We start from the raw sequence: 228077 nt of genomic DNA, 5'->3' as shown, positions 1-228077 counted from the left end.
GTCCGCGCTGGCGCACAATCTGCCAGCGTATGACTCTGCGGCCATTCATCTTTCGCGCGTCGCCGGTGCGGATCTGTTGGCGGTGTGTGAAAGGCTGCTCGGGATGGCGCGCGCCGAGCGCGCGGCGCTGCCGCCGATGCATGAGGGCCGGGCCGACGTGATCGGTGGCGGCGCGATCGTGGTGGAGGAGTTGGCGCGCGAGTTGCGCGCCCGTGCGGGCATCGAGGAGTTGACGGTGAGCGAGCACGACATCCTTGATGGCATCGTGTTGTCGATCGCCGGGTAAGTCGTTCTCAGTCACATCCGCCTCACCGGCCTCTAGGAAAGTGGGCACCACTTTTGCCCGCCTTTCAGCGACAACTCCGGCGGTGTCGTACCCGTGTGCGACGGTGCGGCCATGAACCTTCATGGAATCGAGCTGCGTTACGTGCTCACGATGCAATTGGCAGTCCATGGGCCGGCGACCATTGCCGAATTGATGGATGCGCTGAAATGGCACAGCTTTTCGGTGCGCGGCAGGCCGTCGAAGGCCATTTCGGACGCGCTGCGCTGGGAGATCGAACACGGCCGGGTGCGCCGGCTCGGACGGGGCCGGTACGGGCCCGGGTGCATGCCGCGTGGCACCGAACATCGGATCCATCAGCGCGTGCTGGCGTTGCGCGAAGCCGCGGGTTGTCGCTATGAGGTGGGCAATTAACGTGCCGCCGTCCGGAGAGACTCGTGTGGCGGATGGGACTACGCGGGTGGCCCCGAGGCTCACACCTCGAATCGATACCCCATGCCCGACTCGGTCAGCAGGTGCTTGGGATGCGACGGGTCATCCTCGAGTTTGCGCCGCAGCTGCGCGAGATATACACGTAGGTAATGGGTTTCGGTGGCATACGCCGGGCCCCACACCTCCTTGAGCAGTTCCTCGCGGCCGACCAACTTGCCGCGATTGCGGACCAGGACCTCGAGCATCCCCCACTCGGTGGGGGTGAGGTGGACCTCGCCGCCGTTTTTGGTGACCTTCTTGGCGGCCAGGTCGACGGTGAACGATTCCGTCTCGATGACGGGTTGTTCCAGCTCGGAGGCCGCGGTATTGCGCCGCACCGCGGCGCGCAGCCGGGCCAGGAACTCGTCCATCCCAAAGGGTTTGGTGACATAGTCGTCCGCCCCGGCGTCCAGCGCCTCCACCTTGTCCGACGAATCGGTGCGCGCCGAGAGCACGATTACCGGCGCGGTGAGCCAGCCGCGCAGCCCGGCCAGCACGTCGATACCGGAGATGTCGGGCAGGCCGAGGTCGAGGATCACCACGTCGGGTTTGTGTTCGGCGGCCGCGCGCAGCGCACCGGCGCCGCTCGACGCGGTGACCACCTCATAGCCGCGCACGGACAGATTGATCCGCAGCGCCCGCAGAATCTGCGGCTCGTCGTCGATCACCAGAACCCTGGTCATCTGCGCCACTCCTCCTCATCGCTGCGCTCTGCATCGTCGCCAGCGCGGGTCACGGCGCAGCCATTTCCACGATCACGGTCAGCCCGCCTCCTGGAGTGTCGGTAGCCGTTATGGTCCCGCCCATCGCTTCGACGAAGCCGCGCGCCACCGACATCCCCAGGCCGACGCCGGTGGTGTTGTCGTGATCGCCGAGCCGCTGGAACGCTTCGAAGATCTGTTCCTCGGCCCCATGCGGTATCCCAGGCCCCTCGTCGATGACGTTGATCAGCACCCGATTGCCCACCCGCCCGGCGTTGACCCGCACCAGGCAGTGCGGCGCGTAGCGCAGCGCGTTGTCGATCAGGTTGGCCAGCACCCGCTCGAGCAATCCGGCGTCGGCCATCACCATGGCGTCGGCCACATCCACCTTGACCCGGTCGATGGCGGACCGGAAAAAACCGGTGGCGCCCTTGCCGATGCTGACCAGCGCGCGCTGCACGATTTCCTCCAAATACACCCGGCTCAGTTCGGGGTGGATCACCCCGGCGGCCAGCCGGGACGAATCGAGCAGATTGCCGACCAGCGCGGTGAGTTGGTCGATCGACTCCTCGATGGTCGCCAGCAACTCCGCGGTGTCGGTGGCGGAGAAGGCGACGTCCTCGGCGCGCAGGCTGGACACCGCGACCTTGGCCGCCGCCAGCGGCGTGCGCAGGTCGTGGCTGACCGCCGAGAGCAGCGAGCGCCGCAGCTCGTCGGCGCGCACGACCGCTTCGGTCCGGCTGGCTTCCTCGGCGAGTTCGCGCTGCCTGATCAGACCGGCGGCCTGCCGGGCGACCGCGGACAGGACCCGCCGGTCCCGGGCGGAGAGTTTTCGGCCCGCCAGCAGCATCCAGAATTCGTCGTCGCCGACCTCGATCACGGTGTCCGCGGAATCGACGGTGGCGCAGGGGCTCCTGCCCACGCAGGCGACGACGTCGCTGGTGGTGTCGCCGGCGCGCGCTTCCTCGCCGGGCCCGCGCAGCATGCTGACCGCGCGCTGCGCGTAGGTCTCTCGCACCCGTTCGAGCAGCGTTTCGAGGTCGGCGCCGCGCAGCACCGAACCCGCGAACAGGGTCAGCAGCTCGGCCTCCTGCGACGCGCGGCGGGCTTCCCGGGTGCGTTTGGCCGCGAAGTCGACCAGCACCGCGACCGCGACCGCGATCAGCAGCAGCACCAATTCGGTGATGGCGCTGTTGGGTTCGGCGATGGTGAAGCTGTGCCGCGGGGCGATCAGGAAGTAGTTCAGCAGCAGCCCGGACAGCATCGCCGAAAGTGCCGCGGGCGCAACACCTCCGAAGAGCCCGACCAACAGCACCCCCACGAAGAACAAGGCGCTCTCGCCACCGGTGTCCAGGTACGGGTCCAGCGCGGTGACGGTGATCGCGCAGGTGATCGACGGCACGATGATCCCCGCCAGCCACGACGTCACCCGTCGCTCGCGCGGCGCGAGCGAGGCCGTACGGAACCCGCGCTTGGCCTCCTCGTGCGTGACCAGATGCACGTCGATCTTCCCGGAGAGCTCGACGATCCTCGGACCGATGCCCTCCTCGAACACACGCGCCCAGCGCGTCCGCCGCGAGGTACCGATCACCAGCTGCGTGGCGTTCATCTCGCGGGCGAACTCGAGGAGGGCCGTGGGCACCTCGTCGCCGACGACGGTGTGCAGCGAAGCATCCAGGCTGGTGGCCAGCTCCCGGATCTTGGCCATCCGGGATTCCGACAGGCCGGCCAGGCCGTCGCCGCGGACGACGTGGACCACCATGAGCTCGGCGGTGGACTTCGACGCGATCCGGGACGCCCGCCGCACCAAGGTCTCGGACTCGGGTCCACCGGTGACCGCCACCACGACCCGCTCGCGGGCCTCCCACATGTCGGTGATCTTGTTCTCGGCACGGTATTTCGCCAGCGCCGTATCGACCTGGTCGGCAAGCCACAGCAGCGCCAGTTCCCTTAGTGCGGTGAGGTTCCCGCGCCGAAAATAGTTGGACAGCGCCGCATCGATACGATCCGGCGCATAGACATTTCCATGAGACAACCTGCGCCGCAACGCCTCTGGAGTGATATCGATGAGTTCGACCTGTGCGGCCTGCCGCACGATCAGGTCCGGGACGGTCTCCTTCTGTTCGATACCGGTGATCTGGGCGACGACGTCGTTGAGGCTTTCCAGGTGCTGCACGTTGACCGTGGAGATCACGGTGATCCCGGCGTCGAGCAACTCCTCGACGTCCTGCCACCGCTTGGGGTTCTTGCTCCCCGGCGCATTGGTGTGCGCGAGTTCGTCGACGAGGACGACCTGTGGGCGGCGCGCCAGCACGGCCGGCACGTCGAGCTCGGAAAAGCGGCCGCCACGGTATTCGATAGAGCGCGGCGGAATGATCTCGATGCCCTCAAGCAGCTCAGCGGTTTTCGCACGCCCGTGGGTCTCCACCACGCCCGCCACCAGATCGGTGCCACGTTCCAGCCGCCGATGCGCCTCACCCAGCATCGAATACGTCTTCCCCACGCCCGGAGCAGCACCGAGGTAGATGCGTAGCTCCCCCCGCCTGGGGTGGCGGGCGCGCAGGTTGACGTCGCTCACGTCAACCATCATCCCCCCTGGGGCTAACTCGGGACGGGATACCGGTGGTCGAGTTGCAGGTTGAGTTGCAGCACGTTGACGCACGGTTCACCGAAAAACCCCAGCGCGCGGCCGCTCCGGTTCTGCGCTACCACCGCGCGGATCTGATCGGGGCTGACGTGGCGAGCCTTGGCGACCCGCGCCACCTGGATGTCGGCGTAGGCCGGCGAGATGTTCGGATCGAGGCCGCTGGCACTGGAAGTGACCGCGTCGGCCGGCACGGCCGGGTTGGCGGGCGCGGACCCGCGGACGGGCACGGTCTGCCCGACCGCGTAGACCTCTCCGGTTTTGGGGCCAGGCCGGGCACATTCGACGCGCACGCCCTCGTAGAGGGTGAGGAACGGCGCCGGCGTGGATCCGCAGGGCTCGTTGACGCTGACCACCCGAGTCGGGCGGGTGACGTTGCCGCGCGCGTCGCGAGGGCCGATCACCGACAACACCGCGCCCACGCCGCCGCCCGTGCAGAACGGCCGCGACCCGTCGACGCCCTCCGCGTTGCCGACGGCGGCGCTGCGTGAGCACACCTGGGTCAACAAGCTCGGCTTGCCGGGCGTGTCGAGAACGCTTTCCGGTCCGAGGTTGCTGCCGCCCGATGAGGTCGGGTCGTAGCCGGCGCCGGCCGCCGAGGGCCGGCTCTGGAAATACTGCGGCAGCGGGTTGCCGCTGGAGTCGGTGAACGGCTGGCCGATCATCCTGCTGCCCAATGGCTTACCGTCCGCGGTGAGGATCGAGCCCTCGGCGTGCTCACGCAATCCCGGGAGCTGCGCGACGGCCCAGACGAGCAGGGGATAGGCCAGACCGGTGATCGCGGTCAGCACCAGCAGCGCACGCAGCGCCGCCCAATGCAGGCGAACGAAATTCGTCATATCAGGACATCCCGGGGATGAATTGGACGATCAGGTCGATCGCCTTGATGCCGATGAACGGGGCGACGATGCCGCCCAGGCCGTAGACATAGAGGTTGCGGCTCAACAATTTCGACGCACTGCTCGGTGTGTAGCGCACACCGCGCAGCGAGAGCGGGATCAGCAACACGATGATGATCGCGTTGAAGACGACCGCGGACAGGATCGCCGACTGCGGGCTGTGCAGCCGCATCACGTTGAGCAGATCCAGGCCGGGGAACAGGGCGACGAACATCGCCGGGATGATCGCGAAGTACTTCGCGATGTCGTTGGCGATCGAGAAGGTCGTCAGCGCCCCGCGGGTGATCAGTAATTGCTTGCCGATCTCCACGATCTCGATGAGCTTGGTGGGGTCGGAGTCGAGATCGACCATGTTGCCGGCCTCTTTGGCCGCCGACGTGCCGGTGTTCATCGCCACGCCCACGTCGGCTTGCGCCAACGCCGGCGCGTCGTTGGTGCCGTCGCCGGTCATCGCGACCAGTTTGCCGCCCGCCTGCTCACGCTTGATCAGCGCGAGTTTGTCCTCCGGGGTGGCCTCGGCCAGGAAGTCGTCAACCCCGGCCTCCTCGGCAATCGCCTTGGCGGTCAACGGGTTATCGCCGGTGATCATCACCGTCCGGATGCCCATCCGGCGCATCTCGTCGAACCGCCCCCGCATGCCCTGCTTGACAACGTCCTTGAGGTGGATGACACCCAGCACCCCCGCGTGGCCGTTGATGCTCTCCCCGACGACCAGGGGCGTGCCGCCGCCCGCGGAGATGCCGTCGACGATCTCGCCGAGCTGTGCGGGGACGTTGCCCCCTTGTACGCGTACCCATTCCGCGACCGAGCTGGCCGCGCCCTTGCGCAGCAGGGTGCCGTCGACCCCATCGAGATCGACGCCCGACATCCGCGTGGTTGCCGAGAAGGCCACCCAGTGGGCTTGTGACAGCTCGCTCGGTGTGCGGCCACGCAGGCCGAAGTGCTGCTTGGCGAACACGACAACCGAACGGCCCTCGGGTGTTTCGTCGGCAAGGCTGGACAACTGCGCGGCGTCGGCCAGCCGTTCGGCCGAGACGCCGTCGAGGGGGATGAAGGCGGCGGCCTGCCGGTTGCCGAGCGTGATGGTGCCCGTCTTGTCCAGCAGCAGGGTGTTGACGTCGCCGGCGGCTTCCACCGCGCGCCCGGACATGGCGAGCACGTTGCGCTGCACCAGCCGGTCCATGCCGGCGATGCCGATGGCCGACAGCAGCGCGCCGATGGTCGTCGGGATCAGGCACACCAACAGCGACACCATCACGATGCCCGTCACGCCGCCTATGCCCAGCGCCTGGCTATCCGGGACGTCAGGATTGTTTGCCTTCGAGTAAATCGCCAGCGGCTGCAAGGTCGCGACGGCGAAGACGAAGATGATCGTCAATGCCGCGAGCAGGATGTTCAGCGCGATCTCGTTCGGGGTCTTCTGCCGGTTGGCGCCCTCGACGAGCGCGATCATCCGGTCGATGAAGCTTTCGCCTGGCTTCTGGGTGATCTGAACGACGATCCGGTCGCTCAGCACGGTGGTCCCGCCGGTGACCGCCGATCGGTCGCCGCCGGACTCGCGGATCACCGGCGCGGACTCTCCCGTGATGGCCGATTCATCCACGGACGCAATGCCTTCCACCACGTCACCGTCGCCGGGGATTGCCTGGCCCGCCTCGACCACCACGACATCGCCCTGCCGCAGTTGTGCGGCGGCGACGGCTTCCTCGACGGCGGCCGCCCCAGGTGTCCAGTCCTTGAGGCGGCGGGCCACGGTTTGCGTTTTGGCCCGGCGCAGGCTGTCGGCCTGGGCCTTGCCGCGGCCCTCGGCGACCGCTTCGGCGAGATTGGCGAACAGCACCGTGAGCCACAACCAGGTCACGGCCAGCCAGGCAAACCAGCTTGGCGCGGTGATCGCCAGGACGGTGCTCCAGGCGGCGCCGATTTCGACGATCAACATCACCGGGTTGCGCCACAGGGTGCGCGGGTTGAGTTTTCGCAGCGCGTCCGGTGTGGAGCGCCACAGCATCGTCGGGTCGAGCAGGCCGCCCTGCACCCGATTTTTGCCGCCCGACGCCGCCGGGTGCGTCTGCTCGGCCGGATGGATGGCGGTCGCGGTCATCAGTGGATTCCTTCGGCGAGGGGCCCGAGCGCCAGCATGGGCAAGAATGTGAGGGCAACGACGATCAACATGACGCCGGCGACCATGCCCACGAACTGCGGTCGGTGGGTGGGTAGGGTGCCCGCGGAGACGGGTGTGCGGCCTTGGCGGGCCAGCGATCCCGCCAGCGCCAGCACCAGCACGATGGGCAGGAACCGGCCGAACGCCATGGCCAGGCCCAGGGCGGTGTTGTACCAGTCGGTGTTGGCGCTCAGCCCGGCGAAGGCCGACCCGTTGTTGTTGGCCGCCGACGTGAACGCGTAGAGGATTTCGGAGAGTCCGTGCGGTCCGCCATTGAGCATGCCGGCGCGTTCGCCGGGCAGCGCCATCGCGATCGCGGTGCCGGTCAGCACGATCAGCGGGGTGACCAGGAAATAGCTTGCGGCGAGCTTGATCTCGCGCGGGGTGATCTTCTTGCCGAGGTATTCGGGAGTGCGCCCGACCATCAGCCCGGCGACGAACACCGTGATCACCGCCAGCACCAGGATGCCGTACAGGCCCGAGCCGGTGCCGCCGGGCGCGACCTCACCCAGCTGCATGTTGAACAGTGCGATCATGCCGCCGAGGCTGGTCAGCGAATCGTGAGAAGAGTCGACGGCGCCGGTGGAGGTGAGCGTCGTCGCGGCGGCGAACACCCCCGAGTCGGTGACGCCGAAGCGCTGCTCGACTCCCTCCATCGCGGCGCCGATCGCCGTCGGCACCGTGCCGTGGTGCCGGGTCTGGAACCACAGCATGAAGACGGTACTGATCGTGTACAGCGTCGCCATCACGGCCGCAATCGCGTAGCCCTGCTTGGTGTTACCCACCATGCGCCCGAATGTGCGGGGCAGCGAGAACCCGATCACCAGGATGAGGAAGATCTCCAGCCAGTTGGTCCAGGCGGTCGGATTCTCAAACGGGTGAGCGGAATTCGCGTTGTAGAACCCGCCTCCGTTGGTGCCGAGTTCTTTGATCACCTCCTGACTGGCCACCGGACCGCCGGTGATGGTCTGGTGGGCGCCGCCGATGGTGGTCACCACCTGGTCGTGCAGGTGGAAGTTCTGGATCGCCCCACCGGCGACCAGCAAGATTGCGCTGACGATGGCGACGGGCAACAGGATTCGCAGCGTTCCACGCACCAGGTCGACCCAGAAGTTGCCCAGCTCGCCGGTGCGGGTGCGGGCGAACCCGCGCACCAGCGCCACTGCCACCGCCATCCCGACGGCGGCGGACACGAAGTTCTGCACCGCCAGGCCGGCCATCTGCACGAGATGTCCCTGTGTCGTCTCGCCGGAGTAGGCCTGCCAGTTGGTGTTGGTGACGAAGCTGACCGCGGTGTTCCACGCCAGCGAGGGAGTCAGCTTGGTGGCCGGATCATGAAGGTGCAGCGGCAATTTGCCCTGGACGAGTTGGAATACGAACAGAAACAGGATGCTGATCGACGAGAACGCCAGCACGCTGCGGGCATAGGCCCCCCACGTCTGCTCCGCGCGCGCATCGACCCCGATCAGGCGGTAGAGCGTTCGCTCGACAGGCCAATCCTTGTCCGAGGCGTACACACGAAACATGTAGTCCCCGAAGGGTACGTGGACGAGCGCCACCGCCGCGACGAGGACAACGAGGAAAATGATCCCGGCCGTTGTGGTGCCCACTCAGAACCTCTCCGGGAACAGCAGGGCGCCGACGAGATAGAGCGCAATGAGGACGGAAAGCACCAGACCGACCGCATTTTGGTTGTTCATCGCCGTTCGACCAGCTTCTGAGCCACGCCGAGCGCGGCGAACACCGCCACGGTCAGCACGACGTACACCGCCACGCCCATCTCGTCTCCGTTCCACGCCAATCACGCGCCTGCGAAAGAAAACCTCGTCGAGTCAGCCCCAGCACGTGGTGATCGCAAGCTCGGCGGAGCCGGGCGCAGCGGGTCACCACTATCCAGCGCTGTCTCGGAGGAGAAGTCAGTTCGAAATTAACCGCGCGGCGTCCGCGCGCAGCGGCGGTTGACGGTTCCCTAACGCGGATACCGTGCACCTTTACGGTCTATTTACGCCCCGCAGGTGCCGCGATCAGGGGTAGCCGTACCCGGAAAACCGTTATGTCGTCGGTGGACTCGACGGTGACCGAGCCATGGTGGGCCTTGACGATCGAACTGACGATCGGCAGGCCCAGTCCGTGGCCCGAGCCGTCCGATCGCGACTTGTCGGCCCGGACAAACCGCTCGAAAAGCCTGGGCAGCAGTTCTTCGTCGATGCCCGGTCCGTCGTCGGTGACGGTCAATTCCACGAAGGGCGCCCCGGGACCGTCGCGGTGGCAGGTGATTCCGGTCGTCACCGTGACCCCGGGCGGTGTGTGCACGCGGGCGTTGCCGAGCAGGTTACTGACCAACTGATGCAACCGGGCGTGGTCGCCGCGCACCCAAACCTGCTCGTCGGGCAGGTCTTTGACCCAGTTGTGGGTCAGCGCGGCCACCGTGGCGTCGTTCACCGCGTCGTTGGCGATCTCGGCCAGGTCGACCTCTTCGGACTGCAGGTCCTGGCCTTCACCCAGCCGGGAAAGCAGCAGCAACTCGTCGACGAGCAACGCCATCCTCCGGGCCTCGGATTCGATTCGGGCCAACGCGTATTCGGTGGTCGGCGGCAACTCCGAACTGTCCTGGCGGGTGAGTTCGGCGTAGCCCTGAATGGCCGCCAGGGGCGTGCGCAGTTCGTGACTGGCGTCGCTGATGAATTGGCGCATCCGCAAATCGGATTCGACCCGATGCGCCAGCGCGCCATCTACGTTGTCCAGCAAGCGGTTCAGTGTGTGACCGACGATCCCGACCTCGTTCTGCGGGTCGGTGTCCTGCGGTTGGACCCGGATGCTGATCCGGTGGTCGTCATCGGCGAGCGGCATGGCGGCGACATTGGCCGCGATTGCGCCCAGCCGGCGCAGCGGGCGAAGCGTGTACCCGACGACCCACCCGGTGAGCGCCGCGGTGAGCGCCAATGCCCCTGCGGTCAGCGCGATCGTGGTGATCTGCTTGCGCGCGATGATCCGGTCGGCCAAGGTCTGCGACATCCCGACCACGAGCACGTCGGAGCCGTCCACGGTGCTGTCGAGGCGGTAAGACCCCAGGCTGCCCAGTATTTCGGTCCGGGGCGGCCCGCCGGACCACGACTGCCCTTCCAGCGCGCGGACGACGTCGCCCGGCGCGGCTTTCGGTTCTCCTTCGGAGAAGACCGCCGACCCGATCACCACGCCGTTACGCAGCACGGCGATGAGGTTTCCCGGCGTTTGTCCGGTGAATTCCAGCATCGCCTCTCCGATGGGCAACGTGTCCGGATGCGCAGAACTGTGTTCGCCGTTGCGGTATTTCGTGTACTGGTGGCTGAATGCGACGAGGGACTCGGCGATGTCGGCGTCGCTCATGGCGTTGACGTAGCCGCGCAGGCTGAGCACGGAAACGATGCCGACGGTCACCAGCACCACGCTGACCACGGCCAGCACACCCAACAGCAGTTGGCGGCGCAGCGACGAGGGAAACCACCGGGGAAAAATCCCGGATGCGGCGGTCCCGTCTTGGGTCATTCCGCCGGACGCAGCATGTACCCCACGCCGCGGACCGTGTGGATCATCGGCTCCCGCCCGGAGTCGATCTTTTTCCTCAGGTACGAGATGTAGAGATCCACGATGCTGGTGCGCCCGGCGAAGTCGTAGTTCCACACTCGGTCGAGGATCTCGGTTCTGCTCAGCGCGCGCCGCGGGTTGCGCATGAGGAAGCGCAGCAACTCGAACTCGGTGGAGGAAAGTGACACCGCGGTGTCACCACGGGTGACTTCCCGGCTGGCGGTGTCGACCCGCAGGTCGCCGACGACGAGGGTCTCGGCGGTCGGCGTCGGCGGCGGGCCGGAGCGGCGCAGCAACCCGCGCAGCCGGGCGACCAATTCCTCCAGGCTGAACGGCTTGGTCATGTAGTCGTCGGCGCCCGCGGTCAGGCCGGTGACCCGGTCCATGACCGAATCGCGCGCGGTCAGGAAAAGCGTCGGGGTGTAGGCGTCGGATTGGCGCACCCGTTCGAGGATCCGCAGCCCGTCCACGTCGGGAAGCATGATGTCAAGGACGAGGATGTCGGGGCTGACTCTCTCGAACTTCGCCATCGCCTCGCGCCCGTTGTGGGCGATGTCGACCACCCAGCCCTCGTAGTGCAGGGCCATCTTCACCAGATTGGTCAGCGCCGGCTCGTCGTCGACCAGCAAAACCCGGATCGGTGAGCCATCGGCACGGTTGATCCGCGGCAGCTGCCCCAGGATGGCTTGGCGGGGGCGCTGCGAGCCTGAGTATCCGGCCATTGCGGTCATGTTCCTTTAATTCTGACCGGCCACACACCCGATTGTCACGGAGTTCATAGAAATCTCAAATGTATGCGGGTGCTCGAGCGCAACCTTCGAAAGCTGCTGGGATACAGAGGCGTTGACCCGGCGACGTGGATCCTTGCGTTCGCTGGCTGACGAAAACCCCGGCGCGCGAGCGGGTTTCACAGAAAGTTCGGCAGATGCGAACGGGGCCGCGCACCGGTCGGTGCACGGCCCCGTTTCGTCGAAGGACAGGCGTCAGGCCCAGCTGGACCCGACGGCGCTGTCGGTGCTGGCCATGTTGTTGCCCGCGGACTGAACCTTCTGTCCGTGGGAGTTGGCCTGCTCGTAGATCACCTGGAAGTTGCGACCCAACTGGGTGATGAACTCCTGGCACGCGACCGAACCGGCGCCGCCCCAGAAGTCGCCGGCAGCAAGCACATCGCGGACGATGGCCTGGTGCTCGGCCTCCAAGGACGCGGCCTGGGCGCGGATCAGGGCACCGTGGGCGTCTACGTCGCCGAACTGGTAATTGATGCTCATTGGTTGGCTCCTTAAAGGTGTTGCGCAGCAGCAGTTCCGGGCTAGCTGCTGAGGATCTGCTGCGAGGCCTGCTCTTGCTGCTCGTAGTTGTTCGCGTCGCGGATCAGCCCGTCGCGCACGCTGTGCAGCATGTTGACGATGTTGCGGAAGGCCTGGTTGACCTGGCCCATGGTGTCATACGACGTCGCCTGCGCCTGGCCGCTCCAGCCCGCGCCGGCGATGTTCATCGACGACGCCCACATCTTGCGGGCCTCGTCCTCGACGGTCTGGGCGTGCACCTCGAAACGGCCCGCCATCGCCCGCATCTCGTGCGGGTCGGTCATAAAACGTGTTGCCATCTCGGCTGTCTCCTATCTTGATAGCTTCCGTCGGCCGAAGTCTTAACAGTGGTAGTTGATGCGGCGGTGGCCGCGGTTCAACCAGATTACGGCCTGCCGGTTAATTGTTCGCCTCAAACGGGCGACGTGTACCCCCTAAGTTCCTCTATCAGCGTTCCCTTCTCAGACGACAACCTGTTTGGGCATGACGATCGGCTTGAAGCCGTACCGAGGTCCGGTGCCGTAAGCGCCGGCGCCCTTGGCGGCCGCTGCCATGCCTGGCATGCCGGGCATCGCGGTGACGCCCTCCGCTTCGGCCGCGGCCGTCCAACCCGAGCCCTCGAGCGGGGCGGTGGCCGACGCCACCGACGCCGGGGCGGCGGCATTCCAGCCCGCCGGCACCGAGAGGCGGCCCACCGCGGACGCCTCGCCCAGCGCCGCCGACGCGCCCGCGCCCGACACGGAGCCCACCGTCGTGCCGGGCGTGATGGCGGCCGCGCCCGCCGCCGGGGCGGCAGAGTCGGCCAGCGAGAACGGAATTGATTGCACCGCCCCGAGGGTGTGCCCCAGCGACACCGCGTTCGGGATTGCGGCGCAAACCCACCAGGCGGCGGTGTTGATTGCGCCGTTGGTGGCGTTGAAGAACGACGGGGTGCCCTCCAGGTGGTCGATGGCGTCGAGCAGGCCGCCACCGGTGGTTGGCGAGGTGAGAAGCGACGACAGGTCCATTCCGGTCGCCTGCGTCGTGCCATTCGCCGCATCGAAGGCGACCGCGCTGTTGTCCACGGCCGCGGCGGCCGCCGGGTCGGTGGTCGACGTCAGTGGCGTTACCGGGGTGAGCACGCCGGCCGCGGTCGAGGCGGCCTGATAGGTGGCCATCATGGTGGCGTCTTGGACCCACATCTCGGCGTATTGGGCTTCGGTGGCCGCGATCGCGGCCGAATTGACGCCCAGGAAGTTCGTCGCGACGAGTGTCGCCAGCAGCGTCCGATTGGCCGCGATCACCGGCGGGGGCACCGTCGCCGCGAACGCCGCCTCATAAGCGGCCGCCGATGCGGTGGCCTGGGCGCTCGCCTGCTCGAGCGTCGACGCCGTCTCGGTCAGGTAGGACACGATGGGCTGCGCGGCGGCGGCGGCCGCCGCCGACCCGCCACCGGTCCACTGCTCGGTGGTCAGCAACGAGATGATCGACTCCCACTGGGTCGCCGTGGAACTCACCTCGGCGGCGAGGTTGGCGTACGCCGTCGCGGCGGCCATGAACGGCGCGGAGCCCGCACCCGCGTACATGAGCGACGAGGTGATCTCTGGGGGGATCGCTGAAAAGTCAAGCACCATTTGTGTATTCCGCTCCCTTTGCCTGTTCGGATTCGACGTCTATCGGGATGAGCGTGGCTGCCTAGACGGCGGTCGGCTTCGGCATGACGATCGGCTTGACGCCGTAGCGAGGCGCCCCGAAGCCGGCGCCGTTGCGCCCCATCGCGCCGACCCCGGGCATGCCCGGCACCACCGTTCCGGTGCCGGTCTGCGGCGCGGCGGCGGTCCAACCGACGGTCTGCAGTGGCGCGGCGCTCGTCCCCGCCACCGGGGTGGAACCGGCCCAACTCGGGGGCACCGAGAGCTTGTTGACCATGGTCGCCTGGCCCATGGCGGCGGCCGGCATCGCGCCCACGCCGGCCACGCCACCCGCGCCGGCGCCGGCCGGCGTCGTCGTGGTGGCCAGGTCCGCCGCGGCGGCCGCACCGGCATCGGCGCCGGAGGTGTCCAGCAGGCCACCACCGGCGAGGCCGAGCAGGTTCGAGGTGGCCGAGGACCAGTTCCCGATGCCGATGTTGCCGATATTGGCGGTGTTGCTCGAGAGGCCGAACATGCCGCCGAGGCCCCCGCTGGACTGGCCGTTGTAGCCGAGGAGCCAGGCGAGGATGTCGATCGGGTTAGAACCCACGCCGCTGGAGGTGCCGGAATCGGTGGCGTCCAGCGCTTGGATGGCGGCCTGGCTCGCGTTGACGGCCTCGGTGTCGCCGTAGCTGTTGGAGCTGATGCCCAGGGTCTGCGAGTACTGCTCCAGCTGCGCCTGCGCCTCGGCGGCGATCGTCTGGTACTGGGTGCCGTAGGCCGAGAAGATGGCCGCCTGCTGGGCCGACACCGGGTCAGCGGCGGCGGGAGCGATGACCGTCGTCGCCGACGCAGCGCCCGTGTTCTGCGCCGCCAGGTTGCTGTTGATTCCGGACAGCAACGTCTCCGCGGCCAGCATTTCTTCAGTCTGTGTTGTCAGAAACGACATCTGTTGCTCCTATGCTGAACGAGCCGACCCCCGGTGTGGGTCGCTGTGTGTTCACGTAACGGCCGCTGTGCGTTGGCGTAACGCTAGCGAGCCACAACTCCACATTCCCCACCCAATGAGCTGGGGTTACAGTCGTTTACGGCTTCTTAACGACAAGGGCGGCAGTTTTAACAAGACCCTGTCGGGCGACATCGGGACGTCATCTGGACTCGGGCGCCGAAAGGCAGAAATCGGGCGTGGGGCGCGGATCGTAACCGATGTGCGCTCGGGTCGCATGTTGGACGTCTGGCAAATATCGGCCCGGACGCGATGCCGCGCGATGGGCGTTCACGCGCTAGATTCGCCGCCGGGCCCCCATAGCCCAATTGGCAGAGGCAGCGGACTTAAAATCCGTCAAGTGTCGGTTCGAGTCCGACTGGGGGCACCGATTATGTGCAGTTCGGCTGGCCCAAGTGATCCGGTGGCGGTGTCGCGTCGAACACCTGCGGGACGCTGATGCACCCGACGATTTGTCTTGACTTGGCTCACGATTCGGGACTCGAGTGATTGCTGCCGATAGACGTGTTGCTTTCCGGCGAGCGGGATCCGACGGCCCCGGGTTTGTCGGTGGTCGCTGCGATGATGGCGTCATGTCTTCGATCGCATCTGTTGACGCCGAGGTGGTGACTGCGAGCGACCGTCTCGAGGTGTTGTTCGAGGAGTTGGCGGAGTTGAGCGGTCAGCGCAATGCGATTGATGGGCGCATCGTGCAGATCGTCGCCGAGATCGATCGCGACCAATTGTGCGGTGTGACGGGTGCGCGCTCAGTGCCGGCGTTGGTGGCCTGGAAGCTGGGCTGTTCGTCGGCCAATGCGCACACGTTGGCCGCGATCGCGGGCCGGTTGAGCGAGTTCCCGCGGTGTGTCCAAGGAATGCGGGAGGGGCGGTTCTCGGCCGATCAGGTCGGGGTGATCGCGGCGCGGGCCGGTGAGGGTTCTGATGAGCATTACGCGGCGTTGGCCGCGGTCGCCACGGTCAATCAGCTGCGCACCGCGGTCAAGCTGGAACCGCGACCCGACCCCGAACCCCAGCCGGGGTCTGAGCGCTCGTTTATCGCGACCGCCAACGATCAGGGTGCGTGTTATCGGATCACGCTGGGCCACGTGGATGCTGCGAAGTTCGATGCCGCGTTGGCCTCGCATCGTGACGCGCTCATCGCCGAGTGGAAGCGCGACCACGGCGAGGGCACGGGCGTGGGTGATCAGCGTCCGCCGGTGCCGGGCACGGCCGAGGCGTTCATGCGCCTGATCGAAGCGGGATGGGACAGCGAGGCCACTCGTCGGCCTCATGGGCAGCACACCACGGTGGTGGTGCACCTTGATGTCGCCCAGCGCGCTGCCGCGCTGCATCTGGGTCCGCTGCTGTCGGAGGCCGAACGCCGATACCTGACCTGTGATGCCACCTGTGAGGTGTGGTTCGAGCGCCACGGCGAGGTCATTGGGGCCGGGCGGGTGACGCGGGTGATCAACCGACGCCTGCGCCGCGCGCTCGAGCACCGCGACCGTATGTGTGTGGTTGCGGGTTGTGGCGCCACCCGGGGTTTGCACGCCCATCACCTGCGGCACTGGGAAGACGGCGGCCCCACCGAGTTGGCCAACCTGGTGCTGGTCTGCCCCTACCACCACCGGTTGCATCATCGGGGCCTGATCACCCTCACCGGACCCGCGCACGCTCTGGTGGTCACCGACGAGGACGGCCGAATCCTGAGCCCGGCATCACTGGCACGCCCCCCGACCCAACCCCCACCCGCTGTCCCACCGTGTCCCGGACCTACCGGCGAACGCGCCCACTGGTGGTGGTATGACCCCTTCCAACCCCAACCACCACCTAGTCCGGCTACCGGGGCTGCATCAACGCTCAAACATGTTGGTGCATCAAATAATTCGTTTCACACCACGCGTCACTGACGTCGGGCTGCACAAACAATCGCGCCCACCGCCAACCCGCGATCCCAAGACCTCCGCGCCGCGCAGTCAATACCCGACTGCCGGTGGCGCTCAAGCAGAGCACGTTTGCGCCCGCATTCAGCGCTGCCGAAACACGCCGTGCGCAGTACGTTGTTCGGGACCGTTGTGCGAGCCGTCACCGCGAAGGAGCCAGCGCGAAGGTGTCCGAGGATCCGCGGGCGGACCGTGTCTCCCGCCAATACGATCGCTGGGAATATCCGCCCCCGGTAACCGATCTCGACGCATGGACCAAGAACCATTGGGATTGGTTCGATCCGTTCTGGGCGCACCGAGTGTTGTGGCCCGACCGCGCTTACAAGCCGGATCTCGACATCCTCATCGCGGGGTGCGGCACCTTCCAGGCCGCCGTGTTCGCCTTCATGAACCGCGCCGCCAAGGTGGTCGCGATCGACGTCAGCCAAACCGCGCTGGATCACCAGCAGTACCTCAAAGACAAGCACCAGCTGGCCAACCTGGAACTGCGGCTGCTGGCCATCGAGGACGTCTCGGCGCTGTCACGCGACTTCGACCTCATCGTCTCCACAGGCGTGTTGCACCACATGGCGGACCCGCTGGCCGGGCTCAAAGCGCTCGGCGGATGCCTGCGGCGCGACGGGGCCCTTGGCGTCATGCTCTACGCCAAATACGGCCGCTTCGGCGTCGAGCTGCTCGAATCGGCGTTTCGCGACCTCGGACTCTTGCAGGACGACGCGTCGGTGCAGCTGGTCAAGGAGGCGGTGGCGGCGCTACCGGCCGACCACCCCGTGCGCCCCTACCTGCAGGGCGCGCGTGACCTGCTCTCGGACGGGGCGCTGGTCGACACCTTCTTGCACGCCCGCCAACGCAGCTACACCGTCGAGGAATGCCTGGACCTGGTCGGCGCCGCCGGGCTCGCGTTCCAGGGCTGGCTGCGCAACGCGCCGTACTACCCACATGACGCGTTCGTCGCTCCGGCGGCGGGCCCGTTCCAGTCGCTGCTGAACCGGTTACCCGACCCCACGCTGTGGTCGGTGATGGAACGCCTGCAACCGGCCAACGCCACGCACTTCTTCCTCGCCTGTCGTCCGGAACGGCCCACACAGGACTATGCGATCGACTTCTCGACGGCGTCGTCCCTCGATTACGTCCCCGCGCCGCGCACGGCCTGCCTGGTGTCCGGCGACCAGATCCACCTGCCCGGCGCGAAGCTGAAGCTCACCGCGGCTCAGCTGCCTTTTGTCCAGCACGTCGACGGGCGGCGCACCATCGCAGAGATTGTCGACGAGGTGGCCCAGGGCAACCGGGAGAAGCGGGAGTTCGGGCTTGCGCTGTTCCGCTCGCTGTGGCGTCTCGACTTCCTGGCGATGGCACTGAACACGACGTCGCCGGACTAGCACCGAGATCGGTTGCGGGACGCGCGTTACGACCGGACCAAGGCTTTGGCCCTGCCGCCGACCGCGCCGCAACGCGCCATCCATACACTGACCCAGCATGGGCATGCTGTTCGGTCTCGCGCCGTGGATTGTGTACTGGGTCCTTGTCGGAAACGTCCCTTTCGCCGCCGCCGTGCTGGTCGCGCTGGCGGTCGCCGCCGCCAGCCTCGGCCTGGGCGGCGTGGCGGGCAGGCGTTGGCAGTTCTTTGATTTCGCTTCTGTCGCAGTGTTTTTGATCCTTGCCGTGCTGAGCTTCACGCTCAGCCAGTCGTTCCTCGAGCGGTGGATACTGACGCTGAGCGACGCCGGGATCTTCCTGGTGACGCTGGTCGGGATGCTGGTCGGCAAGCCGTTCGTGGCCGAGTTCGCCGCGGCCGAACACCCTTCCGACGTCGTCAAAACCGAGCTCTTCGCCCGCATCGTCAAAACCCTCGGCTGGGTCTGGGTCGCGACGTTCGCTGCCATGACGGTGTCCTCGGCCATTCCGTCGATCGTGCAACGCCGCGCGGGGACGACCTCCGCCCTGATCCTGGACACCAAGACCCCGCTGTCGTTCCTGTGCTACTGGATCATCCCCTTCGGTCTGCTGGGCCTGGCCGCGGTGGCGTCGCGGCTGCTGCCCGACCGGATGATGGTGGGGATCGACGACGTGGCGCGGGAAACCTCGTTCGTCGCCTACGACGAGGCCACCATCGACGAGCTGTACTTCCTCGCCACCGAACACGCCAACCGTGAGGTGGGCCCGGGCAAGGAGGCGTACGCCGTCAAGGTCGGCGGGATGGGAACCCCGTTGACCGGAGACGAGTCCCGCAAGTCGTGGCCGTCGACGTACAAGGTGCGCGACAAGCGGCACTGAACCCCGAAAAGGAGTGGCGATGAACGCACCCGGCCCCGACGCCATCCGTGCGGAGACGATCACCATCACCGGTCACGGCGGCGACCAGATCGAGGCCTACCAGGCCGTGCCGCTGGCGCCGGGGTCGCGCGGGGGCGTGGTGTGGATTCACCACATGCCCGGATACGACCGGGAAACCAAGGAATTCGTCCGCCGGCTCGCCGTCAGCGGCTACCACACCGTCGCGCCGAACCTCTACTCGCGCGAGGCCCCGGGCGCCGCACCCGACGACGCGGCCGCCGCGGCGCGGGCGGCCGGCGGGGTGCCCGACGAGCGACTGGTCGGCGACGTCGCGGGCGCGGTCGAGCAGCTGCGCAGCCTGCCCGGCGCCAACGGCAGGGTCGGTGTCATCGGACACTGCTCGGGCGGGCGGCACGCATACCTGGCGGCATGCTCGCTGCCTTTCGACGCGGCGGTGGACTGCTACGGCGCCTTCATCGTCGAGGATCCGCCTGAGGGCATGCCCAAGACCATGCAGCCGATCCTGAATCTGGCCGCGAACCTGAGCTGTCCGCTGCTGGGTCTGTTCGGGCTCGACGACCGCTTCCCCGCCCCCGAAGGGGTGGCCGCCCTGGACGCCGAGCTCAACACGCTGAACAAGCCGCACGAGTTCCACTCTTATGAGGGGGCGGGGCATTCCTTTTTCTCCGTCGACCGGCCGGCGTACCGCCCGGAAGCGGCGGTGGACGGGTGGCGGCGCATCGACGAATTCTTCGCCATCCACCTGAAAGGCTAGGTATCTGCCCGTGTGCACCTATCTCACCGAACACGTCGAGATCGACGGCAGCGGCAAGGGCGCCACCGGATGGTTCGGCGCCGACCGCGCGACCGTGTACGTCGACCACCCCGTCCACGCGCCCTACGGCCACACGGTCAACATCGACGTGATCAACCCCCGGCTCGGGCCGTCGGCGCGGGTGGCGCTGGAACTGACCGAGGAGAGCGCCCTGGCGTTGGCCGACGCCATCCGGAAAGCGATCGCCCACGCGCCGGCCGGGCTGGCCTCCAAGGATCAATAGGCCGACCATGACTGACTATCCGCAGATGGCCGCCGCGCGGGGCAGGATCGAACCCGCGCCCCGCCGCGTCCGTGGCTTCCTCGGCGACGCACTGCTCTTTGACACCACGGCCGCCCGATACGTGTGGGAGGTCCCCTACTACCCGCAGTACTACATTCCGCTGGCCGACGTCCGCACCGAGTTTCTGCGCGACGAAAACCACCCTCAGACAGTCCAATTCGGCCCGTCGCGGTTGCATGCCCTGGTGGGCGGGGGCCAGACGCACGAGTCCGCCGCGCGGGTGTTCGACGCCGACGGCGACGGCCCGCTGGCCGGTACCGTACGGTTCGAATGGAATCCGTTGCGCTGGTTCGAAGAAGACGAGCCGATCTACGGCCACCCCCGCAACCCCTATGCGCGCGTCGACGCCCTGCGATCGCACCGCCACGTCCGGGTGGAACTCGACGGAATCACTCTGGCGGACACCGGTTCTCCGGTTTTGTTGTTCGAAACGGGCTTGCCCACAAGGTATTACATCGATCCTACCGACGTCGACTTCGAGCGCCTGCAACCCAGCAGCACACAGACGTTGTGCCCCTACAAGGGAACGACGTCGGGCTATTGGTCGGTGCGCGTGGGTGACGTCGTGCACGAGGACCTGGCATGGACCTACCACTATCCGCTGCCCGCGGTCGGTCAGATCGCCGGTCTGATCGCCTTCTACAACGAGAAACTCGACATCGTCGTCGACGGGGCCAGGTTGCCGCGGCCGCAGACGCAGTTCAGCTAGCGGCGACGGCGAGGCGGGCGATGTGATATTCGCCTCGTCGGCGGCAAATCCTGAGATTTCCTTACTAAAGCCCCGATGTAGCGGAAACGCGAGATGTTAGCGGCATAGGCAAAATCCGCCGGAAGGGGGTTTGCATGCGTTTCGCTACGGGTAAGCGACTGCGATACAGCGTGATTGGAAGTCTGAGCAGAACCTGAGTGCGCGAAGTGACGTAGCTAACGTCGAGCATTTTGAACTGCTTTGAGGCGAATTTTGGTCAGTAGACTACCGAAAACCAGTCTCGTCAGCGCCTTTCGGTGCTGAAAGCCGGTGGATCCGGAGGCCAATTCGTCGCATGCGTGCGACGTCGTCACTTTGGCCACCAGGGCCGACGAACACAGCAAAGGCGGTACCAGCGTGAGTGATGCATACGACCCGACGATGGCGGGATTCGAGGTCGACGACACCGCGGTGGTGCGAGTCCCGGTGCGCCACGGCCCGATCAGCGACATGGACCTCAGCGGTGACGGGCGCCGGCTGCTCGTCACGAACTATGGCCGCGACGCGGTGTCGGTCATCGACGCCCACACCCTGCGCGTCTCGAGCACCATCGCCGGCCTCAGCGAGCCGTCCGCCGTCGCGATGAGCAGCGCGGACGCGAACTACGCCTACGTGAGCACGGCCACCGCCGCGTATGACGCCATCGAGGTCATCGACGTCGTCACGAACTGGCGGATCGCCACGCACCGGCTCGCGCACAGCGTGAGCGACCTGACGGTGAGCCGCGACGGAAGATACCTCTACGCCAGCCGCAATGCCGTTCGCGGCGCCGACGTGACGGTACTGGACACCACCACGGGCGAGCTCGAGGTGATCGAACTGGCCACCGCAGCCGGGACGACCACCGCCTGCGTGCGGGCCAGCGCCGACGGGCGGCGGCTCTACGTCGGGATCAACGGCCCGAACGGGGGCGGCCTCGCCGTCGTCGAAACCCGCACCCGATCCGACGGCGACCGCGTCGGCGGCCGCTCGCGCGTCGTCGGCAGCATCGAACTCGGCCTGCCCGTCCGCGATGTGGCGCTGAGCAACGACGGCGCCACGGCGTATGTGGCAAGTTGCGGCCCGGTGGTGGGCTCGGTGCTCGACGTCATCGACACCCGCGCGAACAAAATCGTCAAGACGCACAAGATCAACGAGATCGCCGGGCCGCTGGCCCGGATGACGCTGAGCCGCGACGGCGAGCGGGCCTACCTGGTCAGCGACGACCGCGTCACGGTCCTGGGCACCCGCACGCTGGACGCCATCGGCGTGGTCACGGTGACCCAGAACCCGTCGTGCGTGCTGGAAAGCCCCGACGGCAGCCACCTGTATGTCGCCGACTACGCCGGGGTGGTCACTGCCGCCCGGATCGCCACGGGCCCGGCGCCGCACCGCGGCGACGCGGAACACCCGGACGCACCGGCCGCCGGCTGGCTGCTCGATGTGCCCCAGTGGGAGCCGGCGCTGGCCTAGAGCCTCGCCGCGGCACGCGGCCGCCTCGCGCCCAGAGTGTGAATCCTCGCCCTCGCGTGTGAATCCTGGGCGGCGATCATCGGCGTGTCGCCGCCCAGCGTTCACACTCAAAGCCCAGTACGCACACTCAACCGACGTTGGGCGTCGGAAACTCCGGGCCGCAGGAGCCATCCCAAAGCCGTGCCGGCCGAACGAGATCCACGTCCCCGGCCACCGGCTCGGGTGACGCCTATCACGATTGCCGAATTCGGGCTTAGGGTGGGAAGCGGTCGGCGGAATGGCACGAACCGTGCCGCGCGGAGGGTAAGGCGGTACATCAATGGACGGCACGATGCAGGACTATCCGTTGACGATCACCGCGATCATGCGCCACGGCTGCGGCGTCCACGGGGACCGCACCGTCACCACGGCCACCGGGAACGGCTACCACACGACGAGCTATCGGGAACTGGGCGGCCAGGCCGCCCAGCTGGCGAATGGGCTGCGTCGGCTCGGGGTCACCGGTGACCAGCGGGTGGCGACGTTCATGTGGAACAACACCGAGCACCTGGCCGCCTACCTCGCGGTGCCCTCGATGGGCGCCGTTCTGCACACCCTGAACATCCGCCTGTTCCCCGAACAGATTGCCTATGTCGCCAACGAAGCCGAAGACCAGGTGGTGCTGGTCGACGCCTCGCTGATCAAACTGCTCGCGCCGGTGCTGCCCAGCCTCGAGACCGTGCACACCGTGATCGCCGTCGGGGAGGGTGACACCGAACCGCTGCGGAAGTCGGGCAAGACCGTGCTGGATTACGCCGAGGTCCTCGGCGAGGAGTCGACCGAATTCGACTGGCCGCACATCGACGAGAACTCCGCGGCGGCGATGTGCTACACCAGCGGCACCACCGGCAACCCGAAAGGCGTTGTCTACACCCATCGTTCGAGTTATTTGCACACGATGGGCGCGTGCACCACCAACGGCATCGGGGTCGGGGCCGTCGACAGCGTGCTGGCGATCGTGCCGATGTTTCACGCCAACGCCTGGGGCCTGCCGTACGCCGCGCTGATGGCCGGCGCCGACCTGGCGCTGCCCGATCGCCACCTCGACCCGCGGTCGCTGGTCGGCATGGTCGAACAGCTGCGGCCCACCGTGACCGGGGCGGTGCCGACGATCTGGAACGCCGTCCTGCACCACCTCGAGGACGATCCTGACCACGACATGTCGTCGCTGCGGCTGGTGGTCTGCGGCGGCTCGGCCGTCCCGGTGTCGCTGATGCGCACCTTCGAGGAAAAGCACGACGTACAGATCCGGCAGCTGTGGGGCATGACGGAGACCTCGCCGTTGGCGACCATGGCCTGGCCGCCGCCGGGCACTCCGGAGGACCAGCACTGGGCCTTCCGCGGCACCCAGGGACAACCGGTCTGCGGGGTGGAGATGCGGATCGTCGACGACGACGGCCAGGTGCTGCCCAACGACGGCGCCGCCGTGGGGGAGGTGGAGGTCCGCGGACCGTGGATCGCCGGCTCCTACTACCTGGGGCACGACGAGTCGAAGTTCGACTCCGGCTGGCTGCGCACCGGGGACGTGGGACGCATCGACGGCCGCGGCTTCGTTACCCTGACCGACCGGGCCAAGGACGTCATCAAATCCGGCGGGGAATGGATCTCCTCGGTCGACCTGGAGAACGCGCTCATCGGACACCCCGATGTGGTCGAGGCCGCGGTGGTCGGCGTGCCCGACGAACGTTGGGAGGAACGCCCCCTCGCGGTGATCGTGGCCAAGCAGGGCGCGTCGGTCAGCGCGGAGCAGTTGCGAACCTTCCTCGCGGACAAGGTCGTTCGATGGTGGCTGCCCGAGCGGTGGACGTTCGCCGACGAGATCCCGCGCACCAGCGTCGGCAAGTACGACAAGAAAGCCATCCGGTCGCGCTATGCCGACGACGGCTACCAGGTGATCGAAGCGCGCGACTGAAGGAAGCGGCTCGCGGGCAACCGCACGGAAAGGCTTGAGACAGTGACACATTCACTCGCCGTCGACCAATCCGTCGTCGCACCGGTCGCGGTACATGACGCGTTCGACCGGACGCTGCCGATGCCGCTGCCCACGCTCTTCAACCGCTGGTACGGCCCCTTCCCGCCGATCCGGGACGTGCGCGGGCAGACGGGCGCCTGGGACGCGGCGGGCCAGACCCGCATCGTGCACCTGGCCGGCGGCGCCACCATGCGCGAGGAGCTGACCAGCGTCGAGGCGCCCCGGTCGTTCGGCTACCGGCTCTGCGAGGTCACCGGGCCGATGGCGCTGCTGGTCGATCACGTTGTGGGCGAATGGATTTTCACCCCGGCAGGCAACGGTACCGAGATCACCTGGCGCTGGGACATTCACCCGAAATCGCCGCGAACGGCCTGGGCGCTGCCGCTGTTGGGCAGGATGTGGAAGGGCTACGCGCGGCGGGCGCTGGCCAACCTGTCCGCCTTGCTGACGAGCTGAGGCCGTAAACCATTACGGTTTGAAGGCATGTGCCGACTCTTTGGCCTGCACGCCGGTACGCACGCGTGCACCGCAACCTTCTGGCTGCTGGACGCTCCGGACAGCCTGTCCGAACAGAGCCGGCGAAACCCGGACGGCACCGGCCTGGGCATCTTCGACGAGCACGCGGTGCCGCACCTCTACAAGGAGCCGATCGCGGCCTGGCAGGACGCGGCATTCGCGACCGAGGCGCACCGGATGACGGGCACCACCGTCATCGCCCACGTCCGCTACGCGACCACCGGATCGCTCGACATCCGCAACACCCACCCGTTCCTGCAGGACGGGCGGATCTTCGCGCACAACGGCGTCCTCGAGGGCCTGGACATCATCGACGAGCGGCTGCGTGAACTCGGCACCGACGACTTGGTCCTGGGCGACACCGACTCCGAGCGGGTGTTCGCGTTGATCACCGGCGCGATCCGGGCCCGCGGCGGCGACATCACCGCGGGCCTCGTCGACGCCATGCGATGGCTCGCCGAGCACGTCCCGATCTACGCGGTCAACGTGCTGCTGAGCACGGCCACCGACATGTGGGCGCTGCGTTACCCACACACCCACGAGCTCTACATCCTGGATCGATCCGACGGTGCGTCCCAGGATCCCGAATTCGACTTGCACACCATACGAATTCACGCGCGATCGGAGCACCTGTGCACCCGGTCGTCGGTGGTGTTCGCCACCGAACGCATGGACGGCGACCCGCGCTGGCGCCTGCTCGAGCCGGGGGAGCTTATTCACGTCGACGCCGGGCTGCGCATCACCCGCACCCTGGTGCTGCCCGATCCGCCCAGGAAGCTGTTGCGCCGCGAGGACCTGAGCGTGCCGGTGGAGGACTCCCAACACGCGCTGCCGAGCACCCGTCGGCTGGTCTGAAACCGTTTGGCAGAGTTGGTGGGCGTGACGAACAAACGCGCCCTGGTGCTGGCGGGTGGAGGGATCGCGGGAATCGCCTGGGAGACAGGTGTTCTGCAGGGCGTCGCCGACGAGTCGCCGGCGGCGGCCCGGGCGTTGATCGAGTCGGATGTGCTGGTCGGGACGTCGGCGGGCTCGGCGGTCGCCGCGCAGCTCAGCAGCGGCCACACCCTGGACGAACTGTTCGACCGGCAAGTCGCGCAGACGTCAGCCGAAATCGATTCCGGCGTCGACGTGGACACCATCACCGAACTGTTCCTGAGAGCCCTCGCCGCCCCGTACGAGGAGCCGCTGGACAAGACCCGCCAACAGATGCGGCGGATCGGGGCCGTCGCCCTGGCCACCGAAACCGTTCCCGCGCCGGTGCGCCGCCAGGTGATTGCGCAGCGCCTGCCGTCGCACGACTGGCCCGAGCGGACGTTGCGGCTCACCGCCATCGACGTCGCGACCGGCGAACTGACCGTCTTCGACCGCGAGTCGGGAGTCGACCTCGTCGACGCGGTGGCGGCCAGCTGCGCCGTGCCCGGGGCGTGGCCCCCGGTGACGATCGCCGACCGCCACTACATGGACGGCGGGGTGGCCAGCTCGGTCAACCTCGTGGTGGCCGCCGACTGCGATGTCGCGGTGGTGCTGGTGCCCTCGGGTGTCGACGCGCCCTCGCCGTTCGGCGCCGGGCCGGCCGCCGAGATCTCCTCGTTCGCCGGCGCGGCGTTCGCGGTGTTCGCCGACGCCGAATCGCTGGCCGCCTTCGGGTCCAACGCCTTGGATCCGGGCTGCCGCATCCCCTCGGCCCTGGCCGGGCGCGAGCAGGGCCGCCGCGAGGCCCCGGCCATCGCCCGGTTCCTCGGCTTGTGACGGGTTCGCTTGCCGCGCAATCGCTTTAGCGGTCGATCGCGGGCGGGGCGGCGTCGTCGCGGCCGGCTTCCAAAGAATCCAGGGCGTCGTCCGCGAGCGCCCGGCCGGTGGCGATCACCTCCACCGCCCGGTGAAACTCCAGCGCCCGGCACGTCGAGCGCGGAACCTCGATGAGCAGATCGGGCGGATAGACCGCCAGGCTGTGACGCGCCAGCGCGGCCTGGGCGATGTCAATCGTCCGGTTCATCACCTCGAAGCTGCCCAATTTCGGCACATCGGACACCGCACCGGCGTCGACGTCGGCCGGCAGTTGCTCCTCCCCCGGATTCTCCGACCAGTCGTCCGGCTCGCCACCGGGCCCGCCCAGCCTGCTCAGCACCGCCCGGGCGGTCGGCCGGTCCAGCAGCGAGCGGGCGGCGGCCGTGTCGAGCAGCGCGGAGGTGCTGCGCACCATGCGGGTCAACCATTCGACGGTGGCCCCCGGCTCCGCTTCGCGGGTGGTGATCGCCTCGCTGCCGGACAGGCTCACCGCGATCGTCAGGTCGGCGTTGACGGCCGAGAGCGGGGCCATCGGCAGCGGATCCAGGATGCCGCCGTCGGCCAAGAGCCGCCCGTCGACCGCGTGCGGCGCGATCACCCCCGGGATGGCGATCGACGCCCGGATCGCCTCGTCGACGGGGCCGCGCTGAAACCACACCGACTTGCCCGCCAGCAGGTCGGTCGCCACCGCGGTGTAGGGGATCCGCAGGTCTTCGATGGCGACCGGGCCCAGGATGTCGCGCACCGCGTCCAGGATCTTCCCGGCGCGCATCACGCCGGCCGCGCTGATCGACGGGTCCAGCAGCCGCAGAATGGTGCGCTGGGTCAGGGACTTCGCCCACTCGGAGAACTCGTCGAGCCGCCCGGCCGCGTGCAGGCCGCCGACCAGCGCGCCCATCGATGACCCGGAGACGCCGACGACCTCATAGCCGCGTGCACGCAGCGCCTCGATCACCCCGACGTGGGCGTAGCCGCGGGCGCCACCGCTGCCGAGCGCGAGTGCCACCCGAGTCGGTGCCGATCGACGCGGAAGTTCGTCAGGCACCCCACCATTTTGCGCGGCGGAGCCTTCCGCCGGGCCGCGCGGGGACTTTTTTCAGCCGTGATCGTAATTACGCCGCGGGCGCGGTGCCCGGGTGCGGCGCTCTACCCGCATTCGTCGTTGGCCGCCGCCCGCGCGGCGACGATCACGGCCGCCTGCCGGGCCGGGGTCAACGCCGACCAGGGGGCATTCCAGCTGCCCGCCGTGCCCGACGGCGACGCCTGGACCATCGCCAAATAGGGCTCGAACAGCGACGCACCCGTCTTGGGCTGGCCGTCCATCCACACTTTGGCGGCGTGACAGGCCTGGTAGTACTCCTCTTCGGTCGAGTGCGCGGGAACGTCGACCCTGGTCGTCACGCCGCCGGGGGACAGGCCGATGGCTCCCGCGGGTGCCTTGCCCGGGGCGCCGGCGCGGTCCGATTGCCGCGCCGACGAGGGTGCCGGGGCGCCCTGGTGGTCGCCCTGCGAGCAGCCCACGACCGCCACCAGGACGGCCACCACGGGGGCCGCGGCAACCACCGCGCCCCGCCGCCGGGGTCGACCACCGCGCCAGCGCACGGTCTCAATCTATGCAACACTGGCTGCCGTGATGGAGCGCTTCGGATTTTGCGAGTGTTGTCGGCCGTAACACGCCGCCGCCTGTCCGAACCTTTTTCCGCTCTGGAGTTCCTCCCCATGACTTTGTCCCTTGCCGGGGCAGCGCCCGTCACCGCCGCGGTCACGCGCCCCCGAATCCTGTCGTCCCCGTCCGCGGGCCCGACCCGGCTGCGGGTGCCTGACCTGCTGCACGCCACCGACCAGGCCGCCGATGATGTGCTCAGCGGGCGCTGCGATCACCTGCTGCCCGAGGGCGGCATCCCCGAGGCGCAGCGCTGGTTCACCCGCATCCACGGCGACGAGGAACTCGACATCTGGCTCATCAGCTGGGTGCCCGGGCATCCGACGGAGTTGCACGACCACGGCGGGTCGCTGGGCGCGCTGACCGTCGTGTCCGGCTCGCTCAGCGAATACCGTTGGGACGGTAGCGTTTTGCGACGCCGTCGGCTCGACGCCGGCGATCAGGCCGGGTTCCCGCTGGGCTGGGTGCACGACGTGGTGTGGGCGCCGCGGCCGGTCACCGTGCCGGTCACGGGGTTGCCGGGCGCGAGCTCCGCGCCGGCGCAGCCGACCCTGAGCGTGCACGCGTACTCGCCACCCTTGACCGCCATGTCCTACTACGACGTCACCGACCGCAACACATTGCGCCGGCAACGCACCGAACTGACCGACCAGCCGGAAGGATCGCCGTGAGCCGCATCGACGTCGTCTTGAGGTCCGCCCGGCGCCGGTATCGCCGCCTGCCCGCCACCGAGGTGCCCGACGCGCTGCGCCGCGGCGCGGTACTCGTCGACATCCGACCCCAGGCGCAGCGGGTCCGCGAGGGCGAGGTGCCCGGCGCGCTGGTGATCGAACGCAACGTCCTGGAGTGGCGCTGCGACCCCACCAGCGAGGCCAAACTGCCCGAAGCCGTCGGCGACGACGTCGAATGGGTGATCCTGTGCTCGGAGGGCTACACCTCCAGCCTGGCCGCGGCCGCGCTGCTGGACATCGGGCTGCACCGCGCCACCGACGTCATCGGTGGCTATCACGCGCTGGCCGGCGCGGGCGTCCTCACCCAACTGGCCGGCGGCGCGGTCGGGGCCCCGCTGGCGGACACGGCTGCGGGCGCCCGCCGCTGGATCTAGTCGCCGGCGTGCAGCAGCGGCCGCAGCTTGGCCGTCTTGTCCGGCGTCCAGCCGGGCGGCGACATCACCGCCGCCCAGCCGTCGGCGACGTCGGCGACGTACCGGTGACCGTGCCCGTCGGGGACGTCGACGGCCACGGCCATGTCGGCCGACACCTGGAGGAAGGTGACGACCGGTATCCACCGCGTCTGGGGCAACACGTCATAGCCGCGCCGCTCCCGCAGCCAGTCGGGCTTGCTGAAGACCAGGTCCGGGGTCCACCAGGCGATGGGGTCCGAGGCGTGCTGCAGATAGACCACCCGCGGGTGGTCCCACGGATCCTTGGGGCGTGCCAAGTTGCCGGCGCGGGCCACAAAGCGGACGTAACGGCCGTCGTCGTAGATCGGCAGCCATTCGGGGGAGCCGGTGTCCCGCGTGGTGGTCAGGTCGGTCCAGATGGTGTTTTGGAATGTCGGCCCGCTGAACAGAGCGCCGTCGGTGCGGGCGAGCAGATTGTTCAGGCTCATGAACGACGCCTCGCCGCCGAAGGAGCCGAGGCTTTCGCCGAACACGACCAGCTTGGGGCGTTGCCCTTCCGGCATCTGGCGGATCAGCCGGTCGACGGCTTCGAACAGCGCCTGGCCGGCGTGCCGGGCGTTCTCCTTGTCCACCAGGAACGACAGCCAGCTCGGCAGGAACGAATACTGCATGCTGACGATCGCGGTGTTGCCGTTGTACATGTACTCGAGCGCGGTGGCCTCGGCCTCGTTGATCCAGCCGGTGCCGGTGGTGGTCGCGACCGCGACGACGGCGCGCCGCAGCCCGCCGGTGCGCTGCAACTCGCGCGCGGCGAGTTCGGCGGTGGCGGTGAGGCCGTCGGCCGAGTTCAGTCCGGCGTAGGCGCGGATCGGCTCGGCCGCCGGGGCGCCATTGAACTTGGTCAGGTCGTCGACCTTGGGACCGCCCTCGATGAAGATGCGCCCTTGGTGGCCAAGGGATTCCCAGGACACCAGCGACTCGGGACCCCCGGAGCGCAGCGGGGTCTTCGGCGGCGCGCTGTCCGGGTTCATCTCGTTGTTCGTCGTGGCGAACGTGTTGTTCATCGTGCGCATCGCGAACTTGAGCACGACGCCGTTGAGCACGGCGATGGTCAGCACGACCAGCAGGGTCACCACGATGGTCGCCGAGAGGCGAAACGGCGCGATCCGGTCGACCTGGTTGACCAGGAAGCGGACCAGCCAGCGGGTGAACTGGCCGATTTCGACGAAGGTGAACAGGACGATCACCGAGAGCACCGCCGCCACCGGGTAGTCGTACCACTTCAGGTGCGCCACGCCCATCAGGTCGCGCACGCTGTCCTGCCAGACGTGGAACCAGATCGCCATGAGTACCTGGCCCACCACGGCGACCGGGATCAGGACCTTCCACGCCCAGCGCGGCGGTGGCGGGCTGGACGGCTTGGCCCACAAGTACCGGTACAGCCACACGGTGAAAACGCCCAGCCCGTAGCCGATCGCCCCCGAGATCCCGCTGACGAGTCCCTGGAAGATCGCACCGCGCGGCAACAGCGACGGCGTCATGGAGAACCAGATGAAGACCAGGCCGACCGTCGTGCCCATGAACGTGTAATGCCTGACCCACCAAGGCTTTTTGCCCGGCCGCGGCTCGGGGGTTTCCGGCGCCGGCGGACGGGGTTCGGGTTCGGTCGCGACACCGGTGTGCGCGCCGGTGTCGTCCACCGGCTGGTCGCCGGCGTCGATATTCGTCGCGGAACCCGGTTCGCTCATGGAAGCGTCCTAGCGGTGGGTGAAGTTCGGCGGGCGCTTCTCGACGAAGGCCGCCATCCCCTCCGACTGGTCCTCGGTTGCGAAAGTCGAGTGGAACAGCCGTCGTTCGTAGAGAAGTCCCTCGGTCAGCGTGGATTCGAACGCGCGGTTGACGGCCTCTTTGGCCATCCTGGACGCCGATCGCGACATCTGCGAAATCGTGGTGGCGACGGCCTTGGCCTCGGTCAGCAGGTCGTCGGCGGGCACCACGCGCGACACCAGCCCGCTGCGTTCGGCTTCGGCGGCGTCGATGGTGCGCCCGGTCAGGATGAGGTCCATGGCCTTGGCCTTGCCAATGGCGCGGGTCAGACGCTGCGAGCCGCCCATGCCGGGCAGCACACCGAGCTTGATCTCGGGCTGGCCGAATTTCGCTGTGTCGGCGGCGATCAGCAGGTCGCACATCATGGCCAGCTCGCAGCCGCCGCCCAGCGCGTGCCCGGCCACCGCGGCGATCGTCGGGGTGCGAACCTCGGCGAGCCTGCCCCAGGGGGCGAAGAAGTCGGCGCCGAAGGCGTCGGCGAACGTCAGCTCGGCCATCTCCTTGATGTCGGCGCCGGCGGCGAATGCTTTGGCCGATCCGGTGATGATGATGGCCCCGATGCCGGGGTCGTCGTCGAAATCCGCTGCCGCACGGGTTACTTCGTTCATCACCTGGGTGTTCAGCGCGTTGAGGGCCTTCGGTCGGTTCAGGGTGATGATGCCGACGCGGTCCTCGCGCTCGACGAGGATGGTCTCAAAGGTGTTGGAGGATGCGTCCGTCATTTTTAAGTCGCCTTTCTAGAACCTCAGGTCGTCGTCGACCGGGGCGAAATACGCCTCGACGTCGGCCGCCGCGACGGCGGCCAGCTGCGCCGGCGACCACTTCGGATTGCGATCCTTGTCGATCAGCTGCGCGCGAATTCCCTCGACCAGGTCGTGTGAGCGCAACGAGGCCGAGGACACCCGATAGTCTTGGACGAGAACGTCTTTCAGCGTTTCCAGGTGCGCCGCGCGCCGTACGGCCTCCAGCGTCACCGACAATGCGATCGGGGAGCGGGTGGCGATCAGGTTGGCGGCATCGTTCGCGGGGCCGGCGCCGTGGCCCCGAAGGGCCGCGACGATGTCCTCGACGGTGTCGCGCGCGAAGCAGTCGTCGATCCAATCACGTTGTTCCGCAAGCTCACTCGGTGGCGCCTCGACGGCGTATTTGGCGAGCGCGTTCTCGACGCCGTCGCCGACGATCGCCCGGCGGAATGCGTCGACGTCTGCGTGCGGCACGTAGTGATCGGCGAACCCCATGGCGATGGCGTCGGCTCCGGAGAACGGCGCTCCGGTCAGCGCGGCGTGCAGCCCCAGCCCGCCGGGCGCGCGCGAGAGCAGGTGCACCCCGCCGACGTCCGGGATGAAGCCGATGCCGACCTCGGGCATGGCGATCTTGGAGGTATCGGTCACCACCCGGGTGTTCGCGTGCGCGCTGACACCCACACCGCCGCCCATCACGATGCCGTCCATCACCGCGACGTAGGGCTTGGCGAAGTCGGCGATCTGGGCGTTGAGCAGATATTCGTCGCGCCAGAAGCGCCGCGCCTCGGCCCCGTCCTGGCGCGCACTGTGGTAGATGGAGACCACGTCGCCGCCAGCGCACAATCCGCGTTCACCCGCGCCGGAAAGCACCACCGCGCGCACCGCGTCGTCGTCGGCCCAGCCGGTGAGGATGGCCGTCAGATCGTCGACCATCCGCTGATTCAGCGAGTTGATCGCCTTGGGGCGGTTGAGCGTGATCAAGCCGACGTTTCCGTCGACCTCGGTGAGAACCTCGTCGGATCCGTCGGTCACGCCCTAGCCTCCCTTGTGTCGGTCCAGCCTCGAGGAAGAAATCTAGATCGTCACGACCGGCGCGGTCTGCGCGGGTAAGGGTTATCTTTAACGCGACGACAACGGCTCAAGCCTTCAACGGCTCGAGAACCCACAAAATGCCCAGCTCGGCTGGGAACCAGGGTGGTCCGCTGATCGTTGAGATTGTGTTCGCACAGCTCGAAGCCAATAAGAGAGGATCCGACGGTGCGGGAGACAAGCAACCCGGTATTTCGTTCGCTGCCGAAGCAGAGGGGCGGATACGCGCAATTCGGCACTGGCGCGGCCCCGATGCAGGGCTACCAGGCCGACCCCTATGCGGCTCCGTACCAGGCTCCGTACCAGGAGGCCAAGGCTTCGCGTCCGCTGACCATCGACGACGTCGTCACCAAGACCGGCATCACGCTGGCCGTGCTGGCGGCCTCCGCCGTGGTCTCCTACTTCTTGGTGGTCTCGAACCTCGCCCTGGCGATGCCGCTGACCATGATCGGCGCGCTCGGCGGCCTGGGCCTGGTGTTGGTCGCGACCTTCGGCCGCAAGCAGGACAGCCCGGCGATCGTGCTGAGCTACGCCGTCCTCGAGGGCCTGTTCCTGGGTGCCATTTCGTTCGTCTTCGCCCACTTCTCGGTGTCGAGCGCGAACGCCGGCGTGCTGATCGGCGAGGCCGTGATGGGCACCTTCGGGGTGTTCTTCGGGATGTTGGTGGTCTACAAGACCGGCGCCATCCGGGTCACGCCCAAGTTCACCCGCATGGTGGTCGCCGCGCTGTTCGGCGTGCTGGCCCTGATGCTGGGCAACTTCGTGCTGGCGCTGTTCGGTGTCGGCGGCGGCGCCGGCCTGGGCCTGCGCAGCGGCGGCCCGCTGGCGATCATCTTCTCGCTGGTGTGCATCGGCATCGCGGCGTTCAGCTTCCTGATCGACTTCGACGCGGCCGACCAGATGGTCCGCGCCGGCGCGCCGGAGAAGGCCGCATGGGGCGTCGCCCTGGGCCTCACCGTGACGCTCGTCTGGCTGTACATCGAGATCCTGCGGCTGCTCAGCTATCTACAAAACGATTAGCTCTGCCACACAGAAAACCGGCACGCCGAAAGGCGTGCCGGTTTTTTATTGCCTGCCGGGCGGTGCGGCGTCGTTGGGTGTGCAAGTACGGCGTTGAGTGTGAACTGACGGTTTCGAGTGTTAAGCAGCGGCGGGGTCGATCGGCGTGTCGCCGCCCACGTTTCACACCCAAAGCCGAGGCTTCACGCTCACCGCAGTCAGTCCTCCGCGGCGGCCCCCAAAACCAGACTGCTCAGCTCAGCCGCTCGATCACCATCGCCATGCCCTGCCCGCCGCCGACGCACATCGTCTCCAGGCCGAACGTCTTGTCGTGCGTTTGCAGGTTGTTGAGCAGCGTGGTCGCGATGCGGGCACCGGTCATGCCGAACGGGTGGCCCAGCGCGATCGCCCCGCCGGACACGTTCAGCTTGTCCTCGTCGATGCCCAGCTCGCGGGCCGACCCCAGCACCTGCACGGCGAACGCCTCGTTGATCTCGAACAGGTCGATGTCGCCGACGGACAGCTTGGCCCGCGCCAGCGCCTTCTTGGTCGCCTCGATCGGACCCAGCCCCATGATCTCCGGCGAAAGGCCGCTGACCCCGGTGGACACGATCCGCGCCAGCGGCGTCAGGCCGAGTTCCTTGGCCTTGGTGTCGCTGGTGATCACCACCGCGGCCGCGCCGTCGTTCAGCGGGCAGGCGTTGCCCGCGGTCACGGTGCCATTGGGCCGGAACACCGGCTTGAGCTGGCTGATCTTCTCGTACGTGGTGCCGGGACGGGGGCCATCATCGGTGCTCACCGTGGTGCCGTCGGGCAGGGTCACCGGGGTGATCTCGCGCTCGAAGAACCCGCTCTTGATCGCTTCCTCCGCGCGGTTCTGGCTGCGCACTCCCCAGTGGTCCTGGTCTTCGCGGCTGATGCCGGTCAGCAGGGCGACGTTTTCGGCGGTCTGCCCCATCGCGATGTATACGTCGGGCAGGTTGCCGTCGGCGCGGGGATCGTGCCACTCGTCGGCGCCCTCGGCCGCGGCGCCCGAGCGCTCCTGGGCCTCGCCGAACAGCGAGTTCTTGGTGTCCGGCCATGAGTCGGCGCTGCCCTTGGCGAACCGGGACACGGTCTCTACCCCCGCGGAGATGAAGGCGTCGCCCTCACCGGCCTTGATCGCGTGGAAGGCCATCCGCGAGGTCTGCAGCGACGACGAGCAGTACCGGTTCACGGTGGTGCCCGGCAGGAAGTCGAAGCCGAGCTCGACGGCGATGACCCGCGCCAGGTTGTATCCGGACTCGCCGGCGGGCTGCCCACAGCCCAGGATCAGGTCGTCGATCTGGTGTGGGTTCAGCGCGGGCACCTTGTCGAGGGCGGCGCGCACGATCTGGACGGCCAGGTCGTCGGGCCGCATGTTGACCAGCGACCCCTTCATCGCGCGGCCGATCGGCGAGCGAGCGGTTGAGACAATGACGGCTTCAGGCATGGTGGTTCCCTTCAAATCCCTGCAGATCCCACAGATGGGGCTGGCTCGCTTCACCATCGGGCGGTGGGTCCACCCCGACGGGCGAACACAAATCTAGTCGCTGCCGACCTCGGGGCACGAAGACGGGGCAGGTCCGGGTGCCGGGCGCCGCCACAGCCGCGACATCACGCTGGCGCGCGTGTGACCCTGCCCCAAGACCGGCGTCGCCGCAGGCACCGGCGGGCCCAGCGGCGGACGCTCCACCTTCTCGCCCAGCGCGTCGCACACGGCGAGCAGCAGCGCGTCGGCGGCCAGCGCATAAGCGGGCGCCGACGGGTGGTAACCGTCGGCGGAGAACATCGCGTCGGGCGTGGCCCGGAACTGCGGCGCCATCAGCTGCGCCAGCGGCACCGGCACACCGCCGGCCGAGCGGACCGCCGCGGTCTGGGCGCGGGACAGCTGCAGGCAACGCTCGTGCGCGAGCGAGCGCAGCGGCTGTGGAATCGCGCTGATGAACCCCAGATCCGGACAGGTGCCCACGATCACCACCGCGCCCCGGTCGCGCAGCTTACGGACGATCAACGCCAGCCGTTGCGCCGACTGGCTCACCCCGTTGAGCGCGGTCACGTCGTTGGCGCCGACCATTACCACCGCAACGTCGGGCGGCGGGCCGGCGACGAACATCGCGTCGACTTGACCACACACGCCCTTGGAGGTGGCGCCGACGATGGCCTTGGTGCTCAACCGGATTCGCTTGCCGGTCTGCTCGGCCAGGCCCCGCGCGATCCGCACCCCGGGCACCTCGTCGGCGCTCATACACCCGTATCCGGCGGCGGTCGAATCGCCGAAGATCATCAGGTGCAGGTCGGCCGCCATCCCGCGATGCCACCGTTGGACCGGCCCGCCGCCGCGCGCGTACACGCCGTCGGCGCGAGGCGGGATGTCCCATGCCTTGGGGATGATGGTGCGCGCGTGGGTCGCCTGGCCGACCAACAGACTGCGCGCCCCCAGGTAGGCGGTTCCTGTCGAGGCCAGCGCGCCCGCAGTGGCCAGGGCGATCGCCGAACGACGTGGCACCCGGATGGTCACCCCCTCGATTTTAGGGCCGCCGCGGAGTTTGCGCGGGTGGTGTGAAAAAACGAACTGATCACGGTGCGACTCAAAACTGGTATCAACTCAGAGATTTCATACGTTGCACTAAGCAATGGCTGTCAAGCTGAGAACAAGGGGATGGCTGAGCGCTTTGGCAAACGGCTGAACCAGGCGCTCAACTGCCTCGTCACATGCTGTATCGCACTACAACGGCGTAGGAAGTGTTGAGCATGACCGCACCTAGCAAGGTATCGGGGTCGCCTGAGGCCACCGTTCGTGCCCATGATGTCCTCAAAGCTCGTCGCGACCAGACCCGCAAGTTCGCGATCAGCGACGGCGCACCGGTCGAGGTCCTCGAATCCGGCCCCAGCGTTGCTGCGCGATTGGCCAACCTGACGTCACGGCTGACGATCCGGCCGATCCTGACCGTCGGCAGCCACGTCCCCAACCTGCCGTGGCCGTGGGGCCTCATCGACCTCACCGCCCGGGTGCTGATCCCGGCGTCGGCCACCGTTCGCGAGACGGTGAAGCTGCCGCACGCCTCCGCGCAGCTGGTGCGCGCGCCCGGGGTGCTACCCGCCGACGGCAGCCGCCGCGTCGTCGTCTACCTCCACGGCGGCGCCTTTTTGACCTGCGGGGCGAACTCCCACGGCAGGCTCGTCGAAGCCCTCTCCAAGTTCGCCGACGCACCCATCTTGGTGGTCAATTACCGTCTGCTGCCCAAGAATTCGGTGGGTATGGCGATCGACGATTGCCACGATGCCTACCGATGGCTGCGGCTGCGCGGCTACCGACCCGACCAGATCGTGCTCGCGGGCGACTCCGCGGGCGGCTACCTGGCGCTCACGCTGGCGCAGCGCTTGCAGGAGGAAGGCGAGGAGCCCGCGGCGCTGGTGGCGATCTCGCCACTGCTGCAGCTGGCGAAGGAACCCAAGCAGGCCCACCCCAACATCGACACCGACGCGATGTTCTCGGCCGAGGCGTTCGACGCCCTCGCCGCGCTGGTCGCCACGGCGGCCGGCAAGAACACCGTCCACGGCAAACCCGAAGAGATCTACGAGCCGCTCGAACACATCAAGCCGGGACTGCCGCGCACGCTGATTCACGTGTCGGGCTCCGAGGTGCTGCTGCACGACGCGCGGTTGGCGGCGAGCAGGCTGGCCGCGGTCGGGGTGCCCGCGGAGGTGCGGGTGTGGCCCGGCCAGATCCACGACTTCCAGCTGGCCGCGCCGATGGTGCCGGAGGCCATGCGCTCGCTGCGCCAGATCGGCGACTACATCCGCGAGGCCACCGAATAGCACCACGCAACGCGCAGAGCAGTTGCGCGCCGCGCCAAACCGCCTGAGACGATGTGACGCATGCGGATCGCGCAGCACATCAGTGACCTCATCGGCGGCACGCCGCTGGTGCGCCTGAACTCCGTCGTTCCCGACGGCGCCGGCATCGTGGCGGCCAAGGTCGAATACCTCAACCCCGGCGGCAGCTCCAAGGACCGGATCGCGGCGAAGATGATCGACGCTGCCGAGGCCAGCGGACAGCTGAAGCCCGGCGGCACAATCGTCGAACCCACCTCGGGCAACACCGGCGTCGGGCTGGCCCTGGTCGCCCAGCACCGCGGCTACAAATGCGTGTTCGTCTGCCCCGACAAGGTCAGCGAGGACAAGCGCAACGTGCTCATCGCCTACGGGGCCGAGGTGGTCGTGTGCCCGACGGCCGTGCCCCCCGAGCACCCGGACAGCTACTACAGCGTCTCCGACCGGCTGGTCACCGAGATCGAGGGCGCGTGGAAGCCGGATCAGTACGCCAACCCTGAAGGCCCGGCCAGCCACTACGCCACCACCGGCCCGGAGATCTGGGCCGACACCGACGGCAAGGTCACCCACTTCGTCGCCGGCATCGGCACCGGCGGCACCATCACCGGTGCGGGCCGCTATCTCAAGGAGGTATCGAACGGGGCCGTGCGCATCATCGGCGCCGACCCCGAGGGGTCGGTGTATTCGGGTGGGACCGGCCGCCCCTATCTGGTGGAGGGCGTGGGCGAGGACTTCTGGCCGCAGGCCTACGACCGCACGGTGCCCGACGAGATCATCGCGGTGTCCGATTCCGACTCGTTCGACATGACCCGGCGACTGGCGCGTGAGGAAGCGATGCTGGTCGGCGGGTCATGCGGGATGGCGGTGGTGGCCGCACTGCGCGTCGCCGAGCAAGCCGGACCCGACGCGCTCGTCGTGGTGCTGCTGCCCGACGGCGGGCGCGGCTACATGTCGAAGATCTTCAACGACGCCTGGATGTCGTCGTACGGGTTCCTGCGCAGCCGGCTCGATGGGTCGACCGAGCAGTCCCGGGTCGGCGACGTGTTGCGTCGCAAGTCCGGTGCGCTGCCCGACCTGGTGCACACCCACCCCTCGGAAACGGTGCGCGACGCCATCGGCATCCTGCGCGAGTACGGGGTGTCCCAGATGCCGGTGGTCGGCGCCGAGCCGCCCGTGATGGCGGGGGAGGTCGCCGGCAGCGTCTCCGAACGCGAACTGCTGTCGGCCGTGTTCGAGGGCCGGGCGAAACTTGCCGACGCGGTCGCCCAGCACATGAGCCCCCCGCTGCCGATGATCGGCGCGGGCGAGCTGGTCAGCGCGGCGGGCACGGCGCTGCGCGACTGGGACGCGTTGATGGTGGTCGAGGAGGGCAAACCGGTGGGCGTGATCACCCGCTATGACCTGCTGGGCTTCCTCTCCGAGGGGCCCCGTGGGCTCAGCGGGCGCCGGTAGCGCGCGGCGCTCGGCGGGCGATGTGTGTCTCGCCCGTCGGTGAAACGCTCAGGTACGGTAATTCGGCTAATCCGGCTAGAGATGTCCGGCTGTTCCGCAGTGGAAGGTTGCCCATGACCGATCAACCGCCGCCCGGCGGCGCGTACCCGCCGCCTCCCTCGTCGCCCGGTCCCTCCGGTGGGCAGCAGCCGCCCTCCGGCGGCCAGGAATTCCCGCCCCCGCCGTCGGCGCCCGGCGCTTCCTACCCCCCGCCACCGCCACCGCCCGGTGGGTCCTACCCGCCGCCCCCGCCGTCGTCCGGCGGCTACGCGCCGCCACCCCCGGGACCGGCGATCCGCAGCCTGCCGACGCAGGAGTACACGCCGTGGCTGACCCGCGCGCTGGCGTTCGTCATCGACATCCTCCCGTACGTCGTCGTGCACGGCATCGGCACCGCGATCCTGCTCGCCACCCAGCAGACGGCCTGCATCACCGACGTCACCCAGTACGCCGTCAACCAGTACTGCGCCACCCAGAACTCGACCCTCGGCATGGTGGCGCAGTGGTTGGCGTCGATCGTCGGGCTGTTCTACCTGATCTGGAACTTCGGCTACCAGCAGGGCACGACCGGGTCGAGCGTCGGAAAATCGGTGATGAAGTTCAAAGTGGTCAGCGAGGTCACCGGCCAGCCCCTCGGCTTCGGCATGTCCGTGGTGCGCGCGCTGGCGCACTTCATCGACGCGATCATCTGCTTCATCGGTTTCCTTTTCCCGCTGTGGGATTCGAAGCGTCAGACGTTGGCGGACAAGATCATGACGACCGTGTGCCTGCCGATCGACGGCACCGAAAGGCCGCCCGTCACCTAGGCTGATCGTCGATGAGCGACGACCGCAACCCACACCCCGAATTCACCGGACTGGCCACCAAAGCGATTCACGCCGGCTACCGGCCGGACCCGGCGACCGGAGCGGTCAACGCCCCGATCTACGCCAGCAGCACCTTCGCCCAGGACGGCGTCGGCGCGTTGCGGGGCGGCTTCGAGTACGCGCGCACCGGCAACCCGACCCGCGGCGCTCTCGAGGCGGCGCTGGCCGCGGTCGAGGAGGGCAGCTACGGGCGGGCCTTCGCCTCCGGGATGGCGGCCACCGACTGCGCCCTGCGGGCGGTGCTGCGGCCAGGTGATCACGTGGTGATCCCGAACGACGCCTACGGCGGCACGTTCCGGCTGATCGACAAGGTCTTCACCCAGTGGAACGTCGAATACACGCCCGTCGCGCTGCACGAGCTGGACGCCGTCGCCGCCGCGATCACGCCGCGAACCCGGATGATCTGGGTGGAAACCCCGACGAACCCGTTGCTGTCCATCGCCGATATCGCCGCCATTGCCGAGCTGGGCAGGCGGCAGTCCGCGAAAGTGTTGGTGGACAATACCTTTGCCTCATCTGCGCTGCAGCAGCCGCTGACGCTGGGGGCGGACATCGTGCTGCACTCGACCACCAAGTACATCGGCGGGCATTCCGACGTGGTGGGCGGCGCGCTGGTCACCAATGACCAGGAACTCGACGACGCGTTCGGCTTCCTGCAGAACGGGGCTGGCGCGGTGCCCGGCCCGTTCGACGCCTACCTGACGATGCGCGGCCTGAAGACCCTGGTGCTGCGCATGCAACGGCACAGCGAAAACGCCACGGCCGTCGCGGAATTCCTCGCGGGCCATCCCGCGGTGAGCGTGGTGCTCTATCCCGGTCTGCCCAGCCACCCCGGGCACGAGATCGCCGCGCGGCAGATGCGCGGGTTCGGCGGCATGGTCTCGGTGCGCATGCGCGGCGGCCGGGACGCCGCCCGGGAGCTGTGCGCCAAAACCAAGGTGTTCATCCTGGCCGAATCGCTGGGTGGGGTCGAGTCGTTGATCGAGCACCCCAGCGCGATGACGCACGCGTCGACGGCCGGGTCGCAATTGGAAGTGCCCGACGACCTGGTGCGCCTGTCGGTCGGCATCGAGGACATCGCCGACCTGCAGGCCGACCTCGAGCAGGCCCTCGGCTAGCTACCGCGAGCAGACGCGGAATCGCACGCGCTGAGCGCGTTTAGTGCGATTCCGCGTCTGCTCGCGAGGGGACGCTAATGGCTAGGAGTGGTAGGGCTCCGCGCTGACCAGGGTGACCTCGACGGTGTTGCCGTTGGGCACCACGTAGCTGCGGGTCTCGCCTTCCTTGGCGTCGATCAGCGCGCCGCCCAGCGGTGAATTGGGCGAGTACACCTCGAGCTTGCCGTCGTTGACGCCCTCCTGGCGGGTGGCGATCAGGAAGGTCTCCGTGTCGGATTTGTCGCCGTTGTAGTAGACCTTGACCACCGAGCCGGGCAGCGCGACGCCGGACTGCTTGGGCGCTTCGCCGACCTTGGCGTTGTTGAGCAGATCCTGCAGCTGGCGGATGCGGGCCTCCTGCTGGCCCTGCTCTTCGCGGGCGGCGTGGTAGCCGCCGTTTTCGCGCAGGTCGCCCTCCTCGCGGCGGTCGTTGATCTCCGCGGCGATGACCGGACGATTCGCGATCAACTGGTCGAGCTCGGCCTTGAGTCGGTCATGCGACTCCTGGGTAAGCCAGGTCACCGAAGTGTCCGTCATCTCGTCGTGCTCCTCGTATGTTGTTCCGCGAGTCCGCTTAAGTCCTGTTACTCCGCCGTCGGATGCGTGCGGGTCCATCCCCGTGTGCTGCAACGCCGTGGTGCTAACGGCCGCTAATGCAGCAACACGGTCCCAGCCGGAACCGTGTATTCACTCATGTTACCACCGCGCAAACAGTTGATGACTCCATATTCGCTGTTCGGCGTCGATCGCGACGGTCAGGACCGGCGCAGATAGGCCGGCACATCGGTGCCGCAGCCGTAGATGTCGGCCACCGCCGGCGGCTGCGAGGATTTGACCGTCGTCGTCACCTGCACGGTGCTCGCGTCGGACGGCGGGACCAGCAGCTCACGCCGGCCCGTCTCGCTGCCGTCGGCCGCGCGGACCCGCACGATGCAGGCCACCGGCCGCGACGGATCCGATCGGGTCACGCTGATCGTTATCGACGCCGTCTGGTCGTCGATCACCCGGTAACCGGCCAGCGTCCCCTTGACGTCACTGGTGCCGAACCGGTGGTAGCCGATGGCGGCCACGGCCAGGCCGGCCGCAACGACCAGCACGCCCAGCACGACGATCGCCCAGCGCCGGGGGATACGCCGCAACCGGGAACGCCCGTAGCGGGCCTCCGGACGCGGAGTCGGGTTCTCGGTCATGCCTGGTTATGCCTGGCTGTCGGCTGCCGGGCACCGGCCGACAGCATGCAACGATGTGAAACTGGAATTATAGGGTCAGACCGGGCGACCACCCGAGGTGACAAGGGAGCACGTGAGCGAATTGCGGTTGATGGCGGTGCACGCCCACCCCGACGACGAGTCCAGCAAGGGCGCCGCCACCCTGGCCCGCTACGCGGACGAGGGCCATCGGGTGCTGGTGGTGACGTTGACCGGCGGTGAACGCGGCGACATCCTCAACCCGGCGATGGACCTGCCCGAGGTGCACGGGCACATCGCCGAAATCCGCCGCGACGAGATGGCCAAGGCCGCCGAGATCCTCGGGGTGGAGCACACCTGGCTCGGCTTCGTCGACTCCGGTCTGCCCAAGGGCGACCCGCCGCCCCCGCTGCCCGAGGGCTGTTTCGCGCTGGTGCCGCTCGAGGAGTCGGTCGAGGCGCTGGTGCGCGCGGTACGCGAGTTCCGTCCGCACGTGATGACCACGTACGACGAGAACGGCGGCTATCCCCATCCGGATCACATTCGCTGCCACCAGGTTTCGGTCGGCGCCTTCGAGGCCGCCGGCGATTACCGGCGTTTCCCGGACGCCGGCGACCCGTGGTCGGTGTCCAAGCTGTACTACAACCACGGCTTCCTGCGGGCCCGGATGCAGTTGCTGCACGACGAGGCCCTCAAGCACGGTCACGAACCCCCGTTCAAGAAGTGGCTCGAGCATTGGGACGCCGCGCACGACCCGTTCGAGTCCCGAGTCACCACGCGCGTCGAGTGCTCGGCCTATTTCAGCCAGCGCGACGACGCGCTGCGGGCGCACACCACACAGATCGATCCGGAGCACGACTTCTTCGCGGCTCCCATCGAATGGCAGCAACGGCTTTGGCCCACCGAGGAATTCGAGTTGGCCCGCTCGCGCGTCCCGGCCCGGCTACCCGAGGACGATCTGTTCGCCGGGATCGAGACCGACGCGTGAACCACCTCGTTCTGATCGCGAGCTGGCAGGCCGACAACGCGCCCCAGCACACCGGGCCCGACTTCGGGAAGGCCAGCCCGGTCGGCCTGCTGATCGTCGTGTTGTTGTTGATCAGCACGCTGTTTCTGCTGCGCTCGATGAACCGTCAGCTGAAGAAGGTGCCGGAGTCGTTTGATCCCAAGCATCCCGAGCCGGACCAGGCCGCCGACGAGGGCACCGACGCCGTCGGCCCGGGCGCCGAGCAGGCCCCGGATCAGGCGGACGGGTCACCGCGACCCCCGGGATCCGGCGATGAGCCAAGCTGACTCGACCGGCACGAACACCCTGGGGCTGGCGACCAGCCCGTATCTGCGGCAGCATGCCGACAATCCGGTGCACTGGCAGCAGTGGACGCCGCAGGCGCTAGCCGACGCCGCAGCCCGCGACGTGCCGATCCTGCTGTCCGTCGGCTACGCGGCCTGTCACTGGTGCCACGTCATGGCGCACGAGTCGTTCGAAGACCACGACGTCGCCGCCGCGATGAACGCGGGATTCGTCTGCATCAAGGTCGACCGCGAGGAACGGCCCGACATCGACGCGGTGTACATGAACGCCACGGTGGCCCTCACCGGGCAGGGCGGCTGGCCGATGACCTGTTTCCTCACGCCGGACGGCCGCCCCTTCTTCTGTGGCACCTACTATCCGAAAGATGGCTTCCTGCAACTTCTTTCGGCCGTCTCCGCCACGTGGCAGGAGCGTCGTGGCGAGGTGGAGGAGGCGTCCGACCACATCGCCGGCGAGTTGCGCAAGATGGCTTCCGGCGTCAAGGAGGGTGGGCCCACCGTCTCGCCCGACCTGTGTGACCACGCCGTCGCCTCGCTGCTCAAGGATGAGGACACCGTGCACGGCGGGTTCGGCGGTGCGCCGAAGTTTCCACCCTCGGCGATGCTCGAGGCGCTGCTGCGCAACTACGAACGCACCGGATCGCCGGCGGCGCTCGACGCGGTGTCGCGGGCCGGCAACGCGATGGCCCGCGGCGGCATCTACGACCAGCTCGGCGGCGGTTTTGCCCGCTACAGCGTCGACAACGCCTGGGTGGTACCGCATTTCGAGAAGATGCTCTACGACAACGCGCTGCTGCTGCGCGCCTACGCGCACTGGGCCCGGCGTACCGGCGACCCGCTGGCCCGCCGCATCACCGACCAGACCGCCCGGTTCCTGCTCGACGAACTCGCCGACGGTCCCATGTTCACCTCGTCACTGGATGCCGACGCCGACGGCCGCGAGGGCTCGACCTATGTGTGGACGCCGAAACAGCTGGACGACGCGCTAGGTCCCGACGACGGCCGTTGGGCCGCAAGGGTTTACGCGGTCACACCCGCCGGCACATTCGAGCACGGCGCCTCGGTGCTGCAGCTGCCCGCCGATCCGGAGGATGCGCAGCGGGCCGAACGCGTGCGGGCCGCGTTGTTGAACGCGCGGCGCGCCCGGGTCCAACCCGGCCGCCACGACAAGGTCGTCACGTCGTGGAACGGGTTGGCGATCACCGCGTTGGTCGAGGCAAGCGTGGCGCTGGACGAACCCGAGTTCGCCGACGCGGCAAGCCGTTGCGCGAGGGCGCTGCTCGACTTGCACGTCGTCGAGGGCCGGCTGCGGCGCGCCAGCCTGGGCGGCGTGGTCGGCGACAGCGTCGCCATCCTCGAGGACCACGCGATGCTGTCCACCGGACTGCTGGCGCTCTACCAGCTGACTGCCGAGGCGGCCTGGCTGACGACGGCGACCGACCTGTTGGATACCGCGTTGGCACACTTCGCCGACCGGGAGCGGCCCGGCCAATGGTTCGACACCGCCGACGATGCCGAGCGGCTGATGCTGCGGCCCGCCGACCCGCTGGACGGGGCGACCCCGTCGGGCGCGTCGTCGATCACCGAGGCGCTGCTGACGGCGGCACATGTGGTCGACGGGGAGCGCGCCGAGCGGTATCTGCGGGCGGCCGACGACGCGCTGCGCGCGCACTCGGTGCTGCTGGAACGCGCGCCGCGCTCGGCCGGGCATTGGCTGGCCGTGGCGGAGGCCGCGGTCCGCGGGCCGCTGCAGATCGCGGTGGCCTGCGATCCATCGTGGTCGCCGCTCCTGGCCGACGCGCGGCGGCTGGCGCCCGGCGGGACGATCGTCGTGGGCGGGGAGGTGAATTCGTCGGCGCTGCTGACGGACCGGGACCGGGTGGCCGGCGCCGACGCCGCGTACGTGTGTCGTGGCCGGGTCTGCGACCTGCCGGTGACCGCCGCGGCCGAACTGGCCGCCGCCCTGGGTGTTTCCGGTCGTTGATGTCGATGGTGGTGACCCGCTGCGCCCGGCTACGCCGCGCTAGCGATCACCACCGACGCTGATGGTGGTGACCCGCTGCGCCCGGCTACGCCGCGCTAGCGATCACCACCGACATCGATGGTGGTGACCCGCTGCGCCCGGCTACGCCGCGCTGGCGATCACCACCGACATCGATGGTGGTGACCCGCTGCGCCCGGCTACGCCGCGCTGGCGATCACCACCGACGCCGGGTTACCCTGCCTCCCATGCCGAATGCCGCCAAGACCGAAGCGATCAGAAACACGGTCCACCGCTACATCGAGCTGGTCGCCAAGGGCAGCGCCGACGACCTGGTCGAGTTGTACGCCGATGACGCCACGGTCGAGGACCCGGTCGGCGGTGAGGTGCACATCGGGCGCCAAGCGATCCACGGCTTCTACTCCGCGGTCGACAACCTGCAGCGCGAATGCGAACTGAAGACGTTGCGCGTGGCCGGCAACGAGGCGGCCTTCCAGTTCCGGCTGACCGTGACCGCCGGCGAGCACCGGATGGTGATCGAGCCGATCGACGTCATGGTCTTCGACGGCAGCGGCAAGATCGCCGCGATGAAGGCGTACTGGTCACCCGACGACGACGTCGCCCAGGGCTAGCCGGCCGATCGGGCCTCAGCCGCCCAGCAGCCAGGCGTGGTCGCTCGTGTAGAAGACGGCGAACCACATCGCGATGTAGTGCAGGATCGCCGCGATCGCGGTGAAGGCGTGGAAGAACTCGTGATATCCGAACGTCCGCGGCCACGGGTCCGGCCACCGTAGGCCGTAGAAAATGCCGCCGACGCTGTAGAACACGCCGCCCACCGCCAGCAGGACCATCGCGGCCACCCCGGCCTGGTGCAGGATCGTCGGCGCGTACCAAATGGCCACCCAGCCCAGCAACAGATAGAGGGGTACGCCCAGCCAACGCGGCGCCGTCGGCCAGCACAACTTCAACGCGATGCCCGCCAGCGCGCCGCCCCACACGATCCACAGCACCACCTCGCCGGTGTCCTGCGGCATGACCAGCCGCGCGAACGGCGTGTAACTGCCGGCGATGAACACAAAGATCATCGAATGGTCGAGCCGTTTCATCCGGATCCGGGCCAGATCTGATTTCCAGTGCACCCGGTGGTAGGTGGCGCTGACCGCGAACAGCGCCACCGTGCAGGCGGCGTAGATCAGCGTCGAGTGACCGGCGCGGGGCGAGGAGGCTGCCCACGACACCGACACCAGCGTGGCGCCGGTGATGACGGCCAGCCACGCCGAGTAGAAGTGGATCCAGCCGCGCAGCCGGGGCTTGGTCAAAACCTGGGCGGCACCTTCGACGAGCTGCTCGACGGTGTTGCCCGGAACGATCGATTCGTTGTCGGGTTCCGGATTGGGGGCGGTGCTGGTCTGGCTGCTCATGGCTCCTGTGTTTTTGTCTCGGCGGGCCGCGTAAGAGCCAGAGTAGCCAGGGATGGTTACGGCGCAGTGTCGACTTTTCCGGCGGCATCTCAGCTGGCTTCCGATTAGGACCGGGCCGAACTGCAACCCGGAATCCATTGCCGCTGGCAGTAGGGTGGGTCTTCGTGGAAATCATCCCGCGGCGACTCAAAGAGCCGCTGTATCGGATCTACGAAATGCGGTTGCGGCAGGGTCTGACCGCTTCCAAGTCAGAACTGCCCCGCCACATCGCGGTGCTGTGCGACGGGAACCGGCGCTGGGCGCGCGACGCGGGATACGACGACGTGAGCTACGGCTACCGAATGGGCGCCCTCAAGATCGCCGAGATGCTGCGCTGGTGTCAGGAAGCCGGCATCGAGATGACCACCGTGTACCTGCTTTCCACGGAGAACCTGCAGCGCGATCCCGAGGAGCTGGCGGGTCTCATCGAAATCATCACCGATGTGGTCGAGGAGATCTGCGCACCGGCCAACCGCTGGAGCGTGCGCACCGTCGGCGACCTCGAGTTGCTCGGCGAGCAACCGGCCCGCCGGCTGCGCGGCGCCGTGGAGTCGACCCCGGTCGTGGCGCCCTTCCACGTCAACGTCGCCGTCGGCTACGGGGGCCGCCGCGAAATCGTCGACGCGGTGCGTTCGCTGTTGAACAAGGAACTGGCCAACGGCGCCAGCGCCGAAGAGCTGATCGACACGGTCACCGTCGACGCGATCTCGGAAAACCTCTACACCTCCGGTCAGCCCGATCCCGACCTGGTGATCCGTACCTCGGGCGAGCAATGCTGTGGCAAAGCGCGTACTCGGAGATGTGGTTCACCGAGGCGCACTGGCCCGCCTTCCGTCGGGTCGACTTCCTGCGCGCGCTGCGCGACTACAGCCAGCGGCATCGCCGCTACGGCAAGTAAGTTTCGCCGCGCGCACAGTTCGTGTGACTCATGGGGCCGCTGATCCCACCCGACTGGCGCGTGTCAAATATTTACCCGAAAACGGGAATAGCCGGATGAACCCCCTCGTCGTTGTATCCGTGGCAATAGCCAACACCGCCATTGCGAGGAGTAATTTCATGATGTCTGTTTCTGGTGTATCCGGCCTCACCACGCGGCCCCTCTACGACTCGACCGACTCGCTGTTGCGTTTTGCCGTGCGCGCCGACGCGACCCTGACGGGATTCTTCGGCTTGGTGATCGCCTTTCTCGCCGACCCGCTCTCGTCGCTGACCGGGCTGACGTCCTTCCAGAATTACGCCATCGGGGCCTTCTTCGTGATCTACGGCCTCGTGGTGTTCAGCCTCGGGGCGATGCCGGACCTGCGCGGCGTCGGCATCGGCGTCATCGTGGCCAACGTCTTTTTCACGCTCGCGTCGATGGTGGCGGCCGAAGCCTTGCCGCTCAACGTCACCGGGGTCGCGCTGACGCTGGCCGGCGGCGCCTACACGGCGGCCTTCGCCGCGCTGCAATACCTCGGTGTGCGTCGCCTCGAGACGGCGTAGTCGCGCCTAAAGCTTGCGCAGCCGCAGCCGGTTGATCGAATGGTCGGCGTCCTTGCGCAGCACCAGTGTGGCGCGCGGCCGGGTCGGCAGGATGTTCTCGACCAGATTGGGGCGGTTGATCGAGCGCCAGATCTCGCGCGCGGCGGCGACGGCCTTGGTGTCGTTGAGCGCCGCGTAGTGGTGGAAGTGCGATTCGGGATCGGCGAAGGCGGTGCTGCGCATGGCCAGGAACCGCGAGATGTACCACTGCTCGATGTCTTCTATCCGCGCGTCCACATACACGCCGAAGTCGAACAGGTCCGACACCATCAGGGTCGGACCGGTCTGCAAAACGTTGAGGCCCTCCAGGATCAAGATGTCGGGATGACGTACCACGTGCTTGGCCCCGGGGATGACGTCGTATTTCAAATGGGAATACACCGGAGCGCACGCGTAGTCCGAGCCTGACTTGACCGAGGTCACGAACCGCATCAGCGCCCGACGGTTGTAGCTTTCCGGAAAGCCCTTGCGGTGCATCAGATTTCGTCGGTCCAGCTCGGCATTCGGGTACAGGAAGCCATCGGTGGTCACAAGGTCCACCCGGGGGTGGTGGTCCCAACGGGCCAGCAGCGCCTGCAGCACACGGGCGGTCGTCGACTTGCCGACCGCCACGCTGCCGGCGACGCCGATGATGAACGGCACGGGCCGGTCCGGGTTTTGCTGGGGTTCGCCCAGGAATTCGGCGGTGGCGGCGAACAACCGCTGGCGCGCGGCGACCTGCAGGTGAATGAGCCGGGCCAGCGGCAGGTAGACCTCTTCGACTTCGAGCAAGTCGATTTGTTCACCCAAACCGCGCAGGCCGATGAGTTCTTCCTCGGTGAGGGCCAGCGGCGTCGACATACGAAGCGCGCGCCATTGCTTTCGGTCGAACTCCACATATGGGCTCGGCTCGCTAAGCCGCGGCATAGTGCAAGTGTTGCAGGGGCGCCGAAAAGCCCGACGGCTGGGCTGGCGAAAACTCCACGCTGGATAGACTGGCGGCCGTGACTGCTGCACCTGACGCCCGCCCCTCGACGTCCGTGATGTCCGCCCCGCTGGCCGACGTCGACCCGGATATCGCCGAGCTCCTCGGCAAAGAGCTCGGCCGGCAACGCGACACCCTCGAGATGATCGCTTCGGAGAACTTCGTGCCGCGCGCGGTGCTGCAGGCGCAGGGCAGCGTGCTGACCAACAAGTACGCCGAGGGCCTGCCCGGGCGTCGGTACTACGGCGGCTGCGAATTCGTCGACGTCGTGGAGAACATCGCCCGCGACCGGGCCAAGGCGCTCTTCGGCGCCGACTTCGCCAACGTGCAGCCGCATTCGGGCGCCCAGGCCAACGCCGCGGTGCTGCACGCGCTGATGTCGCCGGGGGAGCGGCTGCTGGGTCTCGACCTCGCCAACGGCGGTCACCTGACGCACGGCATGAAGCTGAACTTCTCCGGCAAGCTCTACGAGAACGGCTTCTACGGCGTCGACCCGACGACGCATCTGGTCGACATGGACGCGGTGCGCGCGCAGGCGCTGGAATTCCGACCGAAGGTGATCATCGCCGGTTGGTCGGCCTACCCGCGGATCCTCGACTTCGCCGCGTTCGCCTCGATCGCCGACGAGGTCGATGCCAAGCTCTGGGTGGACATGGCGCACTTTGCGGGCCTGGTCGCGGCCGGCCTGCACCCCTCGCCGGTGCCGCACGCCGACATCGTCTCGACCACCATTCACAAGACGCTCGGCGGCGGCCGCTCCGGCATGATCCTCGGCAAGCAGGAGTACGCCAAGGCCGTGAACTCGGCGGTGTTCCCCGGCCAGCAGGGTGGCCCGCTCATGCACGTCATCGCGGGCAAGGCCGTCGCGCTGAAGATCGCCAGCACCCCCGAATTCGTCGAGCGCCAGCAGCGCACGTTGTCCGGCGCGCGCATCCTCGCCGACCGGCTCTTGGCCGCCGACGTCGCGAAGGCCGGCGTCTCGGTGGTCAGCGGTGGCACCGACGTCCACCTGGTGCTGGTGGACCTGCGCAACTCCCCGCTCGACGGGCAGGCCGCCGAGGACCTGCTGCACGAGGTCGGCATCACCGTCAACCGCAACGCGGTGCCCAATGACCCGCGGCCGCCGATGGTCACCTCGGGTCTGCGGATCGGCACACCCGCCCTGGCCACTCGCGGCTTCGGCGACGCCGAGTTCAGCGAGGTCGCCGACGTCATCGCCACCGCCCTGGCGGCCGGCACCTCGGCCTCCGAAGGTCAAGTGTCGGGACTGCGGCAGCGCGTGACACGGCTGGCCCAGGAGTTTCCGCTGTACGAGGGCCTCGAAGACTGGGCGCTGGTCGGCCGCTGACCCGGCCGGCCGGCGCGTGTGAGGACCAAAGTCACCACTTGGCCCGACACGGCCCCGGCGATTTCATGAACCTGTGTACGCGGGTTACAGTTATCTCATGGCACAGAGACCCGTCGCGAATGCGCTGACCCTGGAACTCGAGCCGGTCGTCGAAGCCAACATGGATCGTCACCTGTCCACCGAGGACATCTGGTTCGCCCACGACTACGTGCCGTTCGAACGGGGCGAGAACTTCGCCTTCCTCGGCGGACGCGACTGGGACCCGTCGTCGATGACGCTGCCCAGGCCGTTGACGGACGCCTGCGAGATCATCTTGCTGCTCAAGGACAACCTCGCGGCACACCACCGCGAATTCGTCGAGCACTTCATCCTCGAGGATTACTGGGGCCGCTGGATCGGTCGGTGGACCGCCGAGGAGCACCTGCACGCGATCGCCCTGCGCGAATACCTGGTGGTGACTCGCGAGGTCGACCCGACCGCCAACGAAGAGGCCCGCGTCCAGTACGTGATGAAGGGATACCGCGCCGACACCTACTCGCAGGTGGAAACGCTGGTGCACATGGCGTTCACCGAACGCACCCACGCGGTGTTCTGCGAGAACCTGGCCGCCAAGCTTGAGGAGCCCATTCTGGCCGGCCTCGTCGACCGGATCGCCCGCGACGAGCGGCGGCACGAACTGTTCTTCTCCAACCTCATCGCGCACTGCCTCGACTACACCCGCGACGAAACGATCGCGGCGATCGCCACCCGCGCGGCCGAGCTGCAGGTGCCCGGCGCCGACATCGACACGTATGCGGACAAGGTGCGAAACGTCGCCGAGGCAGGCATTTTCGGTCCGGAGCAGCTGCGCCAGGCGATCTCCGACCGCATCACCGCATGGGGGCTCGCGGACGAGCCCGCGCTGCGGCAATTCATCGTCGGCTGAGCCGGCGGCACGCTCCCGGCAATTCATCGTCGGCTGAGCCGGCGGCACGCTCCCTTCTGATCCCTCCGCGTTGTCGCGGCTCGTCACGTCGGCGCGCCTGCACAGCGGGCACGCGACCACGGGAGTAGCGTCGTTCCCGATGGCCAGCGTCATGCTCTGCTGCCAGGGCGGCACCTCCCGTCACCACAACGGAAGGACCGGCCCCGGTCCTGGTGCTGCGGTTCCCGTCGACATGCCTGTGCGGGTCCGCGCGGGCTCATCCCGCTCGAGGAGCGCTACGTGACCGATATCCGGACCTACGTGATCGACACTTCCGTGCTGCTGTCCGACCCCTGGGCGTGCAGCCGGTTCGCCGAACACGAGGTGGTTGTTCCGTTGGTGGTGATCAGCGAGCTGGAGGCCAAACGCCACCACCACGAGCTGGGATGGTTCGCCCGCCAGGCGTTGCGTCTGTTCGACGATCTTCGGCTCGTGCACGGCCGCCTCGATCAGCCCATTCCCGTTGGGACACAAGGCGGTACGCTGCACGTCGAACTCAACCACACGGACCCGGCGGTGCTGCCCGCCGGCTTCCGCAACGACAACAACGACTGCCGCATCCTCAGTTGCGCCGCCAACCTCGCCGCCGAGGGCAAGCGAGTCACGTTGGTCAGCAAGGACATTCCGCTTCGGGTCAAGGCCGCCGCGGTGGGGCTGGCCGCCGACGAGTACCACGCGCAAGACGTCGTGGCCTCCGGGTGGTCGGGCATGCGCGAGATCGAAACCGCCACCGACGACATCGACGCGCTGTTCACCGACGGCGAGATCGATCTGGCCGAGGCCCGAGACCTGCCCTGCCACACCGGCATTCGACTGCTCGGGGGTAGCTCTCACGCGCTGGGCAGGGTCAACGCGGACAAGCGCGTTCAGTTGGTCCGCGGTGACCGCGAAGTGTTCGGATTGCGCGGACGATCCGCCGAACAGCGGGTGGCCCTGGACCTGTTGCTCGACGAGTCGGTCGGCATCGTGTCGCTGGGCGGCAAGGCCGGCACCGGCAAGTCGGCGCTGGCGCTGTGTGCCGGCCTGGAGGCCGTGCTGGAGCGGCGGACCCAGCGCAAGGTGGTGGTGTTCCGTCCGCTGTACGCCGTCGGCGGCCAGGAGTTGGGATACCTGCCCGGCAGCGAGAGCGAAAAGATGGGTCCGTGGGCGCAGGCCGTTTTCGACACCCTCGAGGGTCTCGCCAGCCCGGCGGTGCTCGAGGAAGTGCTGTCGCGCGGCATGCTCGAAGTGCTGCCGCTGACTCACATCCGCGGCCGGTCGCTGCACGACTCGTTCGTCATCGTCGATGAGGCGCAGTCGCTGGAACGCAACGTGCTGCTGACGGTGCTGTCCAGGCTGGGCACCGGGTCGCGGGTGGTCCTGACCCACGACATCGCCCAGCGTGACAACTTGCGGGTCGGCCGTCACGACGGGGTCGCGGCGGTGATCGAGAAGCTCAAGGGTCATCCGCTGTTCGCGCACATCACCTTGTTGCGCAGCGAGCGATCGCCGATCGCCGCGCTGGTCACCGAGATGCTCGAGGAGATCGCCGGGCCGCACTGACGGTTTTGGCCGCGAAACTGTATTCCACGACAGCTCCACTCGCGATACGTGTCGCTAGTTGCAGTCTCGCGGTGAGTACGCTTTTACCGTGGCGAAACGACCCGACACTTTGGCCTGGCGCTACGGGCGCACGCTGGTCGGTGTCGTCGCGGCCGTCGCGGTGCTGGTGATCGGCGGTCTGACCGGTCACGTGACACGCGCCGACGACCTGTCCTGCACGGTCACCAAATGCGTCGCGTTGACGTTCGACGACGGCCCCGGCCCCTTCGACGAGCGGCTGCTGCAGGTCCTGAAGGACAACGACGCGAAGGCCACGTTCTTTCTGATCGGAAACAAGGTGGCCGCCAATCCGGCGGGCGCCAAGCGCATCGCCGACGCCGGGATGGAAATCGGCAGCCACACCTGGGAACACCCCAACATGACCACCATCCCGCGGGAGGACATCGCCGCGCAGTTCGCCAAGGCGAATGACGCGATCACCGCCGCGACCGGCCACACGCCGACGCTGTACCGGCCCGCGGGCGGGCTGTCCGACCCGGTGGTGCGCCAGACGGCCGGACAGTTCGGGTTGGCCGAAATCCTCTGGGATGTCATCCCTTTCGACTGGGCCAACGACTCGAACACGGCGGCCACGCGATCCATGCTGATGACCTACACCAAGCCGGGCTCGGTGGTGTTGTTCCATGACACCTACTCGAGCACCGTCGATCTGGTGTATCAGTTCATCCCGGTGCTCAAGGCCAACGGCTACCGGATGGTGACGGTCAGCGAACTGCTGGGACCACGCGCGCCCGGCAGCAGTTACGGCGGCCGGGAGAACGGACCGCCCGTCAACGGTCTGCGCGACGTCCCCGCCGGCGACATCCCCACGCTGCCCAACACGCCCTCGCCCAAGCCGATGCCCAACTTCCCGATCACCGACATTCCCGGACAGAACTCCGGCGGGCCGAACAACGGTGCCTAGCGCGAGTAGTGGGGCCGCGACGAAAGGACGAAAGTCCGCTCGGCGGTGGATGTTTCACTACGGGCTGGACCTGAGTCTGTCGTATGTCCTAGCCGTCGTCGAGGCGGCCGCCATCCTGATCCCCTTGCGCGGCCACACGTCCGTCGGGGCCGACGATGACTTCGCGCGGCACAGCACGGCGCCGGTGGCGGTGCTGGTCGTGCTGGGCATCATCGGCGTCTCGGTGGCCGGCGCCTTGAGCCTGGCCCCCACGCTGCGCTGGTTTGTGGCGGGCGAGCAACCGACACCCGAACAGCGCGAGACCGTGATGAAGCTGGCCGGGCGCCAGTCGGCGATCCTGGTGACGGCCTGGGCGCTGAGCGGCGGAACCTTCATCCTGCTGAATCTGGGTGGCGGGCCCCGACTCCTGCTGCCCATCATGCTCGGCGTGCTGCTCGGCGGCACGGCCGCCGCCGGTACGGGAATGCTGCTCGCGCAACGCACGCTGCGGCCCATCATGCGTGCCGCCACACTGGGCGCCGAGCCACGGCTGGCCGTGCCGAGCGTGTACGCGCGACTGGTCCTGCTGTGGTTTTTGTGCAGCGCCTTTCCCATCGCGGTCATCGCGAGCCTGGTCGTCCTGCGCTCGTACGGGTGGCTGATCGAGAGGTCCGCATCGTTGGACGTGCCGATCCTGGTGGTATCGCTGGCGGCGCTGGTTTTGGGACTGCCGACCATGATCCTGACCTCGCGATCCATTTCGGACCCCATCGGCGAGGTCGTCGACGCCATGGCGGAGATCGAACACGGCCGCATGGAAACATACGTCGGCGCCTACGAGCGCTCCCAAATCGGGCGGCTGCAAACGGGATTCAACCAAATGGTGGCCGGGCTCGCCGAGCGCGACCGGCTGCGGGATCTGTTCGGCCGCCATGTCGGGGCCGACGTCGCGCAGCGCGCGGTCGAAGAGGGGGCGTCGCTGTCCGGGGACGTGGTCGAAGCGGCGGTGCTTTTCATCGACCTGGTGGGTTCCACGCAGATCGCGGAAAGCCGTCCGCCGCAAGAGGTTGCCGAGGTCCTCAACGACTTCTTCCGGATCGTCGTCAACGCCGTCGACGAACACCAAGGGATGATCAACAAATTCGCCGGTGACGCCGCGCTGGCCGTCTTCGGGGTTCCGCTGCCGACGGATGAGCCGGCGTCGTCGGCCCTGGCGACGGCGCGTGCGCTGGCCACCCAACTGCGGCGGTTGCCAGTCGATTTCGGCATCGGCGTCTCCGCGGGACGGGTCTTCGCCGGCAACGTCGGCGCCGAGAACCGGTACGAATACACTGTGATCGGCGACGCCGTCAACGAAGCCGCGCGGCTAGCCGACCTCGCCAAGACGTCCGACCGGCGAATCTTGTGCTCGGCGGCCGCCATCGATGCGGCCGGTGAGGACGAATGCGGGCACTGGGCCGAATGCTATTCGACCGTGTTGCGGGGACGATCCGAGGCCACGCACGTCTCGGCGCCGCGCGGACCGGCCGGCTAGGGCCGGGGCAGCGTCAGGATTTCGCGACCTTCAGCGCGGCGATGATCTTGCCGACGAGGTCCGCCGAGGCGGTGTCACCGATGGGTGTGCTGCCGATGAATACGGTGACCGGTTTGGTGTCGACGGCGATGATGCTGACCGAGTCGCCTTTGACGTTGCGGGTGGGGTCGGCGATGGTGACGTCGGCGTCGGCCCGCACCGCCTTGGTCCCGTCGACGGTGATCGACGACGTCTTGACAGGCCCCAGCGTGGGTGTCGCGTTCGCATATCCGGGCCCGTTGACTACGCACTGCATCAGTTTGGTGGCTTGCGCCGTGAGGTCCATGCTGGCAACGAAATTGGTGACGCCGACCTCGGCCGTCATCATCCACTGATTGGCGCCGGGCACGTCCTGGGCGACGCCGAGTCCGCCGATCAGGTTGGGGCCCTGGTCGTCGGAGAACACGGTCCAGCCGGAGGGCGCCGCGCTGGCCGGGAACGAGAGCTTGCCGGCGGCGATCGAGTCGGACCGGGGTGGCTCCCCGCCGGACACGTTCGGCGTGCAATCGGTGGCGTTCTGCGCCGAATTCTTGGGCTGCGAGACCGAGGTGCTCGTCGACGACGGAGCGGCGCCCGGCCGCTTGTTGCCGTGGCCGCCCTTCATCACCACCAGGGTGGCCACCAGCGCGATCACGGCCAGCGCGACCAGGCCGGCGACGATCAACCAGGGCAGCTTGGAGCCGCCGGGGGGAGGACCAGGTGGGTAGGGTCCGCCGGGCGGAAATGGTTGCCCCGGTGGGGGATACTGCGGGCTCTGGTACGGGTTGACGGCGGGCCCGCCCGGCGGCGGATACGGGTACTGGCCGCCCGGGGGGTAGGCGTACGGACCGCCTTGCGGGTAGGGGCCTTGCGGGTAAGGGTCGGGGCCGCCCGCCGGCGGCTGAGCGCCCCGATTCGGGTCCTGCCCGTACGGATTGCTTCCGTAAGGCCCCTGGCCGTAGGGGCCGCCGGGAGGAGCCGTCATGGAAAAACCACCCTTACACTCGTCGACTACCGTCGCAGCGCGACGGTCGGGCCTAGTCTTCCGGCTTGACCTTCGCCATGGCCAGCACGTCGAGCCGGCGGTCGAGCTCCTCGATCGACAGCTTGTCGCCGATCAGGCCGCGGTCGATCACCGTCTGGCGAATCGTCTTGCGCTCCTTGAGGGCTTGCTTGGCGACCGCGGCGGCCTCCTCGTAGCCGATCGCCGAGTTCAGCGGCGTCACGATGGACGGCGACGATTCGGCGAGCTCGCGGAGGTGCTCGACATTGGCCGCCAGCCCGCTGATGCAGCGCTCCGCGAACAGCTTCGACACGTTGGTCAGCAACTTGAACGACTCGAGGATGTTGCGGGCCATCATCGGGATGTAGACGTTGAGCTCGAAGGCGCCGTTGCCGCCGCCCCACGCGACCGCGGCGTCGTTGCCGATCACTTGCGCGGCGACCTGCGTAACCGCTTCGGGCAGAACCGGATTCACCTTGCCCGGCATGATCGAGCTGCCCGGCTGCAGGTCGGGCAGCTGAATTTCGGCCAGGCCGGTCAGCGGGCCCGAGCCCATCCAGCGGACGTCGTTGGCGATCTTGGTCAGCGACACGGCGATGGTGCGCAGCGCACCGGAGGCCTCGACCAGCCCGTCGCGCGCCGCCTGGGCCTCGAAAGAATTTGCCGCCGTGCGCAGTTCGCTCAGGCCGGTGGAGGCGACCAACGTTTCGACGACCTTGGCGCCGAAGCCGTCGGGGGCGTTGAGGCCGGTGCCCACCGCGGTCCCGCCGATCGCCAGTTCGCCCAGTCGGGGCAGTGTGGCGCGCACCCGCTCGATGCCGGCCTCGATCTGGCGGGCGTAGCCGCTGAATTCCTGGCCGAGCGTCACGGGAACTGCGTCCATGAGGTGGGTGCGACCCGACTTGACCACGGTGTGCCATTCGCGGGCCTTGCTCGCCAGCGCGTCGTGCAGCACCTCGAGCGCCGGAATGAGGTGGCGCACGGCGGCTTCGGTGGCCGCGATGTGGGTGGCGGTGGGGAAGGTGTCATTCGACGACTGCGACATGTTGACGTCGTCGTTGGGGTGCACGGTGACACCGCCCCTGGCCGCGATGGACGCGATCACCTCGTTGGTGTTCATGTTGGAGCTGGTGCCCGAACCGGTCTGGAACACATCGATGGGAAACTGGTCGTCGTGCCGGCCGTCGGCGATCTCGGCGGCCGCGGCGATGATCGCGTCGGCCTTCTCCGGAGCCAGCAGCCCGAGATCCTTGTTGACCTGCGCGCAGGCGCCCTTCAGCAGGCCCAGGGCGCGGATCTGGGTGCGTTCCAGGCCCCGACCCGAGATCGGAAAGTTCTCGACCGCACGCTGGGTTTGCGCGCGCCACAACGCCTTTGCGGGTACGCGGACCTCGCCCATGGTGTCGTGCTCGATGCGGTACTCGGCGTCCTCAGTGCTGTTCAAGGCCATGGAGTGCTGGCTTCCTCGTTCTTCGATCTGGTGGTCAGGGCAGGGGATAGGCGGCAGAACTGTCGCCGGTGAAGTCGATGGCGGAGTACTCGTTGAGTTTCGAAAGCCGGTGGTAGGCCTCGATCATTCGGACGGTGCCCGACTTCGACCGCATGACGATCGACTGGGTGGTGCAGCCGCCGGGGTAGTACTGCACGCCCTTGAGCAAATCGCCGTTGGTGACCCCGGTGGCGCAGAAGAACACGTTCTCACCGGACACGAGGTCCTCGGTGGTCAGGATCTGATCGAGGTCATAGCCGGCGTCGATGGCCTTCTGGCGTTCGTCGTCGTCGGTGGGGGCCAACTGCGCCTGGATGGCGCCACCCATGCACCGGATCGCGGCGGCGGCGATGATGCCCTCCGGGGTGCCGCCGATCCCGGCCAGCATGTCGGTGCCCGAATGGGGCCGGCAGGCCGAGATCGCGCCGGCGACGTCGCCGTCGGTGATCAGCCGGATGCGGGCTCCGGTGGCCCGGACGTCTTCGATCAGCTGGGCGTGCCGCGGCCGGTCCAGGATGCACACGGTCATGTCGCGCACCGACAACGCCTTCACCTTGGCGACGGCCTTGATGTTCTCGGCGATCGGCGCGGTGATGTCGAGCACGTGCGCCGCCTCGGGGCCGACGGCGATCTTGTTCATGTAGAACACCGCCGACGGGTCGAACATCGCGCCGCGGTCGGCCACCGCCAGCACGGAGATGGCGTTGGGCATGCCCTTGCTCATCAGCGTGGTGCCGTCGATCGGGTCGACCGCGAAGTCACACTCCGCGCCGTCCCCGTTGCCGACCTCCTCGCCGTTGTAGAGCATCGGCGCGTGGTCCTTCTCACCCTCGCCGATGACGACCACGCCGCGCATCGACACCGAGTTGACGAGTTCGCGCATCGCGTCGACGGCCGCCCCGTCGCCGCCCTCCTTGTCGCCGCGGCCCACCCAGCGGCCGGCGGCCATGGCGCCGGCCTCGGTGACCCGGACCAGTTCCAGGGCCAGGTTGCGGTCTGGAGCCTCACCGCGCGGCCGCGCCTGCGCTGGAGCTCGGCCATTGGCGGTGGACGAGCGGTTGCCCTCAACTGTCATGGTTGGTGATTGTCCCAGAAGCGGATCGGTCCGCTGGAACTGGGATACTCGGGGGATGACCGAGAAGCCGCCGCTGAATGCCAGCTCGGACGGCTATGTGACCGGTGAGCCCGCGCCGTCCGCCGGCCCCGCGCCCCGGCCGGAGAAGCCTCGGCTGCTGCAGGACGGCCGGGACATGTTCTGGTCCCTGATTCCGCTGGTCATCGGCTGCGTGGTGCTGGCCGGCCTGCTGGGTATGTGTTCGTTTCAGCTCGACAACCGCAAGGGCCCCGTCCCGTCCTATGACGCCGCGGCGGCGCTGCGGGCGGACGCGGCGACGCTCGGCTTCCCCATCCGCCAGCCGCAGCTGTCCAGCGGCTGGCAGGCCAACTCGGGGCATCGCGGCGGTGTCCCCAACGGCCGAGTCGATCCCGCGACCGGTCAACGGCTGAACGCGCCCATCTCGGTGGTCGGATACATCAGCCCGAGCGGAATGTATCTGAGCCTGACCCAGAGCAACGCCGACGAGGACAAGCTGATCAACTCGATCCATCCGGCGGCGTATCCGACCGGGGCGGTCGACGTCGCCGGGACCAACTGGGTCGTCTACCAGGGGTCCGGCGAAAGCGGCGCGGACGCCGAGGCCATCTGGACCACCCGGCTCAGCGGTCCGGGCGGCGCGACGCAGATCGCGATCACCGGCGCCGGAAGCGCCGATCAGTTTCGTACCCTGGCGTCGGCGACGCAGTCGCAGCCGCCCCTGCCGACCAGCCGATAGAAGGGGACACGCGTGAGCGCACCAGAGGCCGATCTGTCCGGATGGTCGGCGGCGCAGTTCAGCGGCGGTGGCTATACCCACCACGTCTACCGCAAGGGCTCCGGTCCCGGCGTGGTGCTGATTCCGGAGCTGCCCGGGATTCATCCCGGTGTGCTGGGTTTGGGTAATCACCTGGTGGACAACGGTTTCACCGTGGCTATCCCGTCACTGTTCGGTGAACCGGGCCGGACCACGACGGCCGGTTATCTGGTCGGCGCCATCGCGCGAGCTTGTGTGGCAAGGGAATTCGCGGCTTTTGCGACCAATAAGCAGCGGCCGGTGTCGGTGTTCCTGCGCGCGCTGGCGCGCGACCTCAACGCCTCGACGCCGGGTAAGGGTGTCGGCGTGATCGGTCAATGCTTCACCGGCGGATTCGCGCTGGCGGCCGCGGTCGACGACATCGTGCTGGCGCCGGTGCTGTCGCAGCCGTCGGTGCCGTTCCCGCTCGGCGCCGCTCGGCGCCGTGACCCCGGCCTGAGCGAGTCCGAGCTGACCACCGTGGCCGACCGCTGCGCCAACGACGGTTTGTGCGCCATGGGATTGCGGTTCAGCGAGGACAAACTGGCGCCGGGCGAACGATTCGCGACGCTCAAGGAGCGCCTCGGCGACGCCTTCGAGGTGATCGACATCGATTCGGGCCCGGGCAATCAGCACGGCTTCGGCAAGATGGCGCATTCGGTGCTCACCGATGAGGTCCGCGAAATCGACGGACACCCCGCCTACGAGGCCCGCAAACGGGTCGTCGAATTTCTCACCGAGCGGCTGACCTAGAAACGGGCTAGGCAACCCGCCTCGAGCTGGCGAGATTCTCGGCGAGATCTGCGGCCCTGGCGACGCTCTCGGCGGGTTTGGTCATCCGGCCCGCGAGCTCACGAGCGCGGATTGCGTACTCGGGCGCCAAGATCCGGCGCAGATCCGCCACGAGCGATTCCCGCGTGGTGGCCGAGAGGCGGCGGTGCGTGCCCACCTTCAGGCGGCGTTTGACCTGGGCCCCCCAGATGATCTGGTTCCCGTCGACCGAGAGAATCAGCGTGGGGATTCCGGCGCGCAGACTCGCGGCCGTCGTGCCCGACCCGCCATGGTGCACGGCCGCGCGACACGTGGGAAAGATGGACGCGTAATTCACCGCGCCGACCACCTTGACGTGATCGAAATGCGGGACATCGTCGAAGTCGTTCCAGCCCGCGCAGATCAGCGCCCGCTCACCCAACTGCGCGCAGGCCGCACTGATCATCTCGACCGTGTCGGCCGGAGATTTCACCGGCATGCTGCCGAACCCGAAGAAAATCGGCGGTGTTCCCGCGGCGATCCATGACGCGGCCTCGTCGTCGGCGCTCGTTGCCAACTCCATCGTCAGCGCGCCCACGAACGGCCGCTGGTGCCGCCATTTCGCCCATTCGGCCGCCAACCCCGGGAATGCAACTTCGTCGTAGGCCTGAAGCTCGAGCGCCCCCCATTCGGCAATCCGTCGCGGTGAGGCGGATGTCGCTTTTGGTAGGCCGAGTTCGCGGCGCTGCGCATCCTCGACCTTCTTGCTCAGGCGCCACGTCAGCCAGTCGAAAGCCCGCACCGCGAAGCGCGAGGCCGGGGCCGGCAAAATCGCCACCACCCGGCCGTTGGGGCGCATCGGGACGTGATGCAGCGTGACCAATGGAAGACCGTGGTACTCCGCCACATTGGCGGCGATTTCCTGGTAAGTCTGCCCGGCGAGCACCAAATCGGCCCCGTCCGCCAGCGACGTCAGGGTCTGGTTCATGTGCGCCCAGGACTGGACGGTGACCTCCCGGATTTCGCGTCCCGCCTGCGATATGTCCCGAATTCTCCAGAACGCGCCGAACAGGGTCGTAGAGAATTGGTGGAACGCATCCATCCACGCCTGCGTCTCCGCTCCGTAGGGCACGGCGGCAAGCCCCGCCGATTCGGCGAATTCGACCAGGTCGGGCGGGACGGCGATGCACACGTCATGCCCTCGGCGCTGCAGTTCGCGGCCGACGACAATGGAAGGCTCGATGTCGCCTCGAGTTCCATAGCTCGCCAGCGCAAATCTCATTACGGATCTCAAACTTTCGGTTGTGGTGTCCGGCGCCGATGCATCCGTGTTTCGTGGGTCCAGGGCGAGCCTATTGCTTCGCCCGAGATTTGACCCGATGAACGATGACTCTTCCGTGCGGAACTTCGGCGAGCCGGAAAACGAGGACGGGACACGTTAGCTCTGAGTACTATTCGGAACATTTCACTCTGTCGACCGGGGGGCTGATGAACTCGGTGAGCCTGATATCGCTGCGCCCTCTGGCGGCATCTTCGGCGGGCGAACGATGACGATGGAATCTGAGTGCGCGTTACCGGCGAGCGCCGCCGAGCCCGCCAAGCGATTGTTGTCCATCGACCTGGTCGATGCCGATGAACACGGCGAGCTGGACGAATGGGGCAACCGGGCGGCGCTGGAACGGCCGGCCAACGCACCGGTATCGATTCCGGAGTCGTTCGCGGTGCAGGTGGCCCGCGACGCGAACGCGGTAGCGATCACGTGCGGGGATCGCTCGATGACCTACGGCGAGCTGGACACGGCATCTAATCGATTGGCGCACCTGCTCGTTGACCGGGGGGCGGCCCCAGGTGAGCGGGTGGCGATGCTGCTGCCGCGCAGCGCCGAGGCGATCGTGGCGGTCCTGGCGGTGATCAAGACCGGAGCGGCGTACGTGCCGATCGATCCAGCGCATCCCGACGCGCGCGTCGGGATGGTCGTCGGCGACGCTGAACCGATCGCCCTGATCACGAACGGGCATTTGCGTCTGCGGGTGGATGCCTCCGGCGTGCCGGTCATCGACATCAGCGACTCCGCCGTCGAAGCCCAGTCCGGCGGCGCGTTGCCGGTCCCCGCCGCGGACAACGTCGCCTACATCATCTACACCTCGGGCACCACCGGCGTGCCCAAGGGTGTGGCCGTCACGCACCGCAACGTGACCGGGCTATTCCAGTCGCTCGACGCCGAACTGGCGCGGGGGCAGGTGTGGGCGCACTGCCATTCCCTGGCCTTCGATTACTCCGTCTGGGAAATCTGGGGTCCGCTGCTGTCCGGAGGGCGGCTGCTGGTTGTGCCGGATGCCGTCGTTCGTTCGTCGGAAGATTTTCATGCCCTGCTTGTGCGCGAACAAGTCAGCGTTCTGAGCCAGACCCCGTCGGCGTTCCATGCGCTGCAAACCGCTGACACGCTGCACTCCGAGATGGGACAGCTGAACCTGCAGACGGTGATCTTCGGTGGCGAAGCGCTTGAACCGCAACGCCTTGCGCCGTGGTTCCGTAGTCATCCTGAGCAGCCGCGGATGATCAACATGTACGGCATCACCGAGACAACGGTGCATGCCTCGTTCCGGCAGATCGGTCTCGGGGACGTCGACAACGGCGTCAGCCCGATCGGAGTGCCGCTAGAGCATCTGGCCTTCTTCGTGCTGGATAAATTCTTGCGTCGGGTGTCGTCGGGCGCCATCGGCGAGCTGTATGTGGCCGGTGCGGGCGTGACTTCCGGATATTGGGGCCGGTCCGGGTTGACTGCGTCGCGGTTCGTGGCGTGCCCGTTCGGCGGTGCGACAGCGTCTGGGCAACGTATGTACCGCACCGGTGATCTGGTGCGCTGGGGTGCCGACGGTCAGCTGCAGTATGTGGGCCGCGCCGACGAGCAGGTCAAAATCCGCGGCTATCGCATCGAGTTGGGAGAGATAAAGGCAGCACTCGGTGAGCTGGATGGCGTGGATCAGGCGGCGGTGATCGCCCGTGAGGACCGCCCCGGCGACAAGCGCCTGGTCGGCTACGTCACCGGAACTGCCGATCCGGTCAAGGTGCGCACACAACTGGCGGATCGACTGCCGGAATATATGGTTCCGGCCGCGATCGTGGGGCTGCAGGCGTTGCCGCTCACGGTAAACGGCAAACTCGACCCGCGCGCCTTGCCGACCCCGGAGTACCAGGACGCCGATCGTTACCGCGCGCCAGGAGACGCGGTCGAGCAGGTCCTGGCCGATATCTACGCCCAGGTGCTCGGTGTCGAGCGTGTCGGCGTGGACGATTCGTTCTTCGACCTGGGCGGGGACAGCGTCTTGTCGATGCAAGTGGTGGCCCGGGCGCGGGCGGCCGGTGTGGCGTGTCGGCAGCGCGATGTCTTCGTCGAGCAGACGGTGGCCCGGCTTGCCCAGGTGGCTACTTTGCTCGATGGCGAGGCAGCAGTGGTCGATGAGGGCGTCGGGGCTGTCGTGGCCACCCCGATCATGCGCTGGCTACACGCTTTTGACGGTCCAATTGACGAGTACAACCAGACGGTGGTGGTGCACGCACCCGCCGGAGTGACCGAAACGGACGTCGTGGCCGTGTTGCAAGCTCTGCTGGACCGGCACGCCATGTTGCGGCTGCGCGCAGAGGACACCGGGGACGGCGACTGGTCGCTGTGGGTGCCCGAGGTGGGGGCGGTGGACGCCCGCGCCTGCCTGCGCTCGGTGGATGCGTTGTCCGACGAGGCGCTGGTCGCCGCGCGGTCACGGTTGAATCCGGGGGCGGGGGCGATGTTCACCGCGTTGTGGGTGCCGGACACCGGGCAGTTGGCCTTGATGATTCACCATCTTTCCGTCGATGTTCCGTCGTGGCGAATCCTGTTCGAAGACTTGAACATTGCGTGGGCGCAACTGCACGGCGGGCAGCCGGTGGAATTGCCCATTGGTGGAACTTCGTTTGCCCGGTGGGGGGCTGTACTGAGTGAGCACGCGCGCAGCGCGGCGGTGGTGGAGCTGGCCGACGCGTGGCGGCAAGTGCTGGCAACCCCCGCCGCGTTGCCCGCGGTGCAGCCGGCGCTCGACACCTACGCCAGCGCGGGCCACCTGTTGGCGGTCCTGGACGCCGACATCACTCGCGAGTTACTCGGCGAGGTATCTACCGCGTTTCAGGCTGCGGTGCAAGACATTCTGTTGATCGCGTTCGGCTTGGCCTGGAATGAGTTCCTCGGCGCGGGTGGCGCCCCGGTCGGTGTCAACGTTAAAGGTCACGGACGTGCCGAGGAGCTGCGGCGTGACGTTGATCTGTCGCGCACGGTGGGGTGGTTCACCAGTAAGTACCCGGTGGCGCTGACGGTGGGCGAACTGCCGTGGGCGCACGTAGCTGCCGGTGGCGGCGCGCTGGGGCCGTTGATCACGGCCGGCTTGGAGCGGCTTCGCGCCGCGCCTGACGGTCTCACCTACGGTCTGCTGCGCTACCTTAATCCCGAAGTGGCCCTGGATGGTTCGGAGCCACCCATCGAATTCAACTACCTCGGGCGATTTGACGCCGATACGGCCGGCCTCGCCGAAGATCTGTGGCGGGTCGATGAGGACGCCATGGCGGCCATCCCCGCGGCGTCGGCGATACCCACACCGCTCGGCCATACCGTGGAGTTCAATGCCGCCCTTTTGGATACCGGCACCGGCCAGCACCTGCACGCGACATGGACATGGGCGCCGTCGGCGCTCAACGAGGGACAGATCCAGCGGCTGAACCGGCTGCTGTTCGAGGCACTGACCGGCATCTGCGCGCACGTGCGGCAAGGCGGCGGCGGCTAGCCGACATCGTCGGCCCCGATCATCGGCGATAATGTCGCTGAACCCCTTTTTAAGCTCACTCGGGAGATTGTGCACGCGCATGGCGATCGACGACTTGGTGGTGGAGACCGGCTACGGCCCGGTCCGCGGCGTCGTCGAGGGCCGCGTCAAGGCGTGGAAAGGCATTCGCTACGCGGCGGCGCCGGTGGGCGACTTGCGTTTTCGGGCGCCGCAACCGCCCGAGCCCTGGACCGAGATCGCCGACGCCACCGTGTTCGGGCCGGCCTGCCCACAACCGATCTTTCCCAACATGCCGCTGGATCTGGGCGCGCCGCAGGGCGAAGACTGCCTGCGGCTCAACGTGTGGGCATCCTCTGACACCCGGCCCGGCGACGCCAAACCGGTGCTGGTGTGGCTGCACGGCGGCGCCTACGTCCTGGGGTCTAGCAGCCAGACGCTCTACGACGGCAGCAGGTTGGTCAGCCACGGCGACGTCGTCGTGGTCACGGTCAACTACCGGCTCGGGGTGCTCGGCTTTCTCGACCTGTCGTCGTTGGACGCTGCGGGGCAACGGTTCGACTCGAACGTAGGGCTGCGCGACGCGCTCGCGGCGTTGAAGTGGGTGCGCGACAACGTCGCTGCCTTCGGCGGCGACCCGCACCGGGTCACGCTGTTCGGTGAATCCGCCGGAGCGGGGATCGTCACGACCCTGCTGGCCAGCCCGGCGGCTGCCGGCCTGTTCGCCGGTGCGATCGCACAGAGTTCACCGGCCACCTCGGTCTACGATCGCGACCGTGCGCAGCGCGTCACCCAAGCCTTCCTCGGCAAACTCGGAATCGCCCCGTCCGAGTCGCACCGGCTCGTCGACATCCCGATGGCGGCGATCCTGGCCGCGTCGCAAGAGGTGTTCGACGAAGTGCCGGTGCGCAACCCGGGAACGCTGGCGTTCGTGCCGATCGTCGACGGCGACGTGCTGGGCGACTACCCGGTCAAGCTGGCGCAAGAGGGTCGCACCCATCCGGTCCCGCTGATCATCGGCACCAACAAACACGAGGCGGCGCTCTTCCGGCTGATGCGCTCGCCGCTGATGCCGATCACCCCGAGCGCGATCACCTCGATGTTCAACCAAATCGCCGCCGAACAACCCGACTTGCAGCTGCCCACCGAGCAGGAGATCGGCTCGGCGTATTCGCGATTGCGGCGCAAGGCAAGGAGTTTGAGCATCGCGACCGACGTCGGCTTCCGGATGCCCTCGGTGTGGCTGGCCGAGGGGCACGCGCACGTGGCGCCGGTCTATCTGTACCGGTTCGATTACGCCACCCCGTTGTTGAAGCTGCTGACGGTAAGGGCCGCGCACGCCACCGAATTGCCTTACGTCTGGGGGACTCTCGGTGCGCCCAAGGATCCCACGCTCAAGCTCGGTGGCACCCGAACCGCCAAGGCGGTCTCCAAAAGGGTGCGTACCCGATGGATCAATTTCGCTGCGCACGGCAAGCCCGCGGGCCCGGCAGGCGAGCCGCAATGGCCGCCGTACCGAGCGACCGATCGCGCCTGCCTGCTCATCGGTAAGAAGGATTTCCTCGCGCAGGACGTCGACGCGAACATCCGCGCCGCGTGGGGCAGCGAGATGGTGAGTTTTCGCTAAACGGATGCCTTGGCGGCCAACGCTTCTCGCTTCATTTGGTCGAACATGCCCACGTAGTACGGCAGACACTCCGACAGCGCCCGCTCGGTGGTGAACAGGGGCTGATAGCCAAGGTCACGAGACGCCTTGGCAATCGAGAAGAAATTGTCCAGGTACAGCCGCTCGACGGCGAGCGGCTCGAGCAGCGGCGCCGGAATCCCGAACCGAAAATGCAGCCGCTGCCAACCCGTCATCGCCGCTCGCACCACGGGGCCGTTCACCCGGACCCGCGGCCAATTCTCGCCGCAGGCCTCGATCACCGGCCGGGCGAACTCGAACATGTTGATCGGCTCGGCGTCGTTGATGAAGTACGCCTGACCGGGTGCGGTGCCGCCGGGAACCAGATGCTGCGCGGCCAGGATGAAACCGTGAATCAGGTTGTGCACGTAGGAGTTGTCCAGCCGGGCCGATTTGCGGCCGATCAGCACCTTGACGTGACCGGCGATGACGCTTTCGAAGAGCTTGCGGAACATCGTCTGGTCGCCGCGGCCCCAGATGCCGCTGGGCCGAATCGCACACGTCAGCAGGCCGCCAACGTTGTTCTGGCCCAGGACAAATCGCTCCGCGATCACTTTGGTCTCGGTGTACAGATCGTTGAACCGATTGGTGTAGGGCAAGGTCTCGTCGCCGTTGACGATGTTTTGACCGCCCATCACGACGCTGTTCGACGAGGTGTAGACGAAGCGCTGCACCCCGGCCGCCTGCCCGGCGCGGATCAGGTTCTCGGTGCCCCCGACGTTGACCCCGAAGCTGCGCTGCCGGTACTCCTCGGTCACCGACGCGCCACCCATCAGGTCGATGATCGCCGCGGTGTGAAACACCGTTCCGATGCCGTCGACCGCTTGGGCGCACACGGCCGTGTCGGTGATGTCTCCCTGCAGCACCTCCAACTGGGGATGCTCCGGCAGCGGCGAGGGGGCGCGGTCAAACGAGCGGACCTGATAGCCGCGGTCGAGCAGCGTGGTGACCAGGTTGGCGCCGACGAATCCGGACCCCCCGGTGACCAGGACACGGCCGAGTTCGGCCGTCAGCGATGCATCACCCATAGTGTGGCCAGCATAGCGGAGGAAATGTAACGTGTTCCAGTTCGGAATAAATCTTTCAACTCAGCCCGCCCGTGCCGCGGGATTCAATCGTCCTCCGCGGCGAGTGCGTCCTCGATCCGTTTGCGGGCGCCAGCTAAATGCTCTTCACACCGTTTGGCCAGTTGTTCGCCCCTTTCCCAGAGCTGCAGCGACGCATCGAGGTCCAGGCCGCCCTGCTCCAGCTGGCGCACGACCTCGATCAGTTCGTCCCGGCACGCTTCATAGCCCAGGTTACTAATAGGTGTAATGGATTCCGTCTCCTCCGGGCCGTCGCCGCCGTCGGTTTTACGCGCCATCGGCCGGTCCTTCGCTGACCGCGGCCACGGCGCCGTCGGCCACCCGCACGCGCAACCGGGTCCCCGCCGGCGCGTCGTCGACCGAACGCAGCACCGGGCTCTCGGCGGGTCCGACCGTTTGCACGACCGCATAGCCGCGCGCCAAGGTGGCCGCCGGCCCCAGCGTCGCCAGCCGCGCGCTCAGGTGGCCGACTCGTTCGGTTTCGGTGGCGGCCAGGCGGGTGATGTCGCGGCGGATCGCCGAGCGCGCGCGGTGAACCTCCTCGGCGCGCGCCGTCAGCGCCCTCAGCGGCTCGGCCAGCACCGGGCGGCTGCGGATCTGGGCCAGGGCCCGTTGCTCGCGAGACACCCAGTTGCGCAGCGCCTGCGCGCTGCGCCGGCGCAGGTCGTCGATCAGCCGCTGTTCGCCCGCGGTGTCGGGGACCACCTTCTTGGCCGCGTCGGTGGGGGTGGCCGCGCGCAGATCGGCGACCAGATCGCACAGCGGATTGTCGGGTTCATGGCCGACCGCGCTGATCACCGGGGTGTGGCACGCCGCGATCGCGCGGCACAGCGTCTCGTCGGAGAACGGCAACAGGTCCTCGACACTGCCGCCGCCGCGGGCGAGGACGATGACGTCGACGTCGTCGTCGCGATCGAGCTCACGTAGGGCGTCGACGATCTGCGCAACCGCGTTGGGTCCCTGGACCGCGGTGTTGCGCACCGCGAAACGCACCGCCGGCCACCGTCCCGCCGCCACCGTTCTCACGTCGCGTTCGGCCGCGCTGGCTCGGCCGGTGATTAGGCCGATCATGTTGGGCAGGAAGGGGATTGGCCGCTTGAGCCGGGGATCGAAAAGCCCTTCGGCGTCCAACAGCCTGCGCAGCCGGTCGATGCGTGCCAGTAGTTCGCCGACGCCCACCGCGCGAATTTCGCTGAGCCGCAACGAAAATGTGCCGCGGCCGGTATAGAACGACGGTTTGCCGCACACCACCACCTGGGTGCCCTCGGTCAGCTTCACCGGGGCATTCAGCACCAGATCGCGCGGGCACGTCACGGTTAGCGACATGTCCGCGGCGGGGTCACGCAGGACCATGAACACGGTCTTGGAATCGGCCCGCATCGAGACCTGGGCGAGTTGGCCCTCCACCCAGACGGTGCCCAGCTTGTCGATCCAGCCCGCGACCCGGATTGCCACCGCGCGCACCGGAAAAGGGTTCTCGGCGGAATTGGGTTCGGACGTCGCGGCTGGGGTCACTTCGCGTTCGCGCGGGTGATCCTGTTGGCGAGTAGCGTCTGGAACGGTGCGCGGCCCTTGGTCGCCTGCTCGTAGGCCAGCAGGGCTTCGAGTTCATCCACGCTCAGCGATTGCAGACGGGCCCGCAGCTGGGCCAGCGTCAGGGCGGAGTAGTCCAGTTCGGTGGCCACCGCCGGTTGCGAAACGGACGCGTTGGCCGCCGGCTTCTTCGCGGGGCGGGTGGGCTTGGTCAGTGCGCTGGCGTCTTCGTGCGCGTCGGCCACCGAATACAGCGCGAATCGTCCTTCGGCCCGGCGCTCGGCCTCGCCGCCGTCGGTCGCCGCGGCGTACGCCCCGTCGATGGCGTCGTCCACGTCCTCGTCGAACGTCGCCCATTCCGGCTTCTCGTCCTTGGGCGGGAAAATCGACTCGAGGGTGCTGTCCCCTTTGATCACCAGCTCGGCGAGGTTTTGCTGGAAGCGCATCACCATGTGCGCCGCCTGACTGGCCAGTGTCATCGGGTACATCAGGATGGTTTTCGGCAGCCTGATGGTCTCCTCAACGGCGACCGTCGCCGCGCCGACCAGCAGCCGAACCCCATACGGTGCAGTAGCCATGGGTCCAAGATTGCCTTAAGCGGCGGCTAACTCCAAGCCCGCCGCCGCGAGCTGGCAGCCCCGTGTCGGCAGTAAGTACCCTGGGGGACATGCCCTCGACCGTCGACATGGGGATTCCCGGCGCATCCAGCTCGGTAGCCGTCCCCCCGACCCGCAAGCGCGTGCTCCTGGCCGAGCCGCGCGGTTACTGCGCGGGCGTGGACAGGGCCGTCGAGACCGTGGAGCGCGCGCTGGAAAAGCACGGCCCGCCGGTCTATGTGCGACACGAGATCGTGCACAACCGGCACGTGGTCAGCACGCTGGAAAAGGCCGGTGCGGTGTTCGTCGAGGAGACCGACGAGGTGCCCGAAGGCGCCATCGTGGTGTTCTCCGCCCACGGCGTCGCGCCCTCGGTGCACTCGGCGGCCGCTGAACGCAACCTGCACACCATCGACGCCACCTGCCCCCTGGTCACCAAGGTGCACAACGAGGCCCGGCGATTCGCCCGCAACGACTACGACATCCTGCTCATCGGCCACGAGGGCCACGAGGAGGTCGTCGGCACGGCCGGGGAAGCGCCCGACCATGTGCAGCTGGTCGACGGGGTCGCCGCGGTGGACAACGTGACGGTGCGCGACGAGGACAAGGTGGTGTGGCTCTCGCAGACCACGCTGTCGGTCGACGAGACCATGGAGATCGTCGAGCGGCTGCGGCAACGCTTCCCGAAGCTGCAGGATCCGCCCAGCGACGACATTTGCTATGCGACCCAGAATCGGCAGGTTGCGGTCAAGGCGATGGCGCCGGAGTGCGAGCTGGTGATCGTCGTCGGGTCGCGCAATTCGTCGAACTCGGTGCGGCTGGTGGAAGTGGCGTTGGGCGGCGGGGCCGCCGCCGCGCACCTGGTCGACTGGGCCGACGACATCGACCCGGCATGGCTCGAGGGTGTCACCACGGTCGGCGTCACGTCCGGGGCGTCGGTTCCCGAGGTCTTGGTGCAAGGCGTGCTCGAGCGGCTCGCCGAGTGCGGTTTCGACCTGGTGCAGCCGGTCACCACGGCGCAGGAGACCCTCGTGTTCGCGCTGCCGCGCGAGATCCGCTCAGCCCGCTGAGGGCCTCAGACGTCGTACTCCCAGGATTCCGCCGGTGGCCGCCCGTGCGCGCGGCCCGGCGTCCGTGAGCGGCTCCGGCGCTCGGTGTGCGGCTCCCGCGGCTGGTCCTGGGTACCGCCGCGGTAGCGGACCTGCGAGATGGGGTGATGCGTCCCGTTACTCCCCGTCGATGGGGGTCGCCGGCGCCGCGGCTCGTAGGGCTCGCGGCTGTCGTCGTACCTGTCGCCGTAGGACTCGAAGCCGTCGAAACGGCTGCTGCGCGGCGCGGGCCGATCGTACGGGCGCTCGTAGGGATTGCGGCGGGTGCGCGGCTCGCGGGGCGTTTGGCCGCGCGGCTCCGCATCGCCCTCCGGCCTGGGTCGACGCCGTGTCCGACGGGGCGGTTCGGCGTCGTAATCGCGGGCCGACCGGCGGGTGCTACGACGTGGCCGCTCGACCGATTCGTCGTCGAGGGATGGTCGCGCATGCCGGGAGCGGGCCCGTGCGGAGCGCGTGGACGAGCGACCGTCACGCGCCGTGCGGCGGGTTCTGGCCGACGAGCCCGACGTGCGAGGTCGGCGCGCCTCGGTGGCGTCGTCGGTGTCCTCGGCATCGGGCTGCAGCGCCGACTGCAGTTTGGCGCCGATGTTGCTGAAGAAGGATTTGACGTCGACGCTGGTGGCGCCGGCGGAATCGGCGGACGTGCTCGCCGCGTTGGTGCTCTGGGCGTTCCCGAAATACCAGCGGGCCAGCCCGATCGCCAGGACGGCGCCGGCGGTGAACAGCATCAGCGGGAAGCGCTCGATCAGCGGATAACCGCAGTTGATCAGCAGGTCTTTGAGGCGCCCGATTTTGGCGTCGTGGAACAACCAATACGCGCCCGGCACCGCGCAGAACAGAATCAGGGGGGGCTGGATGATCGTGGTGAAGATGCCGTCCTGGCGCACCGCGAGCACCGCCGCCACACATCCCGCTATATAGAAGCCCGCGAAGACGTGGGTCAGTTCCTTGTGTCCGGCGTCGATTCCGTAGCCGATGGCCGTCGCGGTGACGGCGATAAGCAGGGCTGCGTACCAGGGGGCGCCTGGGATGTTTGGGTGAACCGAACGGTGAGCACTGTCCACCGTCGCACTAGCCCGCTGTGCTGACACATGTAGACCGTACCGGGAATGGACCGAAAGGCCCGTAAATACCTCGTAGGGATCCTGTGGCGTGCCCCGCTCTCGCGCGTGGTCGGCGGCGTGACGGTCCCGATCGCCCGGCGCCGCCATGGCCCTAGACTTGGCTTCCTGTGAGCCTGAGCCTGGGAATCGTCGGCCTGCCGAATGTCGGCAAGTCGACTTTGTTCAACGCCCTGACCCGGAACAACGTGGTGGCGGCCAACTATCCGTTCGCGACGATCGAACCCAACGAGGGCGTCGTTCCGCTGCCCGATCCGCGGCTGAACAAGCTTGCGGAGATGTTCGATTCCGAAAAGATCGTGCCGGCGCCGGTCACGTTCGTCGACATCGCCGGAATCGTGAAGGGCGCGTCGGAGGGCGCCGGACTGGGCAACAAGTTCCTGGCCAACATCCGCGAGTGCGACGCGATCTGTCAGGTGGTGCGGGTGTTCGCCGACGACGACGTCGTGCACGTCGACGGCAAGGTCGATCCGGGCTCCGACATCGAGGTGATCGAGACCGAGCTGATCCTCGCCGACCTGCAGACCCTGGAGAAGGCCGTCCCGCGCCTGGAGAAGGAAGCCCGCAACAACAAGGAGCGCAAACCCGTGCACGAGGCGGCCGTGGCCGCCGAGGCGGTGCTGAACGCGGGCCAAACGCTCTTCGCCGCCAGTGTCGACACCTCACTGCTGCGCGAGCTGAACCTGATGACCACGAAGCCGTTTCTGTACGTGTTCAACTCCGACGAGTCGGTGCTGACCGACGACGCGCGCAAGGCGGAGCTGTCCGCGATGGTCGCCCCCGCCGACGCGGTGTTCCTGGACGCGAAGATCGAGGCCGAGCTGCAGGAGCTGGACGACGAGTCGGCCGCCGAGCTGTTGGAGTCCATCGGGCAAACCGAGCGTGGGCTGGATGCGTTGGCGCGGGCCGGTTTTCACACCCTCAAGCTGCAGACCTACCTGACGGCGGGTCCAAAAGAGGCGCGCGCCTGGGTGATTCATCAGGGCGATACGGCGCCCAAGGCCGCCGGGGTGATCCACACCGACTTCGAGAAGGGTTTCATCAAGGCCGAGATCGTCTCCTACGACGATCTGATCGCCGCGGGTTCGATGGCGGCCGCAAAAGCGGCCGGCAAGGTTCGCATGGAGGGCAAGGACTACGTCATGGCCGACGGTGACGTGGTCGAGTTCCGCTTCAACGTGTGACCGGCTGCGGTCAAGGGTGAGTGACGGACGGGTGACAGCGGGTGTCCCTGACGCCGCCGTCGATGTCCCGGGCAGGGTTTTGGAGCTTGCCGGGTCGGACAGGGTTGAGGTCGTTTGGCGTAATGAGTTGGGCGGGTTGACGTTTCGGTCTCGTGGCCAGCGAGGGACCCGTTACATCAAGTGGCAGTCCTATGCTGGCGTGTGCCCCGCGGAACGCGGCGACGTGGACCTGGCCGTGGAGTCCGAGAAGCTGGGGTGGGCGGGTCAGTTCGTCTCAGTTCCCGGTGTCCTTGATTTCGGTGAGGACGGCGACGCTGCCTGGCTGGTAACCGAGGCGATTGACGCGACACCGGCGTGCGATGCCCGATGGCGCGGCGATCCTGAGGTTGCCGTGCAGGCCATCGCCATGGGGTTACGCCGGCTCCACGACACGTTGCCGGTAGACGGCTGTCCCTACCATGGCAGCTGGTCGCCACGCGAGCCGTCGGCGTCAGCGGCGGCGAGTCTGGTGGTCTGTCACGGCGACCCGTGCGTGCCGAACACCCTGCTGAACAGTGCGGGGGAGTTCGCCGGGCATGTCGATCTCAGCCGGCTTGGTGTTGCGGACCGATGGGCCGATCTGGCCATCGCGACCTACAGCATCAGTTGGGATGCGAACTTCGGGAAGAGCTACGACGACCTGTTTTTCGAGGTCTACGGAATCGACCCGGACCTCGCGCGGATCCGGTTCTACCGGGAGCTCTGGGACGAGGGCTGATCTTGCTCGACCGCGACGTGGTGGTTCAACGTCTGGTCGGCAACCCAAGAAGTAGGCCTCAACGGGGCGCCTCGTGAGGGCCCTTCCGGCTGGACAGGTGTCCAGCTATGGTGACCGCGGAAGTTAGGCGAGTCGAGTGGAGAAGGGCTGACATGAGCAAGGTTCCAAGCCGCCAGGCCCGATTGGCACACGCGGCCAAGCACGCGGACTTGTGGAATGCCGGACGTAAGGACGAGTGGGTGGCGTCGTGGCGCACGATCTGTCCGGGTGAGGTCCGTATGTTTGATCCTGTCGGCACCGAAGAGAAGCACGGCTTCGCCGCCGCGACGTCTGATGCGTTCGACATGTTCCAGTCGATCCTCAAGATCAACATGATCACGGTTCAGGTCAACGGAAACGAGATGGCTTGGGTATGTGAGAACCACTTCGGCACGGAGCCGAACGTTCAAAGTGCTTACAGCATAGAGACTTTCGCATGGGACGATGACGGAAACCTGCTTATCAAGACCTACTATCCGATGCCGGCATCCGTGGGCGCCGAGGCCGATCCGTACGCCCATCTGCTGGAAGGACAGCAGTAACCCAGGCAGACCATGGCGTGGTGGAATTCCGCTTCAGCGTGCAAGACAAAGTAGTGGGGCGGCCCCTTTCGATCGAGGCCCCGATCGAGGCGCCTCTACCCGTTCGCGACGTTCACGCGACGGCGTGGGCGATCAGCAGGTGCGGCGCGTTGGCGCCGTCACTGATCTGGCGGTGTTCGACGGTGAGGCCGGTGCTGCGTAGCGTGTCGATCACCTCCGGCACCGGACGGAGCTGAAACCCGTGCCCCGTGAATGGGAGTTTCGCCATCACCTCGGGGTCGGCCAGTCCGATGACGAGCCGACCCCGGCTGTTTATCACCCTGGCAAGCTCTCGAAACGCCGAGTCGAGCTCCGCGACGAAGTAGATGGTGTTGACCGTAATGGCGCCGTCCAAAGCCCCATCGGCGAAGGGCAGCTGCGTCAAGGCCCCGAGATGCAGAGATAGCCGCCCGGCTGCGATGTCGCGGCGGTATCGCCCCGCGGCTCGGCTGAGCATCGTCTCCGACACCTCGACGCCGTGAACACAGCCCGACGCACCGACGCTGTCAAGCAGGAGTTTCAGCCCCACGCCGCCACCAAATCCAACATCGGCGACCGCCGATCCGTCATCGGGTTGCAGCGCCCGCGCGGCGGCGCTCACGAAGCGCCGGTTGCCCCGGTTGAGTGCCGTACCAACCAGCCGCCCGCGCAGACCGGTTGGATGACCGAGTTGCTTGGCGATACCCGCCATGACGGCGTCCCGAACTCCCATCCGACGACCGTAGAGCACGGTCACCGATGCGGCACGGCATATTTTGAAGTGACCGGAGTTTTCCAGGGATTGACGGTGATGTAGTGGAATTCCGCTTCAACGCCCATAAAAGGAGGCACGATGCGGTGGCGAGGTGTCTGTCACGTCGAGTTCGCGGTGTTGGACTATGACGACTCGATCGCGTTCTATGACGCGCTGTTCGGCTGGCTCGGCTACAGCAGCTTCTCGTCGCTCAACATGGAATACCAGTCGACGTATTACATGACGCGTAATGTCAACCCGCACAGCTACATCGGGATCCAGCCCGCTCGCACCGGCGGCAAGTTGACGCACTCCGACCAGGCGGTCGGCATCAACCACATCGCGTTGTGGGCCCGCAGCCGAGCAGAGGTCGACCGCTTCCATCGTGAGTTCTTGGTCGAACGTGCCATCCCCGTCACCGACGAGCCGAAGGACTACCCGCAGTACTGGCCCGGCTACTACGCGGTGTTCTTCGACGACCCGATCAATGGGATTCACTGGGAGTTGGCTTGGGTGCCGAAAGTTCCCACCCCCCGCCAACTCTGGGCGTTTTATCGGGCGATTCGTGCGTTCTCGAAGTCCCGGCAGGACCTGGCGAACACAGTGGCTGGCGTGGCATCACAGGCGCGAAGATCCCTGCCGACCCGATAATCGGTCGCCACGACGCCCAGCTCCAGCTGCCCGTTGTCGGAGGTGGCGGCTAGCATCCTTCGCGCACGACACCGCACCACTAGGGGCCTGCAGGAGGACCGCATGAAGTTCGTATCGACCCGTATCATCACCGCCGACGTGAAGCGACTCGTGGGTTTCTACGAGATGGTCACCGGAGTTTCGGCGGTGTGGGGAAACGAGCTCTTCGCGGAGATTCCCACACCGGTCGGCACGCTGGCCATCGGCAGCGACAAGACGGTGCCGCTATTCGGTGACGGATCCGCCGAACCGGCGGCGAACCGCAGCGCCATCGTGGAATTCCTCGTCGGGGACGTCGACGCCGAATACCAGCGGCTGCGCGAGCGTGTCACCGAGGTCGTGACGGCCCCGACGACCATGCCGTGGGGCAACCGCGCGCTGCTGTTCCGGGATCCGGACGGAAACCTCGTCAACCTGTTCACGCCGGTCACCGACGAGGCACGCGCCAAGTTCGGGGTTTGATCGAAGTCGATAAACCCAACCAATCCGACCAACTACTTGCCCGGATCCCGGCACAGGGAAATCCTTGGGAGATGACGACTGTGAAGCGGGCGGGATCGTGGCTGCGGCAGGCTACGAGCGTGCTGGCGGGCGCCGGGTGGGCGCTGTCCGTTGTGGGACTGGCCGGCGGCCCCGGCGCGCAGGCGGCGCCGGCGCCCACCGATCACTGGTGCCCGGGCGATCAATGGAACCCGGCCTGGAACAACGTCTTGGACTGGGACTGGAATCGCTGCCACGACTGGCAACATCCGGGCGGCCCGACCGCCCCGTCGGGCTGGGGGCCGTGGGGTCCTCCGCCCGCGTGGGCACCACCGCAGCCACCGCAACCGGCGTGGGCGCCGGGGGCTCAGCTGATGTGGAACCCGACGGACGCCGATTGGGGCCTTTGGAACAACGGAATATGGACGCCCATCTGAGATGCCACCGCTCCCCGCCGACTGATGGGTGAGGCGACGGGCCGCGGGGTACCCCCGGAACGGGATCGCTTAAATGCGTGCAATTTGCCGCTAAAAATATACCCGTGTGTAATAAGTTTGCTTTAGCTGCGGCGCAGGTCATTGTTGGTTTACCGAATGACCTGTGCCACAAATTTTGGTTCGCGATAAATGTTATTGCTAGCCTCGCTGCCCATGGTCGTTATTGCTACATTGATGTCGTTGATCAATCAGGTCTCCGGCACCCCATATATTTCGGGTGGAGATTCTCCCGCCGGAACTGATTGTTCGGGACTCGCTTCCTGGATTGCGAATGCCGCAACCGATCGGCCAGTTTTTGGGGATCGATTTAATACCGGAAACGAAGAAGCCGCGTTGTTGGCGCGGGGATTCCAATATGGGACCGCGCCCAACGCCTTGGTCATTGGCTGGAACGGCGGCCACACCGCCGTGACCCTGCCCGACGGAACGTCGGTGGCCAGCGGTGAGCGCGGCGGCGTCCACGTCGGTGGCCCGGGCGCCTACCAGGCCGGATTCACGCACCACATGTTCCTTCCGATGGAACTGGAAGACGGTGGCGCGCCGCCTCCGCCGGACGCTTTGCCGCCCCCGCCCGACGAGTTGCCCCCGCCCCCGGACGCGCCTGCGGCCCCTCCCGAAGAGCTGCCCCCGCCGCCGGATGCTCCTGCGCCGCCACCGGAGGAGCCCGCCGTTCTAATCGACGCCCCGGCACCGCCGATGGATGAACCGCCGGCACTCTAATTGTTTTTGTCCGGCGACGCGGTAATTGCGGATTCATAACAAATAGAATGGGCACCGCCGGCCATTTGTCAGTTCTCCCGGCGATTGGTGACGGCTGATCGACCAATGGCGGCGAAATAGTGAAATGGCACCGGCATCGGGCCGAATGTGAGCTAGGACACTTCCGCTCAAAAGTGGTGGAAGTGTATGCCGCGGCCAAAGTTGACTCATGGGATGTTTGTGACTCATGAGCACACTTTGCTGCCGGCATCGCGACCGGAAATCTCGCTTCACGTCGCGCCGCGGCCGTGCCCGCTGGCGGATAAGCTGGCGCTGCCCGCGGTGGCGGGCACACCGAAATCGGCGAACCGAGGCGGGGACCGCAATGATCTTCATCGTCGTCAAGTTCGAAACCAAACCCGAGTGGACCGACCGATGGCCGCAACTCGTCGCCGCATTCACCGCGGCGACACGCGCCGAGGAGGGCAATTTGTGGTTCGAGTGGTCGCGCAGCCTGGACAATCCGGCGGAGTACGTCCTGGTGGAGGCGTTCCGCGACGGTGACGCGGGCGGCGCGCACGTCAACAGCGAGCACTTCAAACGGGCCATGCAAGAACTTCCGCAAGCGCTGAAGTCCACGCCCAAAATCATCAACCAGACTCTGGAGGCCACCGGCTGGTCCGAGATGGGCGAGATGGCGATCGGCTAACCGCCGGCCACCGCGATCTCGATTTCGTCGCCCAGCGCATATCCCGGAGTGAGCGGCAGGCTGTCACCGCTCCAGAACGAGCCGGGGTCGAACCAATTCGAGAACTTCTCGGTGGTCATCAAACCCATCTCCTCGTAGGTGATGGCCACCGTTTCCGCGCAGTAGGCCGCCTCCAGGCCGAGGCGCTGGCGTTCCTTGCGTCGCTGCGTGGATTCTCGAACCTTCTTGTCCACGAACGGAATTCCGCGCGTCCAGTCGTAGGCGTTCGGCAGCCGGCCGCGCAGCCATCGGCCGGTCAGGCGCATCGTGGTCGGAAACGCGGTGCCGTCCATGCGGGCGATGACGCGCAGCAGCTTGTTCTCTTGCTCGCGGTTGGCCGGCGGAGTTAGCTGGCGCAACCAGCACCGCTGGTGGTAACGCTGGGTCCACTGCAAGACGGACTGCTGCAGATCGTTGAGTTGGACGCCACGGTGATTGGTCCCCGTCCACAGGTCGACGAGCTTGTCACCCAGTTCGGCGTGCCAGATCAGCGGCGGCAGGTCGTCGATGGCCACCGTCATGCCCACGTGGTTCACCGGGCTGTTCGTCAAGGTCTGAATGGCACGGTCGGGTCCCGAACCACCGCGAAACAGCCAAAGGTCGCCCGTCCGGGTTTCTTCGAGCGCTTGGTTCAAGGTGAGCATGTTTCGTGTAAGCCCGTTCGCCGCTGGGGTTTTCGTCGATCCCGTCGTCATCATGGGCCCGCCTGCGCGTCGCGGTACCGCGTGTTGCGGGCACACCAGTCAATCACAACCGGCGCGCGACGACGGGAACTACGCATAGCCTGGTGTCATGCGCAGTGTGTGGAAGTGGCTGGGACTGGCCGGTGCCGCCGGGGTCGTCGCCGGGGGCGTGCTGGTGGCTCGCGACCAGCGCAAGCGGCGTGCCTACACCTCCGACGAGGTCCGCGATCGGCTGCATCAGCGATTGGCCGAATTCGAAGGGGGAGGCCGTCAGTCCGGGTCGGGATCGTCCGAGGCCTCTACGGCGAACAACCGATAGCTGCCCGAAAAGCCCTTCAACTCGACGTCGCGGCCGCCGTCGAACCGGATGCCGTCGGAGTCCGAAAGCGCGTCCCGCACCGGCTGACTGACCAGGATCTCACCGCCGGTGGCCTGTGCGGCGACCCGGGCCGCCAAGGCGACGTTGCGACCGAACAGGTCATCCCCGCGGCGTACCGACCGGCCCATATGTATGCCGATTCGAACGCGAATTTCCTCGTGCCGCTTGCGGTTTGCGTCTCGACGCAACGCACGCTGCAGATCAACGCCGCAGCGCACCGCCTGTTCGGCGCGCGCGAAGGCGATCATGAATCCATCCCCTTGGCTCTTCACCACATGGCCGGACCGCCGCTGCACGAGATCCGAGACGAGCTTGTCGTGCGAGCTGATCAGTTTGACCCAGGCCCGATCGCCGATCCGTTCGTTCAGCGCGGTGGACTCCTCGATATCGGAGAACAGGATCACCACGCGGCCGTCCGGCGTGACCCGCGCAAGGTCGGGGCGTTCCACTTCGGCCCAATCTGCGAGGTCTTCGATCGAGCTGCGCACCGCCGCGCCGAAGCCCTCTTTGCGCACCAGGTTGGCCGTGTTCCACACCGTCTTCACGGCTTCGCGACCGCCGGACAGCAACCAGCTGCGGGCGTCGTTTCGCTGGCGCAGCTCGTCGAGTTCGCGCTGACTGCGCGCCAGCAGCTGCCACAGCACGACCAACCCGATGGCCTCGATGGCAGCAAACCCGGCCAGAATGTAGACCGAGACATGCATCGCGTCACCCATGCCGGTCATCCTTGCAAGGCTGCGGTCCGCGTGGGTTGTCGGCCCTGTGAGCAGTGTCTAGGGTTGAGTCCGCCTGCCGCGGGTAGTGATCTCAGGGGCGCCCACTAGGTGACTTTCGGGAGGAGCGGATTTGGCCGACGGCGACAGTAATTCATCTGACCTGTTGGTGATCTTTGGAATCACCGGCGACCTGGCCCGCAAGATGACGTTTCGGGCCCTGTACCGCCTCGAGCGCCGCGACGAGCTGCACCACCCGATCATCGGTGTGGCCAGCGACGACATCACGATCGAGCAGCTGCTGGACCGGGCGCGCGACGCCGTCAAGAAATCGGGCGAGAAGTTCGACGACGCGGTGTTCGACCGGCTGGCCGGTCGGCTGTCCTACCTGCATGGCGACGTCACCGATGCCGGCCTCTACAAGCAGCTCGCCGAGAAGATCAGTTCGGACGCCCATCCGCTCTACTACCTCGAGATGCCGCCGTCGTTGTTCGCGCCCATCGTGGAGAACCTGGCGAAGGTCGACCTTCTGGAGCGGGCGCGGGTGGCGATCGAAAAGCCGTTCGGCCACGACCTGGAGTCGGCGCGCGACCTCAACGCCCGGTTGCGTGCGGTGCTTGACGAAGACCAAATTCTGCGTGTGGACCACTTTTTGGGCAAACAACCCGTCGAGGAACTGCAGTACCTGCGGTTCGCCAACAACGGCCTGGCCAAGCTGTGGGACCGCGACAGCATCTCCGAGATTCACATCACCATGGCCGAGGACTTCGGGATCGAGGACCGCGGCAAGTTCTACGACGCGGTAGGAGCGCTTCGCGACGTCGTGCAAAACCATCTGCTGCAGGTGCTCGCGCTGGTCGCCATGGAGCCCCCGGTCGGCGCCGGCGACGACGACCTCAACGACAAGAAAGCCGAGGTTTTCCGGGCCATGCCCGCGCTGGACCCGGAGCGCTGCGTCCGCGGCCAGTATCGCGGCTATACCGAAGTCGCCGGAGTGGCAAAGGATTCCACCACCGAGACCTACATCGCGCTGCGCACCGAGATCGACAACTGGCGCTGGGCCGGAGTGCCGATCTTCTTGCGCGCCGGCAAGGCGCTGCCCGAAAAGGTCACCGAGGTCCGGATGTTCTTGCACCATGTACCCGGGTTTTCGTTCCTGCCCAACCGTCGGCCACCCGATCCCAACCAGATCGTGCTGCGCATCGACCCCGACCCCGGGATGCGGCTGCAGCTGTCCGCGCAAGTCGGCGACTCCTGGCACGACGTTCACCTGGATTCCTCGTTCGCCGAGGATCTCGGCGAACCGATTCGCCCCTACGAGCGGCTGCTCTACGCCGCGTTCAACGGGGATCGTCAGGTGTTCGCCCGCGAGGACGCCATCGAAGAGACATGGCGGATCGTGCAGCCGCTGCTCGACAAGCCGGGGCGGATCCACCATTACGACCAAGGCTCCTGGGGGCCCGAGGCCGCCGAAAAGCTGGTGCGCGGTCATCACAGCTGGCAGGAGCCGTGGCTGCCGCACGGCGCGGCCACGAAACAGTAAGGAGACGAGAGACACGATGCAGCTTGGGATGATCGGCCTCGGCCGGATGGGCGCCAACATCGTCCGGCGCGTGGTCACCGGCGGACATGAATGCGTGGTGTACGACCACAACCCCGACGCGGTGGAGGCGATGGCGGGGGAGGACAAGACCACCGGGGTGTCCTCGCTCCAAGAGCTCGCCGAGAAGCTGACGGCACCGCGCGTGGTATGGGTGATGGTGCCCGCCGGGACGATCACCACCGGAGTGATCGACGAGCTGGCCAAGACGCTCGAGTCCGGCGACATCGTCATCGACGGCGGGAACTCCTACTACCGCGACGACATCACGCACGCAAAGACGCTGTCGGAGAAGGGGATTCACTTCCTGGATTGCGGCACCAGCGGCGGGGTGTGGGGCCGCGAACGTGGGTACTGCCTGATGATCGGCGGCGACGACGAGGCCTTCCTGCACGCCGAGCCGATCTTCGCCACCGTCGCGCCGGGCGTCGACGCGGCCGCGCGCACACCGGGCCGCGACGGCGAGGTCGCGCGCTCGGAGCAGGGCTATCTGCATTGCGGGCCCGCGGGTGCCGGGCACTTCGTGAAGATGGTGCACAACGGCATCGAGTACGGCATGATGGCCTCGCTCGCCGAGGGGCTGAACATTTTGCGCAACGCCGACATCGGCAAGCACATCCAGGAGGGTGACGCGGAAACGGCGCCGCTGTCGAATCCGGAGTTCTACCAGTACGACTTCGACATCCCCGAGGTCGCCGAGGTGTGGCGGCGAGGCAGCGTCATCGGCTCCTGGCTATTGGACCTGACCGCGATCGCGCTGCACGAGTCCCCGGAGCTGAAGGAATTCTCCGGGCGCGTGTCGGACTCCGGCGAGGGCCGCTGGACCTCCATCGCGGCGATCGACGAGGGGGTGCCCTCGCCGGTGCTGACCACCGCGTTGCAGTCGCGCTTCGCCTCGCGCTCGCTCGACGACTTCGCCAACAAGGCGCTCTCGGCGATGCGTAAGCAATTCGGCGGGCACGCGGAAAAGCCCGCGAACTAGCGTTTGACGAACTTCACCACGGCGTCGCTGAACGCATCGTTGTCGTCGCCGGCGGCGGTGTGTCCGGCGTTGGACAGCTCGACGAATTCCGCGCGCGGCACGGTGGCCAGGAAGTGCCGAACGCCCTCGGGGCTCACCACGTCGGACAGCTTGCCGCGGATCAACAGCACGGGAATCCTCAGGTTCTTGGCGGCCTGCTCGAAGCTTTCGGTGCGCAGTTCGGGATCGTCACCGGGCTTGGTCATGAACGCCGGGTCCCAGTGCCAGTACCAGCGGCCGTCGCGCAGGCGCAGGTTCTTCTTCAGCCCCTCGGGGCTGCGGGGCTTGCTGCGGTAGGGCAGGTACGCGGCAACGGCGTCGGCGGCCTGCTCCAGCGACTCGAAGCCTTCGAGGCCGCTGAACATGAAATCGCGGATGCGTGCGCTGCCGCCCTTTTCGAATCGGGGCACCACGTCGACGAGCACCAAGCGGGTCACCTTCGCCGGGCCGGCGCGGTGCGCGGCGAGGATGCCGGTCAGTCCGCCCATGCTCGCCCCGATGATCGTCACGGGCCGGCCGATCGCGTCGAGCACCCGCAGGACGTCGGTCGTCAACGTCTCGATTTCGTAGTCGGCGTCGGGTGAGCGATCGCTGTCCCCGTGCCCCCGCGAATCCAGGGCCACCACATGCAGCCCCTCGTCGGCCAACGTCTGGCCGGTGTTCTTCCAGGAATACCGGTTCTGGCCGCCCCCGTGCAGCATTAGGATGCTCGGCCGGCCGGCGGCGTCGGTGCCCCGATTCCATTCGTCGGCAATCAGGGTGAGGCCCTTGGCGCCGGCAAACTCAACCGTCTCGGGGCTGCTGCTGACGGTGCTCATGCGTCCTGACGTTACATAGGTCGCATAAGCACTCTTGCGCGGGTCGACGACGCGATGAGTTTCCGTGTTCGTGGGGGTCTGTCAGACAAACCCCACGAGCCACCCTGGAGGCCACGACATGCCATCGATCACCCCGTCGTTATGGTTCGACAACAACCTGGAGGAAGCCGCCGGCTTCTACACCTCGGTGTTCCCGAACTCCCACATCGAAAGCCTCAACCGGACCACCGACGCCGGACCGGGAGAGCCCGGCACCGTCTTGTCGGGCAGCTTCGTGCTCGACGGCGCCCGGTTCATCGGGATCAACGGCGGCCCGCACTTCCAGTTCAGCGAGGCGGTGTCGTTCACGATCCATTGCAGGGACCAGGGCGAGGTCGACTACTACTGGGACCGGTTGACCGACGGCGGCGAGGAATCCCAATGCGGCTGGCTCAAGGACCGCTTCGGCCTGAGCTGGCAAGTCGTCCCCGATCGGCTCTACGAATTGATCAGCGATTCCGATCGCGCCCGGGCGGCGGCTGCCACCAATGCGATGTATGGCATGCGCAAGATCATCATCGCCGAGCTGGAACGGGCCGCGGAGGCCTCCGCCGATCCCGTCCGGTGACGGCTCGTGATGCTCCCGAAACCCCTTGATGCGGGCGGCATTTGAGAAATCCCCCGCTCCGGTCGGTGCACCTGGCAGGCCCACGGGTTAGGTTTGTCCGTGCGGGCGCGCCGAACAGGAGTGGATATGGCGGACAACGCGAGATGACTGAGCCGCGGTGGATCGACGTGCCGGGCCCTCCCGGCGATCTCAAGGCGCTGACCTGGGGACCCGCCGAGGGCCCGATCGCCATCTGCCTGCACGGCTTTCCCGACACGGCCTACGGCTGGCGCAAGATGGCCCCGCTCCTCGCGGCGGCGGGCTGGCGAGTCATCGCGCCGTTCATGCGGGGATACGCGCCCTCGTCCATTCCCGACGACGGCAGCTATCACGTCGGGGCGATCATGGACGACGCCTTGCGGGTGCGCGCGGCCGCGGGAGGAACCGACCGCGACGTGGTGATCGGTCATGACTGGGGCGCGCTGGCGGCCACCGGTCTGGCCGCGATGCCCAACAGCCCGTTCGCCAAAGCCGTGATCATGTCGGTGCCGGTCTCGGCCGCCTTCCGTGGCCAGGTGAGCGAGCGGGGCCGGCTGGCCCGTCAGCTGCCGCGTCAGCTGATGCGCAGCTGGTACATGTTCTACTTCCAATTGCCGTTGCTGCCAGAGCGTTCCGCGCGCTGGATCCTGCCGCTGCTGTGGCGGCGATGGTCGCCGGGTTATCGCGGCGCCGACGAGGATCTGCGACACGTCGACGCGGCAATCGGCACACCGGAAAGTTGGCGCGCGGCGCTGGGGACCTACCGGGCGACGCTCCGCAACACCAGGCCCCCGCAGCGCTACGCCGAGTTGAACCAGCGCTGGACCGAGGCGCCCATCCTGCCGAGCCTGTATCTGCACGGCCGCGACGACGGCTGCATGACTCCGGCTTTCGCGCACTGGACGGAGAAGGTGCTGCCCGCCGGAAGCGACATGGCCATCATCGATCACGCCGGGCATTTCCTGCAGCTCGAGCAGCCGGAGAAGGTTGCCGAGCGGGTGCTTTCGTTCGTCGGCTCGCCCGGCTGACCCATGAGCGCGCGCCGAATGGCCGCCGTCGATGCGCAGTTCTACTGGATGTCGGCGAAGATTCCCAGCGACGAGTTCCTGCTCTACGCCTTCGCCCGCGAGCCCGCCGACCTGGATCGCGCCGTCGAACGGGTTCGCGGCCGGGCCGATGAGTGCCCCGCCCTGTCGGTGCGGGTCCACGACCGATCCTCGCTCAGGTATCCACAGTGGGTTCCCGCACGGGTGGCGCCGGAGCAGGTGGTCGCTCATCAGCTCGCCGAGCACAACTGGGATGGCTGCCTGGCGGCGGTGGCCCGCCTCGCCGACAACCAGCTGGACGTGCGCCGGATGCCCTGGCGGTTGCACGTATTCACGCCCGTCCTCGGCATCCCGGGCGTCGACGGACCGGGCGCGGTGGTCGTCGTGCAGATCGCGCACGCGCTCGCCGACGGAGGCCGCGGTGCGTCGATGGCGGCCTGGCTGTTCGGGCGGGACGATCCGGTCCCCGAGGTGCGAGGGCTACCGGCGGGGTTCCTGCCGTGGCGGGCCGTGCAGGCGGCCCGCGGCCACCGCCGCCAGGTCCGCGATATCCGCGCGGGCGTGTTGACGCCCGGCGCCGGGCCGCGGCCGCTGCTGCAGACCAATGCCCGCCCGGACGGCGCGCGCTCGGTACGCACGCTGGTGCGCTCGCGCGAGCGGCTGCGCGGGCCCACGGTCACCGTCGGGGCGCTCGCCGCCGTGTCCACCGCCCTGTATCGTCTGCTCGGACCGGGGTCCGAGACGTTAGGGGTGGAAGTCCCGATGGCTAAACCCGGTGCGCCGCATGCTAATAACCACTTTGGGAACGTGGTCGTCGAGCTGTACCCACAGCTGGATCTGGATGCGCGGCTGCAGCGGATCGCGGCCGACCTGGCCAACGGGCGGCGCCGCTTCGAGCATCCCGCCACGCGAACGGCCGACCGGGCGTTCGCCGCGGTACCCGCACCGCTTTTGCGTTGGGGCATCGACCAATTCGATCTCGACCAGCGAGCGGCGCAAGTGGCCGGCAACACCGTCGTGTCCAGCGTCTACCGCGGTGCGGCCGACCTGAGCTTCGGCGGCGCCCCGGTGGTGCTGACGGCCGGGTATCCGGCGCTGTCACCGATGATGGGCCTGACGCACGGCGTGCACGGCATCGGCGACACCATCGCGATCAGCGTGCATGCGGCGGCATCGGCCGTTCCCGACATCGACGCCTACGTGGCGCTGCTCGACGCGGCCCTGTAGCTAGTGCGCGTCGCCGGATCGCGCCGCCTGCTCGCGGGTCAGGCCGACGGCGACGATGAGTTCTTCGTGCAGCTCGAACCACACCGTGTGGTAGGAATCGACCAGCGGCCTGGTCAGCCAAGCCGTCTCCCCGGCCTTGATCTTGTCCAGTGCCGCAGCCAGTTTCGTCGCGTAGGCGTTGAGCCGCGGCAGTTGGGCCGCGGCGGCCTCGACGATCGGCACGGCGCGGGCGTGCAGGTCATCGAGGCGGGCCAGCACCGCGGTGTCGTACTCGGCGTCGTCGTGGGTGTTGGGGGCGCCGCCCGGCCCGCCCTTGAGCTGCCATTCCGTCACGAGGCGTTTGAAGTCGGCGTTGACGGCGCGAAAGTCGCCGTACGCGGCGGCCATCGCGCCGGCATCGATGCTCTCGCGCTCCTCGGCGAGCAGCGTCGCCAACCTGTCGCTGCCGCCGCGGGTGATCTGCAGGGTTGCGCCCTCGGCCAGCAGGTCCGCCGCGATCAGCTCCTCCACGACCGCGTCGAGGTCGCCGGGTGCCACGCCCAAGGTCGCGGCCAGATCGGTTCTGTTCACCCGGCCCTTGAGCCGGACCCCTTGCAGCACACCCAGTTCGGTCATGATGTTGCCCCCGCGGCGAGGCGCAACGCCGTCAGCATGACGATCAACGGCGTGTTCGAGACCACGTCGGTGTATCCGCTGTCCATCGCGGCGCGCACCGCGGCCTGGGCGTTGTCGTCCAGCCGCGGATGACCGCCGGCGACATGAGCGCGCAACGGACTGACGCGTCGCGCGATATCCGCCAGCTCGCGCAGTTCCGGCGAATCGTCTTCCGACCACGCGGACAAGCTCAAAAGGCCTTCGCGCACTTCGCCTTCGGCGCCATCGACGGTGATCAGTCTCCCCGCCAGCGACGCTGCCACGCCCTGGCCGCAGCCCACCACCGCCACGCGGCCCAATTCGCGGCTGACCACCGCCGCGTGGCTGGCCGCGCCGCCGACCTCGGTGACAACGCCCTGCGCGGCCAGCATCCCCGACACGTCTTCGGGTCGGGTGTGATCGCGCACCAGGATCACGTGCTCGCCACGGTCGGCGGCGCGCAGCGCCTCGTCGACGTCGGTGTACGCCGTGCCCGACGCCACGCCCGGGCAGGCCGGCAGTCCCTTGGCCAAAAGCGGTGCCGCCAAGCGAATTTCGGGCTGGAGCGCGGGGAGTAGTAGGGTCCGCACGTGCGCCGGCGTCACCCGTCGCAGCGTTTCCGCATCGTCGATGAGTCCCTCGTGCCGCAGCTGCAGCGCCGTGCGCACCGCCGCCTGCGCCGACCTTTCCGCCGCCCGGGTCTGCAGCAACCACAGTTTGCCGTTTTCGACGGTGAACTCGATCTCTTGGACGTCGGAATCCAGCCGCTCCAAGGTGCCGGCGGCGGCGATCAGCTCGTCGTAGACGGCCGGCTGCGCGTCACGCAGCGCGGTGATCGGTTCCACGTCAACCGATCCCGACACCACATCGTCGCCCTGCCCGCCGGGCAGCCACTCGCCGTACGGTTCGTTGTCGCCGGTTATCGGGTTGCGTGAAATGAAGGCCCCGGCACCTGAATTGGGGCCATGGTTGCCGAACACCATGGCCTGCACGACCACCGCGGTGCCGTGCTGATCGCCGAGACCGTAGTGGGTGCGATAGGCGACCGCACGGGGCGAATTCCACGAGGCGAACACCGCCTCGATGCCGGAGCGCAACTGCGCGTACGGGTCGGACGGCACCTCGTGTTGTTCACCGCCGCCCACGATGCGCCGGTACATCGCGCAGAACCGTCGGCGGGTGTCGCGGGCGAACGCCGGGTCGCCGGCTTCCGCCAGCGCCTGTTCGACCTCATCGTTGATGCCGAGGTCCAAGATGGTGTCCATCATGCCCGGCATGGACTGGGTCGCTCCCGAGCGCACGCTGACCAGCAGCGGACGCGGTCCCCGGCCGAACGTGCGTGCGGTCTGCGTCTGCAGCCAGTCCATCCGGTCGAGCACGTCGTCCCAGATCGCGTCCATCGTCGCCGCCGGATCGGCGAGATACCGCAGGCCCACTTCCGTGGTGATGCAGAAGGCGGGCGGCACCGGCAGCCGGTGGCGGCGCATCGTCTGGATGCCGTGGCCCTTGTTGCCCAGCAACTCGCGGGGGTGGCTCGATGTGCCGTCCAGCGACACCACGGAATGCGCGGCAGGCGTGGTGCCGCGACCGCTTGACGCGCGGTGGGCGCCGCTACCTGGTGCGGTGCGAGCCGTGGTGCACCCCCTTGGTGGTGTCGCAACCGATCGGGCCGACGTCGGAACGCCAGCAATGCTCCCACACGAACCAGCGGATCGAGCGACGTAGCTGCCCGGCGGCTCCTGTCGTGCGACCCCACCCATGATCTAGGTTTACAGATATGACTTCTTATGACACGTTCCATGACGTCGGGTTACTGATCCTGCGGCTGGTGTTGGGCGTGACGTTGGCCGCGCACGGCTACAACAAGTTCTTCGGCGGCGGCCGCATCCCCGGCACCGCGCGGTGGTTCGAGAGCATCGGCATGAAGCCCGGAAAGTTCCACGCCACCGTGGCCGCGACCACGGAAATGGCCGCCGGCCTCGGCCTGGCGGCGGGCCTGCTAACGCCGATCCCGGCCGCGGGCTTCGTCTCGCTGATGCTGGTCGCGGCCTGGACGGTGCACCGCGCCAACGGCTTCTTCATCGTCAAGGAGGGCTGGGAATACAACCTGGTGCTGGCGGTCAGCGCGATCGTCGTGGCGACGCTGGGCGCCGGCAAGTACAGCCTGGACTACGTGGTCTTCGGGAAGAACTGGATGGACGGCTGGCACGGTCTGCTGATCTCGGCGGGGCTCGGCCTGGCCGGGGCCATCGGCCAGTTGGTCATCTTCTACCGGCCGCCGGCCAAGCAAGCCGGCTAGCACTGCGTCCCTCGCCTTACCGGTCGACGCTCGAGGTCGCCACGGCCGCGGTGTCGGCGGCGGTCACCTCGGCTGCGGCGCGCTCACCGGAGCGAATCGCGCCGTCGATCCAGCCGCACATGACGGCCGAGCTCTCGGTGCCGGCCCAATGGATGCGGCCGCAGGGCTCGCGCAGGGTGTAGCCGAACTCGGTCAGCACGCCGGTGGGCGCGTGGCTGATCATGCCGCCGCCCGAATAGCGCTCGACCGTCCAGTTCTGCTCGTGGAATTCGCGATGGTCGTTGGCCTTGGTCCCGAAGCGATCGACGAGCTCGCCGATGACGACCGCCCGGCGTTGCGCCTCGCCGAGCCTGCTCAGCCGTCGCGCGGCGGGCCCCTCGCTGATGACGCACATGACCCCGGGGTTCCCGGAGTCCGTGCAGGCGTCGATCGTCAGGGTCGCGGGGGATCCGGGCGCGGCCGACTGGCCGGACAGCCCGTCGGCGCGCCAGAAGGGTTCGTCGTAGACCACCGAGATCTTGATGACCGCGCCGCTCGGCATCCGCTGATGCAGAAAGGCCCGATCGACCGGCAGCATGGGCTCGTAGGTGATCGACGTGGCGATGGCCAGCGGGATCGCGACGATCACCCGCCGGGCCCGCACCGTCATGCTCTCGGCGCTGACGGTGACGCCCTCGCCGTCCTGCGCGATCGCCCCGACCGGCTGCGCCAGGTGCACCGCATCGCCGAGCTCGGCGGCGATCTGTCGGTAGATGGCGCCCATGCCGCCCACCGGGCGGGCGTCCTGGGAGCCGCCCTTGCCGGAAATGGCGAAGGTCGGCCCGCCTGCCGATCCCGTCTGCAGCAACGCCCACAGCAACGACGTCTCGGACCCGGCCGAGGTGTACAGGCCGGACAGCGCCATGTCCAGCATCTCCCGGGCCGACTTGGACAGTGTGTTCTTCTCGATCCACGCGCCCAGGCTGATCCGGTCCCACTCGGCGGCTTGCTTTGCCTCCCAAGGGGCTTCGCGCGGGATCGCCTTGCACATTCTCTCGAACGACATCAGGCCGAAGCCGAGGTTGGCGACGGCCCACGGGCTCATCGACCAGGGGACGGTGCCGCCATAGCGGTGCTTCTTGCCGCCGACGATCATCATCGCGTCGCCGTCGTTGTGCTGCTTGTACTCCGGCACCCCGAACTCGTTCATCAACGCATAGATCCGGTCCTGGCCCGGGCCGATCCACGCGCCGCCGCGGTCGATCCACGTCCCGTCGTCGCGGGTGACGGTGAAGGTGCGCCCACCCACCCTGTCGCGCGCCTCCAGCAAGGCCACCGAGCGGCCCGCCTGCTGGAGTCGCAAGGCGGCCGTCAGGCCCGCGAATCCCGCTCCGACCACGCAATAATCGACATCAGACACGGCTGGCTCCTCAACCCGGCCCACCCCAGCAGCAAACTACACCGGGCGGGTGCCGGCGGTGGCGGGTTGACGGGATCGGCCGCCGGCGGATCAGTCCGGTTCGCCGTACTCGTCGAACCAGTGCGCCAGCTTGCCGCGGCGACTGACCGCACGCAGCCTGCGTTCGGTGGGGGCCCGCGTCTTGGGGGTGGTGACGATGAGCAGTTCGTCGCCGGCCTGGATACGGGTGAGTGGCTGCGGGACGAACGTACGGCCCTTCCGGATGATCAGGGTGATGACCGCGGGATCGGGCAGCCGCAACTCGAGCACCGAGACGTTGTGCAGCCGTGACGGCGACGACACCGTCATCGTCAACAGTTCGGCCTCCAACACGTCCAGCGGCGCCGCTTCCACTTGGATCTCCCGGGTGGCTTCACCCGAGATCAGCCCGATCTTGTGGGCCAGCAGGCTCAGCCCGGGGCCCTGGATCAGGGTGAAGACCACGACCAGAATGAACACGATGTTGAGCAGCCGGTAGCTGTCCGCGACGCCTTCGACGATGGGAAACGTCGCCAGCACAATGGGGACCGCGCCGCGCAGGCCCGCCCAGGATAAGAAAACCTGCTCGCGCCATGGCACCCGAAAGGGGGCCAGGGAGATCAAGACCGAGAGCGGCCGGCCGAGCAACAGCAACACCGCGCCGATGACGATCGCCGGTATCAGCTCGCCGCCCAATTGGCTCGGGCTCACCAACAGGCCGAGCAGGACGAACAGCCCGATCTGGGCGAGCCAGCCGAGCCCTTCGGCGAAGGACCGGGTGGCCGAGCGGTGCGGCAAGCCGGAGTTCGCCAATATCACCGCGGACAGATACGCGGCGATGAACCCGCTGGCGTGCGCGCTGGCGGCCGCCGCGAACGCCACCATGCCCAACGCGAATGTGGCCAGCGGATAGAGCCCGGAGGCCGGTAGCGCGGCTCGGCGCATCGCGAATGCGCCGAGCACCCCGCTGAACAAGCCGACCGCGACGCCGACGACCAGCTCGTACACCACGCCGGTCGCGGCGGTTCCCGGCGCGAGCGTCAGCGGTGTGGTGCTGAACATGAGCACGAGAATGGCGGCGGGCGCGTCGTTGAATCCGGACTCGGCCTCGAGCAGACCGGCGACGCGGCGGGGCAGCGGCAGGACACGCAGGACCGAGAACACCGCGGCGGCATCGGTGGGCGAGACGATGGCCCCGAGCAGCATGGAGAGCTGCCAGGGGATGCCGAGCAGCAGGTGCGCGCCGGCCGCCGTGACCACCATGCTGATGCCCACCCCGACGGTGGCCAGCACGCCGGCGGGCGCCAGCAGCTTGCGGATGTCGGCGAACCGCGTCGTCAGGCCGCCTTCGACCAGGATGACGGCCAGTGCCGTCGTGCCGAGGTCGCTGGCGAGCTGGACGTCGGAGAATTCCAGCCCCAACCCGTCGTCGCCCAGAGCGACACCGACCGCGAGGAATAGCAACAGGCTGGGCAACCCCACTTTGGCGGCCGCGCGGGTGGCCACGATGCTGGCCAGCAGCACGAGGCCCCCGACCAGCAGCGTCACGTACAGCTGCTGCAAGGTCATGTTCATCGCCGTTCGGTCGCGGCTCAGGCCAGCGAAGTCGGGTTGTGTGCAAGTGAATCAGTAGTAACACTAATGACTAGCTGGGGTTCACGCTGACCAGCCGTCAGGAGAGTGGATAGTGCGCATCGGGATCGCCGGCGCGGGCGCGGTCGGTCGCTCGGTCGCATGCGAGCTACTCGAGGCCGGTCACCGAGTCTTGCTGATCGAGCGCAACGTCGACCATTACGTGCCGCACACGGTGCCGGAGGCGGAGTGGTTACTCGCCGACGCGTGCGAGCTGGCGTCGCTCCAGGAGTCCGGGCTGCAACTGTGTGACGTCGTCATCGCGGCAACCGGCGATGACAAAGTGAACCTCGCGGCGGCGTTGCTGGCCAAGGCCGAGTTCGGGGTGGCCAGAGTGGTGGCCCGCGTCAACGACCTGAGAAACGAGTGGCTGTTCACCGAGGCGTGGGGCGTCGACGTGGCCGTCTCCACGCCGCGCGCGATGGTGGCCGGGGTCGAGGGGGCCATCGATGTCGGCCACCTCGTGCAGATGATGGGTCTTGCGCGTGGTCAGGTCAACCTGTCGAAACTGACACTGCCGGTGGACAACCCGCTCGTCGGTCGGCGGATTTCTGATCTGCCGTTGCCGGAGAACGCCGCGTTGATCACCGTGCTGCGTGGCGGCAACGTCATCTTGCCGCAGCCCGGCGACGTGCTCGAAGCCGGCGACGAAATGCTGTTCGTCGCAGGCGGTGCCGCCGAGAATCAGGTGCGCGCCCTCATCGTGCACGGCGCCCCGAACCGGTCGGCGCACTCGGTGAAATACCGGCTGGCCCAGTCAGAGTGGGCCTCTTCACCGCAGATACCGGGCGATCCCCGGTATCCGGCGCGAAACCCGCTGGCCTAGTTCGGCCCCAACGCGTGCCACCCGCCTAGAACACGTTCTAGTCTGTGGAACCATGGGATTTCTGAAGCCCGAGCTACCGCAGCTCGACATGGCCGAATGGAACAAGGGCAGCCGCAGCGACAAGATCCGCCCCATGGCCAAGCACTGGGCCGAGGTCGGCTTCGGCACGCCGGTCGCACTGCACCTGTTTTACGTCGTCAAAATCCTGCTCTACATCCTCGGCGCGTGGCTGTTCGCCTCGGCCACCCGAGGCCTCGGCGGGTTCACGCATGTCGCGTCGTGGTGGTCGGAGCCGATCGTGTTCGAGAAGGTCGTGCTCTACACGATGCTGTTCGAGGTGCTCGGTTTGGGCTGCGGCTTCGGGCCGCTGAACAACCGGTTCTTCCCGCCCATGGGCTCGGTCCTGTACTGGATGCGCTTCGGCACCATCCGGCTGCCACCCTGGCCGGACCGCGTCCCGTTGACCAAGGGCACCAAGCGCAAACCGATCGACGTCGCCCTGTACGCGCTGTTCCTTCTGGTGACGCTCGCGGCGCTGTTCGCCGACGGCACCGGGCCGATCCCCGAACTCGGCACCAACATCGGCCTGTTGCCCGTGTGGAAGGTCGTGCTGATCCTGCTGCTCCTCGCGGTGCTCGGCCTGCGCGACAAGGTGATCTTCCTGGCGGCGCGTGGCGAGGTCTACGCGACCATGGCGGTGACGTTCCTGTTCGCTGCGCCCGACATGATCGTCGGGTCCAAGGTGGTGTTCATGGTGATCTGGATGGGCGCCGCGACATCCAAACTCAACAAACACTTTCCGTTCGTCATCTCCACGATGATGTCCAACAACCCGCTGGTGCGGCCCCGCTGGCTGAAACGGCGCTTCTTCGAGAAATTCCCGGATGATCTGCGGCCCGGGCGGCTGTCGCGATGGCTGGCGCACCTGAGCACCGCCATCGAGATGCTGGTGCCGCTGCCGCTGTTCTTTTGTCACGGCGGGTGGCCCGTCACGGTGGCCGCCGTCGTCATGGTGTGCTTCCACCTGGGCATCCTCGTCTCGATTCCCATGGGCGTACCGCTGGAGTGGAACGTCTTCATGATCTTCGGGGTGCTGTCGTTGTTCGTCGCCCACACCCACATCGGCCTCGCTGACCTGAGACACCCGGTGGTGGTGGCGATCCTGTTCGTCGTGATCGCTGGAATCGTGTTGCTGGGCAACATGTTTCCACGCAAGATCTCGTTTCTTCCCGGGATGCGCTACTACGCCGGCAACTGGGACACCACCTTGTGGTGCATCAAGCCGTCGGCCAACGACAAGATCGGCCGCGGCATCGTGGCGATCGCCAGCATGCCCCAGGCCCAGCTGGAACGGTTCTACGGCAGCCCTGAGGCCGCGCAGATCCCGCTGTACATGGGATATGCGTTCCGCGGCTTCAACACTCACGGCCGGGCCCTGTTCACGCTGGCGCACCGCGCCATGGCCGGCCAGAACGAAGACGACTACGTCCTCACCGACGGTGAGCGGATCTGCAGCACCGCGATCGGCTGGAACTTCGGCGACGGCCACATGCACAACGAGCAACTGATCACCGCGCTGCAGGAGCGCTGCCACTTCGAGCCGGGCGAGGTCCGCGTGGTTCTGCTTGACGCACAGCCGATTCACAAGCAGACGCAGGCGTATCGGTTGGTCGACGCGGCGACTGGTGAGTTCGAGCGCGGCATCGTGCGGGTCGCCGACATGGTCACCCGGCAACCCTGGGCCGACGACGTTCCGGTCGAGCTGGCGTCCGAGTAACGCGAGCAGACGCAGAATCGCATCGCGGGGGTCCCCCGCGTGCGATTCTGCGTCTGCTCGCCAGGCCTAGCCCGCGCGCACCTCCTGCGCGGCGGCGACCATGTTCTTCAGCGACGCGCTCACCTCGTCGGCGTTGCGGGTCTTCAGCCCACAGTCGGGGTTGACCCAAAGCCGTTCGGCCGGAACGGCCCGCAGCGCCGCACGCAACGACTCGGCCATCTCCTCGGTGCTCGGCACCCGCGGCGAGTGGATGTCGTAGACGCCGGGCCCGACGCTGTTGGAGAAGCCGATCGAGTTCAGGTCGTCGAGCACCTCCATGTGTGAGCGTGCCGCCTCGATCGAGGTGACGTCGGCATCCAGATCGGCGATCGCACCGATCACATCGCCGAATTCGGAGTAGCACAGGTGGGTGTGGATCTGCGTGGAGTCCGCGACACCGGAGGTGGCCAACCGGAAAGCCCCTACGGCCCAACGCAAATAGTCGTCCTGGGCCGCTCGACGCAGCGGCAGCAACTCGCGCAGCGCCGGCTCGTCGACCTGGATGACCGCGATACCGGCCGTCTGCAGGTCCACGGTCTCGTCACGAATGGCGAGCGCCACCTGGTTGGCGGTATCGGCCAGCGGCTGGTCGTCGCGCACGAACGACCACGCCAGAATCGTCACCGGACCCGTCAGCATGCCCTTCACCGGCTTGTCGGTCAGCGACTGCGCGTACTTGGCCCAGTCCACCGTCATGGGGTGCTGGCGGATCACGTCGCCGTAGAGGATCGGCGGACGCACGCAGCGGCTGCCGTAGGACTGCACCCAGCCGCTCCTGGTGGCGAAAAAGCCCTCGAGCTGTTCGGCGAAGTACTGCACCATGTCGTTGCGTTCCGGCTCGCCGTGCACCAGCACGTCGATCCCGAGGTTCTCCTGCAGCTTGATGACGTCGGCGATCTCCTGCTTCATCCGCTTGTCGTATTCGGTCTCGTCGATCTCACCGGCGACCAAAGCCGCACGGGCTTTGCGGATCTGGACGGTCTGCGGAAACGACCCGATGGTGGTCGTCGGCAGCGGCGGTAGGTGCAACCGCTCGTCCTGGCTGGTCCGGCGCCGGGCCGCGTCACCGCGGTGTGCGCCGGAGGCCACGATCGAGTCGATGCGGGCACGGATGCTGTCGTTGTGCAGGCGCGGGTCGCTCCCGCGGGAGGCCACCGCGGCGTTCGACGCCGCGATCTCGTCGGCCACGGCCTCGCGCCCCTCACGCAGTGCGCGCGCGAGCGCCACCACCTCGGCGACCTTCTCCTGTCCGAAGGCCAGCCAGCTGCGCAGCGCCTCGTCCAGCCCGGTCTCCGGCTCCAACGAATAAGGGACGTGCAGCGTCGAGCAGGACGTCGAGACGGCAACTGCGGCAGCCGAACCCAGCAGGACGTCCAGCTTGCCCAGCGCCGCCTGAAGGTCGGTGCGCCAGATGTTGCGTCCGTCGACGACGCCGGCTACCAGAACCTTGTCGGCTAGTTCGGATACCGCAGCGACGGCCGTGTCGGGAGCGTAGACCAGGTCGACGCCGATCGCCTCGACGGGCGTGCGGGCCAGACCCGCCAACGCCGCGCCTGGGTCACCGAAGTACGTCGCGACGTAGATCGACGGCCGGTTGCTGACCGCGCCCAGCTTGTTGTAGACGGCCTCGGCCAACGCGGGCGCATCGGGGGAGGCGTCGGTCACCAGCGCCGGCTCGTCGAGCTGCACCCATTGCGCACCGTTGTCGGCGAGCAGCGACAACAGTTCCGAATAGATGGGCACCAGTTCTTCGAGTCGTTCGATGGGTGCTCCCGCTCCGTCGACGCCCTTGCTGAGTAACAGGAAGGTCACCGGCCCGATGACGACCGGCCGCGCGGGAATGCCCTGTGCCAGTGCCTCTTTCAGTTCCGAGAGCACCTTGTCGGGGTTCAGCGCGAACTTTGTGGCGCGCCCGATCTCCGGAACGATGTAGTGATAATTGGTGTCGAACCACTTGGTCATTTCCAGCGGCGCGACGTCGGCATTGCCGCGCGCGGCGGCGAAGTAGCGGTCGAGGTCGTCGGAGACCTGCGTGGCCCGGGCCGGCAGCGCGTCGAGCATCACCGCGGTGTCGAGCATCTGGTCGTAGTAGGAGAAGGTGTTCACGGGTACCGAGTCGAGGCCCGCGGCCGCCAGGTGAGCCCAGGTGTCGCGGCGGAGTGTCGCGGCAACGGATTCCAGTTCCGATCTGCTGGTGCGGCCGGCCCAATAGCCCTCGGTGGCGCGCTTGAGTTCGCGCTTCGGGCCGATGCGCGGCGAGCCGGTAACCGTGGCGGTGAATGGTTGAGTGGTCACGTTTTCGTCCTTTAATCAACGGTCTGGTCACCGCCGGCGGACGCGAGGCCGAACCATCTCGGGAAGTGCGCCACCGGCACACAAACGTCAACGGTTGCGGTCGAACGCCCATTCCACGAGGCGATGAGCCCGCCGGACGCGGCGCGTCCGGCACAGCTGGCAGGTCTTCGGACTCACAGGCGCGCACCGGGGAAGTGCTCCTAATGGCCGTCGCTTCCCAGTCCTGTTGGTAGGACCAGTGCTTGTGACGGCGGTCGTTCCTGCATACCGCTGCGGGACAGTCCCGGACTCTCACCGGGTTCCCTCTTGCGAAGCATGTCTAACATGTCTCGCTCGATGCCGGCGCCACGTTGCGTGCCGACGGCAGACCAGCTGCGTAGCGGAGCTTACTCCGCTGGTGACGGGGTCAGCGAGCCAGTGCCTGGGCGATGGGGACGTCGCCGTTGTTGAACTCGATGGTGCGCCCGATCGTGGAGTCATCCGCCAGTGCGGCGGCGGCGACGTGTGCGACGTCGGCGCGCGATACGGAACCTTTGGCCCGGCCGACGGCGATGCGGCCCGTGGCCGGCTCGAGGGTGAGCCGGCCGGGCCCCAGGATTGTCCAGTTCAGATCGCTGGCGCGTAGGTGGGTGTCCGCGGCCGCCTTGGCCTCCGCGTAGGCGAAGAACGGATCGTCTTGCGGCACATTATGATCCGGCCCGGCGCCGAAGTAGGACACCATCACGAACCGCATGACGCCCGCCTTGGCGGCGGCATCGATCACCCGGATGGCCGCGTCGCGGTCGACGGCATACGTCCGCGCCGGGTTGCCGCCGCCGGCCCCGGCGGAGAACACGACCGCGTCATGCCCGGCCAGCAACTCGGCCAGTGCGTCGGTGTCGAGCGCCTCGATGTCGGCGGTCACGGGTGTGGCACCGGTGGCGGCGACATCGCTGGCGTGGTCCGGGTTACGGAAGACCGAGCTCACCTCGTCGCCGCGTTCGGTCAGCAGGCGGGCCAGTTGCAATGCGACCTTGCCGTGGCCGCCGATGACGATGACTCGAGTCATGCCACCGACGGTACGTCACGGCGAGACGGCAACTACCGACGCAAAATGCCGAGGCGGATGCGCGGCACGTGGTTAGAGCTTGACCTTGCCCATGATGATGTCCATGATCGGCTTGCCCGGCGCGTAGGACCCGGTCACCGACGCCATCGTGTGGCCGGTGTCCACCAGCAGCGTGACGCCGCTGACGCCGCAGGCGGCGTCGCTGTTGAGGAACGCCATGACGTCGCCCATCTGCTCCGGGGTGTGCACCTTGGAGCCGGTCTCGTCCCGGTAGTCCTGCGCGAAGGACAGCCACAGGTCCGCGTTGGCCTGGGCCAGCGGGGTGTCGGTGGGGCCGGGGCAGATCGCGTTGATGCGAATGCCCTTCTTCAGCAAGGGGTAGCCCTGGTTGGCGACGTAGGTGTTGATGATCTTCTTGCTGGTGCCGTAGTGGTTGATGCCCTCGGCCTCGTGCGCCTGGCACCACGCCTCGGCCGCCGCGAAGTCCGGCGTGGCCAGGAAGTCGTTCATCAGGTCCAGGTCGTTCTCCCAGCCCATGCCGGCCACGGAGGAGATGAAGCAGATCGCCGCGCCGTTGGGCAGCTGGTTCTTCTCCAGCAGCCGGTCGATGAGGTGGCGGTGACCGATGAAGTTGATCTTCATCAGGTCGATCGTGCCGTCGGCGACCCCGGCGGCGGAGAACAGGGCGTGGATGGGGCCCTCGATCTGCTCCAGCGCGGCGTCGATCGAGGCCGGGTCGCGCAGGTCCACCTGCACGGACTGGGCGACGTCGTAGTCCACTGGCGCGTAGTCCAGCACGATCACTTCGGCGCCGAGCTCGGCCGCTGACTTGGCCGCGGCGGCGCCCATGCCAGTCGCGCCACCCACAACAAGGGCGCGCTTGCCGTCGTAGCGCAACCGATCGACAATGGTCATGGAAATCCCCTTCTCGGATAATGCCAACGCGGTTCTAACCGCTCAACTGTATGGGTAACAGTTATTTGGTTCAATAGCGGGGCGGGTTAATCGAGGTTTACTTGCCGCGGACCGCGACGCCGCGCAGAACGGTGTCCCGCGCGTGCACCAGTCCCGCGCGGGTGCCGACGTCGCGAAGGATGTTCTCCGGTATCCACTGCAAGCCGACGACACAGCGTGACAGCATCGCAGTGGACGGCGCGTCAACGCCTATTTCCCCGGACCGGATCCCCTCGGAGAGCAGCGTTTTCATCTGCCGCAGCCGCGTGGCGTACAACCAGCCCGGGTTGGGCGTGTCCGGTGGCGATTGGCGCATCCACGCGAGCTGGATCCTGAACTCGTCGGAGAACCGGTCCAGCGCGTTGACGTTGACCCAACTCAACGCGTCCAGCTTCTCGATCGGGGTGGCATCCGAGCGCAGGACGCTGACCCAGCCCGCTTCGACCTTGCGGCCGAAGGATTCCATGATCGACGCGAGGAGTTCGTCTTTGGATCCGATCACCCGGTACACGGTTCCGGTGCCAAGACCGGCGGCCGAGGCGATGTCCCGAATGGTGGTGACCTCATATCCTCTGCGGCCGAATTCGGCTCGCGCCACCGCGCGCACCGCCGCCGCCTTGTCGCTGGGGTCGGCATCGCTGTCGTCGGACCAGGTGGCGATGACGTCGTTGGCGGCGGCGAAGGCCTTCGAGCGGTCCAGCGCGGCGTCGGTCGGCGGTCGAGTTGCCAAGCCCTGCAGAATGATTCGGCAGAGCAGGCCGGCCACCTCGTCGCCGGGAGATTTGTGGCGCATGACGTCGAGGCCGACCTGCAGCATGGTTTGGCAGATGCGGTCGGCCAGCGTGGGCAGGTCGATATCGGGTTTGATGTAGCCGCTCCACCGGCCGGCGCGCAGCGTTTGCAGCATCGCCTCCTGAATCGCCACGGGCCGCTGCTGCGTCAGCTTGATCAGCTCCGGGTCCGTGCTCGGCCCCTCGTAGAACGACATCTGCAAGGCGGCACGGTGCTCGACGGCGCAATCGGCGATCGCCGCCCCGAGTTCGATGATCTGGTCGGCGACCGGACGGGAGTCTGGCTCGTCCAACTTCGCCTGCGCGGATCGCCCGATCCGTTCCAGATCGTCTTGGTAGCGCCGGATCAGCTCGACGAGGATCGCCTCTTTGGACTCGAAATGGTGATAGAGGCTGCCGGGAAGAATGCCTGCGGCATCGGCAATTTCCTGTAGCGACGTCCGCAATCCCGAGGACGCGATCAGGGACGCCGCCGTTGCCAGGATCTCGGCGCGGCGCGTCGGGGAATCGGCTGTGCCGCTGCCCCGCAGTGACTCGGCCTTCGCCATGGTCAGCGGTGTGCGAGCCCGGACGACTGCGGGTTGGCGAACATGCGCATTCGTCCTCTCGTGCCGAACCAAATCTTTGTTAGAGGCTATCAGACCGGGCGCGATGAATGCGCTGCACAAAGCGGTGAAAACCCCATTCTAGAGCGCCGGGCCATCCCAGCGGTCGCATGCGACCACCTCCTCGACCGGCCGACGTGGGGCAGGCCGGAAGGTGCGGCCCGCGCGGAGGCGGCCCACCGGCAGCAAGCAACCCTGAACGTAGGTTTGCGGAATTCCGAGCAACTTTCGGACTTCGTCCTCGTGATGCAGGTGCAGGGTCGTGACGCAGGTGCCGTATCCGCGGGTGTGCAGGGCCAGCTGAAAATTCCACACCGGCGGGAAGATCGACCCGTACAGCGTTGCCAGGTGGAACGATTCGTCGCCGTCGATGCGCGGCAAGTAGGGCTCATAGCAAGGGATTACCAGCAACGGCACCCTCGCCATGTTCTCCACCAACCACTCCGTGGACGACATGACCCGACTCTCGGGTGTGCCCGCCGGCATAAGGTCGGCAAGCAGCTGTCCACCCACCCGCCGCAGATAGGCCTCGCGGTAGAGATCGGCGATCCTGGCGCGCAGCGCCGGGTCGGCGATCACCAGCCACCGCCACGACTGGGCGTTCGACCCGTTCGCGGCCTGCAGGCCGATCCGCAGGCACTCGCGGATGTCGTCGGGGTCGACGGGCGCCTCCAGGTCGAGCGCCTTGCGCGCCGACGGGGTTGCGGTAAGCAGATACTCGATGTCCATCATTGACGGCCTCTCTTCGCAAGGCGCGCACCGAGATCGGTGAGATACCGATCGGGCCCGCCGAGAAACGCGCTCCAGCCCAGCAGGCGCTTGAGATAGAGGTGGGCGTCGTGCTCCCAGGTGTAGCCGATCCCGCCGAACACCTGGATGGCGGTGTCGGCCACGGCGGCCAGCCGCCCGGCGAATGCCTTGGCCCGCAGCGCGGCGAGGTGCCGCTCGTCGGTGTATCGATCTTCGGTGGCGGGGAACGCGTCGCTGGTCCACAGGGCGTGGATCACCCCGCTGCGGGCAAGCTCGACGGTCTCGTACATGTCGACACACAGGTGCTGGATCGCCTGGAACGAGCCGATCGGCTGACCGAATTGCCTTCGCGTTTTTGCATATTCGACGGCGAGGTCCATGACGGCGCGGGCGGCGCCGAGCGCGTCGGCGGCGGCCGCGATCAGCACGTCGTCGATCACCGCGGCGAGCTGTTGCGGAGACGCCGCGGCCAACAACTGCGCGGGGGCCGCGTCGAACGCGACGCGGAACTGCTTGCGGGTCGGGTCGATGCCGGTCTCCGCCACGACCGAAACACCGGGCGAGCCGGTGCGCACCGCGAAAAGCCCGGTGCCGTCCGTGTCGTCGGCGAGCACGAGCAGGACGTCGGCGGCAGCGGCATCCGGTACGCCGGTGACCTCACCGTGGAGCGCCATGCCGTCGTCGCGTCGGCCGGCGGAGACGTTCGCGAGGTCCAGAAAGCAGACGGCGGCGATCGTGGTGCCGTCGGCGATCCCGCGCAGCAGTCCCGAGGCGGTATCGTTGGCGCCCAACAAGTTCAGCGCCCGCGGGGCGGCCACCGCGGTCGACAGCCACGGTCCCGGATGCAGCGCGGCGCCCAGCTCTTCGGCGACGATACCGGCCTCGACCATCGTCATGCCGGCGCCGCCGCAGTCCTCCGGCACCAGCAGGCCGGTGACCCCGAGGCCGGCAAGGCCGTGCCACACCGATCCGTCGGTCCCGGTCGGGTCGTCGAGCAGTGGGCGCACGTGATCGGAGACGGGCGCCTTTTCGGCGAGGAAGCGTCGGGTGGTGTCGCGCAGTGCCACCTGCTCGTCGGTGAGTTCGAGGTTCATGTTCGCGGCAGCCCCAGGACCCGTTGAGCGGTGATGTTCTTGTTGATCTGGCTGGTGCCGCCGGCGATGGTCAGCGCGCGCGACGTCAGGCGGTAGTCCGCCCACGACGCGCCGGCCTTGCGGGTGCCCAGCACGTCGAAGGCGAGGGCGGCCAGATCCTGGCCGATCTCGCCCCACACGGTCTTGGCGAGGCTCGCCGACCCCAATGCATCACCGCCGTGCATCGTGGCCGAGATCGATCGCTGGCACAGGACCTCGAGATACTTGATGCGGACGGCGATTTCGCCGAGGCGCCGAAGCGTGACGGGGTCGTCCAGCGCGGCGGGTTCGGCCGTGGCGAGATCGTCCACCAGCTCTTCGAGCCGCACCTGCATCTCGGCGTACAGTCGGGCGGCCCCGGCGCGCTCGTGGCTGAGCGTGGTGGTGGCCACCTGCCAGCCGGCATTGAGAGGCCCGAGCAACGCGTCCGCCGGCACCCGCACGTCGTGAAAGAACACCTCGGCGAAATCGGCGTCGCCATTGAGCGTGACGAGCGGGCGTGCCTCGATGCCGGGCAGCGTCATGTCGACGATCAGGCAGGAGATCCCCTTGTGCTTGGGCGCGTCGGGATCGGTGCGCACGTAGAGCTGGCACCAGTCGGCCCGGTGTCCCAGCGATGTCCAGATCTTCTGGCCGGTGACCACGAAGTCGTCACCGTCTCGGACGGCGCGGGTGCGCAGCGCCGCGAGATCCGAGCCGGCCTCAGGTTCCGACATTCCCTGGCACCAGATGTCGTCGGCGCGCATCATGCGGGGGAGCAGGGTGAGCTTCTGGGATTCGGTGCCGTATTGCATGATGGCCGGCGCAATGTTGTTCAAGCCAATGACGTTGAGCGGCACGGGTGCTCGGGCGCGGGTGGTTTCCTCGGTGTAGACGAGTTGCTCGAGGACCGTCGCGCCGCGGCCGCCGTACTCACGCGGCCATGACACGGCGGCCCAGCCCGCGTCGGCCATCGTCGCATTCCACACGCGCAGCATCTCGAACGCGGCGTCGTCGCGGCCGGTGGGCCGGCGGGCGGCCACCAGCTCGTCGGTCAGGTTCTGCGCCAGCCAGTCACGCAGCTCGACGCGGAATTGTTCCACTTCCGCCGGGTATGAAAAGTCCACGTTGCCTTTTTCTTTGGCCTCTTATGCGTCCCTTGCCACCAAGCCGGACTCTACGTTTGAGCCGATGCTTGGTCAATGACGGTGGCCGGCGCGCGGGATGCGGCGAGCGGCCGATCGTAGGGGGCATCGGTCCACGGCGCCTCGGCGCGGTCGGCCAGGGGTCGGACCTGTTGGCGCGACGCGTCATCCACGATCAGCTCCCGTGCTGTTTCGGTGCGGGGAATTCGATGTCGGTCCCGCCCGGCATCGGGCTGACACCGCGCCGCTCGCACACTTCGAGCACCTCGTCGACGATCGATGCGGGCACGATGAACTTCTCCGTCGACGAGATCTGCGCGAGATGTTCCTCGATGTCCTCGGCGGTGGGGCGAGTGCCGGCGTCGGCGAGCCATCCTTCGGACAGGCCGACGAACACCCGCGCGTAGCGCCCGGCGGAGGCCGAATAGTTGCGGTGGGTGAACGTGCAGGCGGTGCTGGCGAGAAAAACGACCAGGGGCACCACGAGTTCGGGCCCGATGGCCTGCATGAACCCGGATTCAGCGAGAAACCTCTCGTCACCGACGGTTTCGGTGACCATGCGCGAGAAGCCGGTCGGCAGCACGGAATTGGCGAGTATCCCGTGCGCGTCGCCCTCGATCGCGATGACGTTCGTCAACCCGACCAGGCCGGCCTTGGCCGCGGCGTAGTGCGCCTCCATCGGCTGCCCGAAGATCCCGGCGGACGACGAGATGAACACGAATCGGCCGCCGCCGTTGGTCTTCATCACGCGATACGCGGGCTGCGACAGATGAAAGCCGCCGTCGAGGTGCACGCGCAGCATGCGCGCCCAGTCGTCCTGCGACAGATCCTCGAAGGCCGCGCTGCCGAAGATGCCGGCATTGCTGATCACCGCGTCCAGGCGCCCATAGGCGTCCACGGCGGCGTCGACGATCGCCTGGCCGCCGGCGGGTGTGTCCACCGAGTCGTAGGACGCGATCGCGGTGCCCCCGGCCTTCGTGATCTCGTCGACCACCTCGTCGGCCACGCTCGAGTCGGCGGCTTCGTCCGGCAGGCCGCGCATTCCGCCGCCGAGGTCGTTGACCACCACCGCGGCGCCGCGGCGGGCCAGGTCCAGCGCGTACAGCCGACCGAGTCCGCGACCGGCGCCGGTGACCACCGCCACCTGGCCGGCGAAGTCAATCATGATGTGCTCCCGATTAACTCGTGTCCTGCGCGCGCCCGTGGCGACAGACCTACCCGGGCGATTGACTGCGCTCACGGCGGACTTTACGGTGGAACAGATATTTGGTCAACGATTGGTGCGGAGGTCGGGCGTGGCGGACGGCGCGCGTAGCGACCGGGTGCAGGGACTCGGCATGCTGGCCTCGGCGCTGGCGGGCCGAGCGGTGGCCGTCGCCGAGCTGCCACCGGGTGAGCCTGCGTGGACGGACGGCCAGACGATCTACGTCGACCCGGCCGCGCGACACCGCGCGCGGCTCGAGTCGGTTGCGGTACACGCATCGATGATCGCCGCCGACAGTTTGGATCCCGACATCGTGCGTCCCCTGGTGCGCCACCCGCGCTTGGCCAGACGTTATCTCGCGGTGGAAGGTCATCGCGCCCTGGTAAACAACGCCGACCTGTTGCCGGGCATCCTGGCCTCGGTCGGTGATCGCGAGATCGCCGGTCGCAGTGACTCACCCGCCGCATCGCTGCGCATCGCCTCCGCGCGGGGAGCCATCGAGGACCCGGCACCGGAATTCGGCGTGATCCGTGCGGCGAAGGTGATCGCGACCGCCTCGAGGGTGGCCGCGCAACAGAATCAGGCCGAACCCCAACATGTTCCGCGAAATTCGCGCAACCAGAAGCCCGAGCTCGAGGAGCTCGACGACGGTGAGGTCGACGACTCCGACGATCCGGACTTGTTCACCAGCCCGGTGGGTGGGGGCGGCTTCATCGGCAAATGGTTGAAAAAGATGCTGTCCTCGGCACGCAAGACCGGAAGCGGCGGCGGCCCGCCCGGCGCGGACAGCCCGACGCACCGCACCAACTCCACCAAGCGCGGTGCCTACGCCGTCGCGTCGCTGGCGTCGGCCCCCGGCGACGAGGGCAACGATGAGGACCCCGCCGCCGACGGCGTGCGGTATCCGGAATGGGATGTGGCACGCAAGAGCTACCGGCCCGCGTGGTGCACCGTGCGCGAGATCGAGCCGACGATCAACGCGTCCGCGACACAGTCCATCGACGACGCCATCGGTGTGCGCCGGCCACTTTCGCGACTCGGCATGGGTCTACACCGTCGTCACCGGCAGTCACAGGGCGACGACATCGACATCGACGCGGCCGTCGAAGCACGCGTCGAGGTGCGGGCCGGGTCGGTGCCCGACGAGGCGGTGTACCTCGACAGCCTGCGGCGCCGGCGTGACCTGTCGGTGCTGCTCCTGCTCGACGTGTCGGGGTCGGCCGGCGAGCCGGGAACGGTTGGGCGAACGGTGCACGAGCAACAGCGCGCGGCGGTCGCCAACCTCACCGTGGCGCTACACGACCTGGGCGACCGCGTCTCGCTCTACGCCTACTACTCCCAGGGCCGGCGCGCGGTCAGCATGGTGCCCGTCAAGCGATTCGACGACCACCTGAATGCCCAGGTCATCCGCCGGCTCAACAGCCTGGAGCCCGGCGCGTACTCGCGGCTCGGCGCGGCGATCCGGCACGGCTCGGCGGTGCTGGAGGCGCGCGGTGGAACGTCCCGGCGGCTGCTGGTGGTGCTGTCCGACGGCCTCGCCTACGACCATGGATACGAGCGCGCCTACGGCGCCGCGGACGCCCGCCGGGCGCTGACCGAGGCCCGCCGGCGGGGGACCGGCTGTGTGTGCCTGACTGTCGGCGCGGGGACCGATGTGCCATCGCTGCGCAGAGTGTTCGGGAGCACCGCGCACGCGACGATCGCGCGCCCCGATCAGCTGGCCGGTGTCGTCGGACCGCTGTTTCGGTCCGCGCTGCGCTCGGCGGAGGTTCGCCGCAGGGTGTCGGTGATGTCAAGTCCCAGAACACAGTTGGCGCGTCAGCTCACCGGACCCGCTCGTCACACCACTTGAAAACAAACATCTGTTCCGGTTAGGCTCCAAGCGCCGGACGATCTGAAGGGAAGCTATGGCCAACGAGTCCGGGCTTGCATACGTCAACGGCGGTCCGTCCGAGGTGGAGATGGTAAGGCCCTATTACCGAGCGGTCGGCGGTGAGGAGGCCGTCTTCAAGGCGGCCTACCGTCAGGGCCTGTCGCTCGTCCTCAAGGGGCCGACGGGCTGCGGAAAGACCCGATTCGTCGAGGCGATGGCCTATGACCTGGGCCGGCCGCTGATCACTGTGGCGTGCCATGACGACCTGACGACCGCGGACCTGGTCGGCCGGTATCTGCTGCAGGGCGACGAGACGGTGTGGGTGGACGGTCCGCTGACCCGGGCGGTGCGCGAGGGCGCGATCTGCTACCTCGACGAGGTGGTGGAAGCCCGGCAGGACACCACGGTGGTCCTGCACCCGCTTGCCGACCATCGGCGACAGCTTCCTATCGAGCGCCTCGGCGTCACGCTGGACGCCGCCCCCGGATTCGGCCTCGTGGTGTCGTACAACCCGGGGTATCAGAGCGTGCTCAAGGATCTCAAGGATTCGACACGTCAGCGCATGGTAGCGATCGAATTTGACTTCCCCGCAGCCGATATCGAAGAGGGGATCGTCGCGCACGAGGCGGGCGTGGACTCCGCCACCGCGGCCGAGTTGGTCCGTTTCGGTCAGGCCATTCGCCGGCTGGAGACCGGCGGGTTGCGTGAGGTCGCGTCGACGCGCGTGCTGATCGCGGCGGGCAGGCTGGTGGCCGAGGGGCTCAGCATGAAAGAGGCGGCCCGGGCCGCCATCGCGGGGCCGCTCACCGACGACGTGGCGGTGGGCAAGGCCCTGGGCGAGATGATCGAGATCTATCTTTGCGCGCCCGGCGGACCCGATGATTGACGCTGCATACCGCCGCCGCTAGTGTCTGAACAAATATTAGGTTTTTGGTTTTGGGGGATGCGCGCGCGTATGTCACCCGGGAGGTCAGATGTCCTACGAAAGCAGCGCTGAGCCGATCAAGGTCGGCTACCTGATGGATTTCACGCTGCCGCCGGGGTTCCCCGAGGACCTGTTCGCGTCCTTCACCCAGACCTTCGACCTCATCTTCGAAGAGGCGGTCGCCCAGGGACTGATGGACCGTCCCGTGCAGATGATCTATCGCGAGGTGGAGGGCCTGCCCAAGGGTTCGGTCAAGGCGGTGATCGATGCCTACGGCGAACTCGTGGACGAGGGCTGTCTGGTGGTGTTCGGTCCGAACATCACCGACAACTGCGTGCCGCTGCGCGAAGCGATCGAGGAGCGCTTCAAGGTGCCCGCGATCAGCGTGACCGGCACCGACGACTGGCTGGGCGAGTGGACCTTCGCCTTCCCCCAGGGATCCATGACCGACGAACCCATCTTCCTTGCCGACCTGATCGCCAAAAGGGGACTCGCCGACATCGGTGTCCTGGTCGAGCAGAGCCTCATCGGCGAGAGCTACTTGAAGAACCTGCGAAGTGCCTGTCGGCGCAAGGGTATTCGGATAGTGGCGGAGGTTGCGATCGCCCAGACGGCTCAGGACATCAACGCAGCGGTGCAGACGCTGCACGAGGCGAAAGCCGAGGCGATCGTGCACCTCGGCTTCGGATTCGGCATCGTCTTCATCAACCCGGCGCTCGAGGCCCTCGGCTGGGACCCGCCCCGTTTCACCACCACCGCGTGGCAGAACGCCTGGGTCAACCCGATCATGTGGAACGCGTTCATGGGCTGGATCGGTGTCGACCAATACGACGAGGCGAACCGGATCGGCCAGGACTTCCTCGACGGTTACGCGAAGAAATACAACGGCAGCCGCCCCGAATTCTGCGTGACCGTGGTCAATCGCGACGTCGCCGCGACCCTGGTGCGCGCGTTCACCGACGCGCACCCGCTCAGCCCGCGCGGCGTCAAGGAGGCGCTGGAGCGGGTGAAGATGATGCCCGCCGCCTCCGGTGCGCCCGGAACCCGGGTCTCCTTCGGCAAGTGGACGCGGCGGGCATGGATGGGCGCCGGGTATCTGGTGGCTCGGACGCTCGATGCCGACGGCGTCAACTCGCATCTGGTTGATCGCTTCGGCGAGGAAGGCTGACGACGATGTCCACCGAACAGACCACACCGCCTGCCGCGCAGCAGGAACCGGCCGCGCCGCAGCGAAGCGGCAAGCGCGGCTGGGGCGGGTGGCTCGCAGGGGCCGCGCTGGCCGCGTTCGTGCTTGTGTTCATCGCGAACTGCCGGGTGGCGCTCGACCCACGGGTCGCCAACCCGAACGTGCAGGGCCGGCCGCGCCCCGTGAAGTTCATCTTCGGATTGGACTACATAGCGTTCCTGCAGATCTCCACCGTGATCATGCTGATCGTGCTGCTGGTGGTGTTCATCAGGGGATGGCGCCGCAATCCGGGCAGCCCGGTGATGCTGATGTTCTTGTGCACCACGCTGATCGTGTGGCAGGACCCGATCATGAATTGGGCGCCGTTCGCGGTGTACAACCCCGACCTCATCCACTGGCCGGAGTCGTGGCCGCTGGTGTCGTTGTCGCCGACCGTCGAGCCGTTCGTCGTATTCGGTTACGTCACTTTCTATTTCGGGCCCTATTTCCCGGCGATCTGGATCCTGCGCAAGCTGCAGGCCAAGTACGGGCCCCAGTCGTTCGTCTCCCGGCACCCGTTGATCAGCCTGGGCGTGCTGACCTGTGCGATCGGTTTCATCTTCGATGCGTGGCTGGAGATCCAGCTGGTCCACACCGGCATGTACATCTACTCGCAGGTGATTCCGTGGGGCTCGGTGTTCACCGGCACGACATTCCAGTTCCCATTGATCTGGGAGTCGTTCTCGGTGACCTTCGTGATGGTGCCCGCGGCGATCCTCTGCTATCGCGACGACACCGGGAAATCGGTGGCAGAGAAGCTGTCCGCGAAGGCTCGGCTGTTTCCCGCGCGTCCGGTGCTCGGCACGTTCCTGGTGATGTTCGTCATCATCAACATTTCCTACTTCGCCTACGGGGGGTGGTTCGCCGTCATCAAGGCCAGCAAGGCGGCCACGGCGGTCGCCTGCCCGTGGCCGTATCCGGAGGCCAAAGTGTATGACCCGCAGGGCTTTTACGAGAAAGCGGGCGCTCGTGGACCGTACTCCGTCGGCATCTGGTCGACCTGGATGAGCGGACAGCCCCACGGCCGGCCCGATGTGCAGCCCCCACCGCCCGGCGAAGGTGCTTGTGCGACAACGACACCGAGTAACCATGGCTGAGCCGCGTACGGTCGTCATCACCGGCGCGTCGCGCGGACTGGGGTTCGCCTCGGCGGTGCGGTTGTATCGGGAAGGGTGGCGGGTGGTCGCGGCCATGCGCACCCCCGATAAGGGAATGCCGCTGCTGCGTCAGGCGACCGGGGCCACCGAGGACGACGAACGGTTGATCGGTGTGCAGCTCGACCTGACGGACACCGCGTCGATCGCCGCGGCGGCCAAGGCGATCGAAGAAGCCGTGGGCGCACCCTACGCGCTGGTGCACAACGCGGGCATTTCCGCCGCCGGAATGGTGGAGGAGACCGACATGGCGTTGTGGCAGCGCATGCTTGCCACCAGCGTCCTGGGCCCCGTAAAGCTCACCCAGGCGCTGCTGCCGTCCATGCGGGCGGCGGGCGCGGGACGAATTGTGTTGGTGTCCAGCGCCGCCGGAGTACGCGGCCAGCCCGCCACCGCGCCGTACTCGGCGGCCAAGGGGGCGCTCGAGCGGTGGGGGGAATCGATGGCGTGCGAGATCGCGCCCTTCGGCCTCGGGGTCACCGTGGTGGTCGCCGGCACGTATGACACCGAGATCATCACCGACGCCGGCACCACCGACGACCGCAACTTCGAGGGCCCGTACGCCCGGCTGCACAACACCATGAACAGCCGCGGTCGTTTCGCGATGAAAATGGCCCGGCCGCCCGAGCGTTTCACCGACGGCCTGCTCAAGGCGCTCGACGACCGGGTGCCGTTCCGCCGCCGCGGCATCGGCCCGGACGCGTCGATGCTGCTGGCCGCCAACAGGATCCTGCCCGCCTCGGGCATGCACCACGTGTCGCGGATCGTGCTGGGCATACCCAGGCAGGGGTCGATGCGGGGCGGGGCGTGGCCGCTGACCACGGGACAAAAGGCGATGGTTTTGGTCGCACGTGTTCTTCCGCAGCCGGTGTTGCAGCGCTTGGCCGCACTGGCGGGACGGTTCTCGTCATCGAAGAACGCGGCGCAGCAAGGGGATTAGAGGGGCAATCATGGAACAACTTTTCGACGACCTGGAAGACTTCGGCGCCTTCGACGACGCGGTCTCGGGCGACGTGCGCGACCCGTACACCGAACTTGCCCGGCTGCGCCGCGAGGAACCCATCCAGCGCCTCGACACCTCGGGCATGCCGCACGAGGAATCCAAACCCGTCTTCATCGTCTACCGCCACGAGGAAGCCCAGCAGATGCTGCGCGACAACGAGACGTTCTCCTCGGCGGCCGTCATCGCCGCGTTCGGCCCCGTACTGGGGGAGCGCGTCATGCTCGGCATGGACGAACCGGTCCACGGGCGGCTGCGCTCGCTGGTGTCAAAAGCCTTCTCACAGAAGGCGTTGGCGCGATGGGAAGACGAACTGGTCGGGCGCGTGGGCAACAGCCTGATCGACAAGTTCGCGGCCAACGGCAAGGCCGACCTGGTCAAGGAATTCACCTTCGACTACCCCAGCCAGATCATCGCCGGCCTGCTGGGCCTGCCGCAGGAGGACTACCCGCAGTTTCAGCGCTGGTCCATCTCGCTGCTGAGCTGGATCCTGAACCCGGAACGCGGCCTGGCCGCCTCCGCCGCGCTGTGCGACTACTTCGCGCCGATCCTGGCTGCCCGGCGCGCCGATCCCAAGGACGATCTGATCAGCGGGCTGGCGCAGGCCGAGATCGACGGCGAGAAGCTCGAGGACGAGGAGATCTACTCGTTCCTGCGCCTGCTGCTGCCCGCCGGAGTGGAGACGACCTACCGGTCGCTGGGCAGCCTGCTGCTGGCGCTCCTGTCCGACCCCGCGCAGCTCGACGCCATCCGCGCCGACCGGTCGCTGCTGCCGCAGGCCATCGAGGAGGGCGTGCGGTGGGAACCGCCCCTGCTGACCATCACCCGGGTGGCCACCCGCGACACCGAACTCGGCGGCGTGGCGATACCGGCCGGTTCGACCGTGATGCCGATGCTGGGCGCGGCCAACCGGCAGGAAGACCGCTACCCCGACCCGGACACGTTCGACATCTTCCGCTCACCCAAGAGCCACCTGGGCTGGGGGCACGGCGTGCACGTCTGCCTCGGCATGCATTTGGCGCGGCTCGAGATGCGCACCGCCATCAACCTTTTGCTCGACCGGCTGCCGAACCTTCGGCTGGACCCCGACGCGGACGACCCCCATATCCGGGGGCAGGTCTTCCGGTCGCCGACGTCGGTGCCGGTGCTGTTCGACCCCCGATAAGCCGCCCCGCGACCGGTTGCACCTTGCCAATCGGCTAGTTTCCGGTAAGGCTCTCCGTAGCCCCGCAACGACCCAGAAGAGAGTGACAGATATGACTGAGGCTGTAAAGGTCCGCTTCGAGCCGAAGATGATGATCGACGGCAAGCTCGTCGACGGCCAGGCCGGCACCTTCACCAACATCAACCCGGCGACCGAGGAGTCGCTCGGCGAGGTGGCCGACGCCTCGAAGGAGGACATGCAGCGGGCCATCGACGCCGCCCGGCGCGCCTTCGACGAGACCGACTGGTCGACCAATAAGGAGTTGCGCAAGCGCTGCCTGCTGCAGCTGCACGAGGCGATCGAATCGGAGAAGGAAGAACTGCGCGAGGAGCTCATCCTCGAGGTCGGCTCGCCGCGGGCCATCACGTGCGGCCCCCAGCTGGACGCGCCGCTGGAAGACGGGCTGAAGTACCCGGCCCGGTTGATCGACGAGTACGCGTGGGAGACCGACCTGGGCGACAAGGTCATCAGCCTCACCGGCACGCTGACCACCCGCAAGGTGTGGCGGGAGCCGGTGGGTGTGGTCGGGGCGATCGTGCCGTGGAACTTCCCGTTCGAAGTCACCCTCAACAAGCTCGGCCAGGCGCTGGGCACCGGCAACACGGTGGTGCTCAAGCCGGCGCCGAACACGCCGTTCAACGCCACCCGGCTCGGCCGGCTGATCGCCGAGAAGACCGACATCCCCGCCGGTGTGGTCAACATCGTCACCGCGTCGGACCACTTTGTGGGCGAGGAGCTCACGCTGTCACCGAAGGTCGACCTGATCTCCTTCACCGGTTCCACGGTGGTCGGCAAACGGATCATGGAAAAAGGCGCGGCCACCATGAAGCGGCTGTTCCTCGAGCTCGGCGGCAAGTCGGCGACCATCGTGTTGGAGGACGCCGACTTCGGGACGGCGTGCATGGTCGGCATCGCGCCGTGCATGCATGCCGGCCAGGGTTGCGCCAACCCGACCCGGCTGCTGTTGCCGCGGTCCCGCTATGACGAGGGCGTGGAGATCCTCAAGAACATCTACGAGAACGTCACGTGCGGCGACCCGCAGGACCCCGCGACGCTGTGCGGGCCGGTGATCTCGCAGCGCCAGTTCGAGCGGGTGACGGGCTACATCAAGAAGGGCGTGGAAGAGGGCGCCACCGCGCTGGTCGGCGGTCCCGACGCCCCGACCGGGTTCGACAAGGGATACTTCGTCCGGCCAACGCTTTTCACCAACGTCGACAACAAGATGACCATCGCGCAGGAGGAGATCTTCGGCCCGGTGCTCTCGGTCATTCCGTTCGACGACGAGGAGGACGCGATCCGGATCGCCAACGACAGCGTGTACGGGTTGGCCGGCAACGTGTTCGCCGGCTCCCTCGAGCGTGCGCTGTCGGTGACCCGCCGCATCAAGGCCGGCTTCATGGGCGTCAACGGCGGCGCCCCCTACGGCGCCGACACCCCATTCGGTGGCTACAAGGAAAGCGGCGTGGGACGCCAAAACGGTGTCGCCGGGTTCGACCAGTACACCGAGATCAAGTCGGTCGCCTACCCCGCCGGCTGAGGTCGGCGCGTCGGCGCACCGCCCAAAGCGGCTGTGCCAGCGCCCATTACGTGACGTGCGAACCCGCCGGCACGCGCCATGGCGTGTGCCGGCGAGGTCGTCGGTCGCCTCGGCCCGAGGCCCCCGCGGTCCTGGTGACCGCGGGGACGCGGCCTTAGCGACCCCCGATTGCCGGGTGAGAAGCACCCCGGGCTGCGCCCTCCCAACCCCTTGGTTGACAATCGAGGCAAGACTCAACTCTTTTCGAAGTCCACGTGTCAAAGGAGACAAGACCATGGCTGAAGCCGTCATCGTCGAGGCAGTGCGTTCACCGATCGGGAAGCGCAACGGCGGATTGTCCGGGGTGCACCCGGCGGATCTTTCCGCGCAGGTGCTCAACGGCCTGGTCGACAAGGCCGGTGTCGACCCGGGCATCGTCGACGACGTCATCTGGGGCTGCGTCATGCAGGCCGGGGAGCAGGCCCTCGACATCGGACGCACGGCGCTGCTGACCGCCGGCTGGCCCGAGACCGTCCCCGGCGTGACCGTCGACCGCCAGTGCGGCTCGAGCCAGCAGTCCATCCACTTCGCGGCCGCCGGTGTGATCGCCGGACACTACGACGTCGTCGTCGCCGGCGGCGTCGAGTCGATGTCGCGCACCCCGATGGGGGCGTCGCTGGCCAACGGGGGCCGGCCGTACTCGCAGGCCTTCCTGGACCGCTACGAGGGCCAGATCCCCAACCAGGGCATCGGCGCGGAGATGATCGCCGAGAAGTGGGGATTCGACCGCATGGCGCTCGACGAGTTCTCGCTGGGTTCGCACGAAAAGGCCGCGGCTGCACAGGATTCCGGTGCTTTCGATGATCAGATCGTGGGCATCAAGGATCAGGACGGCAATGCGGTGCTCAAGGACGAGGGCATCCGCCGCGGGACGCCGATGGAGAAGATGGCCTCACTGAAGCCGGCCTTCAAGGAAGACGGCGTGATCCACGCCGGCAACTCCTCGCAGATCTCCGACGGCGCCGCGGCGCTGCTGTTCATGTCCGCCGAGAAGGCCAAGGAGCTGGGCCTCAAGCCGATCGCCAAGGTGCACACCGCGTCGCTGGCCGGGGCGGACCCGGTGATCATGCTGACCGCGCCCATCCCCGCGACACAGAAGGCGCTGAAGCGCTCCGGGCTGTCGATCGAGGACATCGGCGCCTACGAGGTCAACGAGGCGTTCGCGCCGGTTCCGCTGGCGTGGCTCAAGGACATCGGCGCCGACGAGAAGAAGCTCAACCCCAACGGCGGCGCGATCGCGCTGGGTCACCCGTTGGGCGGGTCCGGCGCCCGGATCATGACCACCCTGCTGTATCACATGCGGGACAAGGGAATTCGCTACGGTCTGCAGACCATGTGCGAGGGCGGCGGCCAGGCCAACGCCACCATCGTGGAACTGCTGTGACCGAAGAGCCGGGGGCCCTGGCCGAACGCCGGGGCAACGTGATGGTGATAACCATCAACCGGCCCGAGGCCCGCAACGCGGTCAACGCCGCGGTCAGCATCGGCCTCGGCGATGCGCTTGAAGAAGCGCAGCACGACCCCGAGGTGCGGGCGGTGGTGGTCACCGGCGCGGGCGACAAGTCGTTTTGCGCCGGTGCCGACCTCAAGGCGATCGCGCGCCGCGAAAACCTGTACCACCCCGACCATCCCGAATGGGGCTTCGCGGGCTACGTCCACCACTTCATCGACAAGCCGACGATCGCGGCAGTGAACGGGACCGCCCTGGGCGGCGGCACCGAGCTGGCGTTGGCCAGTGACCTGGTGGTGGCCGACGAACGCGCGCAGTTCGGGCTCCCCGAGGTCAAGCGCGGACTGATCGCCGCCGCCGGCGGCGTCTTCCGCATCGCGCAACAGCTGCCCCGCAAGGTGGCGATGCAACTGCTGCTGACCGGCGAACCGCTGTCCGCGGCCGCCGCCTGCGAGTGGGGCCTGATCAACGAGGTCGCCGCGGCGGGCTCGGTGCTGGACGCCGCGCTGGCGCTGGCCGCGCGGGTCACGGTCAACGCGCCGCTGTCGGTGCAGGCCAGCAAGCGGGTGGCCTACGGCGTCGACGACGGGGTCGTCGTCGACGACGAACCGGGGTGGGAGCGCACCATCCGTGAGATGAAGGCCCTGCTCAGGTCCGAGGACGCCAAAGAGGGGCCGCGGGCCTTCGCCGAGAAGCGAGAGCCGGTCTGGAGGGCGCGTTAACTGCGCGAGCAGACGCAGAATCGCACGCGAAGCGCTCGCGCAATGCGATTCTGCGTCTGCTCGCGCTCATACGCGCGCCCACGCACGCGCGTCAGCGCGCCAGGATGTTCACGCCGCGGCCGAACACCGCGGGTAGCAGCGTGCACACCGGCACGACGGCGCGGCGCGTTATGGGCGGCGCGCTGGCCAGCACCAGCGCGCGGGTGAGCAACCGGTAGTCGCGGGTGATCCGGTGCCAGGCCTTCTCGTAGGACGCCGGCGTCTCCTCGGCGATGGCGTCGACCGCCGCGGCGGCCTGCTTGAGGGCCAGACTGATGCCCTCGCCGGTCAGCGCGTCCTCGTAACCGGCGGCATCGCCGACCAGCAGAACACGGCCCGCGACGCGCCGCGAGACCACTTGGCGCAGGGGACCGCAGCCGCGGGGCTGCCCGGGGCCGGCGCCTTCCAGCTGGCGCGCCAGCCGCGGGAACCAGGCCAGGTCGGGTCGCCCACGCGACAGGATCGCCACGCCGACCAGATCGGGCTCGACCGGCGTCACGTAGGCCTCGCCCCAGCGCGACCAGTACACCTCGACGAAGTCGGTCCACGCCGGCACCCGGTAATGCCACCGCACGCCGTAGCGTCGCGGCGTTCCCGCCGTCGCCGCGATGCCGACGTTCCGCCGGACCTGTGAATGCAGGCCGTCGGCGGCCACCAACCATTTCGCGCGCACCCCGGCGGCCGAGACGCCGTGCGTGTCCTGCCGGACGTCGGTCACCCGCGCGCGAATCCAGTCGGTGTCTTGCTCTTTGGCGCGCGCGGCCAGCGCCGCATGCAACGTCGTGCGGCGCACGCCGCGCCCCGGCCCGCCGCGAAAACGCGCCTGGGCGCGCCGGTGTTCGCTCACGTAGGCGATCCCGTGAAACGGCATCCCGGCCGGGTCGATGCCCAGCGCGGTCAGCTCGGCCAGGCCGCCGGGCATCAGCCCCTCGCCGCACGCTTTGTCGATGGGGCCCTCGCGCGGCTCGGCCACGATCACCGAAAGCCCAAGGCGCCGAGCGTGTAACGCCGTGGCCAGCCCACCCGGGCCGCCGCCGACGATCAGCACGTCCGCGTCGTAATCGCTCATGTGTAACCCAGGGCCGAGTTTTCCACCCGCAGCCGCACCCCGAGCAACGCCGCGTTGGCCAGCGTGAAGATGGCCGCGGTCAGCCACGCCGTGTGCACCAACGGCAGCGCCAACCCCTCAGCCACCACTGCAACATAGTTCGGGTGGTGCAGCCAGCGGTAGGGACCCCGTCGCACCAGCGGGGCCTGCGGCAGCACGATGACGCGGGTGTTCCACCGCCGGCCCAGCGTCGTGATGCACCACCAGCGCAGCGCCTGGCTGGCCGCCACCACCGCCAGCATCGGCCAGCCCAGCCATGCAATGAAGGGCCGGTGCAGCGCCCACGGTTCGACGAGGCAGCCGACCAGCAGCGCGGTGTGGATGACCACCATCACCGGGTAGTGCGAACGGCCAAACTCCTTGGCGCCCTGGGTAAACGACCAGCGCGCGTTGCGGGTGGACACCACCAGCTCGGCGACGCGCTCGACCCCGACGACCAGCACCAGCAGGTAATACATGGCTACAGTCTTTACCAGCCCTACCAGGCCAGCAGCACCAGCTCGGAGCAGAACGCCGGTCCCATCGCGATCATCAACCCGACCGAGCCCGGCGGTGGCGGATCGGCCATGTTGGCCGCGAGCACGTCGAGCACCGAGACCGACGACAGATTGCCGTTCTCGCGCAACGACTTTCGGGTGCGGTCGAGGGCATCCGCGGGCAGGTCCAACACGTTCTCGACGGCCTCGATCACCCGGGGTCCGCCCGGGTGGCAGACCCAGGTCGTCACGTCGCGTGGGTGCAGACCGTGGTCGGCGAGGAAGTCGCGGACATCGTCACCCAGGTACTTCTCGGCGATGGTGGCGATGTCGGCGGACAGCACGATGCGGAAGCCGTCGCCCCCGATCTTCCAGCCCATGACGTCTTCGGTCTCGGGATAGATCCGGCTGCGGGTGGCCAGCACCCGCGGGCCGGTGTGTTCGGCGCCGGTGCGGCGGGCGCCCTCGCTGAGCACCACGGCCGCGCCGTCGCCGAAGAGGCTGGTGGCGACCAGGTTGGCGACCGAGGTGTCCTCGCGCTGGATGGTCAGCGAACACAGTTCGACCGCGAGCAGCGCGGCCGTGTGGTCGGGAAAGGCGCGCAGATAGTCGTGCATGCGCGCCACCCCGGCCGCCCCGGCCACGCAGCCCAGCCCGAACAGCGGGACGCGCTTGACGTCGGGCCGCAGCCCGACCCGCGTCGCCAAGCGCGCCTCCAGCGTCGGAACGGCGAGGCCGGTGACCGTCGTCGAAAACACGATGTCGAGCTCCGACGGCTTGACCTTGGCCTCGTCCAGGGCCGCCACCAGCGCCTGCTCGCCGAGGTCGAGCGCGACGTCGAGATAGGCGTCGTTGGCCTCGGTGAACCCGCTCAACTCGCGGTAGCGGGGCAGTCGCAAGGCGGTGTTGCGGTACTCGACGCCGCTGCTGCGGCCGAAGCGGCGGAAGTCGGGACCGGCGATGTCGGTCAGCGCGCGGATGGCCTCGTGTTGCGTATAGCGGTTGGGCGGGAACTTCACCGCCACGCCGGCGATGGACGGACATTTCACCGCGACGTCCGTGGCGCCCCCTGGGAATTTGTTCATGCACCGGGTCACGGTGCCGTCGCCGCACCGGTTCAAATCGGTCTTTGCGTCGCGCGGGCCACGGGCCGGATCGTCGGGCTAGGGTCGGGGTATGCGGGTTCTGGTCACCGGTGCCACCGGCTATGTGGGATCACGACTGGTCACGGCGCTGCTGGAACACCAGCACCAGGTTGTGGCCGCAACTCGAAACCCATTGCGTCTCAAGCGCTTCGGCTGGTTCGACAACATCACACCGGTGACCCTCGACGCCACTGACCCGGAGTCGCTGGGGTCGGCTTTCGCGGGCTTGGACCCCATTGACGTGGTGTATTACCTCGTGCACGCCATCGGCCAGCCGGATTTCCGTGACGCGGACAAGGCCGCGGCCGCCAATCTCGCCACCGCGGCCCGCGACGCGGGGGTGCGCCGCATCGTCTACCTGGGCGGGTTCGTGCCCGCCGACGAGGCGTTGTCCGAGCATTTGACGAGCCGGGCCGAGGTGGCCGAGGCGCTCACCGTCGCGGACGGCCCGGAGCTGGTGTGGCTGGGCGCGGCGATGATCATCGGCGCCGGCTCGACGTCGTTCGAGATGATGCGCTACGTGGGCGATCGCTTCCCGGTCATCCCGATACCGAGCTGGATGGACAACCCGATCGACCCGATCTCCATCCGCGACGTCCTGCACTATCTCGTCGCCGCGGCCGATGGTGACCGGGTGCCCGCCGGCGCCTACGACATCTCCGGGCCCGACACCACGTCCTACCGGCAGCTACTCAAGACCTATGCCCGTATCTCCGGGCGATGGCATACCGGCTTGTCCGTCGGCCGGGTCGACACCGGGCTGGCCTCGCTGATCACCGGCGTCGCCCTGCCGGTGCCCCCGGGCCTGGCCGGGGATCTCGTCGAGTCGCTGGACCACCCGATGGTGGCGTCCGTCAGCGACCTGCGCGACCGGGTGCCCGACCCGCCCGGCGGCCTGCTCGGCATCGACGACGCCATCGCACTGGCCCTGGCCGGCCGGTCGCATCAGCGGCCGCGCCCGGTCAACGCCCTGGCCGATCCGCACGACCTCGCCAACACCGATGCCGCCTGGGCCGGCGGCGACGCGCGGCGCATCCGGCAACTCGCCCAGCGCGTCACACCCACCCTCGTGCGGCCGGCCCTGGGGCTGGTGAACAGGGTCCCCGGCCCGGTTGCCGGCGCGCTTCGCACCAGCCTCGACATCCTGATCGCCCTGACCCCGAAGGTGCGTCCCGCATGAGTCAATCCACGACCCCCTACCACAGCACCGTCTTCGCCGAGTTGCGCCGCGCGGTCACCAATATTGCTGTGCCGCACCATGAACCGCCGTCCGTCGTGCGGCGACGGCGCGTCATCGTGGCGATCACGCTGGTGGCCGGCGCCGCGGTGCTGGGGTACTCGTTGCGGCGCCACCCGGGGGAGGCCAGCTTCTACTGGCTGACGCTGGCGCTCGCGGCGGTGTGGATCGCCGGTGCGCTGGTCTCCGGGCCGCTGCACCTGGGCGGCATCTGCTGGCGCGGCCGCAACCAGCGGCCGGTCATCACCGGAACGACCGTCGGTCTACTCGTGGGCGGCGCGTTCGTCGTGGGCGGGCTGATCGCCCGAGAGATCCCGGCTGTCGCCGACCTGATCACCCGGGTGCTGCTCTTCGCCCATCAAGGCTCTTATCTGCTGGTCGTGCTGATCACCGTGATCAACGGCGTCGCCGAGGAGCTGTTCTTTCGCGGCGCGCTCTACACCGCGCTGGGCCGCTATCACCCGGTGCTGATCTCCACGTTGCTCTACACCCTCGCGACCATGGCCAGCGGCAACCCCATGCTGGGATTCGCCGCGATCATCCTCGGGACGGTGTGCGCGCTGGAGCGCCGGGCCAGCGGTGGCGTGCTGGCGCCGGTGCTGACCCACGTCGGCTGGGGATTGATCATGGTGCTGGTCCTGCCGCCGATGTTCGGGGTCTGAGTCAGGCCGACGCGACGACGTGGCGCGCCAGGGCCCGCAGCGCCGCGACCCGCAGCGGCCACACCGCGAGCCGATACATCCGGCCCAGGACGCCGCTCGGCACGAAGATCGCCCGCTGCGCGTAGGAGCTGCCACCGTCGTCGTCGGGCCGCACCGTGATTTCCAGCCAGGCGCGGCCCCCCGGGCCCCGCGCGGAGTGCAGCCGCAGCGCAACGCCGGGATCGCTGTGCTCGACGCTCCAGCCCGTCAGCGGTAGGCGCCGCCGCCACCGGCGGTCGGCTGTCGCGGCGCGGGCCGCCGACCATAGGTCGCCGGGCCCGACGGCGGCCCTCGCGGTCTGCAGGTTGGTGTAGACGATCTCGCCGGCCCAGTCGGGGTCGCTGGGCAGCGGCTCGGCCGGCTCGGCGCGCAGCGAGGACCAGCTTGCATCGGGCAGGCCACGCGTGGCGCGGTGCAGCGCCAACTCGACCGCGCGGCGGTATCCGGTGAGCCCGCCCGGCGGCGGTTCGATGATGGTGTCGATATCGGAATCACGGGCCACCGCATCGCATTCCAACGATTCGACCAGTGGCCGCGCCAGACCCGACGGGATCGGGGTGACCGTGCCCACCCAGAGGCTGGCGATCGCCGGGGTCAGGAACGGCAGCACGAACAGGTAGCGGCTGCCCAGCCCCGCGACCTCGGCGTAGCCCCGCATCATGTCGCCGTACTCCAACACGTCGGGCCCACCGATGTCCCAGGTGCGTGATTTCGGCACCGGGGCGGTCGCTGCCGCGGCCAGGTAATACAGCACATCGCGCGCCGCGATCGGCTGGATTTTGTTGTGCACCCACTTCGGCGTGGTCATCACGGGCAACCGGTCGGTGAGGTGGCGGATCATCTCGAACGACGCCGATCCCGAGCCGATGACCACCCCGGCCTGCAGCACCACGGTCTGGATGCCCGAGTCGATGAGAACCTCCCCGACGGCCTTGCGCGACGCGAGATGCGGTGAGAGGTCGGTGTTTTCCGGATGCAGCCCACCCAGATACACCAGCCGACGCACCCCGGCGCGCCGCGCGGCCGTCACGACATTGCGGGCGGCGCGGGTCTCTTCGGCGGCGAAGTCCTTCGACGTTCCCATCGAGTGGACCAGGTAGTACACCACGTCGATCCCGTCGAACGCGGCGATCAGGGAATCGATGTCGCCGAGGTCACCGCGCGCCACCTCCGCATGCGGGCGCCACGGAACCTCCGCCAGCTTGTCGGGGTTGCGCGCCAAGGCCCGAACGTGATGACCGGCGTCGAGCAGGCGGGGCACCAGGCGCCCGCCGATGTAGCCGGTCGCGCCGGTCACCAGGCACCGCACCTGTTCGGGCATCGATCCTCCGTCGGTCGTCAGCGGTTGAGCTCTGACGGGGAGGATTACCGCATCGGCGCGGAGTTAAGCGTTGCGCCGGCTCAGCGCAACGACATTCAGCGATCGGTGAAGTTCGGCGTGCGGCGCTGTTGGAAAGCCGTTGCGCCCTCGACGAAGTCGGGGGACTTCAGCAGCACCGACTGACCGTCGAATTCGCGCTGCAGGGCCGGATCCAATGCGGTGAGCGTGGCCGCGTTGATCGCCAGCTTGGTCTTGGCGAAGGCGACGGCCGGGCCGCCCAACAACCGCGCGATCACCTTGTCCACCTCGGCGTCGAAGTCGTCGGCGGGATAGACCGCGGTGACCAGCCCCCAGGACAGCGCGTCGGCGGCGGTCAGCCGTTCGGGAAGCAACGCCATCTGCATGGCCCGGATCCGCCCGATCGCGGCGGCGATCAACGCCGACGCGCCGCCGTCGGGCATCAGCCCGATCTTGGTGAAGGCGAGCATGAAAAAGGCGCTCTCCGAAGCCAATACGACGTCACAGGCCAGAGCGATGGAAACGCCGACGCCGGCCGCGGGCCCCTGAACGACCGCGACCACCGGGTGGGGCAGCGCGGCGATCGCGCGCACCAGCCGGTTGATCTCGAGGATGATCTCGTCCGGCGGGACGCCGCCCCCGTCGGACACGTCGTCGGCGCTGATGCCCGCACCGGAGCTGAACCCGCGTCCGGCGCCGCCCAGCCGCACCACCTTGATCTCGGGGTCGGTCGCCGCGTACTCCATCGCGTCGGCGATCCCGGTGATCACCGGGATGGTCAGCGAGTTCAGGCTGTCGGGCCGGTTGATGGTCACCGAGAACACGCCGTCGGACAGCGTGACGTCGAGGCCTGCGACGGGGGCGAGGGTGGCGATCGCGGATGAAGGCATGGGCTCACCATAAGTGACCGGGCTGCGCGGGCCACGGGCACGGCTGCGAAGATGTCGAACGACCGGTTGTTTGAGCACGAACGGTCGCGGGCGTCAGAGCGGACGAAAGGTCGGTGGATCATGGCTGGACCGTTGAAGGGGCTGCGTGTAGTCGAGTTGGCCGGCATCGGGCCGGGCCCGCACGCCGCGATGATCTTGGGGGACCTCGGCGCCGACGTGGTGCGCATCGACCGGCCGTCATCCGGTCCCGGCGGGGTGGCCAAGGACGCGATGATGCGCAACCGGCGCGTGGTGACCGCCGATCTGAAATCCGACGACGGCCGCGCGCTCGTCCTCAAACTGATCGCCAAGGCCGACGTGCTGATCGAGGGCTACCGTCCCGGCGTCACCGAGCGGCTCGGCCTCGGGCCCGAAGACTGCGCGAAGGTCAACGACCGCCTGGTCTACGCCCGCATGACCGGCTGGGGTCAGACCGGCCCACGCAGCCAGCAGGCCGGTCACGACATCAACTACATCTCGCTCAACGGCATCCTGCATTCCATCGGCCGGGTCAACGAACGGCCCGTCCCGCCGCTGAACCTGGTCGGGGACTTCGGCGGCGGTTCGATGTTCTTGCTGCTGGGCATCCTGTCCGCGCTGTGGGAGCGGCAGACCTCCGGCAAGGGCCAGGTGGTCGACGCGGCGATGGTGGACGGCTCGAGCGTGCTCGTCCAAATGATGTGGCAGATGCGCTCGTCGGGCATGTGGACCGACGCGCGCGGGACCAACCTGCTCGACGGCGGCGCCCCCTACTACGACACCTACGAATGCGCCGACGGCCGCTACGTCGCGGTCGGCGCCATCGAGCCGCAGTTCTACGCCGCCATGCTCACCGGGCTGGGCCTGGACGGGGCGGAGTTGCCCGGGCAGAACGACGTGAGCCGCTGGCCCGAACTGCGCGCGGTGCTGACCGAGAAGTTCGCCAGCCAGGACCGCGACCACTGGGCCAAGGTGTTCGCCGACTCCGACGCGTGCGTGACGCCGATCCTGGCGTTCGGCGAGGTGCAGACCGAGCCGCACATCACCGAGCGCAACACCTTCTACGAGGTCGAAGGGGGCCTGCAGCCGCTGCCAGCGCCGCGGTTCTCCCGTACCGCGCCGGAGACGCCGCGCCCCGCAGCGCCGGTGGCCGACGCCGAAGCGGTACTCCAGGACTGGGTATAGTCCCGACCAACCAGTTGGCTGGACTCGAGGAAATCAGGGAAGGACTCGCATGGAGATCAAAGACGCCGTCGCCGTCGTCACCGGGGGCGCCTCAGGGCTGGGGCTGGCCACCACGAAGCGGCTGCTCGACCGCGGCGCCCAGGTGGTCGTGATCGACCTGCGCGGCGAGGAAGCCGTCCGCGAGCTGGGTGACCGCGCCCGCTTCGTCGAGGCCGACGTCACCGACGAGGCCGCCGTCGGCAAGGCGCTCGACGCCGCGGAGTCGATGGGCACGCTGCGCATCAACGTCAACTGCGCGGGCATCGGCAACGCCATCAAGACGCTGTCCAAGGACGGCCCGTTCCCGCTGGACGGCTTCAAGAAGGTGATCGGGGTCAACCTGATCGGCACGTTCAACGTGCTGCGGCTTGCCGCAGAGCGCATCGCCAAGTCCGAGCCGGTCGGTGAGGAGCGTGGCGTCATCATCAACACCGCCTCGGTCGCCGCGTTCGAGGGCCAGATCGGCCAGGCCGCCTACTCGGCGTCCAAGGGCGGCGTGGTCGGCATGACGCTGCCGATCGCCCGCGACCTGTCGCGCGAGCTCATCCGCGTGGTGACCATCGCGCCCGGGCTGTTCAAGACGCCGCTGCTGGGGTCGCTGCCCGAGGAGGCGCAGGCCTCGCTCGGCAAGCAGGTGCCGCACCCGGCTCGGCTGGGTGACCCCGACGAGTACGGCGCGCTGGCCGTGCACATCGTCGAGAACCCGATGCTCAACGGCGAGGTCATCCGCCTGGACGGCGCCATTCGCATGGCGCCCCGCTAAGCCGCACCGTCGTCGGACAAAACGAAAGCCCCCCGCATCAGCGGGGGGCTTTCGTGATGACCACGATCGATGGTTACTTGCGGAACCATCGACTGACGGAGGGTTCGGCCATTAACAGCCGTGCGAGCATGCTCATGGTCTGGCTCAGCTCGCCGCTTGCAGTTCGTCGAACTGCTCCGAGGTCTCGCCTTCCACCAGCACGTCGCCGTGGTAGAGGGCCTCGAAGTCGACCTTGATGACGTCGGCACTTGTGTCGTCGATCCACATGACACTGAGCGTATGGGCCACCTTTAAGGAAACTTTGAGTCACGATTCGGAAAATCGTGGCAATTTACCCGCGGGTAGGGTGGCCACCATTTCCGCTGGGATTTGGGCCGTGAGCTGCTTACTTACGACACATTTTTCTGGCCGGACTCTTACCGTCGCCCCGGTTTAAAAAGGGCGGGCGTTGAACGCGGCGCCCGCCCGCCTGCGTGCTTGAAGACAACACTGTTCGACGCGTGGAAATTAGCGTTTGTTACGTTGTCGCGGACTAGCCAGCGGCCAGCGCAATGGGGCACCGGCAGCGGAAGGGCCCAAAATGCTGCAGAAAATCGCCCGAGTCGCCATCGCGGCGCCCCGCCGGATCATCGCGATAGGCGTGCTGGTCTTCATCGCCGCCGCCGTCTTCGGCATTCCCGTCGCCAAGAGCTTGTCTCCGGGGGGCTTCCAAGATCCCGACTCGGAGTCCGCCCGCGCCATCGGTGTGCTCACCGACAAATTCGGGCAGAGCGGTCAGCAGATGTTGATCCTGGTGACGGCCCCGGGCGGCACCAACAGCGAACAAGCCCGCGCGGTGGGCACCGACCTCGTCGGCCAATTGCAGCGGTCCCCGCTGGTCTACAACGTGGCCTCGCCCTGGACCGTCGCGGCTCCGGAGGATCTGGTGAGCCGCGACGGCAAGTCGGGCCTCATCGTGGTCAACCTCAAAGGCGGCGAAAACTTCGTTCAGAACAACGCGCAGACCCTGTCGGACCAGTTCGTCCACGACCGTGACGGGGTGACCGTCCGCGCCGGCGGCGCGGCCATGCAGTACGCCCAGATCAACAAGCAGAACCAGGACGACCTGCTGGTGATGGAGATGATCGCGCTGCCGCTGAGCTTCGTCGTGCTGATCTGGGTGTTCGGCGGGCTGCTGGCCGCCGCGCTGCCCATGGCGTTGGGCGCGTTGGCCGTCGTCGGCTCGATGTCGGTGTTGCGCCTGATCACCTTCACCACCGAGGTGTCGATCTTCGCTCTCAACCTCAGCACCGCCCTGGGCCTGGCCCTGGCCATCGACTACACCTTGCTCATCGTCAGCCGCTACCGCGACGAACTGGCCGACGGCCACGAGCGCGAGGAGGCGCTCGTGCGGACGATGGCCACCTCCGGGCGCACGGTGCTGTTCTCCGCGGTCACCGTTGCGCTGTCGATGTCGGCGACGGTGGCCTTCCCGATGTACTTCCTCAAGTCGTTCGCCTACGCGGGGGTGGCCACGGTCGCCTTCGTCGCGACCGCCTCGATCGTGATCACCCCGGCCGCGATCGTGTTGCTGGGCGACCGGTTGGACGCGTTCGACGTGCGCCGGTTGCTGCGGCGGGCGCTGCGGCGACCCGAACCGGTGCGCAAGCCCGTCGAGCAACTGTTCTGGTATCGGTCGAGCAAGTTCGTGATGCGCCGCTGGGCGCCTATCGGCCTGGCCGTCGTCGGCCTGCTCCTGATGCTCGGGCTGCCGTTCTTCTCGGTGAAGTGGGGGTTCCCCGACGACCGGGTGCTGCCGCGCTCGGCGTCGGCGCACCAGGTCGGCGACCGGTTGCGCAGCGATTTCGCCGACGATTCCGCGACGTCGGTGCCCGTCGTCATCCCCGATGCCTCCGGCCTGAATCCGGCCGACGTCGACACCTACGCCGCCGATCTCTCGCGGGTGCCCGACGTGGCGGCGGTGTCCGCGCCCGGGGGCACCTTCACGGGCGGGAACCGGGTGGGGCCGCCGTCCGGGGCGACCGGGCTGGCCCACGGCAGCGCCTTTCTGACCGTCAGCAGCACGGCGCCGCTGTTTTCCGCGGCGAACGACGCCCAGCTCGCACGGTTGCACGACGTCCCCGGCCCGGCCGGGCGGTCCGTCGAGATGGGCGGGGTGGCCCAGGTCAACCGCGACAGTGTCGACGCGGTGACCGAGCGGCTCCCGCTGGTACTCGGGCTGATGGCCGCGATCACCTTCGTGTTGCTGTTCCTGCTCACCGGCAGCGTGCTACTGCCGGCCAAGGCGCTCGCGTGTAACTTCCTGTCGTTGACCGCGGCGTTCGGCGCGCTGGTGTGGATCTTCCAGGACGGCCATCTCGGTGCGCTCGGGACCACGCCGAGCGGGACGCTGGTGGCCAACATGCCGGTGCTGCTGTTCTGCATCGCCTTCGGGCTGTCAATGGATTACGAGGTCTTCCTGCTCTCCCGGATCCGCGAGTACTGGTTGGCGTCCGGCGCCGCCCGACCCGCCAAGCCGACCCCGAAGCAGGCGCACGCCGCCAACGACGAGAGCGTGGCCCTCGGCGTCGCCCGCACGGGTCGGGTCATCACCGCGGCCGCGCTGGTGATGTCGATGTCGTTCGCCGCCTTGATCGCCGCCCACGTCTCGTTCATGCGGATGTTCGGCCTGGGCCTGGTGCTGGCCGTCTTCGCCGACGCCACCCTGGTGCGGATGGTGGTCGTCCCGGCCTTCATGCACGTGATGGGCCGCTGGAATTGGTGGGCGCCCAAACCCCTGGCGTGGCTGCACGATCGGTTCGGCATCAGCGAAGCCGCAGAACCCGCACCCCGCGAGCCCGCACCGGCGCCGGTTGCCGGGGCCGCGCTCGGGAAGCCGCTGCCCAATATCGGTTAACGGCCGACCCATCCCGGCGCCGAACCCTATTCTGGGCCTCATCCGAGTCGGAAGGTTCACACACGCATGACAACGGTCGTCGACAATCCCTTCTTCGCGCGCGTCTGGCCCGTCGTCGCCAGCCATGAAGCCGAGGCGATCCGGGTCCTGCGGCGGGAGAACCTGGCCGGCCTGTCCGGCCGGGTGCTGGAAGTCGGCGCGGGGATCGGGACGAACTTTCCGCACTACCCGGCGTCGGTCGCCGAGGTGATCGCGGTGGAGCCCGAGCCGCGGCTGGCGGCACGGGCCCGTGCCGCGGCCGACGCGGCGCCCGCCCGCGTGCTCGTTTCCGGCGAGACCGCCGAAAGCCTCAGCGGCTCCGAGCCGTTCGACGCGGTGGTGTGCTCGCTGGTGCTGTGTTCGGTGCGCGACCCGGGCGCCGTGCTGCGGCGCCTGTACTCGTTGCTGCGGCCGGGTGGAGAACTGCGCTACCTCGAGCACATCGCCAGTGCGGGCGCGCGGGGCCGCTTTCAGCGGTTCGTCGATGCGACTCTGTGGCCGCGGCTGTTCGGCAACTGCCACACGCATCGCGACACCGAACGCTCGATCATCGAGGCGGGATTCGAAGTCGACACGTCGCGGCGGGAGTGGACGCTGCCGGCCTGGGCGCCGATGCCGGTGTCCGAGCTCCTGCTGGGCCGCGCGCGCCGGCCCGCCTGAGTTGACCGCCGGACGGCCTACTTGAGGAGAGCCGGAAGCCGCTGCAGCAGCCCGGGCAACGCCCGGCTCGCCGATTCACGGATGCTGAGGGTGGCGTTGGCCGACAACGGCGTGACCTCGGGATTGACCTCGATGACGGCGGCGCCGCGCACCAGCGCCAGCTCCGCGAGCCCGGCCGCCGGATAGACGATCGCCGACGTCCCGACCACGACCATCACGTCGGCGGACTCGGTCGCCTCGACGGCGCGCTGCCACGGCTCGTCGGGCAACTGTTCGCCGAACCACACGATGTCGGGCCGGATCAGGCCACCGCAATCGCAAAGCGGGGGCTCCACCTCGAGCGCGGGTTCGGGCATCTGCGGCAGCGCGCCGCTGTACGGCACAGCGCAACGCGCACAACGGAATTCGAAAAGGCTTCCGTGCAGGTGGTGGACGGAGTCGCTGCCGGCGCGCTCGTGCAGGTCGTCGACGTTCTGCGTGATGACCGTGACCTGGGCATCGTCTTGCCAGGCGGCGATGGCGCGATGACCCGCGTTGGGTTGCACATCGGCGACCAGGTAATGCCGCCACAAATACCAGCCCCAGACGCGCTGGGGGTTATCGCGCCACCCTTGCGTGCTGGACAGTTCGTAGGGGTCGAAGCGGGCCCACAACCCGTTCTTGTCGTCGCGGAACGTCGGCACACCGCTCTCCGCGGAGATCCCCGCGCCGCTGAGCACCGCTACGCGCATCCCACCAAGATAGCCGGAGGTGGGGGATACTGAACGGGTGGAGCTGGGTGACTGGTTACGGGTCGACGTGAAGGCGGGCAAGCCGCTGTTCGACCAGCTCAGGACGCAGGTGATCGACGGAGTCCGCGAGGGCGCGCTGCCGCCGGGCGCCCGCCTGCCCACCGTGCGGGACCTGGCCGGCCAACTCGGGGTCGCGGTCAACACCGTGGCTCGCGCCTACCGCGAGCTGGAGAGCGCCGCCATTATCGAAACCCGGGGCCGCTTCGGCACATTCGTCGCCCGCTACGACCCGACCGACGCCGCCATGGCGGCCGCCGCCCGCGAGTACGTCCGAGTGGCGCGCGGACTCGGGTTGGACAAAGCCGATGCCCTGCGCTACGTCGAATCGGTGCCCGACGAGTAAGCGCTAGGAGTCGAAAAATGTTGTGTTACAGCGCTATTCAGCGCAATACCTTGTCGAGCGTACGCAGGTTGCGTGTCGTGGTCGACGACTTGTAGCGCGCCTTGCCCATCGTCTTGCCGATGGCGCTGTCCAGGGTGCTGCCTTTGGGGACCTGCCAGTAGAGGACGCCGTCACCCCGGCTGATCCGCTCGTTCGGGCCCGCGTCCTTCTCCAGGGCGGCCAACTCGTCGAGCACCGCAGCGTCGGCGACGAACGTGACGTAGGACTGGTAGCCGTCGGCGCCGCGCTCGAACGGATAGGCGTCGACCACGTCGCGCACCGCGCCGAGGTCGTAGGCCAAGACCCACGCGTCGTAGCCGAATCGTTCGCGCAACGCGGCTTCGGCCTTTTTGCGCACCGCCGCCACGCCGGCCGACGACTCCAGCACGACGTTGCCGCTCGCCAACACGGTGCGCACCGCGGTGAAACCCGCGTCGGTCAGCGCGGCCACCACCTCGGCCATCTTGAGGTTGACGCCCCCGACGTTGACACCTCGCAGAAACGCCGCGTACTTGGTCATGCCCAGATTCCACCAGTCCGGCCGGGGACCGGCCATCCCGGGCCGCCCGGGCGGCGCGCGACGTAGGCTTTCGTCATGGGACGCCAAGTCTTCGACGACAAGCTGCTGGCCTTGATAAGCGGACATTCCCTGGGGGTGCTGGCCACCATCAAGCGCGACGGGCGACCGCAGCTGTCGAACGTGAGCTACCACTTCGACCCGCGCAGCATGGCGATCCAGGTGTCGATCACCGAGCCGCGCGCCAAGACTCGCAACCTGCGCCGGGACCCGCGGGCGTCGATCCTGGTCGACGCCGACGACGGATGGTCCTACGCCGTCGCCGAGGGCACCGCCGAACTGACGCCCCCGGCGGCCGCGCCCGGCGACAGCACCGTGGAGGCGTTGATTGCCTTGTACCGCAACATCGCCGGCGAACACCCGGATTGGGACGAATACCGTCAGGCGATGGTCACCGATCGGCGGGTGCTGCTGACGTTGCCGATCTCCCACCTGTACGGCATGCCGCCGGGCATGCGGTAGCCGCGCCGTCGGCGGGCCCGCCGGACAAACCGGGACTAAGCTGCCCCCATGGCTGAATCGAATGCCCGGCAGGGTTCAAAGTCGTCCAAGTCTTCGGGGGCTTCTGAATCACCCGGGTCGGACGAGGACACCAAGCGCAAGTTCCGCGAAGCCCTCGACCGCAAGATGGCGAAATCCTCCAACGGTTCCGACCATAAGGACGACGCCGGCAAGCAGTCCCGGGCGCACGGCGCGGTGGGAAACCGCCGCGAATTCCGCCGCAAGAGCGGCTGACTCCCGAAAGTCGTTAGAAGACGGGTTGATTCGTCTATCCCCGGGATGGGCCGAACAGGCCGATCGAGGGGTCGTCCTGGCCCGGTGCGCCGCGCAGGCTTCCCCGGGTGCTGGGGTGCGCGAAGCTCACCTGGGAGGGGTCGTTTTGGTAGGCCCAGTCCGCCACGATGGTGCGTCGAGTGAACTTCCAGCGGCCGTCGTGTTTGGCGTACTCGTCCAGATACCGGCCGCCGATGATGACGTCGACGTCGTGTTCGGGACCGGCGAAGGTGTGAAAAACCAGGCAGTAGATCTCACCGCGGGCCTGTTCGCCCTCGATCACGAAGTTCGTCGTGGTGATGTTGTGTTGGGAGACACGCACATGCGGCTGCGCGCCCCGCAACTGCGCGATGAACTGTTCGACGCCGCCGGTGGAGAACGAGCCGTGCGAGTCGGTCGCGTCGGGGTGATACAGGCCCCGCAGGCCGTCATAGTCCGCGCGGTCGACGGCCCGGCAATAGGAATGCACGAGCGCATGCAGTTCGTCGCGGGCCAGCATCAGCTCCAATCGGGCCTCATCCACCACCGCGTCACGATAACTCGATGATTATGGTGCTGGTCGTAGGCGCGGTTTCGGTGGTTGGTGTCGCACCCACAGGCCCCGGTCGTAGGGTGTTGTCCGGAAGGAAGGTCGTTGACGGTGAAACTTTGGCTGGCTCAAGATCCGCAGGCCGACGCGCTGCTGGACGAGAATCCGTTGGCCCTGCTCATCGGGATGGTCCTCGATCAGCAGGTCCCGTTCGAGACCGCCTTTTCGGGCCCGAAAAAAATCGCCGACCGCATGGGCTGCTTCGGTGCTCATGAGATCGCCGAGTACGACCCGGACAAGTTCGCCGCGCTGTGCTCGGAAAGGCCTGCGATACACCGGTTTCCGGGATCGATGGCCAAACGGATCCAGACCCTGGCCCAGATCATCGTGGACCGCTACGACGGCGACGCCGCGGGGCTGTGGACCGCGGGCGACCCCGACGGCGAGGAGCTGCTGCGTCGCATCCAGGGGCTGCCCGGTTTCGGCGCGGTCAAGGCGCAGATCTTTCTGGCGCTGCTGGGCAAGCAGTACGGGGTGACGCCCACCGGGTGGCGAAAAGCCGCCGGCGAGTTCGGCAAATCGGGCACGCACATCTCCGTCGCCGATATCGTCGACGCCGAATCGATGGGTGCGGTGCGTGCCTACAAGAAGCAGATGAAGGCGGCAGCCAAAGCGGCGAAGTAGTCGGTGCACAGAAGGGAAGGGCAGCAACGTGAAGACACACATAACGTGTCCGTGCGGGGAGGCCATTGTCGGTAAAGACGAGGACGAGCTGGTCGAACTGACCCAGGCACATCTCGCCAGCGTTCACCCCGGCCTCGAGTACGACCGCGACGCCATCCTGTTCATGGCGTACTAAAGCGAACGCGCGTGACCCCGTAGCGGGGACACGCGCGTTCGCAAGTGGCGAAACGGTGGTCGCTTACGGCACCACCGTCGAGCCGATCGTGGGCATGAACTGGCACTGCTTTTCCTTGGTCGTGACCTGCCCGAAGATCGTCGACATGATGCTGCCCGAGCCCGTGTCGGCGATCGCGCTCAACGTCGTCGGGCCGTCGGGGTTGATGTCCGACCGCGGCTTGAGGGCGACGGTGCCGGACTTGCCGGTGGTCAGGTTCACCCAGGTGACGTTCAAGGGCAGCTTCTGCACCTCGGCGGGTCCGGGCGTTCCGACCGCGGTGAACACGTAGGCGGTCTGGCCGGGCCCCGGGCCGGGAAGCGGAATCTTGGCCGGCCCCGCGACCGACAGCGCGGTGGCGATGGCGCTGCTGCCGTCGGCCAGGCAGTTGGTGCCGATCGAGGGGTACATGAAGTCCTGCGTCGGCGGCGCGTCAGCGCCGAATCCCGGGGCGGCCGCCGTCGGGGCGGCGTCCGGCGCGGGTGCAGGCGCCGGGGCGGCTTCCGGTGCGGGCGGCGCCGCGGCCGGTGCTGGAATTGGTGCCGCGACGGGCACATTGGCGGGTTGGGCGGCCACCGGCGCCGGAGCGGCGGCGGGCGCAGGCCCGGCCGCGTGTGCGGGGTCGGCGCCGGCCGGCAGGTGCGCCTGGGGTGCCGCTTCGGGCGCGGGGCCCGCCGCATGCACCGGGTCGATTCCGCTCGGCAGGTGCGCCTGCAAACCGGGCTCTACGCCGGCCGCGGGAACGTGTTGCACCGGCGCGGCGGGCTCTTGGACGAACTGATTGACCGCCGCCGCCACGTTTTTCGACTCGCTGGGAGCGGTCGGGCTGTGGGCGAAGGCTTGCGCGGCGGCCATGAGCAGCTGTGTCGCCTGCTGCGGGTCGCCGGCCGCTTGCTGGATGAGCGGGCTCAGCTCCGACAAGGCAGGCAGACCCGGCAGTTGTTGGGCCGCGCTGGATTGTGGTGTCGGCTGCGGCGCCGCCGGGTCGGCTGCCGCGCCCGGGCACAGCCCGAGCGCGGCAACCGATGCCGTGACGACAGCGGCCAAACCTTTGGACAGATTCCAAGTGGTTGCCACGGTGTCCTCCGGTTCTCAGTGGTGGGTTAGGCCGAGTACGAAGCTGCTCAAGGCAGGGCGGCGAGCAGCGGCGCTGCCGGTCCGGCCGGGCTGGCAGCCGGCGCGGGCGCGGCCGGAGCGGCTGGTGCCGCCGGAGCCGCCGGGGTCTGCCCCGAAGCCAGCGCCGGCAGGTCCTGCGGGAGCCGCACCTGCGAGGGCATGTTGACCGGCAGGCCCGAAGGCATCGCCGGCATGTTGACCTGCGCCTGCGGGATTTGCGGTGCCGGCGGTGTCGCCGGCGCGCTCGGCGCCGACAGCCCCGGGATCGCGGGCAGGCCCGGGATCGACGAGGAGGCCGGCGCGGCCGGACTCGCGGCCGCCGGCTGGGCGCCGGTCAAGCCCTGAATCATCCCCGGAATGCCGCTCGCGGGGGACGACGCCGGCGCGGCCGGGGTCGCCGACTGCGCCAGCCCCGGAATGGAGGGCAGCGCCGGAGATGACACCGGAGCGGCGGGTGTCGCCGGCGTCAGGCCCGGGATCGAGGGGATGCCCGCCGTGGCCGCCGATGCCGGCGAGGCCGCCGCCGGAACACCCGGGAAGCTGATACCCGGCGTGGCGGGAGCCGCGGGCGGCGTGGCGCCGAGCGCGGTCGCGAGGTTCTGCAGGATTTGTGGCGCGTTGGCTGCCGAACTGATCAGCTGCTGCGGAATGTTCGGCACGGCCGGAGCCGGCACGGGGTCGGCGTGGGCGATTCCGCCCGTCAACAGTGCTGCGGACGAACCGACCACGACGGCGGCTGCACGCATGTAAGTCCAGATGGTTGGCATGACTCTCCCTGATTGATCGATTACAGGTCCCGGCGCCGAAGTTACTTTGATGCAGATGGGACTCAAGTGACACGTGTGGCATTTATTTATTCGTTACGGATACGAGTGAGAGCGGTGACCGAACGCGTGAAACGCCGCTCCCTGAATAGATGTCACGGACCGACGGCGCCGCGCCGCACGGCCCGATCGCTAAAGTCGGGCGGATAGACACCATCTCGGCCGCCCCGGCGGCGCCCCTCACCCAGCGGTTGGCGAGTCGCCTCGTAGCGGCCGCGCCGATGCTGCTCATCGCGAGCGTCGCCGCACGGCTGGGCTGGACATACCTGGCCCCCAACGGCGCGAACTTCGTCGACCTGCACGTCTACCTCGGTGGGGCCGCCGCGATCGACCACCCCGGCGCCCTGTACAGCTACGTCTACGCCGACCAGACACCGGACTTCCCGCTGCCGTTCACCTACCCGCCCTTCGCGGCCATCGTCTTCTACCCGCTGCAGCTGTTGCCGTTCGGGCTCGTCGCGTTTCTGTGGCAGATCGCGACCATGGCCGCCCTCTACGGCGCGATCCGGATCAGCCAGCGCCTGACGGGCGTGGCGGCCGGCCCGCGGGGCCGCCGGCTCGCGATGGCGTGGACGGCGGTCACCATCTGGATCGAGCCGCTGCGCAGCACCTTCGACTACGGCCAGGTCAACGTGTTGTTGATGACCGCCGTGCTGTGGGCGGTCTACACCACGCGATGGTGGCTGTCGGGGTTACTGGTCGGCGTGGCGGCCGGCATCAAGTTGACACCCGCCATCTCCGGGGTCTACCTGGCCGGCGCCCGGCGGTGGACCGCCGCGGTGTTCTCGGCGCTCGTTTTCGTTGCCACCATTGGGATTTCGGTGGCGGTGGTCGGCGATCAGACCCGCTACTACTTCTTCGACCTGCTCGGCGACGCCCACCGCGTGGGCCCCATCGCCACCTCGTTCAATCAGTCCTGGCGCGGTGCCATCTCGCGGATCCTGGGCCACGACGTCGGATTCGGGCCGCTGCTGGTGGTCGCCCTGCTCGTCACCGCGGTGCTGGCGGTCCTGGCCTGGCGTGCGCTGGACGCCACCGATCAGCTGGGCAGGCTGATCGTGGTCGAGCTTTTCGGGTTGCTGCTGTCGCCGATTTCCTGGACCCACCACTGGGTGTGGCTGGTGCCGCTGATGATCTGGGCGATCCACGGCGCGGGGCGCACGCTGCGCGGAGCGCGGATCGCCGGCTGGGGTTGGCTGGCGCTCACCCTGATCGGCGTGCCGTGGTTGCTGAGCTTCGCTCAACCGACCATCTGGCAGATCAGCCGCCCGTGGTACCTGGCCTGGGCCGGGCTGATCTACACCGTGGCGGCGATGGCGACGCTGATCTGGATCGCGGCGACCGGCGGACGCGGCCGGGGTGCGCTGCCCGGCGAACGGGCCGACGCCCCGGCCTAGTTGTCGACGATCCCGTTGATATCGCGGGCCATATCGACATCGTTTTGGGTGATGCCGCCCTCGGAGTGCGTGACGAGAGCGAAAGTCACTGTCCGCCAACGAATATCGATGTCGGGGTGGTGATCCTTGCTTTCCGCGTGCTCGGCCACGCGGCGCACCGCGTCGATACCGGCCAGGAAGCTTCCGAATTTGATCGAGCGGCGCAGGGCGCCCTCGGCGCGCTCCCATCCATCCAGGTCGGGCAGTGCGGCGTCTACTTGCTCATCGGTTAACACAGCCATATGGACTCGTCCTCTCCTGTCGGATGACGGGTTGATCGCGGGGGCCCGAATTGTCTTACCTCGCCGCGAAGGTGGTCACCTACGAGGCTACGGCGGGATTACCCGGCGCCTGATTTTTCTGGTCCAACGGCACCACGATGCCCGCCTCTGGAAGATTCTGTCGTTGCTGGTAAGCGGACTCAAGGCTGGCCGGGACCCCTTGTAGGTCGCGGGCCACGCCCATCAGTTCTTCCAGGATCATGATTCGTTGCTGATTCGCCTCGTCCATCGCCCGGTGGGCTCGCTCATCGAATTCATGAGCTTTCTGCTTTGCGTCGGCGAGGAGTTGCTCGCGCTCATGCTGGGCTTCCTGCCACGCCTCATCGATGGATGACTGGGCTTCCGCCCGCATCCCGGCCAATTCGGCGTCGAGCTTCTTCCTGAGTTCCTCACACTCCATTTCGAGCGCTTTTCGCTGTGCGCCGATGTGCTCCAACAGCTCTCGGTGTTCTCGCTGCGCGGCTTCGGCCTCGGCCGCGGCACCCGCGACCAGCGCCTCTGCCTCGGTGCGTGCCTCGGCCTGCATCCGGGAAACCTCATCGAGCGCACGCCGCAGCATCTTCGCCATCCGATGTTGCATCGCGTAGGGCGTCGGTGACGTGTCCGACAGGGCGGTGACCTCATCCTTGAGGCAGGCGACGTCGATCCGCAACGCGGTCGCTTCATTGCCGGATTCGTCGCGCTGGGCCCGCAGGTTCTGGACTTCGTCGATGAGCAACTTCTCCTTGGCGAGTAACCCGTCGATGTAGCGGTCGACCACAGCGGGGTCATAGCCCCGAAAGACCCGCGTGAACGACTTTGTGGGTTCGGTGATCATTGCCAACTCCCCTCATTGGAAGTGCATGTAGAGGTCGTGACCGACTAGACTCGAGTATTCCACGGCAGCGACCAAATCGTAAGAGAGACGTTGTGTCCCAAAGCAATTCGATGGGGATGCCGACCGGAATGGCTGTCTCGACACCATTTTGAGCCTGACAAGTTTTGGGGCGATACGACCGTTACCGCGCTTCTGGGGAATGCAACCGCTGTCGCGGAAGGTCGCAAAACTTTTCGATCCCGACGGCGTTGCCGTTGGTGTTCCCCGGCGGTGATGCGTCGTTTCGGGCGGTGCGGCCGACCGCCGAGCTCACAACGTCCGCCTGCAAGAACACAGCCGTGACCCGACGGTATACCGTCACTGGCCATGCCGACCCAGATCGTCGTCGCCGGCGCCCTCATTCGCGACGCGCGCGTCCTGGTGGCACAGCGCGTGCGCCCGCCGGAGCTGGCCGGCCGCTGGGAGCTACCCGGGGGCAAGGTCGCGCCCGGCGAGACCGAGCCCGACGCGCTGGCCCGCGAGCTGGCCGAGGAGCTGGGGTTGGCGGCGGGCGATGTCGCGGTGGGCAAGCGGCTCGGCGCGGACATCCCGGTGGACGGCGGCATCACGCTGCGCGCCTACCGGGTGCAGCTGCTCAGCGGTCGTCCGGACGCGCGCGATCACCGCGCATTGCGCTGGATCACCGCCGCTGAGCTGCACGATCTCGACTGGGTGCCGGCCGACCGGGGCTGGCTTTCGGACCTGGCCGGCGCGCTGTGAACGACCCTGGCAACAAGTCCACAGACTTCCCGCAGCTGATGTACAGCCGCGTTGCAGGTCGCCACAGTGAACTGAACGCAACAAAATGACTTGTAATAACGCCACACGAATCTGCCCTGGATGTGCGTGCCGATAGCTAGCCAGATGGTTGTCCAGACCTTGCCGTCCCGGCTCGGTGCCCGACCGGGAGGCTTTCGCGTGCGCGAAAACCGATGCTCATGACCCTGTTCTTCCCGGATTCACCGCGCGCGGCGAAGGTGATCGCCTCGTGCCCATCGACCTATGCTGGTGCTGTATCGCCGCCCAGCCCGCGGGCCCGAACTGCCAATGGTTGAGCCGACCCGAGCTGATGCGGACGGACGGATCACGGGGCTGATCGCCGAACACAACTCAACTGGGACCACACACAGGGCCGGGCGACGAGGCGCGACGCCACCGATGAGGAGGAGTACTTCTTGACTGCCACACCGCACATTGGTGGAGTGCTCGAGGAGCTCTTGGAGCGCAGCGGGCGGTTCTTCACGCCGGGCGAATACTCGGCCGACCTGCGCACCGTGACGCGCCAGGGCGGCCGCGAGGCTGACGTGTTCTACCGCGACCGGTGGAGCCACGACAAGGTGGTCCGCTCCACGCACGGCGTGAACTGCACCGGGTCATGCTCATGGAAGATCTACGTCAAGGACGGGATCATCACCTGGGAAACCCAGCAGACCGACTACCCATCGGTGGGTCCGGACCGTCCCGAGTACGAGCCGCGCGGGTGCCCTCGCGGTGCCTCCTTTTCCTGGTACAGCTACTCGCCCACCCGGGTGCGTTATCCGTACGCCCGCGGCGTGCTGGTCGAGATGTACCGGGAAGCCAAGGCGCGCCTGGGCGATCCGGTGCTGGCGTGGGCCGACATCCAGGCCGATCCCGAGCGCCGCCGGCGCTACCAGCAGGCCCGCGGCAAGGGCGGCCTGGTCCGCGTCACCTGGGCCGAGGCCACCGAGCTGATCGCCGCCGCCCACGTGCACACCATCAAGACCTACGGCCCGGATCGGGTCGCAGGGTTCTCCCCGATCCCGGCGATGTCGATGGTGTCCTACGCCGCCGGCTCGCGGTTCTTCGAGCTGATCGGCGCCCCGATGACGTCGTTCTACGACTGGTACGCCGACCTCCCGGTGGCCTCACCGCAGGTGTTCGGCGACCAGACCGACGTCCCCGAATCCGGAGACTGGTGGGACGCAGCGTATTTGATGATGTGGGGCTCCAACGTGCCGATCACCCGCACCCCCGACGCGCACTGGATGGCCGAGGCGCGCTATCGCGGCACCAAGGTCGTCACCGTCAGCCCCGACTACGCCGACAACACCAAGTTCGCCGATGAGTGGATGCCGTGCGCGGCCGGCGCCGACGGTGCGCTGGCCATGGCGATGGGTCACGTCATCCTCTCGGAATGCTATGTGCAAAAGCAGGTTCCGTTCTTCGCCGACTATTCGCGCCGCTACACCGATCTGCCGTTCCTGATCAAGCTGGAAGAGCGCGGCGACATGCTGGTGCCGGGCAAGAACCTGACTGCGGCAGACCTGGGGGAGGCGGTCGAGAACGCGGCACTCAAGCCCGCGGTGCTGGATGAAAATACCAATTCGGTTGTGGTGCCGCATGGTTCGCTGGGCTTTCGTTACGGCGAATCCGGGGTCGGAAAGTGGAACCTGGATCTCGGTGACCTGGTGCCGGCGCTCAGTGTGCGAGACGCGCACGGCGCCAACGGGGAGGCCAACACCGCGCTGGTGCACATGCCCAGCTTCGACACCGTCGACGGCGACGGCACGACCGTGGCGCGGGGTGTCCCGGTGCGCCGCATCGGCAAGCATATGGTGTGCACCGTCTTCGACCTGATGCTCGCGCAGTATGGGGTGGCTCGGGACGGGTTGCCGGGCGAATGGCCCACCGGGTACGACGACGCGACGCAGCAGAACACCCCCGCGTGGCAGGAAGCGATCACCGGTGTGTCGGCCGCCCAAGCCATCCGGGTGGCACGGGAATTCGCGCACAGCGCGGAGGAATCCGGCGGCCGCTCCATGATCATCATGGGCGGCGGTATCTGTCACTGGTTCCACGCCGACGCGATCTACCGTGCGGTGCTGGCGCTGCTGATGCTGACCGGGTCGATGGGCCGCAACGGAGGCGGCTGGGCCCACTACGTCGGCCAGGAAAAAGTGCGACCGCTCACCGGATTTCAGACGATGGCGATGGCCACCGACTGGGTGCGCCCGCCGCGGCAGGTGCCCGGCGCCTCGTACTGGTACGCGCACACCGACCAATGGCGCTATGACGGCTACGGCGCCGACAAGCTGTCCAGCCCGGTGGGCCGGGGCCGCTTCGCGGGCAAGCACACCATGGACGTGCTGGCGTCGTCGGTGGCCATGGGATGGAGTCCGTACTACCCGCAGTTCGACCGGTCGAGTCTGGACGTCGCCGACGAGGCGCGCGCCGCGGGTCGCGACGTCGCCGACTACGTCGCCGAGCAGCTCGGCGAGCGCAAACTCAAACTCGCGGTGACCGATCCCGACAACCCCGTCAACTGGCCCCGGGTGCTAACCGTATGGCGCGCCAACCTGATCGGGTCGTCGGGCAAGGGTGGCGAATACTTCCTGCGCCACCTGTTGGGAACCGACTCCAACGCATCGGCGGTGCCGCCCGAGGACGGCGTGCGACCCGTCGACGTGACGTGTGAGGGGGACATCCCCGAGGGCAAGCTCGACCTGATGATGTCGATCGATTTCCGGATGACTTCGACGACCCTGGTCTCCGACATCGTGCTGCCGGCGGCAACCTGGTACGAAAAGTCCGACATCTCCAGCACGGACATGCATCCCTACGTGCACGCGTTCAGCGCCGCGACCGACCCGCCGTGGGAAACGCGTTCGGACTTCGACGCTTTCGGCGCCATCGCCCGCGCCTTCAGCGCCATGGCCAAAATGCATCTGGGCACCCGCACCGACGTCGTGCTCAGCGCGCTGCAGCATGACACACCCGACGCGATGGCCTATCCCGATGGCACCGAGTCCGATTGGCTGCGCACCGGTGCGACACCGGTGCCGGGCCGCACCATGGGCAAGCTCACCGTGGTGGACCGTGACTACACCGCCATCTACGACAAGTGGCTGACGCTGGGTCCGCTGGTCGACAAGTTCGGGGTGACCACCAAGGGCATCACCGTGCACCCGTTCCGGGAGGTGGAGGAGCTCGCCGCCAAGTTCGGGGTGCTCAAATCCGGTGTGGCAGCGGGCCGTCCGGCCGTCACCACCGCCGCCCGGATGGCAGATGTGCTGCTGCTGCTGTCGGGGACGACCAACGGCCGGTTGGCGGTCGAGGGTTTCCACGAGTTGGAAAAGCGCACGGGTCAGCGCCTGGTGCATCTGGCCGAGGGCAGCGAGGACAAACGGATCAGCTACGCCGACACCCAGGCGCGGCCGGTCCCCGTGGTCACCAGCCCGGAATGGTCGGGCAGCGAGACGGGCGGTCGCCGCTACGCACCGTTCACCATCAACATCGAAAACCTCAAGCCCTTCCACACCCTGACCGGGCGGATGCATTTCTATCTGGCCCACGACTGGGTCGAGGAACTCGGCGAGCACCTGCCGGTCTTCCGACCGCCGCTGGACATGGCGCGCTTGTTCGGCCAGCCACAGCTCGGACCGACCGAGGACGGAATCGGGCTCACGGTGCGGTACCTGACACCGCACTCGAAGTGGTCGTTCCACTCCACCTACCAGGACAACCTCTACATGCTCTCGTTGTCCCGCGGCGGCCCGACGATGTGGATGAGCCCGGGTGACGCAGCGAAAATCCAAGTGCGCGACAACGATTGGGTCGAGGCGGTGAACGTCAACGGGATCTATGTGTGCCGGGCGATCGTCTCGCACCGGATGCCCGACGGGGTGGTGTACGTCTACCACGTCCAGGAGCGCACCGTCGACACTCCGCGCACCGAAACCAACAACAAGCGCGGCGGCAACCACAACGCGCTCACCCGCGTGCGGATCAAGCCCAGCCACCTGGCCGGCGGCTACGGTCAGCACGCATTCGCGTTCAACTACCTGGGGCCGACCGGCAACCAGCGCGACGAGGTGACCGTCGTGCGTCGCCGCAGCCAGGAGGTGGTGTATTGACAACCCGAGCGAAGCGAGACATCTGATGAAGGTCATGGCGCAGTTGGCGATGGTGATGAACCTCGACAAGTGCATCGGCTGTCACACCTGCTCGGTGACGTGCAAGCAGGCGTGGACCAACCGTTCCGGGACCGAATACGTGTGGTTCAACAACGTCGAAACCCGTCCCGGCCAAGGCTATCCGCGCACCTACGAGGACCAGGAGCGCTGGCGCGGCGGCTGGATTCGCGACAAGAAGGGTCGGCTGCGGTTGCGCGACGGCGGCCGCATCCAGAAGCTGCTGCGCATTTTCGCCAACCCGAAGCTGCCCGTCATCGGCGACTACTACGAGCCGTGGACCTATGACTACGAAAATCTGACCACGGCGCCCGCGGGCGACACCTTCCCGACGGCCGCGCCCCGCAGTGCGATCAGCGGTGAGCCGATGAAGGTTTCGTGGGGACCGAACTGGGACGACAACCTGGCCGGCTCGTCGGAGATCCTGGCCGAGGACCCGATTCTGAAGAAGGTCAACGACGAGATCAAGCTCAAGCTCGAAGAGACCTTCATGTTCTACCTGCCGCGGATCTGCGAGCACTGCCTCAACCCCTCCTGCGTTGCGTCGTGCCCGTCGGGTGCGATGTACAAGCGCAGTGAGGACGGCATCGTGCTGGTCGACCAGGACCGCTGTCGCGGCTGGCGGATGTGCGTGTCCGGATGTCCTTACAAGAAGGTGTATTTCAACCACAAGACGGGCAAAGCCGAGAAGTGCACGCTGTGCTATCCGCGCATGGAGGTCGGCCTGCCGACCATCTGCTCGGAGACTTGCGTGGGGCGGCTGCGCTACCTCGGGGTGGTGCTCTACGACGCCGATCGGGTGCTGGAAGCGGCGTCGGTGGAAAAAGACACCGATCTCTATGCGGCGCAGTGCGAAATCCTGTTGGACGCAGGCGATCCGAACGTCATCGCCGGTGCGCGGGCCCAGGGTATCCCCGACGAGTGGATCGAGGCCGCGCAGCGTTCCCCGATTTACGCGCTGATCCACACCTACAAGGTGGCGCTGCCCCTGCACCCGGAATACCGCACCATGCCGATGGTTTGGTACATCCCGCCGCTGTCGCCGGTGGTCGACGCGGTCAGCCGCGACGGGCACGACGGCGAGGACATCGGCAACCTGTTCGGCGCGCTGGACGCGTTGCGCATCCCGATGCAATACCTGGCCGAACTGTTCACCGCCGGCGATACCGCCGTCGTCGAAGGGGTGCTGCGGCGGCTGGCGGCGATGCGCTCCTACATGCGCGACATCAACCTCGGCCGCGACACCCAGCCGCAAATCCCGCATTCCGTCGGCATGACCGAAGAACAGATCTACGAGATGTACCGACTGCTCGCGATCGCGAAATATGAAGAGCGCTATGTGATTCCGACGGCTTTCGCTCCGCAGGCCCGTGATCTCGAGGAGATGGGCCAGATGGGTTGCTCGTTGACGGGCGATGGGGGGCCCGGCATGTACGAATCCGAGCCGAGCCCGGTGTCCGTGGAAACCTTCCACGCGCTCAAGCGTGGGGGAGACGAACCCGCCAATACACGGCCGCGAGTGAACCTGCTCAACTGGGACGGCGGCCAGGTGCCCGCGGGAATGTTCCCCGAGGAGCAGAAGCGGTGAGGCTGCTCTCCGCACTCCGCGAGCGTTCCACCGGCCGGGCGATGCAGGATCGCCTGGTGTGGCAGGCGGCTTCGCTGCTGTTGGCCTACCCGGACGACGGGTTCACCGAGCGCCTGGACGCCGTCGACGAAATGCTCGGCCACATCAGCGGTCGCGCGGCGCCACTCCTCGGGCAGACGGTGGCGGCGCTGCGTGCCCGCGAGCCGATGGCCGCCGCGATGGACTATGTCGCGACGTTCGATATGCGCCGGCGCGCCACGATGTACCTGACGTACTGGACCGCGGGGGACACTCGCAACCGCGGCCGCGAGATGCTCGCGTTCGCCACCGCCTACCGGGAGGCGGGTACCCAACCGCCGAGCGGCGAGGCGCCCGACCATTTGGCCGTCGTGCTCGAATTCGCCGCCACCGTCGACCCCGAGGCCGGTCGGCGACTGCTGACCCAGCACCGCGTGCCGATCGACGTGCTGCGCGGCGCCCTGGCCGACGCCAAGTCGCCGTACGAGCCGGTCGTGGCGGCGATCTGCGAGACTCTGCCGGAGGCCACCGATCAAGAGGTGCGCCGCGCCGAGCGGCTGGCGCAGGCCGGCCCACCCGCGGAAGCCGTTGGGCTGCAACCGTTTACCTTGACCGTGCCACCCCGTAAAGGAACGCCAGGTGTTTAGCAACGTCCTGTTCTGGGATATCGCCCCCTACGTCACGCTGTCGGTCCTGATCGTGGGGACCTGGTGGCGCTACCGCTACGACAAGTTCGGTTGGACTTCACGGTCCTCGCAGATCTACGAGTCGCGACTGCTGAGCATCGCCAGCCCCGTCTTCCATTTCGGCATCCTGGCGGTCTTCGCCGGACACGTGGTGGGGCTGTTCATTCCGCCGAAGGTGACGCAGATGCTGAAGATGAGCGACCACTTCTACCACATGCAGGCGGTCATCGCCGGGTCGGCGGCCGGCGTCGCGACGCTGCTGGGAATCGGGTTGTTGATCTACCGGCGGTTCACCCGCCCCGCGGTGACCATGGCCACCACCCGCAGCGACAAGGTGATGTATGTGGTGCTGGTGCTGGCGATCCTGGTGGGTCTGTACTGCGACCTGATCGGCACCGGCCCGCACGGCGGGGAGTTTCACTACCGCTACACGGTGGGTCTGTGGTTCCGCCGGATCTGGATATTTCAGCCGCACGGCGAGGTGATGATCAACGCGCCGCTGGACTATCAGCTGCACGCGTTGATCGGCATGGTGCTGTTCACGCTGTGGCCGTTCACCCGGCTGGTGCACGTGTTCAGCGCCCCGATCGCCTACCTGTTCCGGCCCTACATCGTCTACCGCAGCCGCGAGGCGGCGGGCAAGGGCCAGCTGGTCGGCACGGCGCCGCGGCGCCGGGGCTGGTAGCTCGCCGGCCAGGTGCGCGCGGCGCGCCGTACGGTGTTCGGCGCGCAACCTGGCCTTCGGTTGGGCGGCCAGGGCGGCGACGCTCCGCCACCGCACACTGAGCGCCGCGAACGCACGCTCGAGCTCCCGCTCACCAGCCAGTTCGCTTTGCGGGGCCCCCGCTGCCACAATCTCGGACGTGTCATTTCGCAACGTCGCCATCGTCGCCCACGTCGACCACGGCAAGACCACCCTGGTTGACGCGATGCTGAGGCAGTCGGGCGCGCTGCACCACCGGGGTGACGACGCGGTCGAGCGTCTGATGGACTCCGGGGACCTGGAGAAGGAAAAAGGCATCACGATCCTGGCCAAGAACACGGCCGTGCATCGCGAGCATGCGGACGGAACGACGACCGTCATCAATGTCATCGACACCCCGGGCCACGCCGACTTCGGTGGTGAGGTGGAGCGCGGGCTGTCCATGGTCGACGGGGTGCTGCTGCTGGTCGACGCCTCCGAGGGCCCGCTGCCGCAGACCCGTTTCGTGCTGCGTAAGGCCCTGGCCGCCCACCTCCCGGTGATCCTGGTCGTCAACAAGACCGACCGGCCGGACGCCCGGATCGCCGAGGTCGTCTCGGAGAGCCACGACCTGCTGCTCGACGTCGCATCGGACCTCGATGAGGACGCACAGAAGGCCGCCGAGCACGCCCTCGACCTGCCGACGCTGTACGCCTCGGGGCGGGCAGGCATCGCCAGCACGACGGAACCGGCCAATGGCGAGAACCCCGAGGGCGACAACCTCGACCCGCTGTTCGACGTTCTGCTCGAGCACATCCCGCCACCGCAGGGCGATCCCGAGGCGCCGCTGCAGGCGTTGGTGACCAACCTCGACGCGTCGGCGTTCCTCGGCCGGCTCGCGCTGATCCGCATCTACAAGGGCCGGATCCGCAAGGGCCAGCAGGTGGCCTGGATGCGCGAGGTGGACGGGCATCCCGTCATCACGAACGCGAAGATCACCGAACTGCTGGTGACCGAGGGCGTGGAGCGCACGTCCACCGACGAAGCCATCGCCGGGGACATCGTCGCCGTCGCGGGCATTCCGGAGATCATGATCGGCGACACGCTGGCCGACCCGGACCACGCCCACGCGCTGCCGCGCATCACCGTCGACGAGCCCGCCATCTCCGTGACCATCGGCACCAACACCTCGCCGCTGGCGGGCAAGGTCTCCGGTCACAAGTTGACCGCGCGCATGGTGAAGTCGCGCCTGGACGCCGAACTCGTCGGCAATGTCTCCATCAAGGTCGTCGACATCGACCGGCCCGACGCCTGGGAGGTGCAGGGCCGCGGCGAACTCGCGCTGGCGGTGCTCGTCGAGCAGATGCGGCGCGAGGGTTTCGAGCTCACGGTCGGCAAGCCGCAGGTCGTCACGCAGACGATCGACGGGACGCTGCACGAGCCGTTCGAGGCGATGACGATCGACTGCCCCGACGAGTTCGTCGGCGCCATCACCCAGCTGATGGCCGCTCGCAAGGGCCGCATGGAAGAGATGGCCAACCACGCGGCGGGCTGGGTCCGGATGGACTTCATCGTGCCAAGCCGCGGCCTGATCGGCTTTCGCACCGACTTCCTCACGCTGACCCGCGGCACCGGCATCGCCAACGCTGTGTTCGACGGCTACCGTCCCTGGGCCGGAGAGATCCGGGCCCGCCACACCGGGTCGCTGGTGTCCGACCGCGCGGGCACCATCACGCCGTTCGCGATGATCCAGCTCGCCGACCGGGGTCAGTTCTTCGTCGAGCCAGGCCAGGACACCTACGAGGGCATGGTCGTCGGGATCAACCCGCGCGCAGAGGATCTCGACATCAACGTCACCCGTGAGAAAAAGCTGACGAACATGCGGTCGTCGACCGCCGACGTCATCGAGACGTTGGCCAAGCCGCTCGAGCTCGACCTGGAGCAGGCCATGGAATTCTGCGCGCAAGACGAATGCGTCGAGGTGACTCCGGAGATCGTGCGGGTGCGCAAGGTCGAGCTGGACGCCACCTCCCGGGCGCGCAGCCGATCGCGCGCCAAGGCCCGGAGCTGACCACTGGTGGTCGGACGGGCCGCCGCGCAGTTGCTCGCTACCCTGATCAGCGTGCCGAGACGCGTCCGCCGCTTGTTCATGGTGCTCGGCGGCCTCGTCTCGTTGGTCGGGCTGGTGCTCTCGGCGTGTACGGTCAACCCGCCGCCGGCGCCGCAGAGCACCGATACGCCGCACAACTCGGTGCCGCCGCCGCCCCGGGTCAGCGAGATCATCATGGGCATCGACTCGATCGGCGCGGGCTTCAATCCGCACCTGTTGTCGGACCTGTCGCCGGTGAACGCCGCAATCAGCGCGTTGGTGTTGCCCAGCGCCTTCCGGCCGGTCCCGGACACCAACGTGGCGACGGGCTCGCGCTGGGAGATGGACCCGACGCTGTTGGTGTCCGCCGACGTGACAAGCCAGAACCCGTTCACGGTGACCTACAAGATCCGGCCCGAGGCGCAGTGGACCGACAACGCCCCCATCGCCGCCGACGACTTCTGGTACCTGTGGCGCCAGATGGTCAGTCAGCCCGGCGTCGTCGACCCCGCCGGGTATGACCTCATCACCGGCGTGCAGTCGCTGGAGGGCGGCAAGCAGGCGGTGGTCACCTTCGCGCAGCCGTATCCGGCGTGGAAAGAGTTGTTCAGCAACATCCTTCCCGCGCACATCGTCAAGGACGTGCCCGGCGGATTCGCGGCCGGGCTGGCGCGGGCGCTCCCGGTCACCGGCGGGCAGTTCCGGGTGGAGAGCATCGACCCGCAGCGCGACGAGATCCTGGTCGCCCGCAACGACCGCTACTGGGGGCCGCCGGCCAAGCCCGCGCTCATCCTGTTCCGGCGCGCCGGGGCGCCGGCCGCGCTGGCCGACTCCGTGCGCAACGGCGACACCCAGGTGGCGCAAGTCCACGGCGGCTCGGCGGCCTTCGCGCAGCTGTCCGCCATCCCCGACGTCCGGACCGCGCGGATCGTGACGCCGCGGGTCATGCAGCTCACGCTGCGCGCCACCGAGCCCAAACTGTCTGACACGCAAGTCCGTAAGGCGATCCTGGGGCTGCTCGACGTCGACCTGCTCGCCGCCGTCGGCGCCGGAAGTGACAACACCGTCACCCTGGATCAGGCCCAGATCCGCGCGCCGAGCGACCCCGGCTACGAGCCGACCGCGCCACCGGCTATGACAACGGCGGCCGCGCTGACGTTGCTGCAGGGGGCCGGGTACCGGGTCGAACCCAACGCGTCGGCGTCACCGGCGTCGCCGCCATCAGCCCCGGCGAACACCGGGCCGTCCGAAGTCATCCGGGGCCGGATCAGCAAGGACGGCCAACAGCTTTCGCTGGCCATCGGGGTGGCCGCCAACGACCCGACCTCGGTGGCCGTGGCCAACACCGCCGCCGACCAGTTGCGCAACGTCGGCATCGCCGCGACCGTGCTGGCGCTGGACCCCGTCACCCTGTACCGCGACGCGCTCAACGACAGCCGGGTGGATGCGATCGTCGGCTGGCGTCAGGCCGGCGGCAATTTGGCCACCCGGCTCGCCTCCCGCTACGGCTGTCCCGCGCTGCAATCGACCCAGGTCCCGGCCACCGGCGAGGCGACGCCCGCCTCGTCTGCTCCCGCCGCGCCCACGCCGTCCACCGGGCTCAGCACCGCGGCCACGACGCCGACGTCGGCGCCGCCGCCACCCAGCCGCCCCGCGGATCCCAACGCGCTGGTGCAGGCGCCGTCGAACCTCACCGGCATCTGCGATCGCAGCATCCAGTCGAACATCGACGCCGCCCTCAACGGCACCAAGAGCATCAACGACGTCATCACCGCGGTCGAGCCGCGGTTGTGGAACATGTCCACGGTGCTGCCGATCCTGCAGGACACCACGATCGTCGCGGCCGGACCGAGCGTGCAGAACGTCAGCCTGTCCGGCGCGGTTCCGGTCGGCATCGTCGGCGACGCCGGCCAGTGGATCAAAACCGGACCGTAGCGCGGGTCAGTCGGCGGGCGGCCGCGACGCCCGCGGCGGGATCACGGTGTCGACGATGAGCGTCAGCTCCCGCCGGTTCGGCGGCGACCCGTTCAGCAGGAAGTGCTGGTTGATCAAGGCCGACCCGATGCGGGCGGTCAGCGGCGTGACCGCCGCCGGATCGAGATCGCCGTCGTCGATGGCGGCCTGCAGGATCGATTCCATGATCTTCAGCCGCGGCAGCACCACGGCATCGGCGAAGATGGCCCGCATCTCGGGTTCGTGCAACAGCTGATGGATGACGTCCAAACCGGGAAAGCCGGTCTTTCCGGCCAGCAGGTCGCGTTGGGCGGTGAACATTGCGAGCAGGTTTTCCCGGGCCGAACGGCCGGAACGCAGCTCGGGCAGCGGTGGCAGCGCGAAAACCAAAGCGGCGTGCACCAACTCGCACTTGGTGTCCCAGCGCCGGTAGAGCGCGGCCTTGCCGGTGTGGGCCCGCGCCGCGATGCCCTCCATGGTCAGGCAGCCGTACCCGACTTCGGTCAGCTCGGCCAGGGTGGCCTCGTAGAGGGCGCGTTCGAGGACCTCACCACGCCGGCGGCTTCTGCTGCCGGTCTGGTCTGCGTCCGTGAGCTGAGGCATTTCTTGATAGTAGCCGTGCGCGTTCCTATCTGCTGCGTTCCGGTGCGGCGGCGTGCGGGCGGCGGCCCGTCGCCGCTGCCGGTAGGGTGCCGTCCATGCCCGAGACGCCGCGGCTGTTGTTCGTCCACGCGCATCCCGACGACGAAAGCCTCGGCACCGGCGCCACCATCGCGCACTACACCGCGCGCGGCGCGGACGTCCGCGTCGTCACCTGCACGCTCGGCGAGGAGGGCGAGGTGATCGGCGATCGGTGGGCCGAGCTTGCCGTCGATCGTGCCGACCAGCTCGGCGGCTACCGCATCGGCGAATTGACCACTGCGTTGCACGCGCTGGGGGTCGGCGGACCCCGTTATCTCGGCGGCGCGGGCCGGTGGCGCGATTCGGGCATGCGCGGCACCCCCACGCGAAACCGGCAACGATTCATCGACGCCGACGAGCGGGAGACCGTCGGCGCGCTGGTGGCCCTGATCCGCGAGCAGCGCCCCCACGTCGTCGTCACCTACGATCCGGCCGGCGGCTACGGCCATCCCGATCACGTGCACGCGCACACGGTGACGACCGCCGCCGTAGCGGCGGCCGGTGGCACGGACTTTCCCGGTGAGCCGTGGGCCGTGCCGAAGTTCTACTGGTCGGTCTTCTCCACCCGGGCATTCGAGGCGGGCCTGGCGGCGCTCACCCCCGAGGATCTGCGGCCGGAATGGTCGCTCCCGTCGGACGAGGAGTTCACGTTCGGATACGACGACGGCGACATCGACGCCGTCGTCGAGACCGGTGCGGACGCCGTGGACGCCAAACGGGCGGCGCTCGCCGCGCACGCCACCCAGGTGGTGGTTGGGCCCACCGGTCGCGCCTGCGCGCTGTCCAACAACGTGGCGCTCCCGATCGTGGGGCACGAGCACTACGTCCTGGCCGCCGGCGACGCGGGGGAGCGCGACGGGCGCGGGTGGGAGACGGATCTGCTCGCAGGCCTCGATCTCACCGCGACCCGCGCGCGGTAGGCTGCCAAACAGGCAGCCACGGAAGGAATTCGCATGGACCCCGACCTGGACCCTAATCAGCAACACTGGCAGGACCGGCTCGACAGCCTGCAGTGGGTTATCGGCTCGATACTCTCCAACATCGACAGCGTTCCGACCTGACCGACACCCAGCCACGCGTCGCGACCGTTGACGACGGCGGCGCAACGGACCCCGCGATTCGTTTCGTTGTCCTGTCCCTCCTGGCGGTCGATGGGGTTCTCTCCGCACTAGCCGGGGCCCTGCTGCTGCCTTCCTACCTCGGGTCTGTTCCCTTTCCCATCAGCGGGTTGATTTCCGGGCTGGTCAACGCGGCCCTGGTGTGGGCCGCGGGGCGCTGGACCCGGTCGCCCCGGTTGTCCGCGCTGCCGCTGTGGATGTGGCTGCTGACGGTGGCGGTGCTCAGCATGGGCGGACCGGCCGACGACGTCATCCTGGGTGGTCGCGGCCTGATGGCCTACGCGGCGTTGCTGCTGTTGGTGCTCGGCGTCGTGCCGCCGGTCTGGGTGCTGTGGCGGCGCGGCCGCAGCGGCTGATGTCGGCCTCCGCCGGGTGGACGTTTCGGCCGGGACGTCGCCCGCTTGCGCCGACGGGTGTGGGTCTACTGTTGACTGTTGCCCATACGGGACCCGCCATGGGTGCCGCGGTTTCACATGTTGGGACGCACGGATGAAATTCGATCGTGGGGAAGTTACACCAAGGTGCTGTTGACTCCGGGCGAGGAGCCTACCGCTCTGCCTGATCCACAGATTCCGGCGAAGGCCAGTGCGTCGAAGGCCGATGCGTCGGCGCTGCGACGGGTATTGCGGCGGGCCCGAGATGGCGTTGCGTTGAACATCGACGAGGCGGCGGTCGCGATGACCGCGCGCGGTGCGGATCTGGCCGACCTGTGCGCCAGCGCGGCGCGGGTGCGCGACGCCGGCCTGGAGTCGGCCGGGCGGCGCGGCCCTGGCGGGCGGCTGCCGATCACCTACTCCCGCAAGGTCTTTATCCCGGTCACCCATCTGTGCCGCGACAACTGTCATTACTGCACCTTCGTCACCGTGCCGGGCAAGCTGCGCGCCGAGGGTGCCGGCATGTACCTGGAGCCCGACGAGATTCTCGACATCGCCCGTCGTGGCGGCGAACTCGGTTGCAAGGAAGCGCTATTCACGCTCGGCGACCGGCCCGAGGATCGCTGGCCGGAGGCGCGCGCGTGGCTGGAGGAGCGGGGCTACGATTCGACGCTGTCCTACGTGCGCGCGATGGCGATCCGGGTGCTCGAAGAGACCGGGTTGTTGCCGCACTTGAACCCCGGTGTGATGAGTTGGTCGGAAATGGCGCGGCTAAAGCCGGTGGCGCCGTCGATGGGCATGATGCTCGAGACCACCTCGCGGCGGCTGTTCGAAACGAAAGGGCTTGCGCACTACGGCAGCCCGGACAAAGATCCGGCGGTCCGGTTGCGCACCCTGACCGACGCGGGCCGGCTGTCGATTCCGTTCACCACCGGTCTGCTGGTCGGCATCGGCGAGACGCTAGCCGAACGCGCCGACACCTTGCACGCGATCCGCAAGTCGCACAAGGAGTTCGGCCATGTGCAAGAGGTGATCGTGCAGAACTTTCGGGCCAAGGAGCACACCGCCATGGCCGCGGTTCCCGATGCCGGCATCGAGGACTACCTGGCGACGGTGGCGGTGGCGCGGCTGGTGCTCGGCCCCGGCATGCGCATCCAGGCGCCGCCGAACCTGGTCTCGCGCGAGGAGTGCCTGGCGCTGGTCGGCGCCGGAGTCGACGACTGGGGCGGTGTCTCGCCGCTGACGCCCGACCACGTCAACCCGGAGCGGCCGTGGCCGGCCTTGGACGAACTGGCCGCCGTCACCGCCGAGGCCGGTTACGAGCTGGTCCAGCGGCTGACCGCGCAGCCCAAATACGTGCAGGGGGGCGCGGCCTGGATCGACCCGCGGGTGTCCGGACACGTGGCGGCGCTGGCAGATCCGGCGACCGGCCTGGCCCGCGACATCAACCCGGTGGGATTGCCGTGGCAGGAGCCCGACGACGTCGGCTCCTCGGGCCGCGTCGACCTCAACGCGGCGATCGACAGCGAGGGCCGCAACACCGAAACCCGCAGCGATATCGACAGCGCCTTCGGCGACTGGGAATCGATCCGGGCGCACGTCCACGAACTGGCCGCCCAAGGCGCCAGAGCGCCAGAACGCCTGGACACCGACGTGCTCGCCGCGCTGCGCTCCGCCGAACGTGACCCCGCCGGATGCACCGACAGCGAATACCTGTCGCTGGCCACCGCCGAGGGCCCCGCGCTGGAAGCGGTTGCGGCCCTCGCGGATTCGTTACGTCGCGACACGGTCGGTGACGACGTGACCTTCGTGGTCAACCGCAACATCAACTTCACCAACATCTGCTACACCGGGTGCCGGTTCTGCGCGTTCGCCCAGCGCAAGGGTGACGCCGACGCGTATTCGCTGTCCACCGACGAGGTCGCCGACCGCGCCTGGGAGGCGCACGTCGAAGGCGCCACCGAGGTGTGCATGCAGGGCGGTATCGACCCCGAGCTGCCGGTCACCGGCTACGCCGACCTGGTCCGTGCGGTCAAGGCGCGGGTGCCGTCGATGCACGTGCACGCGTTCTCGCCGATGGAGATCGCCAACGGTGTGACCAAGAGCGGGTTGAGCGTTCGCGAGTGGCTCATCGGCCTGCGTGAGGCGGGGCTGGACACCATCCCCGGCACCGCCGCCGAAATCCTGGACGACGAGGTGCGCTGGGTGCTGACCAAGGGCAAGCTCCCGACCTCGATGTGGATCGAGATCGTTACCACCGCACACGAAGTGGGGCTGCGGTCGTCGTCGACCATGATGTACGGCCACGTCGACAGCCCGCGGCACTGGGTCGGCCACCTCAACGTGCTGCGCGAGATCCAGGACCGCACGGGCGGTTTCACCGAGTTCGTGCCGCTGCCGTTCGTGCATCAGAGTTCGCCGCTGTATCTGGCCGGCGCGTCGCGGCCCGGCCCCACCCATCGCGACAATCGCGCCGTGCACGCGTTGGCGCGAATCATGTTGCACGGCCGCATTTCCCAGATCCAGACGAGCTGGGTCAAGCTCGGTGTCGAGCGCACGCAGGTGATGCTCAACGGCGGCGCCAACGACCTGGGTGGCACCCTGATGGAGGAGACCATCTCGCGGATGGCCGGTTCGGAGTACGGGTCGGCCAAGACGGTGGCCGAACTGACTGCGATCGCCGAAGGCATCGGGCGACCCGCACGCCAGCGCACCACCGATTACACGCCGTTGGCCGCCTAGGCGCTTGGCGGTCAGACGCGGCGGGTATACCCGTCGCCGTGAAGCGACGAGTCGACGAAGACCGGTTCCCGGAGTGGCGGCCGTTCATCGACGCCGTGCAACGATACGGCCCGGACGCCGGCACCTGGTGTGAGGCCTGGACGGTGCGCGATATCGTCGTCCACCAGGCCGGAAACGCCGAAGAACTCGCCCGGGTGCTCGGCGCTCACCTGGCCGGCCAACCCGTTGCCACGCGGGGCTTCGCCGAGCGTGAAGACCCGCTGCGCGCCTTGAGCGACACCGACTTGTGGGACGCCCTGACCGACCGGATGGCCGCCCTCGGCGACGTCGCGGAGGCGGCCGACGGGGTGCCTGCCGACACCGATGTCGCCTGGACCGGTCGCACCATGAAGGCGCCGTGGTTCGCCGAGCACATGCGCGAAGAGCTCGTGCTGCACGGCTGGGACATCACCGGGGACGAGCCGGCCGCCCGGGCGAGGCTGGCCGAACCATGGATGACGACGCACAGCGTGCTCGCGGTCGGCAAGCCGCTGTTGGCCAACGGCGCCACGAAACTGACGCCCGGGGAACGGGTCGACGCACGGCTGCGGGCCAACGGCACCGACGACATCGTGTTGAGCGCCGACACGGACCGGCTCACCATCGGGTTCGCCGAGCCGGACGGTCCGGCCACCCTGGAGACCGATCCGGCCGCGCGCGTGCTGCTGCTGTGGGGGCGCAAGCCCGCCGACCCATCGCGCATTCGCAGCCGCGTCGGACCGGAAGTCCTGGGACGCGTGCGCCGCCTACTCAGCGGCTACTGAACCGTATCGGCTCAGTAGTTGTTGCAGGTGACCGCGACCTCGTTGATGGTGGCGTAGTACTTCTGCGCCGACGGCATCGCCTGGATCTGCTGGGCCATCTGCTGACGCTTGGGCGGCGGCGCGGCCAGGAAGTTGCGGATGTAGGACTGCGCCACCGGCGACGAGTTCAGCTGCTGGGCAGCCGCCGGGTCGGTCGCGTTGAGCGCCGCAATCACCTGTCCGTAGTTGCAGGTGGTGTTGATGATCGCGTCCGTGGGGTCGGCGGATGCGATCCCGGCCGCGGCGGTCAACGCCACCGCCGCGCTGCCAACCGCAACGCCCAATTTGCTCAACGACACCCTCATGTGTGGACACCTTCCCCAGTTAATGCACCGCTTCTTACGGCGAGAAAATCTGCCCAGCGGTTGCCGTCCTTCGGACGAGATTACCAGGCCCCGCGAGCGTGCTTGCAACGCAACAGATATCGAAGCCTACCGGCCGGGCGCGATTCGGTGCAGGTCAGCGCGTTTTCGGCGGTGTTCGCCCTCGGTGAAACGGGGGTCGCTCGCGGGGACCGAGACTGTCAGTCTTAAATCGGTATTTCGACAGGCGCGCCAAATGGTTGACCTGTATCTGCAACGTCTAGTATCAGTAACCGAAAGCTTCACCGGACGAGGTCGGACGCGCCGGTGCGAGCTGAACAGCAGCCCACATTGAGTAGTACATGGAGGAGACGTCTGTGACGTACACGATCGCCGAACCCTGTGTCGACATCAAGGACAAGGCCTGTATCGAAGAGTGCCCGGTCGACTGCATTTACGAGGGTGCCCGGATGCTCTACATCCACCCCGACGAATGCGTCGACTGCGGCGCGTGCGAGCCGGTCTGCCCCGTCGAAGCGATCTATTACGAGGACGACGTGCCGGACCAGTGGAGTCAGTACACGCAGATCAACGCCGACTTCTTCGCCGAGGTGGGATCGCCGGGCGGTGCGGCCAAGGTCGGCATGACCGAGAACGACCCCCAGGTGGTCAAGGATCTGCCACCGCAGGGCGAAGGCGACTGAGCGACCCGGTGCCATACCAGCTCAAGAAGCGTCGGCCGGCCGTGTCGGCCTCCCTGCCGGAATTCCCCTGGGACACGCTGGCCGGTGCGAAAGCGCAGGCCGCCGCCCATCCGGACGGCATCGTCGACCTCTCCGTCGGCACCCCGGTCGACCCGGTGGCGCCGGTGATCTCCGACGCGCTGGCCGCGGCCGGTTCGGCGGCCGGGTACCCCGCCACCGCGGGCACCGCCCGGCTGCGCGAAGCGGCGGTCGCCGCCCTGGCCCGCCGGTTCGGCGTCACCGGCCTGGCCGAGGCCGACGTGCTCCCGGTGATCGGCAGCAAGGAGCTGATCGCGTGGCTGCCGACATTGCTGGGTCTGGGCTCCGCGGACATGATCGTGGTGCCCGAGCTCGCGTACCCGACCTATGACGTGGGGGCGCGGCTGGCCGGGACGCGGGTGCTGCGGGCGGATTCGCTGACCCAGCTGGGCCCGCAGTCGCCGACGCTGTACTACCTGAACTCCCCGAGCAATCCGACCGGGCGGGTCCTGGGCGTCGACCACCTGCGCAAAGTCGTCGGCTGGGCCCGCGATCGGGGCTGCCTGGTGGCCTCCGACGAGTGCTACCTCGGGTTGGGCTGGGACGCCCAGCCGCTGTCGGTCCTGCATCCCTCGGTCTGCGACGGCGACCACACCGGGCTGCTCGCGATCCACTCCCTGTCGAAGAGCTCGTCGCTGGCCGGGTATCGGGCCGGCTTCGTCGCCGGTGATTCCGACCTCATCGCCGAGTTGCTCGCCGTGCGCAAACACGCCGGAATGATGGTGCCGACGCCGGTGCAGGCGGCCATGGTGGCCGCCCTGGAGGACGACGACCACGAGTTGGCGCAGCGGCAGCGTTACGAGCGGCGCCGTGCGGCCCTGTTGCCGGCGCTGCGCGCGGCCGGCTTCACGGTCGACTATTCCGAAGCCGGCCTCTATCTCTGGGTCACCCGCGGCGAGTCCTGCCACGACAGCGTCGCCTGGCTGGCGCAGCGCGGCATCCTGGTGGCCCCCGGTGATTTCTACGGACCCCGTGGCGCACAGCATGTGCGCGTGGCGCTGACGGCCGGCGATGAGCGGATCGCCGCCGCGGTGCGCCGGCTGGCCTAACCCCGCGACGATGCGCCGCCGCGGCGCGGCCCGAACGTGCACAATGCTTCGGAGGCGTTTCACGTTGGTGAACCTCGGGTAAGGACGGTGCTTGTGACCAGTTCGACGGGCAAGCTGCGCATCCCGCTCTCGGTCGGGGACGTCGCCAAACGTGTGTTCCTGGGAAAGCCACTGATCACCGAGGACATCGCGTCGGAGAAGTTGTCCAATGGCGTTGCGCTGGGCGCGCTTTCGCCGGATGCGGTGTCATCGGTCGCCTACGGTCCCGAGCAGATCCTGATCGAGCTGTTGCCGCACGCCGGATTGGCGGCGTTCCTTCTGTTGCTTCCCATCACCGGCGTCATCCTGCTCATCCTGGTGTTGGTGGCCGCCTCGTACCGGCAGGTGGTGATGGCCTACACCCGCGCCGGCGGCTCCTATATCGTCGCCCGCGACAACTTCGGTCCCCGCGTCGCACAGATCGCCGCCGCGGCGCTGCTGATCGACTACGTGGTGACCGTCGCGGTGCAATCGGCGGCCGGGACTGTCGCGGTGGTGTCGGCGGTCCCCGCATTGGGTCCCTACAGCCTGGCGATCACGGTCGGCGTGGTGCTCATCATCTGCTACGCGAACCTGCGTGGATTGCGGGAAGCGGGAATGCCGTTCGCGGTGGCGACCTACTCATTCATCGCCATGGTCGGACTGACCATCGTGGTCGGCGTCGGGCGGGCCATCGGCGGCGGTTTACCCGTCTACGATCCGGCGCACACGGCCGGCGCCGTCCCGGTTCACCAGGGCAACGGGTGGGTGCTGGGCGCCACGATTCTGGTGTTGCTGCGCGCGTTCGCCAACGGAGGTTCTTCGCTGACCGGAGTCGAGGCCATCTCCAACACGGTCGACTACTTCCGAAAGCCTCAGGGCCGCAACGCCCGTCGGGTGCTCACTGCGATGGCCTGCATTCTGGGCTTTCTGCTGGCCGGAGTCGCCTACCTCGCCCACGTCACCCACGCCACGCCGTATCTGACCGAATATCCGTCGGTGTTGTCGCAGATCGGTCGTGCGGTCTACGGCAACGGCATGCTCGGTGACGTGTTCTACGTCCTGGTTCAGGCCTCGACCGCGGCCATCTTGTTCACCGGCGCGAACACCAGCTTCAACGGCTTCCCGGCCCTGGCCAGTTTCGTCGCCGAGGACCGTTTTCTGCCGCGGCAACTGACGAAACGTGGTCACCGCCTGGTCTTTTCGAATGGAATCATCACGCTGACGGCGCTGTCGGTGGTCCTGCTGGTGGTGACCGGCGGCTCGGTCAACGCGCTGGTTCCCTTCTATGCGATCGGTGTGTTCACCGGATTTTCGATGGCCGGTTACGGCATGACCAAACACCACTTGACGCATCGCGAACCGGGATGGCGGCACCGGTTGACCATCAACCTGTCCGCGGCGATCCTGTCGACGATCGTGGTGGGCATCTTCGCGGTGGCGAAGTTCACCGAGGGCGCCTGGCTGGTGGTCGTGGTCTTCCCGGTGCTGGTGTTCGTGCTGACGCGACTGAACCGCGAATACCGCGCCGAGGCAGCCATTCTCGAGATGTTCCGCACCGATCGCCCGGAACTGGTGAAGTACGCGCGGCACAAGGTGCTGGTGTTTGTCGACTCGGTCGACCTGGCGGTGATCGAAGCGTTGCGTTACGGCCGGGGCCTACGGGCCGACGAACTGGTCGCCGTGCACTTCATGGTCGACCCGGTCCACGCCACGCAACTGCGAAAGCGTTGGGACCACTTCGCTCTCGACACTCCGCTACGGATCGTGGACTGCCCCGACCGGCGGATCAGCAGGTCCGCGCAGTTGCTGGTCGCCAAGGCGCGCGACGAGCATCCGAACACCAACGTGACAGTCTTGCTGCCGCGCCGCACATTCGCGCGGCTATTGGGCAGGCTGTTGCACGACCGGACCGCGGACAAGGTCGCCCAGGCCGTCAGCCTCATCCCCGACGCGGCGGCGACGATCGTGCCGTACGACGTGGAATCGCGGATCAGAGAGGCCTACCCGGACTCTTTCGACCAGCGCATCGGGCAGGAGATCGACAAGATCCAGGCCTGGGTGTCCCGGGACGAGGACCGCAAGGTCGAGGCCTACGAACACCCCGAACGGCCGTCGTCGGTGATCATGGTGGCCGGCCTGATCTCCGGGCAACGCGCCACCATCGAAGGGCGCGTCAGCGAGGTCGAAGACCTCGCCGAACGCGGGCGAACCCGACGACAGGTCGTCGTCGGGGACAGCAGCGGGGAGATCACCGTGACGTTCCGCCCCGGGCGCGGGGGCGCCGACATCCAGCCCGGTCAACTGTTGCGGATCAGCGGCAAGGCCCGACAGGCCGGCCAGCGTTCCCTATCGATGGTCGATCCGGCATATGAGGTCCTCGAGGATCCGGCCAAGGAGGCCGAGTCCGGGGCCACGGAACAAGCCGACCAGACTTAGCGCCTCGCGGTCCATGTGACACAGGGACGCGGTGTCGGTGTGAAATGCCCTGCACGGCTTAGTGTTTCGCTGCATCAGCTCTGACGCGCCCACCCGACGTTTCGCCTTCGAGGTACGGCGAACGAAATTGTTTAATCCCGCTAACTGACGTGGGTCCGGTAGGTAAACTGACGCCTGCACAATTACGCCTGACCACGTGAGAAGAGATGGTGCGCGCCGATGCTCACGGGCGGCGAGAAGAGGGGACTGCACGTTGCGTGCCGCGAACGCCACACCCGTGGCCGTCATCGGAATGGCTTGCCGCCTTCCCGGGGGGATCGATTCCCCGCAGCGCCTTTGGGAGGCGTTGCTGCGCGGTGACGATTTCGTCGGCGAGATTCCCGCCGACCGGTGGGATGCCGACCTGTTCTACGACCCCGAGCCCGGCGTGCCCGGCCGATCGGTGACCCGCTGGGGGGCGTTCCTCGACGACGTCGGGGGCTTCGACTGCGATTTTTTCGGGATGACCGAACGTGAGGCCACGGCGGTCGACCCGCAACACCGCCTGCTGCTGGAAACGTCGTGGGATGCCGTCGAGCACGCCGGCCTCGCCCCCGAGTCCCTGGCCCAAACGCAGACCGGCGTGTTCGTCGGCCTGACCCACGGCGACTACGAACTGCTGGCCGCCGACTGCGGCGCCGCCGAAGGACCGTACGGGTTCACCGGAACCAGCAACAGCTTCGCGTCCGGACGGGTCGCCTATGCGTTGGGATTGCACGGCCCCGCGGTCACGGTGGACACGGCGTGCTCGTCGGGGCTGATGGCCGTCCATCAAGCGTGCGGCAGCCTGGGCAGCGGCGAAAGCGACCTCGCCCTGGCCGGCGGCGTCGTGGTGACCCTGGAACCGCGGAAATCCGTTTCGGGTTCGCTGCAAGGCATGTTGTCCCCGACCGGGCGTTGCCACGCCTTCGATGTGCAGGCGGACGGCTTCGTGTCCGGCGAGGGCTGCGTCATGCTGCTGCTCAAACCGCTCGACGACGCGCAGCGCGACGGCGATCGCATCCTGGCGGTGCTGCGCGGCACCGCCGCCAATCAAGACGGCCGCACCGTGAACATCGCGGCACCCTCGGAAACGGCTCAGATCGCCGTTTACCGAACGGCATTGGGTGTGGCAGGCGTCGACGCCACCACGGTCGGCTACGTCGAGGCGCACGGCACCGGCACCCCGGTCGGCGACCCGATCGAATTCTCCAGCCTGGCAGCCGTGTACGGAACCCACGGACCCTGTGTGCTGGGGTCGGTGAAGACCAACTTCGGCCACATGCAGTCGACGTCCGGTCCGCTGGGGCTGATGAAGGCGGTTCTCGCGCTGCAGCACGGCGTCGTGCCGCAGAACCTGCACTTCACTCGGCTGCCCGACGAGATGGTCAAAATCAAAACGGATCTTTTTGTGCCGCAGACCAATACGCCCTGGCCCCCCCACGGCCGTCACCCTCGCCGCGCCGCGGTGTCGTCCTATGGCATGTCCGGCACCAATGTGCATGCCATCGTGGAGCGGGCACCTGCAGAAGCCCCCGCCCGAACATCCGACGGCCGGGCCGCGCCCGGCACCGTTGGGCCACAGCTATTTCCGCTGTCGTCCACCTCGGCCGAGCAGCTGCGCGTCACGGCCACCCGCATCGCGACCTGGGTCGACGAGCAGCGCGGTGCCCTTCTCGAAGGCGAAAGCGGCCTGGGCGATCTCGGCTACACGCTGTCGCGCCGCCGCGCGCACCGGCCGGTGCGAACGGTGGTCTCCGCGAGCGATGTTGACGAGTTGAGCGCGGGACTTCGCGCGGTCGCCAATAGCGACATTCCGTACGAGGCGGCCGTGGGACAAGACGACCGCGGCCCGGTGTGGGTGTTCTCCGGACAGGGCTCGCAATGGTCGCAGATGGGAGTCGAACTGCTGGCCAAGGAACCGGTGTTCGCCGCGACGATCGCCACCATCGAGCCGTTGATCGCCGGCGAATCGGGGTTTTCGGTCACCGCGGCCTTGACGGCACCGGAGACGGTGACCGGCATCGACAAAGTCCAGCCGACGCTCTTCGCCGTGCAGGTCGCGCTCGCCGAGACGATGAAGTCCTACGGGGTGCGCCCCGGCGCCGTCATCGGACATTCCCTTGGCGAATCCGCGGCGGCCGTGGTCGCCGGCGGGCTATCGCTCGGCGACGGTGTGAAGGTCATCTGCCGCCGCTCGCGGCTGATGGCACGGGTCGCCGGCAGCGGCGCCATGGCGTCGGTGGAACTGCCGGGCCAACAAGTGCTTTCGGAACTGTCCATCCGCGGCATCTCCGACGTCGTGCTCTCCGTGGTCGCCTCGCCGGCCTCGACCGTCGTCGGCGGTGACGCCCAGGCGATCCGCGACCTGGTCGCGGCCTGGCAGGAACAGGACGTGATGGCGCGCGAGGTGGCGGTGGATGTCGCCTCGCATTCCCCACAGGTGGAGCCGATCCTCGACGAGCTGGTCGGGATCCTCGCCGATCTGCGGCCGAGCGCACCCGAGGTTCCGTACTACTCCGCCACCCTGTGGGACCCCCGCGAGCGGCCGTCGTTCAGCGCCGACTACTGGGCCGAAAACCTGCGCTACACCGTGCGTTTCGCGGCTGCCGTGCAGGCCGCCCTCAAAGACGGTTTTCGCGTGTTCGGGGAACTGGCGCCGCATCCGCTGCTCACCCACGCTGTCGAGCAGAACGCCGCCAGCCTGGACATGCCCATCGCCGCGCTCGCGGCCATGCGCCGCGAGCAGGAGCTGCCGATCGGCCTGCGCGGCTTCGTCGCCGACGTGCACAGCGCCGGTGCGCTGGTCGACTTCTCCGTCCAGTACCCCAGCGGGCGTTTGGTGGACGCCCCGCTGCCGACGTGGACGCATCGCCGCTTGATGCTCAGCCGTGAGTCGGAGAAACGCGCACACGGGGCCTCGCTGCAGGCCGTTCACCCGCTGCTCGGCGCGCACGTGCATCTGCGCGAGGAGCCCGAGCGCCACGTGTGGCAAGGGGAGGTCGGCACCGACGACCACCCGTGGCTCGCCGACCACCAAATCCACGGGGTCGCAGCGTTTCCCGGAGCGGGATACTGCGAGATGGCGATCGCGGCCGCCGTTGCGACGCTCGGTCAACACGCCGAGGTTCGCGACGTCACGTTCGAGCAGACGCTGTTACTCGCCGACCACACGCAGGCTTCCTCGACCGCGACGGTCACCGCGCGCGGGGTGCTCGACTTCACGGTGGACACGCACGAGGAAGGCGAACGCCTCCGCCGGGCCAGCGCGGTCCTGCACGCTCTCGGCGTGGATGCGGGACCCGAGCCGCACGAACCGCCCGCGCATGACCTGGACACCCTGATCGCCGACCACCCGTCCCGCATGGAGGGCGCCGAGCTGCGAAAGGCCTTCGACGCCGTCGGTATTCAGTACGGTCCGGCGTTCTCGGGTCTGTCCGCTGTGCTGATCGGCGACGCGGACGCCGCGACGGTTCTCGCGGAAGTGGCGCTGCCGGGGGCGATCCGCTCGCAGCAGTCCGCCTATGCCACGCACCCCGCTCTGCTCGACGCCTGCTTCCAGTCCGTGATCGTCGCGCCCGAGGTGCAAAAGGCCGCCGACGGAGGTCTGCTGTTGCCGGTAGGGGTGCGCCGGCTGCGCAACTACCACTCGACGCGCAACGCGCAATACTGCCTCACCCGGATCACGTCCTCTCACCCCGGCGAGTGCGAGGCCGACGTCGACGTGCTGGACCAATCCGGAACAGTGCTGCTGAGGATCGAGGGGCTGCGGCTGGCCGGCGGAACCTCCGAGCGCGAACACGCCCACCGGCTGCTCAACGAGCGCTTGTTGACCATCGAATGGGAGTCCCGCGAACTGCCCGAGGCGGTGCAGAGCGAGTCGGGATCCTGGCTTGTGCTCAGCGCGTCCGGCGGTCACGACCGGATGGCGGCACAACTCGCCGAGCACTTGAATTCCCCTGCGGCGCAATGCGCCGCGGTGTCGATGCCCCTCGGATCGGTGGACATCGCGCGGCTGCGTTCGCTGCTCTCCGGTGACGGTCAGACCGCCGCCAACGGTCATGGGGCCCTCAAGGGACTGACCGGTGTCGTCGTGGTGACCGCGGCCACCGATGACCGCTCGGACGACCCGCAGGGGCGCCGACGCGGCCGGGACTACGTGTCCTGTCTCGCGGCTATCGCCCGTGAGCTCTCGGAGCTGCCCGGAGAATCGCCGCGGTTGTTCGTGGTGACCCATAACGCCGCGACGGTGACCGCCGGCGACGTGGCGAACCTGGCGCAGACCGGGCTGCGCGGGCTGATGCGGGTGATCGATGCGGAGCATCCGCATCTGCGGGCCACCCAGGTCGACGTCGATGACGCCACCGATCCGGAAAACGTTGTGCTGCAACTGAAGAGCGGATCGGAAGAAGACGAGACCGCCTGGCGTGACGGTCGCTGGTACACCGCCCGGCTGCGGCCCGGTCCGCTTCGTCCGGCCGAGCGGCGGACCACCGTCGTCGAACACGAGCGTGACGGCATGCGGCTGCGGATCCGCACTCCCGGTGATTTGGAATCGCTGGAGTTCACCGCGTTCGACCGGGTGCCGCCAGGACCCGGCGAGATTGAGGTCGCGGTCGCCTCGTCGACCATCAACTTCGCCGATGTGCTCGTCGCGTTCGGCCGCTATCCGACGTTCGAGGGTTACCAACAACAGTTGGGCGGCGACTTCGCCGGCGTGGTGAGCGCCGTCGGGCCGGGCGTCACCGAGCACGACGTCGGCGACCGCGTCGGCGGGGTGTCCCGCAACGGATGCTGGGGCACCTTCGTCATCGCCGACGCCCGGCACGCGGTCACCCTGCCCCCCGAGGTGCCGCTGGAAGACGCCGCCGCGGTGGCGACCGCGTCGGCGACCGCCTGGTACGGCCTGCACGACCTGGCCCGCATCGCACCCACCGACAAGGTGCTGATCCACTCCGGCACCGGAGGCGTCGGGCAGGCGGCCATCGCGATCGCCCGGGCCGCGGGTTGTGAGATCTTCGCGACCGCGGGCAGCCCGCAGCGCCGGCAACTGTTGCGCGACATGGGCATCGAACACGTCTACGATTCGCGCAGCACGGAATTCGCCGACCAGATTCGCCGTGACACCGACGGGTACGGCGTCGACGTGGTGCTCAACTCGCTGCCCGGCGCCGCGCAGCGCGCGGGCATCGAGCTGCTGGCCCTGGGCGGGCGGTTCATCGAACTGGGCAAGCGTGACATCTACGGCGACAGCCATCTCGGGCTGTTCCCGTTCCGCCGCAACCTCTCGCTGTTCGCCGTCGACCTGGCGCTGCTGACCTTCAGTCACCCGCACACCATCCGGCGCTTGCTGACCACTGTGTACCAACGCACCGCGGCGGGCGAATTGCCGTTGCCGCGCACCACGCGCTATCCGATCCACGACGCGGCCGCGGCGGTGCGCCTGGTCGCCGCCGCCGGCCACACCGGCAAGGTGGTGCTCGACGTGCCGCGCGCGGGCAGCAGCGTGGCAGTCGTGCCCCCGGAAAACGTCCGGCCATTCCGCGCCGACGGCGCCTACATCATCACCGGCGGGAACGGCGGCCTGGGCCTGTTCCTGGCCGGAGAGATGGCCACGAGTGGCGGCACAACGGGTTGCGGTCGAATCGTGCTCAACTCCCGCACACAACCCAACGAGCAAGCGCGCCAAGCCATCGAGCGCCTCCGCGCCGCGGGGGCCGACATCGCGGTCGAGTGCGGCGACATCGCCGACCCGCGCACGGCCGAGCGCCTAGTGGCGTGCGCGACGGCTACCGGGCTACCGGTGCGGGGGATACTGCACGCGGCGGCCGTCGTCGAGGACGCCACGCTGGCGAACGTCACCGATGATCTCATCGACCGATGCTGGACGCCAAAGGTCCACGGCGCGTGGAACCTTCACCACGCCACCGTGGGTGAGCCCCTGGATTGGTTCTGTTTGTTCTCGTCGGCCGCCGCGCTGGTGGGTTCGCCGGGGCAGGGCGCCTACGCCGCCGCCAACAGCTGGCTGGACGCGTTCGCGTTATGGCGCCGCGGTCAGGGGCTGCCGACCACCGCGATCGCGTGGGGGGCATGGTCGGAGGTCGGCCGCGCCACCGCCCTGGCCGAAGGTGCCGGGATCGCGATCAAGCCGGCCGAGGGTTTCCGCGCGTTCGAGACGCTGCTGCGCTACGACCGCCCCTACTCCGGCTACACGCCGATCATGGGCACGCCGTGGTTGACCTCCTTCGCGCAACGCAGCCGCTTCGCCGAAGCGTTCGGATCGATTGGACAGGGCAAACCGGACACGGGCAAGTTTCTCGCCGAGCTGCGAACTATGCCGCGTGAGGAATGGCCGTCGGCAATCCGGCGGCTGGTATCGGGCCAGATCAGCCTATTACTCCGGCGCACAATCGATCCGGATCGCCCGCTCTCCGACTACGGCCTGGACTCGCTGGGCAACCTGGAACTGCGGACCCGCATCGAAACCGAGACGGGCGTGCGCATCAGCCCCACCAAGATCACCACGGTTCGCGGTTTGGCGGACCACCTTTACGACGAGCTGGCGGATCTGGAAGCGGCACCGTCACCCTCTTGACTCAGCGGCTCGCTAGCCGCCGTAGGCCGGGCGCGGCATCCTGAAGATGCGACGACCGTTGCGCAACACCGGAACCCCGCTCGCCTGGCCCGCGGTGCGTACCGCCGGCACGCCCCCGAGCCCGGTGGAGGGGTCGGGAGTGGAAGTCGAGAAAGCCCGAAACACGTTGTCCGGCAACGATATTCTACCCTCAGCGACGACGGGCGCCGGATTCGCCGCTGTCCACGTCTGCGGAACGGAGAGTTTGCCCACCAGGGCGGCCCGGCCCACACTGCCCAGCGCCGGACCGCGGACGGCCGCGATGTCCGGCACAACGGGCACAGCGCCCTCCGCGGCCTTGGCCGCCTGGATATCGGACAAGTCCAGCCCGTACCCCAACTGCCCCCACCCCAACAAGGTGCGGGCCCCCGCCAGAAACGTCTGTCCCGGTGTGGTGACGACCGTGTTGAAGTTCCCGACCGAATCGATCAGGGACAGACCGGATCCGGAAGCGGACCCTCCGGAGGGGTCGGCCGAACCGGCCGTGGGCAAACTCGAGGCGAGCGCGGCCCGGGCCTGCCCCGCGGACGTGCTCGCCGCCTGGTTGACCGCAGCGGCCTGGGCCGATTGGCCGTGCGCATTCGTCGTCCGGGGCGGCTGGGTGAACGGCGTCAAAGTGCTGGCGGCCGATGACGATGCGGCATAGCCGTACATGGCGGTGGCATCCTGCGCCCACATCTCGGCGTATGTGGTCTCCGTGGCCGCGATCGCTGCCGCGTTCTGTCCGAAGAAGTTGGTTGCGATCAGGGTGAGGAGCTGAAGTCTATTGGCGGCGACCGCATGTGGCGGCACCGTCGCGGCGAATGCCGCCTCATAGGCGGCTGCCGCGGCGCGTGCTTGCGCGGCGGCCTGCCCGGCCTGAGTCGCCGTGGTGGACGCCCACGCCACATACGGTTCGACCGCGGCGGCCATAGCGGTCGAAGCATCGCCGGACCACGCGCGTCCGCGCAGTTCCGAAAGCGTGGCGGAGTAGCCGGCGGCGTGGGACTCGAGTTGCGCTGCCAGTGCGTCCCACGCCGAAGCGGCGGCCGACATCGGGGCCGAACCCGGCCCGGCATACATTCTGGCCGAATTGATCTCGGGTGGCAGCGCCCCGAAATCAAACATCGGCGGTCCTTTCTGAACAAGCGCAGGCGCGGTCGCTGCGGGTGGTGCCCGCACGGAAGGGTGGAATTACCGGCTAACCGCCGGCGGACGGACGCGGCATCTTGAATTGGCGCGGCGCCACGCGCAGGACGTTGTTGACCGAGGGCCGCGACAACAGACCCGACGAGGCACCGGCGCCCGCGGCGGGCGCCCCGTTCCACACGTTGCTCGCCGGGCCTTCGTGCCACGACGGCCCACCGTCGAGCTCGGTGTCCGACAACCAGTGCGCCTCGGCAACGCTGGTGACCGCCGGGTTGGTCGCCGCCCAGCTTGGCGGGACGGACAATCGACCGACCGCGCTCGCGCCGCCCGTGCTCGCCAGGGTCGGACCGGCCACCCCTACCGCGCCGGTCGAAGCGGTGGCCGCCGCCGTGGGGGCCGCGGCGGACTTGAGGGCCTCACTCGCGGCCTGAAGGTTGGCGCGGAAAGCCCCGGTGCCGAAGGTTCCCGCCGACGTGACCGTTCGGCTCATGGCGTCGCCGAGGTTCACCGGCGCCGTCAGCGTGTTGAAATCGTCGACGGCGTCGAGCGCGGAGCCTGTCGAAGGAGTGCTTGGCGGTGGTGTTTCGGAGAGGTTTTGCAACTTCTGCGGCACGCTCGACATCGTCCGGGAGAGTGTGGCCTGGGATTGCGTCGCGGCCGAGTTGTCGGTGGCTTGGGCCACCGCGGCCGTTTGGGCGGGTTGGCCGTCAGCGTTGGTGGTCTGCGGCGGCTCGTCGAACTGTGTCAGCGTGGTCGCACCCGACGATGAGGCGGCGTAGCCGTACATGGCGGCCGAATCCTGCGCCCACATCTGCTCATAGGCGCCCTCGGTCGCCCCGATCATCGCGGTGTTCTGCCCCAGAAGGTTGCTCGCGACCAGTTGTGCCAACAGGGTGCGGTTGGATGTGACCAGGGCAGGTGGCACGGTCGCCCCGAACGCCGTCTCGTAGGCGGCCGCCGCGGCCCGGGCCCGGCCTGCGGCCTCCTCGGCTTGTGCCCCCGTGGCCGCCAGCCACGCCACGTACGGGGCGGCCGCGGTGGCCATCGCCGCCGAGGCGCTGCCGGTCCAACTTTCGCCCTCCAGCTGGGCGATCACGGCGGAGTAACCGCGCGACGCGGTCTCCAGTCCGTTGGCCAGCACGTCCCAGGCGGCCGCCGCGGCGATCATCGGCGCCGAACCGGGACCGGCGTACATTCGGGTCGAATTGATTTCTGGCGGCAGGGCCCCGAAATCGAGCATTCGTACTTCCTCTTCGTCAGTCGGCCCGGGGCCGGCTGGCGGTGACCCCGGGACCGTCGGATCTGAACGCGCTAGCTGTCCGGGCGACGACGGCTTCGTGCGTTGCGGCCCAGGCGTGTCGACGAGCAGGCAATGGCAAGCGAGTCAACGGACTTAATCATCGGAATGTTAAATGAAATTTACTTGGCGTTTACTGCCGCCCGCGCGCAGCCCCTTTTGCTGCAAATTTGCCAGCGACGTGACGGTATGTTCGCCGGGATCGTGGACGATCGATTTCCAGCGCGGTTATGGTGGGCCTGGTCGCCGCCGCGTCGTGGCGCATGAGTGCCCGCAGCGGCGCCGCGGCAAATTTTTCTCTGCCTGAGTAAAACCCGACGACCAGGCTTCGACGGCCGTAACCGGTTGACGCACTAGCGATCGACGGCTGACGCCACCGGCGGGCCAGGGTTTCGAACTGTGCGCCTCAGCGTCGGTGAGTACCGCCGCCGGGATAGCAAACGCGAGCCGTCCGTTGCGGCTCGGCGAAGACCGCGCCGTCCGACTTCGCTCAGCCTCCACATTTTCGTTTGCTGGCTGCCCCGGTCCGGGGACCGGGGCGCCGCGATCCCGGCACCAGAAAACTCCCGTAAGTTGACCATCTTTACTTGTAGGCTGGTTCTAATCGGGTTTGATTGATAAGCAATACGGTGAAGGTGTGTGGCGGCGGCGCCGTAGCTGCGCATCGCAAGGGTTGCTGCCGGACCGAGGTGATGGCCGGGCCGCTACCGACTTCGTTGCGAACAGGATCTGGATATGTCGAACAACATCACCTGGCACGAACACAAGATCAGCCGCGGCGAGCGCGAGGAACTCAACGGCCACCAGGGCTGCGTCATCTGGTTCACCGGGTTGAGCGGTAGCGGCAAGAGCACGGTCGCCAACATCGTCGAGCAAAAGCTCTACGAGCGGGGCATTCGGAGCTATCTGCTGGACGGCGACAACGTCCGCTACGGGCTCAACGCCGGCCCGGAGCTGCTCGAGGAGCGCCACGGGGCCGAGTTCGCCAAGCGGTTCGGGCTGGGATTCTCCGCCGAGGACCGTGAGGAGAACATTCGCCGCATCGGCGCGGTCGCGAAGCTGTTCTGCGAGGCCGGGGTCATCGCTTTGACGGCCTTCATCAGCCCGTACGTGCGTGACCGCGACGCGATCCGGGCCACGCTGGGCGAGGGTGATTTCCAGGAGATCTTCATCGACACCCCGATCGAGGTCTGCGAACAGCGCGATCCCAAAGGCCTCTACAAGAAAGCCAGGGCCGGCGAGATCAAGGGGTTCACCGGGATCGACGACCCCTACGAGGCCCCGGCGCGCCCGGAGTTGCGGCTCGAGGGCGGAACGAAGGACGCGGACACGCTGGCCGACGAGGTGATCGCCCATCTCGAGCGGGCAGGAGTCATCCGGCCTCCCGACCGAACTCAAGACGGCCCGGAGAGGAACACGGCATGAGCTACACGGGCCATAATGGCAAGCCGATCGTGGAGCGGGTGGCCACGGACAACGCGACCGGTCGGATCGAGGGCTTGCCGCGCGTTCCGGTATCGAAGGCCACCGCGCACGAGGTCATCAGCCTTTCCTACGGCTTCTTCACCCCGCTGACCGGCTTCATGGGTCGTCACGAGGTCGACGGGACCTTGGACAACTTCGCGCTGCCGGACGGGACGCTGTGGAGCATTCCGATCGTCTTCGACATGTCCGCCGACGACATCGCGAAGCTCGACATCAGGGAAGGCGCCAGCGTCGTCCTCGATTATCTCGGCGCCCCCATGGCCGTCTTCGACGTCACCGAGATCTACGAGTACGACCTCGAGCGTATGGCCGAAAAGACCTACGGCACTACCGATTCCCGGCATCCCGGCGTGAAGAAGACAATGGGCTACGCTAACCGCTTCATCGGCGGGGATATCACGCTGATCAACGAACCCGTTTTCAACGAGCCCTTCAAAAGCTTCTGGCTCACCCCGAAGCAGCACAAGGACGCCCTGGCCCAGCGGCACTGGCAGCGGGTGGTCGCCCATCAGACCAGAAACGTTCCGCACACCGGCCACGAGGCGTTGATGAAGCAAGCGTGGCTGGCCGCGAACGAGGACCAGCCGGTCGACAACCTGAACACGGGCGTGCTGGTGAATGCCATCATCGGCCAAAAGCGCGTGGGCGATTACATCGACGAGGCAATCCTGTTGGCGCAGAACGCGCTACGCACGAGCGGCTATTTTCGCGAGAACGTGCACATGGTGTCCTTCACGCTGTGGGACATGCGCTATGCCGGGCCACGCGAGGCGATCTTCCACGCCATCCTGCGGACGAACCTGGGCTGCACGCATCACATGTTCGGGCGAGATCACGCGGGTGTGGGCGATTTCTACCACCCGTACGACTCCCAGAACATCCTCAAGCAACACCGCAACCAGCTCGGCATCAAGCCGGTCTTTCTGCGGGAAAACTGGTATTGCCCGGTCTGTTTGGAGGTCACCAACTCCGCTCTGTGCGGCCACGACTCACAAGCCCAGAGTTTCAGCGGCAGCCTGATACGAAGCATCCTGACGGACGAAGTCAAGCCGACGCAGAAGGTGATGCGGCACGAGGTGTTCGAGGTCGTGATGGAGTGCGCCGCCAAGCATGGCCAGGGTTCGCCGTTTGTCACCGAGGAGTATTTGCGGGACAGACGGCCGGTCTTCACGCTCAACCAATTGGAGGGTTCGTGAGCAGCGACGACAAACAGATCAAGGTCAACGTCTGGATCAACGAGGAGCGCTTGGAGGCGTTGTCGAACGCCGGGATGGCCGACCTGGCAAACGAGGCTTTCGCGGGAATGAAGCTGCTGGAGATTTACACCACCGAAGAGCAGAAAAACACCGTCCTGCAACGCTATCCGGGGTCCAAGTACGATTCGGCCACCACGCGGTCCATCGAGTTGTTGCCCAAGCAGGCCAAGGACAGGCTGTTAGAGCTGTCGATCGCGATGCATTCCACCGGTCCGGAGGTGATGGGCCGCTTCCTCGAGGAAACGAAGCCCTGAGCTCAAAGATCGGCTAGGCCGACCGCCAGCAGGACAAGCCCGACCGCGGCGAGCAGTGCGGCAACCTCGATGCGACGCCGCGACCGTATCCAATCCTGCAGCGCTGTCATCGCCGCGCGCGTTGACGTTGGCGCCAACAGGTAAGCGACCAGGGGAATTTCGACAAGTGCGAACGCCACGACGTTGAACATCAGCAGCGTGCCCAATTGCGTCATCACGGGCGCGCCCGACGCCAGGATGACCGCCAGGGCGGCCAGATAATCCACCGACGGCAGCGCGATGCCGAGGCCCGCGACGGCGGCGACCCACAGGGAACGTCCGTTGAGCAGCCGTCGGGCCCGAGTCGTCAGCCAGGCGGGGCCGGCACTGTCGCTGTCGCCGTCGGGAGGAACGCGGCGGGATCCGCGCCGCCGGTCCGCGACGATCTTCGCCGCCAGTCCCGCGGCCGCCAAAAGCGCCAGCGCACCGATGAGGATCTGCACCCGGGGCAGGGTGAAGTAGGTCGAGTGCAGCAGTACCCGCCGGAGGAGGAACAAGACGGTCGCACCTACCGTCAACCCCATCGCGAACCCGCCGGCCAAAAAAGCGAGCAATTGCATCAGCGGTCTGGGGCGATTCAGCATCAGCACCGTCATGCCGATCCGGAACGGCTCCAGGCTCACGGCAAAGGCCATCACACCGATGGTGAACAACATCGAGATATGGGTCCGGTCAGGCGTCCAGCCGGGCGAACTGTTGCCGCCGGTACTGCTCGACACACGCGGCCCGCCGGATCTTGCCGCTCGTCGTGGTGGGAATCGATCCCGGTGGCACCAGCACGAGATCGGCGACGTTGAGCCCGTGCGAGTTCGAAATCGCCGCGGTCACATCGTTCTTGACGCCCTCAAGGCTGCGCAGCGTGTCCTCGCCGGAATCTGCGGGCTTCTTCAGTTCGATGATGGTCACCAATTTCTCGGTCTCGTCTACCGGCACCGAGATCGCCGCGACGCGGCCCCCGGTGATCGCCTGCACCGTCGACTCGATGTCGTCGGGATAGTGGTTGCGGCCGTACACGATCAGCAAATCCTTCATCCTGCCCACGATGAACATCTCGCCGTCGCAAACGAAGCCGAGATCACCGGTGCGCAGCCACGGGCCCTCGGGGGTGTCCGCCGACGGGTTGGCCAGGACGGCGCCGAAGGTGCGCTGCGTTTCCTCCGGCTTTTGCCAGTAGCCGTCGGACACGTTGTCGCCGTTGACCCAGATTTCACCGACCGCTCCGTCCGGGCACTGAATTCTGGTGTCCGGATCCACGATTCGCACCGTCGGCGACGTCGGTGTCCCGTAGCTCAGCAGCGGCGAGCCGGTCTGTGTCGGGCACTGCCGGGCCTTGCCCTCGGACAGCTTCTCCGGCTCGAAGTGGACGACCTTCGGGGCGCCGGCCTGCGCGCGGCTGGCCACGTAGACGGTCGCCTCCGCCAGGCCGTAGGAGGGTTGCATCATGTCTTCGCGAAAGTTGTACGGGGCGAACCGCTTACAGAACCGGTCGAGCGTTGCGGGATGGATCCGTTCGGCGCCGCTCACGATGCTGATGATGTTGCCCAGGTCGAGTCCGGTCATGTCCGCGTCCGTCGTCTTGCGCGCGGCGAGTTCGAAGGCGAAGTTCGGTGCGGCCGAGAAGACCGGATTGGGCTGGGCCATCGCCGCGATCCACCGTGCGGGCCGTTGCAGGAATGCGACCGGGCTGGTCAGAAGACCGGGATAGCCGCCCAGGATGGGAGCGATGACGCCCTGCATCAGGCCCATGTCGTGGTAGAAGGGCAACCACGACACGCACACGCTGTCGCGCGGGGCCACGCCATTGAAGTCCGGGAAGTAGGCAGCCATCAGCTGCTGGAAATTCACCTGAAGGTTGCGGTGCGAGACCATGACTCCGGCCGGGAGGCGAGTGGAGCCCGACGTGTACTGCAGGTACGCGGTGCTCGGGGCGCCGCTGATGCGGATGCTCGGCGGATTCGGATCGTCGAGGCCCAGCGAGTCGACCTCGATGAGGACCGGGGTTGCTCCATCCGGTCGCCGCAGGTGATCGCGGATGGCCGCGGCGGCGGTGGAGGTGGTGAGGACGACGGCCGGGCTGGTGTCGGCCAGGACGGCACCGACCCGCTCGTCGCGAGTGCCGGGCTGCGGAACCAAGAGCGGAACCGCGATCAGACCGGCCTGTATCGCGCCGAGGAACGCCACGATGTAGGGGAGGCCTTGGGGGGCAAGGATCACGGCCCGGTCCCCGCTGCCGCCGTGCCGCATGACCTCGTGCGCAACATTCATGGTCCGTCGATACAGCTGTGCCCACGTCAGCGATTCGGTGACGCCCGCCCAGTCCTGCTCGTAATCGGTATAGCGGAAGGCTAAATCGTCGGGCTGCAGACCGGCGCGTTCCCGCAGGAGGGAGACGACGGACGAATGTTGCATGCGGGCTAGGTTACCGCTTCGGCTCTTTCGCGTACGACGGTCGTGCGTGGTCGCCGCGCGGGCCGAAAACCGAGAAACCGTCGCGGGTCGAACACCGTATGCCGCTTATGTTTTCGGGTCCGCATCCCAGGTTCTCGGCATCATCGGCGTGCGGGGGCCTTCGTCGAACTCGTCGATCACGAGCGCACTCAATCCCGCCGGTGCGGTGGCGGACTTCGTGGGGATGGTTCCGGCGAACCCCATCGCCGGAGCGGGCCGGTCCGAGGCCGTCGTCGCCGGCTCGGGCTCGAGATCCATGTATTCGTACCCGCGGCCCGGTTGAATGACCTTGACCCGCTGCCGGCGCTTCTTCGTCGCATCTTCCTCCGGCAGTGCCACCGCTTCGGCCTCGGCGGCGTCGGCGGCCGCCGCCCTGCGCGCGCGGGCGCTGGTGCTCGCGGCCCTGCGCGCATCCGCGGCCAGGCCACCGACCATGTAGCCCAGGCTCTGCATCGCGGCGGCCGGCGGTCCCGCTGGTGTGGGGGGCGGGGCGCCGGGCGCGGTCGGGGCGGGCGCCGCCGCGGGTGCGTTGGCCGGGGTCGGTGCGGGGGCCGGCGCCGGGGCAGGTGTGGGGGGCGGGGTGGGTGCCAGCGCCACCGGGACGAGCGCCGGGGCGGGGATGAACGGGACCGGGATGGCGTGCAGTCCGGCCAGACCCGTCAGGCCCGCCAGGCCCCCGATCAAGGTCGGGACCACCAACGGAACCACGGCGACGGTCAGCAGCGGCACAATGAGCGGGATCAGCACGATCATCTGCTCGAGCAGCGTCTTGATCAGCGCGATGGTGTCGGTGATGACCGTGCCGATCACTTCGATGGTCGTGAACAGTATCGTCCAGGCGATCGTCGCGGGGTTGCCCGAGGCGAACGCCGCGGCGAGGTCCGCGGCGACGAAGCTGAACATTTGCGCCAGATAGCCGAAGTACGAACCGAAATCCATCGGGTAGCCGAGGGCGAACGCGATGTTGAACGGGTTCAGGAAGCTCAGCGGGTTGCCCAGTGACGGCAGCCACGGGTCGAAACCGGAAAACAGAGACTGGAAGAACGGGTTGTTCATCAGCTGGTCGATCAACGGCTGGATGTATCTGTTGTAGAAGTCGACGAACCCGGTCTGCTCCAACCAGTCCATCCACTGGTTCTGGGTGTCCGGGGGATACGACGACTGCTCCGCCGTGGCCGCCAGTGCGGTGGCATTCATGACCTCGGGAGCCGGCTCGGCCGGCGGCGCGGTGGCCACCGCCGCGGTCGCAACACCCTCGTAGGTGCTCATCACGGTGGCCGCCTGGACCCACATCCGCGCATAGTCGGCTTCGTTCACCGCGATCGGAATGGTGTTGATGCCAAAGAAATTCGTCGCCGTCAAAACGGCGTGGGTGGCGTGGTTGGCGGCTAGCTCCGGCATCGTCGGCATGGTCGCGAGGGCCACGGTGTAGGCAGTCGCGGCGATGTCCTGCTGGGCGGCCATGGTCGCGCTGTCGGTGCTCGCCTGCACGAGCCAGGCCAGGTAGGGCGCATGCGCGGCCACGTACTCCACGGCCGTCGGGCCGTCCCAGCTGCCGGCTTGCACGGCGGCCAGCAGCGCGGTCAGCTCGTCGGCCGACTCGGCGTATTGGACGCTCAGCGAGCTCCACGTCGCGGCGGACGCCAGCAGCGGGCCGGGGCCCGGTCCGCTGCTGAGCAGCGTCGAATGCACCTCCGGAGGGGAAGCCATCCAGATTGGGGCGGTCATCGCTGGCCGCCGCTGGCGGTGATGACGCGCAGGGCGCGTGCATCGGTGGGATCAGAGTGGGCGCGGCAGCGCGGCGCCAGATCGGTGGCAGCGTTGACGGCCACCCATGCCGGACGAAACATGGACGTTGACAGCTCTCTCGGGGTACACCCGCCCCGGGTCGCAGTACGCGATGACGCGAGTGTCCTGGCTCTCGGATCGCCGCTCGCCTCGCCTTCCAGCTTTTCAGCCGTGGCCGTTGAGGGTCGCTCCCCGATGACAGTGGCGGGACCGCGCCGGATTCGCACCGGCTTCCTGCGTCGTCATCACCTTACGGAGTGACATTGTTGCATCCGCTGAGAGCAAATGTCGTCAAATCGTCCGCGGCTGGTCGTTGCGGCCACCGTGTTTCGCGTCAGCGCCGTTCCAGGATGCGTAGTCCCAGCGAGAACAGCAGCCGAACCTCGGGATCGGCCAGCGAGGTCGACAGCAACTTCTCGATCCGCCGCACGCGGTAGCGAACCGTATTCGGATGGACCCGCAGGGCCTGCGCGGCCGCGGCGATGTCGCCGAAGGCGTCCAGGTAGGTCCGCAGCGTTTCCGCCAGCACCGGATCGTCGTCGCCCAGTTGCACGATCCGCGGATCGATCAGGCGTTCGTCGCTGCCGACCAGGGTCACGATTTCGTCGACCAGGACGGCGGTGCGCGCTTCGGCCAGCGACGTCACCTGCCCGAACGAAATGGGGTGGCGCTCAGCGCTGTCCAGTACCCGGTCCACCTCGAGGCGCGCCGCGGCGACCCCGGTCAGCCCCGCGACCGGCGCCGCGATGGCTGCCCGTAGCTGCACCCCGAGCTCGGTGCGCATGGCGCCGATGGTGCCGCGCACCCAGGAGGTCACCGACCGGTTCTGCGCCCGGGCCTGGGTTTGGGGAAGCAGCACATACGTTCGTGAACCATTCGAGGCCACCTGGGCGTCGCGTCGGAAGGCGCTGGCGCTCAGTGCAATAACGTCGGCGAGCCGAGGGTGTCCGGCCGAACTGTCGGCGGCGTCCCAACCGATCAGGGCCGCGGTCGCGTCGGTGGCCAGACCGAGTTCGCGGGCGATGGCGGCCGCGTCGGCGGGTTCGTCCGCCAGGCCCAGCAGTTGCTGGACGCGCCGGGTATGGGTGGACGGGCGGGCCGCCAGTCGCCACATGACGCGGGCGGCCAGCACCGCGGCACCCCGCAACATCTCCTCGGCGTCGTCGGCCAGCGGCCGTGATCCCCGCTGCACCCAGATGGTTCCGGCGAACACCGGCGGATGGCGGGCATCGGTCGCGGGCTGGTGGATTCCGATGGCCAGCCGCGGGCGCAGCCCCAGCTCGGGCCGCTCGTCGACGCGGACGACCTGGGTGCCCGATCGCAGCGCATCGAAGATGCCCCACTGGCCGATCCATTCCAGATGTTCGGGTGGGCCGGCCCTGCCCAGGATGGACAGGCGGCGCAACTCGTCGGCTTCGTCGTTCGAGGCCGAATAGGCCAGGACGTGGGATTGCGCGTCCTCGATGCTGACCATGCCGTGGATGCGGTCGGCGAGCGACTGCGCCAGCCCGAACAAGTCGGTGCCCGAGTCGTCCATCGCATCGGCACGGTCGCCGTGGTGTGCGAGGACGTGATTGACCAACTGGTAGAGGCGTTCCCACCGGGCGCGCGGATCGACGGCCACCACGGCAGAGCCCGCCGCGACGGCCGTGTCCACCAGTGCGGCGGAGGGCTCTTTGACGAAGATGGCCACGGGTACGCGCTCGCGCGCCTGCCTACCCATCCATCGCATCGCCTCGTCGTCGGCAACCCCCACCAGGAAGAAGACGTCCGCGGAACCCGCCGCGGGCGCGAGGCCCAGGCGCACGTCGTCGGGGTCGATGAGCGCGGCCGAACATACCGGGACGTCCAGCCCTCGGGGGGCCTCGGCAAGGCTGACGAGGGTTGCGTCCAGCGCGAGCAACAGCTGACCCAATCCCACACCGGCCATGTTGTTCGATTCTACTATGTGTCCAACGGTGTCTTGTCCGATCGGCTAATTCTCTGTGTGGTCGGCGCGAGGACCCTGGCGTTTATGGACGCGATCACTGGATTTTCTGAGGTGCCGACGCCAGCAAATGAGCCGGTCCACGACTATGCGCCGCGCTCCCCGGAGCGCACCCGGCTGCGCGCCGAACTGGCCGCGCTGGCCGATCACCCGATCGACCTCCCCCACGTCATCGACGGTCACCACCGGATGGGCGATGGTGAGCGCATCGACGTCGTCCAGCCGCACCGGCACGCCGCGACGCTGGGCACCCTGACCAACGCCGTGCACGCCGACGCGACCGCGGCGATCGACGCCGCGATGACCGCGAAAAGCGCGTGGGCGGCAATGCCGTTCGATGAGCGTGCGGCGGTGTTTCTGCGCGCAGCCGACCTACTGGCCGGGCCGTGGCGGGAGAAGGTCGCCGCCGCGACGATGCTTGGCCAGTCCAAGTCTGCCTATCAGGCCGAGATCGACTCGCCGTGCGAGCAGATCGATTTCTGGCGATTCAATGTGGCGTTCGCGCAACAGATCCTGGCGCAGCAACCGATCAGCGGGCCGGGCGAGTGGAACCGCAGTGAGTACCGTCCGCTGGACGGCTTTGTGTACGCGATCACGCCGTTCAACTTCACCTCCATCGCCGGCAACCTGCCGACCGCGCCCGCGCTGATGGGCAACACCGTGGTGTGGAAGCCCTCGATCACCCAGACGTTGTCGGCCTATCTGACCATGCAGCTGCTCGAGGCCGCCGGTCTGCCGCCCGGGGTGATCAACTTGGTGGCCGGCGACGGCTTCGCGGTTTCCGATGTGGCGCTGGCCGATCGGCGGCTGGCGGGCATTCACTTCACCGGATCGACGGCCACGTTCCAGCGGCTCTGGTATCAGGTCGGCACCAATATCGGCCACTACCACAGCTACCCGCGTCTGGTGGGCGAGACCGGCGGCAAGGACTTCGTGGTCGCTCACGCGTCCGCGCGTCCGGATGTGTTGTGCACGGCACTGATTCGCGGCGCCTTCGACTACCAGGGACAGAAATGCTCGGCGGCGTCACGGGCCTTCATCCCGCAGTCGGTGTGGCGCCGGATGGGTGATGATTTCCTGGGGGAGACGGCTTCGTTGCTCTACGGCGACGTCACCGATCTCACCAACTTCGGCGGCGCGCTGATCGACCGGCGCGCCTTCAATAAGAATGTCGACGCCATCGAGCGGGCGAAGGGCGCGCCACGCGTCACCATCGCCGTCGGCGGCGAATACGACGACCGCGAAGGGTATTTCGTGCGCCCGACGGTGTTGTTGTCCGACGATCCGACCGACGAGTCGTTCGCGACCGAATACTTCGGTCCGCTGCTGTCGGTGCATGTGTACCCCGACGACGATTACCAGAGCATCCTCGACGTCGTCGACCGCGGCTCCCGGTACGCCCTGACCGGCGCGGTCATCGCCGACGACCGGGAAGCCGTGCTGACCGCCCAGCAGCGGCTGCGGTTTGCCGCCGGGAACTTCTACATCAATGACAAGCCGACCGGCGCCGTCGTCGGGCGCCAACCTTTCGGGGGCTCGCGCGGCTCGGGCACCAACGACAAAGCCGGATCGATGCTGAACCTGTTGCGCTGGACGTCGGCTCGCACCATCAAGGAGACGTTTGTCCCGGCGACCCGACACAGCTACCCGCACATGGGCGCCGACTGATGGCCGGACTGTTCGCGAGCACCCTGCGCCCGGTGATCATGGCGACTGCGCGCGGCGACGTCGTGCGCCGTGCCGTCCAGCGGTTGCCGATCACCCGCCGTGTTGTGCGCCGCTTCGTCCCTGGGGAGACGATCGGATCCGCGCTGAATGCTGTTGCTTTGCTGCGTGATTCGGGCCGCTTTGTCAGCGTCGACTATCTGGGCGAGGACGTGACCAACACCGACGCCGCCGATGCGGCGGTGCAGACCTACCTGGATCTGATCGAAAGGCTGGGCCACCTCGACGCCGGGGGTGGCATGGTGCGGCCGTTCGAGGTCTCGGTCAAGTTGTCGGCGCTGGGGCAGACGCTGGGGCGCGACGGGCACAAGATCGCGAGGGAGAACGCGTGGTCGATCTGCGATGCGGCCCGGCGCGCGGGTGTGTGGGTGACGGTGGACGCGGAAAACCACACCACCACCGAGTCGACGCTGTCCATCGTGCGCGATCTGCGGGTCGAGTTCCCTTGGCTGGGCGTGGCTTTGCAGGCGTATCTGCGGCGCACGCTGGGCGACTGCGAAGACTTCGCGGCGTCCGGCGCCCGGGTCCGGTTGTGCAAGGGCGCCTATGACGAGCCCGCATCGGTGGCGTATCGACAGGCCTCCGAGGTGACCGATTCGTATGTGGCGTGCCTTCGGGCGTTGATGAGCGGGACTGGCTATCCGATGGTGGCCTCCCACGATCCGGTGATCATCGATGCGGTGGGCGGCGTTGCCCGCGAATCGTCTCGCGGCGCTGGGGATTTCGAATACCAGATGTTGTATGGCATTCGGGGCGACGAGCAGCGACGCCTCGCCGGCGCGGGTAACCAGCTGCGGGTCTACGTCCCGTTCGGCACGCAGTGGTACGGGTACTTCATGCGGAGGTTGGCAGAACGACCCGCCAACTTGGCGTTCTTCCTGCGCGCGCTGATCGGACGCGGTCGCTGAGCGGGCGGCCGCGTTGAGTGTGAATCGTTGGCGCCGAGTGTGAATCGTGGGCCTTGAGTGGGAACACCGGGCGACGACACGCCGACAATGCCCGCCGAGGATTCACACTGGAGGCCCAGGATTCACAGCCAACGGCCCACCGTTACCCGCGGCGGGGCCGCGGCCGGTCCGCGGCGAAGCCGCGCACCACATGCGCGCGCACGAAATCCGCCGCCACGTCGGGATCGTCCATATCCAGCGTCGAGGACGGCGTGCTGAAGAGCGAGAACAGGATGCGTGCAAACCATTCCCCGGCCGCCTCGACGTCGAGATCCTTGCGCACCTCACCGGTCAGGCGGGCGGCCGACAGATACGGGGCGAAAAACTCGACGCATTCACGCAGCAGCACGGCCGCGTCCTTGGTCAGCAGCAGGCTGACCGCATCCTCGTCGAAGTACTTCTCGGAGGCGATGACTCGTCGCGCCTGGGTGACGAAAACCGCCGCCGAACACAGCTTTTCCTCGAGGCTGCCGCCGCGGTCCATCGCCTTGCTCATCTCGCGATAGAAGCGCTCGGATGCGTGTTCGGCGCACGCCTCGACGATCGCCGCCTTGTCGGGAAAGTATTCGTAGATCGTGCTGCGCGACACCCCGGCCCGCTTGGCGATGTCGACGATCGTCGCCCTTTGCAATCCCTGCCCGCCGAAACACGCGATCGCCGATTCCACGATGAGCTCGCGGGTATCGGCGGTATGCGGCGCCCGAGTCATGGGCCCCCTCAGCCCGCCGGTGCGAGAATCAGCCCGCTGGTGGGCACGCCGGTTCCGGAGGTGACCAGAACGTGCTCGACATTGTCGACCTGGTTGTGCGAGGTGCCGCGCACCTGGCGCACTCCCTCGGTGATGCCGTTCATCCCGTGGATGTACGCCTCGCCCAACAGGCCACCGTTGGTGTTGATCGGAAAATCTCCACCCAGCGACAGCCGCTCGACGGTGGCGAAGTCCTTGGCCTCCCCGCGCCCGCAGAAGCCGAGTTCCTCGAGCTGGGTGAACACGAACGGCGTGAAATGGTCGTAAATGAAGGCGGTTTGGATGTCTTGGGGCTTGAGGCCGGAATCGCGCCACAGCCGCCGGGCCACCACCCCCATCTCCGGGAGACCGGTGATGTCGTCGCGGTAGTAGCTGGTCATCATCTCGCCGTTGTAGGCCGCGCCCTGCGCGGCCGCGGTGATGACCGCCGGCGGCTGCCGCAGATCCCGGGCGCGTTCCGCGCTGGTGACGACGAGCGCGACACCACCATCACTCTCCTGGCAGCAGTCCAGCAACCGCAGCACCGGTTCGACGATCCAGCGCGAATTCTGGTGATCTTCCAACGTGATCGGACGCTCGTAGAACCAGGCGTCGGGGTTTGTCGCCGCATGCTTGCGGTCGACCACTGCGATCCTGCCGAAGTCCTCGTTGGTGACCCCGTACGTCGACATGTACCGCTGGGCGTGCATCGCGACCCAGGCCGCGGGAGTGAGCAGCCCGAACGGCGCGTAATGCGCCATGAACACCGGGGTTTCGGCCATGCTGCGCCCGCTGCCGCCGAACCGGAACCCGGAACGCTCGTTGAAGGCGCGCCAGCACACCACCACGTCGGCGACCCCGCTGGCGACCGCCATCGCCGCGTGCACGACGGTGCCGGCGGCGGCACCCCCGCCGTGGTGCACCCGGGAAAAGAAGCTCAGGTCACCGATGCCGACATTGCGGGCGATGTCGATCTCGTCGCTGGAATCCATGGTGAACGTGACCATGCCGTCAACGTCGCCGGGTGTCAGGCCGGCGTCGTCCAGCGCGGCGCTGACCGCCTCGCACGCCAATTGGAGCTCGCTGCGCCCGGATTCCTTGGAGAACTCCGTCTGGCCGATCCCGACGATCGCGCAGCTTCCGGGAAGGCTGCCCGGACGCGTCCGGCTCACGCGCCCACTCCATCGAGCAGGCTGAGCACCGCCGTGCCCGAGACGTGGTCGCCCAGGCTGTTGGCGCCCGCGAAGGTCACCTCGACAAAATTCTCGCCCCCCGTCCCTTCACTCTTACCGGTGACGCTGCCGGTGAACCGCAGCGGGTCATCGGGAAAACACGGCACGCCCAGGCGAATCGACAGATTCTTGACCATCGCCTCGGGGCCCGCCCAATCGGTGAGGAAGCGCACGCAGTAGCCGTTGGTGGTCAGGATGTTCATGAACAGGTTGGGCGAGCCCTGTTGCTTGGCGTAGTCGCGGTCGTGATGCACCGGCATGAAGTCTCGGGTAGCGATCGCACCGGCGACGATCATCGTTGTGGTGATGGGTATTTCGAGCGGAGTTACCGCGTCACCGACAGAGATGTCTCGCCATTGCAAAGTGCGGTTCGCTGTGGTCGTCATGCCTGTCCTTCCCGGGGCCGGAATTGATGCAGCACCAGGCCGTCATCGAATGTCTGGAAGTAGACCTCTACGGCCAACCCAGGTGTCACATCGGACGGATCGATGCCGGTCAGATTGGACACCAGCCGCACCCCCTCCTCGAGTTCCACCAACGCAACGACGTAGGGATAGTCGAAGAACGGGAACTTGGGTTCGTGCGGCATCACATAGCTGTAGACGGTGCCGCGACCCGACGAATCGATCGCGTCCCACTGCAGCGAACGGCAGTGCGGGCACATCGGGCGGGGCGGATGACGCAGCTGCCCGCAGCCGCCGCAACGCTGGAGTAGGAGTCTGTTCTCCCGCAAGCCGTTCCAAAAGAATTCGGTGTCCGGGGTGATCGCCGGCGCCAGACGGGCCGCCATCAGTTTGCCGGCCTGAATCGCAGCACCCGGAACCGCTGCCGCCCCAACACTTCTCCGTTCTGGTCTGTGTAGGTGGTCAACCAGGTCAGAAAGAAACCGGCGCCCAGCGCGGTTGTCTTCTCGTCTGAGACCGACTCGTAGACAGTCGTCGCGCTGATCTCATCGCCCAGCCGCGGATAACGCTCGATCTCGAACTCCGAATTGGTCGCCACCGTGCTGGTGTAGCCGGCCGCGTCGAGGAATGCTGTTGGGTTGCTTTTGATCTCGATCGGCGCCCCACCGCGTTCTCCGATCCCCTCCAGGATCGGCGAGGGCATCGTCCACGTCTGCAGCATCACCGGCGGCGACACGACGCCGCCGAACCGTGACGAGGCCGCGAACTCCGGGTCGAGATAGACCGGGTTCATGTCGGCCATGGCGTACGCCCAGTGCCGGATCATCGGCTGGTTCACCGGGTCCGGTGCCAGCGAGGGTTTTCCGGTGCCACCGGTCGGCTGCCCGACGAGGGCCCGCACCTTGGCACTGACGGATTCTGAGTCGGTCACGTAGCAAGCCCCTCTCGCAGGACACCTTGATCCGACAGATTGATGCGATCTGTCTCGCGAGATGTGTGTACTCCGCGCGGTCTCATGCTGTCAATACAACAGCAAAGCGTCCGAAGAGCCCCGGAATTCGCGCAAATGATGATTGACGGCGGCCGCCGGGGCGGGTACACCAAGTGATCAGATGACCGGAGGAAGCACATGGCCGATTCGCCCGCTCTCGTTCAGACCTATCAGCTCTACATCGATGGTGACTGGGTGGACCCACAAGACGGCCGGTATGACGACATCTCCCCGTCCACCGAGGCCGTGATCGCCGCCGCGCCCGACGCCAGCGTCGCCCAGGTCGGTGACGCGATCGCCGCCGCGCGCCGCGCCTTCGACAGCGGACCCTGGCGCACCATGAGCGCCGAAGAGCGCGCCGGGTGCCTCAACCAGTTGGGCGAGGCGCTGAGCAAACACGCCGACGACTTCTTCGCGCTGTCCCAGGCGGAGTGGGGCTGCGTTTCCAACGAACGCCTCATGCAGATCGACGGCGCGGGGTTCATGTCCCTGCACGCCGCCCAGCTGGCCACCCAGCTGACCGACCAAGAAGTCACCGGGATGGGCGCCGGAACCACATTGCTGCGTCATGCGCCACTGGGCGTCGTGTCGGTGCTGACGCCGTGGAACTTCCCGCACTGCCTCAACGTGATGAAACTCAATCATGCTCTGGCCGCTGGCAATACCGTCGTGCTCAAGCCGTCACCACTGACCCCGCTGGCCGGGTTGGCGCTCGCGCGAATCATCGATGAACACACCGACATTCCGCCGGGCGTGGTCAACGTCGTTACGCCGTCGGGGGTCGAGGCGGCCAGGCTGCTGACCACCGATCCGCGCATCGACATGGTGAGCTTCACGGGCAGCTCGGTGGTCGGCCGCCAGGTCATGTCCGCCGCCGGCGACACGATGAAGCGGATCCTGCTCGAACTCGGTGGCAAGTCCGCCAGCATCGTCCTCGACGATGCGCAGGTCACCGACGAAATGCTGCAGCAGCTGCTGTTCGACTGCTGCTCGCTGCACGCCGGGCAGGCCTGCATCCTGCACAGCCGGCTGCTGCTGCCCGATTCACTGCACGACGACGTCGTCGACCGGCTTGCCGCGCTGGCCCGCGAGGTCAAGGTGGGCGATCCCACCGAACCCGACGTGCAGATGGGTCCGCTGATCAGCGCGGCGCAGCGGGACCGAGTCGAGGCGCACGTCGCCGGTGCGCTCGACGAGGGGGCGACGCTGGTGACCGGCGGTGGTCGTCCGGCCGGCTTGGACGTCGGCTTCTACTTCGAGCCGACGATTCTGTCCGGCGTGGAGCCGAATTTCACTATCGCGCAAGAGGAAGTGTTCGGTCCGGTGTTGACCGTGCTGCGCTACCGCGACGCCGACGATGCGGTCGCCATCGCGAACAACTCGCAATACGGGCTCTCCGGGGCGGTGTGGGGCGGCGACGTCGACCGCGCCGTCGGCGTCGCACGCCGCATCCGCACCGGACAGATCGCGGTCAACGGCTGCGGTCCCGGCGGTGCTCCGTTCGGCGGCTTCAAGCTCAGTGGGCTGGGCCGCGAGGGCGGCGGGATCGGTGGGCTACATCAATACATGGAGCCGATGGCCATCGGCGTTCCCGCGTGACGGGCCCCAGTTCACGAAATGCCGTGCGCCAGAGGTCGTTCCGGCGACGACATGGCGCCTCACCGCGAAGGCCGTCGCGCGCACGCCCGGTACGCCTTTGGTAAACCGCCCGTCCCATGCCAAGCTGCTGACATGGCCATCGAGATCGCCCGCCCCAAGCTCGAAGGAAACGTCGCCGTCGGTGACGACCGCCAGATCGGCTTCGCCGAATTCGGCGATCCGCAGGGCCGCGCGGTTTTCTGGCTGCACGGCACTCCCGGCGCACGCCGCCAGATTCCCACCGAAGCCCGCCTGTACGCGGAGAACCACAAGATCCGGCTGATCGGGCTGGACCGCCCCGGGATCGGCTCGTCGACGCCCCACCGCTACGAGAACATCCGGGCGTTCGCCGATGACCTACGCACCATGGCGGACACGCTCGGCATCGACCAGATGGCCGTCATCGGCCTGTCCGGCGGCGGTCCGTACGCGCTCGCGTCGGCGGCGGTGCTGTCCGATCGGGTCGTCGCGGCCGGCATCCTCGGGGGTGTGGCGCCGTTCCTCGGCGACGAGGGGATCACCAGCGGTCTGATGAATCTCGGCAAGCGGGTGGCGCCGCTGCTGCGGCTGGGCGGCGACCCGCTGCGGATCGGCGCGAGCCTGGTGGTCCGGGCCATCCGTCCGGTCGCGAATCCCGCGCTGTATCTCTACGCCGCGATATCGCCCGAGGGCGACCGGCGCCTGCTCACCCGGCCCGAGTTCGGCGCCATGTTCCTCGACGACCTGCTTAATGGCAGCCGCAAGCAGTTGGCGGCCCCGTTCAACGACATCATCCTGTTCACCCGCGACTGGGGATTCCGGCTCGACGAGGTCAAGGTCCCGGTGCGCTGGTGGCACGGCGACAGCGACCATATCGTGCCGTTCGCCCACGGTCAGCACGTCGTGTCCTTACTGCCCGACTGCGAGCTCATCGTGCTTCCCGGCGAAAGCCATCTCGGCGGGCTGGGCCGCGGCGAGGAGATCCTGTCCACCCTGATGAAGATCTGGGACGAGCGGAAGTGACCTCGCTGGACGCCGGGTAGCCTGCTGACGTGCTGCTGGCTTCCCTTGACCCCTCGGCCGTCACCGCCACCGATATCGCCGACGCGGTGCGCATCGACGGCAGCGTGCTCAGCCGCAGCGACTTGGTCGGTGCCGCCACATCGGTGGCCGAGCGGGTGGGCGGCGCGGGCCGCGTCGCGATCCTGGCAGCCCCGACCGCCGAGACGGTGCTGGCGGTCACCGGGTGCCTGATCGCCGGGGTGCCCTTCGTCCCGGTGCCCGCCGATGTCGGCGCCGCCGAGCGCCGGCACATGCTCGCCGATTCGGCAGCGCAGGCCTGGCTCGGGGCGGCGCCCGACGAGACCGGGGGGCTGCCGCACATCCCGGTACGGCTGCACGCCCGCTCCTGGCACCGCTATCCCGAGCCCTCGGCCGACGCCACCGCGATGATCATCTACACCTCGGGCACCACCGGGCTGCCCAAAGGGGTTGTGCTGAGCCGGCGCGCGATCGCCGCAGACCTGGACGCGCTGGCCGAAGCCTGGCAATGGACGGCCGACGACGTCCTGGTGCACGGCCTGCCGCTTTTTCACGTGCACGGCCTGGTGCTGGGCCTGCTCGGCTCGCTGCGGGTCGGCAATCGCTTCATCCACACCGGGAAACCGACGCCGGAGGGCTATGCGGCGGCCCGCACCGACTTCGGGGGCACGCTGTTTTTCGGCGTGCCCACCGTGTGGTCGCGGGTGGGGGCCGACGAGGCGGCCGCCCGGGCTCTGGGCCCGGCGCGGCTGCTGGTCTCCGGTAGCGCACCGCTGCCGGTTCCGGTGTTCGACCGGGTGGCCGCGCTGACCGGACATCAGCCCGTCGAACGCTACGGCGCCTCGGAATCGCTGATCACCATTTCGACGCGGGCCGACGGTGAGCGCCGCCCAGGGTGGGTCGGCCTGCCGCTGTCCGGGGTGCAGACCCGGGTGCTCGACGACAACGGCGGCGCGGTACCGCACGACGGCGAAACCGTCGGCAAGCTGCACGTACGCGGTCCGATGATGTTCGACGGCTACCTCAACCGGCCCGACGCCACCGCCGAGGCGTTCGACACCGACGGCTGGTACCGCACCGGTGACGTCGCCGTCATCGACGGCGGGGGGATGCACCGCATCGTGGGCCGCGAGTCGGTGGATCTGATCAAGTCCGGCGGCTACCGCATCGGTGCGGGCGAGATCGAAACGGTGCTGCTCGGGCATCCAGGCGTCCAGGAGGCCGCGGTGGTCGGCATGGCCGATGCGGACCTCGGTCAGCGCATCGTCGCCTACATCGTCGGATCCGCCGGCGGCGACGAACTGATCGACTATGTCGCGCAACAACTTTCGGTGCACAAGCGCCCGCGGGAGGTACGCGTCGTCGACGCGCTGCCCCGCAACGCGATGGGCAAGGTCCTCAAAAAGCAGCTGTTGTCCGACGGCTGAGCGCCTTACGCGCGAGCGTAACCGCACTGCGAATCCAGCTCGATTTTTCCGCAGTCCCGTTACGCTCGCGGACCAACGGGCGGCAGGTACCGTCGTAAAAATGCAAGGACGGAACGTACCACCCGTCGGCGCCGCCACGACCGTCGTCGTCGGGCGCACGCCGATGAGGCGGATCGCGATCGCCTGCCTCGTGGGCTCGGCAATCGAGTTCTACGACTTCATGATCTACGGGACCGCCGCGGCGCTGGTCTTTCCGACGGTGTTCTTCCCGCACCTCAGCCCCGCCGGCGCCACGATCGCCTCGATGGGGACGTTTGCGACAGCTTTTTTGTCCAGGCCCCTCGGTGCGGCCGTATTCGGATACTTCGGGGATCGGCTGGGCCGCAAGAAGACCCTGGTTGCCACGCTGCTGATCATGGGCCTGTCGACCGTGTGCGTTGGCCTGGTCCCCAGCTCCGGGGCGATCGGTGCGGCAGCGCCGATGATCTTGGTCGCGCTGCGGCTGTCGCAGGGATTCGCCGTCGGCGGCGAATGGGCGGGGTCGGCGTTGCTCAGCGCCGAATACGCGCCGGCCGATCAGCGCGGCCGATACGGCGTGTTCACCTTGATGGGTGGCGGCATCGCGGGCGTGCTGAGCAGCGCAACCTTCCTCGGGGTGAATTTCACCATCGGCGAAGGCAGTCCGGCGTTTCTGCAGTGGGGATGGCGGGTGCCGTTCCTGCTCAGCTCCGTGCTGATCGCGCTGGCCCTCTACGTGCGCCTGAACATCGAGGAGACCCCGGTGTTCGCGGAGGAAAAGACGCGTGAGCTCATACCCAAGACGCCGCTCGCGGAGCTGCTGCGGCTGCAACGCCGCGAGATCGTGCTGGCCGCAGGCAGCATCCTCGGCGCATTGGGGTTCATCTATATGGCCAGCACCTATCTGGCGATGTACGCGCATTCCCACCTGGGGTATTCGCGCAACTTCATCTGGTTCGTCGGTGCGTTGGGCGGACTGGCGAGCATGACATTCATGGCGGCGTCGGCCACTGTGTGCGACCGGCTCGGGCGCCGTCGCATCATGCTGGTGGGGTGGACCTGTTGTCTGCTGTGGTCGTTTCTGGTGATGCCGTTGTTGAACACCGGCAGACCCATTGGGTACGCGGTGGCGATCGTCGGCATGTGCAGTGTCGCGGCGATCGGCTCCGGCCCGACGGCGGCGTTCATCCCCGAGCTGTTCGCCACCCGCTACCGCTACAGCGGAACGGCGCTGGCGCAAAACCTGGCGGGCATCGTCGGTAGCGCGTCACCGCCGCTGATCGCCGGGACACTGCTGATGACGTACGGCACCTGGGCGATCGGGCTCATGCTGGCCGCTCTCACGTCGGTCAGCCTGGTGTGCACCTACCTGCTGCCCGAAACCAACGGCACGGCGCTCGGAGTTGGTTAGTTGGCGTGCAGGTCCTCGTTGAGGGCGATGCCCTGGCCGCCGCGGGCCACCACCTCCACCGCTCCGCTCAACGAATTGCGCCGGAACAACAGGTTGTTGCCGCCGGAGAACTCGCGCGCCTTCATCTCTTTGCCTTCGGGCGTGATGACCTTGGTGCCCGCGGTGACATAAAGGCCGGCCTCCACGACGCAGTCATCGCCCAGTGAGATGCCCAGGCCGGCGTTGGCGCCGAGCAGGCACCGCTTGCCGATCGAGATGACCTCGGTGCCACCGCCGGACAGCGTGCCCATGATCGAGGCGCCGCCCCCGACATCGGAGCCGTCGCCCACCACCACGCCGGCCGAGATGCGGCCCTCCACCATCGACGCTCCCAGCGTGCCGGCGTTGTAGTTGACGAAGCCTTCGTGCATCACGGTGGTCCCCGGGGCCAGGTGCGCGCCGAGCCGAACCCGGTCGGCGTCGGCGATGCGCACCCCGGTCGGCAATACGTAGTCGACCATTCGGGGGAACTTGTCCACGCCGTAGACCGTCACCGGACCGTGGCGGCGCAGCCGGGCCCGCACGGCCTCGAATCCCTCGACGGCGCAGGGCCCGCGATTAGTCCAGACCACATTGGTTAATACCCCGAACAAGCCGCCGGCGTTCAGCCCATGCGGCGCCACCAACCGGTGCGACAGCAGATGCAGCCGCAGGTAGGCGTCGTAGGCGTCGGCGGCCACGTCGTCCAACGAGCCGATGACCGTGCGCACCGCGACGGTCTCGGTGCCGCGGTCGTCGTCCCGGCCGATCAGTGCGGTCAGTTCGGGGGGCACGTCGGACAGCGCGAGCCGCGACGTGGCACCGGTGCCCGACTCGGTCAGTTCCGGTGCGGGAAACCAAGTGTCGAGGATCGATCCGTCGGCGGCCAGCGTTGCCAGCCCGATACCTGCAGCTCCAGTCACGGCGGACAGGTTACTTGCCGGCCTGCCCCGCCGGTCCTTCGCCCCAAATGGCGGGCTACACGAAACCCCCCGATCAGCTGTGCTTTTACAGGACGACACACCGGCGCGACGGGCCGTCCGTGCGGCCGCGTATGAAAAGCTGGCCCGCGCAACGCGATTCGGAGGCCCTCGCTGCGCAGCCGCTGCATCATGCGTTTCTAGGTCAGCCGTCTTGCCAGGTCAACCGCGTGAACTTCGCCGTTTCGGGGTACCTCGCTCCCGGGGATCGGCTGGTCACGTCCTGGGCGTTGCGCAGAGCCAACGTCGCGGGTCCGCAAGGGGCCGGCTCGTTTAAAGAAGGAGAAAACCATGTCCTTTGTCACGACTAGGCCCGAGGCGCTGCTGGCCGCGGCGAGCATGCTCGAAGCGCTCGGCTCGTCAATGGACGCGCAAAACGCGGCCGCCGCGGCGCCCACCACGAGCATCGCCCCCGCGGCCGCCGACGAAGTGTCCGCGCTGCAGGCCGCGACGTTTTCGGCCTACGGCGCCTGGTATCAGCAGGTCAGCGCCCAGGCAAAGGCGATCCACCAGACGATGGTGAAGAACCTGGACACCAGCGCCGGTTCCTATGGCGAGACCGAAACCGCGAACCGGGTGACAACCAGCGCCTCGTCGCTTTCGCCGCTTGCCGCCGGACCCAACGCCGCACCCGCGGCGACCGACCCGCCCGCGGGAAGTACCACCCTCGGGACCGGGATCGGGTGGGGTCAGAACGTCGGCGCCGCCGCGTCGGACTTCATCACCTTGGGGGAGGGGCAATTCGCTCCCGTCGCAGGCGCTGCCGGGATCCCCAACTTCACCGGGGGGCTCACTTCGGCAACGACGAGCGCGCCCGCGCCGGCGGCTCCCGCGGCCGCGGGGGCGGCGCCGGTGCTGGCGAGCATGGGTCGCGGGCCGTCGATCGGCGCGTTGTCGGTGCCGCCGAGTTGGGCCGCCGGCGGCGTTCCGTCGGCGAGCCCCACCCCCGGACAGCTGGTCGGCGCGGGCTTCACCAGCGCCGCACCCCACGGCGCGCCGATGACCACGGTGCCGGGCGGCCTGCCCTCGATGGCCACCACCGGACGCGGCGGCTACGGCCTCGGCGCCCCGCGCTACGGCGTCAAGCCGACCGTCATGCCCAAGCCAGCCATCTAGCACCCACCGGACAGCAGCACAGAACAGGAGCGACGCAATGACTTTCGACTTCGGAGCACTTCCCCCCGAGATCAACTCCCTCCGCATGTACACCGGCGCGGGGGCCGCGCCGATGATGGCCGCCGCGGCGGCGTTCAGTAGCCTCGCCGACGAATTGAGCACGACGGCCTCGGCCAGCCAGTCGGCGATCTCGAACCTGACCGGCGAGGAGTGGATCGGCCCGTCCTCGTCCGCCATGGCCACCGCGGTTGAGCCGTACCTGGCGTGGATGCACACCACCGCAGCCCAGCTGCAGCAGGCTGCCTCGCAGGCGATGGCGTCGGCGGCGGCCTATGAGGCCGCTTTTGCGATGACGGTGCCGCCGCCGCTGATCGCGGCCAACAGGGCCCAGCTCGCGGCCCTGACCGCGACGAACTTCCTGGGCCAGAACACCGCGGCCATCGCGGCCACCGAGGCGCAGTACGGCGAAATGTGGGCCCAGGACGCCGCGGCCATGTATGGCTACGCCGCGGCATCCGCGGCCGCGGGCAAGCTGAGCCCGCTGACGTCGCCGGCGCCGACGAACAACCCGGGTGGGCTCGGCGCGCAGGCCATGGCCGTCTCGCAGGCGACGGCCACGGGCGCGCAGACGAGCGGCCTCCAACAGGTCGTGTCCAACACGCCCAACGCGGTGCGGACGTTCGCAGCCCCGGCCGCGTTGGACCCGCCAACCCTGAGCGGGCTGGACAGTTTCCTGGGCAATCCGGTGGTGAACCAGGTCGGCAACGCCGGTTTCGACGTGGTGTCCTGGAACGTGTTCAACACCATCGTGTCCAACATCCTCTACAACCACACGCTCGACGCGGCGGCTTCCGCGAGCTTGGCCGGCGATGTGGGAGGTGCGGTTGGCGGCGCGGCGTTGGTGGGTGCCGCGGCCCCTGCGAGCACTGCAGCCGTCGGCGCCGCTCCGGTGCTGGCGAGCATGGGCTCGGCGGCCCCCGTCGGCGGTTTGTCGACACCGGTCGCCTGGTCCGCGGCGACGCCCGCGCCTGCTGCCGCAACGGCCGCGGGTTCGGGCTGGACCGCGCCGATCGAAGAGCCGCACACGACCTGGGCCACCGGGATGCCGGCCGTCGCCTCGGCCGGGCGCGGCGGCTACGGGATGGGACCGCGGTACGGGGTCAAGCCCACGGTGATGCCCACGCGGTTGCTCGTCTGACCGGTGCCCTCGGGACGGCGTGCCGTTCCGCGGCGGCGCGCCATTGCCGGAGCACTTGCCCAATGGTGGTGACCCGCTGCGCCCGGCTTCGCCGCGCTGGCGATCACCACTGGGCTGATGGTGGTGACCCGCTGCGCCCGGCTTCGCCGCGCTGGCGATCACCACTGGGCTGATGGTGGTGACCCGCTGCGCCCGGCTTCGCCGCGCTGGCGATCACCACTGGGCTGATGGTGGTGACCCGCTGCGCCCGGCTTCGCCGCGCTGGCGATCACCACTAACCTGAGAGCGTGCTGGACTTACGCGGGGATCCGATCGCGCTGACCGCGGCGCTGGTCGACATCCCCAGCGAATCGAGAAACGAAGCGCGCCTGGCCGACGAGGTCGAGGCCGCGCTGCGCGCTCAGACCTCCGGCTTCGAGATCGTGCGCAACGGCAACGCGGTGCTGGCGCGCACCCGACACCAGCGGCCGTCGCGGGTCTTGCTGGCCGGGCACCTGGACACCGTCCCGGTGGCCGGAAACCTGCCCAGTCGCCGCGAGGGTGGTGAGCTGTACGGCTGCGGCACCGCGGACATGAAATCCGGGGACGCCGTCTTCCTCCATCTCGCCGCCACGGTCGCCGAACCGGTGCACGATCTAACCCTGGTCATGTACGACTGCGAGGAAATCGACGCGGCGGCAAACGGTTTGGGCCGCATCGAACGCGAATTGCCGGACTGGCTGTCCGCCGACGTGGCCATTCTGGGCGAGCCGACCGGCGGCTACATCGAAGCCGGCTGCCAGGGCACCTTGCGGGTGGTGGTCAGCTCCACCGGGACCCGCGCCCATTCGGCGCGATCCTGGTTGGGGGACAACGCAATTCACAAACTGGGCGCCGTGCTCGAGCGGCTGGCCGCCTACGAGGCACGCAGCGTCGACATCGACGGCTGCATCTACCGTGAGGGCTTGTCGGCGGTGCGCATCGACGGCGGGGTGGCGGGCAACGTCATCCCCGATGCGGCCGCGGTGACGGTCAATTTCCGCTTCGCCCCCGACCGGTCGGTGCCCGACGCGCTGCAACACGTGCACGACGTGCTCGCCGGCCTGGACGTGCGCATCGAACAGACCGATGCGGCGGCCGGCGCGATGCCCGGACTGTCCCAACCCGCCGCCAAGGCCCTGGTCGAGGCGGCCGGCGGCAACGTGCGGGCCAAGTACGGCTGGACCGACGTCGCACGGTTCGCCGCACTGGGTATACCGGCGGTCAACTTCGGCCCCGGCGATCCGAATTTGGCGCACCGCCGCGACGAACGCGTGACGGTCGCCAACGTCACCGCCGCTGTGGACATGCTGCGCCGCTACCTGAGCGCCTAGGCCCCGCACCGCCGCGACTGCGCGGCGGCGTCGGCGGCGGCCGCGTGCATCCCGATCGACGTCAGTTCGTCCGACACCGTCCGCAACGCGTCGCCATCGCCGGCGGCGAGCGCGCGGGCATGGGCCAGCGCGGTTCTTCCTACGACACAATTGATCTCGTCGCAGAGCCGGGCCAGCGGATCGGCGGCCCGGGTGTCGCCCAACCGCACGGCCTCGTACCAAACACGCACCGCCACGGCCCGCTGCCCGCTGCGCTCGGCCGCGCGGGCGGCTTCGCGCGCGGCGGCCACCGCGCCGTGCGCGTCGCGCATCAACGCCAGCCGCCATCCCCGCGCCACCCCGAGCTCGGGCGCGAACAATGCCGACTTGGTTCCGTGCCGGGATTCGGCCCTGCTCAATGCCTTTGCCGCTGCGGCGGTGTCTCCCAGCTGCGACAGCGCGGTGGCCAGTAGCGTCAGCGACAGCGGACCCCACGAATAGCCCGTGCGTTCCAAAGTGGCGCTGGCCGGGGCCAATAACACTGCCGCGGAATCGAATTCACCGCCGGCAATCAACACATGAGCCAATAGCACCTCGCCGATCGCGCGGCCCGGCTGCTGCAGTTCGGCGAAATCGGTGAACTCCCGGGCGAGTTGGCGGGCTTCGTCGAGCCGGCCTGCCAGCAACAGCGTGGTCGTCTGGCCGAGCCCGATGGTGAAGCGCAGCAGCCCGGGATGTTCGGCTCCCAGAGCGCGCTGCGCCAACGGCTCGACGTCATCGAATCGGCCCTGCCGCGCCGCGCACAACGCGGCGGCGCTCCCGGCCCAGGCCACCGCCTGGTCGTCGGCCGATGCCGAGGCGAGCACCTCGTCGGCGACCTTGACCGCGTACCCGACGTTGCCCGCGTTCATCGCGAACGTCGCGCTCAGCGCGTCGAGGGTGGTCCGCGGGCCGGCATCCGCGACGCGATTGCGGACGGTCCGCAAGAACGCGGTCGCGCGCTCCGGTTCGCTGAGCATCCAGAACTGGTTTGCCGCCCGCGCCAGGGCCCACTCCATCAGCGCTGCTTCGGTCAACCCGGTGGAGTCGACGTCGGCCAACACCGCATCGGCCTCGCGGCCACGGCCCTGCCAACCCAGCGCGTGGGCGAGCGCGAGCCGCGCCGCCAGGCCGCCGGAGCGCTCCAGCGCCGAGCGGGCCAGTCGCTCGCCCAGCACCATGTCGCCCAGCCGCAACGCCTGCTGCGCAGCTTCGACGATGTCGGCCGGCCGTTGGCGTGCATCGCTGTCCAGCGCTAATGACATCACCCGCAGCCGGTCGCTGAGATGGTCGGACGGACGCTGCGCCAGCAAGATGACCACCTCGGTGCGTCGTTGTCGCGCGTCGTCGGGGTCGAGCGCGGCCAGCGCCCGCTCGGCGAACAGCGGGTGGGCCGTGTAGACGACCGGGTCCTCGGAGGCCCCGCCCCGCACCCGGGTCTCGGCGGCACCCCATTTGACCGCTTCTTCCACCGCTGCGTCGCCGGTCAGGGTGGTCAGATCGGTGAGCGACAGCGGCTCGCAGACGGCGAGGTACTCCAGCACCGACCGCGCCGGTGCGGGCAACTCCGCGAGGAAGGCGTCGATACCCGCGGGCGCCCCCGACGCCTTAACTTCACCGGGCGGCTCGATATCGATCCGGTCCAGCAGGCCGTCGCTTTCCAGCGCGGTGATCGCATCGAGGGAGGGGTCGGCGCGGGCGGTGACGATCAGCCGCGCCGCCCCGGCCCTCGCCAGCTGGTAGACCAGCGTGGCTGACAGCACGTCCAAATATTGGGCATCGTCGACGACGAGCAGCAGGTCATCGGCGCCCAGCGAGGCGCGCGCGGCGCGCAGCAGCGCGGCCGGCTTGCCGATGTCGGCGATCTGTACCAGGTGACTGAAGGCCCCGAACGGGACCCCGCGTTCGGATGGGGTGCCGGTCACCCAGCGGATGAGCGTGTTGGGGTGCTGAGCAGCGAAGTGCTCGGCGGCCACGCGGGCCAAGGTGGATTTGCCGACACCGTCGGGTCCCAATACCACCGCTCCCCGGCCTCCGTCGGCCAACGCGACATCCAGCCGCTCTGAGGCCGTCGCATGTTGGGGGACGTTCCATCGAATCGGCACGGCCGGATTTTATGGCGCACGAGCCCGTCGGCACGGCGAAAGCCCCAGATATGAGGGGCGATTGCGGTTGGTCTACCTTTGGCGGATATGCCCGGGGAACGCGATTCAGCCCGCGAGTGGGCGGTGTGTGTGTACTGCGCGTCCGGTCCGCAGCATCCCGAATTGCTCGGTGTCGCTGCAGAACTCGGCGAGGCGATCGCAGAGCGGGGCTGGACGCTGGTGTGGGGTGGTGGCCGTGTGTCGGCGATGGGCGCGGTGGCGAGCGCGGCGCGGACCCGCGGCGGCCGGACCGTCGGCGTGATCCCGCAGATCTTGATGCGCCGTGAGATCGCCGACGCGGACGCCGACGAGCTGATCGTCAGCGACACCCTGCATGAGCGCAAGCAGATCATGGAAGACCGCGCCGACGCGTTCATTGCGCTGCCCGGCGGCCTCGGCACCCTCGACGAGTTGCTCGACACCTGGACGACGGCCTTCCTCGGTCTCCACGACAAACCCATCGTCCTGCTCGACCCTGTGGGCCACTACGGAGGGCTGTGGACATGGTTGTGCGGATTGCTGGACAGCAATTACGTCTCCCAGGCGGCGATGGACCGATTGGTGCTGGTCGACAAGGTGAGCGCCGCGCTGGACGCCTGCGCGCCCGGCTGAGCCCGCCGGGCGGTCCTAAAGGTCTTAGCCCCTACTAGGCTGTCCGCCGAGCTTGACTTTTTCCAAACGAATCGAGGGGATCACGTGTCCGATCGTGACGGGGGAGCACGCACGGCGGTCAAACTGACCGACATCGCATCTCGGGTGCCGGCCGTGCTGGCCGACCTGCCGGTGATCGCGCGGGGGGCGCTGACCGGGCTGCTGGCCCAGCCGGGTTCGAAGAAATCGATCGGCACGGTGTTCGCCGAGCGCGCCGCCCGCTACGGCGACCGGATCTTCTTGCGGTTCGGCGACCAGCAACTGACCTACCGCGACGCCAACGCGGCCGCCAATCGATACGCCGCGGTGCTGGCCGCGCGCGGCGTCGGCCACGGCGACGTCGTCGCCATCATGCTGCGCAACTCACCCAACGCCGTGCTGACCATGCTGGCCGCGGTCAAGTGCGGCGCGGTCGCCGGCATGCTCAACTACCACCAGCGCGGCGAGGTGCTCGCGCACAGCCTCGGCCTGCTGGAAGCCAAGGTGCTCATCGCCGAGACCGATCTGGTCAGCGCCGTGGCGGAATGCGGGGGCTCCGGCGGCACCCAGACGCTCACCGTCGAGGACCTGGAGCGGTTCGCGGTGAGCGCCCCGGCCACCAACCCGGCGTCGGCCTCGGCCGTGCACGCCCGCGACACCGCGTTCTACATCTTCACCTCGGGCACAACGGGTTTCCCGAAGGCCAGCGTCATGACACACCTGCGCTGGCTCAAGGCGCTCGCGGCGTTCGGCGGCATCGGGTTGCGGCTCAAGACCTCGGACACCCTCTACTGCTGCCTGCCGCTGTACCACAACAACGCGCTGACGGTGGCGCTGTCGTCGGTGATCAACTCCGGGGCGACCCTGGCGCTGGGCAAGTCGTTCTCGGCATCGAAGTTCTGGGACGAGGTGATCGCCAACGACGCCACGGCGTTCATCTACATCGGCGAGGTGTGCAGGTATTTGCTCAACCAACCGGCCAAGCCGACCGACCGCGCGCACAAGGTGCGGGTCATCGCCGGCAACGGGCTGCGCCCGGAGATCTGGGACGAGTTCACGAAACGATTCGGGATCGCGCGTGTCTGCGAGTTCTACGCGTCCAGCGAGGGCAACGCCGCGTTCATCAACGTCTTCAACGTGCCCCGCTCCACCGGTATCTTCCCGATGCCGTTGGCCTACGTCGAGTACGACCCCGACACCGGCGCCCCGCTGCGCGGCGACGACGGGCGCGTGCGCCGGGTACCGGCCGGTGAGCCGGGCCTGTTGCTCAGCCCGGTCAACCGGCTGCAGCCTTTCGACGGCTACACCGACCCCGAATCGAGCGAAAAGAAGTTGGTGCGCAACGCTTTTCGTGAGGGCGACTGTTGGTTCAACACGGGCGATGTGATGAGCCCGCAGGGTCTGGGCCATGCCGCGTTCGTCGACCGGCTCGGCGACACGTTCCGCTGGAAGGGCGAAAACGTGGCCACCACCCAGGTCGAGGCGGCGCTGGCATCCGACGAGTCCGTCGAGGACTGCACCGTCTTCGGCGTCGAGGTGCCGCGCACCGGCGGTCGCGCCGGGATGGCCGCGGTCAAGCTGCGCGACGGCGCCGAGTTCGACGGGCAGTCGTTGGCCCGCGCCGTCTACGAGCAGCTGCCCGGCTACGCGCTGCCGCTGTTCGTGCGGCTGGTCGACTCGATCGAGCAGACCACGACCTTCAAGAGCCGCAAGGTGGAGTTGCGCGAGCAGGCCTATGGTCCCGACCTGGAGGACCCGCTCTACGTGCTGGCCGGCCGCGACGACGGCTACGTGCCGTTTTACGACGAGTACCCCGACGAGGTGGCCGAGGGTAAACGCCCCTAAGGCCCTCACGCCGACGGCGCTTCGCGCCGCACACCGCATCCCCGAGCCGCGGCCGGCCCGGTGACCGGGCACCATATACGTGTGCAAGCGACATCGCCGGAGTCAGCCGGCCGATCGATACCGCCGGCGTCGGCCGGCCGATCGATGCTGTGCGGCCGCCCGGTCGCCGGCGATCGTGCGCTGATCATGGCGATCGTCAACCGCACCCCGGACTCCTTCTACGACAAGGGCGCGACCTTCAGCGACGAGGCCGCCCGGGCGGCCGTGCACCGGGCCGTGGCGGACGGCGCCGACGTCATCGATGTCGGCGGCGTCAAGGCCGGCCCGGGTCAAGAGGTCGATGCCGACACCGAGATCGCCCGGCTGGTGCCCTTCATCGAATGGTTGCGCGAGACCTATCCCGACCAGGTGATCAGCGCCGATACCTGGCGATCCGAGGTCGCCAAGGTCGCCTGTGCGGCCGGGGCGGACCTGATCAATGACACCTGGGCCGGCATCGACCCCGCCCTGCCCGAGGTGGCCGCGGAGTTCGGGGCGGGTCTGGTGTGTTCGCACACCGGCAACGCGCAGCCGCGCACCCGTCCGTTTCGCGTGAACTACGGAACCACCACGCGCGGCGTGGTCGACGACGTGATCGCCCAGGTCACCGCCGCCGCCGAACGAGCGGTCGCGTGCGGTGTGGCCCGCGACCGGGTGCTGATCGACCCGACCCACGACTTCGGCAAGAACACCTTCCACGGGCTGCTGCTGTTGCGCCACGTCGGTGATCTTGTCGATACCGGGTGGCCCGTGTTGATGGCTTTGAGTAACAAGGACTTCGTCGGGGAGACTCTGGGTGTGGAATTGACCGAGCGGCTCGAGGGAACGTTGGCGGCCACCGCGCTGGCCGCGGCCGCCGGCGCGCGGATGTTTCGCGTGCACGAGGTCGCGGCCACCCGCCGGGTGCTGGAAATGGTCGCCTCGATCCAGGGGACGCGCCCGCCGACCCGCACGGTGCGGGGGCTCGCATGACGATGTCGGACCTGTTCGCCGGTGACCTCGCCAAGGACAGGGCGCTCGCCGCCCGGCCCGGAGACGTGTGGCTGGCCAACGACAGGCGGAACCGGCCCAGCTGGACGATCGGCGAACTGGAAGCCGCAAAGGCCGGGCGGACCGTCTCGGTGGTGCTGCCGGCCCTCAACGAGGAAGAAACCATCGAGTCGGTGATCGAAAGCATCTCACCGCTGATCGACGGACTGGTCGACGAGCTGATCGTGCTGGATTCGGGCTCCACCGACGACACCGAGATCCGCGCGGTCGCCGCGGGCGCCCGCGTCGTCAGCCGCGAACAGGCCCTGCCCGAGGTGCCGATTCGTCCCGGAAAGGGCGAGGCGTTGTGGCGCTCGCTGGCGGCCACCAGCGGCGACATCGTGGTGTTCGTCGACTCCGACCTGATCGACCCGCACCCGATGTTCGTGCCATGGCTGGTCGCCCCGATGCTCACCGGCGACGGCATTCACCTGGTCAAAAGCTTCTACCGACGGCCCCTGCGCGGCAGCGAGCTCAGCGACGTCGGCGACGTCGGCGGCGACGTCAGCGCCACTGGAGGCGGGCGCGTCACCGAACTCGTGGCCCGGCCGTTGCTGGCGGCTCTGCGTCCGGAGCTGGGCTGCGTGGTGCAGCCGCTGGGCGGCGAGTACGCGGCCAGCCGCGAGCTGCTGACCTCGCTGCCGTTCGCGCCGGGCTACGGCGTCGAGATCGGCCTGCTGGTGGACACCTTCGACCGGCTGGGTCTGGACGCGATCGCCCAGGTCAACCTTGGCGTGCGCGCGCACCGCAACCGGCCGCTGGCAGAGCTGGGCGTGATGAGCCGCCAAATCATCGCGACCCTGCTGTCACGCTGCGGCATCCCGGACTCCGGCGTCGGGCTGACTCAGTTCGTCGCCGACGGCCCCGAAGGCTCCGACTTCCAGGGCTACACCCAGCGCACCTCGCCGGTATCGCTGGATGACCGGCCGCCGATGCAGGTGCTGCGGCCCCGGTAGTCCCCACGCGCTCACGCTGAACGTCGCCGCGTCGGTGGCATAAGGCAGTATCGATCGCGTGGCGTTGGTGTTGCTGTACCTGGTGGTCCTGGTGCTGGTGGCGATCGTCTTGTTCGGCGCAGCCAGTCTGCTCTTCGGTCGCGGCGAGCAGCTGCCGCCGCTGCCGCGGGGCACGACGGCGACGGTGCTGCCGGCGTTCGGTGTGACCGGTTCCGACGTCGACGCCGTCAAGTTCACCCAGACGCTGCGCGGATACAAGACCAGCGAGGTGGACTGGGTGCTGGATCGGCTGGCCCGCGAGCTCGAGGCCCTGCGCGGCCAGCTGGCCGCGGTGCATGCCGTGCCCGCCGACGAACAGGACACCGAAAACGATTCGGCGGAACCCGACGACGGCGAGGATCGTCAGGACTCAATGTGAGCGAAGACGAGCTGGTTCGGTGCAGCTGGGCGGCCATTCGGCCCGGGCCGGACTTCGAGATGTACCGCAATTACCACGACCAGGAGTGGGGCCGCCCGCTGCGCGACGGGGTGGCCCTGTTCGAGCGGATGAGCCTGGAGGCCTTTCAGAGCGGCCTGTCGTGGCTGATCATTCTGCGCAAACGGGAGAATTTCCGGCGCGCGTTCTCCGGGTTCGACATCGCCGCGGTCGCCGAGTACACGGACGCCGACGTGCAGCGGCTGATGGCGGATCAGGGAATCGTGCGCAACCGCGCCAAGATTGACGCGACGATCGCCAACGCGCGCGCGGCCGCGGAGCTGGGAAGTTCGGCGGACCTGGCGGAGCTGCTGTGGTCGTTTGCGCCGTCGCCGCGGTCACGCCCGGCCGACGCGTCCCAAATTCCCTCGGCCACTGACGAATCGAAGGCCATGGCGCGTGAACTCAAGCGGCGCGGGTTTCGCTTCGTCGGTCCGACCACCGCGTATGCGTTGATGCAGGCAACCGGCATGGTCGATGACCATATCCGGGGTTGCTGGGTGCCCGCGACCGCCCGCTGAGCACACAGTTGTGGGTCTTTGTACAAGCGGTGACCTGGATAGGGAACAATGGAGGGGTGATAAGTCAGTTCGATGCCGGGCAGGGCTTGAAGTTCGCTGGCGGGACATGCTCGGTGCCGACCAGGTCTGCGCAGGCGGGCCAGCTCGAACCTGGAGGGAGCACTCGATGGCGGCGATGAAGCCCCGGACCGGAGACGGTCCTTTGGAAGCAACGAAGGAGGGGCGCGGCATCGTGATGCGGGTACCACTTGAAGGTGGAGGTCGACTGGTCGTCGAGCTGACGCCCGACGAAGCCGCTGCCCTCGGTGACGAACTCAAGGGCGTCACGAGCTCCAGCTAGGGCTTGCCGCCGAACGAGGGTCGGCGGTGCTACGCACACACCTTCCGATAGATCTCCAGGGTCTGCTCGGCGACGTGGGCCCACGAGAACTCCTCGACGCAGCGTTGGCGTCCTGCCCTGCCGTACCGCTGCGCTTTTTCCCGGTCGGCGATCAGCTCGTTGACTGCCTCGGCCAATCCGGCCTGATAGCCCGCCACATCGGCGGGGTCGTAATGCACCAAAGTCCCGGTGACCCCATCGGCGACCACCTCCGGGATCCCGCCCACATCCGAGGCCACCACCGCGGCCGCACAGGCCATCGCCTCCAGGTTCACGATGCCCAACGGCTCATACACCGACGGACACACGAAAACCGTAGCGGCCGACAGGATTTCGCGTAACTCCCCGATGGGAAGCATTTCGCGGATCCAGAAGACACCGGTGCGGCCGCGGGCCAGGGCGGCGACCGCATCCCGAATCTCTTCGGCGATCTCCGGGGTGTCGGGCGCCCCGGCGCACAACAGCACCTGCGCCTCCGGGCTGAACCTGTGGGCGGCCGCCACCAGGTGCGCGAGCCCCTTCTGCCGGGTGATGCGGCCCACGAACACCACCAGGGGGCGGGCCGGATCGACGCCGAGCGCGGCCAGCATCGACCCGCTCGGCGTGGGGGCCGCCGGGCACCAGACCTCGGTGTCGACGCCGTTGCGGATGACATGCACGGCACCGGGATCCAGCGCGGGGTAGACGCGCAGGATGTCCTCGCGCATCGCGGAACTCACCGCGATGACAGCGTCGGCGGCGAGCACTGCGGTGTGCTCGATCCACGTCGAGATCCGGTAGCCCCCGCCGAGTTGTTCGGCCTTCCACGGGCGCAGCGGCTCGAGCGAATGCGCGGTCAACACGTGCGGGACGTCGTAGAGCAACGCGGCCAAGTGCCCGGCCATGCCGGTGTACCACGTGTGTGAATGCACCACGGTGGCCGCCGATGCAGCGTTGGCCATCATCAGGTCGGCGGACAGCGTCGTCATCGCCGCGTTGGCGCCCTGCAACTGCGGGTCGGGCTGATGCACCTGCACACCGTCGATACCCGGCCGGGGCGCGCCCATGCAATGCACGTCCACCGCGCACAGTCGGCGCAGTTGGCTGACAAGTTCGGTGACGTGTACCCCCGCCCCGCCGTAGACCTCTGGGGGGTATTCCCGAGTCATCATCGCCACCCGCATACCCGCACCGTAGTTCGGCGACGACGACGCCCGCGAGTCGGGCGGAGGAGGAGGCGAATAGTCAGCCTGGGTGGCGACGACGACGCCCGCGAGTCGGGCGGAGGAGGAGGCGAATAGTCAGCCTGGGTGGCGACGACGACGCCCGCGAGTCGGGCGGAGGAGGAGGCGAACAAACAGTCTTGGGGTGGCGACGACGACGCCCGCGAGGCGGGCGGAGGAGTCTGTTTGCCGGCAAAGCCAAATACCTTGACGGACAGCCCCACCGAACGCGGGTAATAGCCCTGCCCCCTGGCAGCGTTTCGCGACGGCCGATAGGTTTGACACCATGAGGGAAGCACCACACGTGCTGGGCATTGTCCTGGCCGGCGGTGAGGGCAAGCGGCTGTATCCGCTGACCGCGGATCGCGCCAAGCCCGCGGTTCCTTTCGGGGGCGCCTATCGACTGATCGATTTTGTGCTGTCCAATCTCGTCAACGCCCGCTATTTGCGGATCTGCGTTCTGACGCAGTACAAGTCGCATTCACTTGACCGTCACATTTCTCAGAACTGGCGGTTGTCCGGTTTGGCCGGCGAGTACATCACCCCGGTGCCCGCGCAGCAGCGGCTCGGTCCGCGCTGGTACACCGGTTCGGCCGACGCGATCTACCAGTCGCTCAATCTGATCTACGACGAAGACCCCGACTACATAGTGGTTTTCGGTGCCGACCACGTGTACCGGATGGATCCCGAGCAGATGGTCCGGTTCCACATCGACAGCGGGGCGGGCGCGACCGTCGCCGGCATCCGGGTGCCGCGCAACGAGGCCACGGCGTTCGGCTGCATCGACTCCGACGAGTCCGGACGCATCCGCAAATTCGTGGAAAAGCCACTGGATCCGCCCGGCACCCCGGATGACCCCGAGACGACGTTCGTGTCGATGGGCAATTACATCTTCACCACCAAGGTGCTCATCGACGCGATCCGCGCGGACGCCGACGACGACCATTCCGATCACGACATGGGTGGTGACATCATCCCGCGACTGGTGGACGACGGGATGGCGGCGGTGTACGACTTCAGCGACAACGAGGTGCCCGGCGCCACCGATCGTGACCGGGCCTACTGGCGGGACGTCGGAACGCTGGATGCGTTCTACGACGCGCACATGGACCTGGTGTCGGTGCATCCGGTGTTCAACCTGTACAACAAGCGCTGGCCCATCCGCGGCGAGTCGGAAAACCTGGCGCCGGCCAAGTTCGTCAACGGCGGCTCCGCGCAGGAGTCGGTGGTGGGCGCCGGCAGCATCATCTCGGCGGCTTCGGTGCGCAACTCGGTGCTGTCGTCCAACGTCGTGGTCGACGACGGCGCGATCGTGGAGGGCAGCGTGATCATGCCCGGCGCCCGGGTCGGTCGTGGCGCGGTGGTGCGCCACGCGATCCTGGACAAGAACGTCGTCGTGGGGCCGGGCGAGATGGTCGGGGTGGATCTGGAAAAGGACCGCGAGCGCTTTGCGATCAGCGCCGGCGGCGTGGTCGCGGTGGGCAAGGGCGTCTGGATCTAGCTCGCCTACTAGGCACCGGGAGCTAGGGGAGCTGCGGGACCAGCAGGTGCGCGCCGCGTTGCGGCCCCCAATGCTGAGGACGACCGGCCAAGCGTCGGCGTCGGCGTCACGAAACACGTTGATCCGCAACACCGTCCCGTCGCGGCGGGCGGCCCAGCGCCGAGGGCCGATTGCGCACCACGCCAATTACCTGGGCGCGGCGGTTACCAGATGTAGGGAACCAAGCGATAGCGCACGCGGTCGGCGTACTCGCGATAGCCGGGCAATTCGTGAATGAGGAGCTTTTCCTCGTCGAAGATGCGCAGCGCGAGCACCGTGGTGCCGGGGAGGACGAAAAGCAGCCCCCAATACGAGCCGAGCGCCAGGGGGATACCGATCATCATGATGACGTTTCCGACGTACATCGGATGGCGCACGAACTGATAGAGGCCGCCGGACACCAAGGTCTGGTCTTCTTCCACGGTGACCGTGGCACCGGCATAACTGTTCTGGACGATCACCAGCATGGCGATCCCGAGCCCCACCGCCACCAGCACGTCGCCGAGCAGCGACAGCCAGGGAGGCACCGACGACCAGCCGAACCGATGATCGAGCGCGCTGAACACCATCGTCGCGAAAAGGCCCAGAAACGAGCCGGTGATGATGAACTTCTGTGCGGTTCTGGGTTCGGCCCTGGGGCCCGCACGCATGCGCCGCTGCAGGGCCGCGGGATTGGCCCGGCTCAGGTAAACCGTCGGCACGATCGTCGCCACCGTGAACACGGCGATGAAAACCCACGCCTGCCAGTAGTGGAGCGTGCCCGCAGGTAAGAGCAGGATCAAAACCCACGAGAGAATGCCTCCGACCGATGTCGTCGTCACTCGGATCCCGGTTTTCATCACGCTCCTAGCACCGTAGATCGCGGCGCCGAAAAGCAATGGCACCCAGAACCACCAACCCTACGTCGATGGCCAGTAGCCATAGCAAGGGCATGGCGGTGAAATCATCGCCGATTCTCGGAATGTGCGCGAACGGTTCCAGGTCGAGCAGCCACTGGGAGAACCCGGCCAACGACCCGATCAGGTACAGGGCGATGAAACCGATCAGCACGCCCCAGGCCACCGGCGTGAACCGCGGCGCGACGCCGAACACGCAGACCGTCACGGCCGACAAAAGCCAGACGGCGGGCAGTTGGACCGCCGCGCTTGAAACGACGGACGCGAGTTTGCCGCCGACATCGCCGGCCGCGATGCCGTAGACAATTCCGGCCGTCACCCCGCTGGCGAGCATCGCCAGCGCGGACCCGCCGAGTGCGATCACCAAATGGCTTGCGAGCCACCGGATTCGCGACACCGAGCCGGCCAATACCGTCTCGGCTCGCTGGCTGGATTCCTCCTGGTGCAACCGCAACGTGAGCGAGACGGCGAACGCGGCGGCCACCATGCCCATCATGGCGAACGCGACGGCGACGAAGGCCTGCTCGAGGGCGCTGGTGCCGCCCATCCGTGCGACGATGTCGCGGGCCGCGCCGCTGTCGCCCAGCTCGTCGCCGATGCCGTGCACCACGCTGCCCACCAGCAGCCCGTACAGGCACAGACCGACCGTCCACAGCAGCAGCGCGGCGCGATCGAGCCGCCACGTCAGCCCGAACACGTTGCCCAACGCCGGCGACGCGGTCGCGGGCCCGGGGCGCTCCGCGATGAGCCCGGCGCCGACATCGCGGCCGACGAGCAGCCGATACGCCAGGAGCGTCAGCGCGGTCGCCGTCACCAGGTGCAGCAGCAGCACCCACCACCGATCGCCTGCATACGGTTTGACCAGGAGCGACCACCCCAGTGGAGACAGCCACGACAGCGTGCCCGACCCGGCATCGCCGACGGCGCGCAGCGTGAACGCGGCGCCCAGGACGGAGAATGCGGCACCGCGGGCGAACCTGGCGCTGGGCGAAAGCTGCGCGGTCACCGCGGCGACCGCGGTGAACACCAGGCCGGAGCAGGCCAGCGCCGCGCCGAACGCCACCGATCCCGCGGCCGGCACGTCGGTGCTCAACAGGCCGGCAGTGCCGATCGCGCCGGTGCCCAGCGACGCCCCGAAGGACAGCAACAGCGCCGCGCTCAGGCTGGCGTAGCGGCCGATCGCGGTCGAGTCCACCAACTCGGTCCGCCCGTTCTCCTCATCGGCGCGGGTGTGTCGGATCACCGTCAGGATGACGGCCACCGCGATCAGCACGTGGAACATCCCGGCTTTCCAAATTCCCACGGCACCAAGGCTGTCGCTGTAGACCTGGCCATACAGCGCGCGCTGGGCCGGGCTGGCCATGATCGAGGCGGCGAATCCGGCACGCCCGGCCTCGGTCGGATAGATCTTTTCGATGCTGCCGACGTACACCGTCGCCAACGGCACCGACAGCAGAAACACCCACAGCGGCAACGAGACCCGGTCGCGGCGCAGGTAGAGTCGCAACATCGCGAGCGTTCCGGAAAAGTTCGAACCGCGCGGTGGCGCAGGCGATGCCGACGCGTAGCGCCGGTCCATTGTGGTGGTGCTCATGACAACGACACCTTCTCCGCGTCGCGCCCGTGCCGGCCGTGCCCGCCGTCGCCGCCGGAGGTGTCATAGTGGCGCAAAAAGAGCTCTTCGAGCGTCGGCGGCTGGCTGACCAGGCTGCTCACGCCCGCGTCGCCGAGCACGCGGATGAGCTCGCCCAGACTCTCGCTGTCGACCTGGGCGCGCAGCGTATTACCCTCGACGCTGATGTCCTCGACGCCTTTGATCCGGCTGAGATCACCGGGATCACCGGTCATTTCGGCCCGGATCGAGGTGCGGCTCAGATGCCGCATGGAGTTCAGCGAACCGCTTTCGATCGTCCTGCCCGCCCGGATGATCGTCACCCGTTCGCAGAGCGCTTCCGTCTCGGCCAGAATGTGGCTGGACAACAACACCGTCGTGCCACGGTCGCGGGCCTGCGCCACGCACTGTTGAAACACGTTCTCCATCAGCGGGTCCAGTCCGCTGCTGGGCTCGTCGAGGAGCAGCAGGCTGGCGTGGGACGAGAACGCCGAGATGAGGGAGACCTTCTGGCGGTTGCCCTTCGAATACGTGCGCGCCTTCTTGTGCGGGTCCAGATCGAAACGCTCGATCAGCTCGGCGCGGCGCCGCTTGTCGATGCCGCCACGCATGCGAGCCAGTAGATCGATCGTCTCGCCGCCTGTCAGCGACGGCCACAACGTCACATCGCCTGGAACATAAGCGCTTTGGCGATGCAGCGCGACGGATTGGGTCCAGGGATCACCGCCGAGCAGCCGCACATTACCGCTGTCGGCCTTCACCAGGCCCAGCAGGATGCGGATGGTGGTGGACTTCCCGGCGCCGTTGGGGCCGAGAAACCCGTGAACTTCCCCTTCCTGCACGGTGAGGTCGAGGCCGTCCAGTGCCCGCACCGCGCCGAAATTCTTGGCGAGTCCCCGGATTTCGATCGGGGCGGAGCCAACGGACTTTTCAGGTGCCATGGGATTCTCCTTGATCTTCGGCAGCCAGGAACGCGTCGTACATGGTCCGGTCGGTCAGCAATCCGTTTGTATAGACCTCGAGCGCGGGCAATATCATGTCGCGCGAATAGTCGCGCAGCACCGCACGGAGATCCGTTGGCGTTTCGTGCATTTGCAGGTAGAGAAGGAAGGCGCCGCCGCCGCTCATCGCCAGATATTTGGCCCGGGCCTTGGGGTCACGGCTGGGCTTGATCGTCCCAGCCCGCACTCCCTCTTCCATGTATTCCTCAGCGTTGTCAATCATCCTGCGCCACAGCATGTTCGCCAGATCACCACCCGCCTGCATGCTGCGCACCACATAGGCCATCAGCGGGGCGTACTCCTCGATCTCGGCCAGCTGGGCAAACCAGGTGGCCGGGTCGTTGGACTGCAGCGCCTCGGACTTGGTGTTGCGGATCTCCTCGGCGATGTGGTCCTCGCAGGCCTTGCGCAGGCCCTCCTTGGAGCCGAAGTGGTGGATCACCAGCGCGGCACTCACACCCGCCGCTTCGGCGATCGCGCGAAGCCCGACCCCGAATCCGTGCTCGCCGAACTGCTCGATGGCCGCATCGCGGATTCGGGCCGCGGCCGTCAGGTCGGCTGAACGCATGTTCAGGACACTAAACACTCGTTCAGCCCGAGGTCAAGGATGTCCCGCGTCAAGAATTCGTAAAAGTGCGAATCAGTCGCGAACCGCGGCCAGAATGCCGTCGCCGAGCGGCACCAGCGCCGGGGTGAGCCGCTCATCCTCGGCGATGAGGCGGGCCGCTTCGCGCACCGCCGCCACCTCGGCGTCGCGCGCGGCCGGATCGCCGGCCCGCCCGCCCAGCGCGGCCCGGTGCACCACGATCACGCCGCCGGGGCGCAGCAACCGGACCCCCTGGACGACGTAGTCCGGCTGATCGATCGGGTCGGCATCGATGAACACCAGGTCGTAGGACTCGTCGGCGAGCCGGGTGAGCACCTCTTGGGCGCGGCCGCCGATCAGCCTGCTGCGCGACGGTCCGATGCCTGCCTCGCTGAACGCCTGCTTGGCCAGCCGCAGGTACTCGGGCTCGATGTCGATCGTGGTCAAAACACCGTCATCGCTCATGCCCGACAGCAACCACAAGCCGCTGACCCCCGCGCCGGTGCCCACCTCGGCGACCGCCTTGCCGCCGCTCAGCTTCGTCAACAGGCTCAACAACGCGCCGACCGCCGGCGTCACCGCGCCCGCCCCGATGTCCACGGCGCGCTCTCGGGCGGCCGCGAGCACCGCGTCCTCCGATATCGATCCCTCGGCGTGGGCAAAGAGCGATTCGGCCCGACTGGGCGCTGTCTGGCCGGGGGCTTCTGCGTCGGTGCCGTCCATGCCCGCAGCGTATTCCAATTCACCGCGCGAACCGACAGGCGCGCCTGAACCGCACCTCGGCGACACGCCCAACCGGCTGGGCGCGTTTGAGGTCACCGCGCGCTGGATATTTCCTGCACAGCACAGGTCACGAAACGGTTTCTCAGGCTCAGCTCAGATTGTTCATATACCGCACATACGCCCATACGCGACGGTGTCCGTATGGATCGCGGAACGCGTTGGGCGGGGAATACCGAATGGCAGCTGCCTGTTGCCGTCAATGACGAAGTGCCACTGATTGGCACACCCGATTCGGAGGAATTGATCATCACCACTTTGCTCAGCCCGTCCAGCATGTCTCACGCGCAAGACCGCCCCACCGACGAGTGGGTGGAGCCATCGGACGCCCCCCAGGGGACCGCGGTTTTCGACGCGACCGGGGACAAGGCGGCCATGCCGTCGTGGGACGAGCTCGTGCGCCAGCACGCCGATCGGGTGTACCGGCTGGCCTACCGGCTGTCCGGCAATCAGCACGACGCCGAGGACCTCACCCAGGAGACCTTCATCCGGGTCTTCCGGTCCGTGCAGAACTATCAGCCGGGAACGTTCGAAGGGTGGCTGCACCGCATCACCACCAACCTCTTCCTCGACATGGTGCGCCGGCGCGCGCGCATCCGGATGGAGGCGCTGCCCGAGGACTACGAGCGGGTGCCCGCCGACGAGCCCAACCCCGAGCAGATCTACCACGATTCACGGCTCGGTCCTGATTTGCAGGCCGCGCTCGATTCGCTGCCGCCCGAATTTCGCGCGGCCGTCGTCTTGTGCGACATCGAAGGTCTGTCCTACGAGGAGATCGGCGCCACCCTGGGCGTCAAGCTCGGGACCGTCCGCAGCCGCATCCACCGCGGACGCCAGGCGTTGCGCGATTACCTGGCCGCCCACTCCGATCGGACGGAGTTGCGCGCCCAGTCGGCGTAGACAGCGACCGCACCGCCTGTCTCGGCAGCGGAGCGATCAGGTAGATATTCAGCGGCTTTGCGCCCGTAGCTGCGGTATTGCGTACCGGCTCGCGCTACATTCGAGATGAGGTGGCAATAACAATGAGTGGCAAGGAGCTGGCGATGCCCGATCGAGGACATGTGTTCCGCCGCGCGTTCTCCTGGCTTCCCGCTCAGTTCGCCTCCCAGAGTGACGCGCCCATCGGGGCGCCGCGCCAGTTCGGTTCCACCGAGCACCTGTCCGTCGAAGCGGTCGCCGCGTTCGTCGACGGCGAGCTGCGGATGAATGCCCACCTGCGGGCCGCGCACCACCTGTCCATGTGCCCTCAGTGCGCGGCCGAGGTCGACGACCAGAGCAGGACACGCGCCGCGCTGCGCGACTCCCACCCCATCCGCATCCCCAGCACGCTGCTCGGCATGCTGGCCGACATCCCCTACGATTCGCCCGACGACGCGACCGCACCGGCGTCCGACCCCTTCGCCGGCCGCGACGCCCGGGAGCGGCGCAAGCGTCGATAGCGATCGGATCCGCTGCGACAACCGCTCCACACGCTCGTTCATGCCGACCCGCGGCGCGCCGTGGATACTAGGGTGGACACGGACAACGCCGGTGCCGCGTATATCGGCCGGTAAAGGCCCGTCTCGAGCGCTCAAGTAGAGGATCCAAAAGGGATAACGTGACGTCCGACCAAGGCTTCGACCGAAGCAACGACAGCGGCAACCGCCTAGCCCCGCGCCCCGTCTCGCGTCCGCCGGTCGACCCCGAATCGCGTCGGGAGTTCAGTCGTCCCGACGGCATGCGCGGGTCGTTCGTCGCCGAGCGCGTCCGCCCGCAGAAGTACCGGGACCAGGCCGAATTCCGGCCGAGCGAACGGCCGGCCGACCCCGTCCTGCAGGAGGCGTTCCACCGGCCGGAGGGCAGCCCCGAGTCGCTGCAACGCCACCCCGTGGACGTCGGCGCGCTGGCCGCCGAGAAAAACGGCGGGGAGCCCGACGAGCTGGACGATCCCTGGCGTAATCCCGGGGCCGCTGCGGCGTTAGGAACGCCGGCGGTCGCGCCGTCGACGTCGCGCTCCGCACTGGGCTACGGCGGCAAGTTGGGTGTGCGCGACGTGCTGTTCGGCGGGCGGGTGTCCTACCTTGCGTTGATCGTGTTGGCGCTGATCGCGTTGGTCATCGGCCTGATCGGCGGCGTGGTGGGCCGCAAGACGGCCGAGGTCGCCGAGGCGTTCACCACCTCCAAGGTGACGCTGTCGACCAACGGCAACGGGGAAGGTCCGGCCGGGCGCTTCGCCAAGGTGGCGTCGGCGACCGCGAACTCCGTGGTGACCATCGAGTCCAAGAGCGACCAGGAGGGCATGCAGGGCTCCGGTGTCGTCATCGACGGGCGCGGCTACATCGTCACCAACAACCACGTGATCTCCGAGGCGGCGAACAACCCCAGCCAGTTCAAGACCACCGTGGTGTTCAACGACGGCAAGGAAGTGCCGGCCAACCTGGTGGGCCGCGACCCCAAGACCGACCTGGCCGTGCTCAAGGTCGACAACGTCGACAACCTGAGCGTGGCGCGTTTGGGTGACTCCGACAAGGTGCGGGTGGGTGACGAGGTCCTCGCCGCGGGTGCGCCGCTGGGGCTGCGCAGCACCGTGACGCACGGCATCATCAGCGCGCTGCACCGGCCCGTCCCGCTGTCCGGGGAGGGCTCGGACACCGACACGGTGATCGACGCCCTGCAGACCGACGCTTCGATCAACCACGGCAACTCCGGCGGGCCGCTGATCGACATGGATTCCCAGGTGATCGGCATCGACACCGCGGGTAAGTCGTTGTCCGACAGCGCAAGTGGGCTCGGCTTCGCGATCCCCATCAACGAGGCCAAGGAAGTTGCCCAGACCTTGATCCGGGACGGGAAGATCGTGCACCCGACGCTGGGCGTGAGCACCCGCTCGGTGAGTAACGCGATCGCCTCCGGCGCCCAGGTCGCCAACGTGAAGGCAGGAAGCCCGGCCCAGAGGGGCGGCATCCTGGAAAACGACGTCGTCGTCAAGGTGGGCAACCGTAAGGTCGCCGACGCCGACGAGTTCGTGGTCGCGGTGCGGCAGCTGACCATCGGCCAGGATTCCCCGATCGAGGTGGTCCGCGATGGCCGGCACGTCACCCTGACGGTGAAACCGGAACCGGACAGCGGCTAGATGTTCGCCAACGTCGGCTGGGGAGAGATGCTCGTCCTCGTCGTGGTCGGGTTGGTGGTCCTCGGTCCCGAGCGGCTCCCCGGCGCCATCCGGTGGTCCGCCAACGCGCTGCGTCAGGCGCGCGATTACCTGAGCGGCGTGACCAGCCAGTTACGCGACGACCTCGGACCCGAATTCGACGACCTGCGCGGTCCGCTCAGCGAATTGCAGAAGCTACGGGGTATGACGCCGCGCGCCGCGCTGACCAAGCACCTCTTGGATGGCGACGATTCCTTCTTGACCGGAAACTTCGACAAGCCGGTGAACGGGACCTCGCTGGAGACGCCGCAGTCCACCCCTCCGGCACCGGCGAACGGACAAACGCTCGGGGCCGAACAGCAGGCGGACGGCCGCACTCCGTTCGACACCGACGCGACCTGAGCCGTCGCCGCCGGGTTCAGCGACCTTTGGGATCGAGTCCCAGCGAGACGCCGGCCAGCCCGCGCCGGCGCGAGGACAAACTATCGGCCACCCCGCGCAGCGCCTTGCCCACGGGCGAATCGGGCGCGCTCAGCACCAGGGGAGTGCCGGAATCGCCCGCGGCGACCAGCTCAGGATCGAGCGGGATCTGCCCCAGCAACGGCACGTCGGCACCGACCGCGCGCGACAACCGCTCGGCCACCTGCTCGCCACCGCCCTCACCGAACACCTTCAGCGTGGAGCCGTCCGGCAGCGTGAGCCCGGACATGTTCTCCACGACGCCGGCGAGGCGTTGGCGGGTCTGCAGCGCGATGCTGCCGGCCCGTTCGGCGACTTCGGCCGCGGCCAGCTGCGGCGTCGTCACCACCAGGATCTCGGCGTTCGGGATCAGCTGTGCCACCGAGATGGCGATGTCTCCGGTCCCCGGCGGCAGATCGAGCAGCAGCACGTCCAGATCGCCCCAATAGACGTCGGCCAGGAACTGCTGCAGCGCGCGGTGCAGCATCGGTCCGCGCCACACCACCGGGGTGTTGCCCTCGGTGAACTGGGCGATTGAGATGACCCGCACCTCGTGGGCGATGGGCGGCAGGATCATCGACTCGACCTGGGTGGGGCGGTCTGTGGTGCCCATCATCCGGGGGATGGAATGGCCGTGGATGTCGGCGTCCAGCACGCCGACGGACAGGCCGCGGGCCGCCATCGCCGCGGCCAGGTTGACCGTGACGGTGGACTTGCCCACCCCGCCCTTCCCGGACGCGACCGCATAGACCCGCGTCAGCGAATTCGGTTGTGCGAACGGGATAATCGGCTCGCGGGCGTCGCCGCGCAGCTGCTTACGCAGCTCGGTGCGCTGCTCGTCGCTCATCACGTCGAGGGTGACCTTCACCGCGCCGGTGCCCGGGACATCGGAGACCGCCTGGCTGACCCGGTCGCTGATCTCGGTCTTCTTCGGACAGCTGGCGGTGGTCAGGTAGATCGCGACGTGGACCGAGCCGTCGGGTTCGGTGTCGATGCTTTTGACCATCCCGAGATCGGTGATGGGACGCCGCAGTTCGGGGTCGATCACCTTCCCCAGGGAGGCGCGGATCGCCGCACTCAGGTCGGCTGAATCAGAAGAGTCATGGCTGGACATCACCGCCGAGTGTAGGCGTGCGCGAAGGGGTCGTTTATCGCCGACCCGTTGTGCATCAGTTGGCGGCGACCCGCTGCGCCCGGCTTCGCCGCGCTTGCGATCGCCGCGTCGGTTTGGCGGCGACCCGCTGCGCCCGGCTTCGCCGCGCTTGCGATCGCCGCGTCGGTTTGGCGGCGACCCGCTGCGCCCGGCTTCGCCGCGCTTGCGATCGCCGCGTTAGTTGGCCGGGCCCGGTGCGGCCTTGTGCGGTGCGGCCGCGTTCGGCGCGGCCGGCGGGCCGGCCGGCTTGGGCGCCGGTGCGGCTTGCGGGGGCGCCGGCGGAATCGCAGCCGGTGGCGCCGGAGGCGGGACAACGTCCGGTGGCGGCGGCGCGAACGGCGGCGGCGGAGCGAAGGGCGCCGGCGGCGCGAACGGCGGCGGCGGTCCGGCGGGCGGCGAGCTTTGGGTGCCGATGCAAATCACCGTGCACCCCGGCAATTGGGTCGGTGCCTGCTGAGGCGTGGGAGACATCCACGGGAACATCGGCGGCGCACTGACCATCGCGGGGCTGCTCAGGTCGATCAGCGGTACGCGCGCCAGCGGGTCGTCCAGCGGCAGGCCGTTGATGTTCATCGGCAGGTTGGGCCCAAGCCCTTCCGGATGCTCGAGGTGCGCGTCGCCCAGCGGCGGCGGCGGTCCGGTCATCGGCGGCAGGTCGACCGGGACGACGCCCGTGGCGTAGGCCGCCGCCCAGCCCAGCACGTTCTGCGCATAAGGCATCGAGTTGTTGTAGCGCAGGATCGCGCTCAACACCTGCGACTGATCGCGCAGGTTCAACCCGCCACTGCACAGGTACCGGGCCGCGGCCAGGGTGGAGTCGAACAGGTTCTGCGGGTCGGCCACGCCGTCGCCCTTGCCGTCGGAGGCGTAGCGCGCCCAGGTCCCTGGCAGGAACTGCATGGGTCCCATCGCGCGGGCGTAGGTGACGCGATTGCCGGCGCTGCTTTGGATGATGACCTCGTTGCCGGGCAGCGTGCCGTCCAGTGATGGACCGTAGATCGGGTTGATCGCGGTGCCGCGTGCGTCCACCGCGCCGCCGCCCGCGTGGCCCGATTCGATGCGCCCGATTCCGGCCAGCAGGTTCCAGCTGACGCCGCAGCCCGGGACGGCGACGGCCATCTTCTGCTCCGCATTGCGGTAGGCGGCCAGCGCGATGCTCGGAATGCCCAGTGCGCCACGCGCATTGACGATCATCGCCGGCGGCGGCGCGGACAGCGCGGGCTCGGCGACGTGAAAGGCGGTAGGGCTGCGGTCGATCGCGACGACGGCGGGCCCAGTGAGGTCGGGAAAGGTGGGGGAGACCGCTGCCACCGGAGTGACCGCGGCGTGGACGGGCGGCATTTGCGCCGGAAGTTCAGGGGCGGCCCCGCTCACGGCACCCGCGAAGACCAATGGAGTAATCATGGCGACGCCGAATATCGGCTTGCGCGTGTTCCGAAGTGCTCGCTGCCGCGCAGTTGCGGCGGCCGGACTCGCACCCCGGCTTCCCCCTATGCGCACTCGACCGTCCTAGGTGTGAGCTGGGCGTACTTTCTGTTAGCTCGGTGAACCAGATCACCATACATAACTCTTGTGACACGAGGGGCGCAATGGTCGAAGTGGTTCTCACCTGGATTTCTTAGCTGCGCGCTCCAGGTTGTCGCCCTGCTGAGGCGGCTCCACGTCCGGGGTCTCGGGCCGCAAATCGGCCAGCAGTTCGCGCAGGTCATCCAGCTCGTGGCGCAGGTATTCACGCGTCGCCACCTCGCCGACGGCCAGCCGCAACGCGGCCAGTTCGCGGGCCAGGTATTCGGTGTCGGCCTTCGTCTGGGCGGCGCGACGGCGGTCCTCTTCGAGCGCGACGCGGTCGCGGTTCTCTTGCCGGTTCTGCGCCAACAGAATCAGCGGCGCCGCGTAGGCGGCCTGCGTGGAGAACGCCAGGTTCAGCAGGATGAACGGGTAGGGATCCCAGCGCACTTCCAACGCGAACAGGTTCAACGCGATCCACACGATCACCACGATCGTCTGCAGCAACAGGTAGCGGCCGGTACCGAAGAACCGCGCGATCGACTCGGTGAATTGCCCGATGGTCTCGGGATCCAGCCGCGGCGAGAACCTGCGCGATGTCCGCGGGGTGTACAGCCCGCGCGGAGCCGTGGATTTGCTCACGCGGATCCTCCCAGTCCCTCGAGCCGGCCGGCGGTATCGACTTCCTGCATGTCCACCCGCCAGTCGTGCGGCAGCAGGTGATCGAGCAGGTCGTCGACGGTGACCGCCCCCAACAGGTGGTTCTCGTCATCGACGACGGGGCCGCACACCAGGTTGTAGGCGGCGAGGTAGCGGGTCACCGCGACCAGCGGTGTCTCCGGCGTCAGGGTAAGCAGCTCGCTGTCGACGATCCCGCCGACCAACTCGGCCGGCGCCTCGCGCAACAGCCGCTGCAGGTGCACGCAGCCCAGGTAGCGTCCGGTCGGCGTCGCCGTCGGCGGTCGCGCCACGAACACCATCGACGACAGGGCGGTGCTGAGGTCCGGATCGCGGACCCGCGCCAGTGCCTCGGCGACTGACGTGTCCGGAGTAAGCACCACCGGATTGGACGTCATCAGGCCGCCCGCCGTGTCCGGCGAATGCGTCAACAACCGGCGCACAGGGGCGGACTCGTCGGGGTCCATCCGGGTCAGCAGCATCTCGGCGTCGGTGGGGTTCAGCACGCCGAGCAGGTCGGCGGCGTCGTCGGGATCCATCTCCTCGAGCACGTCCGCCGATCGCTCGGTGCCCAGCTGGGACAGCACGTCGGCCTGATCCAGCTCCGGCAGCTCCTGCAGGATGTCGGCCAGCCGGTCGTCGTTGAGCGCCCGCAGCACCTCGTAGCGGCGCTTGGGCGGCAGTCCGCGGATTGCGTCGGCCACATCGACCGGCTTGCGCCCTTCGAACTGGCCCAGCAGCTGCGCCACCCCCTGCCCGGGCAAGGCCAGGGCAGACGGGGTCAAGCCCTGGACGCTCTGCCAGTCCACGACGTGTACGGGACCGCGCCGTCCCAGCCGTCGGTGGGTGCGCACCGCGACCCGGCTCACCATCCAGTCGCGCGTCCGGTTCTGTTCGATGCCCAGGTCGGTGACCACGACATCGAGGCCGGCCAGCTCCGGCAGTTCGGGGTCGTTGACCTTGACCTGGGTGTCGAGCACCTGGCCGATCGCCAGCACCTCTCCGGGCCGCTGCACGAAGTGGCGTAGGGATACGTTGCCGGTGCTCAGTGTCACGGCGTTGGGCTCGATGGACGCGACTCGCAGGATCGGGATGAAGATGCTGCGCCGCGTCGCGAGGTCGACGACCAATCCCAGGACGCGCGGCTGCTGGCGGACGATGCTGATGCTGATCACGACGTCGCGGACCCGACCGACGGATTCCCCGAGTGGACCCAGCACCAACATTCGCGCGAGCCGCGCGATGTACACCCTGTTGACCGATCCCATGGGAGTAGAGCCTAGGCAGCCGACGGGCCGATGGCAGACAACCCCCGGGCGGGCGGGACCGCTAAAGCGAGTGCAGCTTAAAGAGCACGAGCACCAAAGCCACCACCAGACTGGCGATTCCGATGACGATGCCGGCGACCGCCAGGCCGAAACCCTCCTGTCGGGTCCGCTTGATCTGATCCAGGGCGATCGCGCCCAGCACCATGGCCACGATCGAGCCGAGGCCACAAGACAAAAAGCCCGTGAACGACGTGATGAACGAGGCGATCGCCAGCGCGTTCGTCCCGGGCGCGGCGGTCTGGGCGGGATAGCCGCCCTGGTAGTCCGGCGGCGGGTAATAGCCGCCCGCGTATCCGGTAGACCCGTAGGGCGGCGGGCCACCGTACGGCGGGGGAGCCATCGGGTAGGGCGATCCGCCGTAACCGGGCGGTTGTTCGTAGCCCGGTGACGGGGGATACGACGGCGGATATCCGGCCGGGTTGTCGGTGGGATAGCCCGGCAGCGGATACGGCGGGGGCGCCGGCTCGGCGGTGGGCGGTTGCCACGGGGCCGGCTGATCTCGCTGCTCAGGGCCTTCGCCGCCGGTGGTGGGTGAGTCGGCCTTGTCGTCGTGGCCACTCTCGCCGAAGCCGCCGCCGGGAGCTGTCATGGTGTTCAACCTAACCCATGGGCGGGTGTCGTCCGCGGGGGCGAAAACGTCAGCGCGCCGCGCACGCCCGGAACGGTTCCCGCCACCCCGCGCGCCGTGTTTCCGCAGGTGACGAAAGTTTGCTGGATAGGCTGGGGAGGACCTGAGATGAAACCACGGCCGAGGCGGAGGACAATGAACCGCGATGACTAATCCTTTCCAGCCTGGGCAGGTTCCCGGCGCGACGCCAGGAGGCGCGACCGGGCGTGGGCGAGGAGCGCCCGGACTTCCGACGCCGCCTCGGGGCTGGCCGGTCGGGTCCTACCCCACCTACGCCGAGGCGCAGCGCGCTGTCGACTACCTCTCCGAGCAGCAGTTCCCGGTCCAGCAGGTGACCATCGTCGGCGTCGACCTGATGCAGGTGGAACGGGTCACCGGCCGGTTGACGTGGCCCAAGGTGCTCGGCGGAGGCGTGCTGAGCGGGGCATGGCTGGGCCTGTTCATCGGGCTGGTGTTGGGCTTCTTCAGTCCCAATCCGTGGGGTGCGCTGATCACGGGCCTGGTCGCTGGCGTCTTCTTCGGGCTGATCACTTCGGCTGTTCCGTACTCAATGGCCCGCGGCACAAGGGATTTCAGTTCGACCATGCAGTTGGTGGCTGGGCGCTACGACGTGCTGTGTGATCCGCAAAACGCAGAAAAGGCGCGGGACCTGTTGGCGCGCTTGGCGATCTGAGGCGCGCACGAGAGGTGTGATCGGTGGTGAGTCCTCGTGGGCGCGTGCGCCGGGCGGGCGCGATCGCGCTGGCGACGCTCACCATCGTCGGGGCGGCGCCCTCATGCGCCTCCGGAACCCGCGGGCTGGTCATCAGCTTCTATACGACGGCCGCCGACGGCGCGACGTTCACCGCGGTCGCGCAGGATTGCACGAAGCAATTCGCTGGCCGCTTCGCCATCCAACAGATCAGCCTGCCCAGAGCCCCCGGCGAGCAGCGCTTGCAGTTGGCGCGGCGGCTGACCGGTCGCGACCGCACGCTGGACGTGATGTCGCTCGACGTGGTGTGGACGGCGGAGTTCGCCGAGGCGGGCTGGGCGCTGCCGCTGTCCGACGATCCCACGGGGCGCGCCGAAGCCGACACGACGGCCGACATCCTGCCGGGCCCGCTGTCGACGGCACGCTGGGAAGGCAGGCTGTTCGCGGCCCCCGTCACAACGAACACCCAATTGCTTTGGTATCGGCCCGATTTGGTGCGTCAGCCGCCGCGGACCTGGGACGGGATGGTGAGCGAGGCCACCAGATTGCACGCCGCGGGGCAGCCCGGCTGGATCGCCGTGCAGGCCAATGAGGGTGAAGGCCTGGTCGTCTGGTTCAACACGCTGCTGGCCAGCGGAGGCGGCCAGGTGCTTTCCGAGGACGGCCGCCACGTCACGTTGACCGACACGCCGGCGCACCGGGCCGCCACCATCGATGCGCTGCGGATCCTCAAATCCGTGGCGACCGCGCCGGGGGCCGATCCGTCGATCACCCGCACGGACGAGGGCACGGCGCGGTTGGCGGTCGAACAGGGCAGGGCCGCACTCGCGGTCAACTGGCCCTACGCGCTGGCATCGATGCTGGAGAACGCGGTGAAGGGCGGCGTGCCCTTTCTGCCGCTCAGCCAGGATCGGCGGTTGGCCGGCAGCATCAACGGCGTCGGGACGTTCGTGCCCACTGACGAGCAATTCCGCATCGCCTACCAGGCGAGCCAGAAAGTCTTCGGCTTCGCGCCGTATCCCGGTGTCGCGCCGGGTCATCCGGCCAAGGTGACCATCGGCGGGGCGAATCTGGCGGTCTCCAGCACCACCCGCCACCGCGCCGAAGCGTTCGAAGCCATCCGCTGCCTGCGCAACCTGCAGCACCAGAAGTACGTGTCGATCGCGGGCGGCTTGCCCCCGGTGCGTACGTCGCTGTATTCCGACCCGCAATTTCAGGCCAAGTACCCGATGTACACGATCATTCGCCGGCAACTCACCGACGCCGCGGTGCGTCCTGCCACGCCGGTGTATCAGGCGGTGGCCATCCGGTTGGCCGCGACGCTGAGCCCGATCACCAAGATCGATCCGGAGCGCACCGCCGACGAGCTCAGCACCGAGGTGCAGAAGGCGATCGACGGAAAGGGGTTGTTGCCGTGACGACCACACCCGTCGTGCCGCCGTTGCGCGCTCGAAACCGTCTCTCCGAACAGCGATTGGCATTGTTGCTCGTCGCCCCGGCGGCGATTCTGATGCTGACGGTGACGGCCTATCCGATCGGCTACGCCGTGTGGTTGAGCTTGCAGCGCAACAACCTTGCCGTGCCCGACGAGACCGCGTTTATCGGCCTGAGCAATTACGCGACGATCCTGACCGACCGGTATTGGTGGACCGCCCTGGCGGTCACGCTGGGCATCACCGTCGTTTCGGTGTCCTTCGAGTTCGTCCTCGGCCTGACGCTGGCGCTGGTGATGCACCGCACCATCGTCGGAAAAGGCCTGGTGCGCACCGCGATTCTGATCCCTTACGGCATCGTCACCGTGGTCGCGTCGTACAGCTGGTACTACGCCTGGACGCCGGGGACGGGCTATTTGGCCAACCTGCTGCCGCACGGTAGCGCACCGCTGACCGCGCAGATCCCCTCGCTGGGCATTGTCGTGATCGCCGAGGTCTGGAAGACGACGCCATTTATGTCGCTGCTGCTGCTGGCCGGGCTGGCGCTGGTGCCCGAGGATTTGCTGAACGCCGCCCAGGTCGACGGGGCCGGTCCTTGGCGCCGGCTGACCGGCGTCATCCTGCCGATCATCAAGCCGGCGGTGGTTGTTGCTCTGTTGTTCCGGACTTTGGACGCGTTTCGCATCTTCGACAACATCTACGTGATCACCAACGGCGCCAACAACACCGGTTCGGTGTCGATGCTCGGCTACGACAACCTGTTCAAGGGCTTCAACGTTGGACTCGGCTCGGCGATCAGCGTGCTGATTTTCTTGTGCGTGGGCCTGATCGCCCTGCTTTTCATCAAGGTCTTCGGCGCGGCGGCGCCCGGTGGTGACGTCGATGGCCGCTAACCGGCAGGCCGCGCGACGCACCGTGATCTGGGCCGTCATCGACACGGCGGTCGTCGTGTACGCCCTGCTGCCGGTGTTGTGGACCTTCAGCCTCTCCCTGAAACCGACGTCAACTGTCAAGGACGGCAAGCTGATTCCGTCGTCGATATCCCTGGACAACTATCGCGGCATCTTTCGCGGCGACCTCTTCAGCTCGGCGCTGATCAACTCGGTCGGGATCGGGTTGATTACCACCGCGATCGCGGTGACTCTCGGGGCGATGGCGGGCTACGCGATCGCCCGCCTGGATTTTCCGGGCAAGCGGCCGCTGGTTGGCGCCACGCTGCTGGTCACCATGTTCCCCGCGATCTCCTTGGTCACACCGTTGTTCAACATCGAACGCTTCGTCGGCCTGTTCGACACCTGGCCGGGCCTGATCCTGCCCTACATCACGTTCGCGCTGCCGCTGGCGATCTACACGTTGTCGGCGTTTTTCCGCGAGATCCCCTGGGACTTGGAGAAGGCGGCGAAGATGGACGGCGCCACGCCGGCACAGGCCTTCCGCAAGGTGATCGTCCCGTTGGCGGCGCCGGGCGTAGTGACCGCCGCGATCCTGGTGTTCATCTTCGCCTGGAACGATCTGCTGCTGGCGCTGACCCTGACCGCCACCAAGGCCGCCATCACCGCGCCGGTCGCGATCGTGAACTTTAGCGGCAGTTCACAGTTCGAGGAGCCGACAGGATCGATCGCGGCCGGGGCCGTGGTGATCACGGTTCCCATCATCGCTTTTGTTCTAATCTTCCAACGACGAATCGTCGCGGGGTTGACCTCCGGCGCTGTGAAGGGATGACGCGATGGCCGAGATTGTGCTGGACCATGTCAGCAAGAGCTATCCCGACGGCGCGGTGGCGGTGCAGGACCTGAACATCACCATCGCCGACGGCGAGTTCCTGATCCTGGTCGGCCCGTCGGGCTGCGGTAAGACCACCACGCTGAACATGATTGCCGGGCTTGAAGATATCTCCTCGGGCGAGCTGCGCATCGGTGGCGAACGGGTGAACGAGAAAGCGCCCAAGGACCGCGATATCGCGATGGTCTTCCAGTCCTACGCGCTCTACCCGCACATGACGGTGCGGCAAAACATCGCGTTCCCGTTGACGCTGGCGAAAATGCCCAAGGCCGAGATCGCGCAGAAAGTTGCCGAAACCGCCAAAACCCTTGACTTGACCGAGTTTTTGGACCGTAAGCCATCGCAGTTATCCGGTGGACAGCGCCAGCGGGTGGCGATGGGCCGTGCGATCGTGCGTCATCCCAAGGCGTTTCTGATGGACGAGCCGTTGTCCAACCTGGACGCCAAACTGCGTGTTCAGATGCGCGGCGAGATCGCCAGGCTGCAAAAAAGGTTGGGCACGACGACCGTTTACGTCACCCACGACCAGACCGAGGCGATGACCCTGGGTGACCGGGTGGTGGTGATGCATTCGGGCGTCGCGCAGCAAATCGGCACCCCTGACGAGCTTTACGAGCAGCCGGCCAACCTGTTCGTCGCGGGTTTCATCGGCTCGCCGGCGATGAATTTCTTCCCCGCGACGTTGACGCCCATCGGGCTGACGCTGCCGTTCGGGGAGGTGATGCTGGCGCCGGAGGTCCAGGAAGTGATCGCCCGGCATCCCGCACCGGCCAACGTCATCGTGGGTGTGCGGCCCGAGCATCTGACCGACGCCGCGCTGATCGACGGCTACCAGCGCATCAGGGCATTGACCTTCGAGGTGAAGGTCGACTTGGTGGAATCGCTGGGCGCCGACAAGTATGTGTACTTCTCCACCGCGGCATGGGCCGCGCACTCGGCCCAACTGGATGACCTGGCCGCCGAGGGCGATGCGCACGAAAATCAGTTTGTGGCACGGGTTCCCGCCGAATCCAAGGCGATCATCGGGCAGTCGATCGAGTTGGCGTTCGACACGACACGGCTGGTGGTCTTCGACGCCGACTCGGGAGCCAATTTGACCCTCGCGCCATCGGGTTCGCGGTGACGCAGCCGTTGGAGCAGGTGCGTGCGCATGTACGCGCGCACTTCGGCGACCTCGAACCCGATTCGGCGAGCGTGACATTTCTGGGCACCGAAACCATCGAAGTGCTGCGATTCCGCGCGGCAAGCGGGGTGGTGCATTACGTCTCGTTGGGCTGTTCGCGGCACCCGATGACCGAACCGACACTGGACATCGCCGACCCGGTGCGCGGCCCGCGCGCCGAAATCGTCCTGCAGTTGCGCGATCCCGGCCCGATCACCGGGATCGCCCGCAGCGTCGCGATACTGGCGGCGACTCCGGCCGTCGAGGGTGCCGTACTGGGCCCCGATGCGCTGATCGACCTCGGCTCCCCGCTGTGGGCGTCGCCGTCGCGGAAGGTGCCGTTCACCGCGGTGTTGCTGGGCCGCAGCGAGATCGCCGATCTGCCGTTGGAGCCGCCCCGCGACCCGGTGCTCTTCCTGTTGGCCACCCCCATCACCGCGACCGAAGCGGCGTGGGTCCGGCTGAAGGGTGCCGACGCGATGCGGCAAGCGTGGGATAACGACGGTGTCGACGTGCTGAACACGAATCGCCCTGCCGCACAGCCCAACTGATTTTGACGAGCAGACGCAAAAGCGCCCAACACGCCCAAGAATTAGGTGTTTTTGTATCTGCTCGGCTAAAAGTCAGAGCCAGTTGCGGTTGCGGAATTGGAAATACAGGACCAGGCAGGCGACGACCATGATGGCCATGATCGCCGGGTAGCCCCACGTCCAACTCAGCTCGGGCATGAATCGGAAGTTCATCCCGTAGATCGCGGCGACCATGGTGGGCACCGCCAGGATGCCGGCCCAGGCTGCCATCTTGCGCATGTCGTTGTTCTGCTGCATCCCGACGCGAGCCAACGCCGCCTGGATCAGCGAGTTGAGTGTGTCGTCGTAGCTGGCGATCTGGTCCGCGGCTTCGGAGTGGTGGTCGGCGACGTCGCGCAGATAGCGCCGCAATTCCTTGGAGATCACGTCTTTGTTGTCCATCTGGATCCTGTGGAACGCGGCCGACAGCGGGTTGACGCAGCGGCGGAGCTCGACGACCTCGCGCTTGAGCAGATAGATCGGTTCGACGTCGATCTTGCTGCCCGGGGCGAACGCCAAACCCTCGATGCTGTCGATGTCAGACAACATCAGACTGCTCACCTCGAGATAGTGGTCCACCACATGGTCGGCGATCGCGTGCATCACCGCGAAGGGTCCCAGCCGCATCTGCTCGGGGTCGCCGTCCATGCGCTTGCGCACCTCGGACAGTCCGCCGTGTTCACCGTGGCGGACCGTGACCACGAAATCGCGGCCGACGAAGACCATGATCTCGCCGGTCTCGACGATCTCGCGGGCCAGCACCACCGATTCGTGGCGGACGTAGTTGACGGTCTTGAGGACGAGGAACAGCGTGTCGTCGTAGCGCTCCACCTTGGGCCGCTGATGGGCGCACACGGCGTCTTCCACGGCCAGCGGGTGCAGACCGAAAACGTCGGCCACCTCCTGCATCTGGACCTGGCTCGGTTCGCGCAGGCCCACCCAGACGAACCCTTCGTGTCCCAGCGTCTCGATCTCGCGGACCTTGTCCAGGGAGGCGGCGTAACTGATCTTGCCGGGCAGCCGGTGCCCGTCGGCGTAGACGGCGCAGTCAACCAGCGTTTCCTTACGGGGTTGAGATTCCGCGCTCGGCTGCGGTTCCGGGGCCTGCGCGAGCGGGCGAAGCGCTTCGGGCAGTGCGTCGAATCCTTGGAACACATCCACCTCCCACGCAGCGCAGGTCCGACCAGGCGGTGCTCCATGCTACGCGTCCCGGCTGTTCAAATGCTGACGATCAGGCGCCGGGGAAAGCCCTGGTAGCGGACCGGAGATTGCGGTCCGCGAAGGGTGCGCTAGTTTCGAGCCGAAACCCGAATCTGCACGAACTTCTCCACAAGGAGTACATCGACGTGAGCGCAAGTCCTCTCAAGGTTGCCGTCACCGGCGCCGCCGGCCAGATCGGCTACAGCCTGTTGTTCCGCCTGGCGAGTGGCTCGTTGCTGGGCTCCGACCGCCCGATCGAGTTGCGTCTTTTGGAGATCGAGCCCGCTCTCAAGGCGCTCGAGGGCGTCGTGATGGAGCTGGACGACTGCGCCTTCCCGCTGCTGTCCGGTGTCGAGATCGGCGCGGACGCGAACAAGATCTTCGACGGCGTCAACCTGGCCCTGCTGGTCGGCGCGCGGCCGCGCGGCCCGGGCATGGAGCGCAGCGACCTGCTGGAGGCCAACGGCGCGATCTTCACCGCCCAGGGCAAGGCGCTCAACTCGGTCGCTGCCGACGACGTCCGTATCGGCGTCACCGGCAACCCGGCCAACACCAACGCGCTGATCGCGCTGAGCAACGCCCCCGACATCCCCAAGGAGCGGTTCTCGGCGCTGACCCGGCTGGACCACAACCGGGCGATCTCGCAGCTGGCCAAGAAGACCGGTGCCGCGGTCACCGACATCAAGAAGGTGACGATCTGGGGCAACCACTCCGCGACCCAGTACCCCGACATCTTCCACGCCGAGGTCGGCGGCAAGAATGCCGCCGAGGTGGTCAACGACCAGGCGTGGATCGAGAACGACTTCATCCCGACTGTCGCCAAGCGCGGCGCGGCCATCATCGACGCCCGCGGCGCGTCCTCGGCCGCGTCGGCCGCATCGGCGACGGTCGACGCCGCGCGCTCCTGGCTGCTGGGCAGCCCGGAGGGTGACTGGGTGTCGATGGCCGTCTATTCCGACGGGTCCTACGGCGTGCCCCAGGGCATCGTGTCGTCGTTCCCGGTGACCACCAAGGACGGCAACTGGTCGATCGTGCAGGGCCTCGAGATCGACGAGTTCTCCCAGGGTCGCATCGACAAGACCACCGCCGAGTTGGTCGAGGAGCGCACCGCGGTCACTGAGCTCAAGCTGATCTAGCGCGGCGGAGCGGGGCGCAGCGGGTCGGCACTGAGACCCGTGGCGATCGCCAGCGCGGCGGAGCCGGGCGCAGCGGGTCGGCACTGAGACCCGTGGCGATCGCCAGCGCGGCGGAGCCGGGGGCAGCGGGTCGGCACTGAGACCCACGTCACCAATTAGGCCTACTAATGGGTAGTCAGTACCCTGAACCCCGTGTCCGAATTGCTTGAATCGATACAGACGCAGGCCGAGGACGGCGCCATTACCGACGCCGAGATCTTCGAGGCACACGTAGGCGGCAAGCTTTCGGTAAGCCTGACGTCCCCGCTGGATACCCAGCGCGCTTTGTCGATCGCCTATACCCCGGGCGTGGCGCAGGTCAGCCGTGCGATCGCCGCTGACCACGCGGCGGCGGCCCGCTACACCTGGGCCAACCGGCTGGTGGCGGTCGTCAG

Annotated in this window: 207 protein-coding genes, 1 tRNA gene, 3 pseudogenes and 2 riboswitches (2 of these 213 cut by a window edge); of the genes and pseudogenes, 122 read left to right on the top strand and 89 right to left on the bottom strand. The window is 67.9% G+C overall.

Translation table 11 applies throughout. From position 1 onward, the window contains the following. Together ACZ50Z_RS14705 and ACZ50Z_RS14700 are read left to right on the top strand one after the other, a co-directional pair. On the top strand, window positions 1-286 hold the 3' end of the coding sequence (locus tag ACZ50Z_RS14705; RefSeq protein WP_464484213.1) for a Ppx/GppA phosphatase family protein. The gene continues 662 nt to the left of window position 1, outside the view; the window shows 286 of its 948 coding nt (coding positions 663-948); the start codon falls outside the window, past its left edge; it ends in the stop codon at window positions 284-286. 93 nt (window positions 287-379) lie between these two features. Further along, on the top strand, window positions 380-697 hold the full coding sequence (locus tag ACZ50Z_RS14700) for a hypothetical protein (protein WP_464484212.1): 318 nt from the start codon (window positions 380-382) through the stop codon (window positions 695-697). A 59-nt stretch (window positions 698-756) separates the two neighbouring features. Here the strand turns inward: ACZ50Z_RS14700 and ACZ50Z_RS14695 are convergent, their stop codons facing one another. From ACZ50Z_RS14695 to ACZ50Z_RS14635, 13 genes are all read right to left on the bottom strand, one after another. After that, window positions 757-1437, bottom strand: a complete 681-nt coding sequence (locus ACZ50Z_RS14695) for a response regulator (RefSeq protein WP_464484211.1) — start codon at window positions 1435-1437, stop codon at window positions 757-759. A gap of 49 nt (window positions 1438-1486) precedes the next feature. Further along, complete coding sequence (locus tag ACZ50Z_RS14690) at window positions 1487-4045, bottom strand: ATP-binding protein (protein ID WP_464484210.1); 2559 nt, start codon at window positions 4043-4045, stop codon at window positions 1487-1489. Window positions 4046-4056: 11 nt separating this feature from the next. After that, on the bottom strand, window positions 4057-4938 hold the full coding sequence (locus ACZ50Z_RS14685) for a potassium-transporting ATPase subunit C (RefSeq protein WP_464484209.1): 882 nt from the start codon (window positions 4936-4938) through the stop codon (window positions 4057-4059). A gap of 1 nt (window position 4939) precedes the next feature. Continuing rightward, the gene (kdpB, locus tag ACZ50Z_RS14680; RefSeq protein WP_464484208.1) at window positions 4940-7099 is read right to left on the bottom strand and encodes a potassium-transporting ATPase subunit KdpB; all 2160 of its coding nucleotides are present in this window, start codon (window positions 7097-7099) and stop codon (window positions 4940-4942) included. Then, entirely contained in the window at window positions 7099-8769 is a 1671-nt protein-coding gene (gene kdpA / locus ACZ50Z_RS14675) for a potassium-transporting ATPase subunit KdpA (protein ID WP_464484207.1), read from the bottom strand. Before kdpA ends, kdpB begins: the two co-directional genes overlap by 1 nt. Continuing rightward, window positions 8770-8859 carry a K(+)-transporting ATPase subunit F gene (gene kdpF, locus ACZ50Z_RS14670; protein WP_464484206.1) on the bottom strand — a complete coding sequence of 30 codons (90 nt, stop codon included), beginning with the start codon at window positions 8857-8859 and terminating at the stop codon, window positions 8770-8772. It abuts the gene before it with no gap. Continuing rightward, window positions 8856-8939 carry a potassium ABC transporter ATPase gene (locus ACZ50Z_RS14665; protein WP_464486242.1) on the bottom strand — a complete coding sequence of 28 codons (84 nt, stop codon included), beginning with the start codon at window positions 8937-8939 and terminating at the stop codon, window positions 8856-8858. The genes kdpF and ACZ50Z_RS14665 overlap by 4 nt, the downstream gene beginning before the upstream one ends. A gap of 218 nt (window positions 8940-9157) precedes the next feature. Then, entirely contained in the window at window positions 9158-10684 is a 1527-nt protein-coding gene (locus tag ACZ50Z_RS14660; RefSeq protein ID WP_464484205.1) for a sensor histidine kinase, read from the bottom strand. Further along, window positions 10681-11454, bottom strand: a complete 774-nt coding sequence (locus tag ACZ50Z_RS14655) for a response regulator transcription factor (RefSeq protein ID WP_464484204.1) — start codon at window positions 11452-11454, stop codon at window positions 10681-10683. The genes ACZ50Z_RS14660 and ACZ50Z_RS14655 overlap by 4 nt, the downstream gene beginning before the upstream one ends. A 252-nt stretch (window positions 11455-11706) precedes the next feature. Then, a complete protein-coding gene (locus ACZ50Z_RS14650) occupies window positions 11707-11991 on the bottom strand; it encodes a WXG100 family type VII secretion target (protein ID WP_020824001.1) in 285 nt (94 codons plus the stop codon). Between the two features lie 41 nt (window positions 11992-12032). Next, window positions 12033-12329: a WXG100 family type VII secretion target gene (locus ACZ50Z_RS14645; RefSeq protein ID WP_036454244.1), complete on the bottom strand. Its 297-nt coding sequence runs from the start codon at window positions 12327-12329 to the stop codon at window positions 12033-12035. Between the two features lie 162 nt (window positions 12330-12491). Next, on the bottom strand, window positions 12492-13643 hold the full coding sequence (locus ACZ50Z_RS14640; protein ID WP_464484203.1) for a PPE family protein: 1152 nt from the start codon (window positions 13641-13643) through the stop codon (window positions 12492-12494). 61 nt (window positions 13644-13704) lie between these two features. Continuing rightward, entirely contained in the window at window positions 13705-14589 is an 885-nt protein-coding gene (locus ACZ50Z_RS14635; protein ID WP_464484202.1) for a PPE family protein, SVP subgroup, read from the bottom strand. A gap of 350 nt (window positions 14590-14939) precedes the next feature. Here ACZ50Z_RS14635 and ACZ50Z_RS14630 point away from each other — a divergent pair. The 12 genes and pseudogenes from ACZ50Z_RS14630 (at window position 14940) to ACZ50Z_RS14575 (ending at window position 26436) form a co-directional block, all read left to right on the top strand. Beyond that, window positions 14940-15013: transfer RNA gene (locus tag ACZ50Z_RS14630), tRNA-Leu, on the top strand. Between the two features lie 205 nt (window positions 15014-15218). Beyond that, window positions 15219-16457: pseudogene (locus tag ACZ50Z_RS14625) on the top strand (HNH endonuclease signature motif containing protein); the annotation flags it as partial. 278 nt (window positions 16458-16735) lie between these two features. Further along, complete coding sequence (locus ACZ50Z_RS14620; RefSeq protein ID WP_464484201.1) at window positions 16736-17947, top strand: class I SAM-dependent methyltransferase; 1212 nt, start codon at window positions 16736-16738, stop codon at window positions 17945-17947. Window positions 17948-18044: 97 nt separating this feature from the next. Continuing rightward, window positions 18045-18842 carry a hypothetical protein gene (locus tag ACZ50Z_RS14615; RefSeq protein ID WP_464484200.1) on the top strand — a complete coding sequence of 266 codons (798 nt, stop codon included), beginning with the start codon at window positions 18045-18047 and terminating at the stop codon, window positions 18840-18842. A gap of 19 nt (window positions 18843-18861) precedes the next feature. Continuing rightward, window positions 18862-19617, top strand: coding sequence for a dienelactone hydrolase family protein (locus tag ACZ50Z_RS14610; RefSeq protein ID WP_464484199.1), 756 nt, complete (start codon window positions 18862-18864; stop codon window positions 19615-19617). A gap of 10 nt (window positions 19618-19627) precedes the next feature. Further along, complete coding sequence (locus tag ACZ50Z_RS14605; RefSeq protein ID WP_464484198.1) at window positions 19628-19900, top strand: DUF6295 family protein; 273 nt, start codon at window positions 19628-19630, stop codon at window positions 19898-19900. Window positions 19901-19907: 7 nt separating this feature from the next. After that, entirely contained in the window at window positions 19908-20669 is a 762-nt protein-coding gene (locus ACZ50Z_RS14600; RefSeq protein ID WP_464484197.1) for a DUF427 domain-containing protein, read from the top strand. A gap of 396 nt (window positions 20670-21065) precedes the next feature. Further along, window positions 21066-22160 (top strand): YncE family protein, encoded by a 1095-nt coding sequence (locus ACZ50Z_RS14595; RefSeq protein ID WP_464484196.1) that lies wholly within the window; start codon window positions 21066-21068, stop codon window positions 22158-22160. Between the two features lie 319 nt (window positions 22161-22479). Next, window positions 22480-24111, top strand: coding sequence for a long-chain fatty acid--CoA ligase (locus ACZ50Z_RS14590; RefSeq protein ID WP_464484195.1), 1632 nt, complete (start codon window positions 22480-22482; stop codon window positions 24109-24111). 42 nt (window positions 24112-24153) lie between these two features. Next, window positions 24154-24627, top strand: coding sequence for an SRPBCC family protein (locus ACZ50Z_RS14585; protein ID WP_464484194.1), 474 nt, complete (start codon window positions 24154-24156; stop codon window positions 24625-24627). Window positions 24628-24654: 27 nt separating this feature from the next. Next, the gene (locus ACZ50Z_RS14580; RefSeq protein ID WP_464484193.1) at window positions 24655-25542 is read left to right on the top strand and encodes a class II glutamine amidotransferase; all 888 of its coding nucleotides are present in this window, start codon (window positions 24655-24657) and stop codon (window positions 25540-25542) included. A 24-nt stretch (window positions 25543-25566) separates the two neighbouring features. Then, the gene (locus ACZ50Z_RS14575) at window positions 25567-26436 is read left to right on the top strand and encodes a patatin-like phospholipase family protein (protein WP_464484192.1); all 870 of its coding nucleotides are present in this window, start codon (window positions 25567-25569) and stop codon (window positions 26434-26436) included. A gap of 25 nt (window positions 26437-26461) precedes the next feature. On the opposite strand, the gene ACZ50Z_RS14570 is transcribed toward ACZ50Z_RS14575, so the two are convergent. Both ACZ50Z_RS14570 and ACZ50Z_RS14565 read right to left on the bottom strand, forming a co-directional pair. Then, the gene (locus tag ACZ50Z_RS14570) at window positions 26462-27520 is read right to left on the bottom strand and encodes a patatin-like phospholipase family protein (protein WP_464484191.1); all 1059 of its coding nucleotides are present in this window, start codon (window positions 27518-27520) and stop codon (window positions 26462-26464) included. Window positions 27521-27621: 101 nt separating this feature from the next. Continuing rightward, window positions 27622-28077, bottom strand: a complete 456-nt coding sequence (locus ACZ50Z_RS14565) for a lipoprotein LpqV (protein ID WP_464484190.1) — start codon at window positions 28075-28077, stop codon at window positions 27622-27624. Between the two features lie 117 nt (window positions 28078-28194). Here ACZ50Z_RS14565 and ACZ50Z_RS14560 point away from each other — a divergent pair, with 117 nt between their 5' ends. Together ACZ50Z_RS14560 and ACZ50Z_RS14555 are read left to right on the top strand one after the other, a co-directional pair. Then, window positions 28195-28809, top strand: coding sequence for a cysteine dioxygenase (locus tag ACZ50Z_RS14560; RefSeq protein ID WP_464484189.1), 615 nt, complete (start codon window positions 28195-28197; stop codon window positions 28807-28809). After that, the gene (locus ACZ50Z_RS14555; protein WP_464484188.1) at window positions 28806-29243 is read left to right on the top strand and encodes a rhodanese-like domain-containing protein; all 438 of its coding nucleotides are present in this window, start codon (window positions 28806-28808) and stop codon (window positions 29241-29243) included. The genes ACZ50Z_RS14560 and ACZ50Z_RS14555 overlap by 4 nt, the downstream gene beginning before the upstream one ends. On the opposite strand, the gene ACZ50Z_RS14550 is transcribed toward ACZ50Z_RS14555, so the two are convergent. From ACZ50Z_RS14550 to ACZ50Z_RS14540, 3 genes are read right to left on the bottom strand one after another with little or no spacing between them, the layout of a single operon-like run. Then, window positions 29240-31009: an alpha/beta hydrolase gene (locus ACZ50Z_RS14550; RefSeq protein ID WP_464484187.1), complete on the bottom strand. Its 1770-nt coding sequence runs from the start codon at window positions 31007-31009 to the stop codon at window positions 29240-29242. The two genes, ACZ50Z_RS14555 and ACZ50Z_RS14550, sit on opposite strands and share 4 nt — an antisense overlap. A 9-nt stretch (window positions 31010-31018) precedes the next feature. After that, window positions 31019-31810 (bottom strand): enoyl-CoA hydratase, encoded by a 792-nt coding sequence (locus tag ACZ50Z_RS14545; protein ID WP_464484186.1) that lies wholly within the window; start codon window positions 31808-31810, stop codon window positions 31019-31021. Between the two features lie 15 nt (window positions 31811-31825). Beyond that, window positions 31826-32863: an enoyl-CoA hydratase/isomerase family protein gene (locus ACZ50Z_RS14540; protein WP_464484185.1), complete on the bottom strand. Its 1038-nt coding sequence runs from the start codon at window positions 32861-32863 to the stop codon at window positions 31826-31828. 225 nt (window positions 32864-33088) lie between these two features. Between ACZ50Z_RS14540 and ACZ50Z_RS14535 the strand changes: the two genes are divergently transcribed. Then, entirely contained in the window at window positions 33089-33940 is an 852-nt protein-coding gene (locus ACZ50Z_RS14535) for a Bax inhibitor-1/YccA family protein (RefSeq protein ID WP_464484184.1), read from the top strand. Between the two features lie 232 nt (window positions 33941-34172). Here ACZ50Z_RS14535 and ACZ50Z_RS14530 read toward each other — a convergent pair whose 3' ends face one another. Together ACZ50Z_RS14530 and ACZ50Z_RS14525 are read right to left on the bottom strand one after the other, a co-directional pair. After that, window positions 34173-35390 (bottom strand): acetyl-CoA C-acetyltransferase, encoded by a 1218-nt coding sequence (locus tag ACZ50Z_RS14530; protein WP_464484183.1) that lies wholly within the window; start codon window positions 35388-35390, stop codon window positions 34173-34175. Between the two features lie 93 nt (window positions 35391-35483). Continuing rightward, on the bottom strand, window positions 35484-36446 hold the full coding sequence (locus ACZ50Z_RS14525) for an SGNH/GDSL hydrolase family protein (protein WP_464486241.1): 963 nt from the start codon (window positions 36444-36446) through the stop codon (window positions 35484-35486). 245 nt (window positions 36447-36691) lie between these two features. Between ACZ50Z_RS14525 and ACZ50Z_RS14520 the strand changes: the two genes are divergently transcribed. The 4 genes from ACZ50Z_RS14520 (at window position 36692) to ACZ50Z_RS14505 (ending at window position 41249) form a co-directional block, all read left to right on the top strand. Then, window positions 36692-37759 (top strand): alpha/beta hydrolase, encoded by a 1068-nt coding sequence (locus ACZ50Z_RS14520; protein WP_464484182.1) that lies wholly within the window; start codon window positions 36692-36694, stop codon window positions 37757-37759. A 60-nt stretch (window positions 37760-37819) separates the two neighbouring features. Next, a complete protein-coding gene (locus ACZ50Z_RS14515; protein ID WP_464484181.1) occupies window positions 37820-39226 on the top strand; it encodes a cystathionine beta-synthase in 1407 nt (468 codons plus the stop codon). Window positions 39227-39339: 113 nt separating this feature from the next. Beyond that, window positions 39340-40071 carry an RDD family protein gene (locus tag ACZ50Z_RS14510; protein WP_464484180.1) on the top strand — a complete coding sequence of 244 codons (732 nt, stop codon included), beginning with the start codon at window positions 39340-39342 and terminating at the stop codon, window positions 40069-40071. 11 nt (window positions 40072-40082) lie between these two features. Continuing rightward, complete coding sequence (locus ACZ50Z_RS14505) at window positions 40083-41249, top strand: cystathionine gamma-synthase (RefSeq protein WP_464484179.1); 1167 nt, start codon at window positions 40083-40085, stop codon at window positions 41247-41249. Between the two features lie 81 nt (window positions 41250-41330). Here ACZ50Z_RS14505 and greA read toward each other — a convergent pair whose 3' ends face one another. Continuing rightward, a complete protein-coding gene (greA, locus tag ACZ50Z_RS14500) occupies window positions 41331-41825 on the bottom strand; it encodes a transcription elongation factor GreA (protein ID WP_066997513.1) in 495 nt (164 codons plus the stop codon). A 218-nt stretch (window positions 41826-42043) separates the two neighbouring features. Next, window positions 42044-42478: a DUF4307 domain-containing protein gene (locus ACZ50Z_RS14495; RefSeq protein WP_464484178.1), complete on the bottom strand. Its 435-nt coding sequence runs from the start codon at window positions 42476-42478 to the stop codon at window positions 42044-42046. A gap of 112 nt (window positions 42479-42590) precedes the next feature. Between ACZ50Z_RS14495 and mca the strand changes: the two genes are divergently transcribed. The 4 genes from mca (at window position 42591) to ACZ50Z_RS14475 (ending at window position 46399) form a co-directional block, all read left to right on the top strand. After that, complete coding sequence (gene mca, locus ACZ50Z_RS14490; protein ID WP_464484177.1) at window positions 42591-43463, top strand: mycothiol conjugate amidase Mca; 873 nt, start codon at window positions 42591-42593, stop codon at window positions 43461-43463. Then, window positions 43460-43768: a hypothetical protein gene (locus ACZ50Z_RS14485; RefSeq protein WP_464484176.1), complete on the top strand. Its 309-nt coding sequence runs from the start codon at window positions 43460-43462 to the stop codon at window positions 43766-43768. The genes mca and ACZ50Z_RS14485 overlap by 4 nt, the downstream gene beginning before the upstream one ends. Then, window positions 43755-45770, top strand: coding sequence for a thioredoxin domain-containing protein (locus ACZ50Z_RS14480; protein WP_464484175.1), 2016 nt, complete (start codon window positions 43755-43757; stop codon window positions 45768-45770). The genes ACZ50Z_RS14485 and ACZ50Z_RS14480 overlap by 14 nt, the downstream gene beginning before the upstream one ends. A 245-nt stretch (window positions 45771-46015) precedes the next feature. Further along, window positions 46016-46399, top strand: coding sequence for a nuclear transport factor 2 family protein (locus ACZ50Z_RS14475; RefSeq protein ID WP_464484174.1), 384 nt, complete (start codon window positions 46016-46018; stop codon window positions 46397-46399). Window positions 46400-46414: 15 nt separating this feature from the next. Here the strand turns inward: ACZ50Z_RS14475 and trhA are convergent, their stop codons facing one another. Then, a complete protein-coding gene (gene trhA / locus ACZ50Z_RS14470; protein ID WP_464484173.1) occupies window positions 46415-47188 on the bottom strand; it encodes a PAQR family membrane homeostasis protein TrhA in 774 nt (257 codons plus the stop codon). Window positions 47189-47352: 164 nt separating this feature from the next. Between trhA and ACZ50Z_RS14465 the strand changes: the two are divergent. After that, window positions 47353-48125, top strand: a pseudogene (locus ACZ50Z_RS14465) ((2Z,6E)-farnesyl diphosphate synthase). Between the two features lie 158 nt (window positions 48126-48283). Then, complete coding sequence (locus tag ACZ50Z_RS14460) at window positions 48284-48709, top strand: hypothetical protein (RefSeq protein WP_464484172.1); 426 nt, start codon at window positions 48284-48286, stop codon at window positions 48707-48709. Window positions 48710-48715: 6 nt separating this feature from the next. Here the strand turns inward: ACZ50Z_RS14460 and coaA are convergent, their stop codons facing one another. After that, window positions 48716-49654 carry a type I pantothenate kinase gene (gene coaA / locus ACZ50Z_RS14455; RefSeq protein ID WP_464484171.1) on the bottom strand — a complete coding sequence of 313 codons (939 nt, stop codon included), beginning with the start codon at window positions 49652-49654 and terminating at the stop codon, window positions 48716-48718. A gap of 116 nt (window positions 49655-49770) precedes the next feature. Here coaA and glyA point away from each other — a divergent pair, with 116 nt between their 5' ends. The 5 genes from glyA (at window position 49771) to ACZ50Z_RS14430 (ending at window position 56043) form a co-directional block, all read left to right on the top strand. After that, window positions 49771-51060: a serine hydroxymethyltransferase gene (gene glyA, locus ACZ50Z_RS14450; RefSeq protein ID WP_464486240.1), complete on the top strand. Its 1290-nt coding sequence runs from the start codon at window positions 49771-49773 to the stop codon at window positions 51058-51060. Between the two features lie 97 nt (window positions 51061-51157). Continuing rightward, a complete protein-coding gene (locus ACZ50Z_RS14445) occupies window positions 51158-51985 on the top strand; it encodes an acyl-ACP desaturase (protein WP_464484170.1) in 828 nt (275 codons plus the stop codon). A 279-nt stretch (window positions 51986-52264) separates the two neighbouring features. After that, window positions 52265-53566 (top strand): PhoH family protein, encoded by a 1302-nt coding sequence (locus tag ACZ50Z_RS14440; protein ID WP_464484169.1) that lies wholly within the window; start codon window positions 52265-52267, stop codon window positions 53564-53566. Window positions 53567-53654: 88 nt separating this feature from the next. Further along, complete coding sequence (locus ACZ50Z_RS14435; RefSeq protein ID WP_464484168.1) at window positions 53655-54530, top strand: polysaccharide deacetylase family protein; 876 nt, start codon at window positions 53655-53657, stop codon at window positions 54528-54530. Between the two features lie 49 nt (window positions 54531-54579). After that, the gene (locus ACZ50Z_RS14430; protein WP_464484167.1) at window positions 54580-56043 is read left to right on the top strand and encodes an adenylate/guanylate cyclase domain-containing protein; all 1464 of its coding nucleotides are present in this window, start codon (window positions 54580-54582) and stop codon (window positions 56041-56043) included. A 13-nt stretch (window positions 56044-56056) separates the two neighbouring features. Here ACZ50Z_RS14430 and ACZ50Z_RS14425 read toward each other — a convergent pair whose 3' ends face one another. From ACZ50Z_RS14425 to glpX, 3 genes are read right to left on the bottom strand one after another with little or no spacing between them, the layout of a single operon-like run. Then, window positions 56057-57046, bottom strand: a complete 990-nt coding sequence (locus ACZ50Z_RS14425) for a hypothetical protein (protein WP_464484166.1) — start codon at window positions 57044-57046, stop codon at window positions 56057-56059. Window positions 57047-57098: 52 nt separating this feature from the next. After that, window positions 57099-58514, bottom strand: a complete 1416-nt coding sequence (locus tag ACZ50Z_RS14420) for a class II fumarate hydratase (RefSeq protein ID WP_464484165.1) — start codon at window positions 58512-58514, stop codon at window positions 57099-57101. A gap of 34 nt (window positions 58515-58548) precedes the next feature. Next, window positions 58549-59628: a class II fructose-bisphosphatase gene (glpX, locus tag ACZ50Z_RS14415; RefSeq protein ID WP_464484164.1), complete on the bottom strand. Its 1080-nt coding sequence runs from the start codon at window positions 59626-59628 to the stop codon at window positions 58549-58551. A gap of 55 nt (window positions 59629-59683) precedes the next feature. On the opposite strand from glpX, the gene ACZ50Z_RS14410 reads away from it, so the two are divergent. After that, on the top strand, window positions 59684-60385 hold the full coding sequence (locus ACZ50Z_RS14410) for a DUF4245 domain-containing protein (RefSeq protein WP_464484163.1): 702 nt from the start codon (window positions 59684-59686) through the stop codon (window positions 60383-60385). Between the two features lie 12 nt (window positions 60386-60397). Then, window positions 60398-61195 carry a dienelactone hydrolase family protein gene (locus ACZ50Z_RS14405; RefSeq protein WP_464484162.1) on the top strand — a complete coding sequence of 266 codons (798 nt, stop codon included), beginning with the start codon at window positions 60398-60400 and terminating at the stop codon, window positions 61193-61195. Between the two features lie 7 nt (window positions 61196-61202). Here the strand turns inward: ACZ50Z_RS14405 and ACZ50Z_RS14400 are convergent, their stop codons facing one another. Next, window positions 61203-62474 (bottom strand): glycosyltransferase, encoded by a 1272-nt coding sequence (locus tag ACZ50Z_RS14400; protein WP_464484161.1) that lies wholly within the window; start codon window positions 62472-62474, stop codon window positions 61203-61205. Window positions 62475-62796: 322 nt separating this feature from the next. Here ACZ50Z_RS14400 and ACZ50Z_RS14395 point away from each other — a divergent pair. After that, a pseudogene (locus tag ACZ50Z_RS14395) lies at window positions 62797-66000 on the top strand (amino acid adenylation domain-containing protein); the annotation flags it as partial. 82 nt (window positions 66001-66082) lie between these two features. Next, a complete protein-coding gene (locus tag ACZ50Z_RS14390) occupies window positions 66083-67627 on the top strand; it encodes a carboxylesterase/lipase family protein (RefSeq protein ID WP_464484160.1) in 1545 nt (514 codons plus the stop codon). Here the strand turns inward: ACZ50Z_RS14390 and ACZ50Z_RS14385 are convergent. From ACZ50Z_RS14385 to ACZ50Z_RS14370, 4 genes are all read right to left on the bottom strand, one after another. Beyond that, window positions 67624-68712, bottom strand: a complete 1089-nt coding sequence (locus tag ACZ50Z_RS14385) for a 3-beta-hydroxysteroid dehydrogenase (RefSeq protein ID WP_464484159.1) — start codon at window positions 68710-68712, stop codon at window positions 67624-67626. The genes ACZ50Z_RS14390 and ACZ50Z_RS14385 overlap by 4 nt on opposite strands. An 83-nt stretch (window positions 68713-68795) precedes the next feature. Next, window positions 68796-69047, bottom strand: a complete 252-nt coding sequence (locus ACZ50Z_RS14380; RefSeq protein WP_464484158.1) for an exodeoxyribonuclease VII small subunit — start codon at window positions 69045-69047, stop codon at window positions 68796-68798. Beyond that, a complete protein-coding gene (gene xseA / locus ACZ50Z_RS14375; RefSeq protein WP_464484157.1) occupies window positions 69037-70284 on the bottom strand; it encodes an exodeoxyribonuclease VII large subunit in 1248 nt (415 codons plus the stop codon). Before xseA ends, ACZ50Z_RS14380 begins: the two co-directional genes overlap by 11 nt. Next, entirely contained in the window at window positions 70281-70880 is a 600-nt protein-coding gene (locus ACZ50Z_RS14370) for a lipid droplet-associated protein (RefSeq protein WP_464484156.1), read from the bottom strand. The genes xseA and ACZ50Z_RS14370 overlap by 4 nt, the downstream gene beginning before the upstream one ends. A gap of 89 nt (window positions 70881-70969) precedes the next feature. On the opposite strand from ACZ50Z_RS14370, the gene ACZ50Z_RS14365 reads away from it, so the two are divergent. Next, window positions 70970-71968 (top strand): 4-hydroxy-3-methylbut-2-enyl diphosphate reductase, encoded by a 999-nt coding sequence (locus ACZ50Z_RS14365; RefSeq protein WP_464484155.1) that lies wholly within the window; start codon window positions 70970-70972, stop codon window positions 71966-71968. Window positions 71969-71973: 5 nt separating this feature from the next. On the opposite strand, the gene ACZ50Z_RS14360 is transcribed toward ACZ50Z_RS14365, so the two are convergent. Next, window positions 71974-73098 (bottom strand): DUF6542 domain-containing protein, encoded by a 1125-nt coding sequence (locus tag ACZ50Z_RS14360; protein ID WP_464484154.1) that lies wholly within the window; start codon window positions 73096-73098, stop codon window positions 71974-71976. Between the two features lie 140 nt (window positions 73099-73238). Between ACZ50Z_RS14360 and ychF the strand changes: the two genes are divergently transcribed. The 3 genes from ychF to ACZ50Z_RS14345 all read left to right on the top strand — a co-directional run bounded on the left by ychF (window position 73239) and on the right by ACZ50Z_RS14345 (window position 75650). Next, window positions 73239-74312, top strand: coding sequence for a redox-regulated ATPase YchF (gene ychF, locus ACZ50Z_RS14355; protein WP_464484153.1), 1074 nt, complete (start codon window positions 73239-73241; stop codon window positions 74310-74312). A gap of 199 nt (window positions 74313-74511) precedes the next feature. Beyond that, window positions 74512-75069 carry a phosphotransferase gene (locus ACZ50Z_RS14350; RefSeq protein ID WP_464484152.1) on the top strand — a complete coding sequence of 186 codons (558 nt, stop codon included), beginning with the start codon at window positions 74512-74514 and terminating at the stop codon, window positions 75067-75069. Window positions 75070-75221: 152 nt separating this feature from the next. After that, window positions 75222-75650, top strand: a complete 429-nt coding sequence (locus tag ACZ50Z_RS14345; RefSeq protein WP_464484151.1) for a hypothetical protein — start codon at window positions 75222-75224, stop codon at window positions 75648-75650. Between the two features lie 112 nt (window positions 75651-75762). On the opposite strand, the gene ACZ50Z_RS14340 is transcribed toward ACZ50Z_RS14345, so the two are convergent. Continuing rightward, window positions 75763-76425, bottom strand: a complete 663-nt coding sequence (locus ACZ50Z_RS14340) for a class I SAM-dependent methyltransferase (RefSeq protein WP_464484150.1) — start codon at window positions 76423-76425, stop codon at window positions 75763-75765. A 96-nt stretch (window positions 76426-76521) separates the two neighbouring features. On the opposite strand from ACZ50Z_RS14340, the gene ACZ50Z_RS14335 reads away from it, so the two are divergent. The 5 genes from ACZ50Z_RS14335 to ACZ50Z_RS14315 all read left to right on the top strand — a co-directional run bounded on the left by ACZ50Z_RS14335 (window position 76522) and on the right by ACZ50Z_RS14315 (window position 79497). Further along, a complete protein-coding gene (locus ACZ50Z_RS14335) occupies window positions 76522-77073 on the top strand; it encodes a VOC family protein (protein WP_464484149.1) in 552 nt (183 codons plus the stop codon). A 102-nt stretch (window positions 77074-77175) separates the two neighbouring features. Further along, on the top strand, window positions 77176-77574 hold the full coding sequence (locus tag ACZ50Z_RS14330; protein ID WP_464484148.1) for a VOC family protein: 399 nt from the start codon (window positions 77176-77178) through the stop codon (window positions 77572-77574). 71 nt (window positions 77575-77645) lie between these two features. Next, window positions 77646-78029 (top strand): hypothetical protein, encoded by a 384-nt coding sequence (locus tag ACZ50Z_RS14325; protein WP_464484147.1) that lies wholly within the window; start codon window positions 77646-77648, stop codon window positions 78027-78029. A 213-nt stretch (window positions 78030-78242) separates the two neighbouring features. After that, a complete protein-coding gene (locus ACZ50Z_RS14320; RefSeq protein ID WP_464484146.1) occupies window positions 78243-78809 on the top strand; it encodes a peptidoglycan endopeptidase in 567 nt (188 codons plus the stop codon). Between the two features lie 364 nt (window positions 78810-79173). After that, window positions 79174-79497, top strand: a complete 324-nt coding sequence (locus tag ACZ50Z_RS14315) for a putative quinol monooxygenase (protein ID WP_464484145.1) — start codon at window positions 79174-79176, stop codon at window positions 79495-79497. Here the strand turns inward: ACZ50Z_RS14315 and ACZ50Z_RS14310 are convergent. Continuing rightward, a complete protein-coding gene (locus tag ACZ50Z_RS14310) occupies window positions 79494-80180 on the bottom strand; it encodes a guanylate cyclase (RefSeq protein ID WP_464484144.1) in 687 nt (228 codons plus the stop codon). The genes ACZ50Z_RS14315 and ACZ50Z_RS14310 overlap by 4 nt on opposite strands. A gap of 148 nt (window positions 80181-80328) precedes the next feature. Between ACZ50Z_RS14310 and ACZ50Z_RS14305 the strand changes: the two genes are divergently transcribed. Then, window positions 80329-80538 (top strand): hypothetical protein, encoded by a 210-nt coding sequence (locus tag ACZ50Z_RS14305; protein ID WP_464484143.1) that lies wholly within the window; start codon window positions 80329-80331, stop codon window positions 80536-80538. Here the strand turns inward: ACZ50Z_RS14305 and ACZ50Z_RS14300 are convergent. Beyond that, window positions 80490-81323, bottom strand: coding sequence for an adenylate/guanylate cyclase domain-containing protein (locus ACZ50Z_RS14300; protein ID WP_464484142.1), 834 nt, complete (start codon window positions 81321-81323; stop codon window positions 80490-80492). The two genes, ACZ50Z_RS14305 and ACZ50Z_RS14300, sit on opposite strands and share 49 nt — an antisense overlap. A 121-nt stretch (window positions 81324-81444) precedes the next feature. Between ACZ50Z_RS14300 and ACZ50Z_RS14295 the strand changes: the two genes are divergently transcribed. After that, entirely contained in the window at window positions 81445-82854 is a 1410-nt protein-coding gene (locus tag ACZ50Z_RS14295; RefSeq protein WP_464484141.1) for a glucose-6-phosphate dehydrogenase, read from the top strand. Window positions 82855-82870: 16 nt separating this feature from the next. Continuing rightward, window positions 82871-83893 (top strand): phosphogluconate dehydrogenase (NAD(+)-dependent, decarboxylating), encoded by a 1023-nt coding sequence (gene gnd / locus ACZ50Z_RS14290; RefSeq protein ID WP_464484140.1) that lies wholly within the window; start codon window positions 82871-82873, stop codon window positions 83891-83893. Here the strand turns inward: gnd and ACZ50Z_RS14285 are convergent. Beyond that, window positions 83890-84750: an alpha/beta fold hydrolase gene (locus ACZ50Z_RS14285; protein ID WP_464484139.1), complete on the bottom strand. Its 861-nt coding sequence runs from the start codon at window positions 84748-84750 to the stop codon at window positions 83890-83892. The two genes, gnd and ACZ50Z_RS14285, sit on opposite strands and share 4 nt — an antisense overlap. Before the next feature lie 118 nt (window positions 84751-84868). On the opposite strand from ACZ50Z_RS14285, the gene ACZ50Z_RS14280 reads away from it, so the two are divergent. From ACZ50Z_RS14280 to ACZ50Z_RS14270, 3 genes are all read left to right on the top strand, one after another. After that, entirely contained in the window at window positions 84869-85357 is a 489-nt protein-coding gene (locus ACZ50Z_RS14280) for a VOC family protein (protein WP_464484138.1), read from the top strand. A 143-nt stretch (window positions 85358-85500) separates the two neighbouring features. Next, window positions 85501-86403 carry an alpha/beta fold hydrolase gene (locus ACZ50Z_RS14275; RefSeq protein ID WP_464484137.1) on the top strand — a complete coding sequence of 301 codons (903 nt, stop codon included), beginning with the start codon at window positions 85501-85503 and terminating at the stop codon, window positions 86401-86403. Window positions 86404-86406: 3 nt separating this feature from the next. Further along, window positions 86407-87648 carry a WS/DGAT domain-containing protein gene (locus ACZ50Z_RS14270; RefSeq protein ID WP_464484136.1) on the top strand — a complete coding sequence of 414 codons (1242 nt, stop codon included), beginning with the start codon at window positions 86407-86409 and terminating at the stop codon, window positions 87646-87648. Here the strand turns inward: ACZ50Z_RS14270 and ACZ50Z_RS14265 are convergent, their stop codons facing one another. Together ACZ50Z_RS14265 and ACZ50Z_RS14260 are read right to left on the bottom strand one after the other, a co-directional pair. Continuing rightward, a complete protein-coding gene (locus tag ACZ50Z_RS14265; RefSeq protein WP_464484135.1) occupies window positions 87649-88263 on the bottom strand; it encodes a MarR family transcriptional regulator in 615 nt (204 codons plus the stop codon). Next, window positions 88260-89840 carry a pyruvate, phosphate dikinase gene (locus ACZ50Z_RS14260; RefSeq protein WP_464484134.1) on the bottom strand — a complete coding sequence of 527 codons (1581 nt, stop codon included), beginning with the start codon at window positions 89838-89840 and terminating at the stop codon, window positions 88260-88262. Before ACZ50Z_RS14260 ends, ACZ50Z_RS14265 begins: the two co-directional genes overlap by 4 nt. Window positions 89841-90058: 218 nt before the next feature. Between ACZ50Z_RS14260 and ACZ50Z_RS14255 the strand changes: the two genes are divergently transcribed. Continuing rightward, window positions 90059-90580, top strand: a complete 522-nt coding sequence (locus ACZ50Z_RS14255) for a DoxX family protein (protein ID WP_464484133.1) — start codon at window positions 90059-90061, stop codon at window positions 90578-90580. 16 nt (window positions 90581-90596) lie between these two features. Here the strand turns inward: ACZ50Z_RS14255 and ACZ50Z_RS14250 are convergent, their stop codons facing one another. Next, window positions 90597-91979, bottom strand: coding sequence for a flavin monoamine oxidase family protein (locus ACZ50Z_RS14250; protein ID WP_464484132.1), 1383 nt, complete (start codon window positions 91977-91979; stop codon window positions 90597-90599). A 90-nt stretch (window positions 91980-92069) separates the two neighbouring features. Then, window positions 92070-93566: a potassium/proton antiporter gene (locus tag ACZ50Z_RS14245; protein WP_464484131.1), complete on the bottom strand. Its 1497-nt coding sequence runs from the start codon at window positions 93564-93566 to the stop codon at window positions 92070-92072. Between the two features lie 118 nt (window positions 93567-93684). Between ACZ50Z_RS14245 and ACZ50Z_RS14240 the strand changes: the two genes are divergently transcribed. Together ACZ50Z_RS14240 and ACZ50Z_RS14235 are read left to right on the top strand one after the other, a co-directional pair. Beyond that, window positions 93685-94455, top strand: a complete 771-nt coding sequence (locus ACZ50Z_RS14240) for a potassium channel family protein (RefSeq protein WP_464484130.1) — start codon at window positions 93685-93687, stop codon at window positions 94453-94455. Window positions 94456-94507: 52 nt separating this feature from the next. Next, a complete protein-coding gene (locus ACZ50Z_RS14235) occupies window positions 94508-96232 on the top strand; it encodes a DUF3556 domain-containing protein (RefSeq protein WP_464484129.1) in 1725 nt (574 codons plus the stop codon). A gap of 66 nt (window positions 96233-96298) precedes the next feature. On the opposite strand, the gene metE is transcribed toward ACZ50Z_RS14235, so the two are convergent. The 8 genes from metE to ACZ50Z_RS14195 all read right to left on the bottom strand — a co-directional run bounded on the left by metE (window position 96299) and on the right by ACZ50Z_RS14195 (window position 106136). Further along, window positions 96299-98566, bottom strand: coding sequence for a 5-methyltetrahydropteroyltriglutamate--homocysteine S-methyltransferase (gene metE / locus ACZ50Z_RS14230; protein ID WP_464484128.1), 2268 nt, complete (start codon window positions 98564-98566; stop codon window positions 96299-96301). 141 nt (window positions 98567-98707) lie between these two features. Beyond that, window positions 98708-98922, bottom strand: a riboswitch (cobalamin riboswitch). A gap of 50 nt (window positions 98923-98972) precedes the next feature. After that, on the bottom strand, window positions 98973-99614 hold the full coding sequence (locus ACZ50Z_RS14225; protein WP_464484127.1) for an SDR family oxidoreductase: 642 nt from the start codon (window positions 99612-99614) through the stop codon (window positions 98973-98975). Between the two features lie 72 nt (window positions 99615-99686). Next, window positions 99687-100529 carry an SDR family oxidoreductase gene (locus ACZ50Z_RS14220; protein ID WP_464484126.1) on the bottom strand — a complete coding sequence of 281 codons (843 nt, stop codon included), beginning with the start codon at window positions 100527-100529 and terminating at the stop codon, window positions 99687-99689. Window positions 100530-100626: 97 nt separating this feature from the next. Continuing rightward, the gene (locus tag ACZ50Z_RS14215; RefSeq protein WP_464484125.1) at window positions 100627-101907 is read right to left on the bottom strand and encodes a TetR/AcrR family transcriptional regulator; all 1281 of its coding nucleotides are present in this window, start codon (window positions 101905-101907) and stop codon (window positions 100627-100629) included. Window positions 101908-102045: 138 nt separating this feature from the next. After that, complete coding sequence (locus ACZ50Z_RS14210) at window positions 102046-102693, bottom strand: nitroreductase family protein (RefSeq protein WP_464486239.1); 648 nt, start codon at window positions 102691-102693, stop codon at window positions 102046-102048. Continuing rightward, complete coding sequence (locus ACZ50Z_RS14205) at window positions 102693-103808, bottom strand: acyl-CoA dehydrogenase family protein (protein WP_464484124.1); 1116 nt, start codon at window positions 103806-103808, stop codon at window positions 102693-102695. The genes ACZ50Z_RS14210 and ACZ50Z_RS14205 overlap by 1 nt, the downstream gene beginning before the upstream one ends. Beyond that, window positions 103805-104953 carry an acyl-CoA dehydrogenase family protein gene (locus ACZ50Z_RS14200; protein ID WP_464484123.1) on the bottom strand — a complete coding sequence of 383 codons (1149 nt, stop codon included), beginning with the start codon at window positions 104951-104953 and terminating at the stop codon, window positions 103805-103807. The genes ACZ50Z_RS14205 and ACZ50Z_RS14200 overlap by 4 nt, the downstream gene beginning before the upstream one ends. A 193-nt stretch (window positions 104954-105146) precedes the next feature. Further along, a complete protein-coding gene (locus ACZ50Z_RS14195; protein ID WP_464484122.1) occupies window positions 105147-106136 on the bottom strand; it encodes an SDR family NAD(P)-dependent oxidoreductase in 990 nt (329 codons plus the stop codon). A 172-nt stretch (window positions 106137-106308) separates the two neighbouring features. On the opposite strand from ACZ50Z_RS14195, the gene ACZ50Z_RS14190 reads away from it, so the two are divergent. The 9 genes from ACZ50Z_RS14190 (at window position 106309) to ACZ50Z_RS14150 (ending at window position 117304) form a co-directional block, all read left to right on the top strand. Further along, entirely contained in the window at window positions 106309-108027 is a 1719-nt protein-coding gene (locus ACZ50Z_RS14190; RefSeq protein ID WP_464486238.1) for a nitric oxide reductase activation protein NorD, read from the top strand. Window positions 108028-108082: 55 nt separating this feature from the next. Continuing rightward, window positions 108083-108934 carry an AAA family ATPase gene (locus ACZ50Z_RS14185; RefSeq protein ID WP_464484121.1) on the top strand — a complete coding sequence of 284 codons (852 nt, stop codon included), beginning with the start codon at window positions 108083-108085 and terminating at the stop codon, window positions 108932-108934. 88 nt (window positions 108935-109022) lie between these two features. Next, window positions 109023-110141, top strand: a complete 1119-nt coding sequence (locus ACZ50Z_RS14180) for an ABC transporter substrate-binding protein (protein ID WP_464484120.1) — start codon at window positions 109023-109025, stop codon at window positions 110139-110141. A gap of 5 nt (window positions 110142-110146) precedes the next feature. Next, a complete protein-coding gene (locus tag ACZ50Z_RS14175) occupies window positions 110147-111295 on the top strand; it encodes a spirocyclase AveC family protein (protein WP_464484119.1) in 1149 nt (382 codons plus the stop codon). After that, complete coding sequence (locus tag ACZ50Z_RS14170; protein ID WP_464484118.1) at window positions 111288-112292, top strand: SDR family oxidoreductase; 1005 nt, start codon at window positions 111288-111290, stop codon at window positions 112290-112292. The genes ACZ50Z_RS14175 and ACZ50Z_RS14170 overlap by 8 nt, the downstream gene beginning before the upstream one ends. A 10-nt stretch (window positions 112293-112302) precedes the next feature. Beyond that, window positions 112303-113517: a cytochrome P450 gene (locus tag ACZ50Z_RS14165; RefSeq protein WP_464484117.1), complete on the top strand. Its 1215-nt coding sequence runs from the start codon at window positions 112303-112305 to the stop codon at window positions 113515-113517. Between the two features lie 91 nt (window positions 113518-113608). Beyond that, complete coding sequence (locus ACZ50Z_RS14160) at window positions 113609-115093, top strand: aldehyde dehydrogenase family protein (RefSeq protein ID WP_464484116.1); 1485 nt, start codon at window positions 113609-113611, stop codon at window positions 115091-115093. Window positions 115094-115367: 274 nt separating this feature from the next. Then, on the top strand, window positions 115368-116516 hold the full coding sequence (locus tag ACZ50Z_RS14155) for a thiolase family protein (RefSeq protein ID WP_464484115.1): 1149 nt from the start codon (window positions 115368-115370) through the stop codon (window positions 116514-116516). Next, window positions 116513-117304 carry a crotonase/enoyl-CoA hydratase family protein gene (locus ACZ50Z_RS14150; RefSeq protein ID WP_464484114.1) on the top strand — a complete coding sequence of 264 codons (792 nt, stop codon included), beginning with the start codon at window positions 116513-116515 and terminating at the stop codon, window positions 117302-117304. Before ACZ50Z_RS14155 ends, ACZ50Z_RS14150 begins: the two co-directional genes overlap by 4 nt. 91 nt (window positions 117305-117395) lie before the next feature. Here the strand turns inward: ACZ50Z_RS14150 and ACZ50Z_RS14145 are convergent, their stop codons facing one another. The 3 genes from ACZ50Z_RS14145 to ACZ50Z_RS14135 are packed head-to-tail and all read right to left on the bottom strand — an operon-like array spanning window position 117396 to window position 120012. Continuing rightward, entirely contained in the window at window positions 117396-118412 is a 1017-nt protein-coding gene (locus ACZ50Z_RS14145; protein WP_464484113.1) for an NAD(P)/FAD-dependent oxidoreductase, read from the bottom strand. After that, the gene (locus ACZ50Z_RS14140) at window positions 118409-118909 is read right to left on the bottom strand and encodes an isoprenylcysteine carboxyl methyltransferase family protein (protein ID WP_464484112.1); all 501 of its coding nucleotides are present in this window, start codon (window positions 118907-118909) and stop codon (window positions 118409-118411) included. The genes ACZ50Z_RS14145 and ACZ50Z_RS14140 overlap by 4 nt, the downstream gene beginning before the upstream one ends. Before the next feature lie 20 nt (window positions 118910-118929). Beyond that, the gene (locus tag ACZ50Z_RS14135; RefSeq protein ID WP_464484111.1) at window positions 118930-120012 is read right to left on the bottom strand and encodes a type III polyketide synthase; all 1083 of its coding nucleotides are present in this window, start codon (window positions 120010-120012) and stop codon (window positions 118930-118932) included. A 91-nt stretch (window positions 120013-120103) separates the two neighbouring features. Here ACZ50Z_RS14135 and ACZ50Z_RS14130 point away from each other — a divergent pair, with 91 nt between their 5' ends. After that, window positions 120104-121252 (top strand): NAD(P)H-binding protein, encoded by a 1149-nt coding sequence (locus ACZ50Z_RS14130; RefSeq protein ID WP_464484110.1) that lies wholly within the window; start codon window positions 120104-120106, stop codon window positions 121250-121252. Next, entirely contained in the window at window positions 121249-121971 is a 723-nt protein-coding gene (locus tag ACZ50Z_RS14125) for a lysostaphin resistance A-like protein (protein ID WP_464484109.1), read from the top strand. The genes ACZ50Z_RS14130 and ACZ50Z_RS14125 overlap by 4 nt, the downstream gene beginning before the upstream one ends. A 1-nt stretch (window position 121972) precedes the next feature. Here the strand turns inward: ACZ50Z_RS14125 and ACZ50Z_RS14120 are convergent, their stop codons facing one another. Together ACZ50Z_RS14120 and ACZ50Z_RS14115 are read right to left on the bottom strand one after the other, a co-directional pair. Beyond that, window positions 121973-123331 (bottom strand): DUF2867 domain-containing protein, encoded by a 1359-nt coding sequence (locus ACZ50Z_RS14120; RefSeq protein WP_464484108.1) that lies wholly within the window; start codon window positions 123329-123331, stop codon window positions 121973-121975. Window positions 123332-123426: 95 nt separating this feature from the next. Further along, complete coding sequence (locus tag ACZ50Z_RS14115) at window positions 123427-124239, bottom strand: enoyl-CoA hydratase (protein WP_464484107.1); 813 nt, start codon at window positions 124237-124239, stop codon at window positions 123427-123429. A gap of 120 nt (window positions 124240-124359) precedes the next feature. Here ACZ50Z_RS14115 and ACZ50Z_RS14110 point away from each other — a divergent pair, with 120 nt between their 5' ends. Both ACZ50Z_RS14110 and ACZ50Z_RS14105 read left to right on the top strand, forming a co-directional pair. Further along, complete coding sequence (locus ACZ50Z_RS14110) at window positions 124360-125442, top strand: CaiB/BaiF CoA transferase family protein (protein WP_464484106.1); 1083 nt, start codon at window positions 124360-124362, stop codon at window positions 125440-125442. Window positions 125443-125491: 49 nt separating this feature from the next. Beyond that, entirely contained in the window at window positions 125492-126244 is a 753-nt protein-coding gene (locus tag ACZ50Z_RS14105) for a 3-hydroxyacyl-CoA dehydrogenase (RefSeq protein WP_066992060.1), read from the top strand. 144 nt (window positions 126245-126388) lie between these two features. Here ACZ50Z_RS14105 and ACZ50Z_RS14100 read toward each other — a convergent pair whose 3' ends face one another. Beyond that, window positions 126389-126511, bottom strand: a complete 123-nt coding sequence (locus ACZ50Z_RS14100; protein ID WP_003878506.1) for a hypothetical protein — start codon at window positions 126509-126511, stop codon at window positions 126389-126391. A gap of 313 nt (window positions 126512-126824) precedes the next feature. Here ACZ50Z_RS14100 and ACZ50Z_RS14095 point away from each other — a divergent pair, with 313 nt between their 5' ends. Then, window positions 126825-129140 (top strand): MMPL family transporter, encoded by a 2316-nt coding sequence (locus ACZ50Z_RS14095; protein WP_464484105.1) that lies wholly within the window; start codon window positions 126825-126827, stop codon window positions 129138-129140. A 66-nt stretch (window positions 129141-129206) separates the two neighbouring features. Then, window positions 129207-129839, top strand: coding sequence for a class I SAM-dependent methyltransferase (locus tag ACZ50Z_RS14090; RefSeq protein ID WP_464484104.1), 633 nt, complete (start codon window positions 129207-129209; stop codon window positions 129837-129839). Window positions 129840-129856: 17 nt separating this feature from the next. Here ACZ50Z_RS14090 and ACZ50Z_RS14085 read toward each other — a convergent pair whose 3' ends face one another. Then, on the bottom strand, window positions 129857-130570 hold the full coding sequence (locus tag ACZ50Z_RS14085) for an NAD-dependent deacylase (protein ID WP_464484103.1): 714 nt from the start codon (window positions 130568-130570) through the stop codon (window positions 129857-129859). Between the two features lie 37 nt (window positions 130571-130607). On the opposite strand from ACZ50Z_RS14085, the gene ACZ50Z_RS14080 reads away from it, so the two are divergent. Then, window positions 130608-130973, top strand: a complete 366-nt coding sequence (locus ACZ50Z_RS14080; protein ID WP_464486237.1) for a GntR family transcriptional regulator — start codon at window positions 130608-130610, stop codon at window positions 130971-130973. A gap of 37 nt (window positions 130974-131010) precedes the next feature. On the opposite strand, the gene ACZ50Z_RS14075 is transcribed toward ACZ50Z_RS14080, so the two are convergent. Next, entirely contained in the window at window positions 131011-131532 is a 522-nt protein-coding gene (locus ACZ50Z_RS14075) for a DUF1697 domain-containing protein (protein ID WP_464486236.1), read from the bottom strand. 75 nt (window positions 131533-131607) lie between these two features. Here ACZ50Z_RS14075 and ACZ50Z_RS14070 point away from each other — a divergent pair, with 75 nt between their 5' ends. Together ACZ50Z_RS14070 and ACZ50Z_RS14065 are read left to right on the top strand one after the other, a co-directional pair. Continuing rightward, window positions 131608-132051 (top strand): PPOX class F420-dependent oxidoreductase, encoded by a 444-nt coding sequence (locus tag ACZ50Z_RS14070; RefSeq protein ID WP_008254475.1) that lies wholly within the window; start codon window positions 131608-131610, stop codon window positions 132049-132051. Between the two features lie 48 nt (window positions 132052-132099). After that, window positions 132100-132324 carry a DUF5302 domain-containing protein gene (locus ACZ50Z_RS14065; protein WP_464484102.1) on the top strand — a complete coding sequence of 75 codons (225 nt, stop codon included), beginning with the start codon at window positions 132100-132102 and terminating at the stop codon, window positions 132322-132324. Between the two features lie 34 nt (window positions 132325-132358). On the opposite strand, the gene ACZ50Z_RS14060 is transcribed toward ACZ50Z_RS14065, so the two are convergent. Then, window positions 132359-132862, bottom strand: a complete 504-nt coding sequence (locus ACZ50Z_RS14060; RefSeq protein WP_464486235.1) for a nuclear transport factor 2 family protein — start codon at window positions 132860-132862, stop codon at window positions 132359-132361. Window positions 132863-133003: 141 nt separating this feature from the next. Here ACZ50Z_RS14060 and ACZ50Z_RS14055 point away from each other — a divergent pair, with 141 nt between their 5' ends. Together ACZ50Z_RS14055 and ACZ50Z_RS14050 are read left to right on the top strand one after the other, a co-directional pair. Beyond that, window positions 133004-133576, top strand: a complete 573-nt coding sequence (locus ACZ50Z_RS14055) for an HhH-GPD-type base excision DNA repair protein (protein ID WP_464486234.1) — start codon at window positions 133004-133006, stop codon at window positions 133574-133576. 28 nt (window positions 133577-133604) lie between these two features. After that, entirely contained in the window at window positions 133605-133751 is a 147-nt protein-coding gene (locus ACZ50Z_RS14050; protein WP_003875447.1) for a hypothetical protein, read from the top strand. A 63-nt stretch (window positions 133752-133814) separates the two neighbouring features. On the opposite strand, the gene ACZ50Z_RS14045 is transcribed toward ACZ50Z_RS14050, so the two are convergent. Both ACZ50Z_RS14045 and ACZ50Z_RS14040 read right to left on the bottom strand, forming a co-directional pair. Beyond that, complete coding sequence (locus ACZ50Z_RS14045) at window positions 133815-134867, bottom strand: Rv1157c family protein (RefSeq protein ID WP_464484101.1); 1053 nt, start codon at window positions 134865-134867, stop codon at window positions 133815-133817. A 47-nt stretch (window positions 134868-134914) separates the two neighbouring features. Continuing rightward, on the bottom strand, window positions 134915-135673 hold the full coding sequence (locus ACZ50Z_RS14040) for a hypothetical protein (RefSeq protein ID WP_464484100.1): 759 nt from the start codon (window positions 135671-135673) through the stop codon (window positions 134915-134917). Window positions 135674-135822: 149 nt separating this feature from the next. On the opposite strand from ACZ50Z_RS14040, the gene ACZ50Z_RS14035 reads away from it, so the two are divergent. Then, a complete protein-coding gene (locus ACZ50Z_RS14035) occupies window positions 135823-137127 on the top strand; it encodes a mannosyltransferase (RefSeq protein ID WP_464484099.1) in 1305 nt (434 codons plus the stop codon). Here ACZ50Z_RS14035 and ACZ50Z_RS14030 read toward each other — a convergent pair. Beyond that, complete coding sequence (locus ACZ50Z_RS14030) at window positions 137124-137408, bottom strand: 4a-hydroxytetrahydrobiopterin dehydratase (RefSeq protein ID WP_464484098.1); 285 nt, start codon at window positions 137406-137408, stop codon at window positions 137124-137126. The genes ACZ50Z_RS14035 and ACZ50Z_RS14030 overlap by 4 nt on opposite strands. 79 nt (window positions 137409-137487) lie before the next feature. Further along, window positions 137488-138264, bottom strand: coding sequence for an ATP synthase subunit B family protein (locus tag ACZ50Z_RS14025; RefSeq protein ID WP_464484097.1), 777 nt, complete (start codon window positions 138262-138264; stop codon window positions 137488-137490). Window positions 138265-138630: 366 nt separating this feature from the next. On the opposite strand from ACZ50Z_RS14025, the gene ACZ50Z_RS14020 reads away from it, so the two are divergent. The 7 genes from ACZ50Z_RS14020 to ACZ50Z_RS13990 all read left to right on the top strand — a co-directional run bounded on the left by ACZ50Z_RS14020 (window position 138631) and on the right by ACZ50Z_RS13990 (window position 150232). After that, complete coding sequence (locus ACZ50Z_RS14020) at window positions 138631-139023, top strand: (deoxy)nucleoside triphosphate pyrophosphohydrolase (protein ID WP_464484096.1); 393 nt, start codon at window positions 138631-138633, stop codon at window positions 139021-139023. 455 nt (window positions 139024-139478) lie between these two features. Further along, window positions 139479-143177: a nitrate reductase subunit alpha gene (locus ACZ50Z_RS14015; RefSeq protein ID WP_464484095.1), complete on the top strand. Its 3699-nt coding sequence runs from the start codon at window positions 139479-139481 to the stop codon at window positions 143175-143177. 25 nt (window positions 143178-143202) lie between these two features. Next, window positions 143203-144822, top strand: coding sequence for a nitrate reductase subunit beta (gene narH, locus ACZ50Z_RS14010; protein ID WP_464484094.1), 1620 nt, complete (start codon window positions 143203-143205; stop codon window positions 144820-144822). Next, window positions 144819-145487 carry a nitrate reductase molybdenum cofactor assembly chaperone gene (gene narJ / locus ACZ50Z_RS14005; protein ID WP_464484093.1) on the top strand — a complete coding sequence of 223 codons (669 nt, stop codon included), beginning with the start codon at window positions 144819-144821 and terminating at the stop codon, window positions 145485-145487. The genes narH and narJ overlap by 4 nt, the downstream gene beginning before the upstream one ends. Then, entirely contained in the window at window positions 145480-146211 is a 732-nt protein-coding gene (gene narI / locus ACZ50Z_RS14000; RefSeq protein ID WP_464484092.1) for a respiratory nitrate reductase subunit gamma, read from the top strand. Before narJ ends, narI begins: the two co-directional genes overlap by 8 nt. Window positions 146212-146389: 178 nt before the next feature. Next, window positions 146390-148279 (top strand): translational GTPase TypA, encoded by a 1890-nt coding sequence (gene typA / locus ACZ50Z_RS13995; protein ID WP_464484091.1) that lies wholly within the window; start codon window positions 146390-146392, stop codon window positions 148277-148279. Window positions 148280-148324: 45 nt separating this feature from the next. Next, window positions 148325-150232 (top strand): ABC transporter family substrate-binding protein, encoded by a 1908-nt coding sequence (locus tag ACZ50Z_RS13990; protein WP_464486233.1) that lies wholly within the window; start codon window positions 148325-148327, stop codon window positions 150230-150232. 6 nt (window positions 150233-150238) lie between these two features. On the opposite strand, the gene ACZ50Z_RS13985 is transcribed toward ACZ50Z_RS13990, so the two are convergent. Further along, window positions 150239-150853 carry a TetR/AcrR family transcriptional regulator gene (locus ACZ50Z_RS13985; RefSeq protein ID WP_464484090.1) on the bottom strand — a complete coding sequence of 205 codons (615 nt, stop codon included), beginning with the start codon at window positions 150851-150853 and terminating at the stop codon, window positions 150239-150241. 95 nt (window positions 150854-150948) lie between these two features. Between ACZ50Z_RS13985 and mshB the strand changes: the two genes are divergently transcribed. The 4 genes from mshB (at window position 150949) to ACZ50Z_RS13965 (ending at window position 155968) form a co-directional block, all read left to right on the top strand. Next, a complete protein-coding gene (gene mshB / locus ACZ50Z_RS13980; RefSeq protein ID WP_464484089.1) occupies window positions 150949-151851 on the top strand; it encodes an N-acetyl-1-D-myo-inositol-2-amino-2-deoxy-alpha-D-glucopyranoside deacetylase in 903 nt (300 codons plus the stop codon). A gap of 92 nt (window positions 151852-151943) precedes the next feature. Beyond that, on the top strand, window positions 151944-152405 hold the full coding sequence (locus ACZ50Z_RS13975) for a hypothetical protein (protein WP_464484088.1): 462 nt from the start codon (window positions 151944-151946) through the stop codon (window positions 152403-152405). A gap of 117 nt (window positions 152406-152522) precedes the next feature. Further along, a complete protein-coding gene (locus tag ACZ50Z_RS13970; RefSeq protein ID WP_464486232.1) occupies window positions 152523-155165 on the top strand; it encodes a bifunctional FO biosynthesis protein CofGH in 2643 nt (880 codons plus the stop codon). Between the two features lie 38 nt (window positions 155166-155203). After that, the gene (locus ACZ50Z_RS13965; protein ID WP_464484087.1) at window positions 155204-155968 is read left to right on the top strand and encodes a maleylpyruvate isomerase N-terminal domain-containing protein; all 765 of its coding nucleotides are present in this window, start codon (window positions 155204-155206) and stop codon (window positions 155966-155968) included. An 11-nt stretch (window positions 155969-155979) separates the two neighbouring features. On the opposite strand, the gene ACZ50Z_RS13960 is transcribed toward ACZ50Z_RS13965, so the two are convergent. Beyond that, window positions 155980-156312: a hemophore-related protein gene (locus ACZ50Z_RS13960; protein ID WP_067176886.1), complete on the bottom strand. Its 333-nt coding sequence runs from the start codon at window positions 156310-156312 to the stop codon at window positions 155980-155982. A 374-nt stretch (window positions 156313-156686) separates the two neighbouring features. Here ACZ50Z_RS13960 and fdxA point away from each other — a divergent pair, with 374 nt between their 5' ends. From fdxA to pks2, 4 genes are all read left to right on the top strand, one after another. Continuing rightward, window positions 156687-157013, top strand: a complete 327-nt coding sequence (gene fdxA / locus ACZ50Z_RS13955; protein ID WP_464484086.1) for a ferredoxin — start codon at window positions 156687-156689, stop codon at window positions 157011-157013. A gap of 41 nt (window positions 157014-157054) precedes the next feature. Continuing rightward, window positions 157055-158140 (top strand): succinyldiaminopimelate transaminase, encoded by a 1086-nt coding sequence (gene dapC / locus ACZ50Z_RS13950; RefSeq protein ID WP_464484085.1) that lies wholly within the window; start codon window positions 157055-157057, stop codon window positions 158138-158140. Window positions 158141-158233: 93 nt separating this feature from the next. Then, complete coding sequence (locus ACZ50Z_RS13945) at window positions 158234-160597, top strand: APC family permease (protein WP_464484084.1); 2364 nt, start codon at window positions 158234-158236, stop codon at window positions 160595-160597. A gap of 253 nt (window positions 160598-160850) precedes the next feature. After that, complete coding sequence (gene pks2 / locus ACZ50Z_RS13940) at window positions 160851-167210, top strand: sulfolipid-1 biosynthesis phthioceranic/hydroxyphthioceranic acid synthase (protein WP_464484083.1); 6360 nt, start codon at window positions 160851-160853, stop codon at window positions 167208-167210. A 12-nt stretch (window positions 167211-167222) separates the two neighbouring features. Here the strand turns inward: pks2 and ACZ50Z_RS13935 are convergent, their stop codons facing one another. After that, on the bottom strand, window positions 167223-168356 hold the full coding sequence (locus tag ACZ50Z_RS13935) for a PPE family protein (protein WP_464484082.1): 1134 nt from the start codon (window positions 168354-168356) through the stop codon (window positions 167223-167225). Between the two features lie 73 nt (window positions 168357-168429). Beyond that, window positions 168430-169617 carry a PPE family protein gene (locus tag ACZ50Z_RS13930; RefSeq protein ID WP_464484081.1) on the bottom strand — a complete coding sequence of 396 codons (1188 nt, stop codon included), beginning with the start codon at window positions 169615-169617 and terminating at the stop codon, window positions 168430-168432. Between the two features lie 792 nt (window positions 169618-170409). On the opposite strand from ACZ50Z_RS13930, the gene cysC reads away from it, so the two are divergent. Genes cysC through ACZ50Z_RS13915 form a run of 3 tightly spaced genes read left to right on the top strand, consistent with a single transcriptional unit; the run spans window position 170410 to window position 172669 of the window. Further along, window positions 170410-171099 (top strand): adenylyl-sulfate kinase, encoded by a 690-nt coding sequence (gene cysC, locus ACZ50Z_RS13925; protein ID WP_464484080.1) that lies wholly within the window; start codon window positions 170410-170412, stop codon window positions 171097-171099. Then, window positions 171096-172355, top strand: coding sequence for a sulfate adenylyltransferase (gene sat / locus ACZ50Z_RS13920; protein ID WP_464484079.1), 1260 nt, complete (start codon window positions 171096-171098; stop codon window positions 172353-172355). Before cysC ends, sat begins: the two co-directional genes overlap by 4 nt. Beyond that, the gene (locus ACZ50Z_RS13915) at window positions 172352-172669 is read left to right on the top strand and encodes a DUF6955 family protein (RefSeq protein WP_464484078.1); all 318 of its coding nucleotides are present in this window, start codon (window positions 172352-172354) and stop codon (window positions 172667-172669) included. Before sat ends, ACZ50Z_RS13915 begins: the two co-directional genes overlap by 4 nt. A gap of 2 nt (window positions 172670-172671) precedes the next feature. Here ACZ50Z_RS13915 and ACZ50Z_RS13910 read toward each other — a convergent pair whose 3' ends face one another. From ACZ50Z_RS13910 to ACZ50Z_RS13895, 4 genes are all read right to left on the bottom strand, one after another. Beyond that, window positions 172672-173364: a GAP family protein gene (locus tag ACZ50Z_RS13910; RefSeq protein ID WP_464484077.1), complete on the bottom strand. Its 693-nt coding sequence runs from the start codon at window positions 173362-173364 to the stop codon at window positions 172672-172674. A gap of 16 nt (window positions 173365-173380) precedes the next feature. Then, window positions 173381-175117: a fatty-acid--AMP ligase FAAL21/FadD21 gene (gene fadD21, locus ACZ50Z_RS13905; RefSeq protein ID WP_464484076.1), complete on the bottom strand. Its 1737-nt coding sequence runs from the start codon at window positions 175115-175117 to the stop codon at window positions 173381-173383. A gap of 105 nt (window positions 175118-175222) precedes the next feature. Beyond that, window positions 175223-176884 (bottom strand): PPE domain-containing protein, encoded by a 1662-nt coding sequence (locus tag ACZ50Z_RS13900; protein ID WP_464484075.1) that lies wholly within the window; start codon window positions 176882-176884, stop codon window positions 175223-175225. A 159-nt stretch (window positions 176885-177043) separates the two neighbouring features. Then, window positions 177044-177225, bottom strand: a riboswitch (cobalamin riboswitch). A 53-nt stretch (window positions 177226-177278) separates the two neighbouring features. Continuing rightward, window positions 177279-178874, bottom strand: coding sequence for a PucR family transcriptional regulator (locus ACZ50Z_RS13895; RefSeq protein WP_464484074.1), 1596 nt, complete (start codon window positions 178872-178874; stop codon window positions 177279-177281). A gap of 84 nt (window positions 178875-178958) precedes the next feature. On the opposite strand from ACZ50Z_RS13895, the gene pruA reads away from it, so the two are divergent. Beyond that, entirely contained in the window at window positions 178959-180599 is a 1641-nt protein-coding gene (gene pruA, locus ACZ50Z_RS13890; RefSeq protein ID WP_464484073.1) for an L-glutamate gamma-semialdehyde dehydrogenase, read from the top strand. Beyond that, window positions 180599-181564 (top strand): proline dehydrogenase family protein, encoded by a 966-nt coding sequence (locus ACZ50Z_RS13885; protein WP_464484072.1) that lies wholly within the window; start codon window positions 180599-180601, stop codon window positions 181562-181564. Before pruA ends, ACZ50Z_RS13885 begins: the two co-directional genes overlap by 1 nt. Before the next feature lie 142 nt (window positions 181565-181706). On the opposite strand, the gene ACZ50Z_RS13880 is transcribed toward ACZ50Z_RS13885, so the two are convergent. The 5 genes from ACZ50Z_RS13880 to ACZ50Z_RS13860 are packed head-to-tail and all read right to left on the bottom strand — an operon-like array spanning window position 181707 to window position 184897. Further along, window positions 181707-182312: a TetR/AcrR family transcriptional regulator gene (locus ACZ50Z_RS13880; protein WP_464484071.1), complete on the bottom strand. Its 606-nt coding sequence runs from the start codon at window positions 182310-182312 to the stop codon at window positions 181707-181709. A gap of 8 nt (window positions 182313-182320) precedes the next feature. Then, window positions 182321-183502, bottom strand: coding sequence for a lipid-transfer protein (locus tag ACZ50Z_RS13875; RefSeq protein ID WP_464484070.1), 1182 nt, complete (start codon window positions 183500-183502; stop codon window positions 182321-182323). After that, window positions 183499-183948, bottom strand: a complete 450-nt coding sequence (locus ACZ50Z_RS13870) for a MaoC family dehydratase (protein ID WP_464484069.1) — start codon at window positions 183946-183948, stop codon at window positions 183499-183501. Before ACZ50Z_RS13870 ends, ACZ50Z_RS13875 begins: the two co-directional genes overlap by 4 nt. Beyond that, window positions 183945-184352, bottom strand: a complete 408-nt coding sequence (locus ACZ50Z_RS13865) for a Zn-ribbon domain-containing OB-fold protein (RefSeq protein ID WP_464484068.1) — start codon at window positions 184350-184352, stop codon at window positions 183945-183947. Before ACZ50Z_RS13865 ends, ACZ50Z_RS13870 begins: the two co-directional genes overlap by 4 nt. Further along, the gene (locus ACZ50Z_RS13860; protein WP_464484067.1) at window positions 184352-184897 is read right to left on the bottom strand and encodes an FAS1-like dehydratase domain-containing protein; all 546 of its coding nucleotides are present in this window, start codon (window positions 184895-184897) and stop codon (window positions 184352-184354) included. The genes ACZ50Z_RS13865 and ACZ50Z_RS13860 overlap by 1 nt, the downstream gene beginning before the upstream one ends. Before the next feature lie 198 nt (window positions 184898-185095). Between ACZ50Z_RS13860 and ACZ50Z_RS13855 the strand changes: the two genes are divergently transcribed. The 4 genes from ACZ50Z_RS13855 (at window position 185096) to ACZ50Z_RS13840 (ending at window position 190471) form a co-directional block, all read left to right on the top strand. Beyond that, window positions 185096-186556 carry an aldehyde dehydrogenase family protein gene (locus tag ACZ50Z_RS13855; protein ID WP_464484066.1) on the top strand — a complete coding sequence of 487 codons (1461 nt, stop codon included), beginning with the start codon at window positions 185096-185098 and terminating at the stop codon, window positions 186554-186556. A gap of 132 nt (window positions 186557-186688) precedes the next feature. Beyond that, the gene (locus ACZ50Z_RS13850; protein WP_464484065.1) at window positions 186689-187597 is read left to right on the top strand and encodes an alpha/beta fold hydrolase; all 909 of its coding nucleotides are present in this window, start codon (window positions 186689-186691) and stop codon (window positions 187595-187597) included. Window positions 187598-187626: 29 nt separating this feature from the next. Next, window positions 187627-189042 (top strand): acyl-CoA synthetase, encoded by a 1416-nt coding sequence (locus tag ACZ50Z_RS13845; RefSeq protein WP_464484064.1) that lies wholly within the window; start codon window positions 187627-187629, stop codon window positions 189040-189042. Window positions 189043-189205: 163 nt separating this feature from the next. After that, window positions 189206-190471, top strand: a complete 1266-nt coding sequence (locus ACZ50Z_RS13840) for an MFS transporter (protein ID WP_464486231.1) — start codon at window positions 189206-189208, stop codon at window positions 190469-190471. On the opposite strand, the gene dapD is transcribed toward ACZ50Z_RS13840, so the two are convergent. Further along, complete coding sequence (gene dapD, locus ACZ50Z_RS13835) at window positions 190468-191421, bottom strand: 2,3,4,5-tetrahydropyridine-2,6-dicarboxylate N-succinyltransferase (RefSeq protein ID WP_464486230.1); 954 nt, start codon at window positions 191419-191421, stop codon at window positions 190468-190470. The genes ACZ50Z_RS13840 and dapD overlap by 4 nt on opposite strands. A 339-nt stretch (window positions 191422-191760) precedes the next feature. Between dapD and ACZ50Z_RS13830 the strand changes: the two genes are divergently transcribed. The 3 genes from ACZ50Z_RS13830 to dapE all read left to right on the top strand — a co-directional run bounded on the left by ACZ50Z_RS13830 (window position 191761) and on the right by dapE (window position 195135). Further along, entirely contained in the window at window positions 191761-192585 is an 825-nt protein-coding gene (locus ACZ50Z_RS13830) for a PPE family protein, SVP subgroup (RefSeq protein ID WP_464484063.1), read from the top strand. 37 nt (window positions 192586-192622) lie between these two features. Continuing rightward, a complete protein-coding gene (locus ACZ50Z_RS13825; protein WP_464484062.1) occupies window positions 192623-193783 on the top strand; it encodes a PPE family protein in 1161 nt (386 codons plus the stop codon). Window positions 193784-194070: 287 nt separating this feature from the next. Further along, the gene (gene dapE, locus ACZ50Z_RS13820; RefSeq protein ID WP_464484061.1) at window positions 194071-195135 is read left to right on the top strand and encodes a succinyl-diaminopimelate desuccinylase; all 1065 of its coding nucleotides are present in this window, start codon (window positions 194071-194073) and stop codon (window positions 195133-195135) included. On the opposite strand, the gene ACZ50Z_RS13815 is transcribed toward dapE, so the two are convergent. Next, window positions 195132-197258, bottom strand: coding sequence for an AAA family ATPase (locus ACZ50Z_RS13815; protein ID WP_464484060.1), 2127 nt, complete (start codon window positions 197256-197258; stop codon window positions 195132-195134). The two genes, dapE and ACZ50Z_RS13815, sit on opposite strands and share 4 nt — an antisense overlap. Before the next feature lie 87 nt (window positions 197259-197345). Here ACZ50Z_RS13815 and ACZ50Z_RS13810 point away from each other — a divergent pair, with 87 nt between their 5' ends. From ACZ50Z_RS13810 to ACZ50Z_RS13780, 7 genes are all read left to right on the top strand, one after another. Continuing rightward, window positions 197346-197909 carry an LOG family protein gene (locus tag ACZ50Z_RS13810; RefSeq protein WP_464484059.1) on the top strand — a complete coding sequence of 188 codons (564 nt, stop codon included), beginning with the start codon at window positions 197346-197348 and terminating at the stop codon, window positions 197907-197909. Window positions 197910-197993: 84 nt separating this feature from the next. Then, window positions 197994-199772, top strand: coding sequence for a long-chain-acyl-CoA synthetase FadD6 (gene fadD6 / locus ACZ50Z_RS13805; RefSeq protein ID WP_464484058.1), 1779 nt, complete (start codon window positions 197994-197996; stop codon window positions 199770-199772). 144 nt (window positions 199773-199916) lie between these two features. Continuing rightward, window positions 199917-200783 carry a dihydropteroate synthase gene (folP, locus tag ACZ50Z_RS13800; protein ID WP_464486229.1) on the top strand — a complete coding sequence of 289 codons (867 nt, stop codon included), beginning with the start codon at window positions 199917-199919 and terminating at the stop codon, window positions 200781-200783. Then, the gene (locus ACZ50Z_RS13795) at window positions 200780-201796 is read left to right on the top strand and encodes a glucosyl-3-phosphoglycerate synthase (RefSeq protein WP_464484057.1); all 1017 of its coding nucleotides are present in this window, start codon (window positions 200780-200782) and stop codon (window positions 201794-201796) included. Before folP ends, ACZ50Z_RS13795 begins: the two co-directional genes overlap by 4 nt. Window positions 201797-201854: 58 nt before the next feature. Next, window positions 201855-202214 (top strand): DivIVA domain-containing protein, encoded by a 360-nt coding sequence (locus ACZ50Z_RS13790; protein ID WP_464484056.1) that lies wholly within the window; start codon window positions 201855-201857, stop codon window positions 202212-202214. Further along, window positions 202211-202792, top strand: coding sequence for a DNA-3-methyladenine glycosylase I (gene tag / locus ACZ50Z_RS13785; RefSeq protein WP_464484055.1), 582 nt, complete (start codon window positions 202211-202213; stop codon window positions 202790-202792). The genes ACZ50Z_RS13790 and tag overlap by 4 nt, the downstream gene beginning before the upstream one ends. Window positions 202793-202958: 166 nt before the next feature. Then, on the top strand, window positions 202959-203132 hold the full coding sequence (locus tag ACZ50Z_RS13780) for a DUF3117 domain-containing protein (RefSeq protein ID WP_003878471.1): 174 nt from the start codon (window positions 202959-202961) through the stop codon (window positions 203130-203132). 29 nt (window positions 203133-203161) lie between these two features. On the opposite strand, the gene glgA is transcribed toward ACZ50Z_RS13780, so the two are convergent. Further along, window positions 203162-204334, bottom strand: coding sequence for a glycogen synthase (glgA, locus tag ACZ50Z_RS13775; protein WP_464484054.1), 1173 nt, complete (start codon window positions 204332-204334; stop codon window positions 203162-203164). Between the two features lie 325 nt (window positions 204335-204659). Here glgA and glgC point away from each other — a divergent pair, with 325 nt between their 5' ends. Further along, the gene (gene glgC / locus ACZ50Z_RS13770) at window positions 204660-205874 is read left to right on the top strand and encodes a glucose-1-phosphate adenylyltransferase (protein WP_067169434.1); all 1215 of its coding nucleotides are present in this window, start codon (window positions 204660-204662) and stop codon (window positions 205872-205874) included. Window positions 205875-206077: 203 nt separating this feature from the next. On the opposite strand, the gene ACZ50Z_RS13765 is transcribed toward glgC, so the two are convergent. The 5 genes from ACZ50Z_RS13765 to ACZ50Z_RS13745 form a co-directional block, all read right to left on the bottom strand. Next, window positions 206078-206752, bottom strand: coding sequence for a methyltransferase family protein (locus ACZ50Z_RS13765; RefSeq protein ID WP_464484053.1), 675 nt, complete (start codon window positions 206750-206752; stop codon window positions 206078-206080). Between the two features lie 7 nt (window positions 206753-206759). Then, complete coding sequence (locus ACZ50Z_RS13760) at window positions 206760-208403, bottom strand: ABC transporter permease (protein ID WP_464484052.1); 1644 nt, start codon at window positions 208401-208403, stop codon at window positions 206760-206762. Continuing rightward, the gene (locus ACZ50Z_RS13755; protein WP_464484051.1) at window positions 208400-209362 is read right to left on the bottom strand and encodes an ABC transporter ATP-binding protein; all 963 of its coding nucleotides are present in this window, start codon (window positions 209360-209362) and stop codon (window positions 208400-208402) included. The genes ACZ50Z_RS13760 and ACZ50Z_RS13755 overlap by 4 nt, the downstream gene beginning before the upstream one ends. Next, on the bottom strand, window positions 209352-209990 hold the full coding sequence (locus tag ACZ50Z_RS13750) for a TetR/AcrR family transcriptional regulator (protein ID WP_464484050.1): 639 nt from the start codon (window positions 209988-209990) through the stop codon (window positions 209352-209354). Before ACZ50Z_RS13750 ends, ACZ50Z_RS13755 begins: the two co-directional genes overlap by 11 nt. Window positions 209991-210062: 72 nt before the next feature. Next, a complete protein-coding gene (locus ACZ50Z_RS13745; protein ID WP_464484049.1) occupies window positions 210063-210731 on the bottom strand; it encodes an O-methyltransferase in 669 nt (222 codons plus the stop codon). A gap of 201 nt (window positions 210732-210932) precedes the next feature. Between ACZ50Z_RS13745 and sigE the strand changes: the two genes are divergently transcribed. The 4 genes from sigE to tatB all read left to right on the top strand — a co-directional run bounded on the left by sigE (window position 210933) and on the right by tatB (window position 214320). Continuing rightward, window positions 210933-211688 carry an RNA polymerase sigma factor SigE gene (gene sigE, locus ACZ50Z_RS13740; RefSeq protein ID WP_464484048.1) on the top strand — a complete coding sequence of 252 codons (756 nt, stop codon included), beginning with the start codon at window positions 210933-210935 and terminating at the stop codon, window positions 211686-211688. A gap of 143 nt (window positions 211689-211831) precedes the next feature. Next, a complete protein-coding gene (rseA, locus tag ACZ50Z_RS13735) occupies window positions 211832-212227 on the top strand; it encodes an anti-sigma E factor RseA (RefSeq protein WP_464486228.1) in 396 nt (131 codons plus the stop codon). Window positions 212228-212385: 158 nt separating this feature from the next. Continuing rightward, window positions 212386-213900, top strand: coding sequence for a serine protease HtrA (htrA, locus tag ACZ50Z_RS13730; protein ID WP_464484047.1), 1515 nt, complete (start codon window positions 212386-212388; stop codon window positions 213898-213900). Further along, the gene (gene tatB / locus ACZ50Z_RS13725) at window positions 213901-214320 is read left to right on the top strand and encodes a Sec-independent protein translocase protein TatB (protein WP_464484046.1); all 420 of its coding nucleotides are present in this window, start codon (window positions 213901-213903) and stop codon (window positions 214318-214320) included. A gap of 16 nt (window positions 214321-214336) precedes the next feature. Here the strand turns inward: tatB and ACZ50Z_RS13720 are convergent, their stop codons facing one another. From ACZ50Z_RS13720 to ACZ50Z_RS13700, 5 genes are all read right to left on the bottom strand, one after another. Then, window positions 214337-215491 (bottom strand): Mrp/NBP35 family ATP-binding protein, encoded by a 1155-nt coding sequence (locus ACZ50Z_RS13720; RefSeq protein ID WP_464484045.1) that lies wholly within the window; start codon window positions 215489-215491, stop codon window positions 214337-214339. Between the two features lie 216 nt (window positions 215492-215707). After that, on the bottom strand, window positions 215708-217030 hold the full coding sequence (locus tag ACZ50Z_RS13715) for a lytic transglycosylase domain-containing protein (protein WP_464484044.1): 1323 nt from the start codon (window positions 217028-217030) through the stop codon (window positions 215708-215710). A 105-nt stretch (window positions 217031-217135) separates the two neighbouring features. Further along, window positions 217136-217678: a DUF1003 domain-containing protein gene (locus tag ACZ50Z_RS13710; protein ID WP_464484043.1), complete on the bottom strand. Its 543-nt coding sequence runs from the start codon at window positions 217676-217678 to the stop codon at window positions 217136-217138. After that, entirely contained in the window at window positions 217675-218982 is a 1308-nt protein-coding gene (locus tag ACZ50Z_RS13705; RefSeq protein ID WP_464484042.1) for a magnesium transporter MgtE N-terminal domain-containing protein, read from the bottom strand. Before ACZ50Z_RS13705 ends, ACZ50Z_RS13710 begins: the two co-directional genes overlap by 4 nt. Window positions 218983-219043: 61 nt before the next feature. Continuing rightward, on the bottom strand, window positions 219044-219631 hold the full coding sequence (locus ACZ50Z_RS13700; RefSeq protein ID WP_464484041.1) for a DUF4190 domain-containing protein: 588 nt from the start codon (window positions 219629-219631) through the stop codon (window positions 219044-219046). Between the two features lie 184 nt (window positions 219632-219815). Here ACZ50Z_RS13700 and ACZ50Z_RS13695 point away from each other — a divergent pair, with 184 nt between their 5' ends. The 6 genes from ACZ50Z_RS13695 to ACZ50Z_RS13670 are packed head-to-tail and all read left to right on the top strand — an operon-like array spanning window position 219816 to window position 225289. Further along, a complete protein-coding gene (locus tag ACZ50Z_RS13695) occupies window positions 219816-220343 on the top strand; it encodes a YflT domain-containing protein (protein ID WP_464484040.1) in 528 nt (175 codons plus the stop codon). 23 nt (window positions 220344-220366) lie between these two features. After that, entirely contained in the window at window positions 220367-221779 is a 1413-nt protein-coding gene (locus ACZ50Z_RS13690) for an extracellular solute-binding protein (protein ID WP_464484039.1), read from the top strand. Further along, on the top strand, window positions 221776-222687 hold the full coding sequence (locus ACZ50Z_RS13685; RefSeq protein ID WP_464484038.1) for a carbohydrate ABC transporter permease: 912 nt from the start codon (window positions 221776-221778) through the stop codon (window positions 222685-222687). Before ACZ50Z_RS13690 ends, ACZ50Z_RS13685 begins: the two co-directional genes overlap by 4 nt. Then, the gene (locus ACZ50Z_RS13680; RefSeq protein WP_464484037.1) at window positions 222677-223516 is read left to right on the top strand and encodes a carbohydrate ABC transporter permease; all 840 of its coding nucleotides are present in this window, start codon (window positions 222677-222679) and stop codon (window positions 223514-223516) included. The genes ACZ50Z_RS13685 and ACZ50Z_RS13680 overlap by 11 nt, the downstream gene beginning before the upstream one ends. Before the next feature lie 4 nt (window positions 223517-223520). Beyond that, on the top strand, window positions 223521-224699 hold the full coding sequence (locus tag ACZ50Z_RS13675) for an ABC transporter ATP-binding protein (RefSeq protein WP_464484036.1): 1179 nt from the start codon (window positions 223521-223523) through the stop codon (window positions 224697-224699). Continuing rightward, window positions 224696-225289, top strand: coding sequence for a suppressor of fused domain protein (locus ACZ50Z_RS13670; RefSeq protein ID WP_464484035.1), 594 nt, complete (start codon window positions 224696-224698; stop codon window positions 225287-225289). Before ACZ50Z_RS13675 ends, ACZ50Z_RS13670 begins: the two co-directional genes overlap by 4 nt. A gap of 72 nt (window positions 225290-225361) precedes the next feature. Here ACZ50Z_RS13670 and corA read toward each other — a convergent pair whose 3' ends face one another. After that, complete coding sequence (gene corA / locus ACZ50Z_RS13665) at window positions 225362-226462, bottom strand: magnesium/cobalt transporter CorA (protein ID WP_464484034.1); 1101 nt, start codon at window positions 226460-226462, stop codon at window positions 225362-225364. Between the two features lie 191 nt (window positions 226463-226653). Between corA and ACZ50Z_RS13660 the strand changes: the two genes are divergently transcribed. Both ACZ50Z_RS13660 and ACZ50Z_RS13655 read left to right on the top strand, forming a co-directional pair. Next, complete coding sequence (locus ACZ50Z_RS13660; RefSeq protein ID WP_464484033.1) at window positions 226654-227643, top strand: malate dehydrogenase; 990 nt, start codon at window positions 226654-226656, stop codon at window positions 227641-227643. A 192-nt stretch (window positions 227644-227835) separates the two neighbouring features. Continuing rightward, on the top strand, window positions 227836-228077 hold the start of the coding sequence (locus ACZ50Z_RS13655) for an NAD(P)-dependent malic enzyme (RefSeq protein WP_464484032.1). It continues 958 nt past the right edge of the window; the window shows 242 of its 1200 coding nt (coding positions 1-242); it begins with the start codon at window positions 227836-227838; its stop codon lies beyond the right edge, outside the window.

This window comes from Mycobacterium sp. NTMscope_MAC_269 (assembly GCF_976985695.1).
Note: the sequence above shows the minus strand (reverse complement) of the source record. Positions and strands in the feature narration are given on the sequence as shown.

Excerpts from the sequence above, each read along its gene's own strand:
- ACZ50Z_RS14695 (WP_464484211.1), bottom strand. The coding sequence starts at position 1,437 with ATGACCAGGGTTCTGGTGATCGACGACGAGCCGCAGATTCTGCGGGCG.
- ACZ50Z_RS14690 (WP_464484210.1), bottom strand. The coding sequence starts at position 4,045 with ATGATGGTTGACGTGAGCGACGTCAACCTGCGCGCCCGCCACCCCAGG.
- ACZ50Z_RS14685 (WP_464484209.1), bottom strand. The coding sequence starts at position 4,938 with ATGACGAATTTCGTTCGCCTGCATTGGGCGGCGCTGCGTGCGCTGCTG.
- kdpB (WP_464484208.1), bottom strand. The coding sequence starts at position 7,099 with ATGACCGCGACCGCCATCCATCCGGCCGAGCAGACGCACCCGGCGGCG.
- kdpF (WP_464484206.1), bottom strand. The coding sequence starts at position 8,859 with ATGAACAACCAAAATGCGGTCGGTCTGGTGCTTTCCGTCCTCATTGCG.
- ACZ50Z_RS14665 (WP_464486242.1), bottom strand. The coding sequence starts at position 8,939 with ATGGGCGTGGCGGTGTACGTCGTGCTGACCGTGGCGGTGTTCGCCGCG.
- ACZ50Z_RS14660 (WP_464484205.1), bottom strand. The coding sequence starts at position 10,684 with ATGACCCAAGACGGGACCGCCGCATCCGGGATTTTTCCCCGGTGGTTT.
- ACZ50Z_RS14655 (WP_464484204.1), bottom strand. The coding sequence starts at position 11,454 with ATGACCGCAATGGCCGGATACTCAGGCTCGCAGCGCCCCCGCCAAGCC.
- ACZ50Z_RS14650 (WP_020824001.1), bottom strand. The coding sequence starts at position 11,991 with ATGAGCATCAATTACCAGTTCGGCGACGTAGACGCCCACGGTGCCCTG.
- ACZ50Z_RS14645 (WP_036454244.1), bottom strand. The coding sequence starts at position 12,329 with ATGGCAACACGTTTTATGACCGACCCGCACGAGATGCGGGCGATGGCG.
- ACZ50Z_RS14640 (WP_464484203.1), bottom strand. The coding sequence starts at position 13,643 with ATGGTGCTTGACTTTTCAGCGATCCCCCCAGAGATCACCTCGTCGCTC.
- ACZ50Z_RS14635 (WP_464484202.1), bottom strand. The coding sequence starts at position 14,589 with ATGTCGTTTCTGACAACACAGACTGAAGAAATGCTGGCCGCGGAGACG.
- ACZ50Z_RS14615 (WP_464484200.1), top strand. The coding sequence starts at position 18,045 with ATGGGCATGCTGTTCGGTCTCGCGCCGTGGATTGTGTACTGGGTCCTT.
- ACZ50Z_RS14610 (WP_464484199.1), top strand. The coding sequence starts at position 18,862 with ATGAACGCACCCGGCCCCGACGCCATCCGTGCGGAGACGATCACCATC.
- ACZ50Z_RS14600 (WP_464484197.1), top strand. The coding sequence starts at position 19,908 with ATGACTGACTATCCGCAGATGGCCGCCGCGCGGGGCAGGATCGAACCC.
- ACZ50Z_RS14590 (WP_464484195.1), top strand. The coding sequence starts at position 22,480 with ATGGACGGCACGATGCAGGACTATCCGTTGACGATCACCGCGATCATG.
- ACZ50Z_RS14580 (WP_464484193.1), top strand. The coding sequence starts at position 24,655 with ATGTGCCGACTCTTTGGCCTGCACGCCGGTACGCACGCGTGCACCGCA.
- ACZ50Z_RS14560 (WP_464484189.1), top strand. The coding sequence starts at position 28,195 with ATGACTTTGTCCCTTGCCGGGGCAGCGCCCGTCACCGCCGCGGTCACG.
- ACZ50Z_RS14550 (WP_464484187.1), bottom strand. The coding sequence starts at position 31,009 with ATGAGCGAACCGGGTTCCGCGACGAATATCGACGCCGGCGACCAGCCG.
- ACZ50Z_RS14545 (WP_464484186.1), bottom strand. The coding sequence starts at position 31,810 with ATGACGGACGCATCCTCCAACACCTTTGAGACCATCCTCGTCGAGCGC.
- ACZ50Z_RS14530 (WP_464484183.1), bottom strand. The coding sequence starts at position 35,390 with ATGCCTGAAGCCGTCATTGTCTCAACCGCTCGCTCGCCGATCGGCCGC.
- ACZ50Z_RS14520 (WP_464484182.1), top strand. The coding sequence starts at position 36,692 with ATGACCGCACCTAGCAAGGTATCGGGGTCGCCTGAGGCCACCGTTCGT.
- ACZ50Z_RS14515 (WP_464484181.1), top strand. The coding sequence starts at position 37,820 with ATGCGGATCGCGCAGCACATCAGTGACCTCATCGGCGGCACGCCGCTG.
- ACZ50Z_RS14510 (WP_464484180.1), top strand. The coding sequence starts at position 39,340 with ATGACCGATCAACCGCCGCCCGGCGGCGCGTACCCGCCGCCTCCCTCG.
- ACZ50Z_RS14505 (WP_464484179.1), top strand. The coding sequence starts at position 40,083 with ATGAGCGACGACCGCAACCCACACCCCGAATTCACCGGACTGGCCACC.
- greA (WP_066997513.1), bottom strand. The coding sequence starts at position 41,825 with ATGACGGACACTTCGGTGACCTGGCTTACCCAGGAGTCGCATGACCGA.
- ACZ50Z_RS14495 (WP_464484178.1), bottom strand. The coding sequence starts at position 42,478 with ATGACCGAGAACCCGACTCCGCGTCCGGAGGCCCGCTACGGGCGTTCC.
- ACZ50Z_RS14480 (WP_464484175.1), top strand. The coding sequence starts at position 43,755 with ATGAGCCAAGCTGACTCGACCGGCACGAACACCCTGGGGCTGGCGACC.
- ACZ50Z_RS14475 (WP_464484174.1), top strand. The coding sequence starts at position 46,016 with ATGCCGAATGCCGCCAAGACCGAAGCGATCAGAAACACGGTCCACCGC.
- trhA (WP_464484173.1), bottom strand. The coding sequence starts at position 47,188 with ATGAGCAGCCAGACCAGCACCGCCCCCAATCCGGAACCCGACAACGAA.
- ACZ50Z_RS14460 (WP_464484172.1), top strand. The coding sequence starts at position 48,284 with ATGATGTCTGTTTCTGGTGTATCCGGCCTCACCACGCGGCCCCTCTAC.
- coaA (WP_464484171.1), bottom strand. The coding sequence starts at position 49,654 with ATGCCGCGGCTTAGCGAGCCGAGCCCATATGTGGAGTTCGACCGAAAG.
- glyA (WP_464486240.1), top strand. The coding sequence starts at position 49,771 with ATGTCCGCCCCGCTGGCCGACGTCGACCCGGATATCGCCGAGCTCCTC.
- ACZ50Z_RS14445 (WP_464484170.1), top strand. The coding sequence starts at position 51,158 with ATGGCACAGAGACCCGTCGCGAATGCGCTGACCCTGGAACTCGAGCCG.
- ACZ50Z_RS14430 (WP_464484167.1), top strand. The coding sequence starts at position 54,580 with ATGTTTCACTACGGGCTGGACCTGAGTCTGTCGTATGTCCTAGCCGTC.
- ACZ50Z_RS14425 (WP_464484166.1), bottom strand. The coding sequence starts at position 57,046 with ATGACGGCTCCTCCCGGCGGCCCCTACGGCCAGGGGCCTTACGGAAGC.
- ACZ50Z_RS14420 (WP_464484165.1), bottom strand. The coding sequence starts at position 58,514 with ATGGCCTTGAACAGCACTGAGGACGCCGAGTACCGCATCGAGCACGAC.
- glpX (WP_464484164.1), bottom strand. The coding sequence starts at position 59,628 with ATGACAGTTGAGGGCAACCGCTCGTCCACCGCCAATGGCCGAGCTCCA.
- ACZ50Z_RS14410 (WP_464484163.1), top strand. The coding sequence starts at position 59,684 with ATGACCGAGAAGCCGCCGCTGAATGCCAGCTCGGACGGCTATGTGACC.
- ACZ50Z_RS14400 (WP_464484161.1), bottom strand. The coding sequence starts at position 62,474 with ATGAGATTTGCGCTGGCGAGCTATGGAACTCGAGGCGACATCGAGCCT.
- ACZ50Z_RS14390 (WP_464484160.1), top strand. The coding sequence starts at position 66,083 with ATGGCGATCGACGACTTGGTGGTGGAGACCGGCTACGGCCCGGTCCGC.
- ACZ50Z_RS14385 (WP_464484159.1), bottom strand. The coding sequence starts at position 68,712 with ATGGGTGATGCATCGCTGACGGCCGAACTCGGCCGTGTCCTGGTCACC.
- ACZ50Z_RS14380 (WP_464484158.1), bottom strand. The coding sequence starts at position 69,047 with ATGGCGCGTAAAACCGACGGCGGCGACGGCCCGGAGGAGACGGAATCC.
- ACZ50Z_RS14370 (WP_464484156.1), bottom strand. The coding sequence starts at position 70,880 with ATGGCTACTGCACCGTATGGGGTTCGGCTGCTGGTCGGCGCGGCGACG.
- ACZ50Z_RS14365 (WP_464484155.1), top strand. The coding sequence starts at position 70,970 with ATGCCCTCGACCGTCGACATGGGGATTCCCGGCGCATCCAGCTCGGTA.
- ACZ50Z_RS14345 (WP_464484151.1), top strand. The coding sequence starts at position 75,222 with ATGAGCAAGGTTCCAAGCCGCCAGGCCCGATTGGCACACGCGGCCAAG.
- ACZ50Z_RS14335 (WP_464484149.1), top strand. The coding sequence starts at position 76,522 with ATGCGGTGGCGAGGTGTCTGTCACGTCGAGTTCGCGGTGTTGGACTAT.
- ACZ50Z_RS14330 (WP_464484148.1), top strand. The coding sequence starts at position 77,176 with ATGAAGTTCGTATCGACCCGTATCATCACCGCCGACGTGAAGCGACTC.
- ACZ50Z_RS14325 (WP_464484147.1), top strand. The coding sequence starts at position 77,646 with ATGACGACTGTGAAGCGGGCGGGATCGTGGCTGCGGCAGGCTACGAGC.
- ACZ50Z_RS14320 (WP_464484146.1), top strand. The coding sequence starts at position 78,243 with ATGGTCGTTATTGCTACATTGATGTCGTTGATCAATCAGGTCTCCGGC.
- ACZ50Z_RS14315 (WP_464484145.1), top strand. The coding sequence starts at position 79,174 with ATGATCTTCATCGTCGTCAAGTTCGAAACCAAACCCGAGTGGACCGAC.
- ACZ50Z_RS14310 (WP_464484144.1), bottom strand. The coding sequence starts at position 80,180 with ATGCTCACCTTGAACCAAGCGCTCGAAGAAACCCGGACGGGCGACCTT.
- ACZ50Z_RS14305 (WP_464484143.1), top strand. The coding sequence starts at position 80,329 with ATGCGCAGTGTGTGGAAGTGGCTGGGACTGGCCGGTGCCGCCGGGGTC.
- ACZ50Z_RS14300 (WP_464484142.1), bottom strand. The coding sequence starts at position 81,323 with ATGACCGGCATGGGTGACGCGATGCATGTCTCGGTCTACATTCTGGCC.
- gnd (WP_464484140.1), top strand. The coding sequence starts at position 82,871 with ATGCAGCTTGGGATGATCGGCCTCGGCCGGATGGGCGCCAACATCGTC.
- ACZ50Z_RS14285 (WP_464484139.1), bottom strand. The coding sequence starts at position 84,750 with ATGAGCACCGTCAGCAGCAGCCCCGAGACGGTTGAGTTTGCCGGCGCC.
- ACZ50Z_RS14280 (WP_464484138.1), top strand. The coding sequence starts at position 84,869 with ATGCCATCGATCACCCCGTCGTTATGGTTCGACAACAACCTGGAGGAA.
- ACZ50Z_RS14275 (WP_464484137.1), top strand. The coding sequence starts at position 85,501 with ATGACTGAGCCGCGGTGGATCGACGTGCCGGGCCCTCCCGGCGATCTC.
- ACZ50Z_RS14270 (WP_464484136.1), top strand. The coding sequence starts at position 86,407 with ATGAGCGCGCGCCGAATGGCCGCCGTCGATGCGCAGTTCTACTGGATG.
- ACZ50Z_RS14265 (WP_464484135.1), bottom strand. The coding sequence starts at position 88,263 with ATGACCGAACTGGGTGTGCTGCAAGGGGTCCGGCTCAAGGGCCGGGTG.
- ACZ50Z_RS14255 (WP_464484133.1), top strand. The coding sequence starts at position 90,059 with ATGACTTCTTATGACACGTTCCATGACGTCGGGTTACTGATCCTGCGG.
- ACZ50Z_RS14245 (WP_464484131.1), bottom strand. The coding sequence starts at position 93,566 with ATGACCTTGCAGCAGCTGTACGTGACGCTGCTGGTCGGGGGCCTCGTG.
- ACZ50Z_RS14235 (WP_464484129.1), top strand. The coding sequence starts at position 94,508 with ATGGGATTTCTGAAGCCCGAGCTACCGCAGCTCGACATGGCCGAATGG.
- ACZ50Z_RS14225 (WP_464484127.1), bottom strand. The coding sequence starts at position 99,614 with ATGACTCGAGTCATCGTCATCGGCGGCCACGGCAAGGTCGCATTGCAA.
- ACZ50Z_RS14220 (WP_464484126.1), bottom strand. The coding sequence starts at position 100,529 with ATGACCATTGTCGATCGGTTGCGCTACGACGGCAAGCGCGCCCTTGTT.
- ACZ50Z_RS14215 (WP_464484125.1), bottom strand. The coding sequence starts at position 101,907 with ATGGCGAAGGCCGAGTCACTGCGGGGCAGCGGCACAGCCGATTCCCCG.
- ACZ50Z_RS14210 (WP_464486239.1), bottom strand. The coding sequence starts at position 102,693 with ATGGACATCGAGTATCTGCTTACCGCAACCCCGTCGGCGCGCAAGGCG.
- ACZ50Z_RS14205 (WP_464484124.1), bottom strand. The coding sequence starts at position 103,808 with ATGAACCTCGAACTCACCGACGAGCAGGTGGCACTGCGCGACACCACC.
- ACZ50Z_RS14195 (WP_464484122.1), bottom strand. The coding sequence starts at position 106,136 with ATGATTGACTTCGCCGGCCAGGTGGCGGTGGTCACCGGCGCCGGTCGC.
- ACZ50Z_RS14190 (WP_464486238.1), top strand. The coding sequence starts at position 106,309 with ATGCTGGCCTCGGCGCTGGCGGGCCGAGCGGTGGCCGTCGCCGAGCTG.
- ACZ50Z_RS14185 (WP_464484121.1), top strand. The coding sequence starts at position 108,083 with ATGGCCAACGAGTCCGGGCTTGCATACGTCAACGGCGGTCCGTCCGAG.
- ACZ50Z_RS14180 (WP_464484120.1), top strand. The coding sequence starts at position 109,023 with ATGTCCTACGAAAGCAGCGCTGAGCCGATCAAGGTCGGCTACCTGATG.
- ACZ50Z_RS14175 (WP_464484119.1), top strand. The coding sequence starts at position 110,147 with ATGTCCACCGAACAGACCACACCGCCTGCCGCGCAGCAGGAACCGGCC.
- ACZ50Z_RS14170 (WP_464484118.1), top strand. The coding sequence starts at position 111,288 with ATGGCTGAGCCGCGTACGGTCGTCATCACCGGCGCGTCGCGCGGACTG.
- ACZ50Z_RS14165 (WP_464484117.1), top strand. The coding sequence starts at position 112,303 with ATGGAACAACTTTTCGACGACCTGGAAGACTTCGGCGCCTTCGACGAC.
- ACZ50Z_RS14160 (WP_464484116.1), top strand. The coding sequence starts at position 113,609 with ATGACTGAGGCTGTAAAGGTCCGCTTCGAGCCGAAGATGATGATCGAC.
- ACZ50Z_RS14155 (WP_464484115.1), top strand. The coding sequence starts at position 115,368 with ATGGCTGAAGCCGTCATCGTCGAGGCAGTGCGTTCACCGATCGGGAAG.
- ACZ50Z_RS14145 (WP_464484113.1), bottom strand. The coding sequence starts at position 118,412 with ATGAGCGATTACGACGCGGACGTGCTGATCGTCGGCGGCGGCCCGGGT.
- ACZ50Z_RS14140 (WP_464484112.1), bottom strand. The coding sequence starts at position 118,909 with ATGTATTACCTGCTGGTGCTGGTCGTCGGGGTCGAGCGCGTCGCCGAG.
- ACZ50Z_RS14135 (WP_464484111.1), bottom strand. The coding sequence starts at position 120,012 with ATGAACAAATTCCCAGGGGGCGCCACGGACGTCGCGGTGAAATGTCCG.
- ACZ50Z_RS14130 (WP_464484110.1), top strand. The coding sequence starts at position 120,104 with ATGCGGGTTCTGGTCACCGGTGCCACCGGCTATGTGGGATCACGACTG.
- ACZ50Z_RS14125 (WP_464484109.1), top strand. The coding sequence starts at position 121,249 with ATGAGTCAATCCACGACCCCCTACCACAGCACCGTCTTCGCCGAGTTG.
- ACZ50Z_RS14120 (WP_464484108.1), bottom strand. The coding sequence starts at position 123,331 with ATGCCCGAACAGGTGCGGTGCCTGGTGACCGGCGCGACCGGCTACATC.
- ACZ50Z_RS14115 (WP_464484107.1), bottom strand. The coding sequence starts at position 124,239 with ATGCCTTCATCCGCGATCGCCACCCTCGCCCCCGTCGCAGGCCTCGAC.
- ACZ50Z_RS14110 (WP_464484106.1), top strand. The coding sequence starts at position 124,360 with ATGGCTGGACCGTTGAAGGGGCTGCGTGTAGTCGAGTTGGCCGGCATC.
- ACZ50Z_RS14105 (WP_066992060.1), top strand. The coding sequence starts at position 125,492 with ATGGAGATCAAAGACGCCGTCGCCGTCGTCACCGGGGGCGCCTCAGGG.
- ACZ50Z_RS14100 (WP_003878506.1), bottom strand. The coding sequence starts at position 126,511 with ATGTGGATCGACGACACAAGTGCCGACGTCATCAAGGTCGACTTCGAG.
- ACZ50Z_RS14095 (WP_464484105.1), top strand. The coding sequence starts at position 126,825 with ATGCTGCAGAAAATCGCCCGAGTCGCCATCGCGGCGCCCCGCCGGATC.
- ACZ50Z_RS14090 (WP_464484104.1), top strand. The coding sequence starts at position 129,207 with ATGACAACGGTCGTCGACAATCCCTTCTTCGCGCGCGTCTGGCCCGTC.
- ACZ50Z_RS14085 (WP_464484103.1), bottom strand. The coding sequence starts at position 130,570 with ATGCGCGTAGCGGTGCTCAGCGGCGCGGGGATCTCCGCGGAGAGCGGT.
- ACZ50Z_RS14075 (WP_464486236.1), bottom strand. The coding sequence starts at position 131,532 with ATGACCAAGTACGCGGCGTTTCTGCGAGGTGTCAACGTCGGGGGCGTC.
- ACZ50Z_RS14070 (WP_008254475.1), top strand. The coding sequence starts at position 131,608 with ATGGGACGCCAAGTCTTCGACGACAAGCTGCTGGCCTTGATAAGCGGA.
- ACZ50Z_RS14065 (WP_464484102.1), top strand. The coding sequence starts at position 132,100 with ATGGCTGAATCGAATGCCCGGCAGGGTTCAAAGTCGTCCAAGTCTTCG.
- ACZ50Z_RS14060 (WP_464486235.1), bottom strand. The coding sequence starts at position 132,862 with ATGCTGGCCCGCGACGAACTGCATGCGCTCGTGCATTCCTATTGCCGG.
- ACZ50Z_RS14040 (WP_464484100.1), bottom strand. The coding sequence starts at position 135,673 with ATGCCAACCATCTGGACTTACATGCGTGCAGCCGCCGTCGTGGTCGGT.
- ACZ50Z_RS14035 (WP_464484099.1), top strand. The coding sequence starts at position 135,823 with ATGTCACGGACCGACGGCGCCGCGCCGCACGGCCCGATCGCTAAAGTC.
- ACZ50Z_RS14030 (WP_464484098.1), bottom strand. The coding sequence starts at position 137,408 with ATGGCTGTGTTAACCGATGAGCAAGTAGACGCCGCACTGCCCGACCTG.
- ACZ50Z_RS14025 (WP_464484097.1), bottom strand. The coding sequence starts at position 138,264 with ATGATCACCGAACCCACAAAGTCGTTCACGCGGGTCTTTCGGGGCTAT.
- ACZ50Z_RS14020 (WP_464484096.1), top strand. The coding sequence starts at position 138,631 with ATGCCGACCCAGATCGTCGTCGCCGGCGCCCTCATTCGCGACGCGCGC.
- narH (WP_464484094.1), top strand. The coding sequence starts at position 143,203 with ATGAAGGTCATGGCGCAGTTGGCGATGGTGATGAACCTCGACAAGTGC.
- ACZ50Z_RS13985 (WP_464484090.1), bottom strand. The coding sequence starts at position 150,853 with ATGCCTCAGCTCACGGACGCAGACCAGACCGGCAGCAGAAGCCGCCGG.
- mshB (WP_464484089.1), top strand. The coding sequence starts at position 150,949 with ATGCCCGAGACGCCGCGGCTGTTGTTCGTCCACGCGCATCCCGACGAC.
- ACZ50Z_RS13970 (WP_464486232.1), top strand. The coding sequence starts at position 152,523 with ATGTTGGGACGCACGGATGAAATTCGATCGTGGGGAAGTTACACCAAG.
- ACZ50Z_RS13960 (WP_067176886.1), bottom strand. The coding sequence starts at position 156,312 with ATGAGGGTGTCGTTGAGCAAATTGGGCGTTGCGGTTGGCAGCGCGGCG.
- ACZ50Z_RS13935 (WP_464484082.1), bottom strand. The coding sequence starts at position 168,356 with ATGTTTGATTTCGGGGCGCTGCCACCCGAGATCAATTCGGCCAGAATG.
- ACZ50Z_RS13930 (WP_464484081.1), bottom strand. The coding sequence starts at position 169,617 with ATGCTCGATTTCGGGGCCCTGCCGCCAGAAATCAATTCGACCCGAATG.
- cysC (WP_464484080.1), top strand. The coding sequence starts at position 170,410 with ATGTCGAACAACATCACCTGGCACGAACACAAGATCAGCCGCGGCGAG.
- sat (WP_464484079.1), top strand. The coding sequence starts at position 171,096 with ATGAGCTACACGGGCCATAATGGCAAGCCGATCGTGGAGCGGGTGGCC.
- ACZ50Z_RS13910 (WP_464484077.1), bottom strand. The coding sequence starts at position 173,364 with ATGTTGTTCACCATCGGTGTGATGGCCTTTGCCGTGAGCCTGGAGCCG.
- fadD21 (WP_464484076.1), bottom strand. The coding sequence starts at position 175,117 with ATGCAACATTCGTCCGTCGTCTCCCTCCTGCGGGAACGCGCCGGTCTG.
- ACZ50Z_RS13900 (WP_464484075.1), bottom strand. The coding sequence starts at position 176,884 with ATGACCGCCCCAATCTGGATGGCTTCCCCTCCGGAGGTGCATTCGACG.
- ACZ50Z_RS13895 (WP_464484074.1), bottom strand. The coding sequence starts at position 178,874 with ATGGCCGGTGTGGGATTGGGTCAGCTGTTGCTCGCGCTGGACGCAACC.
- pruA (WP_464484073.1), top strand. The coding sequence starts at position 178,959 with ATGGACGCGATCACTGGATTTTCTGAGGTGCCGACGCCAGCAAATGAG.
- ACZ50Z_RS13885 (WP_464484072.1), top strand. The coding sequence starts at position 180,599 with ATGGCCGGACTGTTCGCGAGCACCCTGCGCCCGGTGATCATGGCGACT.
- ACZ50Z_RS13880 (WP_464484071.1), bottom strand. The coding sequence starts at position 182,312 with ATGACTCGGGCGCCGCATACCGCCGATACCCGCGAGCTCATCGTGGAA.
- ACZ50Z_RS13870 (WP_464484069.1), bottom strand. The coding sequence starts at position 183,948 with ATGACGACCACAGCGAACCGCACTTTGCAATGGCGAGACATCTCTGTC.
- ACZ50Z_RS13865 (WP_464484068.1), bottom strand. The coding sequence starts at position 184,352 with ATGGCGGCCCGTCTGGCGCCGGCGATCACCCCGGACACCGAATTCTTT.
- ACZ50Z_RS13855 (WP_464484066.1), top strand. The coding sequence starts at position 185,096 with ATGGCCGATTCGCCCGCTCTCGTTCAGACCTATCAGCTCTACATCGAT.
- ACZ50Z_RS13850 (WP_464484065.1), top strand. The coding sequence starts at position 186,689 with ATGGCCATCGAGATCGCCCGCCCCAAGCTCGAAGGAAACGTCGCCGTC.
- ACZ50Z_RS13840 (WP_464486231.1), top strand. The coding sequence starts at position 189,206 with ATGAGGCGGATCGCGATCGCCTGCCTCGTGGGCTCGGCAATCGAGTTC.
- ACZ50Z_RS13830 (WP_464484063.1), top strand. The coding sequence starts at position 191,761 with ATGTCCTTTGTCACGACTAGGCCCGAGGCGCTGCTGGCCGCGGCGAGC.
- ACZ50Z_RS13825 (WP_464484062.1), top strand. The coding sequence starts at position 192,623 with ATGACTTTCGACTTCGGAGCACTTCCCCCCGAGATCAACTCCCTCCGC.
- ACZ50Z_RS13810 (WP_464484059.1), top strand. The coding sequence starts at position 197,346 with ATGCCCGGGGAACGCGATTCAGCCCGCGAGTGGGCGGTGTGTGTGTAC.
- folP (WP_464486229.1), top strand. The coding sequence starts at position 199,917 with ATGCTGTGCGGCCGCCCGGTCGCCGGCGATCGTGCGCTGATCATGGCG.
- ACZ50Z_RS13795 (WP_464484057.1), top strand. The coding sequence starts at position 200,780 with ATGACGATGTCGGACCTGTTCGCCGGTGACCTCGCCAAGGACAGGGCG.
- ACZ50Z_RS13780 (WP_003878471.1), top strand. The coding sequence starts at position 202,959 with ATGGCGGCGATGAAGCCCCGGACCGGAGACGGTCCTTTGGAAGCAACG.
- glgA (WP_464484054.1), bottom strand. The coding sequence starts at position 204,334 with ATGCGGGTGGCGATGATGACTCGGGAATACCCCCCAGAGGTCTACGGC.
- glgC (WP_067169434.1), top strand. The coding sequence starts at position 204,660 with ATGAGGGAAGCACCACACGTGCTGGGCATTGTCCTGGCCGGCGGTGAG.
- ACZ50Z_RS13765 (WP_464484053.1), bottom strand. The coding sequence starts at position 206,752 with ATGAAAACCGGGATCCGAGTGACGACGACATCGGTCGGAGGCATTCTC.
- ACZ50Z_RS13760 (WP_464484052.1), bottom strand. The coding sequence starts at position 208,403 with ATGAGCACCACCACAATGGACCGGCGCTACGCGTCGGCATCGCCTGCG.
- ACZ50Z_RS13755 (WP_464484051.1), bottom strand. The coding sequence starts at position 209,362 with ATGGCACCTGAAAAGTCCGTTGGCTCCGCCCCGATCGAAATCCGGGGA.
- ACZ50Z_RS13750 (WP_464484050.1), bottom strand. The coding sequence starts at position 209,990 with ATGCGTTCAGCCGACCTGACGGCCGCGGCCCGAATCCGCGATGCGGCC.
- ACZ50Z_RS13745 (WP_464484049.1), bottom strand. The coding sequence starts at position 210,731 with ATGGACGGCACCGACGCAGAAGCCCCCGGCCAGACAGCGCCCAGTCGG.
- sigE (WP_464484048.1), top strand. The coding sequence starts at position 210,933 with ATGGATCGCGGAACGCGTTGGGCGGGGAATACCGAATGGCAGCTGCCT.
- rseA (WP_464486228.1), top strand. The coding sequence starts at position 211,832 with ATGCCCGATCGAGGACATGTGTTCCGCCGCGCGTTCTCCTGGCTTCCC.
- tatB (WP_464484046.1), top strand. The coding sequence starts at position 213,901 with ATGTTCGCCAACGTCGGCTGGGGAGAGATGCTCGTCCTCGTCGTGGTC.
- ACZ50Z_RS13720 (WP_464484045.1), bottom strand. The coding sequence starts at position 215,491 with ATGTCCAGCCATGACTCTTCTGATTCAGCCGACCTGAGTGCGGCGATC.
- ACZ50Z_RS13705 (WP_464484042.1), bottom strand. The coding sequence starts at position 218,982 with ATGGGATCGGTCAACAGGGTGTACATCGCGCGGCTCGCGCGAATGTTG.
- ACZ50Z_RS13700 (WP_464484041.1), bottom strand. The coding sequence starts at position 219,631 with ATGACAGCTCCCGGCGGCGGCTTCGGCGAGAGTGGCCACGACGACAAG.
- ACZ50Z_RS13695 (WP_464484040.1), top strand. The coding sequence starts at position 219,816 with ATGACTAATCCTTTCCAGCCTGGGCAGGTTCCCGGCGCGACGCCAGGA.
- ACZ50Z_RS13680 (WP_464484037.1), top strand. The coding sequence starts at position 222,677 with ATGGCCGCTAACCGGCAGGCCGCGCGACGCACCGTGATCTGGGCCGTC.
- ACZ50Z_RS13675 (WP_464484036.1), top strand. The coding sequence starts at position 223,521 with ATGGCCGAGATTGTGCTGGACCATGTCAGCAAGAGCTATCCCGACGGC.